The 196,305-nt window shown below is 70.7% G+C and carries 185 protein-coding genes, 8 tRNA genes and 1 other RNA gene; 61 read left to right on the top strand and 133 right to left on the bottom strand.

Annotated elements, in window-relative coordinates; genetic code table 11:
• Positions 1–151: 151 nt before the first annotated feature.
• Positions 152–595, bottom strand: a complete 444-nt coding sequence (locus ACIWQI_RS07515; protein WP_396656515.1) for an Lrp/AsnC family transcriptional regulator — start codon at positions 593–595, stop codon at positions 152–154.
• 106 nt (positions 596–701) lie between these two features.
• Between ACIWQI_RS07515 and ACIWQI_RS07510 the strand changes: the two genes are divergently transcribed.
• From ACIWQI_RS07510 to ACIWQI_RS07490, 5 genes are all read left to right on the top strand, one after another.
• A complete protein-coding gene (locus tag ACIWQI_RS07510) occupies positions 702–842 on the top strand; it encodes a hypothetical protein (RefSeq protein WP_396656514.1) in 141 nt (46 codons plus the stop codon).
• A gap of 99 nt (positions 843–941) precedes the next feature.
• Positions 942–1,532, top strand: a complete 591-nt coding sequence (locus ACIWQI_RS07505) for a LysE family translocator (RefSeq protein ID WP_396656513.1) — start codon at positions 942–944, stop codon at positions 1,530–1,532.
• A 131-nt stretch (positions 1,533–1,663) separates the two neighbouring features.
• On the top strand, positions 1,664–2,089 hold the full coding sequence (locus tag ACIWQI_RS07500; protein ID WP_396656512.1) for a hypothetical protein: 426 nt from the start codon (positions 1,664–1,666) through the stop codon (positions 2,087–2,089).
• Between the two features lie 12 nt (positions 2,090–2,101).
• Positions 2,102–2,626: a hypothetical protein gene (locus ACIWQI_RS07495; protein ID WP_396656511.1), complete on the top strand. Its 525-nt coding sequence runs from the start codon at positions 2,102–2,104 to the stop codon at positions 2,624–2,626.
• A complete protein-coding gene (locus ACIWQI_RS07490) occupies positions 2,623–3,951 on the top strand; it encodes a nitrate/nitrite transporter (protein WP_396656510.1) in 1,329 nt (442 codons plus the stop codon). The genes ACIWQI_RS07495 and ACIWQI_RS07490 overlap by 4 nt, the downstream gene beginning before the upstream one ends.
• 1 nt (position 3,952) lies before the next feature.
• Here the strand turns inward: ACIWQI_RS07490 and ACIWQI_RS07485 are convergent, their stop codons facing one another.
• A complete protein-coding gene (locus ACIWQI_RS07485; protein WP_396656509.1) occupies positions 3,953–4,210 on the bottom strand; it encodes a DUF6458 family protein in 258 nt (85 codons plus the stop codon).
• Between the two features lie 136 nt (positions 4,211–4,346).
• On the opposite strand from ACIWQI_RS07485, the gene ACIWQI_RS07480 reads away from it, so the two are divergent.
• The 4 genes from ACIWQI_RS07480 to ACIWQI_RS07465 all read left to right on the top strand — a co-directional run bounded on the left by ACIWQI_RS07480 (position 4,347) and on the right by ACIWQI_RS07465 (position 6,891).
• On the top strand, positions 4,347–4,910 hold the full coding sequence (locus tag ACIWQI_RS07480) for a dihydrofolate reductase family protein (RefSeq protein ID WP_396656508.1): 564 nt from the start codon (positions 4,347–4,349) through the stop codon (positions 4,908–4,910).
• A complete protein-coding gene (locus ACIWQI_RS07475) occupies positions 4,900–5,568 on the top strand; it encodes a GNAT family N-acetyltransferase (protein ID WP_396656507.1) in 669 nt (222 codons plus the stop codon). The genes ACIWQI_RS07480 and ACIWQI_RS07475 overlap by 11 nt, the downstream gene beginning before the upstream one ends.
• 31 nt (positions 5,569–5,599) lie before the next feature.
• Positions 5,600–6,139, top strand: coding sequence for a hypothetical protein (locus tag ACIWQI_RS07470; protein WP_396656506.1), 540 nt, complete (start codon positions 5,600–5,602; stop codon positions 6,137–6,139).
• A 236-nt stretch (positions 6,140–6,375) separates the two neighbouring features.
• Positions 6,376–6,891 (top strand): hypothetical protein, encoded by a 516-nt coding sequence (locus ACIWQI_RS07465; protein WP_396656505.1) that lies wholly within the window; start codon positions 6,376–6,378, stop codon positions 6,889–6,891.
• Here the strand turns inward: ACIWQI_RS07465 and ACIWQI_RS07460 are convergent.
• From ACIWQI_RS07460 to ACIWQI_RS07450, 3 genes are all read right to left on the bottom strand, one after another.
• Entirely contained in the window at positions 6,888–7,646 is a 759-nt protein-coding gene (locus ACIWQI_RS07460; RefSeq protein ID WP_396656504.1) for an SGNH/GDSL hydrolase family protein, read from the bottom strand. The two genes, ACIWQI_RS07465 and ACIWQI_RS07460, sit on opposite strands and share 4 nt — an antisense overlap.
• A 9-nt stretch (positions 7,647–7,655) precedes the next feature.
• Positions 7,656–9,107: a lipase maturation factor family protein gene (locus ACIWQI_RS07455; RefSeq protein WP_396656503.1), complete on the bottom strand. Its 1,452-nt coding sequence runs from the start codon at positions 9,105–9,107 to the stop codon at positions 7,656–7,658.
• Positions 9,108–9,179: 72 nt separating this feature from the next.
• Positions 9,180–10,220 carry an LLM class flavin-dependent oxidoreductase gene (locus tag ACIWQI_RS07450; protein ID WP_396656502.1) on the bottom strand — a complete coding sequence of 347 codons (1,041 nt, stop codon included), beginning with the start codon at positions 10,218–10,220 and terminating at the stop codon, positions 9,180–9,182.
• 88 nt (positions 10,221–10,308) lie between these two features.
• Between ACIWQI_RS07450 and ACIWQI_RS07445 the strand changes: the two genes are divergently transcribed.
• Positions 10,309–10,956, top strand: coding sequence for a phosphoribosyltransferase (locus tag ACIWQI_RS07445; protein WP_396656501.1), 648 nt, complete (start codon positions 10,309–10,311; stop codon positions 10,954–10,956).
• Between the two features lie 34 nt (positions 10,957–10,990).
• On the opposite strand, the gene ACIWQI_RS07440 is transcribed toward ACIWQI_RS07445, so the two are convergent.
• Genes ACIWQI_RS07440 through polA form a run of 3 tightly spaced genes read right to left on the bottom strand, consistent with a single transcriptional unit; the run spans position 10,991 to position 16,363 of the window.
• A complete protein-coding gene (locus ACIWQI_RS07440) occupies positions 10,991–11,971 on the bottom strand; it encodes an NAD(P)-dependent alcohol dehydrogenase (protein WP_396656500.1) in 981 nt (326 codons plus the stop codon).
• A gap of 46 nt (positions 11,972–12,017) precedes the next feature.
• The gene (locus tag ACIWQI_RS07435) at positions 12,018–13,694 is read right to left on the bottom strand and encodes a DUF885 domain-containing protein (protein ID WP_396656499.1); all 1,677 of its coding nucleotides are present in this window, start codon (positions 13,692–13,694) and stop codon (positions 12,018–12,020) included.
• Positions 13,695–13,714: 20 nt separating this feature from the next.
• Positions 13,715–16,363, bottom strand: coding sequence for a DNA polymerase I (gene polA / locus ACIWQI_RS07430; protein ID WP_396656498.1), 2,649 nt, complete (start codon positions 16,361–16,363; stop codon positions 13,715–13,717).
• Positions 16,364–16,418: 55 nt separating this feature from the next.
• Between polA and ACIWQI_RS07425 the strand changes: the two genes are divergently transcribed.
• Positions 16,419–16,871 carry a hotdog fold thioesterase gene (locus ACIWQI_RS07425; RefSeq protein WP_396656497.1) on the top strand — a complete coding sequence of 151 codons (453 nt, stop codon included), beginning with the start codon at positions 16,419–16,421 and terminating at the stop codon, positions 16,869–16,871.
• 5 nt (positions 16,872–16,876) lie between these two features.
• Here the strand turns inward: ACIWQI_RS07425 and ACIWQI_RS07420 are convergent, their stop codons facing one another.
• A complete protein-coding gene (locus ACIWQI_RS07420; protein WP_396656496.1) occupies positions 16,877–17,497 on the bottom strand; it encodes an ANTAR domain-containing response regulator in 621 nt (206 codons plus the stop codon).
• 52 nt (positions 17,498–17,549) lie between these two features.
• Here ACIWQI_RS07420 and ACIWQI_RS07415 point away from each other — a divergent pair.
• Positions 17,550–17,632 (top strand) — tRNA-Leu (locus ACIWQI_RS07415).
• A gap of 11 nt (positions 17,633–17,643) precedes the next feature.
• On the opposite strand, the gene ACIWQI_RS07410 is transcribed toward ACIWQI_RS07415, so the two are convergent.
• The 28 genes from ACIWQI_RS07410 to pyrR all read right to left on the bottom strand — a co-directional run bounded on the left by ACIWQI_RS07410 (position 17,644) and on the right by pyrR (position 48,940).
• Positions 17,644–18,018, bottom strand: a complete 375-nt coding sequence (locus ACIWQI_RS07410; RefSeq protein ID WP_396656495.1) for an SHOCT domain-containing protein — start codon at positions 18,016–18,018, stop codon at positions 17,644–17,646.
• A 79-nt stretch (positions 18,019–18,097) separates the two neighbouring features.
• Positions 18,098–19,546 (bottom strand): pyruvate kinase, encoded by a 1,449-nt coding sequence (gene pyk / locus ACIWQI_RS07405; protein ID WP_396656494.1) that lies wholly within the window; start codon positions 19,544–19,546, stop codon positions 18,098–18,100.
• Positions 19,547–19,614: 68 nt separating this feature from the next.
• Complete coding sequence (locus tag ACIWQI_RS07400; RefSeq protein WP_396656493.1) at positions 19,615–21,081, bottom strand: glutamate synthase subunit beta; 1,467 nt, start codon at positions 21,079–21,081, stop codon at positions 19,615–19,617.
• Positions 21,074–25,648 (bottom strand): glutamate synthase large subunit, encoded by a 4,575-nt coding sequence (gene gltB, locus ACIWQI_RS07395; RefSeq protein ID WP_396656523.1) that lies wholly within the window; start codon positions 25,646–25,648, stop codon positions 21,074–21,076. The genes ACIWQI_RS07400 and gltB overlap by 8 nt, the downstream gene beginning before the upstream one ends.
• 50 nt (positions 25,649–25,698) lie before the next feature.
• On the bottom strand, positions 25,699–26,703 hold the full coding sequence (gene lgt / locus ACIWQI_RS07390; RefSeq protein WP_396656492.1) for a prolipoprotein diacylglyceryl transferase: 1,005 nt from the start codon (positions 26,701–26,703) through the stop codon (positions 25,699–25,701).
• A 57-nt stretch (positions 26,704–26,760) separates the two neighbouring features.
• Entirely contained in the window at positions 26,761–27,540 is a 780-nt protein-coding gene (gene trpA / locus ACIWQI_RS07385) for a tryptophan synthase subunit alpha (RefSeq protein WP_396656491.1), read from the bottom strand.
• A complete protein-coding gene (trpB, locus tag ACIWQI_RS07380; RefSeq protein ID WP_396656490.1) occupies positions 27,537–28,745 on the bottom strand; it encodes a tryptophan synthase subunit beta in 1,209 nt (402 codons plus the stop codon). Before trpB ends, trpA begins: the two co-directional genes overlap by 4 nt.
• Positions 28,742–29,545: an indole-3-glycerol phosphate synthase TrpC gene (gene trpC, locus ACIWQI_RS07375; RefSeq protein WP_396656489.1), complete on the bottom strand. Its 804-nt coding sequence runs from the start codon at positions 29,543–29,545 to the stop codon at positions 28,742–28,744. The genes trpB and trpC overlap by 4 nt, the downstream gene beginning before the upstream one ends.
• 2 nt (positions 29,546–29,547) lie before the next feature.
• Complete coding sequence (locus ACIWQI_RS07370) at positions 29,548–29,778, bottom strand: DUF6704 family protein (RefSeq protein ID WP_396656488.1); 231 nt, start codon at positions 29,776–29,778, stop codon at positions 29,548–29,550.
• Between the two features lie 69 nt (positions 29,779–29,847).
• Positions 29,848–30,435 (bottom strand): Trp biosynthesis-associated membrane protein, encoded by a 588-nt coding sequence (locus tag ACIWQI_RS07365; RefSeq protein WP_396656487.1) that lies wholly within the window; start codon positions 30,433–30,435, stop codon positions 29,848–29,850.
• On the bottom strand, positions 30,432–30,788 hold the full coding sequence (gene hisI / locus ACIWQI_RS07360) for a phosphoribosyl-AMP cyclohydrolase (RefSeq protein WP_396656486.1): 357 nt from the start codon (positions 30,786–30,788) through the stop codon (positions 30,432–30,434). Before hisI ends, ACIWQI_RS07365 begins: the two co-directional genes overlap by 4 nt.
• Positions 30,781–31,596 (bottom strand): imidazole glycerol phosphate synthase subunit HisF, encoded by an 816-nt coding sequence (gene hisF / locus ACIWQI_RS07355; RefSeq protein ID WP_396656485.1) that lies wholly within the window; start codon positions 31,594–31,596, stop codon positions 30,781–30,783. The genes hisI and hisF overlap by 8 nt, the downstream gene beginning before the upstream one ends.
• Positions 31,596–32,438 carry an ATP phosphoribosyltransferase gene (gene hisG, locus ACIWQI_RS07350; protein WP_396656484.1) on the bottom strand — a complete coding sequence of 281 codons (843 nt, stop codon included), beginning with the start codon at positions 32,436–32,438 and terminating at the stop codon, positions 31,596–31,598. Before hisG ends, hisF begins: the two co-directional genes overlap by 1 nt.
• A gap of 45 nt (positions 32,439–32,483) precedes the next feature.
• The gene (locus tag ACIWQI_RS07345; protein ID WP_396656483.1) at positions 32,484–32,747 is read right to left on the bottom strand and encodes a phosphoribosyl-ATP diphosphatase; all 264 of its coding nucleotides are present in this window, start codon (positions 32,745–32,747) and stop codon (positions 32,484–32,486) included.
• Positions 32,748–32,756: 9 nt separating this feature from the next.
• The gene (gene rpe, locus ACIWQI_RS07340; RefSeq protein WP_396656482.1) at positions 32,757–33,440 is read right to left on the bottom strand and encodes a ribulose-phosphate 3-epimerase; all 684 of its coding nucleotides are present in this window, start codon (positions 33,438–33,440) and stop codon (positions 32,757–32,759) included.
• A gap of 20 nt (positions 33,441–33,460) precedes the next feature.
• The gene (locus tag ACIWQI_RS07335) at positions 33,461–34,960 is read right to left on the bottom strand and encodes an RsmB/NOP family class I SAM-dependent RNA methyltransferase (protein WP_396656481.1); all 1,500 of its coding nucleotides are present in this window, start codon (positions 34,958–34,960) and stop codon (positions 33,461–33,463) included.
• The gene (gene fmt, locus ACIWQI_RS07330) at positions 34,918–35,838 is read right to left on the bottom strand and encodes a methionyl-tRNA formyltransferase (protein WP_396656480.1); all 921 of its coding nucleotides are present in this window, start codon (positions 35,836–35,838) and stop codon (positions 34,918–34,920) included. The genes ACIWQI_RS07335 and fmt overlap by 43 nt, the downstream gene beginning before the upstream one ends.
• Positions 35,839–35,847: 9 nt before the next feature.
• The gene (locus tag ACIWQI_RS07325; protein ID WP_396656479.1) at positions 35,848–37,812 is read right to left on the bottom strand and encodes a primosomal protein N'; all 1,965 of its coding nucleotides are present in this window, start codon (positions 37,810–37,812) and stop codon (positions 35,848–35,850) included.
• 1 nt (position 37,813) lies between these two features.
• A complete protein-coding gene (metK, locus tag ACIWQI_RS07320) occupies positions 37,814–39,007 on the bottom strand; it encodes a methionine adenosyltransferase (RefSeq protein WP_396656478.1) in 1,194 nt (397 codons plus the stop codon).
• Positions 39,008–39,019: 12 nt separating this feature from the next.
• Positions 39,020–39,274 carry a DNA-directed RNA polymerase subunit omega gene (gene rpoZ / locus ACIWQI_RS07315; RefSeq protein ID WP_396656477.1) on the bottom strand — a complete coding sequence of 85 codons (255 nt, stop codon included), beginning with the start codon at positions 39,272–39,274 and terminating at the stop codon, positions 39,020–39,022.
• Between the two features lie 162 nt (positions 39,275–39,436).
• A complete protein-coding gene (gmk, locus tag ACIWQI_RS07310) occupies positions 39,437–40,330 on the bottom strand; it encodes a guanylate kinase (protein WP_396656476.1) in 894 nt (297 codons plus the stop codon).
• Positions 40,323–41,159, bottom strand: coding sequence for an orotidine-5'-phosphate decarboxylase (gene pyrF / locus ACIWQI_RS07305; protein ID WP_396656475.1), 837 nt, complete (start codon positions 41,157–41,159; stop codon positions 40,323–40,325). Before pyrF ends, gmk begins: the two co-directional genes overlap by 8 nt.
• Complete coding sequence (gene carB, locus ACIWQI_RS07300) at positions 41,156–44,488, bottom strand: carbamoyl-phosphate synthase large subunit (RefSeq protein WP_396656474.1); 3,333 nt, start codon at positions 44,486–44,488, stop codon at positions 41,156–41,158. Before carB ends, pyrF begins: the two co-directional genes overlap by 4 nt.
• The gene (gene carA / locus ACIWQI_RS07295; protein ID WP_396656473.1) at positions 44,481–45,635 is read right to left on the bottom strand and encodes a glutamine-hydrolyzing carbamoyl-phosphate synthase small subunit; all 1,155 of its coding nucleotides are present in this window, start codon (positions 45,633–45,635) and stop codon (positions 44,481–44,483) included. Before carA ends, carB begins: the two co-directional genes overlap by 8 nt.
• Complete coding sequence (locus ACIWQI_RS07290) at positions 45,632–46,132, bottom strand: hypothetical protein (protein WP_396656472.1); 501 nt, start codon at positions 46,130–46,132, stop codon at positions 45,632–45,634. The genes carA and ACIWQI_RS07290 overlap by 4 nt, the downstream gene beginning before the upstream one ends.
• Positions 46,129–47,448, bottom strand: a complete 1,320-nt coding sequence (locus ACIWQI_RS07285) for a dihydroorotase (RefSeq protein ID WP_396656471.1) — start codon at positions 47,446–47,448, stop codon at positions 46,129–46,131. The genes ACIWQI_RS07290 and ACIWQI_RS07285 overlap by 4 nt, the downstream gene beginning before the upstream one ends.
• The gene (locus ACIWQI_RS07280) at positions 47,445–48,413 is read right to left on the bottom strand and encodes an aspartate carbamoyltransferase catalytic subunit (protein WP_396656470.1); all 969 of its coding nucleotides are present in this window, start codon (positions 48,411–48,413) and stop codon (positions 47,445–47,447) included. Before ACIWQI_RS07280 ends, ACIWQI_RS07285 begins: the two co-directional genes overlap by 4 nt.
• Positions 48,410–48,940: a bifunctional pyr operon transcriptional regulator/uracil phosphoribosyltransferase PyrR gene (gene pyrR / locus ACIWQI_RS07275; protein WP_396656469.1), complete on the bottom strand. Its 531-nt coding sequence runs from the start codon at positions 48,938–48,940 to the stop codon at positions 48,410–48,412. The genes ACIWQI_RS07280 and pyrR overlap by 4 nt, the downstream gene beginning before the upstream one ends.
• Before the next feature lie 121 nt (positions 48,941–49,061).
• On the opposite strand from pyrR, the gene ACIWQI_RS07270 reads away from it, so the two are divergent.
• Positions 49,062–49,748, top strand: a complete 687-nt coding sequence (locus ACIWQI_RS07270; protein ID WP_396656468.1) for a TMEM175 family protein — start codon at positions 49,062–49,064, stop codon at positions 49,746–49,748.
• Positions 49,749–49,756: 8 nt separating this feature from the next.
• Here ACIWQI_RS07270 and ACIWQI_RS07265 read toward each other — a convergent pair whose 3' ends face one another.
• Positions 49,757–50,293 (bottom strand): DoxX family protein, encoded by a 537-nt coding sequence (locus ACIWQI_RS07265; RefSeq protein ID WP_396656467.1) that lies wholly within the window; start codon positions 50,291–50,293, stop codon positions 49,757–49,759.
• Positions 50,294–50,504: 211 nt separating this feature from the next.
• Between ACIWQI_RS07265 and ACIWQI_RS07260 the strand changes: the two genes are divergently transcribed.
• Positions 50,505–50,843, top strand: coding sequence for a PadR family transcriptional regulator (locus ACIWQI_RS07260; protein WP_396656466.1), 339 nt, complete (start codon positions 50,505–50,507; stop codon positions 50,841–50,843).
• On the top strand, positions 50,825–51,643 hold the full coding sequence (locus tag ACIWQI_RS07255) for a permease prefix domain 1-containing protein (RefSeq protein WP_396656465.1): 819 nt from the start codon (positions 50,825–50,827) through the stop codon (positions 51,641–51,643). Before ACIWQI_RS07260 ends, ACIWQI_RS07255 begins: the two co-directional genes overlap by 19 nt.
• Positions 51,644–51,704: 61 nt before the next feature.
• Here ACIWQI_RS07255 and ACIWQI_RS07250 read toward each other — a convergent pair whose 3' ends face one another.
• The 16 genes from ACIWQI_RS07250 to ACIWQI_RS07175 form a co-directional block, all read right to left on the bottom strand.
• Positions 51,705–53,279, bottom strand: coding sequence for a Rieske 2Fe-2S domain-containing protein (locus ACIWQI_RS07250; RefSeq protein ID WP_396656464.1), 1,575 nt, complete (start codon positions 53,277–53,279; stop codon positions 51,705–51,707).
• Positions 53,280–53,362: 83 nt separating this feature from the next.
• A complete protein-coding gene (locus ACIWQI_RS07245) occupies positions 53,363–56,341 on the bottom strand; it encodes a DEAD/DEAH box helicase (protein ID WP_396656463.1) in 2,979 nt (992 codons plus the stop codon).
• Positions 56,342–56,384: 43 nt separating this feature from the next.
• The gene (nusB, locus tag ACIWQI_RS07240) at positions 56,385–56,795 is read right to left on the bottom strand and encodes a transcription antitermination factor NusB (protein WP_396656462.1); all 411 of its coding nucleotides are present in this window, start codon (positions 56,793–56,795) and stop codon (positions 56,385–56,387) included.
• Between the two features lie 13 nt (positions 56,796–56,808).
• Complete coding sequence (gene efp, locus ACIWQI_RS07235) at positions 56,809–57,369, bottom strand: elongation factor P (RefSeq protein ID WP_396656461.1); 561 nt, start codon at positions 57,367–57,369, stop codon at positions 56,809–56,811.
• A gap of 107 nt (positions 57,370–57,476) precedes the next feature.
• A complete protein-coding gene (gene aroQ / locus ACIWQI_RS07230) occupies positions 57,477–57,935 on the bottom strand; it encodes a type II 3-dehydroquinate dehydratase (protein WP_396656460.1) in 459 nt (152 codons plus the stop codon).
• A gap of 12 nt (positions 57,936–57,947) precedes the next feature.
• Entirely contained in the window at positions 57,948–59,516 is a 1,569-nt protein-coding gene (locus tag ACIWQI_RS07225) for an MFS transporter (RefSeq protein WP_396656459.1), read from the bottom strand.
• Between the two features lie 95 nt (positions 59,517–59,611).
• The gene (gene aroB, locus ACIWQI_RS07220; RefSeq protein ID WP_396656458.1) at positions 59,612–60,700 is read right to left on the bottom strand and encodes a 3-dehydroquinate synthase; all 1,089 of its coding nucleotides are present in this window, start codon (positions 60,698–60,700) and stop codon (positions 59,612–59,614) included.
• A complete protein-coding gene (locus ACIWQI_RS07215) occupies positions 60,697–61,227 on the bottom strand; it encodes a shikimate kinase (RefSeq protein WP_396656457.1) in 531 nt (176 codons plus the stop codon). Before ACIWQI_RS07215 ends, aroB begins: the two co-directional genes overlap by 4 nt.
• A 2-nt stretch (positions 61,228–61,229) precedes the next feature.
• A complete protein-coding gene (gene aroC, locus ACIWQI_RS07210) occupies positions 61,230–62,456 on the bottom strand; it encodes a chorismate synthase (protein ID WP_396656456.1) in 1,227 nt (408 codons plus the stop codon).
• Positions 62,457–62,491: 35 nt separating this feature from the next.
• Positions 62,492–63,331 (bottom strand): shikimate dehydrogenase family protein, encoded by an 840-nt coding sequence (locus tag ACIWQI_RS07205; protein WP_396656455.1) that lies wholly within the window; start codon positions 63,329–63,331, stop codon positions 62,492–62,494.
• Between the two features lies 1 nt (position 63,332).
• Positions 63,333–64,811 (bottom strand): endolytic transglycosylase MltG, encoded by a 1,479-nt coding sequence (gene mltG, locus ACIWQI_RS07200; RefSeq protein ID WP_396656454.1) that lies wholly within the window; start codon positions 64,809–64,811, stop codon positions 63,333–63,335.
• Positions 64,811–65,296, bottom strand: coding sequence for a Holliday junction resolvase RuvX (gene ruvX, locus ACIWQI_RS07195; RefSeq protein ID WP_396656453.1), 486 nt, complete (start codon positions 65,294–65,296; stop codon positions 64,811–64,813). The genes mltG and ruvX overlap by 1 nt, the downstream gene beginning before the upstream one ends.
• Before the next feature lie 4 nt (positions 65,297–65,300).
• Positions 65,301–67,958, bottom strand: coding sequence for an alanine--tRNA ligase (gene alaS, locus ACIWQI_RS07190; RefSeq protein WP_396656452.1), 2,658 nt, complete (start codon positions 67,956–67,958; stop codon positions 65,301–65,303).
• Complete coding sequence (locus ACIWQI_RS07185) at positions 67,945–68,160, bottom strand: hypothetical protein (protein WP_396656451.1); 216 nt, start codon at positions 68,158–68,160, stop codon at positions 67,945–67,947. Before ACIWQI_RS07185 ends, alaS begins: the two co-directional genes overlap by 14 nt.
• 118 nt (positions 68,161–68,278) lie before the next feature.
• The gene (rpsD, locus tag ACIWQI_RS07180) at positions 68,279–68,908 is read right to left on the bottom strand and encodes a 30S ribosomal protein S4 (protein ID WP_396656450.1); all 630 of its coding nucleotides are present in this window, start codon (positions 68,906–68,908) and stop codon (positions 68,279–68,281) included.
• A gap of 185 nt (positions 68,909–69,093) precedes the next feature.
• Positions 69,094–70,368: a replication-associated recombination protein A gene (locus ACIWQI_RS07175; RefSeq protein ID WP_396656522.1), complete on the bottom strand. Its 1,275-nt coding sequence runs from the start codon at positions 70,366–70,368 to the stop codon at positions 69,094–69,096.
• Positions 70,369–70,518: 150 nt separating this feature from the next.
• Between ACIWQI_RS07175 and ACIWQI_RS07170 the strand changes: the two genes are divergently transcribed.
• The 3 genes from ACIWQI_RS07170 (at position 70,519) to ACIWQI_RS07160 (ending at position 72,897) form a co-directional block, all read left to right on the top strand.
• Positions 70,519–70,845: a dioxygenase gene (locus ACIWQI_RS07170; RefSeq protein ID WP_396656449.1), complete on the top strand. Its 327-nt coding sequence runs from the start codon at positions 70,519–70,521 to the stop codon at positions 70,843–70,845.
• A 155-nt stretch (positions 70,846–71,000) separates the two neighbouring features.
• The gene (locus tag ACIWQI_RS07165) at positions 71,001–72,260 is read left to right on the top strand and encodes a DUF349 domain-containing protein (protein ID WP_396656521.1); all 1,260 of its coding nucleotides are present in this window, start codon (positions 71,001–71,003) and stop codon (positions 72,258–72,260) included.
• A 61-nt stretch (positions 72,261–72,321) separates the two neighbouring features.
• Positions 72,322–72,897, top strand: a complete 576-nt coding sequence (locus tag ACIWQI_RS07160; RefSeq protein ID WP_396656448.1) for a hypothetical protein — start codon at positions 72,322–72,324, stop codon at positions 72,895–72,897.
• On the opposite strand, the gene ACIWQI_RS07155 is transcribed toward ACIWQI_RS07160, so the two are convergent.
• The 9 genes from ACIWQI_RS07155 to ACIWQI_RS07115 all read right to left on the bottom strand — a co-directional run bounded on the left by ACIWQI_RS07155 (position 72,884) and on the right by ACIWQI_RS07115 (position 83,053).
• Positions 72,884–75,142, bottom strand: a complete 2,259-nt coding sequence (locus ACIWQI_RS07155) for a RelA/SpoT family protein (RefSeq protein WP_396656447.1) — start codon at positions 75,140–75,142, stop codon at positions 72,884–72,886. The two genes, ACIWQI_RS07160 and ACIWQI_RS07155, sit on opposite strands and share 14 nt — an antisense overlap.
• Positions 75,143–75,201: 59 nt before the next feature.
• Positions 75,202–76,194: a protein translocase subunit SecF gene (gene secF, locus ACIWQI_RS07150; RefSeq protein WP_396656446.1), complete on the bottom strand. Its 993-nt coding sequence runs from the start codon at positions 76,192–76,194 to the stop codon at positions 75,202–75,204.
• Entirely contained in the window at positions 76,194–77,924 is a 1,731-nt protein-coding gene (gene secD / locus ACIWQI_RS07145) for a protein translocase subunit SecD (RefSeq protein ID WP_396656445.1), read from the bottom strand. Before secD ends, secF begins: the two co-directional genes overlap by 1 nt.
• Positions 77,925–77,964: 40 nt before the next feature.
• Positions 77,965–78,426: a preprotein translocase subunit YajC gene (gene yajC, locus ACIWQI_RS07140; protein ID WP_396656444.1), complete on the bottom strand. Its 462-nt coding sequence runs from the start codon at positions 78,424–78,426 to the stop codon at positions 77,965–77,967.
• 81 nt (positions 78,427–78,507) lie between these two features.
• Entirely contained in the window at positions 78,508–79,509 is a 1,002-nt protein-coding gene (gene ruvB, locus ACIWQI_RS07135; RefSeq protein ID WP_396656520.1) for a Holliday junction branch migration DNA helicase RuvB, read from the bottom strand.
• A gap of 37 nt (positions 79,510–79,546) precedes the next feature.
• Positions 79,547–80,167, bottom strand: coding sequence for a Holliday junction branch migration protein RuvA (gene ruvA / locus ACIWQI_RS07130; RefSeq protein ID WP_396656443.1), 621 nt, complete (start codon positions 80,165–80,167; stop codon positions 79,547–79,549).
• A gap of 52 nt (positions 80,168–80,219) precedes the next feature.
• Positions 80,220–80,786 (bottom strand): crossover junction endodeoxyribonuclease RuvC, encoded by a 567-nt coding sequence (gene ruvC, locus ACIWQI_RS07125; protein ID WP_396656442.1) that lies wholly within the window; start codon positions 80,784–80,786, stop codon positions 80,220–80,222.
• 69 nt (positions 80,787–80,855) lie between these two features.
• A complete protein-coding gene (locus ACIWQI_RS07120; RefSeq protein ID WP_396656441.1) occupies positions 80,856–81,611 on the bottom strand; it encodes a YebC/PmpR family DNA-binding transcriptional regulator in 756 nt (251 codons plus the stop codon).
• Positions 81,612–81,664: 53 nt separating this feature from the next.
• Positions 81,665–83,053, bottom strand: a complete 1,389-nt coding sequence (locus ACIWQI_RS07115) for an NAD(P)-binding protein (protein ID WP_396656440.1) — start codon at positions 83,051–83,053, stop codon at positions 81,665–81,667.
• Positions 83,054–83,166: 113 nt separating this feature from the next.
• Here ACIWQI_RS07115 and ACIWQI_RS07110 point away from each other — a divergent pair, with 113 nt between their 5' ends.
• A complete protein-coding gene (locus ACIWQI_RS07110) occupies positions 83,167–84,552 on the top strand; it encodes a pyridoxal phosphate-dependent decarboxylase family protein (RefSeq protein ID WP_396656439.1) in 1,386 nt (461 codons plus the stop codon).
• Here the strand turns inward: ACIWQI_RS07110 and ACIWQI_RS07105 are convergent.
• The 3 genes from ACIWQI_RS07105 to pdxS are packed head-to-tail and all read right to left on the bottom strand — an operon-like array spanning position 84,528 to position 86,619.
• On the bottom strand, positions 84,528–85,067 hold the full coding sequence (locus tag ACIWQI_RS07105) for a hypothetical protein (RefSeq protein ID WP_396656438.1): 540 nt from the start codon (positions 85,065–85,067) through the stop codon (positions 84,528–84,530). The two genes, ACIWQI_RS07110 and ACIWQI_RS07105, sit on opposite strands and share 25 nt — an antisense overlap.
• Before the next feature lie 56 nt (positions 85,068–85,123).
• Positions 85,124–85,723, bottom strand: a complete 600-nt coding sequence (pdxT, locus tag ACIWQI_RS07100) for a pyridoxal 5'-phosphate synthase glutaminase subunit PdxT (protein ID WP_396656519.1) — start codon at positions 85,721–85,723, stop codon at positions 85,124–85,126.
• Entirely contained in the window at positions 85,717–86,619 is a 903-nt protein-coding gene (gene pdxS, locus ACIWQI_RS07095; RefSeq protein WP_396656437.1) for a pyridoxal 5'-phosphate synthase lyase subunit PdxS, read from the bottom strand. Before pdxS ends, pdxT begins: the two co-directional genes overlap by 7 nt.
• An 89-nt stretch (positions 86,620–86,708) precedes the next feature.
• On the opposite strand from pdxS, the gene ACIWQI_RS07090 reads away from it, so the two are divergent.
• A complete protein-coding gene (locus ACIWQI_RS07090) occupies positions 86,709–88,040 on the top strand; it encodes an aminotransferase class I/II-fold pyridoxal phosphate-dependent enzyme (protein ID WP_396656436.1) in 1,332 nt (443 codons plus the stop codon).
• 7 nt (positions 88,041–88,047) lie between these two features.
• Positions 88,048–88,899: a pyridoxal kinase PdxY gene (gene pdxY / locus ACIWQI_RS07085; RefSeq protein WP_396656435.1), complete on the top strand. Its 852-nt coding sequence runs from the start codon at positions 88,048–88,050 to the stop codon at positions 88,897–88,899.
• A gap of 4 nt (positions 88,900–88,903) precedes the next feature.
• On the opposite strand, the gene ACIWQI_RS07080 is transcribed toward pdxY, so the two are convergent.
• From ACIWQI_RS07080 to ACIWQI_RS07045, 8 genes are all read right to left on the bottom strand, one after another.
• Positions 88,904–89,461, bottom strand: coding sequence for an HIT family protein (locus tag ACIWQI_RS07080; protein WP_396656434.1), 558 nt, complete (start codon positions 89,459–89,461; stop codon positions 88,904–88,906).
• Positions 89,458–91,482 carry a threonine--tRNA ligase gene (thrS, locus tag ACIWQI_RS07075; protein WP_396656433.1) on the bottom strand — a complete coding sequence of 675 codons (2,025 nt, stop codon included), beginning with the start codon at positions 91,480–91,482 and terminating at the stop codon, positions 89,458–89,460. Before thrS ends, ACIWQI_RS07080 begins: the two co-directional genes overlap by 4 nt.
• Positions 91,483–91,539: 57 nt before the next feature.
• A complete protein-coding gene (locus tag ACIWQI_RS07070; RefSeq protein ID WP_396656432.1) occupies positions 91,540–92,778 on the bottom strand; it encodes an acyltransferase family protein in 1,239 nt (412 codons plus the stop codon).
• A 69-nt stretch (positions 92,779–92,847) separates the two neighbouring features.
• Positions 92,848–93,357 carry a glycine cleavage system protein R gene (locus ACIWQI_RS07065; protein ID WP_396656431.1) on the bottom strand — a complete coding sequence of 170 codons (510 nt, stop codon included), beginning with the start codon at positions 93,355–93,357 and terminating at the stop codon, positions 92,848–92,850.
• A gap of 66 nt (positions 93,358–93,423) precedes the next feature.
• A complete protein-coding gene (locus ACIWQI_RS07060; RefSeq protein WP_396656430.1) occupies positions 93,424–93,678 on the bottom strand; it encodes a hypothetical protein in 255 nt (84 codons plus the stop codon).
• A 62-nt stretch (positions 93,679–93,740) separates the two neighbouring features.
• Positions 93,741–93,812, bottom strand: a tRNA-Val gene (locus ACIWQI_RS07055).
• Between the two features lie 27 nt (positions 93,813–93,839).
• Positions 93,840–93,910 (bottom strand) — tRNA-Cys (locus ACIWQI_RS07050).
• A 56-nt stretch (positions 93,911–93,966) separates the two neighbouring features.
• A tRNA-Gly gene (locus ACIWQI_RS07045) sits at positions 93,967–94,039 on the bottom strand.
• A 149-nt stretch (positions 94,040–94,188) separates the two neighbouring features.
• Here ACIWQI_RS07045 and ACIWQI_RS07040 point away from each other — a divergent pair.
• Positions 94,189–94,264: transfer RNA gene (locus tag ACIWQI_RS07040), tRNA-Val, on the top strand.
• A gap of 5 nt (positions 94,265–94,269) precedes the next feature.
• On the opposite strand, the gene ACIWQI_RS07035 is transcribed toward ACIWQI_RS07040, so the two are convergent.
• Positions 94,270–94,749, bottom strand: a complete 480-nt coding sequence (locus tag ACIWQI_RS07035) for a MarR family winged helix-turn-helix transcriptional regulator (RefSeq protein ID WP_396656429.1) — start codon at positions 94,747–94,749, stop codon at positions 94,270–94,272.
• A gap of 50 nt (positions 94,750–94,799) precedes the next feature.
• Here ACIWQI_RS07035 and ACIWQI_RS07030 point away from each other — a divergent pair, with 50 nt between their 5' ends.
• Complete coding sequence (locus tag ACIWQI_RS07030; protein WP_396656428.1) at positions 94,800–95,192, top strand: nuclear transport factor 2 family protein; 393 nt, start codon at positions 94,800–94,802, stop codon at positions 95,190–95,192.
• 90 nt (positions 95,193–95,282) lie between these two features.
• Here the strand turns inward: ACIWQI_RS07030 and ACIWQI_RS07025 are convergent, their stop codons facing one another.
• The 3 genes from ACIWQI_RS07025 to zapE all read right to left on the bottom strand — a co-directional run bounded on the left by ACIWQI_RS07025 (position 95,283) and on the right by zapE (position 98,299).
• Positions 95,283–95,810: a type II toxin-antitoxin system PemK/MazF family toxin gene (locus ACIWQI_RS07025; protein ID WP_396656427.1), complete on the bottom strand. Its 528-nt coding sequence runs from the start codon at positions 95,808–95,810 to the stop codon at positions 95,283–95,285.
• Between the two features lie 59 nt (positions 95,811–95,869).
• Positions 95,870–97,090, bottom strand: coding sequence for an ammonium transporter (locus tag ACIWQI_RS07020; protein WP_396656426.1), 1,221 nt, complete (start codon positions 97,088–97,090; stop codon positions 95,870–95,872).
• A gap of 165 nt (positions 97,091–97,255) precedes the next feature.
• Positions 97,256–98,299, bottom strand: a complete 1,044-nt coding sequence (gene zapE, locus ACIWQI_RS07015; RefSeq protein WP_396656425.1) for a cell division protein ZapE — start codon at positions 98,297–98,299, stop codon at positions 97,256–97,258.
• 133 nt (positions 98,300–98,432) lie between these two features.
• On the opposite strand from zapE, the gene ACIWQI_RS07010 reads away from it, so the two are divergent.
• Both ACIWQI_RS07010 and ACIWQI_RS07005 read left to right on the top strand, forming a co-directional pair.
• On the top strand, positions 98,433–99,329 hold the full coding sequence (locus tag ACIWQI_RS07010; protein WP_396656424.1) for a sulfurtransferase: 897 nt from the start codon (positions 98,433–98,435) through the stop codon (positions 99,327–99,329).
• Positions 99,330–99,360: 31 nt separating this feature from the next.
• Positions 99,361–99,798, top strand: a complete 438-nt coding sequence (locus ACIWQI_RS07005) for a SufE family protein (protein WP_396656423.1) — start codon at positions 99,361–99,363, stop codon at positions 99,796–99,798.
• Here the strand turns inward: ACIWQI_RS07005 and ACIWQI_RS07000 are convergent.
• Entirely contained in the window at positions 99,764–100,987 is a 1,224-nt protein-coding gene (locus tag ACIWQI_RS07000; protein ID WP_396656422.1) for an alpha/beta hydrolase family protein, read from the bottom strand. The genes ACIWQI_RS07005 and ACIWQI_RS07000 overlap by 35 nt on opposite strands.
• Positions 100,988–101,012: 25 nt before the next feature.
• Here ACIWQI_RS07000 and ACIWQI_RS06995 point away from each other — a divergent pair, with 25 nt between their 5' ends.
• From ACIWQI_RS06995 to ACIWQI_RS06965, 7 genes are all read left to right on the top strand, one after another.
• Positions 101,013–101,603 (top strand): DUF3000 domain-containing protein, encoded by a 591-nt coding sequence (locus ACIWQI_RS06995; protein ID WP_396656421.1) that lies wholly within the window; start codon positions 101,013–101,015, stop codon positions 101,601–101,603.
• Entirely contained in the window at positions 101,596–102,792 is a 1,197-nt protein-coding gene (locus tag ACIWQI_RS06990) for an HRDC domain-containing protein (RefSeq protein WP_396656420.1), read from the top strand. Before ACIWQI_RS06995 ends, ACIWQI_RS06990 begins: the two co-directional genes overlap by 8 nt.
• A gap of 72 nt (positions 102,793–102,864) precedes the next feature.
• Positions 102,865–104,067, top strand: a complete 1,203-nt coding sequence (locus tag ACIWQI_RS06985) for a thiolase family protein (RefSeq protein WP_396656419.1) — start codon at positions 102,865–102,867, stop codon at positions 104,065–104,067.
• Positions 104,068–104,078: 11 nt separating this feature from the next.
• On the top strand, positions 104,079–106,232 hold the full coding sequence (locus ACIWQI_RS06980) for a 3-hydroxyacyl-CoA dehydrogenase NAD-binding domain-containing protein (protein WP_396656418.1): 2,154 nt from the start codon (positions 104,079–104,081) through the stop codon (positions 106,230–106,232).
• Positions 106,233–106,234: 2 nt separating this feature from the next.
• A complete protein-coding gene (locus ACIWQI_RS06975) occupies positions 106,235–107,335 on the top strand; it encodes a glycosyltransferase family 2 protein (protein WP_396656417.1) in 1,101 nt (366 codons plus the stop codon).
• The gene (locus ACIWQI_RS06970; protein ID WP_396656416.1) at positions 107,332–108,483 is read left to right on the top strand and encodes a hypothetical protein; all 1,152 of its coding nucleotides are present in this window, start codon (positions 107,332–107,334) and stop codon (positions 108,481–108,483) included. Before ACIWQI_RS06975 ends, ACIWQI_RS06970 begins: the two co-directional genes overlap by 4 nt.
• Complete coding sequence (locus ACIWQI_RS06965; protein WP_396656415.1) at positions 108,480–109,220, top strand: WbqC family protein; 741 nt, start codon at positions 108,480–108,482, stop codon at positions 109,218–109,220. The genes ACIWQI_RS06970 and ACIWQI_RS06965 overlap by 4 nt, the downstream gene beginning before the upstream one ends.
• Before the next feature lie 4 nt (positions 109,221–109,224).
• Here the strand turns inward: ACIWQI_RS06965 and ACIWQI_RS06960 are convergent, their stop codons facing one another.
• The 3 genes from ACIWQI_RS06960 to ACIWQI_RS06950 are packed head-to-tail and all read right to left on the bottom strand — an operon-like array spanning position 109,225 to position 112,966.
• Positions 109,225–110,625: a lyase family protein gene (locus tag ACIWQI_RS06960; RefSeq protein WP_396656414.1), complete on the bottom strand. Its 1,401-nt coding sequence runs from the start codon at positions 110,623–110,625 to the stop codon at positions 109,225–109,227.
• Positions 110,625–111,251 carry a GNAT family N-acetyltransferase gene (locus ACIWQI_RS06955; RefSeq protein WP_396656413.1) on the bottom strand — a complete coding sequence of 209 codons (627 nt, stop codon included), beginning with the start codon at positions 111,249–111,251 and terminating at the stop codon, positions 110,625–110,627. The genes ACIWQI_RS06960 and ACIWQI_RS06955 overlap by 1 nt, the downstream gene beginning before the upstream one ends.
• Complete coding sequence (locus ACIWQI_RS06950; RefSeq protein ID WP_396656412.1) at positions 111,248–112,966, bottom strand: FAD/NAD(P)-binding protein; 1,719 nt, start codon at positions 112,964–112,966, stop codon at positions 111,248–111,250. Before ACIWQI_RS06950 ends, ACIWQI_RS06955 begins: the two co-directional genes overlap by 4 nt.
• Positions 112,967–113,085: 119 nt before the next feature.
• Between ACIWQI_RS06950 and ACIWQI_RS06945 the strand changes: the two genes are divergently transcribed.
• Entirely contained in the window at positions 113,086–114,252 is a 1,167-nt protein-coding gene (locus ACIWQI_RS06945; protein ID WP_396656411.1) for a DegT/DnrJ/EryC1/StrS family aminotransferase, read from the top strand.
• Between the two features lie 7 nt (positions 114,253–114,259).
• On the opposite strand, the gene dxs is transcribed toward ACIWQI_RS06945, so the two are convergent.
• From dxs to dut, 5 genes are all read right to left on the bottom strand, one after another.
• Complete coding sequence (gene dxs / locus ACIWQI_RS06940; RefSeq protein WP_396656410.1) at positions 114,260–116,209, bottom strand: 1-deoxy-D-xylulose-5-phosphate synthase; 1,950 nt, start codon at positions 116,207–116,209, stop codon at positions 114,260–114,262.
• Positions 116,210–116,278: 69 nt separating this feature from the next.
• A complete protein-coding gene (locus tag ACIWQI_RS06935) occupies positions 116,279–119,113 on the bottom strand; it encodes an aconitate hydratase (protein WP_396656409.1) in 2,835 nt (944 codons plus the stop codon).
• Between the two features lie 141 nt (positions 119,114–119,254).
• Positions 119,255–120,037, bottom strand: coding sequence for a DUF3159 domain-containing protein (locus tag ACIWQI_RS06930; RefSeq protein WP_396656408.1), 783 nt, complete (start codon positions 120,035–120,037; stop codon positions 119,255–119,257).
• Entirely contained in the window at positions 120,034–120,633 is a 600-nt protein-coding gene (locus ACIWQI_RS06925) for a DUF3710 domain-containing protein (protein WP_396656407.1), read from the bottom strand. Before ACIWQI_RS06925 ends, ACIWQI_RS06930 begins: the two co-directional genes overlap by 4 nt.
• The gene (dut, locus tag ACIWQI_RS06920; protein WP_396656406.1) at positions 120,630–121,097 is read right to left on the bottom strand and encodes a dUTP diphosphatase; all 468 of its coding nucleotides are present in this window, start codon (positions 121,095–121,097) and stop codon (positions 120,630–120,632) included. The genes ACIWQI_RS06925 and dut overlap by 4 nt, the downstream gene beginning before the upstream one ends.
• Positions 121,098–121,121: 24 nt before the next feature.
• Here dut and ACIWQI_RS06915 point away from each other — a divergent pair, with 24 nt between their 5' ends.
• A complete protein-coding gene (locus ACIWQI_RS06915) occupies positions 121,122–121,625 on the top strand; it encodes a DUF3093 domain-containing protein (protein WP_396656405.1) in 504 nt (167 codons plus the stop codon).
• On the opposite strand, the gene ACIWQI_RS06910 is transcribed toward ACIWQI_RS06915, so the two are convergent.
• Positions 121,600–121,893 carry a DUF4193 domain-containing protein gene (locus ACIWQI_RS06910; protein ID WP_396656404.1) on the bottom strand — a complete coding sequence of 98 codons (294 nt, stop codon included), beginning with the start codon at positions 121,891–121,893 and terminating at the stop codon, positions 121,600–121,602. The genes ACIWQI_RS06915 and ACIWQI_RS06910 overlap by 26 nt on opposite strands.
• A 224-nt stretch (positions 121,894–122,117) precedes the next feature.
• Between ACIWQI_RS06910 and sepH the strand changes: the two genes are divergently transcribed.
• Complete coding sequence (sepH, locus tag ACIWQI_RS06905) at positions 122,118–123,170, top strand: septation protein SepH (protein WP_396656518.1); 1,053 nt, start codon at positions 122,118–122,120, stop codon at positions 123,168–123,170.
• Between the two features lie 5 nt (positions 123,171–123,175).
• Here sepH and ACIWQI_RS06900 read toward each other — a convergent pair whose 3' ends face one another.
• Positions 123,176–124,318 (bottom strand): alkaline phosphatase family protein, encoded by a 1,143-nt coding sequence (locus ACIWQI_RS06900; protein WP_396656403.1) that lies wholly within the window; start codon positions 124,316–124,318, stop codon positions 123,176–123,178.
• 78 nt (positions 124,319–124,396) lie between these two features.
• On the opposite strand from ACIWQI_RS06900, the gene ACIWQI_RS06895 reads away from it, so the two are divergent.
• On the top strand, positions 124,397–126,841 hold the full coding sequence (locus tag ACIWQI_RS06895) for a DNA topoisomerase (ATP-hydrolyzing) subunit A (protein WP_396656402.1): 2,445 nt from the start codon (positions 124,397–124,399) through the stop codon (positions 126,839–126,841).
• A gap of 3 nt (positions 126,842–126,844) precedes the next feature.
• Here ACIWQI_RS06895 and ACIWQI_RS06890 read toward each other — a convergent pair whose 3' ends face one another.
• Positions 126,845–128,932 carry a type IIA DNA topoisomerase subunit B gene (locus ACIWQI_RS06890; RefSeq protein WP_396656401.1) on the bottom strand — a complete coding sequence of 696 codons (2,088 nt, stop codon included), beginning with the start codon at positions 128,930–128,932 and terminating at the stop codon, positions 126,845–126,847.
• A 165-nt stretch (positions 128,933–129,097) separates the two neighbouring features.
• On the opposite strand from ACIWQI_RS06890, the gene ACIWQI_RS06885 reads away from it, so the two are divergent.
• The gene (locus ACIWQI_RS06885) at positions 129,098–129,319 is read left to right on the top strand and encodes a hypothetical protein (protein WP_396656400.1); all 222 of its coding nucleotides are present in this window, start codon (positions 129,098–129,100) and stop codon (positions 129,317–129,319) included.
• A 3-nt stretch (positions 129,320–129,322) separates the two neighbouring features.
• Here ACIWQI_RS06885 and ACIWQI_RS06880 read toward each other — a convergent pair whose 3' ends face one another.
• The 4 genes from ACIWQI_RS06880 to ACIWQI_RS06865 form a co-directional block, all read right to left on the bottom strand.
• Positions 129,323–130,078 carry a hypothetical protein gene (locus ACIWQI_RS06880; protein ID WP_396656399.1) on the bottom strand — a complete coding sequence of 252 codons (756 nt, stop codon included), beginning with the start codon at positions 130,076–130,078 and terminating at the stop codon, positions 129,323–129,325.
• Positions 130,075–131,379, bottom strand: coding sequence for a MurT ligase domain-containing protein (locus tag ACIWQI_RS06875; RefSeq protein WP_396656398.1), 1,305 nt, complete (start codon positions 131,377–131,379; stop codon positions 130,075–130,077). Before ACIWQI_RS06875 ends, ACIWQI_RS06880 begins: the two co-directional genes overlap by 4 nt.
• On the bottom strand, positions 131,372–132,847 hold the full coding sequence (locus tag ACIWQI_RS06870) for an RNA polymerase sigma factor (RefSeq protein ID WP_396656397.1): 1,476 nt from the start codon (positions 132,845–132,847) through the stop codon (positions 131,372–131,374). The genes ACIWQI_RS06875 and ACIWQI_RS06870 overlap by 8 nt, the downstream gene beginning before the upstream one ends.
• Before the next feature lie 237 nt (positions 132,848–133,084).
• A complete protein-coding gene (locus ACIWQI_RS06865) occupies positions 133,085–134,014 on the bottom strand; it encodes a proteasome assembly chaperone family protein (RefSeq protein ID WP_396656396.1) in 930 nt (309 codons plus the stop codon).
• A 98-nt stretch (positions 134,015–134,112) separates the two neighbouring features.
• Here ACIWQI_RS06865 and ACIWQI_RS06860 point away from each other — a divergent pair, with 98 nt between their 5' ends.
• From ACIWQI_RS06860 to sucB, 3 genes are read left to right on the top strand one after another with little or no spacing between them, the layout of a single operon-like run.
• On the top strand, positions 134,113–135,612 hold the full coding sequence (locus ACIWQI_RS06860; protein WP_396656395.1) for a leucyl aminopeptidase: 1,500 nt from the start codon (positions 134,113–134,115) through the stop codon (positions 135,610–135,612).
• A complete protein-coding gene (gene lpdA, locus ACIWQI_RS06855) occupies positions 135,609–136,982 on the top strand; it encodes a dihydrolipoyl dehydrogenase (protein ID WP_396656394.1) in 1,374 nt (457 codons plus the stop codon). The genes ACIWQI_RS06860 and lpdA overlap by 4 nt, the downstream gene beginning before the upstream one ends.
• Positions 136,983–137,036: 54 nt before the next feature.
• Positions 137,037–138,839: a 2-oxoglutarate dehydrogenase, E2 component, dihydrolipoamide succinyltransferase gene (gene sucB / locus ACIWQI_RS06850; RefSeq protein WP_396656393.1), complete on the top strand. Its 1,803-nt coding sequence runs from the start codon at positions 137,037–137,039 to the stop codon at positions 138,837–138,839.
• On the opposite strand, the gene ACIWQI_RS06845 is transcribed toward sucB, so the two are convergent.
• The gene (locus ACIWQI_RS06845; protein WP_396656392.1) at positions 138,836–140,134 is read right to left on the bottom strand and encodes a hypothetical protein; all 1,299 of its coding nucleotides are present in this window, start codon (positions 140,132–140,134) and stop codon (positions 138,836–138,838) included. The genes sucB and ACIWQI_RS06845 overlap by 4 nt on opposite strands.
• Before the next feature lie 127 nt (positions 140,135–140,261).
• Between ACIWQI_RS06845 and ACIWQI_RS06840 the strand changes: the two genes are divergently transcribed.
• Positions 140,262–140,972, top strand: coding sequence for a DUF4191 domain-containing protein (locus ACIWQI_RS06840; protein WP_396656391.1), 711 nt, complete (start codon positions 140,262–140,264; stop codon positions 140,970–140,972).
• Positions 140,973–140,982: 10 nt separating this feature from the next.
• On the opposite strand, the gene ACIWQI_RS06835 is transcribed toward ACIWQI_RS06840, so the two are convergent.
• Complete coding sequence (locus tag ACIWQI_RS06835) at positions 140,983–141,414, bottom strand: RDD family protein (RefSeq protein WP_396656390.1); 432 nt, start codon at positions 141,412–141,414, stop codon at positions 140,983–140,985.
• 124 nt (positions 141,415–141,538) lie between these two features.
• On the opposite strand from ACIWQI_RS06835, the gene glnA reads away from it, so the two are divergent.
• Entirely contained in the window at positions 141,539–142,963 is a 1,425-nt protein-coding gene (glnA, locus tag ACIWQI_RS06830) for a type I glutamate--ammonia ligase (protein ID WP_396656389.1), read from the top strand.
• A 90-nt stretch (positions 142,964–143,053) separates the two neighbouring features.
• Here glnA and ACIWQI_RS06825 read toward each other — a convergent pair whose 3' ends face one another.
• A complete protein-coding gene (locus tag ACIWQI_RS06825) occupies positions 143,054–144,121 on the bottom strand; it encodes an endonuclease/exonuclease/phosphatase family protein (RefSeq protein ID WP_396656388.1) in 1,068 nt (355 codons plus the stop codon).
• 293 nt (positions 144,122–144,414) lie between these two features.
• Between ACIWQI_RS06825 and ACIWQI_RS06820 the strand changes: the two genes are divergently transcribed.
• Positions 144,415–144,816: a hypothetical protein gene (locus tag ACIWQI_RS06820; RefSeq protein WP_396656387.1), complete on the top strand. Its 402-nt coding sequence runs from the start codon at positions 144,415–144,417 to the stop codon at positions 144,814–144,816.
• A gap of 7 nt (positions 144,817–144,823) precedes the next feature.
• On the opposite strand, the gene ACIWQI_RS06815 is transcribed toward ACIWQI_RS06820, so the two are convergent.
• Genes ACIWQI_RS06815 through ACIWQI_RS06805 form a run of 3 tightly spaced genes read right to left on the bottom strand, consistent with a single transcriptional unit; the run spans position 144,824 to position 149,407 of the window.
• A complete protein-coding gene (locus ACIWQI_RS06815; protein ID WP_396656386.1) occupies positions 144,824–147,808 on the bottom strand; it encodes a bifunctional [glutamine synthetase] adenylyltransferase/[glutamine synthetase]-adenylyl-L-tyrosine phosphorylase in 2,985 nt (994 codons plus the stop codon).
• An 8-nt stretch (positions 147,809–147,816) separates the two neighbouring features.
• Entirely contained in the window at positions 147,817–149,154 is a 1,338-nt protein-coding gene (locus ACIWQI_RS06810) for a glutamine synthetase family protein (RefSeq protein WP_396656385.1), read from the bottom strand.
• Between the two features lie 43 nt (positions 149,155–149,197).
• Entirely contained in the window at positions 149,198–149,407 is a 210-nt protein-coding gene (locus ACIWQI_RS06805; RefSeq protein ID WP_396656384.1) for an SPOR domain-containing protein, read from the bottom strand.
• Positions 149,408–149,467: 60 nt separating this feature from the next.
• Here ACIWQI_RS06805 and ppgK point away from each other — a divergent pair, with 60 nt between their 5' ends.
• Positions 149,468–150,229, top strand: a complete 762-nt coding sequence (ppgK, locus tag ACIWQI_RS06800) for a polyphosphate--glucose phosphotransferase (protein ID WP_396656383.1) — start codon at positions 149,468–149,470, stop codon at positions 150,227–150,229.
• 41 nt (positions 150,230–150,270) lie between these two features.
• On the opposite strand, the gene rnpB is transcribed toward ppgK, so the two are convergent.
• The 3 genes from rnpB to ACIWQI_RS06785 all read right to left on the bottom strand — a co-directional run bounded on the left by rnpB (position 150,271) and on the right by ACIWQI_RS06785 (position 153,182).
• An RNA gene (gene rnpB / locus ACIWQI_RS06795) (RNase P RNA component class A) lies at positions 150,271–150,649 on the bottom strand.
• A 46-nt stretch (positions 150,650–150,695) separates the two neighbouring features.
• On the bottom strand, positions 150,696–152,423 hold the full coding sequence (locus ACIWQI_RS06790) for a bifunctional 3'-5' exonuclease/DNA polymerase (protein WP_396656382.1): 1,728 nt from the start codon (positions 152,421–152,423) through the stop codon (positions 150,696–150,698).
• Between the two features lie 27 nt (positions 152,424–152,450).
• Entirely contained in the window at positions 152,451–153,182 is a 732-nt protein-coding gene (locus ACIWQI_RS06785) for a zinc ribbon domain-containing protein (RefSeq protein WP_396656381.1), read from the bottom strand.
• Between the two features lie 67 nt (positions 153,183–153,249).
• Between ACIWQI_RS06785 and ACIWQI_RS06780 the strand changes: the two genes are divergently transcribed.
• Positions 153,250–153,322: transfer RNA gene (locus ACIWQI_RS06780), tRNA-Val, on the top strand.
• A 48-nt stretch (positions 153,323–153,370) separates the two neighbouring features.
• Here the strand turns inward: ACIWQI_RS06780 and ACIWQI_RS06775 are convergent.
• Entirely contained in the window at positions 153,371–154,012 is a 642-nt protein-coding gene (locus ACIWQI_RS06775) for an NAD(P)H-dependent oxidoreductase (RefSeq protein WP_396656380.1), read from the bottom strand.
• Positions 154,009–155,124, bottom strand: a complete 1,116-nt coding sequence (locus tag ACIWQI_RS06770) for an LLM class flavin-dependent oxidoreductase (RefSeq protein WP_396656379.1) — start codon at positions 155,122–155,124, stop codon at positions 154,009–154,011. The genes ACIWQI_RS06775 and ACIWQI_RS06770 overlap by 4 nt, the downstream gene beginning before the upstream one ends.
• Before the next feature lie 130 nt (positions 155,125–155,254).
• On the opposite strand from ACIWQI_RS06770, the gene ACIWQI_RS06765 reads away from it, so the two are divergent.
• Positions 155,255–155,728, top strand: coding sequence for a MarR family winged helix-turn-helix transcriptional regulator (locus ACIWQI_RS06765; protein ID WP_396656378.1), 474 nt, complete (start codon positions 155,255–155,257; stop codon positions 155,726–155,728).
• 12 nt (positions 155,729–155,740) lie between these two features.
• On the opposite strand, the gene ACIWQI_RS06760 is transcribed toward ACIWQI_RS06765, so the two are convergent.
• The gene (locus ACIWQI_RS06760) at positions 155,741–156,199 is read right to left on the bottom strand and encodes a peroxiredoxin (protein ID WP_396656377.1); all 459 of its coding nucleotides are present in this window, start codon (positions 156,197–156,199) and stop codon (positions 155,741–155,743) included.
• 152 nt (positions 156,200–156,351) lie between these two features.
• On the opposite strand from ACIWQI_RS06760, the gene aceE reads away from it, so the two are divergent.
• From aceE to ACIWQI_RS06730, 6 genes are all read left to right on the top strand, one after another.
• Positions 156,352–159,081 carry a pyruvate dehydrogenase (acetyl-transferring), homodimeric type gene (aceE, locus tag ACIWQI_RS06755; protein ID WP_396656376.1) on the top strand — a complete coding sequence of 910 codons (2,730 nt, stop codon included), beginning with the start codon at positions 156,352–156,354 and terminating at the stop codon, positions 159,079–159,081.
• A 22-nt stretch (positions 159,082–159,103) separates the two neighbouring features.
• Positions 159,104–160,321, top strand: a complete 1,218-nt coding sequence (locus tag ACIWQI_RS06750) for a PucR family transcriptional regulator (protein WP_396656375.1) — start codon at positions 159,104–159,106, stop codon at positions 160,319–160,321.
• 81 nt (positions 160,322–160,402) lie between these two features.
• Positions 160,403–161,326 (top strand): ACP S-malonyltransferase, encoded by a 924-nt coding sequence (locus ACIWQI_RS06745; RefSeq protein ID WP_396656374.1) that lies wholly within the window; start codon positions 160,403–160,405, stop codon positions 161,324–161,326.
• On the top strand, positions 161,323–162,324 hold the full coding sequence (locus tag ACIWQI_RS06740) for a beta-ketoacyl-ACP synthase III (RefSeq protein ID WP_396656373.1): 1,002 nt from the start codon (positions 161,323–161,325) through the stop codon (positions 162,322–162,324). Before ACIWQI_RS06745 ends, ACIWQI_RS06740 begins: the two co-directional genes overlap by 4 nt.
• An 85-nt stretch (positions 162,325–162,409) precedes the next feature.
• Positions 162,410–162,658, top strand: a complete 249-nt coding sequence (locus ACIWQI_RS06735; protein WP_396656372.1) for an acyl carrier protein — start codon at positions 162,410–162,412, stop codon at positions 162,656–162,658.
• A 79-nt stretch (positions 162,659–162,737) separates the two neighbouring features.
• Entirely contained in the window at positions 162,738–163,976 is a 1,239-nt protein-coding gene (locus ACIWQI_RS06730; protein WP_396656371.1) for a beta-ketoacyl-[acyl-carrier-protein] synthase family protein, read from the top strand.
• A 108-nt stretch (positions 163,977–164,084) separates the two neighbouring features.
• On the opposite strand, the gene ACIWQI_RS06725 is transcribed toward ACIWQI_RS06730, so the two are convergent.
• Positions 164,085–164,588 carry a DUF3145 domain-containing protein gene (locus ACIWQI_RS06725; protein WP_396656370.1) on the bottom strand — a complete coding sequence of 168 codons (504 nt, stop codon included), beginning with the start codon at positions 164,586–164,588 and terminating at the stop codon, positions 164,085–164,087.
• Positions 164,589–164,756: 168 nt separating this feature from the next.
• Here ACIWQI_RS06725 and ACIWQI_RS06720 point away from each other — a divergent pair.
• Positions 164,757–164,830, top strand: a tRNA-Ile gene (locus ACIWQI_RS06720).
• A 115-nt stretch (positions 164,831–164,945) separates the two neighbouring features.
• Entirely contained in the window at positions 164,946–165,782 is an 837-nt protein-coding gene (locus ACIWQI_RS06715) for a M23 family metallopeptidase (RefSeq protein WP_396656369.1), read from the top strand.
• A gap of 54 nt (positions 165,783–165,836) precedes the next feature.
• Here the strand turns inward: ACIWQI_RS06715 and ACIWQI_RS06710 are convergent, their stop codons facing one another.
• The gene (locus ACIWQI_RS06710; RefSeq protein WP_396656368.1) at positions 165,837–166,613 is read right to left on the bottom strand and encodes a hypothetical protein; all 777 of its coding nucleotides are present in this window, start codon (positions 166,611–166,613) and stop codon (positions 165,837–165,839) included.
• Between the two features lie 178 nt (positions 166,614–166,791).
• Here ACIWQI_RS06710 and ACIWQI_RS06705 point away from each other — a divergent pair, with 178 nt between their 5' ends.
• On the top strand, positions 166,792–168,792 hold the full coding sequence (locus ACIWQI_RS06705; protein WP_396656367.1) for a DUF262 domain-containing protein: 2,001 nt from the start codon (positions 166,792–166,794) through the stop codon (positions 168,790–168,792).
• 12 nt (positions 168,793–168,804) lie between these two features.
• Here ACIWQI_RS06705 and ACIWQI_RS06700 read toward each other — a convergent pair whose 3' ends face one another.
• Positions 168,805–169,890: a DMT family transporter gene (locus ACIWQI_RS06700; RefSeq protein WP_396656366.1), complete on the bottom strand. Its 1,086-nt coding sequence runs from the start codon at positions 169,888–169,890 to the stop codon at positions 168,805–168,807.
• 42 nt (positions 169,891–169,932) lie between these two features.
• Between ACIWQI_RS06700 and def the strand changes: the two genes are divergently transcribed.
• The gene (gene def / locus ACIWQI_RS06695; RefSeq protein ID WP_396656365.1) at positions 169,933–170,499 is read left to right on the top strand and encodes a peptide deformylase; all 567 of its coding nucleotides are present in this window, start codon (positions 169,933–169,935) and stop codon (positions 170,497–170,499) included.
• A gap of 69 nt (positions 170,500–170,568) precedes the next feature.
• Here def and ACIWQI_RS06690 read toward each other — a convergent pair whose 3' ends face one another.
• The 6 genes from ACIWQI_RS06690 to dusB form a co-directional block, all read right to left on the bottom strand.
• Complete coding sequence (locus ACIWQI_RS06690; RefSeq protein WP_396656364.1) at positions 170,569–170,826, bottom strand: hypothetical protein; 258 nt, start codon at positions 170,824–170,826, stop codon at positions 170,569–170,571.
• Positions 170,827–170,892: 66 nt separating this feature from the next.
• Positions 170,893–170,968, bottom strand: a tRNA-Asn gene (locus ACIWQI_RS06685).
• 55 nt (positions 170,969–171,023) lie between these two features.
• Positions 171,024–171,803: an ATP-binding cassette domain-containing protein gene (locus ACIWQI_RS06680; RefSeq protein ID WP_396656363.1), complete on the bottom strand. Its 780-nt coding sequence runs from the start codon at positions 171,801–171,803 to the stop codon at positions 171,024–171,026.
• Between the two features lie 51 nt (positions 171,804–171,854).
• A complete protein-coding gene (dnaG, locus tag ACIWQI_RS06675; RefSeq protein WP_396656362.1) occupies positions 171,855–173,717 on the bottom strand; it encodes a DNA primase in 1,863 nt (620 codons plus the stop codon).
• Positions 173,717–175,096, bottom strand: coding sequence for a deoxyguanosinetriphosphate triphosphohydrolase (locus ACIWQI_RS06670; RefSeq protein ID WP_396656361.1), 1,380 nt, complete (start codon positions 175,094–175,096; stop codon positions 173,717–173,719). Before ACIWQI_RS06670 ends, dnaG begins: the two co-directional genes overlap by 1 nt.
• Positions 175,086–176,261, bottom strand: a complete 1,176-nt coding sequence (dusB, locus tag ACIWQI_RS06665) for a tRNA dihydrouridine synthase DusB (protein WP_396656360.1) — start codon at positions 176,259–176,261, stop codon at positions 175,086–175,088. The genes ACIWQI_RS06670 and dusB overlap by 11 nt, the downstream gene beginning before the upstream one ends.
• Before the next feature lie 57 nt (positions 176,262–176,318).
• Here dusB and ACIWQI_RS06660 point away from each other — a divergent pair, with 57 nt between their 5' ends.
• Positions 176,319–176,822, top strand: coding sequence for a glutathione peroxidase (locus tag ACIWQI_RS06660; protein WP_396656359.1), 504 nt, complete (start codon positions 176,319–176,321; stop codon positions 176,820–176,822).
• 1 nt (position 176,823) lies between these two features.
• Here the strand turns inward: ACIWQI_RS06660 and ACIWQI_RS06655 are convergent, their stop codons facing one another.
• The 5 genes from ACIWQI_RS06655 to recO form a co-directional block, all read right to left on the bottom strand.
• On the bottom strand, positions 176,824–177,507 hold the full coding sequence (locus ACIWQI_RS06655; protein ID WP_396656358.1) for a DsbA family protein: 684 nt from the start codon (positions 177,505–177,507) through the stop codon (positions 176,824–176,826).
• 45 nt (positions 177,508–177,552) lie between these two features.
• Positions 177,553–178,527, bottom strand: coding sequence for a hypothetical protein (locus tag ACIWQI_RS06650; RefSeq protein WP_396656357.1), 975 nt, complete (start codon positions 178,525–178,527; stop codon positions 177,553–177,555).
• 8 nt (positions 178,528–178,535) lie between these two features.
• On the bottom strand, positions 178,536–179,129 hold the full coding sequence (locus ACIWQI_RS06645) for a hypothetical protein (protein ID WP_396656356.1): 594 nt from the start codon (positions 179,127–179,129) through the stop codon (positions 178,536–178,538).
• A gap of 100 nt (positions 179,130–179,229) precedes the next feature.
• A complete protein-coding gene (locus ACIWQI_RS06640) occupies positions 179,230–180,033 on the bottom strand; it encodes an isoprenyl transferase (protein ID WP_396656517.1) in 804 nt (267 codons plus the stop codon).
• Entirely contained in the window at positions 180,033–180,773 is a 741-nt protein-coding gene (recO, locus tag ACIWQI_RS06635) for a DNA repair protein RecO (RefSeq protein WP_396656355.1), read from the bottom strand. The genes ACIWQI_RS06640 and recO overlap by 1 nt, the downstream gene beginning before the upstream one ends.
• A 34-nt stretch (positions 180,774–180,807) precedes the next feature.
• Here recO and ACIWQI_RS06630 point away from each other — a divergent pair, with 34 nt between their 5' ends.
• On the top strand, positions 180,808–181,500 hold the full coding sequence (locus ACIWQI_RS06630) for a trimeric intracellular cation channel family protein (protein ID WP_396656354.1): 693 nt from the start codon (positions 180,808–180,810) through the stop codon (positions 181,498–181,500).
• A gap of 1 nt (position 181,501) precedes the next feature.
• Here the strand turns inward: ACIWQI_RS06630 and leuA are convergent, their stop codons facing one another.
• Complete coding sequence (leuA, locus tag ACIWQI_RS06625) at positions 181,502–183,262, bottom strand: 2-isopropylmalate synthase (protein WP_396656353.1); 1,761 nt, start codon at positions 183,260–183,262, stop codon at positions 181,502–181,504.
• Positions 183,263–183,488: 226 nt separating this feature from the next.
• Between leuA and ACIWQI_RS06620 the strand changes: the two genes are divergently transcribed.
• Complete coding sequence (locus ACIWQI_RS06620) at positions 183,489–184,112, top strand: hypothetical protein (RefSeq protein WP_396656352.1); 624 nt, start codon at positions 183,489–183,491, stop codon at positions 184,110–184,112.
• Between the two features lie 9 nt (positions 184,113–184,121).
• Here the strand turns inward: ACIWQI_RS06620 and era are convergent, their stop codons facing one another.
• From era to lepA, 11 genes are read right to left on the bottom strand one after another with little or no spacing between them, the layout of a single operon-like run.
• Positions 184,122–185,015, bottom strand: coding sequence for a GTPase Era (gene era / locus ACIWQI_RS06615; RefSeq protein ID WP_396656351.1), 894 nt, complete (start codon positions 185,013–185,015; stop codon positions 184,122–184,124).
• Positions 185,008–186,294, bottom strand: a complete 1,287-nt coding sequence (locus ACIWQI_RS06610) for a hemolysin family protein (protein ID WP_396656350.1) — start codon at positions 186,292–186,294, stop codon at positions 185,008–185,010. Before ACIWQI_RS06610 ends, era begins: the two co-directional genes overlap by 8 nt.
• Complete coding sequence (gene ybeY / locus ACIWQI_RS06605; protein WP_396656349.1) at positions 186,291–186,761, bottom strand: rRNA maturation RNase YbeY; 471 nt, start codon at positions 186,759–186,761, stop codon at positions 186,291–186,293. Before ybeY ends, ACIWQI_RS06610 begins: the two co-directional genes overlap by 4 nt.
• Entirely contained in the window at positions 186,758–187,780 is a 1,023-nt protein-coding gene (locus ACIWQI_RS06600) for a PhoH family protein (protein WP_396656516.1), read from the bottom strand. Before ACIWQI_RS06600 ends, ybeY begins: the two co-directional genes overlap by 4 nt.
• Positions 187,781–187,832: 52 nt before the next feature.
• Positions 187,833–188,180: an HIT domain-containing protein gene (locus ACIWQI_RS06595; protein ID WP_396656348.1), complete on the bottom strand. Its 348-nt coding sequence runs from the start codon at positions 188,178–188,180 to the stop codon at positions 187,833–187,835.
• Between the two features lie 33 nt (positions 188,181–188,213).
• Entirely contained in the window at positions 188,214–188,942 is a 729-nt protein-coding gene (locus ACIWQI_RS06590) for a 16S rRNA (uracil(1498)-N(3))-methyltransferase (protein WP_396656347.1), read from the bottom strand.
• Between the two features lie 3 nt (positions 188,943–188,945).
• A complete protein-coding gene (gene dnaJ / locus ACIWQI_RS06585) occupies positions 188,946–190,064 on the bottom strand; it encodes a molecular chaperone DnaJ (protein ID WP_396656346.1) in 1,119 nt (372 codons plus the stop codon).
• A gap of 49 nt (positions 190,065–190,113) precedes the next feature.
• Positions 190,114–191,154 (bottom strand): heat-inducible transcriptional repressor HrcA, encoded by a 1,041-nt coding sequence (gene hrcA, locus ACIWQI_RS06580; RefSeq protein WP_396656345.1) that lies wholly within the window; start codon positions 191,152–191,154, stop codon positions 190,114–190,116.
• A 40-nt stretch (positions 191,155–191,194) separates the two neighbouring features.
• Positions 191,195–192,418: a radical SAM family heme chaperone HemW gene (gene hemW, locus ACIWQI_RS06575; protein ID WP_396656344.1), complete on the bottom strand. Its 1,224-nt coding sequence runs from the start codon at positions 192,416–192,418 to the stop codon at positions 191,195–191,197.
• Between the two features lies 1 nt (position 192,419).
• Positions 192,420–193,070 carry a DUF1990 family protein gene (locus ACIWQI_RS06570; protein WP_396656343.1) on the bottom strand — a complete coding sequence of 217 codons (651 nt, stop codon included), beginning with the start codon at positions 193,068–193,070 and terminating at the stop codon, positions 192,420–192,422.
• A gap of 20 nt (positions 193,071–193,090) precedes the next feature.
• Positions 193,091–194,962, bottom strand: coding sequence for a translation elongation factor 4 (lepA, locus tag ACIWQI_RS06565; RefSeq protein ID WP_396656342.1), 1,872 nt, complete (start codon positions 194,960–194,962; stop codon positions 193,091–193,093).
• A 34-nt stretch (positions 194,963–194,996) separates the two neighbouring features.
• Between lepA and ACIWQI_RS06560 the strand changes: the two genes are divergently transcribed.
• On the top strand, positions 194,997–195,731 hold the full coding sequence (locus ACIWQI_RS06560; RefSeq protein WP_396656341.1) for an alpha/beta fold hydrolase: 735 nt from the start codon (positions 194,997–194,999) through the stop codon (positions 195,729–195,731).
• Here ACIWQI_RS06560 and ACIWQI_RS06555 read toward each other — a convergent pair.
• Positions 195,726–195,839, bottom strand: a complete 114-nt coding sequence (locus ACIWQI_RS06555; RefSeq protein ID WP_396656340.1) for a family 1 glycosylhydrolase — start codon at positions 195,837–195,839, stop codon at positions 195,726–195,728. The genes ACIWQI_RS06560 and ACIWQI_RS06555 overlap by 6 nt on opposite strands.
• 151 nt (positions 195,840–195,990) lie before the next feature.
• On the opposite strand from ACIWQI_RS06555, the gene rpsT reads away from it, so the two are divergent.
• The gene (gene rpsT, locus ACIWQI_RS06550) at positions 195,991–196,251 is read left to right on the top strand and encodes a 30S ribosomal protein S20 (RefSeq protein WP_396656339.1); all 261 of its coding nucleotides are present in this window, start codon (positions 195,991–195,993) and stop codon (positions 196,249–196,251) included.
• Positions 196,252–196,305: the final 54 nt, after the last annotated feature.

The raw sequence follows: 196,305 nt of genomic DNA, 5'->3' as shown, positions 1-196,305 counted from the left end.
GCATCCATGAGCTCTTCGCCGAGTGGGCTTAACGCCGATAATGCACATTATGTCAGTTCAAGGGATGAGACTCTGCATGGGGTGTGGACCATTCGGTCCCCCGACCTCCGTGACCCGGCGCCGATCCGGATATCGCTGCCTTGAACAGTCGTCACTGGTGCTGCGACTTGATGGTCTTCATCGGGAACCGGGATTGCATCCTGCCGAGCCCGGGCAGCGCCGTGAGCTGCTGGGTCATGAAAGCCTCGTAGGCGGCTCTGTCCGCGACCCTGACGAGGGCTTCGTAGTCGGGTGAGCCGAACATCCGCCGTGCTTCGCTGATCTCGTCGTACGAGATCAGCGCGGCCTCGAATTGCTCCACAGTGGCCTGCTGCATGTCGGCCAGCTCCACTTCGATCCAGACCTCGAAGCCCTGGTTGATGGCGTCCGGATCGATCCGTGCGTGGTATCCGAGGATGACGCCCTCCTCCTCCAGCCGCCGCACACGCCGAAGGCACGGTGACGGCGTCAACCCCACACGATCCGCCAACTCGTTGTTGCTGAGGCGCGCATTCCGCTGAAGATGCCCGATGATTGCGCGGTCTATCGAGTCCATAGAACAATATTGCCAGTGGGTGGCATTTAGTGGCAATATTCGCAATCGTACACCGACCCGATGCACATAGTCTGCCCTCATCGCATCCGGATCGGGAGGAACTGAAATGATCGCGCTTGTGCTGCTCAGCATCATTCTCTGCGGCGCAGCGGTTCTGGTGACGCTCACCGCATCAGTGGTTCGACGGGACGGCTACCGGCAGCGTCCCGCCCACGGCGGCTACGACACCCGCCACCCGCACCCCTGAGTCCGCCGTGGGCTCACCGCCTCGAGGGTCAGCAAGGGCGGTGTCACCATAGACATCACCGCGCTCACCGCTTTTGTCGGCATCGCCGCGCTGGCCCTCGTGATCCCTGGACCCGACTGGGCGTTCCTTCTCTCTGCAGGCTCCACTGCGTCTCGCGTCGGTTCAGCAGTCGGTGGACTGATGATCGGCTACGCGATCATCACGATCGCTGTCGCCGTGGGCCTGGGCACCCTGATCGCGACTGTGCCTATCGCCCTCACGGCCGTGGCGATCCTCGGAGCCGGCTATCTCGTGTACCTCGGCGCGGCCATCCTCAGAGCGCGCCCCGCCGCCCCTGCAGCACTCCAGGCCGGCAGATCCAGCGCGCGCCGACGTGGGGGCCCCACCCTCATCCGCGGAATCGGCGTCAGCGCGCTGAACCCGAAGGCGCTGCTCTTCTTCCTGGCCATCCTCCCGTTGTTCGTCCGCTCCGAGTCCCCGCTGCCGGCGACCATGCAGCTCGGCGTCTACGGCGCGGTCTACATCATCGTCGGCTCAGCCTTCTATCTGCTGCTCGGAACCCTTGCGAAACGTCTCTCTCGCACGGCGCGCACCGGGATCGTCGTGAACCGAATCTCCGGCGCGCTCATGATCCTCATCGGTGTCGCCATTCTCGTAGAACAGGTCATCACGATGACTCCCGCCGTCTGAGCTCCGCGCACCACGACCGGCGGGAACTCCCCTTGGTACGCGAGCGGAATCCTCCCGGTTGTGGTGATATAGGCACAGGAACGGGCGTCGCTGCCTGGGCGGCAGGGTCCCGTTGCCCGATCGGAGGTCCTGTGCAGTCAAGGGCGAACGCACTGCTCGCGCGCGTCGGGCTCCTGCTGGCGATCACCTGCACAGCTCTGCACGTGGTCATCCTCCTGCAGGCCCCGGACCTCGGCTCATGGAGCATGCTGGCGATCGCTGTCGCCTGCTCCCTGTGCATGTGGCACGGGCGCCGAGCACCGGACACCGACATGTGGGTCTGGATGTGCCTGGGAACGCTGGCGATGTTCGTTCTGCACTTCTCGCTGCACGGCGGCGCTCACACCCACGGCCCCGGCGCGGGCTCTCCTGCTCTTGCTGCGGCGCACTCCTGGGCCTCGCAGCTGGCGCTTGCCGTGGTCTGCGCGGAGCTGACGGTGAGCGTCACGGCGCTGACCCTCGCCGGCATCGGGCAACGCCTCGCGAGACGCCGGATGATCCAGCGGGAGTCAGCCTGATCTGAGGCGCGCATGACAGAGGAGTCCCGCCCGGCGTCGCCCACCACCGTCGTGCGGTGGGTGCTGCGCGGCGCACTGCAGCTGATCAGCGGTGTGATCGGGCTCCTCGTGGTGATCCTCGCGGTCACCATGGCCCAAGGCTTGTTCGTGCGGGGCCGTCTGGTGCGGACCCGGCTGGACGACGTCGACGCCTTCAGCGGCACCGTCGCCGCCGGCAACGAGGGCCCTCCCCTCTCGCTCGGCGTCATGGGTGACTCGCTCGCGGTCGGCTACGGCGCGGAGAGCCTGGCGGCGGCGTCCGTGATCCTGCCCAGCGTGCGCGTGGCCGCTGGTGCCCCGCTCCCGGAGGACGCCGACGTGCGGCATCGGGTGTACCGGAAGGGCAGCCATCATCCGCTCGCGTGGTGGGCGTTTCGCGCCTCCCGCCGGGCCGGTATGCGACTCACCGCGCACTCGAGCGCTGTGGACCGGAGCGTGGCACCCGCGGCCGACCCGCGCGCTCCGGAACGACCGGCCGCGGCTAGCCTGGATCGGTGACCGCTTCGTGGCCTTTCCCGCACCGGGCGCGGGCGTGGCTCATCTGGGGCGTCGGCGTCGCCGCGTACGTGCTGGCCGTGACCAACCGCACGTCGCTTGCCGGGGTCGGCGTCGACACCGCTGACCGCTTCGAGGTCGACGCGTCGACGCTGTCGATGTTCGCCGTCCTGCAGCTGGCCGTGTACGGCGCCATGCAGATTCCGGTCGGCGTGTGGCTCGACCGCTGGGGTGCGCGCCCGATCATGACGATCGGGATGGTGCTGATGGCCGCGGGCCAGCTCGTCATCGCCTTCTCCCCCGACGTCGGCGTCGCCATCTTCGCCCGGATGCTGCTGGGCGCCGGCGACGCGGCGATCTTTCCGAGCGTGCTGCGCCTGATCGCGACCTGGTTCCCGGCCCAGCGCAACCCGGTGATGGTGCAGCTGACCGGCATCGTCGGCCTCTCCGGCCAGCTCATCGCGCTCGTACCTCTGGCCGCCCTGCTGCACAGCACGAGTTGGACGATCGCCTTCGGCAGCGTTGCGGGCCTGGGCATCCTCTTCGCCATCCTCGTGTTCTTGATCGTGCGGAATCATCCGCCCGAGCGGGATGCGGACGTCTCGGTCGACACCGACACCGGCGCCATCGTCGTCGTGACCTCGGCCGTCGACGACCGCGTCGGCATCCGCGCCGCCTGGGCGCACCCGGGCACCCGTCTCGCCTTCTGGTCGCACTTCACCACGCCCTTCGCCGGCACGGCGTTCATCATGCTCTGGGGCGTGCCCTTCCTCACCGCCGGCGAAGGGCTGAGCGCTCCCCTGGCCGCCGCGGTCACGACCGTCTACATCGTGGTCGGAATGGCGCTCGGGCCGGTCCTCGGTGCGCTGTCGGCCCGCAACCCGCTGCGCCGCTCCCGGGCGCTCGTGCTGCCGATCGTCTTCCTGCAGCTGCTGGTCTGGCTCGCCGTCATCGCCTGGCCGGGACCGGCTCCCCTCTGGCTGCTGATCGCACTGGCGGTCGCGCTCGGGACGGGCGGTCCGGCATCCATGATCGCGTTCGACCACGCCCGCACGCACAATCCGCGACACCGGCTCAGCACGGCGACGGGCATCACGAACGTGGGCGGATTCCTCTCCGGCCTGATCGCCATCTTCCTCATCGGCGCGGCGCTCGACCTGCAGGGCGCCGGGACGCCGGAGACCTACTCGCTCGACGCGTTCCGGATCGCCTTCCTCACCCAGGTGCCGATCTGGCTCGTGGGCGCGTTCTTCATCGTCTACGAACGGCGCCGCACCCGCGTGCTTCTGGGACTGGATGAACCGCGGGTGCGGCGCCGGCGGGGCTGACTCAGAGGGGCTGGTCGTCGGCGGATGTCGTGCGCCGGGTCAGCTGCTCTCCGTTTGCCGGGTCGACGGACGTGTGCGTCGTCGAGATGGACTGGCGCTTGCGCACCAGCAGGATGATGCCGATGAGGAACACGACGACGCCGGCCCCCATCAGGATGTATCCGATCAGGTCGAGATTCACCCATTCCACGTCCACGTTGACGGCGAACGCCAGAATCGCTCCGATCACGAACAGCACGACACCTGTTCCGATGCTCATGTCTCGTCCTTCCTCCAGACGCGTCCGCGCCTGCACTCCCCCGAGCATGCCCGGTCGGATCAGTTCCGGGCACACGGTTGACAGAGGGGTGCTTCGTCCAGTACCCGGTGTCGGAGCAGGTCGCTACCGTGGACGGATGCCGCGCACCATCTACAACACGGCGACGACGCTCGACGGCTTCCTCGCCGATGACTCGGACTCACTCGATTGGCTGTTCGTCGTCCCGCAGGGGCATGACGGATTCCCGGCCTTCCTCGACACGATCGGCGCGATCGTCCAGGGCTCGACGACGTACGAGTGGGTCGTGCGACACGAAGACCTGATCGCGCACCCCGAGAAATGGCCCGCGTTCTACGGGGCGCGCGCGAACTGGGTCTTCACCACCCGTGATCTTCCCGCGATTCCCGGCGCTCATCTGCGATTCGTCTCGGGGGCGGTGGCCGAGCACTGGAGTGACATCGCCGAGTCCGCGGGCGATCGCGACGTCTGGATCGTGGGTGGCGGAGACCTCGCCGGCCAGTTCGCGGACGCTGGGCTGCTCGATGAGGTGCGCGTCTCGGTCGCACCCGTGACGCTGGGGTCGGGGCGTCCGCTGCTGCCCCGGCGGCTGGAGTCCGACCGCCTGAGGCTGGAGTCGGTGACGCAGAACGGCCAGTTCGCCGAGCTCGCGTTCTCGGTGAGGAGCCCGGATGCCGCGTGACCGGCGACCCCGCGTCTCGCTGCAGGGGGTGACCGACGTCGCGGAACTCGGCGAGTTCGGCCGCTTCGTCACGCGAGGTGGGGATGCCGCACGCCCGCGCGGCTGGCGGATCGTCGCCGATGGCGCCTCTGCGGGCGCCGTGACGGCAGCGCCGACAGGCGATCGCGTGGAGGTCTGCGTCTTCGTCGATCCTGCGGTGCGCCGGCGGGGCATCGGAAGGCAGGCGCTGGGCCGGGTGATTGGGGCGCGGCCGTTCGGCGCCGAGGTGCTGTCGGTGAGCACGGATGCCCGCGATGACGCGATGCACGGCCTGCTGCGGGCAACCGGCTTCACCATCGTCGATGACCGCGGCGGTGTGCGCTGGGAGCGCGCGACGGGTTCACGCGCTCAGCACGGACCGCAGCGATTTCTGACACCGGACGGGCGCATCGAGCGCTATCCCGTACGGGCGGACGACCTGCAGGCTCTGCTGGAGCTCGTCCTGCCGCGCGTGCTCTCCCCCGGCGAGGTGCTCACCGAAAGGGAGCTGAACGCGCGCCTCGCCCACCTCACCGACGACACCGCGCTGCTGCGACGCAATCTCGTCGACCACGAGCTGGTCGAGCGCACACCGTCGGGCACCGAGTACGCCCTCGCGGAGCCTGTGGACAACTCGTGAGCGCCCCGGCGCCCTCGGTTAGCGTGGACGCGTGAGTCGTCGGCGCCGGGGTCTGCTGGTCGGCGTGGCGTGCGCGATGCTCGTGCTGAGCGGCTGCGATGGATCCCCCGACCCGGCGCCGACGACCACCGCGCCCCTCTTCGCCACAGAGGCGGAGGCCTTCGCCGCGGCCGAGGCGACCTACCGCGCGTACGTCGACGCGCTCAATGCTGTCGATCTCAGCGACCCGGCGACATTTGAGCCGGTGTTCGCCTTGACGACGGGCGAAGCAAACAAAAGCGAGCGGCAGACCCTTAGCAAGATGCACGCCGACGGCTGGATGGTGAGCGGGGATTCAGTTATTTCGCTCCTAGACCCGCTCACGTTCAGGCCAGAGACCGGGTCTGTTGAGCTCGCAATCTGCCTGGATGTGAGCGAGGTGGACGTCGTCGGAATCGACGGGAAGTCAGTAGTCGACCCAGATCGTGTCGACGTCCAGGTCGTCGAGGCAACCGCCGTACCCTCCTCGACGAGTCCCACTCGAATGGCACTTGCAAGCCTTGAGGGGAGATCGGGAGGGCCCAATTGCTAGGCGTTGCCGCAACCGTCCTTCTCCTGTTTGGCGCGCTGGTCCCGATGACGACTGAGGCGAGTTGCGAGGGATCGGTGGGATGGGTCTCCACGTGTGTGTCGAATTCGGGGTCGCAGGTCGACATCTCGGGGACGCAGCATGAACCCGGCGGTGCGTCCGACGCGGATCGCGGTGGTGGGCGCCCGAACCCCAGCCCGGAGCAGCCGCCGGCGGGGTGCGCCGCAGATCCCGATCCGATGTGCCGCGACAGCTACGCCGTCGGCATGCTGCCGGACGTGACGCTCGCCGATCTCGCGAGCTTCGTGCCCGCTCGTCCCGCGCTCACCGGCGAACCCGCCGGGCTGGGCGTGGTGGGCATGCCGACGAACCTCGTGGCGCAGGCATCCGTGCAGCACCTTCCCGGGACCCTCTTCGACTATGACGTCGTCGTCCGCTTCATCCCGGTCGCGTTCCGCCTCGATCACGGCGACGGCACGACGCAGACGGCGTCGACCGGGGGTGCGACGTGGGCCGCGCTGGGTCAGGCCGAGTTCACTCCGACGCCGACCAGTCATGTGTATGAGGCGCGCGGCACGTACGACGTGTCCGTGACCGTGCTCTACCGGGCAGCCGTCGATTTCGGCACCGGCTGGCGGCCCGTGGACGGCTTCGTGGAGGCGACCACGTCCGGCTACGACGTCCGCATCGTCGAGGTGCACACGGCGCTCGTCGACAGGACGTGCCTCGAGAACCCGGGTGGCCCCGGCTGCTAGGCAGGCGGCACCGTCACCCAATCAGGATGCTTGGGCTCACGCCCGTCTCCCGACGATGTGCGGGTGATGCGCCGGCGCACCCACGGCCCGACGTGCTCGCGATAGTACGAGACACCCCGGGTGCGTGCGAGGTCCGGGATCTCGGGCAGCGACCACCACTCCCCGGGCGCATCCACGCCCAGCTCCGAGAGCACCCGCGCGGCGACCCGATGATGACCGCGGGCGTTCATGTGCAGGCGGTCCTCCGACCAGTACGGCGGGGTGCTGAGTTCGAAGTCGTGCCAGTTCAGCGCACGCACGACGTCCGGTCGATCCTCGATCCGCGCCTCCACGGCCGCCGACAGCAGGTCGCCGCGCCGCTGGATGACCCGGCCCAGTGGCAGCTGCGGCGACGGGTTCGCGCCGGAAAGCACGATGAGCTGCACCCCCTCCTGGTCGCAGCGCTTCAGGACGAGTGAGAACGCGTCCGCCACCGACTGCACCGAGGTGCGCGGACGCAGCATGTCGTTGCCGCCGCCGTTGAAGGAGAGATGCGTGGGTCGCAGTGCCAGTGCGGGCTCGAGCTGCTCCTGAACGATCGGCCAGACCAGCTTTCCACGGATGGCGAGGTTCGCGTACGCGATCGCCTCGCCCGTGGCATCCGCCCACTGCTGGGCGACCAGATCGGCCCAGCCGCGCACCCGGCCGTCGGGCAGTTCGTCGCCGACGCCCTCGGTGAACGAGTCGCCGATGGCGACGAAGCGGACCGGTGCCATGGCTCCAGACTAGGACGACCCGGGCAGACCCACCGGCGCGATCACGACCTGCCGCGGCGTCCGGATCCAGCGCTGACGCGTGCGGCGGAACTCGGCGCGCGTCGCGAATCGGTAGTGGTACGTGCGCACCCGCACCCAGCGAGGCCGATCACGGTCGAACGGGTCGATGCGCAGCAGCCGAAGCGTCGCCGCATCCGCCTCGAGGAGCTTCTCGAGCAGTGCGTAGAGCCACCGTTCGTGCACGGTCCCCAGCGGCAGGAACCACATCAGCCAGTCCAGCCGCAGATGGTACGGCGCCCATTGGCGCGGCACGCGGTGCACCTCGCCGGGCTTTCCCTTGAACTCGTACGGTCGCCAGTCCTCGGGGCCCGGGTCTGCCGCGGCGGTGCCTTCTATCACGACCTCGATGCGCTGCTTGGTGACGGTGCCGAATGCGCCATACGCGTTCGCGAGCTGCCAGCGGTTGAACGACGCGTTCATCAGCTGCCGGCGTGCGAACAGGTTGCGCAGCGGCCACCAGCTGAGCACGACGAGAAGCAGCGTGATCAGCAGGGTCACGATCAGCCACCACAGCGGGGGGTCCGCGACATCGGCGCCGCTGATGCGCACCCACGGCAAGACGGCCTCGATGACCCGGTCGCTGATCGCCCCGCAGGCCAGCACGATCGTGATCCAGTTCAGCCACGCGAAGTTGCCGGTGAACACGAGCCACAGCTGCGTCAGCACGATCACCGCCGCCGCGATGCTCGCGATCGGCTGGGGCGCGAACAGCAGCCACGGCACGACGAGCTGGGCGAAATGGTTGCCGAGCACCTCACCGCGGTGGAACCAGGCCGGCAGCAGATGCGCCTGCCGGCTGAGCGGCCCGGGCATCGGCTGGGTCTCATGGTGGTACATGAGGGCGGTCAGGTCGCGCCACTCGCGCCCTCCGCGGATCTTGATCATGCCCGCACCGAACTCCAGGCGGAACACGAGCCACGCATTCAGCACCAGGATCGCCGTTGCCGGCGGCTGGTCGTTCGAGCCCAGGAACGCCACGAGGAAGCCAGCTTCGAGGATGAGCATCTCCCAGCCGAAGCCGTAGAAGGTCTGCCCGATGTGCACGATCGACATGTACAGGCCGTACAAGGCCAGGAACGCGAGCATCGGCACCCAGGGCGGACCGAGCTGCGGAAGGCCGAGGACCAGCGCTCCGGCGATCACGATCCCGATCACGCAGATCGCACGAAGGCGCCCGTCGGTGTAGCGCACGCGGCGGAACAGGGTCGGCCCGCGCAGGTACCGAGGATGCTTGAGCAGCTCGGTGGCAGGCAGCAGGCCCCGCTCCCCCAGCAGCGCCGGGAACTGGTTGAGGCTCGAGACGAAGGCGACGACGAACAGCGCTGCGACGCCGCGCTGCAGGATGAAGCGCGCCACCTCGTAGTCGGTCGCCCAGAGTCCGTCGGTGAACCACCAGCCCACGGGCGTCAGGCTACCCCTGCCTGCGCATCGTGCACGGGGTGGAGGTGGTGGCGTGCGCTCTGAGCGGCTTCCTCAGCCGGCGAGCAGTTCGCGCACGCGGGGCACGACCTGCCTGCCGTACAGCTCGATCGAGCGCATCATCGTCTCGTGCGGCATCGTGCCGTTGGCGTACTTGAGGTCGAAGCGGTCGAGCCCGAGCGTGGTGATGGTGTCCGCGATCTTCCGGGCGACCGTCTCCGGCGATCCGGCGAAGACGGCGCCCTCCGGCCCGACGTCGTGCTGGAACTGCAGGCGGCTGTACGGCGGCCAGCCGCGCTCCGCGCCGATCGCGTTCCGGTTCGCCTCCATCGCCGGGTACATCTCATCCCACGCCTGCTGGTCCGTCTCGGCGATGTGCCCCGGCGAGTGCACGCCGACCGGTGAGGTGGGGTGGCCGAACGACTCCAGCGAGCGGTGGAACAGATCGACATACGGCCGGAAGCGCGCCGGAGCGCCGCCGATGATCGCGAGCATGAGCCCGAAGCCGTACCGGGCGGTGCGCACCACCGATTCCGGGCTCCCGCCCACACCGACCCACACCGGGAAGCCGTTCGCGGTCTTCGGGAAGACGTCGGCGTTCTCCAGCGCCGCACGCGTGGTGCCCCGCCAAGTCACCGGCTCTTCGCGGGTGAGCAGGTGGAACAGTTCGAGCTTCTCCTCGAAGAGCACCTCGTAGTCGCTGAGGTCGTAGCCGAACAGCGGGAACGACTCGATGAACGACCCCCGCCCGAGGGTGATCTCGGCGCGGCCGTGCGAGAGGGCGTCCAGTGTCGCGAACCGTTCGTACACGCGCACCGGGTCGTCCGACGACAGGACCGTCACCGCGGTGCCGAGGCGGATGCGCTGCGTGAGCGACGCCGCCGCGGCGAGCACCATGTCCGGGCTCGAGATCGCGAACTCCTTGCGGTGGTGCTCCCCCACGCTGAAGGCGTCCAGGCCGACCGAGTCGGCCAGCGCCGCCTCCTCGACGACGTCGCGGATCGTCTGCGCCTGCGTGACCGGATTGCCGGCGGCATCCGTGGTCACGTCGCCGAACGTGTCGAGACCGAACCGGACCTCTGTGGGACTGGTCATCATCGAACCTCATTTCTATGCTGATGCATAGAACGGTCGCCTCCTCTGCCGCATTCCCGGAGAGCGGATCTCCGCGTACGGTGGCGGTATGGCACGCCGAACCGACCGACTCTTCGCCGATCGTACAGCGGCCGGTCGCGCGCTTCTCCCGCTGCTCGAGAAGTGGCGCGGCTCGGACGCGATCGTCTGCGCGATCCCGCGCGGCGGTGTCCCGGTCGCCGCGGTGGTCGCGGGCGAACTGGGCCTGCCGTTGGATGTCGTCGTCGTCCGCAAGCTCGGCTCGGCCTCGAACGAAGAACTCGCCGTCGGCGCGATCGCCGATGGAGCGCGCGTCATCGAGGACGCCGCGGTGCGGTACGCGGGAATGGATGCCGCCGACCTCGCCGCCGTCGAGGAGCGCGAGCGCGCCGAGCTGCAGCGCCGCGAAGCGGCGTTCGGGATCGCCGCCCACGACGTCGCCGGGCGCACGGCGATCGTCGTCGACGACGGCGTCGCCACCGGCGCGACCGCCGTCGCCGCCTGTCGTGCCCTGCGCGTCCGGGGCGCCCGGCACATCGTGCTGGCCGCCCCGGTCGCACCCGAGACCTTCTCGCCGCCGGCGGATGCCGTCGATGAATACGTGTGCGCTCATCCGCAGCGCGACTTCTGGGCGGTCGGGCAGTTCTACCGCGACTTCACGCAGACCACCGACGCCGAGGTGATCGAGCTGCTGCGCGCAGCCACGCAGCCCGAATGAGCGGCTGCGGAGGCGTGGGCGTGGCGGGCGCCGCTCACCGACCCTCCGCGACGAGCGTCAGCACGATGCTTCCGACCTTCTGCCCCGAATCCGCATACGTGAAGGCTTCTGCGATCTCGTCCAACCGATAGTGCCGGTCGATGAGCGGTGTGTACCGTGCTTGCGCCAGCAGCTCGGTGACGAGCTCCAGGGTCGCGCGGATGTCGGTCGGAAACGGGAAGCGCACCCGGGGTCGGCCCAGGAGCGGGCCTGCGGCTGCGAAGTAGAGGTTCTGGCCCCACGGTCCGAGCTCGGAAGAGATGTAGAGCCCGTTGCGCCGCAGCACGCGCCGGAAGTCCTTTCGCGTGAGCTTGCCGACCGCGTCGAAGACGAAGGCGAAGGAGTCGTCCGCCACGTCGTCCAACCAGCCCGGCACCTCGTGGTCCAGGGTCCGGTCGGCCCCAAGCGCTTCGACTGCCGCGTGATGCCGTCGAGCACAGACTGCGGTCACCACGGCACCGGCCTCGTGCAAGAGCGCGACCGCGGCCGAGCCGATCGCGCCGGTCGCCCCGTACACGAGCACTTCGGCACCCGGCTCGAGAAGAACCCTCCTCATGGCGTTGCGCGCGTAGTGCGCTCCCTCCATGCCGGCCGCTGCGTGCTCCGACGTCACACCGCGTGGTATCCGCACGGCGGCATGCCGTGGTTCCAGCAGCACATACTCGGCGTGCGAGCCGAGGCCGACGTCGTGGAATCCCATCACTCGCTCACCGAGGTGGAAGCGGGCCGCACCAGACCCCACGGCGACGACCTCACCGGCGAAGTCGGTGCCCGTGGCCGCCCGTCTCGGACGCGGCCAGCCGACGAGGAGGCGGAGCACGCGCGGTCGACCTTGAAGCACGCCGCAGTCGGTGCGGCTGACGCTCGCGGCGTGGACGCGAACCAGCGTCTCCCCCGGCCCGGGCTCGGGCGTCGGCGCCTCTCGGACCTCGAGAATCGCCGGACCCCCGTATCCCGCGCGGAATGACGTCTTCATCGGTCGTCGACCTTCGGCTCGCACGCTGTGCGCGTGATCGAGAGTCCTACAGCCGCTCGACCGCCATCCGCAGGGTGTCCAGGCCCACGCCGCCCAGGTCGAGCGCCTTCTTGTGGAACTCCTTGATGTCGAACGCGTCGCCCTTGCGTGCCTTGTAGTCGTCGCGGATCTGCTCCCAGATGCGCTGACCGACCTTGTACGAGGGCGCCTGCCCGGGCCAGCCGAGGTAGCGGTTGACCTCGAAGCGCACGAACGCCTCGGGCATGTTCACATTGCCCATCATGAACGCCAGGGCGTAGTCCGCGTCCCAGACGCCGTCGCCTTCCAGCCGGGGCTTGCCGAGGTGCACGCCGATGTCGAGCACGACGCGGGCCGCGCGCATCCGCTGCCCGTCCAGCATGCCGAGGCGGTCGGCGGGGGTGGAGAGGTACCCGAGCTCGTCCATGAGACGCTCGGCGTACAGCGCCCAGCCCTCGGCGTGACCCGACGATCCCGACAGCAGCCGGCGCCACGCGTTGAGCTCGGCGCGGTTGTAGACGGCCTGCCCGATCTGCAGGTGGTGGCCGGGCACGCCCTCGTGGTACACCGTGGTCAGCTCGCGCCAGGTGTCGAAGTCCTCGACGCCCTCCGGCACCGACCACCACATGCGGCCGGGGCGGGAGAAGTCGTCGGTGGGGCCGGTGTAGTAGATGCCGCCCTCCTGGGTGGGCGCGATCATGCACTCCAGCCGCCGCACCGGCTCGGGGATGTCGAAGTGCGTGCGACCCAGCTCCTCGATGGCGCGATCGCTGGTGCGCTGCATCCACTCCTGCAGCGCCTCCGTGCCGTGCAGGCGCGACGACGGATCGGACTCCAGGAAGGCGATGGCCTCCTCGACGGTCGCGCCGGGCTTGATCTGGTCGGCGATGGCCTCCTGCTCGGCGACCATGCGTCCGAGCTCCGCGATGCCCCACTCGTAGGTCTCGTCGAGATCGATCTCGGCGCCGAGGAAGCGGCGGGACTGCAGCGCGTACAGCTCGCGACCCACCGCGTCCTGGTCGGAGGCGGCCGGTGCCAGCTCGTCGGAGAGGAAGGCCGCGAGGCGCTCGTATGCGACACGTGCGCTCCCCGAGGCGTCGGCGAGGTCGCGGGCGAGGGATGCCGGCAGCTGACCGTCGCTGGGCGCGGCGTCTGCGACGAGCGTGGCGAAGAATCCGCTGTCACCGGTGTACCGGTCGATCTGCGTGACGACCTCGGTCACCTGCCGACGCGCCGGCACGACACCCTGGGCGATCCCCTCGCGCAGGGTGGAGATGTAGCCGTCGACGGCGCCGGACACGGCGGCGAGACGCTTGGCGACGACCGCCCAGTCGTCGGCGGTGTCCTTCGGCATGATGTCGTAGACCGCGCGCACATCCTGCGCGGGCGAGGCGATCACGTTCAGATCCCGCAGGTGCCACTTGGCATCGTGCAGTTCGAGACCGAGCTCGAGGTCGCGGGTCAGGGCGTCCTTGGTGACGACGTCGACGTCGTCGGCCGGTGCGAGGTCGCGGAGCGCGGCGAGGGTGGCGCGCGCCTTCGCGGCCATGTCGTCGGCCCCGGCCGGCGAGTAGTCGTCGTAGCGGTCGTTGTACTCGTTGCGACCGATGTAGGTTCCGGCAACGGGCGAGATCTCGACGATCGTGTCGACCCAGTCCTCGGCGATCTTGTCGATTGCGGACGGGTTGCGTGGGGTTGGTGTCATGGATTCCAGCGTAGCCGCGGTCAGTGACCGGCCTCATTCCAGTCGGCGCCGCGGCCGATCTGCACATCCAGCGGCACGGAGAGCTCGGCGGCGCCGGCCATCTCGGTGCGGACGATGTGCTCGGCGGCGCCCCACTCCCCCGGCGCGATCTCGAGCAGCAGCTCATCGTGGATCTGCAGGAGGACGCGCGAGGCGAGGCCCTCGTCGCGCAGCGCGCCGTGGATGCGGAACAGGGCGATCTTCATGATGTCGGCGGCGCTGCCCTGGATCGGGGCGTTCAGGGCCGCGCGCTCGGAGTTCTCGCGCAGGACGCGGTTGGGGCTGGTGAGGTCCGGGAACGGGCGCCGCCGCCCGAAGATCGTCTCGGTGTAGCCGTCGATGCGGGCCTGCTCGACCGAGGAGCGCAGGTAGTCGCGCACGGCGCCGAAACGGGCGAAGTACTCGGTCATCAGCTGCTTCGCCTCGGACTGCTCGATGCGCAGCTGCTTGGAAAGCCCGAATGCGCTCAGCCCGTAGACGAGACCGTACGACATGGCCTTGACCTTGGTGCGCATGGTCGCATCGACATCCTCCGGGGCCACGCCGAACACGCGCGATCCCACGAAGCGGTGCGTGTCCTCACCGGAGTTGAAGGCCTCGATCAGGCCGGGGTCCTCGGAGAGGTGCGCCATGATGCGCATCTCGATCTGCGAGTAGTCGGCGGTGAGGAGCGTCTCGTACCCCTCCCCCACCTCGAAGGCGCAGCGGATGCGACGGCTCTCCTCGGTGCGGATGGGGATGTTCTGCAGGTTCGGATCGGTGCTCGACAGTCGCCCGGTCTGGCTGCCGGTCTGCAGATACGTGGTGTGGATACGGCCGTCGGTGCCGATGGCGGTGTCGAGCGATTCGATGATCTGGCGGAGCTTCGTCGCCTCGCGGTGCTGGAGCAGCAGATCGAGGAACGGGTGCGGATTGGTCTCCTGCAGGTCGGCGAGCACCGCCGCATCCGTCGAGTAGCCCGTCTTCGTCTTGCGGGTCTTCGGAAGCTGCAGGTCTTCGAAGAGCACCTCCTGAAGCTGCTTCGGAGAGCCGAGGTTGACCTCGCGCCCGATCGCGGCGTACGCCCGCTGCGCGAGGGCGTCCGCCCGTGCGCCCAGCTCGCCGGAGAAGGTCGCGAGCTTGTCGTGCGAGACAGCGACGCCTGCCAGCTCCATGTCGGCGAGGGCCGACAGCGTGGGCAGCTCGATGTCGGTGAGCACGCGCGCCACCGAGGCGGGCAGATCGGCGCGCAGCACCTCCGCGACCCGCAGCACGTACCAGGACACCTGTCCGGGCGTCGCGCCCTCGGTCTCGGGCACCAGCTGCGAGGGATCGGCTTCGGGCAGCTTCTCGCCCAGGCAGCGGTCGACGAGGTCGGCCAGAGTCTTGTCCGGGAGGCTGGGGCGAAGCAGCCAGCCCGCCAGCAGCGTGTCGAACGACAGACCGCCGATCGCGACGCCGGCGCGGCGCAGGGCCTTCACCTGCGGCTTGGCGTCGTGCATCACCTTCGGCGCATCGGACGCGAGCCACTCGCCGAACGCCGAGGCCACGGCATCCGCACTCCAGTCGAACTCGATCGCCTCGGCGTCGCTCGCGATGCCGACCCGGCTGGGCAGGCCCGCGGTCGTCTCGACGGTCAGCGCGAGCGGGATGTCGCCGGCGGCGTCGAGCCACGCGGTGATCGCCGCCGCATCGGCCTCGCGAGCGGTCGGGGCGGTCTGCGCAGCGGGCCGCGAGGCGGCCTCGGCCTCGGCCGCGGCGGCGCCCGCCATCTCGAACACGCGCGGCAGGAGCGTGCGGAACTCCAGGCGCGCGAAGATGTCGCGCACGGCCTGCGGGTCGATGGGCTGCACCGCGAGGTCGCCGGGCCCCACCGGGAGGTCGAGGTCGGTGAGAAGCCGGTTCAGCTGGCGGTTTCGCTTGACGTCGTCGAGGTGCTCGCGCAGGTTGCCGCCGACGACGCCGGTCACCTTGTCCGCGTTCTCGAGCAGATTCTCCAGCGACCCGAACTGGGTGAGCCACTTCACGGCGGTCTTCTCGCCGACCTTGGGCACACCGGGCAGGTTGTCGCTGGTCTCCCCGACCAGCGCCGCGATGTCGGGGTACTGCTCGGGGGGCACGCCGTACTTGTCGATGACGGCCTGGCGGTCGTAGCGCTTCAGCTGCGACACGCCCTGCACGTTCGGGTAGAGCAGCGTGATGTCGTCGTCGACGAGCTGGATCGTGTCGCGGTCTCCCGAGCAGACCAGCACGCGGTAGCCCTCGGCCGCACCGCGCGTGGCGAGGGTCGCGAGGATGTCGTCGGCCTCGACCTGCTCCTGGGTGAGCACCGGGATGTTCATGGCCGCCAGCGATTCCTTCAGCAGCGGGATCTGGCCCTGGAACGGCGCGGGCGTCTCGGAGCGGTTCGCCTTGTACTCCGGATACACCTCGGTGCGGAACGAGTGCCGGGATGTGTCGAAGGCCACGGCGAGGTGGGTCGGCTGCTCGGCCTTGATGAGGTTGATGAGCATGGCCAGGAAGCCGTAGATCCCGTTCGTGTGCTGGCCGTCCTTCGTGGAGAAGTTCTCGACGGGCAGGGCGAAGAAGGCGCGATAGGCGAGCGAGTGCCCGTCGACGACCAGGAGGGTAGGCTTTCCGGAGTCGGTCACCCGATCAGCCTAACGAGGGACGCCGACGCCCGATGCCGCCGATCGAGGGTGAGAGATGCCGTACGACGCCGCCGCGCTCTCCCCAGGCTCGCCCGACGGGCTGGAGTGGGCGAAGCGGCGCGGAAACGGTGCGCTCGCGGACCGCATGGGCTTCGAATGGATCGAGTTCACGCGCGAGCGGGCCGTGGCCCGGATGCCGGTGGCGGGCAACACGCAGCCGGTCGGTCTGTTCCACGGCGGCGCGTTCGTCGTGCTCGCCGAGTCGCTCGGATCGATGCACGCGAACTTCACGGCCGGTCCCGGCCGGCTGGCCGTGGGCGTCGACGTCAACGCGACGCACACGCGCTCCGCGACCGAGGGCTACGTGACCGGCGTCTGCACGCCGATCCACCTGGGGCGCTCGCTCACGGTGCATGAGATCGTGCTGAGCGACGACCGGGGCCGCCGCTGCTCGACGGTGCGGATCACCAACATGATCGTCGACGCGCCCGCGCGCACCGAGATCTGAGCGGCTCAGCCCTTCTTGGGGGCGAGCTGCTCGATGATGGCCTTGGCGACGTCCTGCATGGTCAGGCGCCGGTCCATGGACGCCTTCTGGATCCACCGGAACGCCTCCGGCTCGGTCAGCCCCATCTTCTCGTTGAGCAGGCCCTTGGCCCGGTCGACGAGCTTGCGGGTCTCGAAGCGCTCGACCATGTCGGCGACCTCTGCCTCGAGGGTGATGATCTGCTCGTAGCGGGCCAGGGCGATCTCGATCGCCGGCAGCAGGTCGTTCGGCGTGAAGGGCTTGACCACGTAGGCGAGGGCGCCCGCCTCGCTGGCGCGCTCCACCAGCTCCTTCTGACTGAAGGCGGTCAGCAGGACGACCGGGGCGATGTGGTTCTTGCTCAGCTTCTCGGCGGCGGAGATGCCGTCCAGCTGCGGCATCTTCACGTCCATGATGACCAGATCGGGACGCAGCTCGGTCGCCAGCTGCACGGCCGTCTCGCCGTCGCCCGCCTCGCCGACGACATCGAATCCGTTGTCCCGCAGGATCTCGACGATGTCGAGGCGGATGAGCGATTCGTCTTCGGCGACGACGACGCGACGGGGGGCGGATGCCGTGGGCTTATCGTTCTGATCCTGCTCGGTCACCCGTCCATCCTAGAGCAGGGCGGCTGGGCGCCTGCGGTATCGTCGAATGCCGGCCGGTGTGGCGGAATGGCAGACGCGACCGACTCAAACTCGGTTGCCCGCGAGGGCGTGTGGGTTCGACTCCCACCACCGGCACCCCACGGCGCCTATGCGCCGAAGTACTGGTTCCCCAGCGCCTTGCTCTTGATCGCGTCGTACTCGCCCTGGGTGATCGTGCCGGCGTCGCGCAGCGCCTGGGCGCGCGCGATGTCGTCGGCCGGACTCGAGGAGGCGGCGGGACGGTATGCATCGTCCTCAGGGACCGAGGCACGGGCCCGGTGCTCACGCTCGGCGATCCCCTTGCCGTTGACGATCACGTAGATGAAGCCGGTGAGGAACGGGATGAACACGAGCAGGATGATCCACAGCGCCTTGATCCAGCCGTTGGCCTTCTCGTTGCGGAAGACGTCGCGGATGACGAAGAAGACCACGTAGATGTAGGCGACGATGTACACCGCCCACAGAAATGACCAGAAGATCATGGGTCAGCCTTTCGCGAGCCGTCGGATGCGGAAACTCTAGCCTCGACGACGCGTGCGCGGCACCCCGCGGCTGCGGCCGCTACCCGCCGGTCTGGTAGATGGGCGCCTTGCCGTGGACGGCGTCGCCCACCTTGTGGATGCGGATGTCGTTGGTCGAGCCGATGATGCCGGGGGGCGACCCGGAGATGACGACGACCTTGTCGCCGACGGCGGCGAGCTCGTTCGAGAGCAGGTAGTCGTCGACCTGGATGAACATCCGATCGGTGTGCGAGACGTGCTCCACGAGGGTGGACTGGATGCCCCAGGTCACGGCCATGCGGCGGCGGATGGCCGGATCCGCTGCGAAGGCGAGCAGGCGGATCCGGGGGCGCAGCCGCGACATGCGGCGCGCCGTGTCGCCGGACTCGGTGAAGACGCAGATGTACTTCGCCTCGACGAACTCCGCGACCTCCAGCGCGGCCATCGTGATGATCCCGCCCTGTGTGCGCGGGCGGGTCTGCAGCGGGAGGATGCGCTCGAGGCCGTGCTCCTCGGTCGACTCGATGATGCGCGCCATCGTCTCGACGACGATCACGGGGTACTGGCCCACACTCGTCTCGCCGGAGAGCATCACCGCGTCGGCTCCGTCCAGCACCGCGTTGGCGACGTCGCTGGTCTCGGCGCGCGTGGGCACCGGGCTGCTGATCATCGACTCGAGCATCTGCGTGGCCACGATCACGGGCTTCGCCATCCGCCGGCACAGCTCGACCGCACGCTTCTGCACGATCGGAACCGCCTCCAGGGGCAGCTCGACGCCGAGGTCGCCGCGGGCGACCATGATGCCGTCGAACGCATCGATGATGTCCTCGAGGTTGTCGACGGCCTGCGGCTTCTCGATCTTCGCGATGACCGGGATGCGTCGGCCTTCCTCGGCCATGATGACGTGGACCCGCTGCACGTCCTTCGCGCTGCGCACGAACGAGAGGGCGATGAGATCGGCGCCGATGCGCAGGGCCCAGCGCAGGTCCTCCTCGTCCTTCTCGGACAGCGCGGGCACGTTCACGGCGACACCCGGGAGGTTGATCCCCTTGTTGTCGGAGACCGTTCCGCCGACGACGACCTCCGTGGTGACCACGGTGTCGTCGGACTCGAGCACCTTGACACGCACCCGGCCGTCGTCGATGAGCAGGAAATCGCCCGGGCCGACATCGGCGGGCAGCCCCTTGAACGTCGTGGAGACGAGCTCCTTGGTGCCGGGCACGTCTTCGGTCGTGATCTTGAAGATGTCGCCGGCGGCGAGCTCGTGGGGACCGTCGGCGAAGCGCCCCAGCCGGATCTTCGGGCCCTGCAGGTCGACGAGGACGGCCACGGCCCGGCCCGCGTCGTCGGCGGCCCGGCGGATGCCGGCGAAGCTCGCCTCGTGCACGGAGCGGTCGCCGTGGCTGAGATTGAGGCGCGTGACATCCACACCCGCGTCGATGATCGCGCGGACCATCTCGTAGGAGGATGTCGCCGGCCCGAGCGTTGCCACGATCTTGGCGCGTCTCATCGGTTGTGCACTCCGGGTTTCGTATATGAGCGAGGATCTCTTGGGCGAGGCGGAAGACTGTCGCCAGCCTACGCGGGCTGCAGGCCGATGGCGACTTCGGTGGAGCTGACCGGGCACGGCAGCACCGTCGACCCCATGAGGTATTCGTCGACGTGAGCGGCGACGGCCCGCCCCTCGGCGATCGCCCAGACGATGAGCGACTGGCCTCGGCCAGCGTCGCCGGCGACGAACACACCCGGGACGGTGGTCTGGAACGCGGTGTCGCGACCGAGGTTCCCGCGCGCGGTGAACTCGGCGTCGAGCTGCTCGGCGAGCGTGCCCCGCTCGGGCCCGGTGAAGCCCATCGCGATCAGCACCAGGTCGGCGGGGATGTCGCGCTCCGTGCCGGGCTTGGGGATCCGTGCCCCGTCGACGTACTCGGTCTCGGCGACCCGCAGCGCTCGCACCTCGCCGACGTCGTTGCCGAGGAACTCGACGGTGGAGGCCAGGTAGGCGCGCTCCCCGCCCTCCTCGTGGGCCGTCTGCACCTCGAAGACCGTCGGCGCCATCGGCCACGGCTGGTGCTCCGGCCGCGACTCGGGAGGCCGGCGGCCGATCGCGAGGTTGGTGACGCTCAGCGCACCCTGCCGGTGGGCGGTGCCGATGCAGTCGGCGCCGGTGTCGCCGCCGCCGATGACCACGACATGCTTGCCCGCCGCGGAGATCTGCTGTGGCACCGGGTCGCCTGCCACCGCCCGGTTGGATTCGACGAGGTACTCCATCGCGTAGTGCACGCCGGCGAGGTCGCGCCCGGGGATCGGAAGGTCGCGAGGCACGGTCGCGCCGGTGGCCACGACCACGGCGTCGTACCGCTCCCGCAGCTCGTCCCAGGCGATGTCGCGGCCGATCTCGACACCCGCGCGGAAGCGCGTGCCCTCGTCCCGCATCTGACGCAGCCGCACCTCGAGGTGGCGCTTCTCCATCTTGAAGTCCGGGATGCCGTACCGCAGCAGTCCGCCGATGCGGTCGTCCCGCTCGAACACCGCCACGGTGTGCCCGGCGCGCGTCAGCTGCTGGGCGGCGGCCAGGCCCGCGGGCCCGGAGCCGACGACGGCGACCGTCTTTCCGGTGAGACGAGCGGGCGGCTGAGGCTCGACCCAGCCGTTGGCGAACCCCTCGTCGACGATCGAGACCTCGATCTGCTTGATCGTCACCGCGGGCTGGTTGAGGCCCAGCACGCAGGCGCTCTCGCACGGTGCAGGGCACAGTCGTCCGGTGAACTCGGGGAAGTTGTTGGTGGCGTGCAGTCGCTCGTAGGCGGCGCGCCCCTCGCCTCGCCAGGTGAGGTCGTTCCATTCGGGGATGAGATTGCCCAGCGGGCATCCCTGATGACAGAACGGCACACCGCAGTCCATGCAGCGGCTCGCCTGGCGGCGCAGCACGGCCGAGTCCCCCGGCTCGTACACCTCTTTCCAGTCCATGATGCGCACCGGCACCGGACGACGGGCCGGCAGCTCGCGCTCGGTGTGCTTGAGGAAGCCCTTCGGATCAGCCACCGGTCACCTCCAGAATCCGGCCCCACACGATGTCGCCGTCCGGATCGAGTCCCTGTGCGACCGCCTCCTGCCGTGTCTGCAGCACGGCGGCGTAGTCCCGTGGCAGCACACGCACGAAGTGCTCCGATTCGGCGTCGAAGTCCGCCAGGATGCGCGCCGCCAGGGCGGAGCCCGTCTCGTCCCGGTGCTGCTCGAGCAGGTCGCGGAGCATCGCGAGATCGCCCGCCCCCAGGGGCAGCAGTTCGAGCTCGCCGGAGGCGAGGGCATCGCTGTTGACCTTGGCCGGATCGAGGCCGTACACGTACGCGGAGCCGCCGGACATGCCGGCGCCGAGGTTGCGCCCGGTCGGACCGAGGATGACCGCCAAGCCGCCGGTCATGTACTCGAGGGCGTGGTCGCCGACGCCTTCCACCACGGCGGTCGCACCCGAGTTGCGCACCAGGAACCGCTCGCCGACGACTCCGCTGAGGAACATCGTGCCCTGGGTTGCGCCGTACCCGATCACGTTGCCGGCGATGACGTTCTCCGCGGCGGCGAAGCCGGCACCCTTCGGCGGGCGGATCACGATCTGCCCGCCCGAGAGGCCCTTTCCGACGTAGTCGTTCGAGTCGCCTTCGAGCCGCAGGGTGATGCCGGCGGGAAGGAACGCGCCGAACGACTGACCGGCCGAGCCGACCAGCTCCACCACGATCGACCCGGACGGAAGGCCGTTGGGGCCGTGCGCGCGGGTGACGTGGTGTCCGAGCAGGGTTCCGACGGCGCGAGCGGTGTTCCGGATCGGCAGGCTGATGTCGACATGCGGCGCCGCGCCGTCGATCACGGCCTGCGCGCGCGCGAGGAGCTGCACGTCGAAATGCTTGTCGAGCTCGTGCTCCTGCTGCCGCATGCTGCGCCGGGGCTCGTCGTCGGCGAAGGCAGGGCCGCGCAGCACCGGCTCCATGTCGAGGCCCGCGGCCTTGTAGTGGGCGATCGCCGTGTCGACGTCGAGGAGCTCGCTGTGCCCGACGGCCTCCGTCAAGGTGCGGAATCCGAGCGCCGCGAGATGCTCGCGCACCTCTTCGGCGATGAACTCCATGAAGTTGACGACGAACTCCGGCTTTCCGCTGAAGCGCGAACGCAGGAGCGGGTTCTGCGTCGCCACCCCCACCGGGCAGGTGTCGAGGTGGCACACGCGCATCATCACACAGCCGGAGACGACCAGCGGCGCGGTCGCGAAGCCGAACTCCTCGGCACCCAGCAGCGCGCCGATGATGACATCCCGGCCGGTCTTGAGCTGACCGTCGACCTGCACGACGACGCGGTCGCGCATTCCGTTGAGCATCAGCGTCTGCTGGGTCTCGGCCAGGCCCAGCTCCCACGGCGTGCCGGCGTGCTTGAGGGAGTTGAGCGGGCTCGCCCCGGTGCCGCCGTCGTGCCCGGACACGAGGATGACGTCGGCGAGCGCCTTCGCCGTGCCGGCGGCGACCGCGCCGATGCCGGACTGACTGACGAGCTTGACGTGGATGCGGGCGCGGGGGTTCGCGCGCTTGAGGTCGAAGATCAGCTGCTTGAGATCCTCGATCGAGTAGATGTCGTGGTGCGGCGGCGGAGAGATGAGTCCGACGCCCGCCGTGCCGCCGCGGGTGCGGGCGATCCAGGGATAGACCTTCGCAGGCGGGAGCTGGCCGCCCTCCCCCGGCTTGGCGCCCTGGGCGAGCTTGATCTGGATGTCGTCGGCCTCGGTGAGGTACATGCTCGTCACACCGAACCGCCCCGAGGCGACCTGCTTGATCGCGCTGCGGCGCTCCGGGTCCAGGAGCCGGTCGACATCCTCTCCCCCTTCGCCGGTGTTCGACTTGCCGCCGATCCGGTTCATGGCGATCGCGAGGGTCTCGTGCGCCTCCTTCGAGATCGAGCCGTAGCTCATCGCCCCGGTCGAGAAGCGCTTCACGATCTCGGAGACGGGCTCCACCTCGTCCAGGGGCACCGGCGGTCGCACGCCTTCTCGCAGCCGGAACATGCCCCGAAGCGTCTTCAGCTGCTCGGACTGGTCGTCGACCAGGCGCGTGTACTCGCGGAAGATGTCGTAGCGGCGGGTGCGGGTCGAGTGCTGCAGCCGGAACACGGTGTCCGGATTGAACAGGTGCGGCGCGCCGTCCCTGCGCCACTGGTACTCACCCCCGGTCCAGAGCCGCTCGTGCGCCCGCGACGCGGAGTCCTCCGGGTACGCGAAGTCGTGGCGGGCCTGGTTCTCGGCGGCGATCTGCTCGATTCCGATGCCGCCGATCTTCGACTCGGTGCCGGTGAAGTAGGCGTCGATCACCTCCTGGCTGAGCCCGATGGCCTCGAAAGCCTGTGCCCCGGCGTACGAGGCGACCGTCGAGATGCCCATCTTGGACATGATCTTCAGCACGCCCTTGCCGAGGGCGTGGATGACGTTGCGCACCGCCTCCTCGGCGGAGATCCGGGTGATGAATCCGGTGCGCACGAGGTATTCGACCGTCTCCATCGCGAGGTACGGGTTGACGGCCGAGGCGCCGTAGCCCAGGAGCGTCGCCACGTGGTGCACCTCGCGCACATCACCCGCCTCGGCCACGAGCCCCACCTTCATGCGGGTCTCGTTGCGGATGAGGTGATGGTGCACCGCCGCGACCATCAGCAGCGACGGGATCGGGACGAGGTCCTTGTTGGAGTCGCGGTCCGAGAGGATGAGGAACTCCGCACCGTCCGCGATGGCGGCATCCGCCTCGGCGCACAGCTCGTCGAGGCGCGCCCGGAGACTGCCCGGGCCGGCGTCGAAGTGGTACAGGCCGCGCAGGGTCACGGCGCGGCGCCCCGGCATCGTGCGGTGGATGTTCTGGATCTTCGCGAGCTCGTCGTTGTCGAGCACCGGGAAGTCGAGGGTGATCTGGCGGGCGTGGTCGGGCCCCCATGCCAGGAGGTTCCGCTCCGGTCCGATGCCCGCCCGAAGGCTCGTCACGACCTCCTCGCGGATCGAGTCCAGCGGGGGGTTGGTGACCTGGGCGAACTGCTGGGTGAAGTAGTCGAACAGCAGCCGCGGCCGGGAGCTGAGTGCGGCGATGGGGGTGTCCGAGCCCATCGCCCCCAGCGGCTCGACGCCGTTCTGGCCCATCGGGGTGAGGAGGATCCGCACCTCCTCCTCGGTGTAGCCGAACGTGCGCTGCCGGCGCGTGATCGACGCGATCGGATGCACGATGTGCTCGCGGTCGGGAAGTTCGCTCAGCTGCAGCCGCTGGCGCAGCCACAGGTCCCACGGCTCCAGCTCGGCGAGCCCGCGCTTGATCTCCTCGTCTTCGACGATCCGGCGCTGCGCGGTGTCGACGAGGAACATCCGGCCGGGCTGGAGCCGGCCACGGCGCTTGATGCGCTCGGGCTCGAACTCCAGGACCCCCGTCTCGCTGCCGATGACGACGAGTCCATCGGTCGTCTCGGTCCAGCGGCCCGGGCGCAGGCCGTTGCGATCGAGGGTGGCGCCCACGAGCGTCCCGTCGGTGAGGATCAGAGCGGCCGGGCCGTCCCACGGCTCCATCTGCAGCGCGTGGTAGTCGTAGAACGCGCGCAGGTCGCGGGGCACATCGGCCTGCTTCTCGTACGCTTCGGGGACCATCATCATGATGGCGTGCGGCAGGCTGCGCCCGGTGAGCGTGAGCAGCTCGAGCACCTCGTCGAAGGAAGCCGAGTCGCTCTCGCCGGGCGTGCAGATGGGCAGGAGCGGCCGGATGTCGCCCAGCAGCTCCGATTCGAGCTGAGACTGGCGCGCCCGCATCCAGTTGCGGTTGCCGCGGACCGTGTTGATCTCGCCGTTGTGGGCGAGCATGCGCAGCGGCTGGGCGAGCGGCCAGGAGGGGAAGGTGTTGGTCGAGTAGCGCGAATGCACGACGGCGAGCTCGGAGGCGAACCGCTCGTCGGACAGGTCGGGGAAGAACGGCTCGAGCTGGAGCGAGGTGACCATGCCCTTGTAGCCCAGAGTGCGCGACGACAGCGAGACGAAATACGCGCCCAGCTCATGCTGGGCGCGTTTGCGCAGTCGGTAGGCCGAGCGGTCGAGCTCGACCCCGGACAGCGCCGGCGCGCCACCGATGGCGGGGCGGGAGAGGAACAGCTGCTCGAAGGCCGGGCGGGCGTCGAACGCGAGCTTGCCCAGGTGCTCCGGCGCGGTCGGCACGGTGCGCCAGCCCAGAACGGTCAGCCCCTCATCGCGGGCAAGTCCCTCGATCGCGGTCTTCTGCGCGGCACGCTCGTCGTCGGCGAGGGGAAGGAATGCGAGGCCTGCCGCGTACTCGCCGACGGCGGGCAGCGTGAAGTCGGCGACTGCGCGCAGGAAGGCATCCGGGATCTGGGTGAGGATGCCGGCGCCGTCACCGGTGCCTGCGTCCGAGCCGATCGCGCCGCGGTGCTCGAGATTGCGAAGCGCCGTCAGCGCCAGATCGATGATGTCGTGTCCCGGCTCGCCGCGCAGCGTCGCGACCATCGCCAGTCCGCAGGCGTCCTTCTCGTAGTCGGGGCTGTACATGCCCTGCTTCTGCGGGAAGGCGTTCGGAAAGCCGGTGCCGGGGCTCGAGAGCATGCGTACCGTCCTCACGTTGAATGCTCAGCTGGGACGACGTCGGCCCTGGGTTACTTCGTGGTGACGGTGCTTGTGGCTGCGTCCTCACCGACGCCGGGATCTTCGGATGCGGGCGGATCGCTCACGTCGACGAAGTCGTCGGTGTCCTGCGATTGTACAGCCTCGTCGCCGCGGCCCTTCCATTCGCGCCCCGGGACGTACGCAGACGGCTCCAGGCCCGGGTGCCGGCGCTTCTGCACGAGCATGATGAGCAGACCCAGGACGACACCGATGATCGCGGCCCACACGTTCGAGCGCAGCCCGAGGTACACCTCGCTGGGATCGATGCGGATCGACTCCCAGACGATGCGGCCGGCGCTGTACCACACGAGGTAGAGACCGAAAAGGCGACCCCACTGGAGCAGGAACCGCCGGCCCGCCCACAGCAGCACCAGCACGCCCAGCGTGTTCCAGATGACCTCGTACAGGAAGGTGGGATGGAAGAGCGTGTCCTCGGGGAGCCCCGGCGGGAAGGCGGGGTTGTCGGGGCTGATCTCCAGGCCCCACGGCAGGTCGGTCGGCAGACCGAACAGCTCCTGGTTGAACCAGTTGCCGAAGCGGCCGAGCGCCTGGGCGAGCAGCAGGCCCGGCGCCAGCGCGTCCGCGAACGCGGAGAAGCGGATGCCGGTCCATCGGCAGCCCAGCCACGCGCCGATCGCGCCGCCGAGGAGCGAGCCGTAGATGGCGATGCCGCCCTCCCAGATCGCCCAGACCGATCCGGGCTCGAACGGGTTCCACGGGTTGGATCCGGCTCCGAAGTAGTAGCCGGGGTGGGTGGCGACGTGATAGATGCGCGCACAGATGATCGCGAGCGGCACCGCGAGCAGGGCGATGTCGATGACGACCCAGGGTTCCGCGCCCCGCCGGGTCAGGCGATGGTTGGTCATCAGCACCGCGACGATGATCCCCACGATGATGCACACGGCATAGATGCGGACCGGGATGGAGCCGATGAAGAACTCGCTGATGGGCGGGCTCGGAATGCTCGCCAGGACGCTGGCAGCGGCGTGGGTCATGGGGAGATGGTCCTTGCTGTGTGGCTTTCGGCGTTCGGGCCGACCTAGGAAGTCTACTCAGCGCGTTCCGGCCGTCAGTTCGCGTGCCATCTCGGCCAGGCGCGGGACGCCGCCGTCGCGCAGCGCGCGCACGAGGGCGGTGCCGACGATGGCGCCGTCGGCGTACTCGAGCACGCCGGCCACCTGGGCCGCGGTCGAGACGCCGATCCCGACGCAGGCGCGTTCCGCACCCCGCTCGCGCAGGCGGGCGACGAGTGTGCGGGCCGCGGCATCCAGTTCCGCCCGCTCCCCCGTGATGCCCATTGTCGAGACGGTGTAGACGAACCCCGTGGAATTGCCGATCACGAGGTCCAGACGCGCGTCGGTGGAGGTCGGCGCAGCGAGGAAGACGCGGTCGAGACCGGTGCGGCGGCTGGCGGCGATCCACTCCCCGGCGGCGTCGGGCGTGATGTCCGGCGTGATCATGCCGGCGCCGCCCGCGGCGAGCAGGTCGTCCGCGTAGCGGTCGACGCCGTACTGGAACACGGGGTTCCAGTAGCTCATCACCAGGACCGGCACGTCGACGCGGCGGGTGATCTCCCGGATCGCCGTGAAGGTGTCGCGCATGCGGAATCCCGCGGCCAGCGCCGCCTGTGTCGCCTCCTGGATGACGACGCCGTCCATGACCGGGTCGCTGTACGGCGGCCCCAGCTCGAGCACGTCGGCGCCGTTGTCGGCGAGGGCGACGGCGGCGTCGATGCTCGTGGCGAGGTCGGGGAAGCCCAACGGCAGGTAGCCGACGAACGCGCCGCGTCCTTCCGCCTTGGCACGGTCGATGGCCTCGGCGACCCGGCTCACGACACCGCTCCCTCGTCATACAGGCCGAACCACTTCGCGGCCGTGTCCATGTCCTTGTCGCCGCGGCCGGACAGGCTCACGGCGATGAGCGACTCCGGTCCCAGTTCGCGCCCGATGCGCAGCGCGCCGGCGAGGGCGTGCGCGGACTCGATCGCGGGGATGATGCCTTCGGTCTGCGACAGCAGCCGCAGAGCATCCATCGCCTCCGCATCGGTGGCGGGGATGTACTGGGCGCGTCCGATCGCCGCCAGCCACGAGTGCTCCGGGCCCACACCGGGATAGTCCAGCCCCGCGGAGATCGAGTGCGACTCGATCGTCTGGCCGTCCTCGTCCTGCAGCACGTAGGTCTTCGCGCCGTGCAGCACGCCGACGCGCCCGCGTTCGATGGATGCGGCGTGTCGCGGTGTGTCGACGCCGTCTCCGGCGGCCTCCACCCCGTAAAGCCGCACCGAGTCATCGTCGAGGAACGCGTCGAACATGCCGATGGCGTTCGAGCCGCCGCCGACGCAGGCGACCACGGCGTCCGGAAGCCGCCCGGCGCGGTCGAGCAGCTGAGCCCTGGCCTCCTCGCCGATGACCTTCTGGAAATCGCGCACCATGGCGGGGAACGGATGAGGCCCCGCCGCGGTGCCGAAGATGTAGTTCGTCGACTCGACGCTGGCCACCCAGTCGCGGTACGCCTCGTTGATGGCGTCCTTCAGTGTCCGCGATCCCGTCTTGACCGGCACGACCTCTGCTCCGAGCAGACGCATGCGCGCGACGTTGAGCGCCTGACGCTCGGTGTCGACCTCGCCCATGTAGATCGTGCAGTCGAACCCGAACAGCGCCGCGGCCGTGGCCGTGGCGACACCGTGCTGCCCGGCCCCCGTCTCTGCGATCACCCGGGTCTTGCCGAGCCGGCGGGTCAGCAGCGCCTGGCCGATCACGTTGTTGATCTTGTGCGAGCCGGTGTGGTTGAGGTCCTCGCGCTTGAGGAACACACGCGCCCCGCCGGCGTGTGCCGCGAACCGGGGCACTTCCGTGAGGGCCGACGGCCGGCCGGCGTAGTCGCGCAGCAGCGCGAGGAACTCCTCCTGGAAGTCCGGATCGGCCTTCGCCGACTCGTAGACCTCGGTGAGCTCGTCGATGGCGGCGATCAGAGACTCGGGCATGTACCGACCGCCGAACTCGCCGAAGAACGGCCCCGCGGCCGCGCGCAGACTCACGAGGACTCCCCTTCGCCGCCGGCGGCATCGTCCGCCGCCAGGAAGGACCGCAGTGTCGCGACCGGGTCGCCGGTCACCAGCGCCTCGCCGATGAGCACCACGTCGGCGCCGGCCGCGCGATAGCGGGCGACATCGGCAGGGGCCAGCACGGCCGACTCAGCGACCTTGACGACCCCGTCGGGGATCGTGGGCGCGAGACGGCCGAACAGCTCGCGGTCCAGGTCGAACGTCTTCAGGTCCCGGGCGTTGACGCCGACCAGTCGGGCACCCAGCTCGAGCGCCGTGTCCAGCTCCGCCGCCGAGTGCGTCTCGACCAGCGGCGTCATGCCGAGGTCGAGGATCAGACGGTGCAGCTCAGTGAGCACCGGGGTCTCGAGGGCGGCGACGATGAGCAGAACGAGGTCGGCGCCGGCCGCCCGCGCCTCGAACACCTGGTAGGGCGTCGCGATGAAGTCCTTGCGCAGCACGGGCACGCTCACCGCGTCGCGCACGGCCACGAGATCGTCGAGGCTGCCTTTGAACCTGCGGGCCTCGGTGAGCACGCTGATCGCCGACGCTCCGCCCTGCTCGTAGAGGCGGGCCTGGTGCGCGGGGTCGGGGATGCCGGCGAGATCACCCCGGGACGGGCTGGCGCGCTTGATCTCGGCGATGATCTTGACACGGTCGGACGGTGCGAGAGCGGCCAGCGCGTCGCGTGCGGCGGGCTGCGCCAGGGCTCGGCGCTCGATCTCCTCGGGCGGCTGGGACTCGGCCCGCCGTTCTGCGTCCTGCACCGCGCCGGCCGTCAGGTCGGCGAGCACGATCAGTGTTCCTTGGGCTGGTACTTCGGGCCGGCCACGCCGTACCCGGCCTTCGCCATGATCCATCCCACGATCAGCCCCACCACGACGAGCCCGGCTGCCGCCCACACGAGCCACGCGATGTCGAACCAGAACGCCACGACGCCGATGACGATGGCCGCGAGCATGATGATCACGGCGGTCCAGGCGGCGGGCGAGTTTCCGTGACCGGGGTCGGCGATGGGGTTGGTCATTGGGGATTCCTCCGGTGGTGCGCGGGCACAGCCAGTCTAGCGGGGTCGCACGTGCGACGTGGTGGAGGATCAGCCGGTCGGATCGTCACCGCGGGACAGGTCGTCCCACGACTCGACGGCGTCCAGGGGCCCGTCGCTCGCAGCAGCGGTGTGCGGCGCATCGGCGGCGAACCGGCGGCCGGCCCGGCGCCAGCGATGCGCGGTGGCGAGGACGAGGATGCCGGCCAGCAGGAGCACCGCCGCGCAGACGGCGGTCGCCCACGGCCACGGGGTCTCGCCGACCGCTGCGATCATCTCGGACACGGACTCCACGCCGGCGATGCCGGTGGCGGTGGTCACGGTTCGCGCCACCGCCGACACGGGAGCATCTGCGGCCACGGGCACGATGAGCCAGAGCAGCACCGCGCCGCACAGCACCGTGAGCGCGCCGAGGATGTACCGGAGGACGAGATTCACGATGGTCAGGGCGGCGCCGAGCGCCAGGACCGCGAGGCACAGCGGCGCGAGCACGGGGATGGCCTCCGCGCCCGGGACGGCGAGGACGTCGCCGCCGGTGGCGAGCGTGACGTGGAACCAGGTCTGCGTCGACGAGATCAGCCCGAGCGCGCCGGTGAGCAGGATGGCGACGACGCAGACCAGACGTGCCCGGCGGGTCATGCCGGGTCCACGACGGGTCTGAGATCGTCCGCGTCGAAGCAGGTCCGGGTCCCGGTGTGGCAGGCCGGGCCGATCTGCTCGACCTGGATGAGCAGCGCGTCGCCGTCGCAGTCCAGCCGCGCGCCGCGCACGAGCTGGATGTGCCCGGAGGTGTCGCCCTTGCGCCAGAGCTCCTGGCGCGATCGTGACCAGAAGGTGACCCGGCCGGTGGTCAGGGTGCGGCGGAGGGCCTCGGCATCCATCCAGCCCAGCATCAGCACCTCGCCGGAGTCGTGCTGCTGGATGATCGCCGGCGCGAGGCCCTGCTCGTTGAAGGCGACGCGGGCGATCCTTCCCTCGACGGTGTCATCCATCGGACGACCGCCTTTCGACTCTCTCGGCTGCGGCGTCCTCGCTCGACGACCGGATCTGCACGCCGTCGGCGGCCAGGGCCGCCTTCACATCGCCGACGGAGAGCTGTCCGGAGTGGAAGACGGATGCGGCGAGCACCGCGTCCGCGCCGGCGTGCACCGCCGGGGCGAAGTGCTCGACCTTCCCCGCTCCACCGGAGGCGATGACGGGGACGCTGGAGACTTCGCGCATGAGCGCGACGAGCTCGAGATCGAAGCCCTCCTTGGTGCCGTCCGCGTCGATGGAGTTCACCAGGAGCTCGCCGGCGCCCCGCTCGACGGCCTCACGGGCCCAGTCCAGCGCATCCAGCCTCGTCTCGGTGCGTCCGCCGTGGGTGGTCACGACGAAGCCGGAAGGAGTCGTCGCCGCCCGCTTGACATCCAGCGAGAGCACGAGCACCTGCGCGCCGAACCGGTCGGCGATCTCGTCGATGAGCCCGGGGCGCGCGATCGCCGCGGAGTTCACGCCGATCTTGTCGGCGCCCACCGACAGGAGCATCGAGACGTCGTCGCCGGAGCGCACTCCGCCGCCGACGGTGAGGGGGATGAACACCTCCTCGGCGGTGCGCCGCACCACGTCGTATGTCGTGGCGCGCTCGTCGACGGTCGCGGTGACGTCGAGGAAGGTGATCTCGTCGGCACCCTGTGCGAAGTACAGGGCGGCGAGTTCGACCGGATCGCCCATGTCGCGCAGGTTCTCGAAGTTCACGCCCTTGACCACCCGGCCGTCGGCGACGTCCAGGCACGGGATCACACGGCACGCGAGGGTCATCACAGCCTCGCGTTGTGGATCGCGGTGACCAGGATCGCGCGCGCGCCGATCTCGTACAGCTGGTCCATGATGCGGTTGACGTCGGCCCGCGGCACCTGCACGCGCACGGCGACCCACTCGGGGTCCCGCAGCGGAGAGACCGTGGGCGATTCGATGCCGGGAGCGATCTGCGCCGCCTGGTCGACGAGCCGGGCCGGCAGGTCGTAGTCGACGAGCACATAGCGGCGCGCCACCATGACACCGCGCAGCCGGCGCCGCAGGGTCTCCAGGCCCGGCGCATCCTGCGGGGCGCCCACGAGCACCGCCTCGGACTCCAGCAGCACAGGGCCGAAGACCTCCAGACCCGCCTGGCGCAGGGTCGTCCCGGTGGAGACGACATCGGCGACGGCGTCGGCGACACCCAGCTGCACGGCGGACTCGACGGCGCCGTCGAGCGGCACGAGGTCCACAGCGATGCCGTGCTCGTCCAGGTACGCGTCGACCAGTCCCGGGTAGGCGGTGGCCACGCGCACCCCCTCGAGGTCGCCCAGCGACGCGAAGCGGCCGGGCGGGCCGGCGAAGCGGAACGTCGACGAGCCGAACCCGAGCGCCTCGATCTCGCGGGCCCCCGGCATCCGCGCGTCCTTGAGCAGGTCGCGGCCGGTGATGCCGACGTCCAGCGCGCCGGAGCCGACGTAGGTGGCGATGTCCTTCGGGCGCAGGTAGAAGAACTCGACGTCGTTCGCGGGGTCCATGACGTGCAGATCCTTGGGATCGCGCCTGCCGGTGTATCCGGCCTCGGTGAGCATCTCCGCGGCCGTCTCGGCCAGCGAGCCCTTGTTGGGCACTGCGATTCGCAACATGTGGGTGCTTCCAGGTGGGGTGTGCGGGGAACTGCGAGGATCCGCTCACAGATGTCGGTACACGTCCTCCAGCGACAGTCCCTTGGCGAGCATCAGCACCTGCAGGTGATACAGCAGCTGCGAGATCTCCTCGGCGGCGGCCTCGGCGGTCTCGTACTCGGCCGCCATCCACACCTCCGCGGCCTCCTCGACGATCTTCTTGCCGATGGCGTGCACTCCGGCGTCCAGCTGGGCGACCGTGCCCGAGCCCTCCGGCCGCGCGGCGGCCTTGGACTGGAGCTCGGCGAACAGCCCGTCGAAAGTCTTCACCCTGCCAGGCTACCGGTGCAGGTGATCACCGGCGATCGCGCGGAGGGCGGCGATCGCGGCATCCGGGTCGTCCTTCCCGAACACCGCCGACCCTGCCACGAACGTGTCCGCCCCCGCCTGCGCGGCCTGTGCGATCGTCGACTCCGAGATGCCGCCGTCGACCTGCAGCCAGACGGCGGAGCCCCGGCGGTGCGCCTCGTCGGCCAGGCGTCTCAGCTTGGGCATGGTCTCGGCCATGAAGCCCTGCCCTCCGAAGCCGGGCTCGACGGTCATCACGAGGATCTGGTCGAAGTCGTCGAGGATGTCGAACAGGCCCTCCACAGGCGTGGCCGGCTTGACGGCCACGCCCGCCCGCGCGCCCAGCTCACGCAGCCGGCGCGCCAGCCAGACCGGCTCGTGCGCGGCCTCGAGATGGAAGGTGACCGACGCCGCGCCGAGCTCGGCGTATCCCGGCGCCCACCGGTCGGGGTCGTCGATCATGAGGTGCACGTCCAGCGGCACGGGGCTCGTCGCCTGGATGCGCTCGACCATCTGCGGTCCGAAGGTGAGGTTCGGCACGAAGTGGTTGTCCATGACGTCCACGTGGACGAAGTCGGCCGTGGCGATGCGGTCGAGCTCTGCCTGCATGTTGACGAAGTCCGCGGCGAGGATGCTCGGGTTGATGCGGGGCGCGGCAGGCAGCTGATCGGGCACGTGCCCAGTATTCCAGGCCGTCAGCGCGTGCCGGGACGGCGGCGCAGCAGCACGATCGACATCGCGTCCGTGCCGTGACGATGGGGCCACAGCTGCGCACGGCCGGAACCGTCGGCGGGGACCGGGAGATCGAGCGGATGCTGCGCGACACCGTGCAGCACGGCCCTCGCGTCGAGCTCCTCGAGGTCGTCGCCCCACGTGCGCCGCGCATCGGCGACGACCGCGGCCGTCTCGGCGAGGTGCGGTGAGCACGTGACATACGCGACGACGCCGCCGGGCTTGAGGGCGCGGATCGCCGCATCGAGCAGCTCGCCCTGCAGCGCCGTGAGCTCGGGCAGGTCCGCCGCCTGCTTGCGCCAGCGCGCCTCGGGCCGACGGCGCAAGGCGCCCAGGCCGGTGCACGGCGCGTCGACGAGGATCCGGTCGTAGGACTGCGGGGCATCGGTCGCGCGGACGCGGCCGTCCTCCTCGGAGACCGGGACCTCCAGGGGGACGGCGGCGATCGAGTCCCGCACGAGCGCCGCGCGGGCGGGCACCGGCTCGTTCGCCTCCAGTGCCGCACCGCCGGCCAGAGCCTCGGCGGCCAGGACCGCGGTCTTGCCTCCCGGTCCCGCGCACAGATCGAGCCAGCGCTCCCCCGGGCGCGGCGGCGCCCAGCGGCTGAGCGCGAGCGCCGCCAGCTGCGACCCCTCGTCCTGCACGCGGATCGCGCCGTCGGCGCTGGCGATCACCGGCTCGGGGTCGCCGGCGTCCAGACCGAAGCCGATCGGCGAGTAGCGGGTCCGGTGGCTGTGCTCGGGTGGCTCGGCGACACCGGGAAGAGCCGCCAGCGTCACGCCCGGAGCGGCGTTGTCCGCCTCCAGCAGCGCAGTGAGCTCGTCGGCGCGTCCCTCCGCGGCCAGGGCGCGGCGGAAGGCCCGGAGCACCCACACGGGGTGGGCGTGGCGCAGCCCCAGCCGCTCGTCGTCCGACCGTGCACGGTCGTCGAGCAGGGCCATCCAGTCGCCCGGCGTGTCGCGTGCGATGCGGCGCAGCACGGCGTTGGCGAAGCCGGTGGCGCTGCGTGCCGTCTCTGCGACGAGGGCCACCGACTCGTTCACCGCAGCGTGCGAGGCGACCCGGGTGGACAGCAGCTGGTGGGCGCCCAGCCGGAGCGCGTCGAGCACCGGCGGATCGATCTCGGCGGTGTCGCGCCCGGCGGCGATCGCGATGACGGCGTCATAGGTGCCCTGCCTGCGCAGCGTGCCGTAGGTGAGCTCGGTCGCGAGCGCTGCGTCCGCGCCTGCCAGCCCGGCGCGGCGGATGCTGCGCGGCAGCAGCAGATTCGCGTAGGCGTCGGAATCGTGCACGGACCTCAGCGTCTCGTACGCGACCCTCCGCGCAGGCTGGACGCGGTGGGCGCCTGCCGATCTGTCGGGGCGACGGCCTTGGGCCCGCTGTCGTTCGGCCCGCTGTCGGTCGGGCCGCTGTGCGGCGCTCACGTGCCCACCCGCGCCTCTGCCGCGCGCACGCCGCGCCACCAGTCCGCCGCCGCCATCGGACCCCGGCCGGCGGGCTGGACGACCTCGAGGGCCACCGGCGCGGTTCCCGTCCCGACCAGCACCTCGCGCCCGCTGACGACGACCGCGCCGGGCGCCGGGTGCAGGTCGCTCGCGGCGGCACGCGCGCGCAGGATCTTCAGCCGCGCGCCGTCGATCGTGGTGAAAGCGCCCGGTTCCGGCGTCACGCCGCGGATGCGGGCGAGGACCGCCGGGGCATCGTGCTCCCAGCGCACGCGCGCGTCGTCGATGCCGAGCTTCGGGGCGGTGGTCGGCTCACCCTGCTGCGGGTGTGCGTGCGCGGTGCCCGCCGCGATGTCGTCGACGACCTGCACCAGCAGGTCTGCGCCGCGCACCGCGAGCTCGTCGAGCACCTCCCCGGCGGTCGCCTCCGGGCCGATCGGATGCTCGAACTGCGCGTAGACGTCGCCTGCGTCCAGCTCGGGCACGAGCCGGAACACCGCGGCGCCGGTGCGCTCGTCCCCCGCGATGATCGCGTGCTGCACGGGGGCGGCGCCGCGCCAGCGCGGCAGCAGCGAGAAGTGCAGGTTGATCCACCCCCGTGCCGGAAGCGACAGCAGCGGCTCGCGGACCAGCCCGCCGTAGGCGACCACGACGCCGAGCTCCGGATCCGCCGCGGCGACGCGCGCGGATGCGGACTCGTCGAGCCGGGTCGTCCGGAGCACGTCGAGGCCGAGTTCGCTCGCCGCCTGCGCGACCGGCGAAGGGGTCATGACGCGTCTGCGGCCCACCGGGGCGTCGGGCCGGGTCACCACGAGAGCGATCTCGTGGGCCGATGCGGCGAGACGGCGCAGCGAGGGGACCGCGGCGTCCGGGGTCCCGGCGAACACGAGTCTCACGGCGTCACCTCACAGCTCCGGGTCGGGCACGTCGACCCGGACTCTGAGTGTATTGCGCGCGCGTCCGCCGCCCCGGCCCCGACCGCCGCGCAGGGCTTCGCGCACGACGGCGGCACGAAGGGCCTCGGTGACCGGGCGGCCCTCCCCGTACTCGAATCGCACCAGGGCGCGCATGGTCGCGGGGTCATCCTCCAGCCGGACCGGTCCGAGGACGGCGGCGGGCGGCAGCGTGGGGACGGCGGTGCGCACGTCGGACAGGGCCCGCTCGACCGCCTGCGGCGCTCCGGTGACCGCGGCCACACGGACCGTGGGCGGCATGAGCAGGGGCGCACGCGCCGCCAGCTCGGACCGGGCGTAGCCGGCCTGGTTCCAGGTCGCGAGCGCGCGTGCCACGGGTCCGGTCACCCCGACCAGATGCACGGGAGCTCCGGATGCCGCCAGCGCCGCCGCGTTCGACCACCACCGCAGGCACGACTCGCCGATCCGCAGGGCGTCGGCCAGCAGCATCCGCTCACCGTCGAGCAGGATCACCGCACGGTAGCCGCCTTCGGCGATCGGCTCGGCTCCCCGGGTGGCCACCACCAGGGCGGGTGCGTCGTCGACGCGCAGCACCAGGTGGTCTCCGTCGGCGACGATCACGCGCGTGTTCGGGAAGGCGCGCCCGAGCTCGTCCGCGGTGCGCTCGCTGCCCGACGATGCGAAGCGCACCCGCTCGGACTCGCAGGCCGGGCAGCGCCAGCCCACCGCGGTGTGTCCGCACCAGGTGCACACCGGCACGGCCCGCGGGGCGCGGGCATGCAGCGGCCCGCCGCAGTGGGCGCAGCGGGCAGGAGCCCGGCACTGCGCGCAGACGAGCACGGGTGCGTAGCCCGGGCGGGCCACCTGCACGAGCACCGGGCCGTGCTGCAGGGCCTCGCGGGCCGTCTGGAACGCCGCGGAGGGCACCCGCTCCCCCGGCCGGGATGCCTGCGCGGCGTCGAGGATCACCCGGGCGGTCTCACGGCGAGCCGCGGCGATCTCGCGCACCCACCCGACGCCGACGAGGCGCTCGACGTCCGTCGTGCGGGTGTGGCCGGCGAACAGCAGCGCCCCGCCGTGCAGCTCCTGCCGCACGAGCGCGGCGTCGCGGGCATGCACGTACGGGGCGAGCGGCTCTTCGAGAAGGGGATCGCCGTCGTCCCAGATCGCGAGCATGCCGAGCTCGGGCACCGGTGCGTAGACGGCCGAGCGCTTGCCCACGACGATGCAGGGGGCGGTCGCCAGGGTGCGCAGGAACGCGCGGTACCGTTCCGGATTCGGCCGGGCCGCATCGTCGACGACGAGCGCGTCCTCGGGCACCCGGCCCGCGAGGGCCGCCTCCAGCTGCGCCTGGTCGCGATGGTCGGGGACGACGAGCACCGCGCTGCGCCCGGCGCCCAGCGTCTGCACGGCGGCGGCGGCGAGCAGCGTCGCCCATGCGCCGATCGTGATGCCCGCGGCATCCGGTCGGGGCGGGGCGTCCACGACCACCCTCTCCCCCGACGCGAGCGCCTCGGTGAGCCCGGGGAAGCCGGCGAGCTGCTCGTCGGCCCACTGCCGAGCCTCGGGAGCGGGAGCGGTCGGCGCGGGCGGGTCGGCGGCGAGCCACGCCTTCTCGACCCGGACCTGGCGCTTCGGGACGACGAGGCGGAGGATGTCGGATGCCGATCCCGCGGCGCGGTCGGCAACCCGCCGGGCCAGGGCGTAGAGGCTCGCCGGCAGCACCTGCGCCGGCGAGACCACTGCTTCGAGGGAGGACAGCTCCCGGCTGCCGTCGTCATCGACGAGGTCGACCACGAACGCGTCGACCACGCGCCCCGCGCTGCGCAGCGGGACGCGCACACGCACCCCCGGCAGCGTCTGCGCGGTCAGCGCGTCGGGGATGCGGTAGTCGAACAGCCGGTCCAGCTGAGGCAGCGGCGAATCGATGAGCACCCGCGCGACCGGGCGCGACATGTCAGAGTCCCGCGGCCGCGCGCAGCTCCTGCACGCGGTCGGTGCGCTCCCACGTGAAATCGGGCAGCTCGCGGCCGAAGTGCCCGTAGGTGGCCGTCTGCGCGTAGATCGGTCGCAGCAGGTCGAGCTGATCGATGATCGCCTGCGGGCGCAGGTCGAACACGTCGCGGATCGCGGTCGTGATGACCTCGTCCGAGACGGCTCCCGTGCCGAAGGTCTCGACGTAGAGACCCACCGGGCTCGCCTTGCCGATGGCGTACGCGATCTGCACCTCGAGCCGGTCGGCGAGCCCGGCCGCCACGGCGTTCTTCGCCACCCAGCGCAGCGCATACGCCCCGGAGCGGTCGACCTTGGACGGGTCCTTGCCGCTGAATGCGCCACCGCCGTGCCGGGCGGCGCCGCCGTAGGTGTCGATGATGATCTTGCGGCCGGTCAGGCCCGCATCGCCCTTCGGACCGCCCGTGACGAACGGACCGGCGGGGTTGATGATGAAGCGGGTCGTGCTCGTGTCGAGTCCGGTCTGCGCGATGACCGGCTCGATGACCTCTGCCTGCACCGCGGCGCGCAGCGCGGGGATCGAGATGTCGGGATTGTGCTGGGTGGACAGCACCACCGTGTCGACCGTGCGCGGCGCCGTGCCGTCGTACCCGAGGGTCACCTGCGTCTTGCCGTCGGGGCGCAGGAAGGGCAGCGCGCCGCTGCGGCGGGCGTGCGCGAGCCGCTCCGCGATGCGGTGCGCCGTCCAGATCGCCATCGGCATCAGCTGCGGCGTCTCGTTGGTGGCGTAGCCGAACATGATGCCCTGGTCGCCCGCGCCGAGCGCATCGATGGGGTCAGCCGAGCCGTGCTCGCGCTGCTCGATGGCGTTGTCGACTCCGGCGGCGATGTCGCCGGACTGCTCGCCGATCGACACCGTGACGCCGCACGAGTCGCCGTCGAACCCCGTCTCACTGGAGGTGTAGCCGATGCGGTTGACCACTCCGCGGACGATGCCGGGGATGTCGACGTAGCCGTCGGTGCGGACCTCGCCGGCGACATGGACCAGACCGGTGGTCACGAGCGTCTCGACCGCGACGCGGCTGCCCGGGTCGACCGTGAGCAGCGCGTCGAGGATGCTGTCGGAGATCTGGTCGCAGATCTTGTCGGGATGACCCTCGGTGACGGACTCGGACGTGAACAGACGCAGCTGGCTCATGGAGAGGAGGGCTCAGTCGTTGTGACGCAGGCGGAGCTTGTCCTCGTTGATCTCGTGCAGGGCGATCGTGAGCGGCTTGTCCTCGACGGTGGAGTCGACGAGCGGGCCGACGTTGTCGAACAGGTTGCCCTCGTGCAGGTCCGAGTAGTAGTCGTTGATCTGCCGGGCCCGCTTGGATGCGAAGATCACGAGCTGGTACTTCGAGTCGACCTTCTCGAGCAGGCTGTCGATCGGGGGCTCGATGATGCCCTGGTTGGTTCCGGCCATACGGAGTCTCCTTCTGTGCGCGCGCAAAGATCCATTGTACCCGGCGCACCGACGCTGCCGCGCCCACGCCGCACCCGCGCGGCCGGCGGGAGGATGCTGCCGGAGGCCGATTCCGCGGCACTTCGTCCTCGTCACGCCAGACAGCCTCTGCTGCGCCGCGGGTCAGCCCGCGACGTCGATGACCTCCTGTGCGGCGCGGGCCACGTCGTCGTTCACGACGCGGAAGTCGAACTCCCCCTGCGCGGCCAGCTCCACCTTCGCGGTCTTCAGGCGCCGGGCGCGCTCCTGCGGCCCCTCGGTCCCGCGGCCGACGAGACGGTTGACCAGTTCGTCCCAGCTGGGCGGCAGCAGGAAGACGAGCGTGGCGGAGGGGTCGGCGGCCCGCACCTGTCGCGCGCCCTGCAGATCGATCTCCAGCAGCACCGTGCGACCCTGTGCAAGAGCCTCCTCGATGGGGCCGCGCGGCGTGCCGTAGCGATACGAGTTGTGCACGGTCGCGTGCTCGAGCAGCTCGCCGTCGGCGATGAGGCGGTCGAACTCGGCGTCGTCGACGAAGCGGTAGTGCACCCCGTCGACCTCTCCGGGCCGGGGTGCGCGGGTGGTCGCCGACACCGACAGCAGGATCTCAGGGTGGTCGGCGGCGATGCGCGCGGCGACGGTGCCCTTGCCGACGGCGGTGGGGCCGGCGAGCACCAGCAGCCGGCTGCGTCCCGGGCGCGGCTGCGGTTCCGGCAGCCTCGCGTCGAGGAACGCCTGAAGATCGCGCCGCTGCCGCACGCCGAGCCCGCCCAGGCGCTTGACGGGCGAGATCTGCAGCGCCTCGAGGATGCGGTCGCGCTTGCTCTCGCCGATGGCGGGGATGCTGGTCAGGAACTCGGTGACGCGCAGGGTCGCCGCCGCCGAGCCCGGCTCCTCGGAGCGGCGCAGGACCTCCTGCGGGGTGACCACGCGCGTGCTGACGTCGCGCTTCAGGCTCGCGCGGGCACGACGCGCGGCGATGGCCTTCCGCGACGCGGCGACGCGGTCGACTTCGGGGGGATGGGTGGAATCAGCCACGGATCCTCCTGTACTCCTCTGCGCGTCGGGAGACGGCCTCGCCGATCCCGTCAGGACCGGCCGAGAGGATGCTGCGGCTCTCGGAGGCGATGACGTTCGGCATGTGCGAACCGAACCTGTGCAGGTCTTCGGGGCCGGCGCCCTGCCGGCCGAAGCCGGGCGCGAGGATGGGGGCGGCCGGCGAGAACGGGGAGAGTCCGGCGTCCGGCCACGTCACGGTCGCGCCGATGACGAATCCGAGCCCCGCCCACTCCCCCGCCGTGATGCGTGCGGCATTGCGCTCGCACACCTCCGCCACGATCCGGGCCGACACGGTGGAGCCGTCCTCCAGCCGCGCCCGCTGCGGGGCGAAGGACTCCGGATTGCTGGTGGCGGCGAGGACGAACACGCCCTTCCCATGGGCTTCCGCGAGGTCGAACGCGGGCGTGAGCGATCCGACCCCGAGGAAGGGGTTCGCGGTGACCGCGTCGGCTTCCAGGGGCGCGCCGGGGGTCAGCCACGCGTCGGAATAGGCGTCCATCGTGGTGCCGATGTCGCCGCGCTTGGCGTCGGCGATGACCACCAGCCCGGCGGCGCGGCCGGCGGCGAGCACATCCTCCAGCGCGGCGATCCCGCCGGATCCGTACCGCTCGAAGAACGACACCTGGGGCTTGACGATGCCCACCGCGCCGGCGGCCGCCTCGACCACCCGCAGGCCGAACTCGCGTGCGCCGGCGGCGGAGGCATCCAATCCCCACTCCTGCAGCAGCGCCGTGTGCGGGTCGATGCCCACGCACAGCGGCCCGCTCGTCTCCAGCGCGGCACGCACGCGCTCGCCGAAGGAGGTCATGCCCGCTCCCCCACGGATTCGCGGGCCTGCTCCGGCGCGCCGCGAAGGAGGGCGTACTCCTGCAGGCTCTTGACGGCGAAGCCCTCGCGCAGGATCGGCAGGGCGCTGACCGCGGCACCGAGGACGGCCATGGTGGTGAACAGCGCCTTGTCTCCGGCCACCGCTGCGGCGCGGATCTCGTACCCGTCGGCGCGCGCCATGCCGCCGCTGGGCGTGTTCACCACCATGTCGACGTCGCCCCGGTTGATGAGATCGACGATGTTGTCCTCGCCGCTGCGCTGCGTGGCCGAGAACTTGTTCACGAGCGACACCTCGATGCCGTTGCGGGAGAGGATCTCGGCGGTGCCCTCGGTCGCCAGGAGCTCGAAGCCCTGCTCGGCGAGCAGGTGCGCGGGCAGGATCACCGCGCGCTTGTCGCTGTCGGCGACCGAGATGAACACAGTGCCCGCGGTGGGCAGACCCCCGTACGCCGCGGACTGGCTCTTGGCGAACGCGGTCGGGAAGTCGCGGTCGATTCCCATGACCTCGCCGGTGGAGCGCATCTCGGGGCCGAGCACGGAGTCGACGGTGGCGCCGGCCGCGGTGCGGAACCGCTTGAACGGCAGCACCGCCTCCTTGACGGCGACCGGGGCATCCAACGGGGGCCGCGAGCCGTCCTCGGCCGGAAGCAGCCCCTCCGCCTTCAGCTCTGCGATGCTCGCCCCGGCCATGATGCGCGAGGCGGCCTTGGCGAGGGGGATGCCGAGCGCCTTCGAGACGAAGGGCACCGTGCGGCTGGCGCGCGGGTTGGCCTCGATGACGTAGAGCACGCCGGCCGAGACGGCGAACTGCACATTGAGCAGTCCGCGCACGCCCACGCCTTCGGCGATGGCGCGGGTCGCGTCGCGCACGCGGTCGATCTCGGTGCGGCCCAGCGACATCGGCGGCAGCGCGCAGGACGAGTCGCCGGAATGGATGCCGGCCTCTTCGAGGTGCTCCATCACGCCGCCGATGTACAGCTCCTCGCCGTCGAAGAGGGCGTCGACGTCGATCTCGATCGCATCGTCGAGGAATCGATCCACGAGCAGCGGCATGCCCGGCCCGATGATCGCCTGGTCGGCGATGCGGGCGAAGTAGTCGAGCAGGCTCGGCGTGTCGTACACGATCTCCATGCCGCGCCCGCCCAGCACGAAGCTGGGGCGCACGAGCACCGGGTAGCCGATCTCCTCGGCGATCGCCACCGCGCCGGCGGCGTTGATCGCGGTGCCGTGCCGCGGCGCGACGAGGCCGGCGGCATCCAGGATGTCGCTGAACAGCCCGCGCTCCTCGGCGAGGTCGATGGCGGAGGGGCTCGTGCCGAGGATGCGGTAGCCGGCCGCCTCGATGCCCTTGGCCAGCCCGAGCGGCGTCTGGCCGCCCAGCTGGCAGACGACCCCGAGGATCTCGCCCGACTGCGCCTCGGCGTGCAGCACCTCGAGCACGTCTTCGAGCGTGAGCGGTTCGAAGTAGAGCCGGTCACTGGTGTCATAGTCGGTCGACACGGTCTCGGGGTTGCAGTTGATCATCACCGTCTCGAAGCCGGCCGCCGACAGCGCGAAGGAGGCGTGTACGCACGAGTAGTCGAACTCGACGCCCTGGCCGATCCGGTTGGGGCCGGAGCCGACGATGACGACCTTGGTGCGGTCGGTGGGATCGGACTCGTCCTCCTGGTCGTAGCTGGAGTAGAGGTAGGGGGTGAGGGCCGGGAACTCCCCCGCGCAGGTGTCGACCGTCTTGTACACGGGGCGGATCCGCAGCGCGTGACGGATGCCGCGCACCTCCGGCTCGCTGATCCCGCGCAGCTGGGCGAGCTGGGCGTCCGAGAAGCCGTGCTCCTTCGCGAGGCGGATCGTGTCGGCATCCATCTCCGGCGCCGTGCGCACGTGCTCGGCGACCTCGTTGATGAGCACGATCTGGTCGAGGAACCACGGGTCGATCTTGGTCGCCTCGAAGACCTGGTCGATCGTCGCGCCGCGGCGCAGCGCCTGCTGCACGACGACGATGCGCCCGTCGGTCGGAGTCTTCGCGAGCTCGAGCAGCTCCTCGACGCTCTCGGTCGCGGTCGACGCGTCGTCGCGAGACCAGTGGAAGCTCGATCCCCGCTTCTCGAGAGACCGCAGCGCCTTCTGCAGCGCGGTGCTGAAGTTGCGGCCGATCGCCATGGCCTCGCCCACGGACTTCATGGTGGTCGTCAGCGTCGGGTCGGCGGCCGGGAACTTCTCGAAGTTGAAGCGCGGCACCTTCACGACGACGTAGTCCAGCGTGGGCTCGAAGCTCGCCGGGGTCACGCGCGTGATGTCGTTGGGGATCTCGTCCAGCCGGTACCCGATGGCGAGCTTGGCCGCGATCTTCGCGATCGGGAAGCCGGTCGCCTTCGAGGCGAGCGCCGACGAGCGCGACACGCGCGGGTTCATCTCGATGACGATGACCCGCCCGTCGGCGGGGTCGACGGCGAACTGGATGTTGCAGCCGCCGGTGTCGACGCCGACCGCGCGGATGATGTCGATGCCGATGTCACGCAGCCTCTGGAACTCGCGGTCGGTGAGGGTGAGCGCGGGCGCGACCGTGATGGAGTCGCCGGTGTGCACGCCGACCGGGTCGACGTTCTCGATGGAGCACACGACGACGGTGTTGTCGGCCGTGTCGCGCATCAGCTCGAGCTCGTACTCCTTCCACCCGAGGATCGACTCCTCCAGCAGCACCTCATGGGTGGGCGAGTCGCGCAGGCCGGCACCGGCGATGCGGCGCAGGTCGGCCTCGTCGTAGGCGAAGCCCGAGCCCAGCCCGCCCATCGTGAAGCTCGGACGCACCACGAGCGGATAGCCGAGCTCGGCGGCGCCGGCGAGCACCTCGTCCATGGTGTGGCAGATGCGCGAGGCGGCGACATCGGCCCCTGCGGCGATGACGAGCTCCTTGAAGATCTGCCGGTCCTCGCCCCTGCGGATCGCATCGATGTCGGCACCGATGAGCTCGACGCCGTAGGTGTCGAGGATGCCCAGCTCATGCAGCTGCATGGCGGCATTGAGAGCCGTCTGACCGCCCAGGGTGGGCAGGATCGCGTCCGGCCTCTCCTTGGCGATGATCGTCTCGATCACGTCGGGGGTGATCGGCTCGATGTAGGTCGCATCGGCGAAGTCGGGGTCGGTCATGATCGTCGCCGGGTTGGAGTTGACGAGGATGACCCGCACGCCCTCTTCCCGCAGCACCCGGCAGGCCTGGGTTCCCGAGTAGTCGAACTCGCACGCCTGGCCGATCACGATCGGGCCGGATCCGATGACGAGGACGCTGTGGATGTCGTCGCGCTTAGGCATTCTTGTTGGTCTCCAGGGTCGCGACGACGAGGTCACGGAAGCGGTCGAACAGATAGTTGGCGTCGTGCGGACCGGCGGCCGCCTCGGGGTGGTACTGCACCGAGAACGCGGGGATGTCGAGAGCCCGCAGCCCTTCGACCACCTGATCGTTGAGGCCGACGTGCGAGACCTCGATGCGTCCGTAGCCGTGCGGGCTCTCGAACACGCCCTCCACCGGCGCGTCGACGGCGAACCCGTGGTTGTGGGCGGTGATCTCCACGCGGCCGGTCGCCTTGTCCAGCACCGGCTGATTGATCCCCCGGTGCCCGAACGGCAGCTTGTAGGTGTCCAGGCCCAGGGCGCGGCCCAGCAGCTGATTGCCGAAGCAGATCCCGAAGAACGGCAGCCGCTCGTCGAGCACCGCGCGCAGCAGGGCGACATGGTCGTCGGATGCCGCGGGGTCGCCGGGGCCGTTCGAGTAGAACACCGCGACCGGCTCGATGGCGCGCAGCTCGTCGATCGTCACATCCTGCGGCAGCACGTGCACCTCGAATCCCCGCGCGGCGAGGTTGTCGACGGTGGCCTGCTTGACCCCGAGGTCGAGCACGGCGAGATTCCCGATCCGCTCGCCCTGCGCGGGCGTGACGGTCGCCGCCGGCACCGACACGTCCGCCGACAGGTTCTGCCCTGCCATCTGCGGCGCCTGGCGCACCAGCCGCAGCTGCTCATCGGGGTGGAGTGTCGCCGCCGACCCCGAGAAGACACCGCCGCGCATGCTGCCCTCCGCTCGGATGCGTCGCGTGACGGCGCGGGTGTCGATGCCGCTGATGCCGACGATGCCGTCCCGCTCGAGCGCATCGTCGAGCGACTCCTCGGCACGCCAGTTGGAGACGACCCGCGAGGGGTCGCGCACGATGTATCCGGCGACCCAGATGCGCCCCGACTCGGGGTCTTCGCTGTTCATGCCGGTGTTGCCGATGTGCGGGGCGGTCTGCAGGACGATCTGTCCGGCGTACGACGGGTCGGTGAGCGTCTCCTGGTAGCCGGTCATGCCGGTGGCGAACACGACCTCGCCGACAGTGGTGCCCTGCGCGCCGTAGGCGCGGCCGGCGTAGCGGCTGCCGTCCTCGAGCACGAGGACCGCGGGATCGGAGGTGAAGAGGGTCATGCGTCGCTTCCTGACGGGATGAGGGGGCGGATGCTGTCGGCCACCGTCTTCGCTGAGACATCCTGCGGCCGCAGATAGCTGTCGACGAGCCGCTCGCCGTCGATGCGCCAGACGAGCCGGACGAGACCGTCGCGCTCCACGACGCGGTCGATCACGACCTGGGACTGGTCGGCGGCGACGAGCTGCGCGACAGGGAGGAAGTACGCCGGCGATCCGGGCAGCTCGAGTCCGATGCCGCGGTCGGTGACGGTGAGCACGGCGCGGGAGCGGAATCCCAGCCCGCGGACGGCGAGCCGCTCCAGCGGCTGGTCGTGCACGGTGGTGGCGACGTAGAGGCCGCTCCAGCGCGCCAGCTCCGCGGCGTCCGCCGGCGGCTCGCCGACGGGTGCGACCAGACCCGCGTCGCGACGCGCGCGCCGCCACCAGGCGAACGCCAGCGTCGCCAGCAGCAGCACCGCCACGCCGATCATGACGGCGAGGGCAGCCTCCCGCGTCATGCGCCCAGCTCCTGCAGCTCGCCGTCGCGCACGGTCACCGCTCCTCGGTGGATCGTCCACCGCACGCTGCCGGGCAGCTCGCGACCGAGATACGGCGAGTTCACGCTGCGCCCGCGCAGGTCGGCGGCCGTGAAGGGGCCCGTGGCGGACGGGTCGTACAGGACGAGGGATGCCGGCGCCCCCGGCTCCAGCGGCGTGCCGTAGCCGTCCAGTCGACCGATCCGGGCGGGCGTGCGCGACATGACGCGCGCGACGTCCGCCCATTCCAGCAGTCCGGTCTCGACCATCGCCTGGTGCACGACGCGAAGCGACGACTCGAGTCCGACCATCCCGTTCGCGGCCGCCTGCCACTCGCACGCCTTCGCCTCGGCGGGGTGCGGCGCGTGGTCGGTCGCGACGATGTCGATCGTGCCGTCGGCGAGGCCCTCGCGGACCGCCTGCACGTCCTCCTCGCGCCGCAGCGGCGGGTTCACCTTGAAGCGGGCGTCGTAGCCGCGGGCGAGCTCGTCGGTCAGCAGCAGGTGGTGCGGGGTGACCTCGGCGGTCACGTGCACGCCGCGCTTCTTCGCCCAGCGCACGATGTCGACCGACCCCGCGGTGGAGAGGTGGCAGACGTGCAGTCGTGAGCCGACGTGCTCGGCGAGCAGCACGTCGCGCGCGATGATCGACTCCTCGGCGACGGCGGGCCATCCGGCGAGGCCGAGCTCTGCCGACACCGCCCCCTCGTTGAGCTGGGCGCCCTCGGTCAGGCGCGGGTCCTGGGCGTGCTGGGCGATGACGCCGTCGAAGGCCTTCACATACTCCAGGGCGCGGCGCATGATGAGCGGGTCCCATACGCAGAAGCCGTCGTCGCTGAAGACCCGGACGCGGGCGCGCGAATCCGCCATCGCGCCGAGCTCGGCGAGCCGCTCGCCCCGCTGGCCGACGGTCACCGCGCCGATCGGCTGCACATGCACGTAGCCGGCGGCCTCGCCCAGGGCGAGCTCCTGCTCGACGACTCCGGCGGTGTCGGCGACCGGCGAGGTGTTGGGCATCGCGAACACGGCGGCGTACCCGCCCGCCGCTGCGGCGCGGGAGCCGGTCAGCACCGTCTCGGACGCCTCGTAGCCGGGCTCGCGCAGGTGCGTGTGCAGGTCGACGAGACCGGGCAGCGCGATGAGTCCGTCCGCGTCGGCGACGGACGCGCCGGGGGCGCTCAGGCCGTGACCCACCTCGGCGATGACGCCGTCCTCGATGCGGAGGTCTGCCGCATCCCCGCCTTCGAGGCGCGCTCCGCGGATGATGAGGACGGTTCCCGAGCCCTGCTGCGGGGTCATCGCACGTCCTCTCTGTCATCAGCGTCGCGCTCTCCCGCCAGCAGCAGGTAGAGCGCGGCCATCCGCACCGAGACGCCGTTGGTCACCTGATCGAGCACGGTCGATCGGGCGGAATCCGCGGCCTCGGCGGAGATCTCGAGCCCCCGGTTCATCGGTCCCGGGTGCAGGACAATGCTATCCGCCCCCAGGCTCGTCAGACGCCGCGGATCAAGCCCCCAGCGCCGGGAATACTCCCGTTCGGTGGGGAAATACGCCGCGTTCATGCGCTCGAGCTGGATGCGGAGCATCATGAGCGCGTCAGCGCCCTCGGCGAGGGCGTCGTCGAGATCGTAGAGCACCCGCACCGGCCAGGCTGAGACATCCTGGGGCACCAGGGTGGGCGGTGCCACCAGGGTGACCTCGGCGCCGAGCGTGTCGAGCAGCCAGACGTTGGAGCGGGCGACCCGCGAGTGCAGGATGTCGCCCACGATCGTCACGCGCAGGCCCTCGAGATCGCGGCCGCGGCTGTCGGCGCCGAACCGGCGCTTGCGGATGGTGAACGCATCCAGCAGCGCCTGCGTGGGGTGCTCGTGCGTGCCGTCCCCCGCGTTGACGACGCCCGCGCTGATCCATCCGCTGGTGGCCAGCGTGCGCGGCGCGCCGGAGGCGCCATGGCGGATCACGACGGCGTCCGCCCCCATCGCCTGCAGTGTCTGGGCGGTGTCCTGCAGGGACTCGCCCTTGGACAGGCTCGAGCCCTTCGCCGAGAAGTTGATGACGTCGGCGCTCAGGCGCTTGGCGGCCGCCTCGAACGAGATGCGGGTGCGCGTGGAGTCCTCGAAGAAGAGGTTCACGACGGTCTTGCCGCGCAGGGCAGGCAGCTTCTTCATCTCGCGCTGCTGGGTGTCGGCCATGTCCTCGGCCACGTCGAGGATGCGCAGCGCGTCCTCGCGGGCGAGCGTCTTGGTGTCGAGCAGGTGCCTCATGATCCGATCGTCACCTCGTCGACGCCGTCGATCTCGGCCAGTCGCACGTTGACGCGCTCGTCGCGGGCGCTGGGCAGGTTCTTGCCGACGAAGTCGGGGCGGATCGGCAGCTCCCGGTGGCCGCGGTCGACGAGGGTCGCCAGGCGCACCGCAGCAGGACGGCCGATGTCCTGCAGGGCGTCGAGCGCGGCCCGGATGCTGCGGCCGGAGAACAGCACGTCGTCGACCAGCACGACGACCCGGCGGTCGACGCCGCCGGGCGGGATGTGGGTACGGTGCGGGGCGCGGGTGGGGTTGCGGTGGAGGTCGTCGCGGTACATCGTCACGTCCAGCGCGCCGACCGGGACAGGTGCGCCGGAGATGTCGCCGATGAGCGTCGCGATGCGGTCGGCCAGCGGGACGCCGCGCGTCGGGATGCCGAGGATGACCAGGCCCTCGGGGCCGCGATTGGATTCGAGGATCTCGTGCGCGATGCGGGTCAGCGCCCGGGCGATGTCCGCGTCGTGCAGGACAGTGCGCGTGCTCATCCGCCGCTCCCTTCTCCGCCTCACAGGACGGTGTTAAAGGTTGCTGTGGTTGTGCACCAGCCTATCCCCCACGGCGGTGTGCCTCCGCCCGGCGCGCGCGAGCGCCTGAGAGCCTGGGGGCATGGCCGGCGAATCCACCGCTGCGCGCAGGACGCACTTCGCTCCCACCGACTCGCTCGAGTTCGGTCGCGGAGTCTCGTTCTTCGACGCCGTCTACGGCTTCGCCGTGACGCTGCTGATCGCGAACGTCGACGCGCCCCCGCCCGAGGCGTGGCGCAGCCTGTCGGCGCTTGCCGAGTCGGGGGTGCCCGCGCAGCTGATCGGGTTCGCCCTGAGCTTCACGGTGATCGCGGTGTTCTGGCGGCTGAACGTGCGGCTGATGCGGCGACTGGCGGGACTGGACGGCCTGACGACGGCGCTGAATCTCGTGCCGGCGGCGCTGGTCATCCTCATCGCCTTCACGACGCAGGGCATCAGCGATCCCGCCAGCGCGGACCTGGCGCTTCCGACGGCGTTCTACGCCCTCAACATCGCCCTCGTCGCGCTCGCCCAGACGGTGATGTTCCAGGTCGCCCGGTCTCGCGGCCTCGAGCGGGTGCCCACCGGCGCGCGGGCGAACCGGCTGGATCTGATCGACTCCCTCATCACGCCGCTCGTGTTCCTGCTCTCGATCCCGCTCGCCCTGTTCGTGGACCCCAATGCGGCGAAATGGTCGTGGGCGACGCTCATCGTGCTCGGTCCGCTCTCGGGCCGCCTGACCATGCGGGCGCTGGACCGCCCCCGTCGCGGTGGCGACGGGGGCGGTTGATCGGCGTCTCAGACGCGCGGGGCCGGGCCGCGCAGCACACGGCCGGCCACCACCAGGGCGGCGGCGATGAGCACCGCGTCCTTGAAGATGTACTGGCCGGTGAGGGTCGGCCCGGTCGCCGCGAAGACCTCCTGCGGCAGCAGCACGATCGGCGACAGGATGCCGACGAAGGTGACCGCGAGCACGATGAGCCCGACGCGCGCGAACCCCGCACCGACGATGATGAGCAGCCCGGCGAGCACTTCCATCGCCGCGGTGAGCATCATCGCGGTCTGCCCGCCGACCAGTCCGAAGCTCAGCTTCTCCCACGTGGCCACGACGAGCGGCTCGATCGGGCTGACGCCGGGGAACGCCTTGAGGATGCCGAACACGGCGAACACAGCGCCCAGGGCGATGCGCAGCAGCGGGATGCTCCAGCGCTGCAGAAGCACCTTCAGCGCGGCCTCTGCGCGTGCCTCGAGGTCGAACGCGTGCCGGATGAGCGACGGCCGCGCGGTGGACGGGATGACGCCGGCGGCGCCGGGACGAAGGGTAACGCTGGTCATGCGGATCTCCTGATCGTTCTGCCCGCACGGTGCGGGGCCACCGACTCAGACGGCGACTCCGGCGAAGGTGATACCGACGTCCCGGAATCGCGTCCCTTCCGTCAAACACCTCCGCAGGATCCCCGGTGCGTGTTGTGGGTCACCGACAAAACGCCGGGCGGAGAAGCTCAGCAGTTGACACCTAGCGTCACTAGGCCTAGCATCACTAGGTATGAACGCTGAATCGCTCAAGGGACACCTGGACCTGCTGGTCCTCGCGGTCATCTCCGCGGGGCCCATCCACGGCTACGGGGTCATCGAGCGCCTGCGCGATCGCAGCGGGGGGTCGTTCGACCTCGCTGAAGGCACGGTGTATCCCGTGCTGCATCGGCTGGAGCGGGCGGGCCTGCTCGAGCACGAATGGTCGGAGGCATCCGGCCGCCGTCGGAAGCTCTACCGACTCACACAGACTGGCGCTGCCCGGCTCGTCGAGCAGCGCGCAGGGTGGCGCGAATTCGCCGCCGCCGTCGATTCCGTTCTCAGGAGGAACCCATGGCCGCAGACGGCCTGATCGACCAGTACGTCCGCGCGCTGCGCAGCAGGCTCGGGGCGCGACGAGATCGCGACGATCTCGTCGACGAAGTCCTCGATCACCTGCTTTCGACGACCGAGCGGCTCGAAGCCCTCGGCATCGACCCGCACACGGCGGCGCGACGCGCGCTGGCGAGGTTCGGCGAGCCGAAGCTCGTGGCATCCCTCCTGAGCGATGTCCCCTCGAAAGGAAACCTGATGTCCCTGTTCTTCTCCCGTCACCTGCCGGCGCTCGCCGTCGCGGCGTCCGTCACGTGGGTCGCCGCGCTCGCGGTGGCCGTGTACGGGCACACCGATCTGCTGATGCCGTGGACGCAGAGCGCCTACCTCGCCGCCTCAGCGGTCACCGCCCTCGCATGCCTTCTCACGACGACCGTGCTCGTGGGCCTCAACCTGCGCGCGACGGGCGAGCTGGACGGCGCGACGATCGCGATCGCGGTCACCGGCGCGCTCTCGGTCGTCGCAGCCGCGCTCCTGTCGTGGTTCGTGGCGATCTGGGTGCCGCTGCTGGCGATCGCGGTGGTCTGGACGCTGGCGCGGTCGTGGGCGACGCACGCCGGCTCCCGCCCGTTCAGCGCCATCATGCTCGTGCTCATGCCGCTGCTGGCCCTGGCCGCCATCGCCACGACCGTCGTCGGGCAGGTCACGCAGACCGACAACGCCGTGATCGGCTGGCTCACCTTCTCGGGCCTGGCCATCGTGCTGATCGCGGCGCTGGTCGACCTCGCCGTGCGCCTGGGCCGGCGCACGGCGCGCGCGAAGGCCGCCGTCGCGAGCTGACCGTCGATGGGCCGGAGGCCGGGGACCCGACGGGTCCCCGGCCTCCTGGTGTCCGGCGCTGTCAGGCGGCGGGCTCGGTCGCATCGCGGAAGAGGTCGTCCTCCACCTGACGCGCACGGATCGGGTGCCCCTGGGTGGTCAGGCACTTCCCCGACTTCAGGTCCCAGCTCCAGTCGTGCAGCGAGCAGGTCAGCACGCCGTCCTCGATCTTCCCGGTCTTGGTCAGGTCCGCCCGCAGATGCGGGCAGCGCCGCTGCACGACCCAGTCCCCGAGCTGCGCGTCCTCGGTCTGGTCGGTCTGCTCGGCGTACCAGTTCTCGACGTACTCGATGCGGTCGCGCGAGAGGCACTTGAGGAACGTCGTCAGGAACTCGTTGAACTTGCCGCTGCGGCCCACCTCGAACTGCATCGAGAGGAAGATCGAGTTCGACCAGTCGATCTCGTGGTCGGCGATGTTCGTCGAGACGAGATCTGCGGGGATGGTGTACCAGTACACGCACTCCTCCCCCGCGTACTCGCGCACCTTCGCCTTCGGGAAGTCGACGACCATGTCCAGCTCGCCGATCCGGAACCGGACGTTGCCGCCGACACCGTTGCGGATCGTGCGTGCGCGGCGCAGCAGCGGCTCCCACCACTCCTTCAGGGCGGCCAGGATCTCCTGCGGCGGGAGCACCGGCGCGCGGCGCTGCTCCTCGGCGCGGATCTCGTCCTGCCGCAAGTCGCGCTGCTCGGCGAGGTAATCCCACTTGTTCCCGAAGATGCGCTCGATCTCCTCGTCGGAGTACAGCGTCTGGGTGATCTCGATCTCGCCGCGGTTGAGATCGACCTGTGTCCCGGGCAGGAACAGGTGGCCCTTCTGCTGCGGGCGCTGCTGCGCCATGTGCTCGAGGAACTGCCGCTGGTCGGTGAAGATCGCGTCGTCCTCGAGCCCGTACCCGTTGTATCGGAAGAGCTCCTCGCGAAGGAACATCGGCGGTCCCGCCATCGGGAAGACGTGCTCGGCATCGACCTTCTCGATGTAGTACATGGCGCGCTTGTTCTGGGCGTCGCGCTTGAGCCGCGCGAAGTTCTGCTTCGCATCCTGCGGCAGGTCGTAGACCATCGGCCACCAGATCGCCCCGGAGACCTGCGTGAAGTACGCCTCCGGCTTGGAGAACCCGAGCAGCTTCTCGAGGTCGAGCGGGTGCGAATCGTTCTGGTTGAGGATGCTGGCGGTGCCGTCGTCGACGCTGAGCGACGAGTCCCCGATGGGCCCGTCGCTGGGGGCCCGCAGCGGGGTCACCATGATCTTCAGGTCGCCGAACTCCAGCGGCACCCCGCCCTGGGTGTAGAGGATGTTGTCGTAGCCGAGCTTTCGCAGGTCGGTCTCGAGGTCGTCGGTCGGATACTCGGGCAGCAGCACGGTGATGTCCTGCGGGACATAGCGGTGCATGAGCGCGGGGTCGAAGTGGTCGCGGTGGCGGTGCGAGATGTAGAGGAAGTCGGCCTTGCCGAACCGCTCCCAGTCCAGGCCCCGGTTGTCGGGGAACGGGAACCAGGAGCCGAAGAAGCTGGGGCCGATGACCGGGTCGCAGAGGATGGTGCCGCCCGCTGTCTCGATGAACATCCCCGCGTGCCCCAGGCCCGTGATCCGCATGGATTCCTCCCGTTTCGATCAGCAGTCGAGTCTACGCGGGACGCGCCGGGGCGCCGGTTCGACAGGCTCAGAGAGCGGGAGGCTCACTCCAGCAGCCCGCGGATGTCTTCGGCGGTGAGCGCCTGCGCGAACATCGCGTCGTCGTCGACGACCGAGTGGAAGAGCCTCGCCTTGCGCTGCTGCAGCGCCATGACCTTCTCTTCGATCGTGTCGGCCGCGATGAGCCGGTACACGAGGACGCGACGGTCCTGCCCGATGCGATGCGCGCGGTCGACCGCCTGCGCCTCGGCGGCGGGGTTCCACCACGGATCGAGCAGGAACACGTAGTCCGCCTCGGTGAGGGTCAGCCCGAATCCGCCGGCCTTCAGGCTGATGAGGAAGGCGGCGGCGTCGCCGCTGCGGAAGCCCTCGATGACCGCGGCGCGGCGGCGCGTCGCCCCGTCGAGGTACGCGTGGCGGATGCCGGCGGCATCCAATCTCTCCGCCGCCAGCTGCAGGAAGGACGTGAACTGGCTGAAGACGAGCACACGATGCCCCTCCGCGACGATCTCGGCGACCCGCTCCAGCAGCGCGTCGAGCTTGGCGGAGCCGATGTGCGCATGCTTCGCGTCCACCAGGACCGGCGCGAGGCTCATCAGCCGGAGCAGGGTCAGCGAGCGGAACACGATGACCCGCGTGCGATCGAGGTCGTCGAGCAGTCCCAGCACCTTCTGGCGCTCACGCTGCAGGGTCTTCTCGTACAGCGCACGGTGCGCGGGGTCGAGCCCGATGCGCAGCTGCTGCTCCTGCTTCTCGGGCAGTTCGGGTGCGACGAGCTCTTTCGTGCGTCGCAGCACGAGGGGCCGGATGCGGCGGCGCAGCCGGGCAAGACGTGCCGCACGGTATGGGCCGCCCTCGACGTTCTCGGGCACCTTGCCCTGCTCGATCGGCGTGACGTATTCCTCGCGGAAGCGACGGGCCGAGGGGAAGAGCCCCGGAGACGTCAGCGAGAGCAGCGCCCACAGGTCGGTGAGGCTGTTCTCCAGCGGCGTGCCGGTGGCGGCGATGACCACGTCGGCGCGCAGGCGGGCCAGAGCGCGGTGCAGCCGCGTCTTCGGGTTCTTCGCGAACTGCGCTTCGTCGAGCACCACGAGGGCCCAGTCGACCGCGGCGAAGTCGTCCTCGTCGAGTCGCAGCACCGCGTACGAGGTGAGGACGACGTCCGGGCCGTTGCCGGTCACGCGGGTGCCGCTGGCCGTGGCGGTGCGGTCGACGACGCGCACGGTCAGCTCCGGTGCGAAACGCGCCGCCTCCGCCGACCACGTCGGAAGGACCGAGGTGGGCGCGACGACCAGGATCGGCCGCTGCTCTCCCGCTTCCCGCACGTGCGCCATCAGCGTCAGCAGCTGCAGGGTCTTCCCGAGTCCCATGTCGTCGGCGAGGATGCCGCCCAGGCGATGCCGCCAGAGGAATGCGAGCCATTCGAACCCGGCCTGCTGATAGGGACGCAGCGTCGCCCGGATCGCGCCGGGCGCCGCCCTGGCGGGAACGCCCGTCTCGGCGCGCATGCCGTCGGCGAACGCGCGCCACGCCACGGCGGCGTCGGACTGGTCGGCCAGGTCTTCGAACTCCGCCCACCAGGCCACCTGGTACCGGCTGACCCGCGGGCCGGTCTCCCACTCGTCCATGCCGGCCGCCTCGTCGATGAGCTCCTTGAGGCGGTCGAGGGCCGGATGGCGCAGCGAGAAGTACGCGCCGTCGGCCAGCAGCAGCTTGCGGCGTCCGAGCGTCAGTGCCCGGAACAGCGGCGTGAACGGAATCGGGCGCCCGTCGATGGTGACGATGATGCCGAGGTCGAACCAATCCGGGTCGGAGCTTTCCACAGTGGTCAGCGCCACCGAGGGGCTGCCGGTCAGCTCACGGTAGGTGCGCGGCGGAGCGTCGCCTTCGATGCGGACGCCGTCGAGCTCCTGCCACGCCGGAAGCACCCGCCCGGCGAACTCGGCGGTGTCGACGCCCCGCAGGCGCACCGAGCCCGAGAACGGGACGTCGAGGGCCGCCCCCCAGGCGTGCTCCAGCGCCGCGCGGACGCCCGCCTCGGCGTCGACGTCGCGGTCGCGGTCACCGTCTGCGGCGAACGGCAGGCGCGGCAGGCCGGGATACGACCACTCGATGCGCACGTCGACCACGTCGTCGCGACCGAACTCGGTGGTGACGACGGCGACCGGGTCGGTCTGCGCGGGAAGACGGATGCCGGCGGCAGCTGTGACGGTCGCGCGCCGCCTCAGCCGTGGGACGGCATCGCGCAGGAACTCCGCCCGCTCCTGGGCCGGGACGGCGAGCCCGTCTGTCAGCGGCAGCAGAGCGGCGGCCGCCGACGGAAGCTCGGCGGGCGCGATCGTGATGACGATCGGATCGGCGTCGATGGCCGCGGCGTACAGGCCGTGGTCGCCGATGGCACGCACCGCGGCGTACTCGATCGGCGCGCCGTCGACCAGGACCCGCGCGCGCAGGCGCAGCCCGTCGCCGTCGGGGGCGATGTCGACGGTGGCGACCGCGGACGCGGCGACGACCACCTCCTGGTGCTTCGCGGTCGCGATGATCGGGATGCCGGTGGCCGCCGCCGCGCGCAGCTGTGGCCACAGCAGCGGCGACTCCACCGCATCCAGCCGGATCCACTCCCCCGGATCGGCGTACGGCCCGAGCGAGCGGGCACCGAGCGCGATGCGGGCGAGGTCTGAGAACCAGCGCGCGTGGGCCGGGTCGTACGGAGCGCCGGGGCGCCGGACCGCGTTCCACGAGGCATCGCCCTTGATCCACTCCCCGGTGCGGTCGCTGCGCACCAGCGGGCGGATGCCCAGCGTCAGGTCGACCTGGCTCGCGGCGAGAGCGCGAGGCGTGACCGCCTCGACCCGCCGCGGCGCCCATGACCGGGCCGAGTACGGCTCGCGCTGACGCAGCTCCACGCCCAGCGCGAGTGCGGGGGCTGCTCGCGACGGCGCCTCGTCCAGCAGCGATCGCCACGTCGGTGCGGCCGCACCCCTGGGCAGGGGGTCGGGATGCGGTGCCGGCACGGCGTCCATCTTCGCAGCACCCACCGACAGCGTCAGCGCACCCGCGTGGGGATCAGGATGCGCGCGAGATCCGCGCGAGCACCCCGTGCACGAAGGCGCCCGAGTCGTCGGTCGAGAACTCCTTCGCCAGCTCCACGGCCTCGTCGATCGCGACCGCCGCCGGCACCTCGTCGTTGTAGAGCAGCTCCCACACGCCGATGCGCAGGAGCGCCCGGTCGACGGCGGGCATCCGGGCGAGCGGCCAGTCCTTGGCGAAGGTCGTGATCTGCTCGTCGATCTCATCGCGGTTGTCGATCACGCCGTCCACGATGTCGCGGGCATAGAGCCACGACGCCTGGCGCGCCGGCTCCCCCGCCGCGCGCCGCGCCTCGGCGGCGAGGATCGTGGCGACGTCGTCGCCGCGCACATCGGCCTGGAAGAGGATGTCGAGCGCGCGCTTGCGCGCCTTCGAACGGGCACTCATCGAGAGCGCCGCGTCAGTTCACGCGGCCGAGGTAGTCGCCGGTGCGGGTGTCGACCTTCACCTTCGTCCCGGTCTCGAGGAACAGCGGAACCTGGATCTCGTAGCCGGTCTCGACGGTCGCGGGCTTGGTCCCGGCCGAGGAGCGGTCGCCCTGCAGGCCGGGCTCGGTGTAGGTGATCTCCAGCACGACCGAGGCAGGCATGTCCAGGTAGAGCGGGTTGCCGTTGTTCAGCGCGATGGTCACCTGCTGGTTCTCGAGCAGGAAGTTGGCCGCGTCGCCGACGATGCTCGCCGGCACGCTCAGCTGGTCGTAGTCGGTCGCGTCCATGAACACGAAGGACTCGCCGTCGTTGTAGAGGTAAGTGAAGTCGCGGCGGTCGACGTTCTCCAGCTCGACCTTCGCACCGGCGTTGTACGTCTTGTCGACGGTCTTGCCGGTGACCACGTTCTTCAGCTTCGTGCGCACGAACGCTCCGCCCTTGCCGGGCTTGACGTGCTGGAACTCGACGACGCTCCAGAGCTGTCCGTCGATCTTCAGGACGACGCCGTTCTTGATGTCTGCGGTCGATGCCATGAGGGTGGGGTTTCCGTTCGTGAAGTTCGCGGGCCGAGCGGCCCGACTCTCGATTCTACGGGACGCGGCCAGGCGGCCCGCCGGCGCACGCGGCGGCGGGCATCGGGTCAGCCGTCGGCGCGCCCCGCGATGACGTCGATGAGCAGACGGGTCGCCGTGGCGTAGCCGGGCACGCCTTCACCGACCACGTGCACCACGGCCACGTCGGCGACGTAGGAGTGATGCCGGAACCGCTCGCGCCGGCGGATGTCCGAGATGTGCACTTCGGCGACGGGCAGCGCGACGGCCGACAGCGCGTCGCGCAGCACGACGGAGGTGTGCGTGAGCCCTCCGGGGTTGATCACGATGCCCGTGCAGTCCTCGCGCGCGGCGTGGATCGCGTCGATGAGCACGCCCTCGTGGTTGCTCTGCACGGCGCGCACCTCGAACCCGCTCTGCGCGGCGGTCGCGGTGACGATGCGCTCGACGTCTTCGAGCGTCTCGTGCCCGTACACCTCGGGCTCGCGTGTTCCGAGCAGGTTGAGGTTCGGCCCGTTGACCAGGAGAAGGCGGTGAGACGGCGTCACGCCGTCACGCTATCAGCGCACCGCGGCATCCTCGGCATGGTACTGCGCGAGCAGTTCGCGCTCGCGTGCCGCCTTCGGGAACACCCAGAACACGAGAGCGGCCCCGATCAGCACGGCGACGGCGCCCGCGATGTAGGCCCAGTCCTGGCCGGCGCGGAACGACTCCTTCGCCGCCTGGATGATGGCATCCGCATACTGCGGGTACTGCGCCGCCACCGACTCGGCACTCGCGAACGACCTCGTGAGCTGACTCTGAACACTCGCCGTGACCTGCGCGGCCTGGGCGGAGCTGCCGATCTGCGACACCATGGCCGCGGCATACCCCGCCGTCAGCAGAGCACCCAGGATCGACTGCATGATCGCACCGCCGAGATCTCGCTGCAGGTCGGCCGTGCCCGATGCCATGCCGGCCCGCCGCACCGGCACGGCGCCGGTCAGCGAACGCGATGCCGGCGTCCCGGCGAGCCCGACGCCGGCGCCGATGAGCGCATAGCCGAGTGCCACCGCCCAGTAGCCCGCCCCCTCGCGCCACAGCAGCAGCATCGTGAGGAACCCGAGCAGGATCGGCGCGTACCCGACCAGCATCGTGAAGCGCGCTCCGAAGCGTTCGACGAGCTTCGCCGAGCGCGGAGCGAGGAGCATCATGAACACAGCGGCGGGGAGGATCGCCGCGCCCGACTCGATGGTGGAGTAGCCGAGGACGTTCTGCAGGAACTGCTGGCCGATGAACATCGCGCCCATGAGCGCGCCGAAGACGATGACGCCGGCGATCGCGGCGACCCAGAAGATCGGGCGTCTCGCGACGTCGAGGTCGTACAGCGGGTTCTTCGCGCGTCTCTGGCGCCAGACGAACCCCGCCAGCGTCACGAGGGTGAGGCCGGCAAGGCTCAGCACGAGGATCGTGGAGTCGGGCACGGTCGCGTAATTGATCGCGACGATCAGCGCACCGACGAGGATCACCGACAGCAGGCCCCCGAGATTGTCGACCGGCTCGGTCGCCTCGTTCACATGGGCCGGGATGCAGATGATCGTCAGCGGCACCGCGACCAGGATCAGCGGGATGGTCACCAGGAACACCGACCCCCACCACAGGCTTTCCAGGAGCAGCCCGGAGATCAGCGGGCCGAGCGCCGAGATCGCACCGCCGGTGGCCGACCACAGGGCGATGGCGTGCGTGCGCCCCGGCCCCGACCACAGGGCGGTGATGAGGGCGAGGGTGGTCGGAAACGCCATGCCCGCGGTGATGCCTCCGACCACGCGCGCGGCGATCAGCACCTCGATCGAGGGTGCGAAGGCTGCCAGCAGCCCCGTCGGAAGCGAGAGGATCACCCCGAGCAGCAGCATGCGGCGGCGGCCGTGACGGTCGCCCACGGCGCCCAGCCAGAGCACCGAGGCCGCCAGGCCCAGCGAGTAGCCGATCGCGACGAGGTTCAGCTGGGTCTGCGACGCGTCGAAGGCGACGCCGATGTCGGGAAGCGCGACGTTCGCGACCGCCAGCGGGAGGTTCGCGACGGCGGCGACGATGATCAGAGTGGCGAGCACCGCGCCGGGGCGTGAGGGGCTCGTTGAAGCGATGGTCATGACGACCGCCTCTCTGCCGTGGATGCCGGGGCGCTGCCCGTGCACTCATCCTGCCGGAAGAGTGCTTCCCAGCGGCAGGTGGTCTTTCCGCCGGATCAGCCGGCGACCTCCTGGTAGGCGGCGAACAGCAGCGACTCGTCGGGCGCGGCGAGCACCGTCGGCCGGGCGATGTCGTCCAGCACGATGAAGCGCAGCATCCCGGCTCTGCTCTTCTTGTCGCGCTGCATCGTGGCCAGCAGCTGCGGCCATGCCCCGGGCCGGTAGGCCACCGGCAGTCCGAGTGCGTCCAGGACGCTGCGATGCCGTTGCACGGCATCGTCGGAGAGACGCCCGGCCAGCCGGGACAATTCGGCCGCGAACACCATGCCGATCGAGATCGCGGCGCCGTGCCGCCACTGGTAGCGCTCGGCGTGCTCGATGGCATGCCCCAGCGTGTGTCCGTAGTTGAGGATCTCGCGCAGCCCGGCCTCGCGGAAGTCCTCGCTGACCACCCGGGCCTTCATGTCGATGGCGAGCTCGAGCGTGCGCCGGAAGGAGGCCGAGCGCGGGTCCACCGCCGCGTCCAGGTCCGCCTCGACGAGGTCGAGGATCTCGGGCGCCCAGATGAACCCGGCCTTGACCACTTCGGAGTACCCGGCGACCAGCTCGTTGCGGCTGAGAGTGTCGAGCAGCTCGAGATCGCACAGCACCGCGTGCGGGGCCCAGAACGCCCCGACGAGGTTCTTGCCCTCCGAGGTGTTGATGCCGGTCTTGCCGCCCACGGCGGCATCGACCATGCCGAGCACAGTCGTGGGCACCTGCACCACGGCGACGCCGCGCAGCCACGTGGCGGCGACGAATCCGGCCAGATCGGTGACCGCTCCTCCCCCGAACCCGACGACGGCGTCGGTGCGGGTGAAGTCGGCCTGGCCCATGATCTGCCAGCAGAACGCCGCGACCTCCACGCGCTTGCCCGCTTCGGCGTCGGGGATCTCGGCCAGGAGCACCTGGCTGTCCACGCCCAGCGACTCCAGCAGCGCGGCGCGCAGGTCCTCCGCCTGGGCGCGCAGCGTCGGCGGATGGATCACCAGCACCTTCCGCGCGTCGGCGGGAAGCAGGCGCGGGAGTCCCGCGAGGATGCCGCGGCCCACCCGGATGTCGTACGCGCTCGCACCCGTCACCGAGATCGTCGTCGACTCGCTCATCCCCTGCCTCGCTCTCTCTCCTCGGCCCATTCCGCCACCTTGTCCACCACGTCCTGGAGGGGCCCGCGGGAGGTGTCGAAGACCGTGTCGGCGACCTCTTCGTACAGGGGCATGCGCTCGCCGGTGATCCGCTGCCAGCGCCGCACCGGATCCTCCCCGTCCAGGAGCGGGCGCCCGCGGCCGCCCCGGATGCGTCCACGCACCGTTCGGGCATCGACCGTGAGCAGCACGACGTCGTGGTCGCGCAGCTCGGCGCGGGTGCCGGCGTCCAGCACGGCCCCTCCCCCGAGCGCGACGACTCCGGCGGTGGCGAGCGCGCGCTGGACGGCCGCCCGCTCGAGGAGACGGAAGCCCGACTCGCCCCGCTCCGCGAAGATCGCCGGGATCGGCCCGTGCTCGGCCACGATCGCCTTGTCGGAGTCGATGAACGGACGTCCCAGGCGCCGGGCGACCCGCTTGCCCACGCTCGTCTTGCCCGCGCCCATCGGTCCGACGAGCACGAGGGCGCGGGGGTCAGCTGCGGTCATGCTCAGGCGCGGTCATGCTCGATGAGCGCCGCCTCGGAGGCGGAAGCGGTGCGCAGCGTGTCCGGCAGCGACGCGAGGTACGACTCCTGATTGCGTCGGGTCTCGGTGACGCTGTCGCCGCCGAACTTCTCCAGCACGGCCTCAGCCAGCACGATCGCCGTCATCGCCTCCGCCACGACCCCTGCGGCGGGGACGGCGCACACGTCCGAGCGCTGGTGATGCGCCGAGGCGGCGTCACCGGTGGCCACGTCGACGGTGCGCAGCGCGCGCGGAACCGTCGCGATGGGCTTCATGCCGGCGCGCACCCGCAGCACCGTCCCTGTCGACATCCCGCCCTCGGTTCCCCCGGCGCGGTCGGATCCGCGGACGATGCCGCCGCTGGTCGCGAACAGCTCGTCGTGGGCGGCGGAGCCGCGCCGACGCGTCGTCTCGAAGCCGTCGCCCACCTCGACGCCCTTGATCGCCTGGATGCTCATGAGCGCCTGGGCGAGCCGGCCGTCCAGGCGCCGGTCCCAGTGCACATGCGAGCCGAGCCCGGGGGGCAGGCCGTACGCCAGCACCTCGACGATGCCCCCGAGGGTGTCGCCGTCCTTGCGGGCGGCGTCGACCTCGGCGACCATGAGCGCCGACGTCGCCGGGTCGAAGCAGCGCAGGGCATCGGCGTCGAGCGCGGCGACGTCGTCCGGCCCGGGCAGCGGAGCACCCTCGGGGACGTGCACCGGGCCGATCGACAGCGTGTGACTGACCAGCCGGATGCCCAGCTCGCCGAGGAAGGCGCGGGCGATCGCACCCAGAGCGACCCGCGCTGCCGTCTCGCGGGCGCTGGCGCGCTCCAGAATCGGGCGCGCCTCGTCGAAGCCGTACTTCTGCATGCCCACCAGATCGGCGTGGCCCGGCCGCGGGCGCGTGAGCGCAGCCCCGCGGCCGCGCGAGCGGTCGGTGAGCTCGACCGGCTCGGCGCTCATCACCTCGACCCACTTGGGCCATTCGGTGTTGCCGATGCGCACCGCGATGGGACTGCCGAGCGAGAACCCGTGGCGCACGCCCGCCGAGAGGGTGAGCTCGTCCTCCTCGAACTTCATCCGCGAGCCGCGCCCATAGCCGAGCTTGCGCCGCGCCAGATCGGCGCGGATGCCGTCGAGCGAGACCGGGACGCCGGCGGGCAGCCCCTCCAAGACGGCGATGAGCTCGGGACCGTGCGATTCCCCCGCGGTGAGCACTCGAAGCATCCGCCCATTCTCCCATGAGCGTGCGCGGGTGCGTCTCACCCGAGGGCGGCGCGCATGGCCGAGAGCACCGCCGCCTCGTCGGGCAGAGGCTCCGCCGCATCCCCGGTGCAGAACAGACGCACCTGCAGGACCGCCTGGTGCAGCAGCATGCCCAGCCCGCTGATCGCGCGGCCGCCCGCCTGCTGCCACGCGTGGGCGAGCGGCGTCGGCCAGGTGCCGTACACGACGTCGTAGAGGTCGCCGCCGGCGGCCGCGAGGGCGTCTGCCGTGGCCGCGGAGACCGCGGCGTCGCCCGGGAGCGCCGCGACCGTCACCGGCGCCGGCGTGTGCGCGTCGGCGTCCATCGGGAGCGGCACGACGGTCACGCCGAGTCGGTCGCCCAGTTCTTGCATCGGCGCCACCGCGTGCGGTCGACGGGCGACCACCTCGATGCGCCGGGCGCCGAGATCGGCCAGGGCGACCAGCGCCGAGGTCGCCGTGGCGCCGGCCCCCACGATGCGTGCACGGTCGAGCTGCTCGATCCCGTGCTCGCGCAGGTCGCGCGTCATTCCGCCGACATCGGTGTTGAACCCCGACGGCCCGCCGTCGAGGCCGACGAGCAGCGTGTTCACGGCGCCGGTGAGCTCGGCGGCCGTGTCGCGGGTGCGCGCCGCCGCGTGGGCGAGGCCCTTCAGCGGGTACGTCAGGGACAGCCCGCGGAACGTGGGGTCGAGCTCGGCCAGTTCGCGGTCGAAGCTCGCCACCGTCACCTGACGGCGACCGTACGACCAGGGAAGACCGAGCGCCGCATAGGCGGCGGCATGCAGCGCGGGCGACCTGCTGTGGTCGATCGGGTCGCCCCAGACCTCGAGTGCCTCGCCGTGCAGAGACGGCATGTCAGCAGCCGGAGTCGGGGTTCTCGGAGCACCACTGCTGCATCTGCCGGACGTACTTCAGGTGATCGTTGTACGTCTCGGTGAAGATGGTCTCGCCGGTGTCCATGTTGACGGTGACGAAGTACAGCCACGGCCCGTCGGCGGGGTGCATCGCCGCGTCGATCGCGGTGTCTCCCGGGTTCGCGATCGGCCCGATCGGCAGGCCGGTGTGCGCGTAGGTGTTCCATGGGTTGTCATCGTGCTGCGCCTCTTCGGAGGTGCTCGCCGAGCCGTCGTGCAGCTGGCCGTAGCCGAACTGCGCGGTCGAGTCCATCTGCAGGTACCCGAAGGTCTCCTGGTTGTTCGGGTCCAAGCGGTTCTGGATGACGCGCGAGACCTTGTAGAAGTCGTCCTCGAAGCGCGCCTCGCGTTCGATGATCGACGCGATCGTGAGGATCTCCTGCCGCTTGTCCACCGGCACGCCGGCCGCATCCAGCGACTGCACCGTGCGGTCGACCATCGTCTGGATGACGTCCGCGGCGGTGGCGCCCGGATCGAACGTGTACATCGCCGGGAAGAGCCATCCCTCGAGGCTGTCGGCCTCGACGCCGTAGTCGGCCGGGTTCGCGGCGGCGGCCTGGAAGTCCTCGATGGGCATGCCGAGCCCCTCGGCGAGGACGGTGAGAGTCGCCGGGACGGTCAGGCCCTCTCGCACGAGCGCCGAGTTCTCGAGCTTGTTGGCGGGGTCCTTCAGCGCCGCGAGGGCCGCCTCGGCCGTCATCTGCTGCTGCAGCCGGTACACGCCGGGATAGAACGTGGGGTTCTGCGCGGTCTTGATGAGCATGTCGTAGAACGCCGAGCCGGTTTTGGTCACGCCGGCCTCGAACAGACTCTGGGAGATGGCGGAGGGGACGTCGCCCTCGGAGATCGTCACGAGCGCCTCGCCATGGGCGAGCCCGGGCTCGTAGTCCTTGGGCTCCTCCCAGCCCATCACCTCGCGGATCTTGTCCTCGTAGGTGTTCCAGGCCCACACGCCCGTCCCGGCGACACCGCCGACGATCACGAGCACGACGGCCAGGGCGATCCAGGCGCCGATGTGCCGTTTCTTCTTCGGGGGGTCGGCGTGCACATCCCGGTAGGCGGACTCGGCGAACAGATCGTCGAGCGTGGGGGCGGAGGCCACCGGGCGGGCGGGCTCGGGCTCGGTGGCGGTCAGCTGGGACGGGAGGACGGACTCGGACTGCGCAGCTCGCGGGGCGGCTCCGGCGGCAGCGGCCTCAAGGGCGGACGCTTCACGGGCAGCGGCCTCGCGTGCGGCCCGGCGCGACATCGGTGCGGGCGCGGATCGGGCCGCCTCCGCCGATGCGGGGCGAGGCTCCGTCGGCGGGACCTTCCGTCCCGCGTCGGCCGGGTCGCCGCTGCCGTTTCCGGCGCGGGGATCCGGAAGCCGCGCGAACAGCTCTGCGAACGGGTCATCGTGGGGGGACGACGGGTCTGACATCAGGTTTCGGACTCTCGGGAGGTGGACACCGACTCGCCGGGCGCAGCTCCAGTGCGCTTCTCCACATCGAGTGCCTGCTGGAGCAGCACGACCGCGGCGACCTGATCGACGATCCTACGCGACGAACGCTGGGATCTTCCGGTGTCGCGAAGAGCGGCGTGTGCCGAAACGGTGCTCAGGCGCTCGTCGACGAGGCGGACGGTGAGGGGGGATGCCTCGGCGACCGCCCGCGCGAAGTCGCGCGCGTCGCGGGTCGATGCGGTGTCCTCCCCGCGCAGGTTCAGCGGCAGGCCGATCACGATCTCCATGGCCTCGTTCTCCTCGGCCAGCGCGACGATGCGCGCAACCGGGTCGCCGATCTGGCGCGGCACGGTCTCCACCGGGATCGCGATCATCCCGTCGGGATCGCACCGTGCGACCCCGATCCGCGCCTGCCCGACGTCGACGCCGAGCCGCACCCCGCGGCGGAATCCATCCGCTGCCACCGGCTCAGGACCTCAGCGCGTCGCGCACGGCCGTCAGCGCGGCCGGAATGGCACCGGCATCCGAACCGCCGCCCTGGGCGACGTCGTCGCGGCCGCCTCCCCCGCCGCCGAGTGCGGTCGCGGCGGCCTTCGCGAGGACGCCGGCCCTGGCACCGCCGTCGCGGGCGGCGGCGGTGGTCGCCGCGATCACGACCGGTCGGCCGTCGGCTGTGCCCGCGAGGACGACCACTCCGGCAGCCGAGTCGAGCCGGTCACGCACCGCGAGCACGAGCGAGCGCAGGTCGTCGGCCGAGCCCACGGCGCCGATGTCGTCGATGACGGTCGTGAACGGGCCCTCCTGCGTCGCGTTCGCGGCGAGGGACGGCGCCTTCTCGGTGAGGGCCTTCGCCTCGAGCGCCGCGATCTTCTTCTCTGCGGCCTTGAGGTTCGCGGACAGCTCGGCGATGCGGCTCGTGAGCTGGTCGCGCGGCGTCTTCAGGCTCGCGGTCAGCTCTGCGACGATCGCACGTTCCGCCGCCAGCGAGCGGAACGCGTCCAGACCCACGAGCGACTCGATGCGCCGGTTGGACGCGCCCACCGAGGACTCGCCGATCAGGGAGATCAGCCCCACCTCGGCGCTCGAGGACACGTGGGTGCCCGCGCACAGCTCGCGCGACCAGGGGCCGCCGATGTCGACCATGCGCACGACGTCGCCGTATTTCTCGCCGAACAGGGCGATGGCTCCGGCGGCCTTCGCCTCGTCGAGGCTGACGATGCGCGTCTCGACGGCGAGGTTGTCGCGGATCGCGTTGTTCGCGATCTCCTCGATCTCGCTCTTGGTCTCGGCGGAGAGCGCCTGGCCCCAGGAGAAGTCGAAACGCAGGTAGCCGGCACGGTTGAGCGACCCGGCCTGCGTCGCGGACTTGCCGAGCGTGTCGCGCAGGGCCGCGTGGACGAGGTGCGTGGCCGAGTGGGCCTGCCGCGCCGCGCGGCGGTTCGCGGCATCCACCACCGAGGTCGCCGGCGCACCGACGGCGACCTCGCCGCTGCCGACCTCGACCGTGTGGCTGATCAGGCCGGGCACCGGGCGCTGGACGTCCAGGACCTCGAGCTCGTACCCGGGCCCGACGATGACGCCCTTGTCGGCGACCTGACCGCCGGACTCGGCGTACAGCGAGGTCTCCGCCAGCACCACCTCTGCGATCTGCCCCTGCCCGGCCCGGTCGACGGGGTGCCCGTCGACGAGCAGGCCCAGCACGGTCGATTCGGTCTCGAGATCGGTGTAGCCGGTGAAGACCGTCTCGCCGCGTCCGCGCAGCTCGCGGTAGACGCTCGTGTCCGCGAGCTGCCGCTTGCGGGAGCGGGCGTCGGCCTTCGCGCGCGTGCGCTGCTGCTGCATCAGCTCGTCGAACGCCGTGCGGTCGACGCTCAGCCCCGCCTCCTCGGCGATCTCGAGCGTGAGGTCGATGGGGAAGCCGTACGTGTCGTGCAGGAGGAACGCCTCCGCGCCGGCGAGCGTGGTGCCGCCGGCATCCTTCGTCCTCGCCAGCGACTCGTCCAGGATCGCCGAGCCCGATGCGAGGGTGCGCAGGAAGGCCGCCTCCTCGGCGACGGCGTACTGCTCGATGCGGGCGTAGTCGGTGGCGACGACGGGGTACGCCTCCTTCATCGCATCGCGCGACGCGGCGAACAGCTCGTGGAACGTCGGACCGTCGACGCCCAGCAGCCGCATCGAGCGGATCGCGCGACGCATGAGGCGTCGCAGGATGTATCCGCGGCCGTCGTTGGACGGTGTCACGCCCTCGGAGAGCAGCATGAGCGACGAGCGCACGTGGTCGGCGACGATCCGGAAGCGCACGTCATCCTCGTGGTCCGCACCGTACGGACGACCCGAGAGGGCGACGGCGGCGTCCAGCACGGGGCGCACCTGGTCGATCTCGTACATGTTGTCGACGCCCTGCTTGATGAAGGCGACGCGCTCCAGCCCCATGCCGGTGTCGACGTTCTTGTGGGGCAGCTCGCCGACGATGCGGAAGTCGTACTTGGACTTCACGTCGGCGATCTCGTACTGCATGAACACGAGGTTCCAGATCTCGACGTAGCGATCGTCGTCGGTGGCCGGTCCCCCGTCGACGCCGTAGTCCGGCCCGCGGTCGAAGAAGATCTCCGAGCACGGCCCCGCCGGACCGGGCAGCCCGGTGCTCCAGTAATTGGTGTCCTTGCCCAGACGCTGGACGCGCTCGGGCGGCAGGGTGCTCAGCCGCAGCCAGAGGTCGTACGCCTCGTCGTCCTCTTCGTAGACGGTCGCCCAGAGGTCGTCGGGGTCGAAGCCGAGGCCGCCCTCGGACAGCGGGGTGGTCAGCAGCTCCCAGGCGTAGCGGATCGCGCCCTCTTTGAAGTAGTCGCCGAACGACCAGTTGCCCAGCATCTGGAAGAACGTGCCGTGCCGCGGCGTGTGGCCGACCTCCTCGATGTCGAGCGTGCGCAGGCACTTCTGCACGTCGGCGGCGCGCGGGAACGGGGCGGGCACGTCCCCGCTGAGGTACGGGATGAACGGCACCATCCCCGCGATCGTGAACAGCAGCGCGGGATCGTCGGTCACCAGCGGCGCCGACGGCACGATCGTGTGCCCGTTCTTCTCGAAGTAGTCGAGGAAGCGCTGCGCGATCTCAGCGGTCTTCATCGAGCTCCTTCTGCGCGGCCGCACCGGGGGCGGCGATCCGCGCCTCCTGCTCGTGGTACGCATCCGCCATGCGGTCGGTGAACGCCGAGATCCGCGCATCCACCTCCGCGAGCAGCTCATGACCGCGTGGGTCCTTGTCGAGCAGGTGCGCGGCGACGAAGCCGCCGGCGATACCGAGCAGGAACCAGAACAGGCTCTTCATGTCACCACTTCCTCGCGTGCGCCGCGGCGCGGCGCGGCGCTCTCCATCGTAGGGGGAAAAGGGCGAAGGGCGCCGGGGTGGATCCCGGCGCCCTTCGCGCGATCGTCAGCGGCGCGGGTCAGCGTGCGGCGTAGTACTCGACGACGAGCTGGACGTCGCAGACCACGGGGACCTCGGCGCGCTTGGGGCGGCGCACGAGGCGGGCCTGGAGCTTGTCGAGCTCGACCTCGAGGTACGGCGGCACCGGCGGCAGCACGTCGGCGTGACCGCCGGCGGCGGCGACCTGGAACGGCTCGGTGCCCTCGCTGCGCTGCTTGACGTGGATGAGCTGGCCCGGCTTCACGCGGAACGACGGGCGGTCGACGAGCTTGCCGTCCACGAGGATGTGGCGGTGCACGACGAACTGGCGGGCCTGCGCCATGGTGCGGGCGAAGCCGGCGCGCAGCACCAGCGCGTCCAGGCGCATCTCAAGCTGCTCGACGAGGTTCTCACCCGTCAGGCCGTCCTTGCGGCGGGCCTCTTCGAACTGGATGCGCAACTGCGCCTCGCGCAGGTTGTACTGCTCGCGCAGACGCTGCTTCTCGCGCAGGCGGATCGCGTAGTCGCTGTCGGCCTTGCGCTTGGTGCGGCCGTGCTCACCCGGCGCGTAGGGGCGCTTCTCGAGATAGCGGGCGGCCTTCGGGGTCAGCGCCACGCCGAGCGCGCGCGACAGACGGACCTTGCGACGGTCCTGGGCCTTCGTTGCCACGAAGTCTTCCTTCCTTCACGCGGCCGTGACTGTCACGGCTCGCGGACGTATCTCCCGCTCCTCGCCCTGTCCGGACTGCACGCCGGGGCACGCCGGAAGGTCTTGTTCAGAGAAGGGGGATGCCCGAAAACTCCATTTCGAGCCGGTCAAGTCTATCAGAGCGGCCGGCACCGCCCGCAGCAGTGTCAGCGCCCGTCGACGATGCGGCGGATCTTCTCCAGGCGCGCCTGCACCTCACGCTCGGCACCCAGCGCCTTCGGCTCGTAATACCGCGTCCCCCGCAGCTCGTCGGGCAGGTACTGCTGCGGTGCCACGCCGATGTCGGTGTCGTGCGGGTACACGTAGCCCTTCCCGTGCCCGAGCCGCTTGGCGCCCGGATAGTGCGCGTCGCGCAGGTGCGTCGGCACGCGCCCGAAGCCACCGGCGCGCACGTCCGCCACGGCGCGGTCGATCGCGAGGTACGCGGCGTTCGACTTCGCCGCGGTGGCCAGGTAGGCGGTCGCCTCGGCGAGCGGGATGCGGCCCTCCGGCATCCCGATGAACGCCACCGCCTCGGCCGCCGCAACCGCGATCTGCAGCGCCTGCGGGTCGGCCAGGCCGATGTCCTCCGCCGCCGAGATCACCAGCCGCCGCGCGATGAAGCGGGGGTCCTCCCCCGCCTCGACCATGCGGGCGAGGTAGTGCATCGCGGCGTCGACATCCGATCCCCGGATCGACTTGATGAAGGCGCTGACCACGTCGTAGTGCTCGTCGCCCTGCCGGTCGTAGCGCAGCAGCGCGCGGTCGACGGCCTGGGCGACGTGCTCGGCGGTGATCACCGGCGCCGCGTCCCCATCGGCGGACGGGAGGGATGCCGCGGCCTCCAGAGCCGTGAGCGCGCGCCGGGCATCACCCGACGCCAGCCGGACGAGGGCTGCCCTCGCATCGTCGTCGAGGGCGATCGCACCGCCGAGGCCCCGCGGGTCTTCGACGGCCCGGTCCACCAGGAGCCCCAGGTCGTCGTCGGAGAGCGGCTCGAGCGTGAGCAGCAGCGAACGCGACAGCAGCGGCGCCACGACCGAGAACGACGGGTTCTCCGTCGTCGCGGCGATGAGCACGACCCAGCCGTTCTCCACGCCCGGGAGCAGCGCATCCTGCTGGGCCTTGGTGAAGCGGTGGATCTCGTCGAGGAAGAGGATCGTGGACTGCCCATACAGATCCCGCTGGTTCAGTGCGTCCTGCATCACCTCGCGCACGTCGCGCACCCCGGCGGTCACCGCAGACAGCTCCACGAAGCGCCGTCCGGATGAGCGGGCGATCGCCTGGGCGAGCGTCGTCTTCCCGGTGCCGGGCGGACCCCACAGGATCACCGAGACGGCGCGCTGCGCCCGGGTGTCGGGCGTGGCCAGCTGCACGAGCGGCGACCCGGGCTGGAGCAGGTGGCGCTGGCCGGCGACTTCGTCCAGTGACGTGGGACGCATGCGCACGGCCAGCGGCGTGCTTCCCTGGAAGAGCGCGGACGAGGTCACCGCTCCAGGCTAGCCATCGGCACGGACGGCGGGTTTGGCGCCGCGACGGCCGGATGCGTAAAGTCATCCCGGATCGGCACACCGTCAGTCGAGGGAGAGCGCGTGGCGACGTCTGGGAAGTCCCCCAAGGATCGGGCGGCGCGTGAGGAGCGCGAGCGGGTCCGGCTGTACCGTGCGCGCACCGAGTTCCACGCCGCGGTCGTACGGCGGCGCGCGCGCGACAATGTGATCGCCGGAGTGGCCGGCGGCCTCCTGGTCGCCGCGATCCTCGGCGGCCAGATCGCCTACTACACGGCAGGTCCCGGCGCACCGCAGCCCGCGCCCACCGAGACGACCACCCCGGTGCCCACGACCGGCCCGAGTGACGCTCCGACGCCGAGCCCCACGTCGAGCCCCGAACCCGCCCCCACGGCGTCACCCACGTCCTGACAGGGCTCCGGCATCCGCCCGTATTAGGCTTGTCGCGTCCTCGTGCCCTCGGCACCCGCCGCGACGATTGAGCTCCCGTGACATCCGCAGACAACCCCGAAGAGAACACCGCGCAGCCCGCTCCCGTACCGGCACCGCGGCCCGTTCCCCGTCCGATGCCGCGTCCGGCCGGGCCGGCCGCACCGGTCCCCGTCGAGCAGTGGGGTCGGGTCGCCGAGGACGGGACCGTCTCGGTGCGGGAGGGCGATGGATGGCGTGAGGTCGGCCAGTACCCGGACGGCACCGCCGAGGAGGCCCTCGCCTACTTCTCGCGGAAGTTCACGGACCTCGCCGACAAGGTGGCCCTGCTCGAGCAGCGTCACCGCGGCGGCGGCGCCTCGGCGGCCGAGCTGCGCACCGCCGCGGAGCGTCTGGCCGCCGACGTGTCCGGCGCCGCCGCCGTGGGCGATCTCGCCGGACTGTCGGCTCGCCTCGACGCGCTCACGGAGGCTCTCGGCGCGGCCAGCGAAGCCGAGGCCGCCGCCGCGCGCGAAGCGGTCGAGCAGGCCGTGGTCCGGCGCACCGAGCTGGTGGAGCGGATCGAGGAGCTGGCGGCGCGGGACCCGAAGACGATCCAGTGGAAGCAGACCTCCGCCGAGGTCGCCGAGCTGTTCGAGCAGTGGCAGAGCCAGCAGCAGAACGGGCCGCGGCTGCCGAAGTCCACGTCCCAGCAGCTCTGGAAGCGCTTCCGCGATGCACGCGCGAGCCTGGACCGCCGGCGCCGCGAGTTCTATGCCGAGATGGACGAGACGCACAAGGCGGCGCGCGATCGCAAGACCGCGCTCGTCGAGAAGGCGGAGGCGCTGGCCCCGAAGGGCGAGGACGGCATCGCGGCGTATCGCGACCTGCTCGAGCAGTGGAAGGGTGCGGGCCGGGCCGGCCGGAAGGCCGACGACGCCCTGTGGGCGCGATTCAAGGCCGCCGGAGACGTCCTGTACGGTGCCCGTGCAGCCCGTGATGCGGCGGAGATCGAAGCCTCCCGCGAGAAGATCGAGCAGCGTGAGGCGCTGCTCGAAGAGGCCAAGGCCATCGCAGACGAGCCCGAGATCGCCAAGGCCCGCGCGCTCCTGACCGGTATCCAGCGCCGCTGGGACGAGGTCGGTCGCATCTTCCCCCGCGACCGGGAGCGCGCGCTCGACGACGAGCTGCGGCGCATCGAGCAGGCCGTGCGGGCGCGCGAGGACGCCGATTGGAAGCGCAACAACCCCGAGACGAAGGCGCGCGCCAACGACATGACACGCCAGCTGACCGAGGCCATCGAGAAGCTCGAGGCCGAGCTGGCGCAGGCGCGCGCCGCAGGCGACACCAAGGCGGCCGCCGAGGCGGAGGAGGCCCTGAGCGCCCGGAAGGCCTGGCTGTCAGCCCTCGGCGGCTGAGTTCTCCACAGATCGCCGCGCGGGCGGCGTCCGCCTCGCGGGCATCCGTCACGCTGTGGGTATGCCGATCACCGCTGCCGACCGCTTCGTGCTCTTCCCCCATCGGGGGCACTCCCACGCCGAGCTCTCTGCCGCGCGGATCGACGGCCGCCTCGTCGAACTCGGCGAGGGGTACATTCCCGCCGACGCCGTCGAGACCCCCGCGCTCCGGGCCGCCTCGCTGGCCCCTGTGCTCGGCGACCGCCTCGCCGCGACCCATCTGACCGCTGCCTGGGTGCACGGCGCCGTCGACGCCCTGCCGGCCCGCCTGCATGTGCAGCGCGCCGTGGCGCACCGCATCCGCTCCGTCCTGGACCACCGGATCGTCTATCGCGACAGCCGGGTGCCCCCGCGGGATGTCACCCGCCTCGGCGGTGTGATGGTGACCACCGCCGCGCGCACCCTCGCCGATCTCGTCCGGGCACAGATCGGCGGCGCCGAGGACGCTTCGACGACGTCCGCGATCGCGCGGCTGGGCGCCGAACCCGGTGCGGCGCGCGAGGCCATCGTGTCGCTCGCGCTGCAGGACGCGGTGCCCGGCAAGCCCGCGGCGATCGCACTGCTGCGGCGGATCGAGCGCGCCGCTACGACGACGTGACGCGGTAGACGTCGTACACGGCGTCGATGCGCCGCACGGCGTTGAGCACTCTGTCCAGGTGCACGGTGTCGCCCATCTCGAACACGAACCGGCTGATGGCAAGCCGGTCGTTCGTCGTCGAGACCGTCGCCGAGAGGATGTTCACGTGGTGCTCGCTGAGCACCCTCGTGACATCGGAGAGCAGCCCCGAGCGGTCGAGGGCCTCGACCTGGATCTGGACGAGGAAGACGCTCTTGGTCGTCGGCGCCCACTCCACATCGATCATGCGCTCGGGATCGGCGCGCAGCGTCTTGACGTTCGTGCAGTCGGCCCGGTGCACCGAGACGCCCTGACCACGCGTCACGAAGCCGACGATCTCGTCGCCGGGAACCGGGGTGCAGCACTTGGCGAGCTTGACGAGGATGTCCGGGGACCCGCGCACGAGGATCCCGGCGTCGCTTCCGCGCGGGCTGCGCTGGCGGCCGATGGGCAGGTCGATGGCGCCCGTGCTCGTATCGGCGGCGCTGACCAGCGCCGTCACCTTCTCGAGCACCGACTGAGTGGAGACGTGGCCCTCGCCCACCGCCGCATAGAGCGCCGAGACATCCTCGTACTTGAGCTGCTGCGCGACCTCGGCGAACGAATCCTGGTTCATCAGGCGCTGCAGGGGCAGATTCTGCCTCCGCATCGCGCGGGCGATCGCTTCCTTCCCCTGCTCGATCGCCTCCTCGCGACGCTCCTTCGTGAACCAGCCGCGGATCTTGCTGCGGGCCCGGGTGCTTTTGACGAAGCTCAGCCAGTCCTGGCTCGGGCCGGCATCCGGGTTCTTCGAGGTGAAGACCTCGACGACGTCACCGCTTTTGAGCTCGGTCTCCAGCGGCACCAGCCGGCCGTTGACCTTGGCGCCCATCGTGCGGTGGCCGACCTCGGTGTGCACGGCATACGCGAAGTCGACCGGGGTGGCCCCGCCCGGAAGCCCGATGACGCGGCCCTTCGGGGTGAAGACGTAGACCTCCTTCGCGCCGATCTCGTAACGCAGCGAGTCGAGGAACTCCCCCGGGTCGGCGGTCTCGGCCTGCCAGTCCGAGATGTGGGCGAGCCACGCCATGTCGGCGTCGGCTACACGAGACGACCCCTTGCCGCCGCCCAGCTGCTCCTTGTACTTCCAGTGCGCCGCGACACCGTACTCGGCCTGCTGATGCATCTCATGGGTGCGGATCTGGATCTCGACGGTGCGCCCGCCGGGGCCGATCACAGTCGTGTGCAGGGACTGGTAGAGGTTGAACTTGGGCGTGGCGATGTAGTCCTTGAACCGGCCCGGCAGCGGCGTCCAGCGCGCGTGGATGGCTCCGAGCACCGCGTAGCAGTCGCGCACGGTGTTGACGAGGACGCGGATGCCGATGAGGTCGTAGATGTCGTCGAACTCACGACCGCGCACGACCATCTTCTGGTAGACGGAGTACAGCTGCTTGGGCCGTCCCATGACCCGGCCACGCACGCGCAGCTCGCGCAGGTCCTCGTCGACCGCGTCGATGACCTTCTGCACGTACTCCTCGCGCTGCGGCGTGCGCTGTCGGACGAGGGAGTCGATCTCGGCGTAGATCTTGGGATGCAGAACCGCGAACGACAGGTCCTCCAGTTCGGACTTGATCGTCTGGATGCCGAGCCGGTGCGCGAGCGGCGCGTAGATCTGAAGTGTCTCGGTCGCCTTCTTCTGCGCCTTCTCGGGCGGGACGAATCCCCAGGTGCGCGCGTTGTGCAGCCGGTCGGCCAGCTTGATGATGAGGACCCGGATGTCCTTCGACATGGCCACGATCATCTTGCGGACGGTCTCGGCCTGCGCCGCGTCGCCGTACTTGACCTTGTCGAGCTTGGTCACGCCGTCGACGAGCATGGCGACCTCGTCGCCGAATTCGGCCGTCAGCTCGTCGAGCTGGTACCCGGTGTCCTCGACGGTGTCGTGCAGGAGCGCGGCCGCGATGGCCCGAGGCCCCAGCCCGAGGTCAGCGAGGATCTGGGCGACCGCGACCGGATGGGTGATGTAGGGCTCGCCGCTGCGGCGCAGCTGTCCCGCATGGGCCTTGGCGGCGACCGCGTAGGCGCGCTCGACGACGGCGAGATCGCCCTTCGGGTGATTCGCCCGCACCGTGCGCAGCAGGTGCTCGACGTCGTCGCGGCGCACCGAGCGGGAGAAGATGCGGGGCACCAGTCGTCGCAGCGACGGAGCCGATGTGGTCCCGCTGGCAGCGGGCAGCGTCTCCGCCATCGCGCGCACCTCCCCCGACTCCCGACAATCCTACGCCGGGCCGGGCATGGCCCCGTCCGTCAGGCGGTCACCGCGGCGCGCTCGCGTGCCGCGAGGACCTTCTCGTCGCGCGCCTTGATGCCCTTCTCGTTCTGACGGAACAGCGCGTACAGCGGCGCCGCCACGAACAGCGTCGAGTATGCGGCCACGATGATTCCGACGAAGATCGCGAGCGAGATGTCGCTGAGCGTCTCCGCGCCGAGCCAGAACGCGCCGATGAACAGGATCGCGCCGACGGGGAGTGCGGCGACCACGGTGGTGTTGATCGATCGAACCAGCGTCTGGTTGACGCCGAGGTTCACCGATTCGCCGAAGGTCCGGGCGGTCGTCTCCCCGTCGTCATGGGTGGTCTCGCGTATCTTGTCGAACACGACGGTCGTGTCGTAGAGCGAGTACGCGAGGATCGTGAGGAACCCGATGACGGCTGCCGGCGAGATCTCGAAGCCGGCCGCGGCGTAGATCCCGATGGTGATGATCAGCACGTCCAGAAGGCCCAGGATCGCCGCCATGGACATCTTCCAGGTGCGGAAGTACAGCGCGAGGATCAGGAATGTCAGCGCGAGGAAGATGGCCAGACCCCACAGCGACTGCCGCGTGACATCCGCTCCCCAGCTCGGGCCGATGAACGAGGATGTGACCTCCTCGACGGCCACCGCGTAGGCGTCGGCGAGCGCGAAGCGGACCTCCTGCGTCTCGTCCGAGGTCATCTGATCGGTCTGGACCCGCACCGCGGTGTCGCCGATGGTCGTCACCTTGGTCGCGGCATCCGGGACGACGGACTGAACCGCCGGCGCGGCGAGCGACTGGTCGATCGGGCTGCTGAGCCCCGAGACGGTGAACTGCGACCCGCCGGTGAACTCGATCGAGAACTGGATCGGGCGGATCAGCGGCACCAGCGCCGATGCCACCACCAGGATGATCGCGATCGTGAACCACAGGCGCCGGCGCGCGACGAACGGGAACGACAGCTTCCCGGTGTACAGATCATTGCCGAACCGGCTCATGGCGCCCATCAGCGGTCACCCTCCTTCGTGGCGTCGGATGGGTCGGCGCCCGCTTTCGCCGCCGTCAGCTCGGCCTGCTTGCGTTCGGCGATGGTCTGTCGCCGCTCGGCCTCGCTGCGGGACTTGGCACGCCGCGCGGCCTGGCCCTTCCCGCCCGCTGCCGCCGGCGCGCGGAACTGCGCGCGGCCGCGATAGACGGCGCCGAGCGCCTCCGGGTCCATCCCGGAGAGGGGGTGCCCGTCTCCGAAGAACTTTGTCCGCGCCAGCAGCTGCATGACGGGGTGGGTGAACACGATGAAGATGAGCACGTCGATGATCGTGGTCAGCCCCAGCGTGAACGCGAATCCCTTCACCGTGGCGTCGGCGAGGATGTACAGCACGACGGCGGCGAGCACGTTGACCGACTTCGAGATGAAGATCGTGCGCTTGGCACGGTCCCAGCCGTCCTCCACGGCGCCGGTGATCGACTTGCCGTCGCGCAGCTCATCGCGTATCCGCTCGAAGTACACGATGAACGAGTCCGCTGTGAAGCCGATCGAGACGATGATGCCCGCGACGCCGGCGAGGGAGAGCCGGAAGCCCATCCGCCACGCGAGGATGCAGATCGCCAGGTAGGTGATGATCGCCATCACCACGAGCGAGGCGATGATCACGAAGCCCAGGGCGCGATATCCGATCAGCGAGTACAGGGCGACCAGGGCGAGGCCGATGAGGCCGGCGATGAGACCGATCTGCAGCTGCTGCGTGCCGAGGGTCGCCGAGATGGTGTCGGAGCTGACCACGGTGAAGCTCAGCGGGAGCGCGCCGTACTTCAGCTGATCGGCGAGCACCTTGGCGCTCTCCTGCGTGAACGAGCCGGAGATCGCGGGACGCCCGTCGGTGATCACCGCGTTCATGCGGGGCGCCGAGATGACGTCGCCGTCGAGGACGAACGCGAACTGGTTGCGCGGCGGCTGCATGCCGAACAGGCGCGTGCTCACCGCGGTGAAGGCCTCGGTGCCCTCGCCGTCGAAGGTGAGCCGCACCTCCCACTGGCCGTTCTGCGAATTCTGGCCGTAGGTCGCGTCGTCGATGGACGACCCGTCGAGCTCGACCGGACCCAGGATGTACTTGATGCTGCCGTCGGCCTCGCAGGTGATCAGCGGCTGGTCCTTGGGCGCGTTCGCGGGATCGTTCGCGGGATCGCTGCAGTCGTAGGCGTAGAACTGCGCCTGCAGGGCAGGGGTGATCCAGTTGAGGTCGCTGCCGTCGGTCGGCGGGACGGTCGGTGTCGCCGGCAGCGTCGGATCGGGCGTGGGGTACGGCGTGGCGACGCCGTCGTCGCCGATGAAGCTGTTCGCCGGGCTGTCCGCGTGCAGAACGGCGCGCAGCTGCAGCTGGGCGGACGCCTCGATGCGCTTGCGCGTCTCCTCGTCGGCCTGACCGGGGATCTGCACCACGATCTGGTTGCCGGCCTGGGTGGTGATGTCGGCCTCGCCGACGCCCGAGGCATCCACTCGCTGACGGATGATCGTGGCGGCCTGGTCCATCTGGTCCTGGGTGGGCGCGGTGCCGTCGGGCGTGGATGCCTGCAGGATGATCTGCGTGCCGCCCTGCAGGTCGAGCGCGAGCTCGGGCGTCCAGGAGCTCTTCTGGAAGACGTACACGCCGAGCGCGTTGATGCCGGCCAGGACGGCGATGATGATCAGGAGTCCGAGCAGCGCGCGCCACGCGTGCCGGACGGGGGTGGAAGCAGCCACGGATTCGCTTTCTCGGTGCACGCCCTTGTGCCGGGCGGGATCAGTCCTCGGTCTTGTCCTGGCGCTTGTCGTCGGCCTTCAGGCGCTCGGCCGTCTCCTCCGGCGTCTCGATGTGCGGAGCCGATCCCTGGATGGGATCGGTGGCGCCCGACGCGACATCGGCGGCGTACTCGGCCTGGTGCTCCTCCGCGGTGAGGTACTCGTCCTCGCTGAGGGTGTCGGACGGCGTCACGACGCGCAGGATCGCCTGACTGTGCACCTTGATCTGCACGCCGGGGGCCAGCTCGATGATCGCGGGCTGGTCGAGGTTCTCGGAGTCATACGACACGACCGTGCCGTACAGGCCGCCCTGGAGCAGGACCTCGGCGCCCGGGACCGTCTGCCGTGCCTTCTCCTCCTGCTCGGCCTTCATCCGCTGCGTGCGGCGCCGCGAGCTCCAGAACATGAAGACGAGGAGGACGGCCAGGAGGATGAGCAGGCCGTACTGTGCGAAGAAGTCCATGCGGAGGTCGACACCTTTCGGGAGAGGCACGCCGTAGGAAGGGCGGAAACCTGGAGGGAGGGAGGCGAAAGCCTCCACGAATTATAGGTCATCGAATCTGAGCGCGTTTTCGGCCCGCGGCACGCCCAGGTGGGCGTAGGCGGCGGGGGTCGCGATGCGACCACGCGGAGTGCGCGCGAGCAGGCCGATCCGCACCAGGTACGGCTCCACGACGCTCTCGACGGTCTCGGCCTCCTCGCCGACGGCGACCGAGAGTGTGGAAAGGCCCACCGGCCCCCCGTCGAAGCGGTGCACGAGCGCATCGAGAACCGCGCGGTCGAGCCGGTCGAGACCGATCGCGTCGACGTCGTACAACGCCAGCGCCGCCTCCACGGCCGCCAGATCGGCGCCGCCGGTCTCACCGCCGTGCACGAGCACATAGTCGCGCACGCGCCGCAGCAGGCGGTTCGCGATCCGCGGGGTGCCGCGTGAGCGGCGGGCGATCTCGGCTCGGGCCGCCGCGGGGATGTCGATACCGAGCATCGCGGCCGAGCGCGCCACGACGCGCTCGAGATCCTCGGGGTCGTAGTACTCGAGATGCGCGGTGAAGCCGAACCGATCGCGCAGCGGATTCGGCAGCAGTCCCGAGCGCGTCGTCGCACCGACGAGGGTGAACGGTGCGAGATCGAGCGGGATGCTGGTCGCGCCCGCGCCCTTGCCGACCATGATGTCGACTCGGAAGTCCTCCATCGCGAGATACAGCATCTCCTCTGCGGAGCGGGCCATGCGGTGCACCTCGTCGATGAAGAGCACCTCGCCGGGCGTGAGGCTCGACAGCAGAGCGGCCAGATCGCCCGCGTGCTGGATCGCGGGGCCGCTGGACAGGCGCAGCGGCCGGCCGCTCTCGTGGGCGACGATCATCGCCAAGGTCGTCTTGCCGAGGCCGGGCGGACCCGCCAGCAGGATGTGGTCGGCGGGCCGCTGCTGGATGCGCGCGGCCTCGAGCAGGAGGTGCAGCTGCCCGCGCACCTTGGGCTGGCCGACGAACTCACCCAGGGACAGCGGTCGCAGAGCCCCCTCGATCGCGAGCTCGGCCTCGTCCATCGGCGCGGCGTCGACGGGCACCGCCCCCTCGCGCCCCTCAGCCACGTGCCGCCTCCGCGGGTCGTGCCGGTCCGAGCCGGGCCAGGGCGAGACGCAGCAGCGCGGTCACCGAGCCGCGCTCCGAGGCGTCCGCGTCGGAGAGGATGGCGTCCAGCGCCTCCGCGGCGGTGCGCTCGTTCCACCCGAGTCCGACGAGCGCCTGGGTCACCTGGGCCTGCACGGCGCCGGCCACCGAGGCGGGCGCGGTCTGCACCGCCGGAGCGGCGAGCTTTCCGGTGAGGTGCACGACGATGAGCTTCGCGGTCTTCGGCCCGATGCCGGAGACCTTGCGGAACGGAGCATCGTCCTCGGCGGCGACCGCCTCGGCGATGGCGGGCACCGTCATCGCCGACAGCACGCCCATCCCGGACTTCGGCCCCACGCCGGGCACGCCGAGCAGCTGTGCGAACACGGCCAGCTCGTCGCGCGTCTCGAATCCGTAGAGCGCGAGGGCGTCCTCGCGGACGACGAGGTGGGTGTGCAGCCGGATGCGCTCCCCGGCACGGGCGGCGCGCGCCAGCTGAGGCGACACCGTCACCGACAGCCCGACGCCCCCGACCTCCACGACGACGGCATCGGCGTCGGCGAGGACGACGGTTCCGTGCAGGGACGAGATCATGCCTCGAGCCTAGGCGAGGCTTCGGAGCTTTGTTCGACCGACACGCGCAGCGTCATCGTCGCGCGAGGCGCTCCGCCTCCAGCCAGGCGCGCTGGGCGGGCGTCGGTGCCCCGATGGCGCCGGCGACCGGCGCGCGCCCCCGCCAGGCGTGGCACAGCGCGAGCGCGAGCGCGTCGGCGGCGTCGGCGGGAGTGGGCGGGGCGTCCAGGCGCAGGATGCGCGCCACCATCGTCTGCACCTGGCGCTTGTCGGCCGAGCCGTAGCCGGTGATCGCGGCCTTGACCTCGGTCGGCGTGTGCAGGGCGGCCGGCAGGCCGCGCTCGGCCGCGAGCAGCAGGGCGACTCCGCTGGCCTGCGCCGTGCCCATCACGGTGTGCCGGTTCTGCTGGGCGAAGACGCGCTCGACGGCCACCACCTGCGGCTCATGCACGTCGAGAAGGGCGCGGATTCCGCGCGCGACCCCCGCGAGCCGCTCTTCGACCGGGGCGTCCGGCGCGGTGCGGATGACTCCGACGTGCACGAGCACCGCGGAGCGGTCGGCGGCGACATCCACGATCCCGACGCCGCAGCGGGTCAGACCCGGGTCGATGCCGAGCACACGGAGGGAACGGGATGCCACGCGCTCCACGCTAGGCGGGGCGGGCCCTGCGGCGGGCGCGACGCGCCCGGCGCCGCCCACCCGGACGGGTCAATCCTCTTCGAGCTCTGCCTGCACCTGGGCGGTCAGGTCGAAGTTGCTGTACACGTTCTGCACGTCGTCGCTGTCCTCGAGGGCGTCGATGAGCCGGAACACCTTGCGCGCCGTGTCGGCGTCGATCTCGACCTTCAGCGACGGCACGAACTCGACATCCGCGGACTCGTAGTCGAGCCCCGCGTCCTGCAGGGCGGCGCGGACCGGGACGAGGTCGGCCGCGTCTGTGATCACCTCGAAGCCCTGCGCGTGCGGCTCGACCTCCTCGGCGCCCGCCTCCAGAGCCGCCAGCATGACGTCGTCCTCGGTGGTCCCCTCGCCGGAGACGACGATGACGCCCTTGCGCGAGAAGTTGTACGAGACGGAGCCCGGGTCCGCCAGGGTGCCGCCGTTGCGGGTGAGTGCGGTGCGCACCTCGGCCGCGGCGCGGTTCTTGTTGTCGGTGAGGCACTCGATCAGCAGCGCCACGCCGTTGGGACCGTAGCCCTCGTACATGATCGTCTGGTATTCGACGGCGTCGCCGGAGATGCCCGCACCCCGCTTGATGGCGCGGTCGATGTTGTCGTTCGGGACGGAGGTCTTCTTCGCCTTCTGGACCGCGTCGTACAGCGTCGGGTTGCCGTTGAGGTCGGGACCGCCCAGCTTGGCGGCGACCTCGATGTTCTTGATGAGCTTGGCGAACGACTTGGCGCGGCGCGCGTCGATGACGGCCTTCTTGTGCTTCGTCGTCGCCCACTTGGAGTGGCCGGACATGTCTCCAAGTTTACGGGGACGCGCGGTACCCCCTCGCAGGGGCGCATCGATCGTCAGCGGGGAGCGACACCGCCCAGGGCCGCGAGGCGCACCATGCCCTGCGCGGTGTGGGTCTGCAGCCGATCGAGCACCTCGTCGAGTCGGGCCGAGCCGGGGTGCCCCGGGGGGACGCGTGCAGGGTTCAGCGCCACCCCGGACGCCCAGGCGGCGATGTCGGGCTCGGCGCCGAAGGCCCTGGCGTTGCGGGCGCCGATGACGGTCATGCGCGCCCACGTCGCAGGTGAGTCGGAGTAGGGGGACGGCGGGCACAGGCGGTTCTTCTCCCCGTCGTCCGCGCGGGACGCCTCCACGTACCCGACGAGCGCGGCGCCGAAGCAGGGGAACCCGGATCGGATGGGCTGGAGCGTGATCGCCTCGGGCGTCCAGACCGGAACCGACGGCGGATAGACGAGGCCTGCTCCCGCGCAGTGGACGATGAGCGCGTCGTCCTTGATCGCCACCGCGCCGTCGGCGAACTCGAGCCGGCCGCGGTGCACCCCCGCGAGGTGCCCGCGACGGACCACGTGCTCGATACTGCGCAGCAGTTCGAGCTCCCAAGTCGCGAGGGTGGGGGTCTTCGCCATGGTGGGCGTCACCGCCCGATCGATGCGGAGCATGATGCCCGCATCCTCGAGCCTGAGGAACAGCTCATCGAGCGAGGCGGCCGACGCGGCGGTTTCCATCGTGTCGGCGACCATCGCGAGGAACACCTCCGGAACGGGCTGGATCACCGATCGGTCGAGCATCCACGGGTCGCGCGGCCGCACCCAGCAGATCGAGTCGGGCGCGACGCCGCGTTCCAGCAGCCAGACGCAGGCATCCGTGGCCGTCTTCCCCGCGCCGACGACCACATACTCGCTCGCAGCCCCCGCGAGGTGCGCCAGCTCGCCGACGGGCACGACACGGGCGCCGTCACCGACATCGAAAGGCGGCGGCGTCTCGGCGGGAATCCGTGGGGCCAGGTGGTGCGCATCGACGATCCGGCAGTGCTCGGGCACGACGAAACGCTCGCCCGACACCCGCGACACGAAGGTGCGATCGCCCCGGTATTCGCAGGCGGGGTGGAATTCGACCCGGTCCGACTCGAGGAAGCGGTCGGCCAGGATCCGTTCGAAGTAGGTGCAGATCTCGGCCTTCGCCGCACGCTCCTGAAGCCCGGCCTCGGGCCCGCGATGCTGCACGCGCCCGCCGCCGAGCAGCGTCGAGGCCACGCCGTAGAAGGCGGATGCCTGGTGCAGGCGAACGAACGGGTAAGCCTCAGGCCAGTGCCCGCCGACGCCGTGACGACGGTCGATGAGTGCCACGCGCACCTTCTCGGCGTGGTCGATCAGAGCGTCGGTGAACGCCATCCCTGTGGCGCCGGCACCCACCACCAGGTAGTCGGCATCGACCGCGCGGGTCACGGCACTACTCAAGCACCCTCCGGGACAGGCCGTCTACGTGCGCTCCATCCATCCGGGTGGCCCGATCGCCCCGTGCCTTGCCCGGGGGTCGCTGCGGTGGAACACTGTGCGCCGTGGATGAACGAGATCGTGCACTGGATGCCGCGCACCGCGGCGCGTCGGATTTCCTGCGGACGCTGCCCGACCGACCGGTCTGGCCGCGAGCGGATCTCGACGCGATGCTGGACGCCTTCGGCGGTCCGCTCCCCGAGGAGGGCGCAGACGCCGCCGCGGTCATCGAGGAGATGTCGCGGCGCGCCGACCCGGGTCTCGTGGCGATTCCCGGCGGACGATTCTTCGGCTTCGTGATCGGGGCGACCCTCCCGGCCGCTCTGGGCGCCGACTGGCTGGTGTCCGCGTGGGATCAGAATGCCGGCTCGGCGATGCTCACACCCGCGACCGTGGCGATGGAGCGCGTCGCCGGCCGTTGGATGCTGGAGCTGCTCGGGCTCCCGGAGACCGCCAGTGTCGGCTTCGTGACCGGCGGACAGCTCGCGAACTACACCTGCCTGGCGACGGCGCGCAACGCGGTGCTCGCCCGCGCGGGCTGGGATCTCGCCGAGAAGGGTCTGCGCACCGCGCCCGCAGTGCGCTTCGTCGTCGGCGCCGACCGGCACGGGTCCATCGACCGCGCCGCGCGATTCCTCGGCATCGGCCGTGCCGAGGTGACCGTCGTCGACAGCGACGATCAGGGTCGGATGCGCCCCGATGCGCTTCGCAAGACGCTGGCGGCCGGCGATGGGCCGCTCATCGTCTGCCTCCAGGCGGCGGAGGTGCACACGGGAGCCTTCGACGACTTCGCGACACTCATCCCGCTGGCCCGCGCGCACGGAGCGTGGGTGCACGTCGACGGTGCGTTCGGGCTGTGGGCCGCGGCATCCGACGCCCTCCGTCCCCTCACCGCTGGAATGGACCAGGCGGATTCCTGGGCCACCGACGCGCACAAGACCTTGAATGTGCCGTACGACTGCGGCATCGCCATCGTGCGCGACCCGGCAGACTCGATCGCGATGTTCCGCACGGGCGGGGACTACCTCGTCTACACCGGGCTCGATCCGTGGGATGTCACGCCCGAGCTCTCGCGCCGCGCTCGCGGCGTTCCCGCGTGGGCCGCACTGCGCAGCCTCGGCCGTCGCGGGGTGGCCGACCTCGTCGACAGGCTTCACGAGAATGCGGCAGCGATGGCGGAGGGTCTTGCCGGGATCGACGGGGTCGAGGTCGTCAACGAGGTCGCATACACACAGGTGATGTTCCGGCTCGCGTCGGACGACGCCACGCGCGAGCTGGGTGCCGCGATCCTGCAGGACGGCACCGCAGTCATGACGGGCGCCCAGTGGCGAGGACGAGCGGCGCTGCGGTGCTCCCTGTCGTCATGGGTGACGTCGCCGGACGACGTCGCGCGCACCGTCGAGGCGGTCGAGCGCCTGGTGCGCGCTCAGAGCGCGAAGTCGAACCCGTAGCGCGCGTTCAGCAGCGCGAACAGGTCGCGCGGGAACTTCATCGTGTAACCCGGCGCAGGCGCGAGAGTGTGGGCGCCGCCGATGAAGGGGAAGTAGAGGGGGCCCTGTGCTGTGGCCGCGAGCTCGTCGCGCAGAGTGACGATGTCGGACCCGATCTTGCGGAGCGCGGCGAGGTCGATCGGATGCGCGAGCGGCAGCGTGTCGCTGACGGGCATGACCCACTGTGCGATCGGCGCGGACTCCCGACCGCGGACCGTCCGGGGTCGCAGCTCGACGCTGCGCGGACCGATGGCACGGCTCCAGCCTGTGATCCCGGGCTGCGCGGCCGAGCGGTCCCAGACGAACACCGTGTCGCCGGGCTCGACCAGGGAGACGATCTCGTGCGTCCATTCCAGACGCTGGTGGTCGCCGCCGTGTCGCGGCGCCATGAGCGCAGGTCCGAGGTTCCCCTTGGGCGGCGCGACCATCCAGTACTTCTCTTCCGCGCGCTCGGACCACCAGTCGTTGAGGGTCACGGACAGCAATCTACTGTGCCGGCGCGATGTGGGCGCCGTGAAGCGCCGGGCAGGCATCAGGCGTGCACGCGGACCTTCTCGAGGAAGCGCTCGTGGAACCGGGTCTCGCCGGTCACCTCGGGGTGGAACGAGGTCGCCAGCAGCCGACCCTGTTCGACGGCGACGATCCGTCCGTCGCCCACACGCGCCAGTACCTCCACCTCCGGCCCGACCGCCTCCACGACCGGAGCCCGGATGAATGCCGCGTGCACCGGCGGGTCTCCCAGGACGGGGATCCGAAGGTCGGCCTCGAACGAGTCGACCTGCGAGCCGAACGCATTGCGGCGCACCGTGACATCCAGGCCGCCGAAGGTCTCCTGTCCGGCGATGCCGTCGATCAGGCGATCTGCGAGCAGGATCAGTCCTGCGCACGTGCCGTAGACCGGCATGCCCGCCGCGATCGCGTCGCGGACGGGCTGCTGCAGACCGAACGCCCGGCTCAGCTTGTCGATGACGCTGGATTCGCCGCCCGGGAGGACGAGCCCGTCGATCGCCGCCAGCTCGATCGGCCGTCGCACCAGCTCGACGTCGGCGCCCAGGCCCGCGAGGACCTGCGCGTGCTCGCGCACATCACCCTGGACGGCGAGGACGCCGACGCGCGGGCGAGTGCTCACCAGCCGCGCTCTGCGAGGCGGTGCGGAGCCGCCAGGTCGGCGACGTTGATTCCCACCATGGCCTCGCCGAGCCCGCGCGAGACATCCGCGATGACGGCCGGGTCGTCGTAGAACGTCGTGGCCTTGACGATGGCGGCCGCCCGCTCGGCGGGATTCCCGGACTTGAAGATGCCCGAGCCCACGAAGACGCCGTCGGCGCCCAGCTGCATCATCATCGCGGCGTCGGCGGGCGTCGCCACGCCGCCGGCCACGAACAGCACGACCGGGAGCTTCCCGGTCTCGGCGACCTCGGCGACGAGCTCGTACGGGGCCTGGAGCTCTTTGGCCGCGACGTACATCTCGTCCTTGCTCATCGAGCGCAGCGCGTTGATCTCGCCGGAGATCTTGCGGATGTGCTTGGTCGCCTCCGACACGTCCCCCGTGCCCGCCTCGCCCTTGGAGCGGATCATCGCCGCGCCCTCGTTGATGCGGCGCAGCGCCTCGCCGAGGTTGGTGGCGCCGCACACGAACGGCACCGTGAACCGCCACTTGTCGATGTGGTTCACGTAGTCGGCGGGCGAGAGCACCTCGGACTCGTCGATGTAGTCGACGCCGAGCTCCTGGAGCACCTGCGCCTCAACGAAGTGGCCGATGCGGGCCTTCGCCATCACCGGGATGGACACCGATGCGATGATGTCGTCGATGAGGTCGGGGTCGCTCATGCGGGCGACGCCGCCCTGTGCGCGGATGTCGGCGGGCACACGCTCCAGCGCCATGACCGCGACCGCGCCGGCGTCCTCCGCGATGCGGGCCTGCTCGGCGGTCACCACGTCCATGATGACGCCGCCCTTCAGCATCTCGGCGAGTCCGCGCTTGACCCGTCCGGTGCCGACCTCGTTGTTCCGTGTCTCGTCAGCCACGATGGCCCTCTCATGTCCGTCAGCCAACGGCGATCATTGGCATAGGCCAAACGATACCACTGACACGTACACTCGAATGCGGAGGTGCCATGGACACTCGCATCGACGGCACGACGGCCACCGAGATCGCCGACAGCGTGCGCGATCTGCGCGAGCGGGGCGAGCTGCGCGCCGGTCAGCCGCTGCCCTCGGTGCGGGCGCTGGCGCAGCAGCTCGGGGTGAACCGGAACACGGTGGTCTCGGCCTACCGGCAGCTCACCCACGCCGGTCTGGTGGAGACGCTGGGACGGGGCGGGACCCGCATCGCGGCGCCCGCGGCCATCGCCCAGGAAGGCTTCGCCGCCGGAAGCGTGCTGCGTGATGTCGGCACCGGGAACCCGGACGCCTCGCTCATCCCCGATCCCACGCCTGCCCTGGAGGCCGTCGTCGGACGCCCCGTGCTCTACGGCGAGCCGGTCATCGACGCCGGTCTGGAGGGGTGGGCCCGGCGGTGGATGGCCGCGGATCTCGCGCCGGACGACTTCCGCCTCACCGTCACCTCGGGCGCCGTCGATGCCGTCGAGCGCCTCCTCGCCCAGGCGCTGACCCGGGACGACGCGGTCGCCCTGGAGGACCCGTGCTGGCTGGCCGGCATCCAGACCGCACGGCTGGGCGGCTATCGGGCTGTTCCCGTCCCCGTCGACGACGAGGGGATGACTGTCGCCGGCCTGGAGGCAGCACTCGCCGAGGGCGTGCGCGCGGTCGTGTGCACGCCGCGGGCGCAGAACCCGACCGGGGCGAGTCTGACCGCGGAGCGCGCCGCCGCGCTGCGCGAGGTGCTCGCCGCGCATCCCTACGTGCTCGTCATCGAGGACGATCACTTCTCGCTGCTGTCGGCACGACCGTTCCACAGCATCGTCGGCCCGCAGCACCGGCGGTTCGCGCTCGTGCGCTCGGTCTCGAAGTTCCTGGGACCGGACATGTGCCTGGCGGTCACCGCGTCGGACCCCGACACGGCTGCGCGGCTGGCGCTGCGGCTGAGCCCGGGCACCACCTGGGTCAGTCACCTGCTGCAACGGCTCGCGCACGCGCTCCTCGCCGACGACGACGTGCGCGCCGGCATCACGCGCGCCGCCACCCGCTACGCGCAGCGCAACGCCGACTTCGCGGCGCAGCTGACCGCCGAGGGGCTCCCGGTGACCGCCGGCGACGGCCTGAACCTCTGGGTGCCGGTGCCCGGTCCCGCCCGTGCCGTCGCCGAGCAGCTCATGCGCCGCGGCTGGCTCGCCCGCACCGGTGACGAATTCCTCCTCGCCGATGCGCCCTCTCACCACCTGCGGCTGACCGTCCACGACCTCACCGAGTCGGATGCGCGTCTGCTCGCGACCGATGTGGCCGCCGCTGCGGCGTCCGTGCAGCGCGACGCCGCGGGAATGCGATGATCGATCGGTGAAGATCCTCTCCATCCAGTCCGCGGTCGCGTACGGTCACGTCGGCAACTCGGCGGCCGTCTTCCCGCTGCAGCGCATCGGCGTCGAGGTGCTGCCGGTGTACACGGTGAACTTCTCCAACCACACCGGCTACGGCTCCTGGCGCGGACCCCACATCTCCCCCGACGATGTGCGCGAGGTGCTCACCGGGATCGAGGAGCGCGGGGTGTTCGGGCAGATCGACGTCATCCTGTCCGGGTACCAGGGCTCCGAAGGGATCGCCGACGTGATCCTCGACGCCGTCGCGCGCGTGCGGGAGGCCAATCCGAGCGCGATCTACGCCTGCGACCCCGTCATGGGGAATGCGAAGAGCGGATGCTTCGTCGCCCCTGCCATCCCTGTGCTGCTGCGCGATCGGGTCGTCCCCGCCGCCGATCTGATCACCCCGAACCAGTTCGAGCTGGGCTATCTCACCGGCACCGAGCCGCACACGCTGGACGAGACCCTTGCCGCGGCGGACCTGGTCCGCGAGGGCGGCCCGAGCACGGTGCTGGTGACCAGCGTCGAAAGACCCGACCGACCCGACGGGACGGTCGAAATGCTCGCCGTGACGCCGGACGGCGCATGGATCGTGCGGACGCCGCTGCTCCCGCTGAAGGCGAACGGGTCGGGGGATGTCACCGCCGCGCTGTTCACGGCGCACCATCGGCGCACCGGCGATGCCGCCGACGCGCTGGCCCGGACGGCCTCGAGCGTCTTCGACCTGCTGGAGCGCACCTGGGAATCCGGCGAGCGCGAGCTGCAGCTCGTGGAGTCGCAGGAGGCGTTCGCGCACCCGCGCCTGCAGTTCGCCGTCGAGCAGGTGCGCTGAGCGCTCAGTCGGCCCAGGCGCCGGCGACGGCTTCGCGCACCTCGCCGAGCAGCTGGGGCAGTGCCTTCGTCTTCGCGATGATCGGGAAGAAGTTGGCGTCGGTCGCCCAGCGCGGCACGATGTGCTGGTGCAGGTGCCCGTCCACGCCGGCGCCGGCGACGCTGCCCTGATTCATGCCGATGTTGAACCCGTCGCAGCGCGCCACGCGGCGCAGGGTCCGCATCGCCTGCTGCGTGAGCAGGCCGATCTCGGCGACCTCCTCAGCCGTCGCGTCGTCGTAGAGCGGAATGTGCCGGTACGGGCACACGAGCAGATGGCCGGAGTTGTACGGGAACAGGTTCAGCAGCGCGTACGCGGTCTCACCGCGTGCCACGATGAGCCCGTCGGCATCCGGCTTGCGCGGCGCCGCGCAGAACGGGCACTCCTCGCGCAGGGGCTCGGGCCCGGCCTGGATGTATGCCATCCGATGAGGCGTCCACAGCCGCTGGAACTCGTCGGGCACGCCGGGCAGGCTCGCGGCCGCGACGAGCCCCTCGGCGGGGCCGGGCGGGACGTCGGTCACGCGAAGTCCTCCGCCGCGTTCACGAGGGCATGGGTGTCGATCGCCGCGCGGATGCGACGCACGGCGTCGGCGACGGGGACCCCGTTCTCCTGCGAGCCGTCGCGGAACCGGAACGACACCGCCCCGGCCGCACGGTCCTGCTCGCCGGCGATCAGCATGAGCGGCACCTTCTGCGTGGTGTGGGTGCGGATCTTCTTCTGCATGCGATCGTCGCTGTGGTCCACCTCGGCGCGGACCCCCGCGTCGCGCAGCTGCGCGACGATCCCGTCGAGGTAGTCGGCGTACTCCTCGGCGACGGGGATCGCCACGACCTGCACCGGTGACAGCCACACAGGGAACGCGCCGGCGTAGTGCTCGAGCAGGATCGCGAAGAAGCGCTCGATCGAGCCGAACAGCGCCCGGTGGATCATGATCGGGCGCTTCTTCTCCCCGTCGCGATCCGTGTACTCCAGCTCGAAGCGCTCCGGGAGATTCGGGTCGACCTGCACCGTCGACAGCTGCCACACCCGCCCGATGGCGTCGGTGGTCTTCAGGTCGATCTTGGGCCCGTAGAAGGCCGCCTCGCCCGGCGCCTCGGTGAGCTTGAGCCCGCTGGCGACCGCGACGCTGCGCAGCGCCTCGGTCGAGTACTCCCAGAACTCGTCGCTTCCGATCCACTTGTCCTTCTCGTCGTCGCGCAGCGACAGCTCGAGCTCGAAGTCCTCGAGGCCGAAGTCGCGCAGCATCGAGATGACGAACTCCAGGACCTTCGTGACCTCGCCCTCCAGCTGCTCCGGCGTGACGAACAGGTGTGCGTCGTCCTGGGTGAATCCGCGCACCCGGGTCAGACCGTGCAGCGCGCCCGAAAGCTCGTAGCGGTACACCGTGCCGTTCTCGGTCAGACGCATCGGCAGCTCGCGGTAGCTGCGCGCGCGCTCCTTGTAGATGAGGATGTGCATCGGGCAGTTCATGGGCTTGAGGTAGTAGTCCTGGCCCTGCTTGGTGATGTGCCCCTCGGCATCCCGCTCCTCGTCCATGACGATCGGCGGGAACATCCCCTCCTTGTAGGTGACGAGGTGGTTCGACTGGAGGAACAGGTCCTCCTTCGAGATGTGCGGCGTGTACACGTATGTGTAGCCGTCGGCGATGTGTCGCCGGCGCGCGTGCTGCTCCATCTCACCGCGCACCAGACCCCCGCGCGGATGCCACACCGACAGCCCGGAGCCGATCTCATCCGGGAACGAGAACAGGTCCAGCTCCCGGCCCAGCTTGCGGTGGTCGCGCCGGGCGGCCTCCTCCAGCCGGTGCTGGTACGCGCGCAGCTCGTCTTTGCTCGGCCACGCCGTGCCGTAGATGCGCTGCAGCTGCGGATTCTTCTCGCTGCCGCGCCAATAGGCGCCGGCGACACGCTGCAGCGCCCAGCCGTTGCCGATGAGCCGCGTGCTCGGCAGATGCGGGCCGCGGCACAGGTCCTTCCAGACCGTCTCCCCGTCGCGGTTCACGTTGTCGTAGATGGTCAGCTCGCCCGCGCCGATCTCGGCGCCCGCGCCCTCGGCGACCTCGCCCGCTCTGCCGGCACCGGGGCCACCGGCCAAATCGACCAGCTCGAGTTTGAAGGGCTCTCCGGCGAGCTCGGCACGGGCCTCCTCGGGCGTGACCACGCGGCGCACGAACCGCTGTCCCTCGCGGATGATCCGCTCCATCTCCTTCTGGATCGCCTTCAGATCCTCGGGGGTGAACGGATCGGCGACGCCGAAGTCGTAGTAGAAGCCGTCGGTGATCGGCGGGCCGATCCCGAGATCCGCCTGCGGGTCGATGCGCTGCACCGCCTGCGCCAGCACGTGGGCGGCGGAGTGGCGCAGGATGCTGAGACCATCCGGGCTGCTGACGAGCACCGGCTCGACGACATCCGCCGCCTCGACCGTGGTCGCGAGATCCTTCAGCTCGCCGTTGACGCGCAGGGCGACGACAGACCGGTCGGGGAACAGGGCGAATCCGTCGGCAGGGTAGGCGACGTCCGACGGGATGGCGGCATCAGGCACAGGGCGACTCTCCAGATCTCGGTACGGATCAAGGCTACCGCCCGGCGCCGGGGCGGCTCAGACCACGGACAGCGGTCGCGTCGGAGGATGCGCGGGGTCGGTCTCCCGCGCGGGGCCGGTCCCCGCTGCGGCATCCGCCGCCTTCACACGGTCGTGCAGTTCGGCCAGCTCACGCGAGGCCACGCGGTCGCGCAGCCGGCGCGCGAGGTGGTGCACCGGGCGCTCGACCACGAGCCAGAACAGCCACGCCGCCAGCAGCGCGGTCGGCACGGCGAGCAGCAGCGTGAGCCGGGCCGATCCGGTCAGGTGCGCATAGGTCACCACGAAGGGCTCATGGACCAGGTACAGGCTGAACGAGACGGCGCCCAGCCACGCGATGGGCTTGATGCTGAGCACCCGGTTGAGCGGGCGGCAGCGGGCCGCGGCGTACACCAGTGCAGCCGCACCGGACACGATGAGGACTTGGGAGACGGGGGTCACGATCGCATCGTCGAGGATCGGGCGGAGCGTCCACTTCGAGGTCATCGCCAGGACGATCGCGATCAGGCCGAACGACCATGCCACAGCCGAGCCGAGGCGGCCGATCCCGGCGCCGCGCTGCTCCAGCCGGTCCCACATGAACGCGAGCGCGACGCCCACGCCGAAGATCGGCAGGTACTGCAGCGCGGCCACGTGGGTGGCCGCGCCGGTGGCCGACAGTGCGATGCAGATCACGCCGAACAGCCAGGCGGGGATGAGCCGGGCTGCGAAGGCGAGCACCGGCAGCAGCAGCGAGAAGATGATCTCCCACCGCAGGGTCCACAGCGGAGACACGATCCCGGAGGTGCCTCCCAGCAGCGCGAGGTCCTGTGCGACTGACTCGAACGGGTAGCCGAACGGGCGATCCAGCCACGGGCTCGAGGTGCCGGTGCGGGCGAGCTTGGGGAAGATCGACGGCAGCACCGCGAGCAGCAGATAGCCGAGGGCGACCGCACCCACGACGGGGACCCAGAGCCGCACGAGACGGGACGGGAAGTACGAGCCCCAGGTGAACCGCGCCGATTCCATCGCCCGCACGAGCACGACCCCGGACAGCACGAAGAACACGACGACCGCCTCGGCACCGCCCCAGAACAGGTGCAGCGGCGAGTACACGGCGATCTGGTTGACCACTCCCCCGACGTCGCCGCCGTAGTATCCGGCCGCCAGCGCGGGTGAGACGAGGGCGCAGTGCTGGACCACGACGATGAGCGCGGCGACTCCGCGAAGTCCGTCCAGGGACGAGACCCGCTGACTCGTGCGGATGTCGGAAGCCATCCCGACGACGCTAGTGGCACCGGCTTGGCGTCACCTGTGCGCTTGACACCGCTCAGGCGGCCCGCTAGCTCAGGCGACCGTGAGGTCGACCTGGATCTCGCCGGCGAGACGCTCGAGCTCCTCGACCGCGGCGGACAGGTCGGCCCGGTCTCCGATCCGCACGCTGACGTGGGCTTCGAAGAGCGTGCCTCCGGCCATCGGCGCGTCCAGGGTGCGGCTGGTGAAGCGGTCGATGCTGAGCCCGTGATGCGCGAGGGCGTGCGTGATCTCCCGCACGATCCCCGGGTGGTCGTTGCCGAGAACGGTGAACACGAAGTGATCGCCGACGTCGGCATCGGCGGCCGGAGCACCGGCGTGCGGGGTGATCTGGAGCATGCCCTTCAGGGCATTCAGATCATCGATCAGTGCATCGCGGGAGCCGTCGGGCACCGACACGAGGACGATGCCCGCGAAGGCGCCGGCGAGCTCTGCCAGCTCGCTGCGCTCCCAGTTGCCGCCGTGCGCGGCCACGGCGTCGGCGACGGCCTGGACCAGCCCGGCACGGTCGTCTCCGACCAGGGTGAGCACGAGCGACGCCATGCCACGAGCCTAGAGGTCGCGGCGCCGGCGCGATACGGGGCTGGAGCCGGCAGCGTCGGTCGGGTGCTACGCGGCCTGGCGTGCCGGCGGACAGGTCATGCTCGTCGACTTCCCCGGGACGCGGTGGATGCGATGCTGATCCATGGGTGCGGCGCAGAGCGGGCACCGCGGGTCGGCGGGAGGCACGTACGCGGGCTCGTTCGGGTCGCCGAGCTGTGCCGTCCCCTCGATCTGGAAGACCAGGCGATTCCAGGCGGCCCAGAAGCCCCGCTGCCCGTCCCATGGCGTCGCATGCCACAGTCGTCGCTTTCGTCCGCCCACGACACGATCCCTTCGGAAACGGTCCCTCGGAAGGTCCTCTTGAAGTCGGCACCAGGCCTGTGTGCGCGATACTGGGATCGAACCAGTGACCTCTTCCGTGTCAGGGAAGCGCGCTACCGCTGCGCCAATCGCGCCTGTGAAGGCTGTTCAGTTTTTCGGAGAGGTGGCGACGGGATTCGAACCCGTGTAAACGGCTTTGCAGGCCGGTGCCTAGCCGCTCGGCCACGCCACCGCGTGTGGTTTGACCCCACATGCCGCGACCTCCCCGAAGGGAGGCCCCCGCACTCGAGCGGATGACGAGACTCGAACTCGCGACCCTCACCTTGGCAAGGTGATGCGCTACCAACTGCGCTACATCCGCGTGCTCCCCGATCTCTCGGGGTGCTGGACAACTTTATCCGATCCTGCCCCTCAGACCAAACCATGTGACATTCGCGCGTGTCCGTCTCGGGACGGTTCGTTCCGCGGGTCGGCATCCGGTAGCATCGATACCCGGCCCCTCGGGTCCACGGGCGATTGGCGCAGTTGGTAGCGCGCTTCCTTCACACGGAAGAGGTCATCAGTTCGAGTCTGGTATCGCCCACCACACGCTCACCGCGGCATCGGCTTCACCGACCGGCGCTGCACGGCGTTCTGCCCGCCCACGTGGGTCAGAAGCGCGGTGAGCACACGCCGAGCCGCGGCCAGATCCGCCTCCCCCACGCGATCGGCGAGAGCCCGCTCCAGCCGGGACCGCGCCCGTCGGGCCGCCGCGACCGCCGCCGCGCCCCGGTCGGTGAGGGCCAGTCGGGTGACCCGACGGTCGGAGGCATCCGGACGCCGCGCGACATAGCCGAGCTGCTCCAGCTCCCGAGCCGCCTTGGACGCGGCCTGCTGGGTCACCCCCAGAGCCGCCGCCAGTTCACCGATCGTCGGCTCCCCCACCAGGAGCCGCTGGAACACGTACCCGTGGGAGACGCGCAGCCCCGGATGACCGCTGCCCCGGATCTCGTGCAGGAGCGCATCGTTCGCGGCGCTGCCGGTGAGGAAGGCCAGGGTCGCCAGGTCGATCGGCGGTTCGGTGTCGTCCATCCGGTCATTCTCCGTTGCACAACCGTAGTTGCACAACTAGAGTTGTGAATATGGATGAAGGCGCACTGGTCGTGAGGGAGTTCTACGACGCCATCGAGCAGGGAATCCACGGCCCTGCCCTCGCCCGGTTCCTGACTCCGGACGCCCGCACCCGCGAGCACCCGAATCGCCTCGCGCCCGAGGGTCGGACCAGCGACCGCGCGGCGATGCTCGCCGCCAGCACTGCCGGTGCACGCCTGCTGAGCGGGCAGCGCTACGACGTCCTCTGGCTGAGGCGGATCGAGGACACCGTGGTCGCCCGGCTGACCTGGCGAGGCATCGTCGCGGCGGACGCGGGGCCGCTCCGCCGCGGGCACGAGGTGACCGCGCACATCGCACAGTTCATCCGGGTCCGCGACGGCCGCATCGCCGAGATCGAGACGTACGACTGCTACGAGCCGTGACCGACGAACCGCGACCTGGGGCGGCAGCAGGAAGAGGGCCCACACGCGCGCGGCGACGCTCGACACCACCGACAGGTCCGCCTCGGGCGGCTACGCATCCGCGCTCCTCTCGCCGCCCGCCTCCCATCCGTACCGCCTGTGCAGCGCAGCTGCGACCCGGACGAACGTGTCCAGATCGAGAGCGGATGCCTCGCGCCGCATCCCGTCGGCATGCACCAGGTAGACCTGCTCGATGTCGACCCAGGAGGGGCGTCCCTTGCTGTCCCAGGGACCGGACCCGATCGACAGGTAGTCGCGGTCCCCGTCGTGCGACTTGCTCGTCAGCCGCACGGCGTAGACGCGGTCGGCATCCGCTCGACCGATCACCAGCACGGGGCGGTCCTTGCCGCGGCCGTCGTTCTCCTCGTACGGCACCCACGTCCACACGACCTCGCCGGCGTCGGGGTCGCCGTCGGTGCGCGGGGCGTACGAGATCCGCAGGCCGTCCGGACCGGGCGGCCGCACCCCCACCGTGCGGCTGCTGCCGAACCGGCCCGGCGAGACGTCGACTTCCGATGCCCGGCGGCGGCTCGGGCGGAGCAGATCGAAGAGGGAGCCGAGGACGGAACGCGATGCCACCCACCCACGATAGAGGGCCGGGGCGGCATCCGTCGGATGCTGCCCCGGCCCTCTCACCGTCACGCGATGCGGTCGGCCAGGACGTAGCCCTCCTCGCCGTGCATGACCGTGTCGACCCCGGCGATCTCGTCCTCGTTGCGCACCCGGAATCCGATCGTCTTCTCGATCGCGAAGCCGAGCCCCAGTGCCACGACGAACGAGTACGCGAGGACCGCTGCCGCGGCGATCACCTGCAGGATCAGCTGCTCGAACCCGCCGCCCAGGAACAGGCCGGTGTCGATGGCGAAGAAGCCGAGGTACACCGTTCCGAGCAGGCCGCCGACCAGGTGGATGCCGACCACGTCGAGCGAGTCGTCGTATCCGAGCTTGTACTTCAGCTCCACCGCGAGGGCGCACAGGGCACCGGCGAGCACACCGAGCAGCAGGGCCCAGCCCGGCGCGAGGTTGGCGCACGACGGGGTGATCGCCACGAGGCCCGCCACGGCGCCGGACGCGGCACCGACCGAGGTCGCCTTGCCGTCCTTGACCTTCTCGACCACGATCCAGCCGAGTACGGCCGCAGCGGTCGCGCCGATCGTGTTGATGACGATCAGGCCGGCACTGCCGAAGTCACCCGCGTACTCGGCGCCGGCGTTGAAGCCGAACCATCCGAACCACAGGATCGCCGCGCCCAGGAGCACGAGCGGCACGTTGTGCGGCTTCTGGATGCCCTTCTGGAACCCGATGCGCTTGCCCAGCACGAGCGAGAGCCCCAGAGCAGCCGCGCCGGCATTGATGTGCACGGCGGTTCCGCCGGCGTAGTCGATCACCTCGGTCGAGAACCCCATGCTCGTGCCGAGGTTGAGGATCCATCCGCCGCCCCAGACCCACGCCGCGACCGGGAAGTACACGATCGTCGCCCACAGGCCGGCGAACAGCATCCACGACCCGAACTTCGCGCGATCGGCGATCGCCCCGGAGATGAGGGCCGTGGTGATGATCGCGAAGGTCGCGCCGAAGGCGGTGCCGATGAGGGCCTCGCTGTCGCCGGAGATCGCGTTCAGGCCGAAGTCCTCCAGCGGGTTGCCCGCGAACGCCCACACGTCGCCGACCGACGACATGCTCGCGCCGTACAGGATCCACAGCACCGCGACGAGCCCGAGGGCGCCGAAGCTCATCATCATCATGCTGACCACGCTCTTGGCCTTGACCAGTCCGCCGTAGAAGAAGGCCAGGCCCGGGGTCATGAACAGCACCAGCGCGGTTGCTGTGATCGCCCAGGCGAATGCTCCACTGTCCATACAGGTGTTCCTCACTCGCTCGTGTTCGGGTGCATCGCCCGGACGACCGGGCGGTGTGCGAGCAAGTCTCGCGAGGCGCCGTTTCCGGCGGCGGGCCTGCGAGGTTTCGGATCCGTTACACGAGGCTCGCTTCCGTGAACATCGCGTTTCGGGAGGCTGGGAGCGTCAGGACGCGGTGAGGGCGATGAGCCGGGAGATCGCCCGCAGGTACTTCTTCCGGTACCCGCCGGCGAGCATCTCCTCGCCGAACACCTGGTCAAGACCCAGGCCCGTGGCGCGGAGGGGGATCTGCGCGTCGTACACGCGGTCGACGAAGGCCACGAACCGCAGCGCGGCGGACTGGTCGACCAGCTCGGAGACGTCCCGCATGCCGATCGTGGAGAGCCCGTCGATGAGCCGGATGTACCGCGACGGATGCACGGCCGCCAGGTGCTCCACGAGGGCCGTGAACCCGTCGTCCGAGACGAGACCCGCCTGCGCGGCGTCGGTGAGCGCGCGCTCGTACTCGGTGTCGGTGAGCACGACGGCGTGACCGTCGATCGCGCGCTGTCGGTAGTCCACGCCGTCGATGCGCAGGGTCTGGAAGGCCTCGGCCATCGCATGGATCTCGCGCAGGAAGTCCTGCGCCGCGAAACGGCCCTCGCCCAGCGCGTTGGGCGGAGTGTTGCTCGTGGCGGCGAGGCGGGTCCCGGACGCCACCAGCTCGCCCAGCAGCCGGGTCATCACCATCGTGTCGCCGGGATCGTCGAGTTCGAACTCGTCGATGCAGAGCAGGTCGGCACCGCGGAAGAGGGCGACGGTGGGCTTGTACCCGAGCGCGCCGACGAGCGCCGTGTACTCGATGAACGACCCGAAGTACTTGCGCCGCGCAGGCATGGCATGGAAGACCGCCGCCAGCAGGTGCGTCTTGCCGACCCCGAAGCCGCCGTCGAGGTAGACGCCCGGCTTGAGCTCCGGTTCGCGCTTGGCGCGGCTGAAGAGCCCGCCGCGCTTGACGGGCGCCGGTCCGACTCCCGCGAAACGCATGAGCAGATCCTTGGCCTCCTGCTGCGACGGGTATGCCGGATCGGCTTGGTAGGTCTCGAACGTGGCGGCACCGAACTGCGGCGGCGGAACGAGGGATGCGACCATCTCGTCGCCGGACACCTGGGGTGCTCGTGCGGTCAGGTGCACGATGCCCGTGCGCTCACTCGGGTGCTCGGCTGCCATGCGCTTCCTGTGTCGGAGAGTTACGGCGCCGGCCCCACCGGCCGCGCGCCGCTCTAGTCTCGAAGGAGACGGATCAACCCTACCGTCCGGCCGCGCGCGGGCGCGGCCGCGTCCCGTGACCCGAGGAGCCCCCGTGAGCGTCGAGTTCGACACGTCGTCCGCCAAGTTCGCCGAGTATGCTGACCCCGGCCGGCTCGTGACCGGTGAGTGGCTCCAGGAGCGGCTCGGCGCCCCCGGCCTCGTGGTCGTCGAATCCGACGAGGACGTCCTCCTCTACGAGACCGGCCACATCCCTGGTGCCGTCAAGATCGACTGGCACACCGACCTGAACGACCCCGTCGTGCGCGACTATCTCGACGGCGCCGGCTTCGCCGAGCTGCTGAGCCGCAAGGGCATCGCACGCGATGACACCGTCGTCATCTACGGCGACAAGAACAACTGGTGGGCGGCCTACGCGCTGTGGGTGTTCTCTCTGTTCGGCCACCAGGACGTCCGGCTGCTGGACGGCGGACGGGACAAGTGGATCAGCGACGGCCGCCCGATCACGACGGAGGCCACCGAGCGGCCCGCCACCGAGTATCCGGTCGTGGCGCGCGACGACAGCGCGCTGCGCGCGTACCGGGACGACGTGCTCGCCCACCTGGGGCGCGGTCCGCTCGTCGATGTGCGCTCCCCCGAGGAGTACAACGGCTCGCGCACGAGCGCACCGGCCTATCCCGAGGAGGGCGCGCTGCGGGCCGGCCACATCCCGACCGCGCAGAGCGTGCCGTGGGGCCGGGCGGTCGCCGAGGACGGCGGATTCAAGCCCCGCGCGGAGCTGGAGGCGATCTACCGCGGCGAAGCCGGCCTGAAGGACGGCGACTCGATCGTCGCCTACTGCCGCATCGGCGAGCGCTCCAGCCACACCTGGTTCGTGCTCAAGCACCTGCTCGGCTTCGAGGATGTGCGCAATTACGACGGCTCCTGGACGGAGTGGGGCAGCGCGGTGCGTGTGCCGATCGTCACCGGCGAGGAGCCGGGTTCGCTGTGACGGCGGGCCTGGAGGTGGGAGAATGGAGGCGATGACCTCCACCCTGCCCGCCGCGCTGGCCGAGATCCGCGAGGAGTTCCTCGAACTGCCGGAGTCCGACCGGCTGCAGCTGCTGCTCGAGTACTCGGGCGAGCTGCCCGCGATCCCCGCCGAGTACCGCGACCACCCTGAACTGTGCGAGCGGGTGGTCGAGTGCCAGTCGCCGGTGTACATCATCGTGGACGTCGCCGACGACGACACCGTCGCCATGCACGCGACCGCTCCCCCGGAGGCGCCGACCACTCGCGGCTTCGCGAGCATCCTCGTGCAGGGCATCAGCGGGCTCAGCGCCGACGAGGTCCTCGCCATCCCGGACGACTACCCGCAGAGCATCGGCCTCACGCGCGCCGTCTCACCCCTGCGGATCAGCGGGATGACCGGCATGCTGATGCGTGTCAAGCGGCAGATCCGCCTGAAGCGTCACTCGTGAGGCCCTGGGCCCGGAGCCAGTCGGAGATCGCGCGCGTCCAGCGCTCCTGGTCGTAGTTCCACAGCTTCGTGTGGCGGGCGGTGTCGAACACCTGCAGGGTGACCAGATCCGGGCGTGCCACGACGAGATCGTGCGAGGCGTCGGACGGCACGAAGCCGTCGTCGTCGCTGTGCAGGATGAGGATGGGATGCCGCAGCTCGCCGCTGCGGGCTATCACGTCGAGCCGGTCGAACGGGATCGGCGCGTCCGCTCCGGTGAGGCCGGTGCCCCAGCTCGATCGCAGCGCCGACAGTGCGAGACCGGCGATCGGCTGCGGGATGCGGGTGAGCTGCGCCTGGTAGTGGAGCACGACCCGCCAGTCGACGACGGGCGATTCGAGGACGATCGCCGCGATGAGGTCGCCGTGCGCGGACGACAACGCGGTCTGCAGCGCGATGGCACCGCCCATCGACCACCCCATCAGCACGATGCGGCGCGCACCGCGCCGCCGGGCGAAGCCGATCGCGGCATCCACGTCCCGCCACTCCGCAGCTCCCAGCGCATACGTGCCCGAGCGGCTGCGCGGACCGATGCCGTCGTTGCGATACGACACCAGAAGGGAGGTTATGCCGAGCGCCTCGAAGACCGGCACCGCGCGCAGGCACTCGGTGCGGTCGGTGCCACGCCCGTGGATCTGGATCGCCCAGACATCCCCGTCCCCGGCCGGGAAGAGCCAGGCCGGGCACGGTCCCAGCGCGGATCCGATGAGCTCCGAGGAGTACGGGAGGTGCAGCTGATCGGGGCTGTCGTAGTACCAGCCGCTGAAGGCGGCATCGCGCTGCAGCCGGGTATCCGCTCCGACGTGTGTGAGCAGCTTCCGCTTGACCGTCGCCTCGTCTTCGGACAGGACGCTGCCCAGTTTCAGATAGGACTCCGTGCCGCTGGTGAACAGCCCGTACCGTCCGGGAAGGACCGTGTCCGGCGTGCGGGTGAGCGTGATCGTCTGGGCGGCGGTGTCCAGGTCGACGATGTGGGTGTCGGCCTCTCGCTGCGCGGGCGTGACCACGCGGCGCGCGACTCTGATGGCGACCAATCCCCACACCGCCAGCACCGCTGCCAGCAGCGCGGTCAGACCGCCGATCGCGAGCCGGAGTCCGACGACGAGGGCGGGTGCCGCGCTCCGGATCGCGGCGTGCCTGGAACTGTTCATCGGAGCATCACTCTAGTCTGTCTCCGTGGCCGCCGATCGTCCTCACGAGTCGTCGCTCGCCTTCGCGCGCGCGACCGAGGAGGTGCGCGCCGAGCGATTCCGCGACGACCTCGTCGTCACCGAGATCGACGCGCCCGGCTCGCTGGCGCCCGAGTCGATCGCCCTCGCGGGCGATGTGCGCCCGGATGCCGCGACGGGCGAGTCCGTCTACGGCACCGGACGGTTCATCCTCCTCCACGATCCCGGCGAGCCCGAGCAGTGGGGTGGGCCGTTCCGCATCGTGACGTTCGCACAGGCACCGCTGGAGACCGAGATCGGCACCGACCCGCTGCTGGCCGACGTCGCCTGGTCGTGGCTCATGGATGCTCTGCGCACTCGCGGCGCGGAGTTCCGTGCCGCCGCCGGAACCGCGACGAAGACCGTGTCGAAGGGGTTCGGATCGCTCCACGCCGAAGGCGAGGGTGCGCAGATCGAGCTGCGCGCGTCGTGGTCGCCGGGCAGCGCCATCGGTCCGCACGTGCAGGCATGGGCCGAGCTGGTGTGCATGCTGGCGGGACTGCCGCCCGGCTCTGAGGGCGTCGCCGTGCTGGGCGCGCGCAAGGCGGGCCGTGGCTGACTACGAGGTGATCGACACCGCCGGCGGGCTCGAGGCGGCGTCCGACGCCCTCCGCGCAGGCGAAGGCCCGGTGGCGGTCGACGTCGAACGCGCCTCCGGCTTCCGGTACTCCCAGCGCGCCTACCTCGTCCAGGTCTTCCGGCGCGGAGCCGGCGTCTTCCTCCTCGATCCGCCGGCCATCGGCGATTTCCGTCCGCTGCAGAGCGCGATCGGGTCGGAGGAATGGGTGCTGCACGCCGCCAGCCAGGATCTTCCCTCGCTGCGTGAACTCTCCCTCGAACCGCCGCGCATCTTCGACACCGAGCTCGCCGCGAGGCTGCTCGGCCACGCGCGGGTCGGCCTGGGCGCGATCGTCGAGGAGACCCTCGGCATCGCGCTGGCGAAGGCGCACTCCGCGGCGGACTGGTCCACCCGCCCGCTGCCGCAGTCCTGGCTCGAGTACGCGGCGCTGGATGTCGAGTATCTCGTCGACGTGCGCGATGCGCTGGCGGACGAGATCGCCGAGCAGCACAAAGAGGAGATCCTGCGCGAGGAGTTCGACGCGGTGCTCACGCGCGGACCCAAGCCGCAGCGCGGCGATCCGTGGCGGCGCCTCAGCGGCCTGCACACGCTGCGCGGGCGGCGGCCGCTCGCGGTGGCCAGGGCCCTGTGGCAGGCGCGGGAGGAGTACGCCCAGGAGCAGGATGTCGCGCCGGGGCGACTGCTCCCCGACCGCTCGATCGTGGCCGCGGTCGCCGCGGATCCGCCGAGCAAGAGCGCCCTGGCCGGGATCAAGGAGTTCAACGGCCGGGCCAGCCGGACGCAGCTGAACCGCTGGTGGGCCGCGATCGAAGCCGGACGAGCCGACCCGGAGCCGCCGCCGGAGCGCGTGCCGAGCGATGCGCTCCCCCCGCCCCGGGCGTGGAGCGACCGCAACCCCGAGGCGGACGCGCGCCTGAGGGCCGCCCGCCCGGTCGTCGAGGAGCGCGCCGAGGCCCTGCGCATGCCCACCGAGAATCTGCTGACGCCCGAGCTGCTGCGGCGGGTGGCCTGGTCGCCGCCCGCTGAGATCACGGCGGAGTCCATCGGGGCCGCGCTCGCGGAGCTCGGCGCACGGCCCTGGCAGGTCGCCGAGACCGCCTGGCTGATCGCCGACGCCTTTGTATCATCGACGCAAGACCCGCGCGACGCGGCGGACACGGCGTCGTAGGTTCGCTCCAACCGATTCGCTGAGACTCAGTCTCACATTAGGCTGGATTCAATCCCAACCCTTGGAGGCAGAGTGGCCGAGATCTCGGACGTCTTCTTCGTCGATGGCATGCGCACGCCCTTCGGGCGCGCGGGCGAGAAGGGCATGTACTGGAACACCCGCGCCGACGATCTCGCGGTCAAGGCGACGATCGGGCTGCTGGAGCGCAACCCTGATGTGCCCAAGGACCGCATCGACGACGTCGCGATCGCCGCGACCTCGCAGACCGGCGACCAGGGCCTCACCCTGGGCCGCACCGTCGGGCTCCTCGCCGGTCTGCCGCAGACGGTGCCCGGTTTCGCGATCGACCGCATGTGCGCGGGGGCGATGACCAGCGTCGCCATGATGTCCGGCGCGATCGGCACCGGCATGTACGACCTCGCCCTCGCCGGTGGCGTCGAGCACATGGGCCGCCACCCGATCGGCTCCAACGCCGACCCGAACCCCCGCTTCGTGGCCGAGAAGATGGTCGATCCGGGCGCCCTCAACATGGGTGTCACCGCGGAGCGCATCCACGATCGCTTCCCCCACCTCACCAAGGAGCGCGCGGACCGATTCGGGATGCTGAGCCAGCACAAGGCGCAGGCGGCGTATGACGCGGGTCGCATCCAGGCCGATCTCGTCCCCGTGGCGATCAAGGACGCCGAGGGCGCGTGGAGTCTCGCGACCGAGGACGAGGGACGCCGGCCCGAGACGACCATGGAGGGTCTCGCGGCGCTGAAGACCCCGTTCCGTCCGCACGGACGGGTCACGGCCGGCACCTCCTCGCCGCTCACCGACGGCGCGACGATCTCGCTCATGGCGGGCGGGGCGGCCGTGAAGGAGCTCGGGCTGGCGCCGAAGATGCGTCTCGTCTCCTTCGCGTTCGCCGGCGTGCAGCCGGAGATCATGGGCATCGGGCCGATCCCCTCGACCGAGAAGGCCCTGCGCAAGGCCGGTCTGACCATCGACGACATCGGGCTCTTCGAGCTCAACGAGGCCTTCGCCATCCAGGTCATCTCGCTGCTCGACCACTTCGGCATCGCCGATGACGACCCGCGGGTCAACCAGTGGGGCGGGGCGATCGCGCTCGGCCACCCCCTGGCCGCCTCCGGCGTCCGGCTCATGATCCAGCTCGCCGCGCAGTTCGCCGAGCGGCCGGACGTCCGCTACGGCCTCACCGCGATGTGCGTGGGCCTGGGGCAGGGTGGCTCCGTGATCTGGGAGAACCCGCACTACGACGGCAAGCGGAAGTGAGGCGCTGACGAATGACGAACTACGACGAGATCGACTTCTCGCCCCTGCTCGCCCTTGCCGACGACGAAGTGATCACCCACTCCCGCGTGCGGGACGTGCGGCTGCCCTCCGGAAAGGTGCTGGCCCTGATCACCCTCGACAACGGCCGAGACCACACGCGGCCGAACACGCTCGGGCCTGCGACGATGGCCGAGCTCGGCGAGACGCTCGAGGGCCTCAAGCGGCGGGCGGCCGCCGGCGAGATCCAGGCGGTCGGCATCACCGGCAAGCAGTACATCCTGGCCGCCGGCGCCGACCTGTCGGACATCTCCCGCGTCGGCTCGAAGGACAATGCCAGGCTCGTCGCCCAGCTTGGTCACAAGGTTCTCGGCTCGCTGTCCGAGCTGGGCGTGCCGTCGTTCGCCTTCGTCAACGGGCTGGCGCTCGGCGGCGGGCTGGAGATCGCCCTGAACGCCGACTACCGGACGGTGGATGCCTCGGCCGCCGCGATCGCGCTGCCCGAGGTGTTCCTCGGCTTGATCCCGGGCTGGGGCGGCGCCTATCTGCTGCCGAACCTCATCGGGATCGAGAACGCCCTCGAGGTCGTCATCTCGAACCCGCTGAAGCAGAACCGGATGCTCAGGCCCCAGCAGGCGTACGAGCTGGGGATCATGGACGCCATCTTCCCTCCGGCGAACTACCTGGAGGACTCGCTGCGCTGGGCGGACGGCGTCCTCGGCGGCACGGTCACGGTGACGCGCCGGAACGAGCCCGGAAAGATCGAGCGGCTCACGAAGTGGCCGATCGCCGTCAAGGTCGCCCGAGGCATGCTGGAGTCGAAGATCGGCACGGTGCCGAAGGCGCCCTACGTCGCGCTGGAACTGCTGGACAAGGCCAAGAGCGGCACCAAGGCGGAAGGCTTCGCCCGCGAGGACGACGCGCTCGTCGAGCTGGTCACGGGCGATCAGTTCGCGGCCTCGATGTACGCCTTCGACCTGGTGCAGAAGCGCGCGAAGCGCCCTGTCGGAGCTCCTGACAAGTCGCTCGCGCGACCCGTCGCCAAGGTGGGCATCATCGGGGCGGGACTGATGGCGAGCCAGTTCGCGCTGCTGTTCCTGCGTCGGCTGCAGGTGCCCGTCGTGATCACGGACATCGACCAGGCCCGCGTCGACAAGGGACTCGCCTACATCGACGAGGAGATCGCCAAGCTCCAGGCCAAGGGCCGGCTCGACGCGGACGGGGCGAATCGGCTGCGCGCGCTGATCCACGGCACCACCGACAAGAGCGAGTACGCCGACTGCGACTTCGTCATCGAAGCCGTCTTCGAGGAGGTCGGCGTGAAGCAGGAGGTGTTCGCCGAGCTCGAGCCGCTGATCGCGGAGGACGCCATCCTGGCCACGAACACCTCGTCGCTGTCGGTGGAGGAGATCGGTGCGAAGCTGAAGCATCCCGAGCGTCTGGTCGGGTTCCACTTCTTCAACCCGGTCGCCGTCATGCCGCTCATCGAGATCGTGAAGACCCCGCACACGGCCGACGCCGCGCTGGCGACGGCGTTCACCGTGGCGAAGGGGCTGGGCAAGAACGCCGTGCTCACCGCCGACGCCCCCGGGTTCGTCGTGAACCGGCTGCTCGCCAAGGTGATGGGCGAGGCGGCGCGGGCCGTCTACGAGGGCACCCCGGTCGCCGACGTCGAGAAGGCGTTCGCGCCGCTGGGACTGCCGATGGGGCCCTTCCAGCTCATCGACCTCGTCGGCTGGAAGGTCGCCGCGCACGTGCAGGACACCATGGCGGATGCCTTCCCGGAGAGGTTCTACGCCAACGAGAACCTCCACGTCCTGGCGGAGCTTGCCGACGTCGTCGAGAAGGACAAGGGCGGCCGGGTCACCGGCTTCACCAAGGCCGCAGAGAAGGCGATCAAGCCCGCCGTGGGCAGGACTCCCGTTCCGGCCGCCGAGATCCTGCGTCGCGTGCAGGACGGCCTCGCCCAGGAGATGCGGGTCATGCTCGACGAGGGCGTGGTGCCGGAGGTGCAGGACATCGACCTGTGTCTCATCCTCGGCGCCGGGTGGCCGTTCATCGACGGGGGCGCCTCGCCCTACCTCGATCGCGAGGGCGCGAGCGAGCGCGCCTTCGGCGACACCTTCCACCACCCGCCCATCCGCGGCATCGGCGGTGCTAACGTCTGAGCATGGTCGGCGCGTCGGGTCCCGCGCAGGTCGAGACCGTCGTGCCGCCCCCGCTTCGCGCCCTGCCCGAGCAGGAGCTGATCGCCGGCTGGAGCCCGGCGGCGGGCGAGACGCCCTGGGTCTCGGTGTGCTGCATGGCGTACAACCACGCCGGCACGGTCGCCCACGCGATCGAGGGCATGCTCGCGCAGCGCACCGCCTTCCCGTTCGAAGTGCTCGTGCAGGATGACGCGTCCACCGACGGCACCGCCGCGGAGGTGGCCCGGTACGCCCGGTCGCATCCGCGGATCGTGACGGCGATCCTTCGCGACGAGAACCTGTACAGCCGCAACGGCAGGACGCTCGGCAACGTGCTGCCGCACGCACGCGGACGCTGGATCGCGGTGTGCGAGGCGGACGACTACTGGACCGACCCGAGCAAGCTCGCGCGGCAGGTCGAGGCCCTCGAGCGCACCGGCGCAGACCTGTCGCTGCACTCCGCGGTCGAGGTGGACACGCGCACCGGGTCGGCACGGATCGTCGGCCGGCTGGCGCGGTCCGACGACCTCCTGCGCCCGGGCAGCACTCTGCGGGTCCGCACTCCCCCGTACGCCTCGGCGGTCTATGCGCGCACCGCTCTCGACCGCTACGAGGCGTACCGCGACCGCAGTCATCCGCCGCTGGGCGACGTCTTCATGATGGCGATCGGCAGCGCCGCCGGCGGCATCGCCTACCTCGACCGCCCCATGAGCGTGTACCGCCGCCACCTCGCCGGGTCGTGGACCGCGGCGCACACCGCCGACCATGCCGGCGCAGCCCGGCACGGCATCCGCATGATCAGCGCCCTCGACGAGCTCGCGGTGACGGCGCCCGAGCTCGCGTCCGACGCCGCGGCGCGGCGCCGCCAGGTCTGGGCGACGCTGCCGCGGTCGCTGCAGCGGGCGGTGACATCCGGCCAGCTCACCCGGCGGGAGGCGATCTCGCTGTGGCCTCAGCGGTCGCGGGCGCCCCTGGATGTCGTCGCCGCGCGATGGGCGGCGATCGCGATGCCGGGCCGCCTGGTGGACCGGCTCCGGTCGGCGCTGCGACCGGTCGTGCGTCCCCGCAGCGGAGACCCGACGTGACGGCCGTGCTCGCCGAGCTGTCCGCCGCGGTGACCGAGGTGGTGCAAGAGCGCGCCGGATACTACGACACCTGGTTCGTCGACGATCCCTACCCCGTCGACGCCGAGCTGGATGCGGCCTTCGCGCAGATCCACGGGGCGCTCTCGGCGGCCGTCGATCTCTTCGTCTCCGGGTTCGATCGCTGGAGCGCCCTCATCCCGTTCCCCGAGCTCGCCCACCGCATCGCGCGCCTCACGGACGGGGTGCCGTACGACAAGGGCACCTTCCGCACCGACATCGTCTTCGAAGCGGACGGCACACCGCGGATGATCGAGATCACCTGCCGCTTCGTCATGAACGGGTTCCTGCGCCACGCGATCTTCGAGCACCTGGCCGATCGGCACGGGTTCGCCCGGGTGCGCCCGGACCGCTATCGGGTCTTCCTCCCGGTGCTCGCCGACTGGCTCGGCGCGGATCCGGTCATGATCCGCGGCGAGGAGGGGCGCAACGACTCCGAGTTCCTGGAATGGGTGTTCCAGGCGGCCGGCCGCACCCTCACGGTCCTCCCCCCGGACGCCCTCGGCCCTGCACTGGACAGCCTGGACGGCAGGCGCCTGGTGAGCGAGATGAACCACTCCGAGATCTCTCGGCTCGACGACGACACGGTGCGCCGTCTCGTCGACGCGGGCATGCGGAACGATCTGCGCACCGCGGTGCTCGTGCACGACAAGGCCTTCTTCGCCGTCATGACGCTGCCGGAGTTCCAGGCGGCGCTGCCGCCGGACGCCGCCGGTGTCCTCCGGCGGCACCTGCAGCCGACCTGGCTCGCCCACCTCGCGCCCGACCTGTGGGCCCAGGCCAGACGTAACCCCGCCGGATGGATCATGAAGCCGCGCAACCTCGGCCGCAGCGAAGGCGTCCTGGCCGGGGCGATGGTCTCGCCCGCGGAATGGGATGCCGCCTGGCTCGCCGCCGACCCGATGACCACCGTCATCCAGCGCTTCGTCGATCAGCCGCGTTGGCACACCTCGCTGCGCGGCGAGCCGCTGCAGGACTTCGTCGCCGGCACCCTCCTGTTCGCGCAGGAGGGGTACTTCGGTCCGGGCATGTTCCGACTGTCCTCGCTGCCGGTCACCAACGTCGGCGACGACCGGAAGGCGTGGGGGTGACCGGACTGGCCGCGGACCGGGGCGCCGGCGTGACCGTGACGGCGATGCAGCCCTACCTGTTCCCGTACCTCGGCTACTTCCAGCTGATCGCCCACGCCGACGTGTTCGTCATCGGCGACGACTACCCGTGGGTGCGCGCAGGGTGGATCAACCGGAACCGACTGATGGAGCGCGGACGCGCACGCATGTTCACGCTCCCGGTCGCCGCCGCTCCGGCGCAGGCCCCGATCAACGAGCGGAAGCTCACCGCGCAGTACCCCGCCGAGCGACGGCGGCTGCTGAGTCGACTCCACCACGCGTACGCGCATGCGCCTCAGTCGCGGGTGGTCCTCCCGCTCGTCGAGCAGTGGCTGCCTGCGGAGGCGACGGAACTGATGACGGTTCTGCGCAGCGCGATCGAGGGGGTGTGCGGGCATCTCGGCATCCGGACGCCCCGCCGCCTCAGCTCGGAGCGCCCGGATCGCGACCACCGCGGCTCCACGCGGGTGATCCGGCTGGTGCAGTCGTTCGGCGGGACCCGCTTCCTCAACCCGCCGGGCGGTCGCGCGATCTACCGCCCGGACGACTTCGCCGCGCACGGCGTCGAGCTGGCCTTCCTCGACCCGGAGCTTCCGGCCTACCCGCAGGACGGCGCGGGCGAGTTCGTCCCGGGACTGTCGATCCTCGACGTGCTGCTGCGCAATCCTCGCGAACGGGTGCAGGAGATGGTGCGGATGGGTCGCGAGGCGGCGGGCTGAGCGATCACGGACGCATGAGGCGCGCGAGCCGCGCCGCGCGCTCCTCGTCCGCGCGCTGCAGCGCCGCGGCCAGCTGCGTGAGCGCGTCCTCGTCCGCGGCGATCCGCTCCTGGGCCGTGGTGAGCATGCGATCCACCTCTGCCGGCTGCGGACCGCCCAGACCGCGCGCCGCAGCCACCATCGAGGCCGGGTCGAACGCCGCGACGATCGCGCCGGCGTCCACCGTCGCGTCCGGGCCGAGCACGGCTCGCACCGCACGGTCGACCCGCGCGGCATCCACACCCGCCGAGCCGAGCCCGGCCGCGCGGGCGTCGTCCACCAGGGCCGAGACGATCTGGTGCGCCTCCCGCTGCGAGATGTCCGGCTGTGCCGCCAGCGCTGCGGCGGCGTGCGACGCGGTGGCGAACTCCGCCCCCAGCTCCGCGATGGCGGCGTCTGCGTCCAGGCGGAGATCGCGCACCACCTCGGTCAGGTCCCGCGCCATCGTCGTGGCGCGGTCCAGGGCGTCGGCGGCGTCGTAGCGCTTGTAGTCGGTCATCCCGGAGGGGACGTTGTGGCCGACCATGGCCGCCCGCATGCTGTCGCCGATGACCTCGCTGGCCAGCAGTCGCGCCCAGCCGAGCGCCACCGGGTTCCGCTTCTGGGGCATGAGGGTGCTGGGGGCCACGAGCGCGGGGGCGGCCAGCAGCAGCCAGGGACGGGAGTGGTGATACTGCGCGGCCAGATCCTGGATGAACGTCGACGCGGTCAGGGCCGCGGCGGCGGCTGCGGCCGCGGCTTCGAACCCGACGTCCACGGGCGCCAGCTGCGCGGCATCGAACGCGTTGTCCTCGGGCGCCGCGAAGCCGAGCAGCTCCGCGAGGCGCCGCCGGTCCAGCGGCAGCGAGGACGTCGCCAGCGCCGCCGCGCCGAGCGGACACCGGTCCACGCGCCGATAGCACTGCAGGAGTCGCTCCGACGAGCGGGCCAGCGCCGACTCGTACCCGAGCAGCTGCTGCCCCAGCGCCGTCGGCTGCGCCTGCACGCCGTTGGTGTAGGCGGGGACCACGGCGTGCGGGTCGGCTGCCGCCTGCTCGGCCAGGGCACGCCGCAGTCCGAGGACCGCCCGGGCGAGGACGATGATGCGATCACGCAGCAGCAGCCGGTGGACGGTGGCCAGGATGTCCTGCCGGCTGCGGCCGAGGTGGATGACGTCCGCGTCGTCGCCGGCCTGTGCCCGAAGCAGGCGCTGGATGTCGAGATAGTCGGTGGGTCGATCGGAGCCCGGTGCATCCGCCAGCGCGCGCACGGCGACGATCGCCTCGGCCGCGCGCCGCACGGAGGTGGGCTCCGCGAGGCCGGCCTCGGCGACGGCGATCAGCGACGCGGCGTCCAGTTCGCCGATCCAGGCGAAGATGTCGCGCATCACTGCTCCGAGGGGCGTCGGTGCGCGAGACGCCAGGTGAGGTTGCGACGCACGGCCGGCCACTCCGCGGCGATGATGCTGTAGTAGCAGGTGTCGCGGATCGTGCCGTCCGGGAGGATCATGTGGCTGCGCCAGGTCCCCTCGTACTTCGCCCCGAGCCGCTCGATCGCGGTGCGACTGCGGAAGTTGAAGTACGCGGTGCGGAAGCCGACGGCGATGCAGTCGTAGGTGTCGAAGGCCGCCGACAGCAGGAGCAGCTTCGCCTCGGTGTTCAGGGCCGTGCGCTGGACCGATCCCGCGTACCACGTGTGCCCGATCTCCAGCCGGCGGTGGGCGGGCTCGACGTTCATGTAGCTGGTCATCCCCACGATCCGCCCCGTGGCGTCGAGCACGGTGAAGGGCACCATCCGCCCCTCCTCCTGCAGGCCCAGCCGCCAGTCGATCTCGCGGGCCATGCCCTCCGGCCGGGGAACGGCCGCGAACCAGGTGTCCCAGACATCCCCGTCGCGCACCGCCGTGACCAGGTCGGCCTCGTGCCGCGGGTCGAGCGGGATGAGACGGACGTGCTCGCCGGCCGCCTCGAACGGGCTGATCCAGGCTCTCACCGGTTTCGCATCGGCGGTCACGCCGCGGCCTCCTCTCCGCCGGGCTCGGCGTCACCGGCGCGCTCGTACGCCGCGACCGCATCGATCACGCGCCGCGCGTCTTCGGTGATGCGCGAAGGCAGCCCCGGCGCAGGCAGCATGTTGGTGAAGTAGTGCGGCCCCTCGGTGGGGTTGCCGACCGCACACAGATTCGGCTGCGGGCGCCCGGCGGCGTCGATGAGCCGGCCGGCGGTGTCGATGTCCCAGCCGCCGGGGTGATACGTCCCGTTGCGGTAGGGACGGGCGAGTCCTCCCTCCAGGAGGCTCCGCGTCAGCGGCGCATCGTCGCGCTCCGGCAGGAAGGGGTCGACGCTGGCCCCCACGATGACGTCGCAGTCCATCGCGTCGTCGGCTCCCCTCAGCCGGAAGCACGCCGACGCCGCATCGAACTCGACCTGGGGGTCGGCGGGGCCCAGCCGCAGCACACCCGCGGCGATCAGGGCACGCCATTCGCGTGCACGCTGGGCGGGCGGGCCGGCCGACATGACATGCAGCAGCGGCGCATACACCTCGACGAAGCGGCGGTGCGATGCCGCATCCAGACCGCCGTGCTCGACGCACTCCCGGATCTCGTTGCGGAGGTCCCGGATGGCGTCGGTCGCCGCCTTCAGCGGGTCGGTCATGTTCCCGGCCTCGGCGCGGGCCTCGTCCTCGCGGAAGAACTCGAGGAGACTGGCCGCACGGTCGTGGGCGTTCCCGCCCTCGGCGTCGTCCGGGAAGCGCAGCAGCTGTGCGAGCAGACCGACCGACGCACGCGGATCGATGCGCTGCGCAGCCGCGGTCATCTCCGCGATGAGCAGCGGCACGTGATCGACGGCGAAGTCGCGGGGCCCGGTCGCGCGCAGGGCATGGATCCGGTCCAGGTCCAGCCGGATCGGGTGGTGCACGTCGGAGGGCGACTTCTCGTTGCGGGCACGCGGCCAGAAGGCGCGCCCATGCCGCGACCACACGGTCAGCTGCGGCTCCTGGCCCGACGGGTGATAGACGAGGCCGTCCGCCGATGGGGTGAACCGGCCTCCGCGCCCGGCCGTGAGCAGGAGCACCACATCGACCGCCGCCAGCCCCATGCCGCGCACCGCGACGCGCGCGCCCGGCGCGATGGCAGCGAGCGACTCGAGCGGGTAGCAGCTGCGCAGATGCGCCAGGGCCGGGTTGCGCGCCCGATGCTCCTGCACGAACGCGTCCGCCGCGGCCTCCGCCGCCGACGGCGACAGCGCCCCGTGACCGGTGGCCAGGACGGCGAAGTCCGCCTGGACACGCTCCCCTTGCGACAGCTCCAGCTCCCAGCCGCCGCCCGGGTCCGGAGCGATCGCCACTGCCCGCGCGTGGTGCTCGACGACGTCGACGCCCTCGGGCATCCCCTCGCGAAGCCGGGTGTACGCGTCTCGCAGATATGCCCCCAGCGCGCGGCGCGGCAGGTACGCATCGCGGGGAACGCCCGCCCACTCCGCCAGGCTGGGCCCGTCGATGCAGACGCCGTCCGCAGCCGGATCACCCCGTCGGAACATCGTGATCTGGCCCGCGACGGTGTTCAGCAGCAGGCCTTCGGGCTGGTCCTCGCGGTGCACCCCGACGCCCACCGGCCCCGGATCGATGAGGTGCACCCGCAGCCTCCGATCGGTCATCGTGGCCGCGATCCGCTCAAGGATGCTCAACCCGCGCGGACCCGCCCCGACGACAGCGATCGATGAGATCACCCGGCGCTCCTGTTCTGTCGATCGGCGGACACCCCCAGTGAAACACCATCCAGGACCGTTCGTCGTGCACTACGCTGACGTTCGGAATCTTAGGGGGAGATCCGAGTGAGGAGGCGCCGATGGCGCCGCAGTATCTGGTGACCCGGCCTCTCATGCCGCCGCTGGAGAGCGTCCTGCCCGCGCTCGCGGAGATGTGGGACGATCAGTGGCTGACCAATGGCGGCGCCTTCCACGCGGAGCTCGAGCGACGGCTGGCGGAGTGGCTCGGCGTGCGCCATGTCGCCCTCTTCGCCAACGGAACGCTCGCGCTGGCGGGCGCCCTGCGCGTGGCGCTGGGCGCGCCCGAGCCCGGCGACGAGGTCATCACGACTCCCTACACGTTCGTCGCGACCGCCCAGGCGATCGAGCTCGCCGGGTACACGCCGCGATTCGTCGACATCGAGCCCGACTCCCCCAATCTCGACCCGGCGGCGGTGGCCGCGGCGACCGGGCCGCGCACGCGCGGCGTGATGCCGGTGCACTGCTACGGGATCCCCGCCGACACCCGGGCGTTCGACCGGTACACGAGGCGCACCGGCATCCCGGTCGTGTACGACGCCGCGCACGCCTTCGGCGCCCGACACGACGGCGCGGCCCTGGCCGCCCACGGCCGTCTCTCGGCGCTCAGCTTCCACGCCACGAAGATCTTCCACACCGCCGAAGGAGGAGGTGTCGTCGCGCACACCCCCGAGGACCACGCCGCCCTCGCCCGGCTGCGCAACTTCGGGATCACCGGACAGGGCATCACGGTCGACTGGGGCGTCAACGCGAAGATGAGCGAGCTGTCGGCCGCGCTCGGTCTGCAGGTGCTGCCGCTGGTCGCCGACGAGATCGCGCGCCGGGGCGAGATCGCCCGCCGCTGCGCGACCGGGCTGGCCGACCTGCCGGGTCTGCGCGTCCTCGGTCCGATCGAAGACGCCGGGCACAATCACGCGTACCTGCCCGTCCTCGTCGACGACGCGTCGACCCTGTCCCGCGACGAGCTGCATGACGCGCTCGCCGAGCGCGGCGTCCACGCGCGCAGATACTTCCACCCGCTCCTGACCGACATGCCCTACTTCGTCGAGCGCGGACACCGCGGTGCCTTCCCCCACGCACAGCGGCTCAGCAGCCGCATCCTCTGCCTGCCGCTGCACGGTCGCCTCACCGACGCCGACCTGCAGACGATCCTCGAGCGCATCCACGACGCGTACACCGCCTCCGCACCGGTGCGGACGGTCGTCGAGCCCGCGTCCGCCGCGCTCTGACCCGCGCTCAGGCGCCGGTGTGCCGGTGCGCCCAGTCCCCGATCACGGGGATCTCGCCGACGGCGGGTCGCGCCACCGGGATGCGCGTGCCCAGCACCTGGGCGACGACGTCCTGCGCGATCTTCGCCGCGGTCAGTCCGGCGTCCGCGAGGATCTGCTCGCGGCTGGCGTGCGGGATGAACTCGTCGGGCACGCCCAGCTCGTCGACCGCGGTGTCGATGCCGGCCTCGCGCAGCACCTGCCGCACCCGCGTGCCGATCCCCCCGACGCGGATGCCGTCCTCGATGGTGATGACGAGGCGGTGGGATGCCGCCAGCTCCACCACGGACGGCTGCACCGGGATGACCCAGCGCGGATCGATGACCGTCGCGCCGATCCCCTGGGCACGCAGCCGAGCCGCCACGTCGACGGCCAGGTGCGCCATCGGGCCGATGCCGACCAGCAGGACGTCTTCGCTCTCGCTGCGCACCAGGACGTCCACGCCGTCGTCACGACGCTCGATGGCCGGGAGCTCCGGACTGACGGCCCCCTTCGGGTACCGGATCACGGTGGGCGCGTCGTCGACGTCGATCGCCTCACGCAGCTCCTCGCGCAGCCGCACCGCGTCGCGCGGGGCGGCGATGCGGATGTGCGGCACGATCTGCAGCATCGCGAGGTCCCAGATCCCGTGGTGGCTCGGCCCGTCGGGTCCGGTGACGCCGGCGCGGTCGAGCACGAACGTGACGCCGGCCCGGTGCAGGCCGACATCCATCAGCACCTGGTCGAACGCGCGGTTCATGAAGGTGGCGTAGATGGCGACGACCGGGTGCAGGCCCCCGAAGGCGAGGCCCGCGGCGGATGCCACGGCATGCTGTTCGGCGATGCCGACGTCGTACACCCGGGCCGGGAACCGCTGCGCGAACGGCAGCAGGCCGGTGGGCCGCAGCATCGCCGCCGTGACGGCGATGACATCGTCGCGCGCTTCCCCGATCAGCGGCAGTTCGGAGGCGAAGACGTCCGTCCACCCTTCCACGCCGGTGCCGAGGGCCTCGCCGGTGGCCGGGTCGATGCGGCCGACGGCATGGAACTGATCCGCCTCGTCGTGCACCGCGGGCTCGTAGCCGCGGCCCTTCTCGGTGATCGCGTGCACGATCACCGGGGCGCCGTAGGCCTTCGCGAGCTGGAGGGTCTCGATGAGCGTCTCCAGGTCGTGCCCGTCCACCGGTCCGAGGTACTTGATGTCCAGGTTCGAGTACAGGGCGGCGTTGTTCGTGAACCGGGAGAGGAACCCGTGCGTGCCACCCCGGATGCCGCGGTAGACGGCCCGTGCCACCGGACCCAGCTTGCGCGCCAGCGTGGTCGAGCCCTCGTGCAGGGTGCGATATCCCTGCGTCGTGCGCACGCGGTTGAGGTAGCGGGCCATCCCGCCGATGGTCGGCGCGTAGGAGCGGCCGTTGTCGTTGACGACGATCACGAGGTTGCGGTCGTTGTCGTCGGAGATGTTGTTGAGCGCCTCCCACGTCATGCCGCCGGTCAGTGCGCCGTCGCCGACGACGGCGACGACGTGGCGATCCCGGCGCCCGGTCCGTGTGAGCGCGCGTGAGATGCCGTCGGCCCAGCTCAGCGAGCTGGAGGCATGGGAGGACTCCACGACGTCGTGCGCGCTCTCGGCTCGCTGCGGGTAGCCGGCGAGCCCCTCGCGGGAGCGCAGGGCGCTGAAGTCCTGCCGGCCGGTGAGCAGCTTGTGCACATACGACTGATGGCCGGTGTCGAAGATGAACGGGTCGTCGGGCGAGTCGAACACGCGGTGCAGGGCGATCGTCAGTTCGACCACGCCGAGATTGGGCCCCAGATGGCCGCCGGTGCGCGCGACGTTCTCGATGAGGAAGCCGCGGACCTCCTGCGCGAGCTGACGGAGCTGATCGAGCGAGAGTCCGTCGAGGTCACGAGGACCCGTGATCGACTCCAGCAGACTCATGCTCCGATTCTAGCGACGGAGCCTGCGAAGGCCCCGGCATCGGAAATGCCGGGGCCTTCGCACGTGCACTCAGACGAGCTGGCGCAGCACGTATTGGAGGATGCCGCCGTGACGGTAGTAGTCGGCCTCGGCGGGGGTGTCGATGCGGACGGTGGCGTCGAAGGTCACCGTCTGCTTGCCCTCCGGCGAGAACTCGCTCGGCTCCGCGGTGACCTTGACGGTCTTCGGCGTGACCCCCTCGTTGAGCTGCTCGAGCCCCTCGATGGAGACGATCTCGGTGCCGTCCAGCCCGAGCGACTCCCAGGACTGTCCGTCCGGGAACTGCAGCGGGACGACGCCCATGCCGATCAGGTTGGAGCGGTGGATGCGCTCGAAGCTCTCGACGATGACGGCCTTCACACCCAGCAGGGTGGTGCCCTTGGCCGCCCAGTCGCGCGACGAGCCCGAGCCGTACTCCTTCCCGCCGAAGACGACGAGCGGCGTGCCCTGGGCCTGGTAGTTCATGCAGGCGTCGAAGATGTACGCCTGCGGACCGCCCGGCTGGGTGAAGTCGCGGGTGAAGCCGCCCTCGACGACCACGCCGTCGTTGACGGCTGCGACGAGCTGGTTCTTCAGCCGGATGTTCGCGAACGTGCCGCGGATCATCACCTCGTGGTTGCCGCGACGAGAGCCGAAGGAGTTGAAGTCCTTCTGGGCCACGCCGCGCTCGGTCAGGTACTGTGCGGCGGGGGTCCCGGCCTTGATGGCGCCGGCCGGGCTGATGTGGTCGGTGGTCACCGAGTCGCCGAGCGTGGCCATGACCCGCGCGCCCCGGATGTCCGAGACCGGGGTGAGCTCCATCGTCATGCCGTCGAAGTACGGCGCCTTGCGCACGTACGTCGAGGACTCCTCCCACTCGAAGACCGGTCCGGTCGGGGTGGGCAGGTTCTTCCAGCGGTCGTCGCCGTCGAACACGGTGGCGTACTGCTTGATGAACTGCTCCCGCGAGATGGCGGAGTCGACGATCTCCTGCACCTCTTCCGGAGCGGGCCAGATGTCGCGCAGGAACACGTCGTTTCCGTCGGTGTCCTTGCCCAGAGGCTCGCTGTCGAAGTCGAAGTGCATCGATCCGGCCAGTGCGTAGGCCACGACCAGCGGCGGCGAGGCGAGATAGTTCATCTTCGTGTCGGGGCTGATCCGACCCTCGAAGTTGCGGTTGCCCGACAGCACCGCCGCGACCGCGAGGTCCTTCTCGTTGACAGCTGCCGAGACCTCCTCGATCAGAGGTCCCGAGTTGCCGATGCAGACCGTGCAGCCGTAGCCCACCGTGAAGAACCCGAGGCTGTCCAGCGCCTTGTCGAGCCCGGACTTCTCGTAGTAGTCGGTGACGACCTTCGAGCCGGGCGCGAGCGTGGTCTTGACCCAGGGCTTGGTCTTCAGGCCCTTCTCGCTCGCCTTCTTGGCCAGCAGGCCCGCCGCCACCATCACGGACGGGTTGGAGGTGTTGGTGCACGACGTGATCGCCGCAAGCGTGACCGCTCCGTTGTCGATGATGTACGGGGCGCCGCCTGCGGGTGTGACCTTGACCGGGTTCGACACCTCGGCGGGCCCGCCGCTGGAGATGTGCACCTCGCGGGTGACCAGCTCCTCCTCGCCGGGGACGGCACCGGGGTCCGACGCGGGGAAGGAGTGCTTCGACTCCAGATCGACGATCGACTCGGAGACCTGCGGGCTCGCGTAGTTGAGGATGTCCTTCTCGAACTGCTCCTTCGCCTCGGACAGGAGGATGCGGTCCTGGGGGCGCTTGGGACCGGCGATCGACGGGACCACGGTGCCCAGGTCGAGCTCGATGTACTCGCTGAAGACCGGCTCGCTGTCCGGGTCGTGCCACAGCGACTGCTCCTTCGCGTATGCCTCGACCAGGGCCACCGTCTGCTCGTCGCGGCCGGTGAGCCGCAGATAGTCGAGTGTGACGTCGTCGATCGGGAAGATCGCCGCCGTCGATCCGAACTCGGGGCTCATGTTGCCGATCGTCGCGCGGTTGGCCAGTGGGACCGAGGCGACGCCGGCGCCGTAGAACTCGACGAACTTGCCGACCACCCCGTGCTTGCGCAGCATGTCGGTGATCGTGAGGACGACGTCGGTCGCGGTGACGCCCGCCGGGATCTGGCCGGTCAGCTTGAAGCCGACCACGCGCGGGATGAGCATCGACACCGGCTGGCCGAGCATGGCCGCCTCGGCCTCGATGCCGCCGACGCCCCAGCCCAGCACGCCCAGGCCGTTGACCATCGTGGTGTGCGAGTCGGTTCCCACGCACGTGTCGGGGTAGGCGCGCAGCACGCCGTCGACGGAGCGGTCGTAGACCACCTTCGCCAGGTGCTCGATGTTGACCTGGTGCACGATGCCCGTGCCCGGGGGCACGACCTTGAAGTCGTCGAACGCGGTCTGACCCCAGCGCAGGAACTGGTAGCGCTCGCCGTTGCGCTCGTACTCGATCTCCACGTTGCGCTCGAGCGCGTTCGGCGTCCCGAAGAGGTCAGCGATCACGGAGTGGTCGATGACCAGCTCGGCCGGGGCGAGCGGATTGATCTTGTTCGGGTCGCCGCCGAGCTCGGTCACCGCCTCGCGCATGGTGGCGAGATCGACGATGCACGGCACGCCCGTGAAGTCCTGCATGACGACACGGGCCGGCGTGAACTGGATCTCGATGGTGGGCTCGGCGTCGGCATCCCAGTTGCCGAGCGCCTCGATCTGCGCCTTCGTGACGTTCGCGCCGTCCTCCGTGCGCAGGAGGTTCTCCAGCAGCACCTTGAGGCTGAACGGCAGCCGCTCGTGGCCTGCGACCTTGTCGATGCGGAAGATCTCGTAGTCGGTGCTGCCGACTGTCAGGGTGCTCTTGGCACCGAAGCTGTCAACCGTGGACACGTCTGTCTCCTTCATCGGCGGCGGGGATGGGGCGTCGAGTCCCGACATCCCCATCATTCCCCCGTCGGCAGGGTGTGGCTAGTGAGGGCGACCTTACCGTCGGAGGAGCGAATTTATCTCGATATCAAGATAAATATAGCATCACCCGCGCGTCGCGCCGCGGGCCGGCGCGCGCGGATGCAGTGCGCGGACGGCCAGCCACGTGACCGCGACGAGGGGCGCGAACAGGGGCAGCCCCATGATCAGCTTGGTCGCAGCGAGCGCGCCCGTGATCGCCACCTCCTGATCCGATCCGGGCACAGCGGCGCCGGCGGCGAAGTACAGCGGCAGCTGCACGGCGAGCCTCGCCGCGAACATCGCCGCCCAGGCGATCGACAGCCAGAAGTAGACCCGGCGCTTGCGACGGTCGGCGCGCCACGCGGTGCCCTCCCCCATGAGGAACCCCGCGGCCAGGCCGATGAGGGGCCAGCCGATCAGCGCCGAGACGAGGAAGGCGGTGCCGTAGGCGCCGTTGGTGATGAAGCCCCACACGAAGTTGTCCTGGGCGCGGCCGGTCCACAGGGCGAGGGCCGCCGCCGCACCCGTGGCGACGAGCCCCCCGATCGCGGCGGCGGGAGGCGACTTCATCGCCAGGCGGATCACGGTGAAGACGAGGGCGAGCCCTACGGAGATGAGCAGTGCCGGCAGCAGCTCGTGCCAGACCGTGTAGATGACGAGGAACGCGAGACTGGGCAGGACGGATTCCAGCACGCCGCGCCAGCCGCCCATCGCACGCCAGACGACATGACCCGTGCTCGCCTCCGCGGCGGGGTCGAGACCGGCCTGCCGGGCCGCCGATCCGAGCGCAGCCCCGAGGATGTCGGAGGTCGCCGGCTGATCCGCAGGCGGCTCGTCGGGACCGGTGCGAGGGTCGGAGTCGGTCACGCCGATCCCGGGGTCGTCGGCATCCGCAGCGGAATGAGATCGCGCGGCGGCATCGGAGACCCGCCGCGGACCACCACGATCGACCGGAAGAGATCCTCGACCTTGGCGGCGGCGTCGACATCGGAGGTGGCGGCGCCGCCGATGACACCACGCAGGAACCAGCGGGGGCCGTCGACGCCGACGAACCTCGCGAGTCGGCGACCCACCTGCCCGTCGGTCCCGGTGGTCACCGGCACCTCTGCGAGCAGCTCTGGGCCGAGCGGCCCGTCGCGCTCCTCCACGCGGCCGCCCTGCTGGCGCACCTGCTCGCGGATCTGCTCGCGCGTCTCCTCCCACAGGCCCGAGCTGCGCGGCGCCGCGAACGGCTGCACCTGGATGGTGGAGTCGGCGTAGTCGAGGCCGACAGCCACGATCCGCTTGGTCTGCTCCTCGACCTCGAGCCGGAGATTGAGGCCGTCGCGCGGCAGGATCTTGATGCCGCCGAGGTCGATGTACGGGCGGACCGGGTTCGCCTCCGATTCGTCGAACGGGCCGGTCTGGGCCCTGTCCTCGGGTGCGCTCTTGTCGGCCGGTGCAGGCGTCAGATCATCGCTCATGCCCGATCCTCCGTTCTCTGGGCGGTTCCGTGCTGATAGCCGGTGGACCCGAACCCGCCGTCGCCGCGAACACTGTCGGGCAGCTCGGTCACCGGGACGAAGCTCACGCGGGGGACCGGCATCACGATGAGCTGTGCGATGCGGTCCCCCACGGCGACGTCGTAGGGCTCGTCGGCATCGGTGTTCAGCAGCGCGACCTTGATCTCGCCGCGATAGCCGGCATCGACCGTGCCGGGAGCGTTCACGATCGTGATCCCGTGCCGGGCCGCCAGACCGCTGCGGGGGACGACGAAGCCGGCGTACCCGTCGGGAAGCGCGATCCGCACGCCTGTTCCCACGAGCGCACGTGCGCCGGGCTCGAGACGGACGGCCTCGGCCGCGACGAGATCGGCACCGGCGTCGCCGGGGTGCGCATAGGCGGGGTGGGCGGATGCGACAATGGGGACATCGACGGTTTCGGGCACTCAACGAGGGTAATGCAGAACGGTATGCGGGGCACTCAGACGGCGCAGGAGGGCCGGTCGGCCGGCCCCGCGCTCTACCGGGAGCGCCTCACCCCGCCCCTGTGGGCGTTCATCGCCGCCGCGATGGTCGCGCCGATGGGCGCGCTGGTGTTCGCGCCGCTGAACTCCACCGTCGCGCTGGTCGCCGGCTGCGCGATCGCGATCGCGATCATCGCCCTCCTGGTGGTCACCTCGCCGGTGATCGAGGTCAAGGACGGCTGGCTCCACGCGGGCCGGGCGCGCATCGACACCCGGCACCTCGGCATGCCCGTGGAGTTCCGCGGCGACGAGGCGCGCCAGCAGCGCGGTCCGCGACTCGACCCGCGCTCCTGGCATCTGATCCGCGGCGGGATCGACGGTCTGGTGCTGGTGCCGCTGCAGGACCCCGACGATCCGGTGCCCAGCTGGGTGATCTCCAGCCGCACGCCCGACCGTCTCCGGTCGGCGCTTCGCACCGCGAGCGTCAGGCAGCGCACTCCCGGCAGATGAACCCGCCCGACTCCTCGTGGTCGAGCTGCGAGCGGTGCTTGACGAGGAAGCAGTTCGCGCAGGTGAACTCGTCCTCCTGAGGCGGGAGCACGACGACGTCCAGCTCGATGTCGGACAGGTCCGCTCCGGGCAGCTCGAAGCCGCTCGGGTTGTCCGCATCGTCGACGTCGACGGATCCCGAGAGCTTGTCCGGGACGCGCTCCTTCAGCGCCTCGATCGACTCGCTGTCTTCGTCGGTCTTGCGCGGAGCGTCATAGTCGGTTGCCATGCGTGTGATGTCTCTACATTTCTGTGCTCTGGGCCGCCGGGAGGCCGCGGCGCGGCGGGACGGGCGGCGATAGTCTGCACGACGCAGGTGCTTTGCGCAAATGCACGGCGACTGCGTCATCGGGTGTGTCGCGGGTGAAACTCACGGCGCGCCCGCGTTATTCCCGGCCGCCGCGGCTTTCGCGTGTCACCATGGGCGCACAGTCAACCCGAGAGGCATTCGGCATGGAGCAGCTCAAGGTCATCGGAACCGAGGAAGGCGCCCTGATCCTGGCGACCGAATCCGGCGATCGCTTTGCACTCCCGCTCGACGAGGTCGTCCGTGCGGAGGCGCGCCGTGCCCGGCGCGAGCGCGAGAACGATGCCGGCACCGACCGGCCGAGCCCCCGCGAGATCCAGGCGCACATCCGCGCCGGGCTGTCGGCGCAGGACGTCGCCGACCTGCTGGGGACCACCGTGGAGGACGTCGCGCGCTTCGAGGGCCCGATCCTCGCGGAGCGCGAGCACATCGTCGGCCAAGCGCTCGCGGTGCCCGTTCTGATGGCCGGCGACCTCGAGCACGACGGGCTTCCCACCTTCGGAACCGCCATCCGTGCGAAGCTCGCCGAGGCCGCGGCGGTCGGCGAGCGCTGGACCAGCTGGAAGGAGCCGGACGGCTGGGTCGTCAAGCTCGAGTTCTCGGCCGCCGAGATCGATCGGGATGCCCGCTGGGGCTTCGATCCGAAGCGCGGCACCCTCTCGCCCCTCAACGCCGAGGCCGTGCAGCTGTCGCGTCAGGGCTCACTTCCGGAGGGGCTCATCCCCCGCCTGCGCGCGCTCGACTCCCCGCCGGCCGTCAAAGACGACTCCCGCTTCGACAGCGGTGCGTTCGGTCCCCGGCGACTCCCCGAGCCGTCGGCGGATCTGGCCGCGCCCACGGTCGCCGAGCCCGTGGCCCCCGCCGTGCAGGACGCGGCGATCAAGCGCGCGCCGGATGCCGTGGCGACCAGTCCCGAGACCGCGGATCTGCTCGAGGCGCTGCGCCGGCGCCGCGGCCAGCGCGAGCCGCAGCCGTCCCTCGTCGAGGACGACGAGGCCGCGCACAGTCCGATCGCGCTGTTCGACGCCCTCGAACCGGGCTACGACGAGGTGCCGCAGCCGCCGCTGGAACCGGAGGGCGACGACGCTCTGCGCGAGCCCGCACGCGCCACCGCCGGAGACAGCGTGCGCCGCAAGGGGCGCTCCACCATGCCGTCGTGGGACGAGATCGTCTTCGGCGCTCGAACCGACGACGCCTGACTCCCTCAGCGGGCGTCGAACGCGCCCAGGGCGATCAGCGGGACCGTGCGCTCCTGATCGGTGAGGGACCCGTGCTGACCGACCATGCGCTGGGGCGCCTTGTCGGCGACCCGGTCGTCGTAGTACGCGATCCCGCCGCGCGCGGCCACCACGATGTCCCCGATCCGGGGCCGCACCTCGGCATCGACAGGGCCGAACAGCTCGGCGCCGATCGCCTCATCGCGCGTCAGGACCCACGCCCTGCCGCCCTCGGCAGCCGACCACCGGCCTGCGACGCCCTCCACGCCGACCCCGTCATCGAGGTAGAGGTGCAGCAGCCGCGGCTCCCCCGCCACGTGCCTGACCCCGTCCAGCAGCGGCTCGCCTTCGCCGAGGAGCACCTGGCGGTGGCGGGGGACGTCGACCATTCCGTGATCGGCGGTCAGCACGACCCCGACGCCGACAGCGCGGGCGCGCGCGTGCAGCGTCGCGGCGGCGGCATCCACACTCTCCAGCGCCGCCGCCCATTCGTCGGACTCCCATCCGCGCTTGTGGCCGATCCGATCCAGCTCGGGGTGGTAGAGGTACACGAGCGAGCCCGGATGCCGCGCCGCGGCGTCCGCGGCGAGCTCGATGCGCTCGTCCAGGTCGTCCGCGGGGAGGAACTGCCCGCCGCGGAAGGCCGCGCGGGTGAACCCCGACCCGTCGTACTCGGCGCGGCTCACCACGAAACAGGGGCGCTGCCGGGCGGCCTCGAGCTCGAAGACCGTGCGCCGCCGCTGCCAGACGTCGGGATCGAGGCCGGCCTGCTCCCACCCCGAGAGCTGGTTCGCGACGACATCGCCGCCGGGGACGCGGACCCGATACCCCACGATGCCGTGGGCGCCCGGCGCCGCCGCGGTCATCAGCGAGGTCAGGGCGGTGGCCGTCGTCGACGGCACGGTCGTGCGGGCGACATCCCGCTTCCCGAGGCGATCCCCCAGGAACCGCGCGTGGCCGCGCCGGGCCGCAAGATTCCGCGCGCCGAGACCGTCCGCCAGCAGGACGATTCCGCTGCGCGCACGGGGCAGCCAGCCGTCCGGGCGCCCGTCGACGGCGGCGATCACGTTCGGCCATACGGCGGTGAGGCTCCGGGCGTGCGTCGGCTCCGCGGGTAGGCTGGGTGGCATCCGGGCCAGTCTCGCACACGCCTCGCCACGGCGAGCGGGCGGCCCTTCCCGCCGGCCGACCCGAAACACGCGAACCGCATGCCCGCACGCCCCCCTCAGCAGCCGATCGAAGAGCGCATCGAAGACGTCGACGTCCTCACCGAGATGCAGGGGTCGTATCTCGAATACGCGTACTCGGTGATCTACTCCCGTGCACTGCCGGATGCGCGCGACGGGCTCAAGCCGGTGCAGCGGCGCATCCTGTTCCAGATGGCGGAGATGGGGCTGCGGCCCGATCGCGGGCACGTCAAGAGCGCTCGCGTCGTCGGCGAGGTGATGGGAAAGCTCCATCCCCACGGGGACGCGGCGATCTACGACGCGCTCGTGCGCCTCGCCCAGCCGTTCTCGCTGCGTGTGCCGCTCGTCGACGGACACGGCAACTTCGGCTCGCTCGACGACGGACCGGCGGCGTCGCGGTACACCGAGGCGCGCCTTGCTCCGCCGGCCCTCGCGCTGACCGAGAACCTCGACGAGGACGTCGTCGACTTCATCCCGAACTACGACGGCCAGTTCCAGCAGCCGGAGGTGCTGCCGGCCGCGTTCCCGAACCTGCTGGTCAACGGCGCGAGCGGCATCGCGGTCGGCATGGCCACCAACATGGCCCCGCACAACCTCATCGAGGTGGTCGCCGCCGCCGTCCATCTGCTCGAGCACCCCGAGGCGACCCTCGAGGAGCTCATGGAGTTCGTCCCGGGACCGGATCTGCCCGGCGGCGGCGTGATCGTCGGACTCGACGGGATCAGGGATGCCTACGCGACCGGTCGCGGCACGTTCCGGACACGGGCCAAGACGAGCATCGAGCAGATCGGCCCGCGTCGCACGGGCATCGTGGTGACCGAGCTGCCGTACCTGGTCGGGCCCGAGCGGGTGATCGAGAAGATCAAGGATGCCGTGGGCGCCAAGAAGCTCACCGGCATCGCCGATGTCACCGACCTGACCGATCGCAAGAACGGGCTGCGGCTGGTGATCGCGATCAAGACCGGGTTCGACCCGGAGGCCGTGCTCCATCAGCTGTACCGGCTCACGCCGCTCGAGGACTCGTTCGGCATCAACAACAACGCACTGGTGGACGGGCAGCCGCAGACGCTCGGCCTGCGGGAGTTGCTGCAGGTCTACCTCGATCACCGCATCCGCGTGGTGACCCGCCGCAGCGAGTACCGCCTGGCCCGCCGCCGGGAGCGCCTGCACCTGGTCGAGGGCCTGCTCATCGCCATCCTCGACATCGACGAGGTCATCCAGGTCATCCGCGGCTCCGACGACAGCGAGCAGGCACGCACGCGCCTGCAGAGCATCTTCGACCTCTCCGAGCGTCAGGCCGAGTACATCCTCGAGCTGCGCCTGCGCCGGCTCACGAAGTTCTCCCGTCTCGAGCTGGAGACCGAGCGTGACACGCTGCAGGCCGAGATCGCCGCGCTCGTCGAGCTGCTCGGCGACGAGGCCCTTGTGCGCCGCGAGGTCGCCCGCGAGCTGGACGCGGCGGCGGAGGCCTACGGCACCCCGCGGCGCACGCTGCTGCTCGACGGCGCACCCGTGACCGCACGTCCGTCGCGATCGGGGGCCCCCGACCTGCAGATCGCGGATGCGCCCTGCCGCGTGTTCCTCTCCGCCACCGGCAGGATGGTGCGCGCACAGCTCGACGAGGAAGGGAACGGCATCGTCGCGCCGGCGCGCCGCGCCAAGCACGACGCGGTGCGCTCGGCCGTCGACACGACCACACGCGGCGACCTCGGCGCGGTCACGAGCGCCGGACGGCTCGTCCGCTTCTCCCCCGTCGACCTGCCCGCCGTCCCCGGCAACTCGGTCCAGCTGGGGGCGGGGACCCGCGCCGACCAGTACCTCGGCCTCGGGCAGGGCGAGCACGTGGTGGCCCTGGTTCCCCTCGATGCGGCGCCGCCGGTCGCGCTGGGAACCGCCCAGGGCGTCGTCAAGCGCGTCTCGGCCGCCGAGCTGGGCGGCAAGCACGACATCGAGATCATCGCGCTGAAGGACGGCGACCGGGTCGTCGGGGCGGCGCCCGCGCCGGACGGCGCCGAGCTCGTGTTCGTGACCACGGACGCCCAGCTCCTGCGCTTCGACGCCGCCGCAGTCCGGCCCCAGGGGCGCGCCGCCGGCGGCATGGCCGGCATCCGTCTCACGCCGGGTGAGCGGGTCGTGTTCTTCGGCGTGCTCGATGCGGGCGCGCAGGATGCGGTCGTGGTGACCGTCGCCGGCTCGTCTCAGGCGCTCGCCGGCGCGGAGACGGGCACGGCGAAGGTGTCGGCCTTCGCGGAGTTCCCGCCGAAGGGCCGCGCCACCGGCGGCGTGCGCGCCCAGCGCTTCCTCAAGGGCGAAGACCTCATCGCGGTCGCGTGGGTCGGCGAGCAGCCGCGCGCGGTGGGCTCGGACGGCGCGGTGCGGCGCCTCCCGGAGGACCGGGCGAGAAGGGATGCCTCGGGCGCGCCGCTGGACGGCGTGGTCGGTGCCGTCGGCACCGCGATCGGCTGACGGCTACGCGTCGATGCGATCGCGGTCGAGCCGGTTCGACGCGTCGACGATGAACTCCCGGCGCGGGGCGACCTCGTTGCCCATCAGGAGCTCGAAGACGCCGGACGCGGCCTCGGCGTCGTGCAGCTGCACGCGGCGCAGCGTACGGCCGGCGCGGTCCATCGTCGTCGACGCGAGCTGCTCGGCATCCATCTCGCCCAGACCCTTGTATCGCTGCACCGGCTCCTGCCACCTGCGCCCCGACTTGGTGAGCCGGGCCAGCAGCGCGTGCAGTTCGCTCTCGCTGTAGGTGTAGATCGTCTCGTTCGGCTTGGAGCCGGGGTTGACCACCACCACCCGGTGCAGCGGCGGGACCGCTGCGAACACGCGTCCGTCCTCGATGAGGGGGCGCATGTACCGGAAGAACAGGGTGAGCAGCAGGGTGCGGATGTGCGCACCGTCGACGTCTGCGTCGCTCATCAGGATGATCTTCCCGTACCGTGCGGAGCCGAGATCGAACGTGCGGCCCGAACCCGCGCCGATCGTCTGGATGATCGCGGCGCACTCGGCGTTGGAGAGCATGTCGCTGACGGACGCCTTCTGCACGTTGAGGATCTTCCCCCGGATCGGCAGCAGCGCCTGGAACTCGCTGTTGCGCGCGAGCTTCGCCGTCCCGAGGGCGGAGTCCCCCTCCACGATGAACAGCTCGGAGTCGGAGACGTCGTTCGAGCGGCAGTCCACGAGCTTGACCGGCAGCGACGACGACTCCAGGGCGTTCTTGCGTCGCTGCGTCTCCTTGTGGGTGCGCGCGGAGATGCGCGCCTTCATCTCCGACACGACCTTCTCGAGCAGCAGCGCCGTCTGCGCCTTGTCGTCCCGCTTCGAAGAGCCGAAGCGAGCGCCCAGAGCGCCGGCCACGACCGAGGAGACGACCTGACGGGCCGCGGGGGTGCCGAGCACCTCCTTGGTCTGACCCTCGAACTGGGGCTCGGGCAGTCGCACCGTCAGGACGGCGGTGAGCCCGGCGAGGATGTCGTCCTTCTCCAGCTTGTCGTTTCCGACCTTGAGCCGGCGCGCGTTCTGCTCGACCTGTGTGCGCAGCACCTTCATGAGCGCCTGCTCGAAGCCCTGCTGGTGCGTCCCCCCCTTCGGGGTCGCGATGATGTTGACGAAGCTGCGCACCACCGTCTCGTAGCCCGTCCCCCAGCGCAGAGCGACGTCGACCTCGCAGTCGCGCTGGACTTCGGTCGCCGCCATGTGCCCGTCGGCCTGCAGCACCGGCACCGTCTCGGTGAACGAACCGGTGCCGGAAAGCCGCCAGGTGCCCGTGATCGCCGCGTCGGGCGCGAGGAAGTCGACGAACTCCGAGATGCCCCCGTCGTAGCGGAACGACGCCTCGGTGGGCTGTCCGTGCGCGGCCACCGTCGCGGGGCGCTCGTCGCGGACGACGATCTCCAGGCCCGGCACGAGGAACGCGGTCTGGCGCGCACGCTGCTCGAGCTCGGCGGTGGAGAACTGAGCGTCCTTGGTGAAGATCTGCGGGTCCGCCCAGTACCGGATGCGCGTGCCGGTCGCGCCTTTCGGGGCGCGCCGCAGAGCCCTCAGCTCGCTGCTCTTCTCGAACGGCGTGAAGGCGGAGTCGGGACTGCCGTTGGCGAAGACCCCGGGCTCGCCGCGATGGAAGGACATCGCCCAGGTCTTGCCGCCGCGGTCCACCTCGACGTCCAGCCGCTCGGAGAGCGCGTTGACCACCGACGCACCGACGCCGTGGAGTCCGCCGGAGGCGGCATACGAGCCGGTGCCGAACTTCCCGCCCGCGTGGAGCTTCGTGAACACGACCTCCACGCCGCTGAGGCCGGTGCGCGGCTCGATGTCGACGGGGATGCCGCGAGCGCGGTCCTGCACCTCGACGCTGCCGTCGGCGTGCAGGATGACGTCGATGCGCGTGCCGTGCCCGGCGAGCGCCTCGTCGACGGAGTTGTCGATGATCTCCCACAGGCAGTGCATGAGCCCGCGGGAGTCGGTCGAGCCGATGTACATGCCGGGGCGCTTGCGGACGGCCTCCAGCCCCTCGAGCACCTGCAGATGATGGGCGGAATACTCGGAGGTCACGGTTCCAGGGTATCCGCGCTCTCCCTCGCCGCCGTCCGACACTCGGATGCACCGACCCGCCGTACGCGCACAGCGAAATGCACCCCTTTCGCGGCATTCTCTGACTCAGGTCGTGGTTGTATTCACTGACCGCCACGCCAAGACGCGACACGAGGAGGCACCGAGATGACCACGCTGACCAGCGCCGCCGAGCCGGCCGCCATCGAGTACCGCCTCACCGCGATGGATCGCTGCGACTCCTGCGGCGCCCAGGCCTACATCGCCGCCGAGGTGAACGGAAGCGAACTCCTGTTCTGCGCGCATCACGGCCGCAAGTACGAGGAGAAGCTGCGGGCCGTGGCCACCACGTGGCACGACGAGTCGGCCCGGCTGGCCGACGTCGTCTGACCATCACACGCTGATGTAGCGCAGCTCCTTGCCCTTCACGTACTCGCGGAAGGCCGTGCGCACTCCGTCCGCGTAGTCGTCGACCGGCTCCCGCTCCTGCGGCCCGGCGTACTCGAGACCCGCGTGCCCCGCTGCCAGCGAGAGCAGCTGGTCGGTCATCCGCGGGTTGAGCGGCAGCAGCGGGCCCTGCAGCTGGAGGGCGAACACGTCGCCGGCACGCAGACCGACTGCCCAGCGGCCGTCGAGGAGCACGACCCCCTGACCGACGCGGACCGTGCCGAATGCGGCGCCGTCCGGTCCTGCCGTCCACCGCGAGGCGTGATCCTCGAAGCCGATGAGCTCGCCGACGGGAGAGTCGGCGACCACGTAGCCGATACGGCGATCGCGCGTGCGTGCGGCCGTCATGGGGACGATGCCGAGCCCGTCGCGCTGCACGCCGTCGAGCGTGGTGATGCTCGCGGACAGGATCTCCGCCCCCGTGCCGATCGCGAGGACGGCGGTGCCGGACTCGACGAGGCCCGCCAGCTCGTCGCGGTGCCCGCGCGCATCGGCGAGCACGCGATCGATGACGGACGCCGGACCGGTGCCCAGCACCAGCAGGTCGGCCGGTCCGATGGGGCCGTCGCCGATGCCGTGCTCGGCGTACTCCACTTCGAGACCCGCCCGCCGGGAGCGCAGCAGGAGCGCCTCGACATTGCCGCGGTCTCCGCCGAAATCGAGATCCTTGCGGTACAGCCGGGTGATCCGGATGCCTGTCATCGCAGGTCCTCCTCCTGGTCGCCGTGGCCGACGCCGTGCCGCAGGAACATCATCTGCTCGTAGTTGACGATCCAGATCTGATGCTCGTCGCGGACGGTCTTCTTCCGGCGCATGATGTCGATCGCGCGATGGATGTCGGGCTCCACGTGGTGCACCGGCACCCCGGCGTGCGCGAAGCGCAGCGCTGCCAGATGCGCTTTGTTCCCCGTGCACACATCGACGTGGTCGAGTTTGGTGACATCGGCGTCGTAGAGGAACGAGACGTCCGGAAGGCCGTCGTCGATCGCGAACAGCACATGCTCAGGCGGCCCGTCCAGGGAGTCGATGTTCAGCTGCACGCTCGGGGCGTTCTTGAACATCAGGAACTGCGCGGTCTCGCCCTCGGGGTCGTCGGTCAGCGGCACGATCTCGCCGCGGCCCCAGGTCGGCTTCAACGACCGGAAGCCCGCACGTGCGCGCTCGGCGTCGAACCGGTCGCCGAGGATGCGCGCGGCAGCCAGCAGGGCCGCAGCGGCATCCGCGGCGAAGTGCACGCCCTGCACCGGGAGGGTGATGTCGATGTCGTGGCCGTCCACGCGGATCGTCGCCTCACGCCCCTTCAGGTGCGTCACCTCGGCCGCCGCCGGGTGCGCCAGCGCGCCGCGCTCCGCATCGCGGAGGTCGGGGGCGGTCATGACGCCGTGCGGCTGCTGTGCGAGCACGTCGGGCGCGATCCCGAAGAACGACACCGGTGCCTTCTGCGCGGCCACGTCGATCTTGCTCAGGTAGCTGTCGTCGCGGTTGATCACGACAGCCTGGGTCGCGTGCTTGGCGGTGTCCAGCAGCATGTCGGCCACCCGCTCCGTCTCGAAGAGGCGGTAGAGCTGGTCGACCACGATGTTCAGAGGCACCACGACGGTCGGCTGGAGACGTTCGGCCAGCTTGGCGGAGTACCCCTCGTCGACCTCGAGGATCGCGATGTCGGCATCCACCCGCCCGGTCGGCGACGACAGCGCCAGCAGGCTCGAGGTCAGGCCCTGCGGCATGTTGGATCCGCTGGTGTTGGTGAAGACCTTGACGCCGTGCGCTCGCACGATCTCGGTGATCATGTGGGTGGTCGTCGTCTTGCCGTTGGAGCCGAGCACGAAGACCAGGCCGTCCTGGAACTGGCCGAACAGCGTGGTCAGCAGCGACGGCGACATCTTGTTGGCGACCACGCCGGGGAACGACGTGCCGCGCTTGCGCAGGCGCAGGATGCCGCGGATCAGCTTCCCGGTGAGGATCGGCAGGATGTACCGCGGACCCGGCCCCGGCTCACTCAAGATAGTCCCGCAGCGACTGCGACCGCGACGGATGCCGCAGCTTGGCCATCGTCTTCGACTCGATCTGGCGGATGCGCTCGCGCGTCACGCCGAAGGTGTCGCCGATCTGGTCGAGCGTCTTGGGCTGCCCGTCGCCGAGACCGAAGCGCATGCGGATGACGCCGGCCTCACGCTCGCTCAGGGAGTCCAGCAGCGACTCGAGCTGGCGCTGCAGCATTGTGAACCCGACCGCGTCCGCCGGGACGACCGCCTCGGTGTCCTCGATGAGGTCGCCGAACTCGCTGTCGCCATCCTCGCCCAGCGGGGTGTGCAGCGAGATCGGCTCACGCCCGTACTTCTGCACCTCCACGACCTTCTCGGGAGTCATGTCCAGCTCGCGGCTGAGCTCTTCCGGCGTGGGCTCGCGACCGAGGTCCTGCAGCATCTGACGCTGCACGCGCGCCAGCTTGTTGATCACCTCGACCATGTGCACCGGGATCCGGATCGTGCGTGCCTGGTCGGCCATGGCACGGGTGATCGCCTGACGGATCCACCAGGTGGCGTACGTGGAGAACTTGAAGCCCTTGGTGTAGTCGAACTTCTCGACCGCGCGGATCAGGCCCAGGTTCCCCTCCTGGATGAGGTCCAGGAACTGCATGCCGCGGCCGGTGTAGCGCTTGGCCAGCGACACCACCAGGCGCAGGTTGGCGCCGAGCAGGTGGCTCTTGGCCCGCTGCCCGTCGCGCGCGACCCACTGCAGGTCGAGTCCCAGCTGGCTGGAGCGCTCGGCCGCCGACATATGCGAGAGCTTCTCCTCGGCGAACAGGCCGGCCTCGATCCGCATCGCGAGCTCGACCTCCTCGGCCGCGTTCAGCAGCGGGACCTTGCCGATCTGCTTGAGGTAGTCCTTGACGGGGTCGGCGGTCGCGCCGGTGATCTGCGTCGAGTAGACGGGCACGTCATCCTCGTCGCTGGACGAGATGACGATCGCCCCGGTCGGAAGCGGCTCGGAGAACACCGGCTCGGCGTCTTCCTCCTCCTCGGTCTCCTCGGCGTCGTCGGCGCGAGCGCCCTTCTTGCCGCGCGCGCCGGCCGCAGGGGCCTCGTCGGTCTCGGCGTCGGCAGCCTCCGCGTCGTCGGCGTCGGTCAGTTCCGTCTCGTCGAGATCCTCGACCTCGACGTCCACCTCGTCGTCGAGCTCCGCCTCGTCCTTCGCCGCAGCCGTCGCCTTCGCGGCGGTCTTCTTGGCAGGCGCGGCGGCGGCATCCTTCGTCGCCTTCTTCGCGGTGGTCGCCTTCGTCGCGGTGGTCTTCTTCGCGGCGGTGCCGGACTTCGCGGACGCCGCAGGCTTCTTGGCGGCTGCGGTCGGCTTCTTCGCAGCGGCGGTGGTCTTCTCGGCAGTCTTCTTCGCGGCGGCCGTCTCGTCGACGGCGGCCTTGTCGGCATCCTTCTTCGGGGTCCGCTTCTTCTCGGTCGTCGCGGCAGTCACGTTTCGCCTTTCACCGGCGCATCCCCCGTGGGACGAGGCGTCGGTCGGTTTCGGACACTAGTAAGACCCTTGTCAAGTCCTGGTCCGCTTCGCGATCCCCGAAGGGAGCGCTGCGGGGACCGGCAGACAACGGGTCGGATCATCCATTGTCGCACACGCGAGCAGCTCGACACGCGCGCCATGGACTGCTTGATGAAACGCGTCCGAGCGCCCCGGTATTCCTCTCAGCTCACGCGGTCAGCCGCGATTGCCGGCACGCTTGTCGTCGTCGCCGGGCCGGGAGGCGAGGTAGCGCTCCAGCTCTGCGGCGAGCTCGTCCGCACTGGGCAGCTCCATCTCGTCGATACCCGGCACGGTGCCCCCGAGCCCCGCCATGTAGGCGTCGTAGCGCTCCTCGAGCCCGCGGACCATTCGGCTGAGCTCTTCGTTTCCACGGACCTGCTCGTCCACTCGCTCGCGGTACTCGCGGTCGTCCTCGCGCAGACCGTCGACGGCGAACATGAGGCCCGTCGCGGTGCTGACCCGGTCGATCGCCTCCAACGTGGCTCCGGGGAACTCGGTGTCGCCCAGGTAGTGGGGCACCAGCAGCACGAACCCGACCACCGACGCGCCGTCCTCGGCCAGTCGGTACTCCAGCAGGTGACCGACGGTGGCAGGCACCTGGGTCTGGGGCTTCCACACCGAGTGCGCCGCGATGAGCTCGGTGCGGCTCCCGCTCACGGTGGTTCCGATCGGCCGGGTGTGCGGCACGGGCATCGGGATCGCGTGCACCCACGCGACGGTGGACACCTGTGCCTCGGAGACGAAGTCCAGCACCGTGCGGGTGAACGCGTCCCAGGCGAAGTCCGGCTCGTAGCCGGCCAGGAGCAGGAAGGGATGCCCCAGCACATCCGTGGCCAGGGAGAGCTCCAGCCGGGCGGGGCGGTAGTCGGTGAGGTGATCCTGGTCGAAGGCGATGATCGGCCGGCGAGCGCGGTAATCGAGCAGCACGTCGTTCGAGAAGATCAGAAGCGGCGTCTGCTCAACGTCTTCGCGCAGGTACTCGATCAGCCCGGACACCGCCGATCCCGCGTCGGAGAAGCCCGTCAGCGCGATCACGAGGGGAAGCCCCGGCGGCACCGACGGCGCATTGGCGACGCGCTCGAAGAGGGGACCGGAGTACGGCATGGCTCCACTCTACGAGGCGCGTCCGCCGGCGGCGCCGCCACAGCGCGCGGGCACGCTGACAGCGAACACGGGAAGGGCTGCGTACCTAGGATGGAGCAATGCCACAGCCCCAGTTGGCGCACAGCCGCGCCCAGATCCGACAGACCGAGTCCGATGCGATCCTGCTGGCGCTTCCGCCGCTGGAGGAGATCGAGCCCGGCGGCGCGGATCCGCTGGACGAATGGGCCGGACTGCGCGCCGCGCTCGACGCGATCGGCTTCACCGGTGCCGCGGGCGCCTTCACCCGCGTCTACGCCCCCGACGCCACCGACAAGCCGCTCGCGGTGGTCGGCACCGGTGCCGAGCCGGATGCCGCGGCGCTGCGTGACGCGGCCGGGGCCGGCATCCGCTCGCTCACCGGCTTCGCATCCGTCGCCGTCGCGGCCCCGCTCGCCGGTCCGTCCTGGCGCGCGCTGGCCGAAGGCGCCGGCCTGGGGGGCTACCGCTTCGACGGGTACAAGTCCGACAGCGGCAAGGCGCGCGCCGAGCGTGTGACGGTGCACACCGAAGAGGACGTCGCCGACGACGAGGTGCGCGATGCGCAGGCGGTCGTCGACGCGGTCGGCCTCGTGAAGGACCTCGTGTCCATCCCCGCGGACGCCTTGGGCCCAGCCGATCTGGCCGAGCGTGCCGAGGCCGCCGTCGCCGAGCTGCCCGTCGAGGTCGAGGTGCTCGACGAGAAGGCACTCGCCGAAGGCGGCTACGGCGGCATCCTCGGCGTCGGCGCCGGTTCGGAGCGTCCGCCGCGCCTGGTCAAGCTCTCCTATGCCCCCGCCGGCGGCCGCTCCCACGTGGCACTGGTCGGCAAGGGCATCACGTTCGACACGGGCGGGCTGTCGCTGAAGCCGGCCGCCTCGATGGTCGGCATGAAGTACGACATGGCAGGGGCCGCGACGGTCCTCGCGGTGCTCCGGGCCGTCGCCGCGCAGCGGCTCGACGTGCGCGTGACCGCGTACCTCTGCGTCGCCGACAACATGCCGTCCGGGCGGGCGACGCGCCCCGGCGACGTGCTGCGGATGCTGGACGGGACGACCGTCGAAGTGCTGAACACGGATGCCGAGGGTCGTCTCGTCCTCGGCGACGGCCTGGCCGCGGCCAGCCGCGAGCGTCCCGACGTGATCGTCGACGTCGCCACCCTCACCGGCGCGATCACCGTCGCGCTGGGCACCCGGCATGCCGGGGTCATGGGCGACCAGGCCGCAGTGGACGGGTACCTGGCCGCAGCCGAACGCGCCGGCGAGCTCGCCTGGCAGCTGCCCCTGCCCGAGCACATGGTCGAAGAGCTCGACTCCCCCATCGCCGACCTCGTGAACGCGAAGGTGGGCGATCCCGCCGGCGGGTCGCTGTTCGCCGGCCTGTTCCTGCGTCACTTCGTGGGCCGCGTCGCCGACGAGGAGGACGCGGATCGCATTCCGTGGCTGCACCTCGACATCGCCGGGGTCGGCATGAACAAGGGGGGCGCCTTCGGCTACACCGACAAGGGCCCCACGGCCGCGACGGTGCGGTCGCTGATCGAGTTCGTCGCGGCGCACGCCGCCGACGGGAAGGAGCGGTCATGACCGCGCACAGCTTCGACGTCGTCGTGCTCGGCGGAGGCAGCGGCGGGTATGCCGCCGCGCTGCGGGCGGCCGAGCTCGGCCGATCGGTCGCCCTCATCGAGAAGGACAAGGTGGGCGGCACGTGCCTGCACCGCGGCTGCATCCCGACCAAGGCGCTCCTGCACGCCGCCGAAGTCGCCGACCACACCAGGGGCGCGGGGGATGTCGGCGTGAAGGCGGTGTTCGACGGCATCGACATGGCCGGGGTCACCGCGTATCGCGAGGGCATCGTGGCCAAGAAGTTCAAGGGCCTGGAGGGACTCGTGAAGGCGCGCGGCATCACGACCGTGTCCGGTGAGGGACGGCTCGAGGCGGATCGCACCGTGCGCGTGGGCGACGACACCTATCAGGGTGAGCACGTCGTCCTCGCGACCGGCTCCTACAGCCGCACCCTTCCCGGCCTCGAGATCGGCGGCCGCATCATCACCAGTGAGCAGGCACTGGCTCTCACCGACGTGCCGGGGCGGGTGATCGTCCTGGGCGGAGGCGTGATCGGCGTCGAGTTCGCCAGCGTCTGGAGCTCGTTCGGGGCCGAGGTGACCATCGTCGAGGCGCTCCCCCACCTCGTGCCGAACGAGGACGAGGCGATGAGCAAGGCCCTGGAGCGGGCGTTCCGCAAGCGGGGAATCGCCTACAAGCTCGGCGTGCGCTTCCAGTCGGCCTCGCAGACCGATGACGCGGTGTCGGTGACGCTCGAGGACGGCACGGTCCTGGAGGCCGACCAGCTGCTCGTGGCTGTGGGACGGGGCCCTGCGACCGCCGACCTCGGCTTCGAGGAGGCCGGGGTGCGGATCGATCGCGGATTCGTGGTCGTCGACGAGCGGCTGCGCACCGGCGTCCCGGGCGTGTGGGCTGTCGGTGACATCGTCCCGGGGCTCCAGCTCGCCCACCGCGGATTCCAGCAGGGCATCTTCGTCGCGGAGGAGATCGCCGGGCTCGACCCGGTGGTCGTGCCCGACCGCGACATCCCGAAGATCACGTACTGCAGCCCGGAGGTCGCGTCGGTGGGACTCAGCGAGGCGGCCGCCGTCGAGGAGCTCGGCCGGGATGCGGTCGTCAGCTACGAGTACAACCTCGCCGGCAACGGCCGCAGCGAGATCCTCGGCACCGGCGGCCTCGTGAAGGTCGTGCGCCGCAAGGACGGTCCGGTGGTCGGCGTCCACCTGATCGGCGACCGCATGGGCGAGCTGATCACCGAAGGACAGCTGGCCGTCGCCTGGGAGGCGCACCCCGAGGACATCGCCCCCTTCGTCCACGCGCACCCCACCCAGAGCGAGGCGCTCGGCGAGGCGTTCCTCGCCCTGGCGGGCAAGCCGCTGCACACCATCTGACCCGCAGCGCCTCACTAAGCTAGTCAGGACATCGGCATCCTAAGGAGACAGGTCATGAGCACATCCGTGGTCCTCCCCGCGCTCGGCGAGAGCGTCACAGAGGGAACGGTCACCCGCTGGCTCAAGCAGGTCGGGGACACGGTCCAGGAGGACGAGGGCCTGCTCGAGATCTCCACCGACAAGGTCGACACCGAGATCCCCTCGCCGGTCAGCGGCGTGCTCGAGGAGATCCTGGTGCAGGAGGACGAGACCGTCGAGGTGGGTGCCGTGCTCGCGAAGATCGGCGACGGATCCGGCGCGGCGCCCGCGGATGCCGGAAGCGCCCCCGCCGAGGCGGAGTCCGCTCCTGCCGAGGTGAAGCCCGCACCCCAGGAGGCGGAGCCCGCATCCGAGCGGGCCCAGCCCGAGCCCGCGCAGCCCGAGCCCGCCGCCGAGGCGCCGGCGCAGACGGAGGAGCCCGCCGCACCCCAGGAGGCGGAGCCCGCGGCGGACGAGAGCGGCAGGGATGTCGTGCTCCCGGAGCTCGGCGAGAGCGTCACCGAGGGGACGGTCACCCGCTGGCTCAAGCAGGTCGGCGACGACGTCGACACGGACGAGCCGCTGCTGGAGATCTCGACCGACAAGGTCGACACCGAGATTCCGTCGCCGTTCAGCGGCACGCTGCTGGAGATCCTGGTCGCCGAGGACGAGACCGTCGCCGTCGGAACCGCCCTCGCGCGCATCGGCGCGTCCGGCGCCGCCGCGGCGCCCGCAGAGCCCGAGGCCGAGCCGGAAGCGCCCGCGGCCGAAGCGGAGCCGACCCCTGAACCCGAACCCGCGCCCGCACCTCAGCCCGAGGCGCAGGCGGCGGCAGCGGCGCCCGAGCCGGAGCCTGCCTCGGCACCCGAGCCTGCGGCGCCCGCCGCCGAGCCGGCACCGGCCCCGGCGGCGACACCGGCCCTCGGCGACGATTCCGTGACGTACGTGACACCGCTGGTGCGCCGGCTCGCCCAGCAGCAGGGCGTCGACCTGTCGACGATCACCGGCACCGGGGTCGGCGGCCGCATCCGCAAGGAGGACGTCCTCAAGGCCGCAGCGGCGGCGGCCGCACCGGCCGACGCGGTCTCCGCCGAGGAGCGCGCACCCGCTCCCGAGGTGTCGCCGCTGCGCGGAACCACGCAGCCGATGTCGCGCCTGCGGAAGGTCCTCGCGGAGCGGGCCGTGGCGTCGATGCAGTCGACCGCGCAGCTGACGACCGTCGTCGAGGTGGATGTCACCGAGCTCGCCGCCTACCGCGACCAGGTGAAGGCGGACTTCCTGGCGAAGACCGGCGACAAGCTGTCGTTCCTCCCGTTCTTCGCGCTGGCCGCCGCCGAAGCGCTCAAGGCGTACCCGGTGATCAATGCGACCGTCGACGGCACCGACATCGTCTATCCGCCCAGCGAGAACCTCTCCATCGCCGTCGACACCGAGCGCGGACTGCTCACCCCGGTCCTACGCGACGCGGGCGACAAGACGATCGCCCAGATCGCGCACGAGATCGCCGACCTCGCAGCGCGCACGCGCGAGAACAAGCTGAAGCCGGACGAGCTCGCCGGCGGCACGTTCACGCTGACCAACACCGGCTCGCGCGGGGCCCTGTTCGACACACCGGTCGTGTTCCTGCCGCAGTCGGCGATCCTGGGCACCGGCATCGTGGTGAAGCGCCCCGGTGTGGTGCGCGTGGACGGGTCGGATGCGATCGGCATCCGTTCGTACGTCTACCTCGCGCTGTCGTACGACCACCGCGTCATCGACGGTGCGGATGCCGCACGGTTCCTCGGCGCCGTCAAGCAGCGGCTCGAGGCCGCGCGGTTCGCAGCCGATCTCGGCATCTAACCCGGGGGCTGCGCGACGTCGTGCACGTCGCGCAGCCGCCAGCGACCGTCGGCCTCGACGATCACGACGAGCTGGGCGGGCATCGTCTGCTCCCGTGCGTCCACGCGCAGGACGGCGACGCCGCCGAAGTCGTCCAGGAGCGTGATCGCTCGGCTCGCCGCGACCAGGTCGATCACGCCCGCAGCGACGTCGCGGTCGGGGTCCTCCATCACTGCGGCAAGACATGTGTGTTCCCCCTGGCATGCAGTGCGGGCATCCAGAAGGCGGGCGGTGACGTCCGTCAGATCCGTCACGGCGGCGATGGACGCAGGTGGCGACGGCGCGGTCCGATCGACCGCCGGAGCGGACGCGGCGGGCCGGTTCGGCTCCTCAGCCTGAGCGGGCGCTTCGTCCCCGGTCGGCCACAGCGCTCCGAGCACGAGCACGCTCGCGGCGGCGCCCGCCGCCAGCAGCCACGGCCGTGGCTGCCGCGCGCGCAGCCTGCGCAGCACGCCGTGCACCGCCTCGGATGTCATGGCGGCGATGTCGGTGTCGATGTGACGCTCGATGACCGACAGCAGGCCACGGCGGGGAACGATCTCGGGCGCCGGCTCGCGCAGCCGAGCTGCGGCATCCAGGCTCCGGCTGCGTGCCGGCGCGAAGACCTCGGAGCGGATCGGCGACGGCTCGGCGACCGCGAACAGCGCGGACTCGATCGAGGCATCCGCCAGCGCGCCCGCGTCGGGGCGGTCCAGCCATCTGCTCACCAGCCCCCTCACGCGGCCGTCGGCACACGCACCGGCGATCACCTCGAGAGCGCGTCGTGTGCCGGCATCGGCCGGCGTGCCCGCGCTCAGGGGCGCGAAGACCGGCCGCCCGGCGTCCGTCAGCCACCACTCCCCCGGCGGCCAGGCGGCATCGCGCGCAGTACGGGCCGCGGCCAGCTCCGCCATTCCTCGCCGCAGGCTCACGACCAGGGTCACCGTCTCGCCGGCGGTCAGCGGCGCCTCGGCATCGACGCGCCGCGACAGCACCCGATCCAGCCGATCCACGCACCAGTCGAACTCGACCCCCACTCCGTCCCGGGTGCGAACGAGATCGCGCGGCGTGAGCACGTGCGCGCCCTCCGCTCCGGCGAGCGGATCGTCCCCCGGCAGGGCGTCGGGCTCCGCGAGCAGCACCGTCCGGCCGCCCGCGCAGCGCGCCAGCCAGCCCGCGATCGGCGAGTCGGGCGGCCCGACTCTGCGCAGCAGGCGGTAGGCGCCGGTGAGCGGCCGTTCGCCCTCGAGGGCGGCGATGCCGAGAGGATCTGCCACGCGCCGAGTCTGGCGTTCCGTCGGGGTGCTGTGCGCCCGGCACCGGGCAGCTGTGGGCCCGCCTCGTGGTCGACCGTCCTGTGCAGGACGGCAGGACGCACGAGCACGCGACGGTAGGCTTGGAGACATGGCAGCCCGCAGTCGCGACACCGAGAAGAGGCCCGGCTTCTTCCGGCAGATCAAGAGCCTGTACACGTTCACCCAGCAGACCTACTCCTGGCTGCCGTGGGTGCTCGGCGCGATCCTCGTGGTCGGCATCGCCCTCGGTGTGCTGGTCGGCTTCCTGATCCCCCCGTTCGCGGTCTGGAGCGTCATCCTCTGGGGTCTGACGGGCCTCATGTCCGGCGTCCTGGTGGCCATGATCACCATGACACGCCTGTCGACGACCGCGATGTACAAGAAGATCGACGGGATGCCGGGGGCCACCGGGCACGTGATGTCCACCGCGCTAGGCCGCAGCTGGCAGTCCGGAGACATGCCCGTCGGCGTCAACCCGAAGACGCAGGATGCCGTCTACCGTGCGATCGGCCGGGGTGGCGTCGTCATCGTCGGGGAGGGCTCTCGCGGGCGCCTGAAGCGCCTGGTCAACGAGGAGCGCTCCAAGATCCAGAAGGTCGCCCACGGCGTCCCGGTCACCGTCCTCTACGTGGGCCACGGTGACGACGACGTTCCGATCTCGAAGCTCTCCAAGACCATCAAGTCCCTGCCGCGCACGATTGACAAGGCGACGATGGCCACGGTCATCAAGCGGGTCGACTCCGTCTCGCAGTCGCTCGCGTCGCTGCCGATCCCGAAGGGGATCGACCCGACCAAGGTGCGCGCTCCGCGCCCGCGCTGAGCCGCTCGCGCTACGCGCGCACGAGCAGCGTGCTCGCGGCCTTGTCGTGGAGTCCGCGCTGGTCGGAGTCCCAGATGACCGCCGGGATCACGAGCATGAGCAGCAGCGTGCGCACCAGAGGCCGCCACACGCCCGTCCAGGCGCGGTCGATGCGCATGAGACGCATGCCGAGCAGGCGGTGGCCGGGGCTGCCGCCGATGGTCGGGATGAACACCACCTGGATCGCGAAGAAGGCGATGTTGGCCGCCAGCGGGTCGGCGAAGCGCACCCCCGTGGCGGCATCGGTGTACCCGAAGAACGCGTAGGCGATCAGCGTCGCGCTGACGAGGTCGATCGCCAGGGCGCCGACACGGCGGCCGAGCCTGGCGATGCTGCCCGCACCTTCCCTGGGAAGCCCGAGTCGCTCGCCGGGGTAGGAGTTCACGGGGGTGGCATCGGGCACCCGTCCAGCCTAGCCGGGGCGTGTAACATGCCCGAAACACGAGGGACACCGGCGGGCAATGCCGTCTGAGTACGGTCGGAACAGCCTGAGCCCGCAGGCGTGTTCGCACCGATCAGGAGACTCCATGTTCAAAGACTCATCCGAGGTGCTGGCGTTCATCAAGGACGAGGACGTCAAGTTCCTCGACATCCGCTTCACGGATCTGCCTGGTGTCCAGCAGCACTTCAACATCCCGGCCTCGACCGTCGACGAGGAGTTCTTCACGATCGGCCAGCTGTTCGACGGATCCTCCATCCGCGGCTTCGCGAACATCCACGAGTCCGACATGCAGCTGATCCCGGATGTGTCCACGGCGTACGTCGATCCCTTCCGCCAGGCCAAGACGCTGGTCATGATCTTCGACATCTACAACCCGCGCACCGGCGAGATCTACGCGAAGGACCCGCGGCAGGTGGCCAAGAAGGCGGAGAAGTACCTCGCGGCCACGGGCATCGCCGACACGGCCTACTTCGCACCCGAGGCCGAGTTCTACATCTTCGACGACGTGCGGTACGAGGTGAAGCAGAACGGGAGCTTCTACAAGGTCGACTCCGAGGAGGGTGCCTGGAACACCGGTCGCAAGGAGGAGGGCGGCAACCTCGCCAACAAGACCCCGTACAAGGGCGGGTACTTCCCGGTCTCGCCGGTCGACAAGCAGGCCGACCTGCGCGACGACATCAGCCTGCGGCTCATCGAGTCGGGCCTCCAGCTCGAGCGCGCCCACCACGAGGTGGGCACCGGCGGGCAGGCCGAGATCAACTACCGCTTCGACACGATGGTGCACGCGGCCGACGACATCCTGAAGTTCAAGTACATCGTCAAGAACACCGCCGAGGAGTGGGGCAAGGTCGCCACGTTCATGCCCAAGCCGCTGTTCGGCGACAACGGCTCGGGCATGCACACGCACCAGTCCCTCTGGCTCGACGGCAAGCCGCTCTTCTACGACGAGAAGGGCTATGCCGGTCTGTCCGACATCGCACGCTGGTACATCGGCGGCATCCTCAAGCATGCGGCCGCCGTCCTGGCCTTCACCAACCCGACGCTGAACAGCTACCACCGGCTGGTGAAGGGCTTCGAGGCGCCGGTCAACCTCGTGTACTCCGCCGGCAACCGGTCGGCGGCCATCCGCATCCCCATCACCGGATCGAACCCCAAGGCCAAGCGCATCGAGTTCCGCGCGCCGGATGCCTCGGGCAACCCGTACCTGGCGTTCGCGGCGCAGCTGATGGCGGGCCTGGACGGCATCAAGAACCGCATCGAGCCGCACGAGCCGGTCGACAAGGACCTCTACGAGCTGCCGCCTGAGGAGGCCAAGGGCATCCCGCAGGTGCCCAACTCCCTGCAGGACTCGCTCGACGCGCTCGCCGCCGACAGCGACTTCCTCCTCGAGGGCGGCGTGTTCACGCAGGAGCTCATCGACACCTGGATCGAGTACAAGCTGGAGAACGAGATCCGGCCGCTCGCGCAGCGTCCGCACCCGTTCGAGTTCGAGCTGTACTTCGGGGTCTGAGACTCACCAGCGCCCGGATCGGGGTCTTCCTGCAAGGCCCGGTCCGGGCGCTGTGTCGTGTGCGGCCGGGTCCGGATGAGCGGTCTGCGGTCACGGCGCCGCGAAGTCCCGAAGGTAGTCGTCGGAGAAGTCGGTGTGGATCTCGACCCAGAGGGGCTGGTGGTCGGACATCTGCCAGGTGCGCCAGTTCCGGAAACGCTGCAGGTCCGACTTCCGGCGGTCCGGCTTGATGCGGTCGATGTAGAGCCCGACATCGTCATCCGTGAAGACGTCCTGGTACATGTCGACCATGCCTCCGTCGAGCACCTTGAAGCGTGGATCGCGGACGCGGACGGCGATCTGATCGTAGAAGTGGCTGCGATCCGGGAACGCGGCGCCGTCGATCTGCTCCGGGACCGTGAACCCCCGGGACCTGAGCGCCTTCATCGTCTTGTGCTCGGGAGAGACGACGTTGAAGTCCCCGAGCAGGATGTAGTTCTGCGCACGCTGCGGGGTGACATTCCTGTTCTCGCGGTCCTGGCGCTGCGCGAAGAACTTCACGAGCGCCTTGATCTCGTCGATGCGGCGCTGCAGCTTCTGCCCCGTTTCGGACCCGTAGTAGATGTGCACCGTGCAGAGGTTGAAGCGGAACCAGCCCGCCTGGAACGACACGACGAACGGCGTGCGGGCGAACTGCTGACCCGTCGCAGCCGTGCCCGCGGGGACATCCGGATCGGTTTCGGTCATCGCCGCCACCAGAGCCGCTTCCTCCTCCGTCTGCGCATCCGGCGGCTTGACCGCGGCGGCAGGCATGATGAGCTGTCCCTGCGGCAGCACGATCTCACCGGCGACGTGATCGAACCACAGCTTGTCGCGGTTGAACACGAACGCCATGCGCTCGTCGTTCCCGCCGTCCGTGGTCTTCGCGTCGGTGACGATGTAGTCCCATCCCGGGCCGAGGTGTCCGACCAGGCGCGTGAAGTCCCCGAGGTGGAAGTTCACCTCCTGCAGCGCCACCAGGTCGAACGACGAAAGGATCTCGGCCAGGTAGAGGAAGGCTTCGTCGGTGCGCGGCGCCGGGTTGAACTTCGTCGCCCCGAGATCGCGGATGTTCCAGGTCGCCAAGAGGATCGACCCGTCACGCCGACGTGCACGCAGGTCGGCCAGGGACGCGCGCATCCGGAGAAGGCGTTCCGCGCATCGAAGGCGCTCCGTCTCGTCCGGGATTCGCTTCAGGTCGACGTACTGGATGGACACTGCGCACCCCGATCCGGCCCTGTCGGCCGCACACCGTCAGATGGCGGACACCGTACTCCTCGCCCACAGCGCCCGCCAGTCACGCCGCCGCCGCCGACAGCGCCGGCGATGCGATCAGGGTGGAGATGTACGAAACGGCCGCGTCGCCGCTCTTCCTCATGTGCCGGTCCGCTGACGACTGTCGCGGGCCGGCACACGCCAGCAGAGGAGCATCCATGTCCGCCGTCTCGACCCTGCCCGCCACCATCGAGGTCGCGGTGACCGCCAGCATCCGCGCGCATGCGGAGGCCGTGGACGCGCTGCACCGCGCCCGCGCCGAGCGGTCCCGCGCGGCGACCGCCCTCGAGCGCACCGCCCGGCGCCGCGATTGCGACGAGGCCGAGCGCGAGCGCCTGCGCGCGGCGTACGCCGCCGCCGACCGGCGCGTCGCCGAACGGGAGACGGAGCTGGAACAGGCCCGTGACCTGCGGCGGGCGTGGGCGGTGGTCGCACCGACGCTCGACCTGGTTCCGGCCGCTCCGGCGGCCCCCGCCGCGGACGCGCCCGCCACCGCGCGCACGGCACGCCGGCGCGCGCCGCGTCGACCCGCCCGGCGGCCGGTCGCCCGGCCCGCCTGAGCAGGACTCAGCCGTAGAAGAGCTTCTCGAACGTGCGCCGCGCGCGGCGCGCCGTGCCGAGCCAGTCCTCCTCGACCCGCGTCGCGGAGCGCGGCGGGTATCCGAGGATGCGGCCGATCCCGTCCAGCTGCCGACGGTCCGCCGGGAGCACGTCGGACGTGCGGCCGGTGAGCAGGGTGTTGGCCGACCGCAGCCGACTCGCCAGCATCCACGCGGCCCGCAGCCGCTCGGCCGCCGCCCCGGAGATCAGATCCGCGGCCTCGGCGGCCGCGAGGGCGCCCAGCGTGGATGTCGTGCGCAGGCCCTCGACGGCATGAGCGTGCTGCAGCTGCAGGAGCTGGACGAGCCACTCGACGTCGCTGAGCGATCCGGGCCCGAGCTTGAGGTGACGCGATGGGTCGGTGCCCTGCGGCAGCCGCTCGTTCTCGACTCGCGCTTTGATGCGCTTGATCTCGCGTAGGTCCTGAAGCTGCGCGGTCGCGGGATAGCGCAGCTCGTCGGCGAGCGCGGTGAAGCGGGCGATCAGGCCGGGGTCGCCGGCGATTCCGCGCGCACGCAGCAGCGCCTGCGCCTCCCACGACACCGACCAGCGCCGGTAGTACTCGGCGTAGGAGGCCAGCGACCGGACCATCGGTCCGTTGCGGCCCTCCGGGCGCAGGTCGGCGTCCAGCTCCAGCGGCACCTTGTGATCGTCCAGGTGCCCGCGCAGCTTCGAGACCAGAGCGAGGGCGCGCTCCTGAGCGCGCTGCGGGTCGCCGTCGCCCGGATCGTGCACGAACATGACGTCGGCGTCCGATCCGAATCCGAGTTCCGCGCCGCCGAACCGCCCCATCGCGATGACCGCGAACTCCATCGAGTCCTCCGCGTCCGGCGCCTCTTCGCGTCGCAGCACGGCCAGGGCGGCCTGGATCGTCACCTCCGTGACGGTGGTCAGCCCGGCGGCGACCTCGTCGATGGTGAGGACGTCCACGAGCGCGCCCATCGCGATGCGCAGCAGCTCCCGGCGGCGCATGCTGCGGATCGCGCGCATCGCATCCGTGACGCCGGCCGCACGGCGACGTATCGCGCGGGCCTCCTCGTGCAGCGCGGCGTCCGAGCGAGGACGCAGCTGCGCCTCGGCATCCAGCCACGCGACCGATTCCGGGATCCATTCCATGAGCTCGCCGATGTACCGGGATCCGGAGAGGACCCGGGTCAGCCGCTCCGCGGCGCCCGATGAGTCGCGCAGCATGCGCAGGAACCAGGGGGTGTCGCCCAGGCGCTCACTGATCCGCCGGAACGACAGCAGGCCGTGATCCGGATCCGCGCCGTCGGCGAACCAGCGGATCATCACCGGCATGAGGTGCCGCTGGATGGTGACCTTGCGGCTGATCCCCTCGGTGAGCGCACCGATGTGGCGCAGCGCGCCGGCGGGGTCTTCGAAGCCGATCGCCGCCAGGCGATCGCGCGCCTGGGAGGTCGAGAGCGCCCATTCGTCCTGCGGCAGCGCAGCCACGGCACTGAGCAGGGGCCGGTAGAACAGGCGCACATGGATGTCGCGCACCTCGCGCTTGACGGCCTCCCACCGCACCCAGAGGGCGTCGCCGGTCTCGGCGAGCCGACTGGCGCGCGCGAGCACGCGCAGGCCCTCCGGGTCCGCCGGCATGAGGTGCGTCCGCTGCAGCCCTCGCAGCTGGACCCGGTGCTCCAGCACCCGGAGGGTGCTGTAGTCGCGCGAGAAGATCGCCGCATCGGAGCGTCCGATGTACCCTTCGGCGACGAGCGCGTCGAGAGCGTCCAGCGTCCCGCGCTGGCGGATGCCGGGGTCGGCGAGTCCGTGGACGAGCTGCAGCAGCTGCACGGTGAACTCGACGTCGCGGATGCCGCCGGGGCCGAGCTTGAGCTGATGGGCAACCTCTCCCGCGGGGATGTGCTCGGTGACCCGCTCACGCATCCGCTGCACGCTGTCGACGAAATTCTCCCGGGCAGCGCTGGTCCAGATCTTCGGCTGGACCGCGGCGACGTACGCCTGGCCGAGGTCTCGGTCGCCGGCGATGGGGCGCGCCTTCAGCAGCGCCTGGAACTCCCAGCTCTTCGCCCAGCGGTCGTAGTACGACAGATGCGATTCCAGGGTGCGCACGAGCGCGCCCTGCTTCCCCTCCGGGCGCAGGTTCGCATCCACCTCCCACAGCGGCGGCTCGATCTCCATCTCCGACAGGCCGCGCATCGTCTGGACGGCGAGGCGGGTGGCGATGTCGATGACCCTGCTCTCGCCGAGCTCGGCGGCGTCCTCGTCCGCGCCCCCGACGAAGATCACGTCCACATCGCTGACGTAGTTGAGCTCGCGCGCGCCCGCCTTCCCCATGCCGATGACGGCCAGCTGCACCGCAGCCACCTGCTCACGTGGGAACAGACCGGTGGAGATGCGGGTGCGGGCGACGCAGAGGGATGCCTCCAGAGCCGCGCCGGCGGCATCGGCGAGTGCGGCCGACACGAAGGGCTGCACCTCGACCGGGTCATCGCTGAGCAGGTCGTAGACCGCGATGAGCGCCAGCATCCGCCGATACCGCACCCGCAGCGCGACGCGGGCCGACTCGTCGCCACGCTCGGCGAACCCGTCGGCCGCGCCGACGGCGTCCAGGAGCTCGGCGGTCAGGCGATCGGCCGAGGGCAGGGCGGCGCCGGCCTCCGCGAGCACCGCGAGCTCCTCCGGGTGGCGCAGAAAGAAGTCCGCGAAGCCGTGCGACGCGCCGAGCAGCGCCCACAGGGCCCGGCGCGACACCTCGTGGCCCAGCACGTCCCGGACCGCACCCGGGTCGCGGCGGAGGATGCGCAGGATGCCGCCGAGTGCGCCGTCGGGATCGGCCGCCCGCGCCGCGTCGGCGAGGATGCCATCGCGGTCGATGCCGGTCGCCGCGCTCAGCTCCTCCAGCAGCGCGGACGCCTCCGCCAGTCGGCCGAAGCCGAGGCGCGCGAGGTCCGACAGTGCGGAAGACCGGTTCTTCGCGCTCATGCGGACGATCAGAGCATCTCGAGGTTGTTCTTCAGCTCGAAGGGCGTCACCTGGGAGCGGTACTCGTTCCACTCCTTGCGCTTGTTGCGCAGCACGTAGTCGAACATCTGCTCGCCGAGCGTCTCGGCGACCAGCTCGGACTCCTCCATGTACTCCAGCGCCTGGTCCAGACTGGTCGGCAGCGGCGCGTAGCCCAGCGCACGGCGCTCCGAATCCGTGAGCGACCACACGTTGTCCTCCGCCTCCGGCGGCAGCTCGTACTCCCCCTCGATGCCCTTCAGCCCCGCCGCCAGCAGGAGCGCATAGGCGAGGTAGGGATTCGCCGCCGAGTCGAGCGCGCGGTACTCGACGCGCGACGATTGGCCCTTGTTGGGCTTGTACAGCGGCACACGCACCAGCGCGGAGCGGTTGAGGTGGCCCCAGCAGATGAAGCTGGGCGCCTCGTCGCCGCCCCACAGGCGCTTGTACGAGTTCACGAACTGGTTGGTCACCGCGGAGATCTCGTTCGCATGCCGCAGCAGTCCCGCGATGAACTGCTGCCCGATCCGGGACAGCTGGTAGCGCGCACCCTCCTCGTAGAAGGCGTTCAGATCGCCCTCGAACAGCGACATGTGCGTGTGCATGCCGCTGCCCGGCTTGCCGCCGAGCGGCTTGGGCATGAAGGTCGCGTACACGCCCTGCTCGATCGCCACCTCTTTCACGACCGCGCGGAAGGTCATGATGTTGTCGGCGGTCGCCAGCGCATCCGCATAGCGCAGGTCGATCTCGTTCTGTCCCGGGCCACCCTCGTGGTGGCTGTACTCGACCGAGATGCCGAGGTCTTCGAGCATACGCACCGATCGCCGCCGGAAGTCGTGCGCCGTGCCGCCGGGGACGTTGTCGAAGTAGCCGGCCGAGTCCACCGGCTCCGGGCCCTCCGGGCCGAACCGCGACGACTTGAGCAGGTAGAACTCGATCTCGGGGTGCGTGTAGAAGGTGAAGCCGCGCTCCCCCGCCTTGGCCAGGGCACGCTTGAGGACGTGCCGGGGATCGGCGACCGCGGGCGCGCCGTCCGGGGTCGTGATGTCGCAGAACATGCGCGCGGTCGGGTCGATCTCGCCACGCCAGGGCAGGATCTGGAAGGTGGTCGGGTCGGGGTGGGCGAGCAGGTCGGATTCGAACGTGCGGGTCAGCCCCTCGATCGCCGAGCCGTCGAAGCCCAGCCCCTCGGTGAAGGCCCCCTCCACCTCCGCGGGCGCCAGTGCCACCGACTTCAGGGTGCCGATGACGTCGGTGAACCAGAGCCGGACGAACTTGACTCCGCGCTCCTCGATCGTGCGCAGTACGAAGTCACGCTGCTTGTCCATCGCATCCCTCCGGCGCCGGCCGGACGCCGGTCTCGAAGCCAGACTAGTGGGCGGCCGTGTCCCCGCCGTCCTTCCAGTCCTTCGCGTCCTCCTCCGCCCAGGCTCGGGATCGCTGCTCGATGATCTCGGGCGCCCGCGCCGCCTCCTCGGCGGTGTCGAACGGTCCCGCGCGGTCGATGCCGAGCGACTGCGGACCATGCTCGACCTCGCCGGTCTTGAGGTTGTACCAGTACTTGTCCTCGTCGTGCGACATGGCCGTCCTCCCGCAGTCTGTGTGGCGCGTGCCTGGGTCGATCCTAGCTAGGGTGGACCCATGTCTCAGGCAGCGCGGCGTGCGGTCGGTGTCGACATCGGCGGAACGGGTATCAAGGCAGGCGTCGTGGACCTGGCCGCGGGCGATCTGGTCAGCGACCGCATCAAGGTCGCCACGCCGTCCGGCGCCGAGCCCGACGATGTGCTGCAGGCGGTCGCGCACGTGCTGCGCGATCTCGGCGTCGAGGAGGAGAAGCTCCCGCTGGGCGTCGCGTTCCCCGCGATCGTGAAGAGCGGCCGCACCCTTTCAGCGGCGAACGTGTCGCCGAAGTGGGTCGACTTCGCCGCGGAGGAGTTCTTCGAACGGGGTCTGGGCCGCGACATCCACTTCGCCAACGACGCCGATGTGGCCGGCATCGCCGAGGTGCGCTACGGCGCCGCCAAGGGGGCACGAGGCCTCACCATCCTGACGACGCTCGGCACCGGGATCGGCTCGGCGCTCATCTACGACGGGACGCTGATCCCGAATTCGGAGCTCGGGCACCTCAGCCGCACCGGGCACACCAAGGACGCCGAGGCGTATGCGGCGTACTCGGCGAAGGAGCGCGACGATCTGTCGTGGGAGAAGTGGGCGAAGCGGCTGCAGTGGTACTACAGCCACCTGGAGTTCCTGTTCTCGCCCGACCTGTTCGTCGTCGGCGGCGGCGTGTCCAAGCACGCCGACGAGTTCCTGCCGCTGCTGGATCTGAACACCCCGATCCTGCCGGCGGTGCATCGCAACAACGCGGGGATCATCGGGGCGGCTGCCCTGGCGGGCGACTGAGCACGTCCCCGCGCCTGTCGGTCCCCGAGCCTGTCGAGGGGCGAATGGGCCGGCCTGTACGCCGGGTTCTGTCCCGGGGCCGGAGCCCCTTCGACGGTCATCTCTCTCGGCGACACGTCGCCGTGCCGCTCCAGCGGCCTACCCGGGGACTCGGCGGGCCGCGTCGTCATCCCCTGTCTGGCCTTGCTCCGGGCGAGGTTTGCCGTGCGGGCCGCGTCACCGCGACCCCGGTGGTCTCTTACACCACCCTTTCACCCTTGCCACGCGGTCCCTCGGCAAGCGAGGGAACCGGGTGGCGGTCTGCTCTCTGTGGCACTGTCTCGCGGATCGCTCCGGGTGGGTGTTACCCACCGCCCTGCCCTGCGGAGCCCGGACGTTCCTCGGTGCGGTCTCCCGCCACGCGACCGTCCGGCCGACCCATTCGCACCATGATTCTAGCGGCGCCGACCGAACGGATGCCGTGGGCTCAGCTCTTCGCCGCCGACTCGTCGATCCGCAGGTCGAGGGGGAAGTCGACGGGGAACGCGCCGAAGAGCATCCGGCCCGCAGCCGCCGCCGCATCACGGACAGCCTGCGCGACCGCCTCCGCGTGGGACAGCGGCGTGTGCACGATGATCTCGTCGTGCAGGAAGAACGCGAGGTGGGGCCGCCGGTCGAACACCGGGCCGGAGGCGGGGGCCGCATCGCGCTCGTCGACCAGGGGCAGCTCGGCCAGGCGGCGCCGCAGATCGGCCAGCCACGTCAGGGCCCACTCGGCGGCGGTGCCCTGAACGACGAAGTTGCGCGTGAACCGGCCGCGGTCGCCCGCCGCCCTCCGCGCGCGGCTCTCATCGGCGACGGATGCCTCAGCGGCGGCGCCCTTCTGTCGCACCCGCATCCACGACGCGGAGGGCGGCGGCGAGGTGCGGCCGAGCCATGTGGTCACAACGCCTCCGCGCTCTCCGACGCGTGCGGCATCATCGACCAGCGCCATCGCGGCCGGGTAGGCCCTGCGCAGCCGCGGCAGCAGCCTGCCGCTGTCGCCGGTGGTGGCGCCGTACATCGCCCCGAGCATCGCCACCTTCGCGTCGGCGCGCGAGCCGACCGTGCCGTCGGCCACGACACCCGCGTACAGGTCTGCCCCGCGCGCGGCCTGCGCCAGGCTCCGGTCGTGCGCCATGGCGGCGAGCACCCTCGGCTCCAACTGCGCGACGTCGGCGACCACCAGCGCCCAGCCCGGATCGGCACGCACCGCCGCCCGCAGCTGCCGGGGAAGCTGCAGCGCGCCGCCGCCGGATGACGCCCACCGACCGGTCACCACGCCCGCGGGCACGTAGACCGGCCGGAACCGCCCATCTCGGACCCACTCCTCCAGCCACGCCCAGCCGTTCGCGCTGAGCAGCCGCGCAAGCCTCTTGTACTCCACGAGGGGCGCGATCGCCGGGTGGTCGTGCCGGGCGAGTTCCCACCTGCTGGTCGACTCCACCATGATCCCCGCGCGATGCAGCGCCCGCAGCAGCTTCGGCTGCGAGTCCAGACTGACTGCCGGATCGCCCAGGGCCGCGCGCACCCGGTCGGCGGCCTCCTGCACGTGAGCCGGCGGCCCGCCGCCGGGCGGTCGCTCGCCCAGCACGGTGGTGAGGATCGCATCGTGAGCGGCGACATCCCACGGCAGCCCGGCCGCACGCAGCTCCGCCGCGATCAGAGCGCCGGCGCTCTCGGCGGCGACCAGCAGGCGCAGCCGCGCCGACGCGGACGCCTGTCCGAGCGCCTCGCGCTGCCGTGCGAATTCGGCGACCGCCTCCTCCAGCAGGTCCGGCGGACCGGCCGGGTCGGGTGCTTCCAGCTCGAACAGCGCGGCCTCCGGCGGTGCGTGCGCGACCGCTCCGGCATCCCACTGGACGGCCGCCCGCAGCTCCGCCGCCTCGGACACGAGCGAACTGTCGCGCAGGATCGCGTGCACGAGCCGCAGGTCGTGGCATCGCGCGAGCCGCACCCCGGCGTCCAGCAGCGCCGCGTACCACGTCGGCGTGTCGCTCCAGACCCAGCGGGGCGCGGCATCCCGTTCCATATCGCGGACGAACTCCGCGAACCCCCCGTCGACCGCGACCCGGTCCCGCTGTGCGCCGGCTGCATCGAGCGTGATCGCGGCGATGCCGTCGGAGGTCCTTCCGACGACGACCCAGGTCGCCTCAGGCGCCGATGACGCCGTCATCCCGCCCGCGCCCCGCGGCTCGGCAGCTCACAGCCCGGATTCCTCGGTGCGCACCAGGATGCACCCGCACTCGGGGCACGTGAGCACGGCGTCGTCAGGTGCCTGGCGGATCGCCTGAAGATCGGTGCCGGACAGCACCATGCGGCATCCCTCGCACGTCTGTCTGCGCAGGAGCGCGGCACCGGCGCTGCGCGCGGCGAGGCGCTCATAGAGGGCCAGCAGCTCGGCGGGCACGGTGGCCGCCACGGCGGCACGGTCGCGCGTCGCCGCCTCGAACTGGGCGGTCGCGGCGGCCACCGCGTCCTTGCCCTCGGCGCTCAGACGCGCCCCCTCGTCGTTGGTCAGCGCGATCAGCGCCTCCTGCGCCGCGACCTGCGCATCGGCCTCTTCGAGCCGCTCCATGAGCTCGAGCTGGGCGTCCTCGAGATCGCTCTTGCGTCTGGCGAGCGAGGCGAGCTCGTGCTCGAGCCCCTGGGCGTCCTTCGGGCTGGTCACCGTCTGCAGAAGCTGCGCATCGCGCTCCGCGCGCGCATCGACGACCGCGACGTCTGATTCGACCCTGGCCAGCTCGGCCCTGATGTCATCGCGCGCTCCGAGCCGGGTCGCGAGCTCCTGCGACTGCTGCTGCCGCTGCGCCAGCAGCTCCTGCACGCGGGCGGCCTGCGGCGGATTGCTCCGCGCGTGATCGGCCTGCCTCAGCCGGGCGTCGAGGTCGGCGATGTCGAGCAGGATGCGCTGTTCGGCGGGGCTGGCGTTCACGCCTCCAACCTATCGCGGCGTCCCGACGACGCGGCCGCCGCCGGCCGCTCATAGACTGAACCGGTCAGGGCCTTTAGCTCAGCTGGCAGAGCAACTGGTTTACACCCAGTAGGTCGTCGGTTCGATCCCGGCAGGGCCCACCGCAGCGTCATGATCGTCCGCGGACGATCTCTGCGTCGGGGGCCGCCTCACGGTGAGGCGCCCTCGACTCGGGTGACCAGAAGCTCCGCGACGTCGTCGATCGCCATCTCGATCCGTCCGCAGACGCGCGGATTGAGCAGAAGCGTGCCGTCGAAGTCGCCCGAGGACGCGAAGACGGCGACCGGGAGGGTCATGGCCTGGAAGAAGCCGAAGAGCGGCCGAAGCGCGTGCTCCAGAACCAGGGCGTGATGGTCTCCCCCGCCGGTCGCGACCAGCAGCACCGGCTTGTTCGCCAGCGCGTACTGGTCGATCAGGTCGAAGAAGTGCTTGAACAGTCCCGTGTACGAGCCGCGGAAGACGGGACTCGCCGCGATCAGCAGGTCGGCGTGCTCGACCTCCCGCAGCGCCGCCTCCACCGCGGGATCGATGCCCTCCCGCTCCACGGCGCCGGTGAAGGCCGGACCGAGCCGGTAGACATCGACCCGAGCGTCGGCGACGTCGACGAGCCGCCGACCGAGCACGTCACGCAGCGTCTGCAGCACGGCGTCGACCAGGCCCATGGTCTTGGACTTCTCACTCGGACTGCCGTTGACCACGGCGACACGCAGCCCGCGGTGCTCGCCCGCCTCAGCACGGGCGAGATCCGCGGATCGACGTTCCACGGTGCTCGCCGTCGGTGCCTCGATCATGCGGCATCCTCCGCGGGCGCGGCGACCTCCCGGCGCAGCACCGGCGCGACCTCGGTGCCGAGCAGCTCGATCGTCGACAGCACGTCCCGCTGCGGCATCCCGCCGAAGCCGAGCTGGACGAGCGCGCGGTCCACACCGTAGAGGTGGTGGTAGGTCATGAGCTTGTCGATGACCTCCTGCGGGCTGCCCACCAGAAGACCGGCGTTCGGCGACGCCTGGGCATCGAAGGCGACTCGAGGAATCCCCACGCCGCGACCCCGCTGATGATTGTTGTCGATCATGCCCCGGGCGAAGTGCGGGTACATCGTGTCGCGCGCCTCCTGGCTGGTGCGACCCACGTAGCCGTGCAGGTTGATGCTGGTGCGCAGGGCAGCCGGATCGTGCCCGGCCTCCGCTGCGGCCGCACGATACAGATCGACGGTCTCAAGGTGCTGCGCGATCGGCCCGAGCAGCAGCGCCAGCGCCATCGGCAGTCCGAGGCGCCCGGTGCTGATCGCCGAGGCCCGGGTGCCGCCCACACCGACCCAGATCGGCAGCTCCTCCTGCACTGCACGCGGTCCGATGTCCGCATCGCGCAGCGCCGGACGCAGCCGTCCGGCCCAGGTGAGGGGATTGCGGTCGCGGATCGCCAGCAGCAGATCGAGCTTCTCCCGGAACAGATCCGCGTAGTCGGCCAGGTCGTAGCCGAACAGCGGGAAGGACTCGGTGTAGGAGCCGCGGCCGGCGATGATCTCCGCCCGCCCACCGGAGAGCTGGTCGAGGGTGGCGAACTGCTCCCACACCCGCACCGGATCATCCGAGCTGAGCACCGTGACGGAGCTGGTCAGACGGATGCTCTCCGTCGCCGCGGCCGCCGCCGCGAGGACGACCGCCGGCGCAGAGCCGACGAAGTCGGTGCGGTGGTGCTCACCGACGCCGAAGAGGTCGAGCCCGACCTGATCGGCGAGTCTGGCCTGCTCGATCGTGTCGCGCACGCGCTGTCGGGCCGTCGGCACCGCACCGGTGGCCCTATCGGCGGTCAGTTCCAGGAACGTCATGTGCCCGATCTCGAATGCGGGCCGCTGCGCGGAGGCGACCGCGCCCCCTGCGTGAAGGGTCTCGGTGTGGTTCATGCTTGCCTCTCCTCTCGGATCGGAGCGTCGTGCGACGCCGCCACGAGGTGCAACTGTCTGCGCAGACAGTTATTCCCTCCGGCTCGCAGAAAGCTGTCTGAGCAGGCACCTGTTGGGTTAGATTCGATCCGTGGCCGCACCGCGCTTGACCGGTCTGGAGGACGAAGCCTGGCAGGGCTTCCTCTACACGCACGATCGGCTCTGGAAGGAGATCGAGGCCGGCCTGGCCCGGTCGCAGGTCAGCATGGCCGAGTACAGCGTCCTGGCGCTGCTGGCCCGGGCCGGTCGGGACGGCATGCGCATGTCGGATCTCGCCCGGCACCGGTTGATGTCCACCGGCGGGCTCACGCGTCTGGCGGATCGGCTCGAAAGGCGAGGCCTCATCCGTCGCGACCCGACTCCGGACGACAAGCGCGGATTCGTCTCCGTGCTCACACCGGAGGGGCGCACCGTGCTGCGCAGGGCGTGGCGACGCCACCATCTCGACCTGCGCCGGCTGTTCTTCGACCGGCTCGACGCGAAGGATCTGGCTGATCTGGCGCGCATCTGGGCCAAGCTCGCGCCCGACCCGGACGACACCGCTCGCGACCAGCCGACGCGGTGAGCGTGCCGCCGATCAGATGGCGGCGATCGCCTCGCGATAGGCGCCGATCGGACGGCTGGTGCCCGGCTGGGCGACGACGACCGAGCGGACGACCCCCTCTCGATCGATGAGGAAGCTCGCCCGATCGGCGACGCCGCGATCGCGCAGGAACACGCCGTACGCGCCCGCCACCTCTCCGTGCGGCCAGAAGTCCGAGACGAGATCGAAGCGATAGCCCTGCTGTGCGGCCCACGCGCGGAGCGCGTGCGGGCTGTCGACCGAGATGCCGACGACCCGCACCGATGCGTCCTCGAAGACGGGAAAGTCGTCGCGCAGGGCGCACAGCTCCTCCTGGCATCGCGGGGAGAAGGCCAGCGGGAAGAACACCAGCATCACCGGGGAATCGCGCCATGCCTCGCTCAGCGTGAGGTGCCCGCCCGCCGCAGTCGGAAGGGTGAAGTCCGGCGCCTGATCGCCGATCTCGATCGTCATGACGACATCCTCGCATCCGGGTCGCATTCGGGGCACGGCACGGTGGACTATGGCTAGGCTGAAGGCGGTCTCCGTTGTCGTACGCCGACAAACGGGCTGCACCCGCCTCCCTGTCCCTCTGGCACGATCTGCCAGCCGACGAAAGGTCTTCCGTGACCGTCCACGACCAGGATCCGTACTCCCAGGGCCCACTCGACAGCGATCCGGACGAGACCGCCGAATGGCAGGAGTCGCTCGATCAGCTGGTGGCGGCCAAGGGACCCGGTCGCGGCCGCGAGATCATGCTGAGCCTGCTCCAGAAGTCGAGCGAGCTGCAGCTGAACGTCCCGCAGGTGCCCACCACCGACTACATCAACACCATCGCCCCCGAGAACGAGCCCGCCTTCCCCGGCGATGAGGAGCTGGAGCGCCGGTATCGTCGCTGGATCCGCTGGAACGCCGCGATCACGGTGCACCGCGCCCAGCGCCCGGGCATCGGCGTGGGGGGCCACATCTCCACCTACGCCTCCTCGGCCTCGCTCTACGAGGTCGGCTTCAACCACTTCTTCCGGGGCCTGGACCACCCGGGCGGAGGCGACCAGGTCTTCATCCAGGGCCACGCCTCCCCCGGGATCTACGCACGGTCCTTCCTCGAGGGCAGGCTCACCGAGGCACAGCTCGACGGCTTCCGTCAGGAGAAGTCGATGGCGCCCGACGGCATCCCGTCCTACCCGCACCCGCACCTGATGCCGGACTACTGGCAGTTCCCGACGGTGTCGATGGGCCTCGGCCCGATCAACGCGATCTACCAGGCCCTCACGAACAAGTACCTGACCAACCGCGGCATCAAGGATCTGTCCGAATCGCGCGTGTGGGCCTTCCTCGGCGACGGGGAGATGGACGAGGTCGAGAGCCGGGGCCAGCTGCAGATCGCCGCGAACGAGGGACTGGACAACCTGACCTTCGTCGTCAACTGCAATCTGCAGCGGCTGGACGGGCCCGTGCGCGGAAACGGGAAGATCATCCAGGAGCTGGAGAGCTTCTTCCGCGGGGCGGGGTGGAACGTCATCAAGGTCGTCTGGGGCCGCGGCTGGGACACCCTGCTGGACAAGGATGTCGACGGGGCGCTGGTCCACCTCATGAACACGACACCCGACGGCGACTATCAGACGTATCGCGCCGAGGACGGCAAGTACATCCGCCAGCACTTCTTCGGCCGGGACGAGCGCACCCTGGAGCTGGTCGAGGACTGGTCGGACGAGGCGATCTGGAGCGACCTGCGCCGCGGCGGCCACGACTACCACAAGGTCTACGCGGCCTATAAGACGGCGGTCGAACACAAGGGTCAGCCCACCGTCATCCTCGCCAAGACCATCAAGGGGTACGGCCTGGGACATCACTTCGCCGGGCGCAACGCCACGCACCAGATGAAGAAGATGACCCTCGAAGACCTGAAGCAGTTCCGCGACGGGATGCGCGTGCCGATCTCGGATGCGCAGCTGGAGGAGAATCCGTATCTCCCGCCCTATTACAATCCGGGCCTGGAGGACGAGACGGTCCAGTACATGCTCGAACGCCGGCGCGAACTGGGCGGCTTCCTGCCCGAGCGGCGCACCACTCACGTGCCGATCGCACTGCCGGACGACGCCGCATACGCCCAGCCGAAGAAGGGCTCGGGGACGCAGGAGATCGCCACCACGATGGCCTTCGTGCGCCTGCTGAAGGATCTTCTGCGCGCCAAGGACTTCGGGCACCGGATCGTGCCGATCATCCCCGACGAGGCGCGCACGTTCGGCATCGACGCGTTCTTCCCCACTGCCAAGATCTACAACCCGCACGGGCAGAACTACACCTCGGTCGACCGCGAGCTGCTCCTGGCGTACAAGGAGAGCCCGCAGGGGCAGATCATGCACGTCGGCATCAACGAGGCCGGCGCGGCCGCGGCCTTCACCGCCACCGGCACAGCCTATTCGACACACGGCGAACCGCTCATCCCGGTGTACATCTTCTACTCGATGTTCGGGTACCAGCGCACGGGCGACGCCTTCTGGGCCGCCGGCGACCAGATGACCCGCGGGTTCGTCATCGGCGCGACCGCGGGTCGCACAACGCTCACCGGCGAGGGCCTGCAGCACGCGGACGGCCACTCGCACCTGCTGGCATCGACGAACCCGGCCACGGTCGCCTACGATCCGGCGTACGGCTACGAGATCGCGCACATCGTCCGCTCGGGCCTCGACCGGATGTACGGCGGCGAGCACCCGGACCCGGACGTCATGTACTACCTCACCGTGTACAACGAGCCGCTCGTGCAGCCGGCCGAGCCTGAGGACGTGGATGTCGACGGCATCATCCGCGGCATCCATCGCGTCTCCGCGGCCTCCGGCGAAGGCCCGCGCGCCCAGCTCCTCGCCTCCGGCGTGGGAGTGCCGTGGGCCCTCGAGGCCCAGCAGCTGCTGGGCGACGACTGGGGCGTGCAGGCGGACGTCTGGTCGGTCACGTCGTGGTCCGAGCTGCGCCGCGACGGCCTGGCCGCCGACGAGCACAACTTCCTGCACCCCGATCAGGAGCCTCGCACCGCGTACGTCACCGACAAGCTCCGGGGCGCCTCCGGTCCGGTCGTCGCCGTGAGCGACTTCATGCACGCCGTGCAGGACCAGATCCGGCCGTGGGTTCCGAACCGCTTCGCCACCCTCGGCGCCGACGGGTTCGGCTTCTCGGACACGCGCGCGGCGGCGCGGCGCTTCTTCAAGATCGACGGTCCGTCGATCGTGGTGCGCACCCTGCAGGCGCTCGCCGACGACGGAGTCGTCGACCGCGGCCTGGCAGCGCAGGCGATCGACAGGTACCGACTGCACGACGTGAACGCCGGCACGACCGGCAACGCGGGCGGCGAGAGCTGAGACCGTGTCGTCGCCGGCGCCGATGGACAGGGAGGAGACGCTCGCGTGGCTGCGTCGCATCTCCGGCGACCTGGCCACAGCGACGCTCCGCCGCCTGGAGGAGTCGCTCCCCTGGTACGCGGAGATGCCGCCGGCGCGGCGGTCCTCGGTGGGGCTGGTGGCTCAGGCCGGCATCACCTCCTTCATCCAGTGGTACGACGATCCCGAGTCGACGCCCTGGATCGCGGCCGACATCTTCGCGGCAGCGCCCCGGGAGCTGCTGCGCAGCGTGAGCCTGCAGCAGACGCTCCAGCTGATCCGCGTCACCGTGGAGGTCACCGAGGAGCGCGTGGCGGGCAAGGGCGAGCACCTGCGCGAGGCCATCCTGCTGTACTCGCGCGAGGTCGCCTTCGCAGCGGCCGACGTCTACGCGCGCGCCGCCGAGGCCCGTGGACTGTGGGATGCGCGCCTGGAGGCTCTGGTCGTGGACTCGATCCTCACGGGCGAGACCGACGAGGAGCTTCCGAGCCGGATCGCCGCCTTGGGCTGGCACGGCCACGGCGAGGCGTGCGTGCTGGTGGGCACCACTCCCCCGCAGTTCGATGTCGATCAGCTCCGGCGCGTGGCGCGAAAGCTCGGCGTGGACGTGCTCATCGGGGTGCAGGGCTCACGCCTGGTCGTCGTGATCGGACGCGCTCAGCCCTCCGGCCGCCCGGGCGAGGAGGCGTCTGCAGAGCTGTCGTTCCCCGAGATCGCGCGCCAGCTCGAGCCCGGCTTCGGCGACGGCTACCTCGTCATCGGACCACCGGTCGCGGCCCTGGTCGACGCGAGCCAGAGCGCGCGCGCGGCGCTGGCCGGATTCGCGGTCGCCCGAGGGTGGCGCAATGCGCCGCGACCGGTCGAAGCCGACGACCTGCTGCCCGAGCGCGCCCTCGCCGGCGACCCGCTCGCCCGGCAGACCCTCGTGGAGCGGATCTACCGTCCGCTGCTGGCGCACAGCGCCGACCTCGTCGCGACGCTGTGGAGCTATCTCGACAACGGCCGCTCGCTGGAGGCGACCGCGCGCGAGCTCTTCGTGCACCCCAACACCGTCCGCTATCGACTCAAGCGGGTCTCGGACGTCATCGGGTGGGATGCCACCGGTCCCCGCGAGGCGCTGATCCTGCAGACCGCGCTGATCCTCGGATCCATCGGACCGGCCGAGGTCCGGCGGCGCCCCGCGCCGGTGCGCCGGACACACGCGACAGAGCGCAGCCATTGAGGGGAGAATGACAACGATGCCGCGGATTCTTGTGACAGGTTCCACCAGTGGGGGCTTCTCGATGATTGGCAGGATGGAAGAGTGATCGTCGTCGTCTGCCCGGGACAGGGCGCTCAAACACCGGGGTTCCTCGCCCCATGGCTCGAGCTCGATGGAGCGCGTGACCGTCTCGGGGAGTACTCCGAAGCCGCGGAGGTCGACGTCATCGAGCACGGCGTGCACTCCGATGCCGCGGTGATCCGAGACACGAGCATCGCGCAGCCGCTCATCGTGGCCGCGAGCCTGCTCACCTGGCACGCGCTGCAGGACCGCATCACCGCCGGGGCGGTCCGCGGCATCGCCGGCCACTCGGTCGGAGAGATCGCCGCACTCGCGGGCGCGGGCGTCCTCACCGACGACGATGCGATGCGCTTCGTCGGAATCCGGGGCCGCGCGATGGCCCACGCCGCCGCATTCGAGATCACCGGGATGAGCGCCGTCCTCGGCGGTGTCGAGGACGTGGTGCTCGCCCGCATCGATGATCTGGGACTGACGGCGGCCAATCGCAACGGGGGCGGGCAGATCGTCGCGGCGGGCGGCATCGGGCAGCTCGATCAGCTGCGTCAGGAGCCGCCGCAGGGAGCGCGTGTCATTCCGCTGCAGGTCGCCGGCGCGTTCCACACGGTCTTCATGGACTCCGCGGTCGACAGGCTCCGGCGGGCGGCCGCTGAGATGCTGACCGCCGATCCCGAGATCGACCTGTGGACCAACCGCGACGGGTCGCTGGTCACCTCCGGCCGCGACGCGCTCGACCTGGTCGTCGGCCAGGTCGCCTCGCCCGTGCGCTGGGATCTGTGCATGCAGTCGTTCGCCGAGCATCGCGTGACCGGGATCATCGAGATGGCGCCCGCGGGCACCCTCGTGGGCCTGGCCAAGCGCGCACTGAAGGGCGTGCCCACCGTGGCCGTCCGCGCGCCCGCCGACCTCGAGGATGCTGTCGCGCTCATCGCAGGAGACCGCTCGTGAGCGGGGCGCTGCGGCAGCGGACCGGTCCCGCGCACACGCGCATCTACGCGTACGGGGCCGCGCGCGGCGAGAACTCCGTGCCCAATGACGACCTCGTCGGTCCGATCGACTCGAGCGACGAGTGGATCCGGCAGCGCACCGGGATCATCACGCGGGTGCGCGCCGACAAGGATACCGACGCGATCGACCTCGCCTCCGATGCGGCGGCCGAGGCGATCTCGCGGTCCGGGATCGATCCGGCCCAGGTGGACGCGGTCATCGTCGCGACGATCAGCAACCCCAAGCAGACGCCCTCCGTGTCGGCCATCGTCGCCGACCGCGTGGGCGCGAACCCGGCGGCCGCCTACGACCTCAACGCCGCCTGCGCGGGCTTCGCCTACGGCATCGCGCAGGCCGACGCCCTCATCCGCGCGGGCTCGGCCCGGTACGCCGTGGTGGTCGGTGCGGAAAAGCTCAGCGACGTCGTCGACCCGACGGACCGCAGCATCTCGTTCCTGCTCGGCGACGGCGCCGGCGCGGCGGTCATCGGCCCCAGCGAGACGCCCGGCATCGGGCCGACCGTCTGGGGATCGGACGGTTCTCGCGCCGACGCGGTCGGGATGAACGCCACCCTCACCCAGTTCCGCGACGGGGAGGTCCCGTGGCCCACCCTCCGACAGGAGGGTCCCACGGTGTTCCGGTGGGCGGTGTGGGAGATGGCCAAGGTCGCACGCCAGGCCCTCGAGGAGGCGGGCGTGGAGGCATCCGACCTCGCGGCCTTCATCCCCCACCAGGCGAACATGCGCATCATCGACGAGTTCGCCAAGCAGCTCAAGCTCCCCGACTCGGTCGTCATCGCCCGTGACATCGAGACCACCGGCAACACGTCGGCCGCCTCGATCCCGCTCGCGACGCATCGGTTGCTCGAGGAGCACCCCGAGCTCAGCGGCGGCCTGGCACTGCAGATCGGCTTCGGCGCCGGCCTCGTCTTCGGAGCCCAGGTGGTCGTGCTGCCGTGACCGGCCCGATCGCGACTCTAGACTGAACTGCGGCCCCGGCCGAAAGACCCATCGAAACCCCGATCACACAGAACAGGGAGAAACCATGGCACTCACCAACGACGAGGTCCTCGCCGGACTCGCCGAGCTGATCACGGACGAGACCGGCATCTCGGCCGACGAGGTCGCGCTCGAGAAGTCGTTCACCGACGACCTCGACATCGACTCGATCTCCATGATGACCATCGTGGTCAACGCGGAGGAGAAGTTCGGCGTCACCATCCCGGACGACGAGGTCAAGAACCTCAAGACCGTCGGCGACGCCGTCACCTACATCACGTCGAACCAGGCGTGACTCCGCTGCGGGCGGGCGCGTCGGCGTGCCCGCCCGCGGGTGTGTCCGCATCCCCCTTCCCCCACAGAGGAATCGATCCATGAGCACCCCGCGCATCGTCGTCACCGGCGTCGGCGCCACGTCGCCCATCGGCGGCACCGCCCCCGAGAGCTGGTCCGCCCTGCTGGGCGGCGCCTCCGGCACCCACACCCTCGAGTACGACTGGGTGGAGAAGTACCAGCTGCCCGTGACGTTCGCGGCCGAGGCGAAGGTGCGGCCGGACACCGTGCTCGAGCGCCCGATCGCCAAGCGACTCGACCCGGCCTCGCAGCTCGCGCTCGTCGCCGCGATGGAGGCGTGGGCGGATGCCGGCAGCCCCGAGGTGGAGCCGGAGCGCCTCGGCGTCGACTTCGCGACCGGCATCGGCGGCGTGTGGACGCTCCTGGACGCCTGGGACACGCTCAAGGAGAAGGGCCCGCGCCGGGTCATGCCGATGACCGTGCCGATGCTGATGCCCAACGCCGCGGCGGGGAACCTCTCGCTGCACTTCGGCGCCCGGGCCTACGCCCGCACCGTCGCCAGCGCGTGCGCGTCCAGCACGGAGTCGATCATCAACGCCCTCGAGCACCTCCGCGCCGGCTACGCGGACGTGGTCATCGCGGGCGGCACGGAGTCGGCGATCCACCCGATCACGCTCGCGGCCTTCTCGTCCATGCAGGCGCTGTCCCGCCGCAACGACTCCCCCGAGACCGCGTCCAGGCCCGCGAGCATCGACCGCGACGGCTTCGTCATGGGCGAGGGCTCGGGCGCCCTCATCCTCGAGACCGAGGAGCACGCCCGCGCCCGCGGTGCGCGGATCTACGCGTCGGTGGTGGGCGGGGGCGTGACGGCCGACTCGTACCACATCACCGCGAACGACCCTGAGGGCCACGGCGCCGCGCGCGCCGTGCGCATGGCGCTGGAGATGGCCGATGCCTCGCCCGACGATGTCACGCACGTCAATGCGCACGCCACCTCGACGCCGGTGGGCGACCCGAACGAGTACCAGGCGCTGCTGACGGTCTTCGGCGACCGGGTGCGTGAGATCCCCACCTCGGCCACCAAGGCGTCGACAGGTCACCTGCTCGGCGGCACCGGGGCGCTCGAGGCGATCTTCACGGTCCTCGCGCTGCACGAGCGCGTCGCTCCGCCGACGATCAACATCACCGAGCAGGATCCCGAGGTGCCCTTCCTGCTGTCAGGACAGTCGCAGCCGCTGGGCCCCGGCGACCAGCTCGCGATCAGCAACTCGTTCGGCTTCGGCGGCCACAACGCCGTGGCGGCCTTCGCGTCCGTCTGAGCCAGGCTCCGCTGACCCAGGCGGGGGCGATTCGCTTTCCCGGCACCGGGAGACCTCACCGGCCTCCGGTAGTCGCGCCTCGCCCCGCCTGGATGACTCTCGGCCCCGTCAGCCGACCTTGTGCAGCCACACCACGGGCGCGTCGTCGCCGGCGTGCCGGAAGGGCTCCAGTTCGTCGTCCCAGGCGCTGCCGAGCGCCACGGCGAGCTCACGCTGCAGCTCGAACGCATCGCCGGCGGCGACCTCCATCGCGTAGCGGATCCGGTCCTCGCCGATGACGACGTTGCCGGCCGTGTCGGTCAGGGCGTAGTGGATGCCGAGATCCGGCGTGTGCAGCCAGCGCCCGCCGTCGCTGCGAGGGGTGGGGTCTTCCGTCACCTCGAACCGCAGGTGCTCCCAGCCGCGGATCGCGGTGGTCAGCTGCGCTCCGGTGCCGGCCGGCCCCTCCCAGTAGAACTCGGCGCGCCGGGCACCTGCGAGCACCGGCTGGTCGGCCCAGTCGAATCCGACCGGCCGACCCAGCACGCGGCCCACGGCCCACTCCAGGTGCGGACACAACGCGCGCGGCGCGGAGTGAATGAAGATCACTCCACGCGCCTGTGGTGTCGCCATCCGTCTCTCCGTTCCTCAGGTGCGTCTTCCCCTACGACCTGTGTCACGTGAGCGTGGCCTATGCGGTTGTTGCGCCCATTATGGCGCAGCCACGCCGGGAATCACAAGCGTGTCATTCGGCGGGTCCCGGGATGAGCGATTCCCGCGTCTAGGATGGAATCCGGCTCGGCCCCGATAGCTCAGCCGGTCAGAGCAGCGGACTCATAATCCGTCGGTCGCGGGTTCAAGCCCCGCTCGGGGCACACCACCCGCTCCTCCCGCGCGCGCTGTATCAGGCGCCTCCCGTCTCCTCTCCCCTGCAGTGGACGGACCACGAGGGGACGCACACATGCGTGACGACGACAGTCACCGGGAACGATGATGGTCTCGGCGAGCACGGCGAAGTTCTACAACGCGCGGCCGAACGGCCTCCAGCGGTTCGGCGCGCCACGGGACGGCGGAGCCCGCAAGCACCGCGGCACCGACTTCTCGCACTCGACCAGGCCGGGGACACCGGTTCCCGCGCTGCTGGGCGGCAAGGTCACCGGCACGCGCAAGCCCGGTCCCGGCCACGGCTTCGGCTTCCAGGTCACCACGCGGGTCGTCTTCGCCGGCCGCACCTGGGACGTGTCGTATGCCCATGGCAGCCGTGCCTCCGCGTTCAAGGTGGGCGACACCGTCAAGCAGGGCGACGTGATCTCCGCCGAGGGCGAGACCGGCGCCACGGTCGGCCCCTGCATGCACCTGGAGGTGTTCGACGTCGCCGCCGGCAAGTTCGTCGACCCGATGAAGCTCGTCAAGAACGTGCTCAACGGGAGCGGCGGCGGAGGGTCCCCCGCGGTCCTCGATCACGGCGCCGCCGCGGTACCGAAGGCGACCCGCGCGCTCGAGTGGCGATGGACGGGCGTGCAGCGCATGCTCAAAGCGCGACACGGCTTCACGGGCACGATCGACGGGAAGCCCGCGGTCGGGTCGATCGCGGCGTTCCAGCGTTTCATGAACGCGGGCGGCTTCGCCAAGCGGGCGCCCAGGCTCAAGCGCAACCTGGTCGTCGACGGCGCGTGGGGCCGCAACGAGGTGCGCGCGATGCAGCAGTGGCTCACTGAGCGCTGGAGCTACACCGGCGGTGTGGACGGCGTGCCGGGACCCGGCACCAAGGCGGCGTTCGGCCGGGCCGAGAAGGGCAATGCCGAGGCGTTCGCCGCCGTCGTCTGACGCGACGGAGCCCCGGCCCGAGGGCCGGGGCTCCGGAAGCGGCTGCTCAGACGGTCACGCCTCGCTCATGGCCTGGGCGACCTCGGCCTGGCCCTTCGCCGCGTAGTACGCCGCACGAGCGGCATCCCGGCGCGCCTGCTCCGCGTAGCCGGCGTCGAGCACCTCCTGCGGGAGTTCGACGCTGTCGACGCGGTTGCGGCCGTGGTACTTCTCGATATACGCATCCAGCTCCGGCCCCGACGTCCACGAGGTGATGAGGTTGTAGCGCGGCTCGGTGCCCACGTGCGTGGCGGCGTGCCAGAGACGCTGCGTGTCGATGATCAGCTGCGCCCCCGCGGGCAGCGCGATGCGCACCTCGCCCTGCGGGTCGGTGCGGTTCTCGCGCAGCACGAAGAAGCTGTCCTTGTCGTCGGAGAGGTTGAAGAACCCGCGCACGACCCAGCCGGTTCCGTCGGGGTTGAGCCGGTTGTTGTCGTCCTGGTGCAGGTTGTACAGGCACTCGCCGTACGTGGTGGGCTGAAGCTCGATCACGCGGCAGCGACCGACGTTCGCACCGGGCTCCTGCGCGCGTCGCGTGAGGATGGGCGCCTTGGCGACCTGAGACTCGATCCACACGCCGTCCTTGTCGGTGCGCGGCGGCACGGAGTTCCAGAAGCCGTTGCACTCGATCTCGCCCTGCGCCGAAGCCAGCGGGGCGAAGCGGGTGTCGCCGGAGGACTTCCAGTCGACGTACTCGAGGTCGAGCCACTCCTTCGGATCGAGCTCCTGGTTGTACGGGTCGAGGACGACGTATCCGGTCTCCTCGAGCGCTTCGCACTTGATGTAACCCATGTCAGAGATGACCTTTCGTAGAGGGGCCAGCACGTTTTTACAGGCCCGACTCAGGCAAGCCTACTTCCCGCTCCCCGCCGCCCCGGAGCGCACTGCCGCTGAGTGATGCAGCACCGCTTAAGGTGGATGGGGCGGCCGCAGCGGGCCGCCCGAACGGACCCGGGAGCATCCACACGACATGACGAGCGCCACGAACATCCATGCGACGGCCGTGAACACGATCGCCTGGCTGTCCGCGCCGGAGACGAACATCGTCGTGCCCGTGTATCAACGGCAGTACCGGTGGGACATCGGCGGCTGCGAGCAGCTGCTCGGCGACATCCGCGCCGTGGCCGGCTCGGACGGACGCGGCATGCACTTCATCGGGTCGATCCTCTCCTCCCGCGACGCCGGCGATGAGTCCGAGCTCGTGCTGATCGACGGCCAGCAGCGGATCACGACGATCGTGCTGCTGACAGCGGCGCTGCGTCACACCCTCGGCGACGCTGATCCGCACCTGGCGGCCGAGCTCGACGCCGTGCTCGTGCGCGCGACCGACCCCGGACGCACGAAGCTGCGGCCGCACCGCGCGTGGGCGAGCGTCTTCGAGGACGTGGTGCTGGCCCGCACCGACGGGATGCCGCGCGAGTCGCGCTTCGACGACAACTACGCGTTCTTCCGCAGCCAGGTCTCCCCCGACGAGGCGCGGCACATCTGGGCGGGCCTGCGCAAGCTCGAGCACGTCGCGATCACCCTGGAAGCCGGCGCCCATGCGCAGCAGATCTTCGAGAGCCTGAACTCGACGGGCGAGCCCCTGCGCGACCACGAGCTGATCCACAATTACGTGCTCATGGGCCTGACCCATGCCCAGCAGACCGAGATCGAGGACGAGTACTGGGCGGTCATCGAGCAGAACACCGGCGAGGCGATCGGATCGTTCTGGCGGCACCATCTCGTGATGACGACCGGCCGGGAGGTCACGGTGGCGGGCGAGCGGGGCGTGTACGACGCCTTCCGGCAGGAGTACCCGCGCCTGGATGTCGACACGCTGCGTGCGCACGCGGCCCGCTGGCGCGCCCACAGCGCGGTGTACCGGGCGCTGCTGGATCCGCGCGAGGTGGACGACCCCGGGATCGCGCGGCAGCTGGCCTACCTGAACACGTTCGGACGCGGCATGTATCCGCTGGTGATGCGGGCATACGACGAGCACCGGCGCGGCGACCTGAGCCGCGACCGGCTCATCGAGACCCTCGAGCACATCCAGGCGCTCCTGCTGCGGCGCGCGGTCGTCGGAATCCCGAACGACCGTCTCGTCGCGCGCCTGTGCCGGGCGCGCGATGACGGCGAGGACGCGTTCGAGCACGCGATCTCGCGCATCACGCCGTCGGACGAGCGGGTGCGCGTGGCCCTGAAGTTCACCGACCTCCCGCACGCCGCATATGTGCTCGGCAGGCTCGCGCGGGTCGACGAGCTGGACGGTCTCGAGGTCGATCACATCGTGCCGCTGTCGCCGTCGGACGACTGGTCGGGCGACGGTGTGCGCACGTGGGCCGACTACAGCGAAGACGAGCAGAACAGCCACCGCGCACTGGCGCAGTCTCTGGGGAACATGACCCTGCTCGAGCAGCCGCTGGCCGAGCGGGTGTTCGACGCGTCGTTCCCGGTCAAGCGCGACAAGGCGTATGCCCGCAGCGACATCGCGCTCAACCGCGAGCTGGCCGGGCAGCCGTCCTGGGGCACGGGCGCGATCTCCGCCCGCACGGGGGCATTGACCGAAGCGTTCATCGGGGTGTGGGGCCGCCCGCTGGCCGTGCTCATCGACGACGACGGGCTCACGCCGATCCTGGACGCCCGGCGCCGGCGCGGCTGGCCGCGGGGATGGGAGCGCGAGTTCGACTACGTCGAGTATCGCGGCGAGCACTGGGAAGTGCACGACGTCCGGCACCTGTTCCACCGCATCTTCACCCGGCTGTGGGCCGATGCACGCGACGACGTGCGGTCGTACAGCGCGCGCCGGGGCGGGCCGATCTTCCCCGCCCGGTCATGGAACGGTCGCTGGGAAGCGCTCGACGGCGGCGCTTTCCTCTATCTGGGCTGGGATGCGAAGTACATGATGACCGCCGTGCAGGGGGTGCTGGTCGAGGCCGGCCTTGCAGCGGAGGTGTTCGTCAAGTACTCGTACATCGGAGCCGCGATGTAGCGGTCCGAGCCCTCAGCCGGGCGCGGGCGGATCGTCCTTGTCGCGCACCGGCGGCTCCGGCCACACCTTCGAGACCGCCTCGGTGATGCGGATCGCCCCCGTCTTGGGCTGCGCCGGGTCGACCGGCCCGCCGCTGCCCCGCCGAATGGGCAGCTCCTGGCTGTCGCTGATCACCTGAGGGTGGTGCCGGGCCAGCTCGAAGACGCCGTAGACGGCGACCGCGCCGGCGACCGCGAAGCAGATGAACACCCACCACGGCGCGTGCGATGCCTCGCCCAGCACGAACAGCCCGATCAGGATGGCGACGATCGGGTCGATCACGGTGAGCCCCGCGATCACCAGGTCCGGCGGACCCGAGGCGTACGCGGTCTGGACGAAGTAGGCGCCGACCGCCGCCGCGACCAGGAGTGCGATCAGGCAGACCAGGGTGAGCCAGTCGAAGTTGGAGTTCTGGATGCGGTTGATGACGACCTTCGCGAGGGTCGCGACGAAGCCGTACATCACACCCGCTGCCACGATGTAGAACAGCGCCGTCATCCGGTGTCGCAGCCACACCCACACCGCCGTCAGCACGATGGCGACGACCGCGAGGATGACCAGGATGGTGATCAGCTGCGAGTTCTCGATCTCTTCGTCGGTGGCGAACAGCGCCGCCAGCACGACGAACAGGAAGATCCCTCCGACGCACTCGACGATCGCGCGGATCGAGCGCCGCGTCGGACGATGCCCGCTGATGCGCGCGTTGAGCAGGGTCGTGATCACCAGGGCGATGGCGCCCAGGGGCTGCACCACGATGAGCGGCGCGAACGACAGTGCCGCCAGCTGGCACGCGATCGCCAGGCCCAGCATGATGGTGCCGACCATCCACGAGGGGCGCTGCAGCAGACGCAGCAGCTGTGCGGCCTTGAGGCCCTCGCTGCTGGACTCGCCGGTGAGGCGCTCGACCTTCAGGACGCCGCGATGCTGGTACTGCGCGCCGAAGGACATGAACACGGCACCCAGCAGCGCCAGCGGGATGCCGATGAGGATGCGCGGGTCGCCGAACACGCCGAGAAGCACGTCCGTGACGTCGTCGAGGCCGGCATCCGTCCACAGCACGGTACGACACTACCTGCCGGGTGCGGCCGGTAGGCTCTGGACGTGGCCGTTCGACCGATCCGCATCATGGGCGACCCTGTTCTGCACGCGCCGGCCTCGCCGGTGGAAGAGGTCACCGACGAGATCCGCACCCTGGTCGCGGACATGTTCGAGACGATGGACGCGGCCCCGGGTGTCGGCCTGGCCGCGCCGCAGGTCGGCGTCCCGCTGCGGGTGTTCACCTACTCGTACACCGATGACGACGGCGCACCGTGGCGCGGCGTCGTGATCAACCCCGTCCTGTGGATCGCGCCTTTGGAGCCGGGTGCGCCGGACGAGGACTCCGAGTCGGAGGGATGCCTCTCCTTCCCGGGTGAGCGCTTTCCGCTGCGGCGATCCGAGCGGGCGCTGGTGACCGGGACCGATCTGGACGGCGCCGCGGTGCGCATCGAGGTGGACGGGTGGCGAGCGCGCATCCTGCAGCACGAGTTCGACCATCTCGACGGCGTGCTCTACATCGACCGCCTCTCGGACGCGGACTGGAAGACGGTGCAGAAGATCGCGCGCAAGCGCGGCTGGGGCCGCCCAGGGCAGAGCTGGATGCCAGGGGTCGACGACATCGAGGCCTGACGACGCGTCACTGCGGACAGAGCTGGTCGATGACCGCCTGCGACAGCGCGGAGTCGGCCCGATCGCGCCTCAGCCCTTCGCGCGGATCTCCCGCTCGAGCGCCTCGATCCTCGCGCTCAGCGACTCCAGCCGGGCCGCCACCAGCTCCGCCAGGCGCAGGTTGTCGCTCGCGAGCGTGTACGCGACACCGGCGCCGTACTCGAGCTGCCGGATCGCGTACGCGACATCCAGCTCGCCTTCGCGGCGTTCGGGGACCATGTCCAGCCGCGCTTTGGTCTCGTGGGCCGCCGTGATCTCCGCACGGATCGCGTCCGACTCTTCGCTCATGGATGGCACCTCCAGATTCTCCGCAGCGCCGCTGCACGCAGCGCCGCTCTGGTGAGGCGACTATAGTGGCTCCCCCGGTTGGACTCGAACCAACAACCTATCGGTTAACAGCCGATTGCTCTGCCAATTGAGCTACAGGGGAATGTGCCCGCCCAGCGGGCAACCCGTCCAGCTTAGCAAACCGCGAAGGGTGCGAATCACGACGACACGAGGCGTGGATCCGCCTGTGCGCCGGGCGTCCAGATCAGGCCGTCCGCACCGTCCTGCGCGACGACATGGCCCTGGTGCAACACGATGCGGTGGGCGTGGAGGCGGCGCGGGAGAGCGGTCTCGTTCGTCGCGATGAGCGTGGCCATGCCGTACTCGTCCCGCCGTCGCGCGATCGCATCCCGCACGACGTGCTGGACCTCGATGTCGAGGTTCGCGAGAGGATCGTCGGCGACGAGGATGCGCGGCTGCAGCACGAGGGCACGCGCCAGCGCCACGCGCTGACGCATGCCCGCCGACAGTTCGTAGGGGTATTTCACGGCCGCGCCGAGCGGCAGCTCGACCTCATCCAGCAGCGCGGCGGTGCGCACGGCCAGCGCACGGGCGTTCACCTTGCGGTCGCGGCTCGTGATCGGCTCGCCGATGATGTCGCCGACGGTCAGCCGTGCGTCCAGTCGCGCGCCGGCGCCCTGCGCGAGATAGCCGACATAGGCCAGCAGCATGCGCCGCGAGCGGCCGGGACGGCGCAGGTCGATGCCCTCGACGACGGCCGTTCCGCCGTCGACGGCGAGGCCGTGTTCCGAGCGCCCGCTGAGCAGCGCGAGGAGGCTGGACTTTCCGGCACCGGTCGGGCCCATCACCGCGACGACGCCGCCGCGCCCGAGGCGGAGGTCGATGCCCTCGACGACCCGCGTGCGCGACGGAGTCGTCCACGCGACGCTGAGGTCCGTGCAGGCGACGGCGACGGCGGGGTCGGAGCGGGGCGGCATGCGTTCATCCTGCCTGGTCGGGTGCCAGGTCGCCAGTGCCGTGCGCCGAGGTCACTGCTCGGAGCGGAGGCGGTGGCGCTCCAGGTCGAGGTCGCGCAGCCGCACGCGCAGCGCCCGTCCCTCATCGGAGTCGGCCGGCACCCGTTGCACCGCACCGAGCAGTTCGGCCTTCTGCGCATCGAGATCACGCGAGAGCAGAGCCCGCGCCAGGCTCGTCGCCGACGCCACGGCTCCGTCCTCGTCACGTGCGGGGAACTCGGCCGCCAGCAGCTGACCCCCCAGCGCGCGGTAGGGCTCGCGGATCGTCTCGACGGCTGCCGAGGCCCAGCCCGGTCGCGACACCTGGTCGAGGTGCTCGGCGATCACGGCGCGCACCGCCTCCAGGGCGGGATTGCGGAAGGGCACCGTGCTCGCACGCCGGAGCAGATCCGCATCCACCCGGTGCCCGTACTGCAGGAACCCCATGAGTGCGTCGCGCTCGAGCAGGGTGTCGCGATCCGGTCGCAGCGATGCGAGCGTGACCGCAGGTGCGGCGGCATCCCCTCCCTCGGCGGGCGCCTGGGTGCGCTGCGACTCGTCCCGGCGTGCCGGCGCGTTGCCGGCGCGGGCGACCTCGCGTCGCACGTCGTCGGGGTCAAGGCCCAGCCGACGCGCGAGCACCCGCGTGTATTCAGGCTGCAGCAGCCGGTCGCGCAGCTCGGCGACCACGGGTGCGGCCGCCCGCAGAGCGCCCACCCGTCCCTCGACGCTGGACAGGTCGAATCCCGCGATGCGCTGGTCGAGCACGAACTCGACCATCGGCACCTTCGTGTCCATGAGGGCGCGCACGGCGCCGTCGCCCTTCCGGATCCGCAGGTCGCACGGATCGAGGCCGTCCGGCGCGACCGCCACATAGGTCTGGGCGTTGAACCGCTTGGCCTCGGCGAACGCGCGGAGCGCGGCCTTCTGGCCGGCCGCATCCGGATCGAAGGTGAACACCACCTCGCCAGCGGCGGACTCGTCGCCCATGACGCGGCGCAGGACCGTGATGTGCTCGGCCCCGAACGCCGTGCCGCACGTGGCGACGGCCGTCGTGATACCGGCGAGGTGGCAGGCCATGACGTCGGTGTAGCCCTCGACGACGACCACGCGACGGGGCTCGCCGCGCGCGATGTCGCGCTTGGCGAGGTCGAGCCCGTAGAGCACCTGCGCCTTGTGGTAGATCGCCGTCTCGGGCGTGTTGAGGTACTTCGGGCCCTTGTCGTCCTCGCGCAGGCGACGGGCACCGAATCCGATCGTCTGCCCGGTCACGTCTCGGATCGGCCAGACAAGCCGGCCGCGGAAGCGGTCGTACGGTCCCCGCTGGCCCGCGGAGACCAGGCCCGCCGCGCTCAGCTCGTCGGCGGTGAAGCCCTGGGCGCTCAGCGCGGTGATCAGGGCATCCCAGCTCTGCGGGGCATAGCCGACGCCGAAGTGCGCGGCCGCGCCGGCGTCGAAGCCGCGCTCGCCCAGGAACCGCCGTCCGATCTCGGCCTCCGCAGTCGTCAGCTGCGCGCGGAAGAACTCGGCCGCGGCGGCGTTGGCGGCGTACAGCCGCGTCCGGCCGCCCTTGTCCGGCGTCGCACCGCCGTCCTCGTAGTGCAGCGTGTAGCCGATGCGTCCGGCGAGACGCTCGACGGCCTCCTGGAAGCTCAGGTGGTCCATCTTCCGCAGGAACGAGTAGACGTCGCCCGACTCCCCGCAGCCGAAGCAGTGGTAGAAGCCCGCCTGCGGCCGCACGTTGAAGCTGGGGCTGCGCTCGTCGTGGAACGGACACAGCCCCTTCATCGACCCGACGCCGGCCGGCTTGAGCGCAACCCGCTCGCCGATGATGTCGGCGATGTTGGTGCGCGCCTTCACCTCCTCGACATCGGCCTGTGCGATCCTGCCCGCCATCAGTCCCCCTCGACAAGCTCGGGGGCCACAGGCTCGGGGATCGGCGGACGGGGCACCGGCAGCGGGGCGCGGGGCGTCCAGATGCCCACCGAGGCGGCATCCACCTCGCCCACCAGCCGCTCGTGCCACCCGATCGCCAGCTGATCGGTCAGGCTCGCCACCTGATCGACCACGACACGGCGCTGCTCCGCTTCGGATCCGGCGTGGGCGAAGTCCGCCGCGAAGACCGGATCCAGCGTCGCCGGGGCGCCCTCCCACAGCGCGGTCGCCAGCCGCTTGAGGACGCGTCTCTGCTCCTTGTAGAGCTGCTTGCGGCCTTCGATCGACACGACGAACGCTCCGATGACGCCCTTGAGCACCGCCATCTCCGCCTCGATCACACGAGGGACCACGACATGGGCGCGGTAGCGGGTCAGCACCGAGCCGGGATACGCGTCGCGGGTCGCTGCGGTCGCCGCGCGGGCGAACCGCCCGATGAGGTCCGAGGTCAGGTTCTTCAGCTTGGCGAGGTCCGCGCGCGAGGCCGAGAAGGCGGTCAGCCAGTGGGGGATGCGGCGCAGGCGGTAGAGCGCGTCGTCGAGCTCGTCCCGGGCGAAGTCGAAGCCGACCCAGGCCTGGATCGCGGTGACCAGCGCGTCGTGCTCGCGCACGTCGGCCAGGCGCGCCGGATCGAGGTATCCGTTGACGATCGCGTCTTCGAAGTCGTGCACCGAGTAGGCGATGTCGTCCGAGAGGTCCATCGCCTCGGCCTCGATGCAGCGCACCCGCCCCGGCGCCCCCTCGCGCAGCCAGCGGAAGACGGGCTCGTCGTCGGCGTACACGCCGAACTTCAGGCGGCCGCCGGAATCGGGCAGCGGCCGCTCCGCCGTCCAGGGGTACTTGCACGTGGCATCCAGGCTCGCCCGGGTCAGGTTGAGCCCGAACGGGGTGCCGTCGGCAGCCAGCACCTTCGGCTCCAGCCGGGTGAGGATGCGCAGGCTCTGCGCGTTGCCCTCGAACCCGCCGATGTCCTCCGCCCAGTCGTTGAGCGCACGCTCGCCGTTGTGACCGAACGGCGGGTGCCCGAGGTCGTGCGACAGGCAGGCGGCGTCGACCACATCGGGCGCCAGCCCCAGCGAGGTGGCGAGCTCGCGTCCGACCTGGGCGACCTCGAGGGAGTGCGTGAGCCGATTGCGCGCGAAATCCCCGGGGGATGCCGGCGAGAGCACCTGCGTCTTCGCGGCGAGCCGCCGCAGAGCCGCGGAGTGCAGCACCCTTGCTCGATCCCGCGCGAAGTCGTCGCGGCGCGAGCGGTGCTGCTCGACGAAGATGCGCGCGGTGTCGTGCTCGTCGTAGCCCGGTGGCCGCCCCGGAGCGACGCCTGCGCCCTCAGCCGCCACTGGTGTCGAGCTCCGCCTCGACGAGTTCGCCGGCGGCCGCCTCGCCGAGCTCGCGCGAGTCCAGCCATCCCTCGGGCAGGGCCGGTCGCTTGGGACTGCCGGCGCGCCCGCGCTGCCCCTCCGCCGCAGCGCCCGGGTAGGGCGCGTCGTGATCGAGCGTGGCGAGCAGGTCGTCGATCTCGGCGAGGGTGGAGGCCGTGGCCAGCCGCGCGCGCAGCTCGCCTCCCACCGGGTAGCCCTTGAAGTACCAGGCGACGTGCTTGCGGATGTCGCGGCAGCCGCGATCCTCGTCGCCGAAGAACTCGATGAGAAGCTCGGCGTGGCGACGGAACGCGCGGGCGACGAAGCCGAGCGTCGCGTCCACTCCCCCGCTCCTGGATCCGGCCTCCGGATCGAACGCGGCCGCGAGCTCGCCGAACAGCCACGGACGGCCCAGGCATCCACGTCCGACCACCACGCCGTCGCACCCGGTCTGCGCCATCATCCGGACTGCGTCGTCGGCCGACCAGATGTCTCCGTTGCCGAGCACGGGCACGCCGGTGACGGCCTCCTTCAGCGCCGAGATCGCGTCCCAGTCAGCGGTGCCGGAGTAGAACTCGCTCGCCGTGCGCGCATGCAGGGCGACCGCGGCCGCGCCGGCATCCTCGGCGATGCGTCCGGCGTCGAGGTAGGTGAGATGGTCGGCGTCGATGCCCTTGCGCATCTTGACGGTGAGGGGGATCCCCCCGGCCGCTCGCACGGCCCCGGTGACGATCTCACGGAACAGCCCCAGCTTCCAGGGCAGCGCCGCTCCCCCGCCCTTGCGCGTCACCTTCGGCACGGGGCAGCCGAAGTTGAGATCGATGTGATCGGCGCGATCCTCCGCGACGAGGATCCGCACCGCCTCGGCCATCGTCTTCGGGTCGACGCCGTACAGCTGGATCGAGCGTGGCGTCTCGGATTCATGGTGGCCGATGAGGCGCATGGTGGTGGAGTTGCGCTCCACGAGGGCGCGCGAGGTGATCATCTCGCTGACGTAGAGGCCGGCGCCGTACTCGCGGCAGAGTCGCCGGAACGCGGTGTTGGTGATGCCCGCCATCGGCGCCAGCACCACAGGCGCCCCCAGCTCGATCGGGCCGATGCGCAGCGGCTGCACGGCCAGGTCGGGGGCGAGGGCGATGGTCACCGGTCCATTCTCCCAGAATCGGGCGGGTGCGCGGTCAGACCGACCTACGCTGGGGACATGACCTCCGTCACTGCCGCCGACCTCCGCGAGATCCCCTTCCGCACCCCCGACGGTGACACCCGCACCATCGCCGACTACGGGCGCGAGGTGGTGCTCGTCGTCAACGTCGCCTCCCGGTGCGGCCTCACACCGCAGTACGAGCAGCTCGAGAAGCTGCAGGAGACGTACGGTGAGCGCGGGTTCACGGTGCTCGGGTTCCCCTGCAACCAGTTCATGGGGCAGGAGCCGGGCTCGATGGACGAGATCCTCGAGTACTGCGCGACGACCTGGGGAGTGAGCTTCCCCATCCTCGACAAGGTCAAGGTCAACGGCGGCAAGGCGGCTCCGCTGTTCGAGGCCCTGCGGCAGACGCCGGACGCCCACGGGAAGGCGGGCCGGATCACCTGGAACTTCGAGAAGTTCCTGCTGACGCCGGATGGCGTCGTGCACCGGTTCCGGCCGAAGGTGACGCCGGACGATCCCGCCATCGTGCGGGCGATCGAGCAGGCGCTGCCGCGCTGAGTCAGCCGACCGGCTCTGCCTGCGGCGCGCGCCGCTCGGCCCACACCTGGCGGGCGATCTGCGTGAACGCCTCTGCGGGCTGCGCGCCCGAGACGCCGTACTTCCCGTCGATCACGAAGAAGGGCACGCCGTTGATCCCGTACGCGGCAGCCTGAGCCTGGTCGGCGCGGACGGCGTCGAGATGGCGGCCGCTTTCCAGGGCCTCGCGCGCGGCGTCCGCGTCCAGGCCCGCCTCAGCGGCGAGGGCGACCAGATCGTCCACGCGTCCGACGTGGCGGCCCTCGGTGAAGTACGCCGCCATCAGTCGCTCTGCCATCTCGTGCTGACGGCCGTGAGCCTTGGCGAAGTGCAGCAGCTCGTGCGCCTTCACCGTGTTCGTGTGCTTGAGGATGTCGAAGCGGTATTCGAGCCCCGCCTGCGCCGCCACACCGGTGACGCGGTCGAGCATCTGGTGCACCTGCTCGACAGGCAGTCCCTTGTGCTGCGACAGGAAGTCGATCTCGCTGCCATCGAAGTCGACCGGCGTGTCGGGCGAGAGCTCGAAGGAGTGGTATTCGACCTCGACCACGGGCGCGTCCTCATCAGCCGCGGCGCCGGCCAGGCCGTTCTCCAGGTTGCGCTTGCCGATGTAGCACCAGGGGCAGGCGATGTCACTCCACACGTCGATCTTGATGGCATCCGTCATGCCTTCGTCAACACGCGGCGCCGACGAGACATTCCCGCCGCGGCATCAACCGGGAGGGACATCGTCGGGGAGGAAGCGGTAGCGCACCCGGTAGTTCGCGGGATCGATCGGGATGACGAGGGTGGACGCGTCGGCGGACCAGGCATCGGGCACCAGGAAGAGGTAATCGCCGCCGCGGACGAGCAGTCGCAGGCCCTGATACCGGTAGCGGAACTGACCCGCCACGGGCGTTCCGTCCGCATTGAAGTCCTGGTCGAGCCGGATGGCGGTGATCTCGGAGGTGCCGGGTGACACCCTGTCCTTGGCGTCGAGCACCACGGCGGGCAGCACGCTCAGGTCGGCCGCGAGCGTCCGCGCCTGACCGCGCCCCCACCATTGCGCGACCGCTGCCGTGGCCCAGAAGGCCCCGGCGACCATGACGGCGACCAGCAGCACCACGAGCGCCCGCCCCTGCGTCGCACCGCTGAGGGTCCGCGCCGTCTGTGCGGCGTAGGCGGCGAGTCCCGCACCGGACCCGAGCGTCATCGCGGTGGCGAAGCCGTAGTACGGCCAGGATGACAGCGCCGCGTAGCTGAAGGCCAGCACGAGACCCGCGAGCATGAGCACGATCCCCGACCAGGCGAACAAGGCGATCGTGCGTCGCCGCCATCGTGGTGTCGCGGTGCGCAGGCGCGCCCGCAGGAGCCGATGCCCGACGATCGCGGCGGCGGCGATCAGCAGGATCACCATCACCGGGACGAAGACTGCACCGGGGCTGCGCATGACGAACTGCTGGTTGCTGAAGTCGAGCACGTCGACGTCGACACCGAAGTAGAGGAAGAACTCCCGGGACGAGACATAGCCGAAGTAGAACAGGAGCGCCGTGATCAGCGTGGCGGGGGCGATGAAGTTCGACAGGAAGCCGATCCACTTCTCGTATCCGAGGCCCGGCGGCGGTGCGGGCTCGGCCGGCGGCGCGTCCTCGGCCGCAGGCACGGCTTCGGGGGTCGGCGCGGGCGCAGATCGGGTTCGGCGGGCCATGTCTGCCCCTACCCCTGCTCCACCACGATGGGGGCGCCGCGTTCGACCTCCCGTGCGATCGCCGCGTCGCAGTACGCGGCCTCCGTGCATTCGAGCGTGCCGGTGAACTCGATGGTCGCACGGGTGTTGAACGACTCGGTGACGCGTACGCGCAGACTGCAGGCGGTGAAGGGCGTGTCGGGGGCGACCACGAACCCGAGGCAGGTCTCCTCCGCACCGGCGTCGCCGCACACCGCGGGCTCCGCGGTGAGCGCGCCGTCCGGGTTGGAGATGATGTCCGTCACGGTGAAGGTCACGTTCTCCGGCGGCGCCTCCCCGCCCCAGAAGAACCCGACCGTGACGCACCACACGCCTTCCGACTCGAACTCGGGGTCACCCTGCTCGCCGAACGGCGGGCCGCCGAAATCGACGGCGGGACCGGACCGGCGGGTGTCCTGGGCGGGGTCGACCGGGCCGTCGGTGATGACCGTGCCGCCGCCGTCCTGGGCGGTCGCAGGCGGCTGCCCGTCCGCGATCGTGGCCTCCGGCGCGCACGCGCACAGCCCGATCAGCGCGAGCGCCAGCGCGAGTGCGCCGACCGGAGTCCGTGGTGAGCGGTCCATGGCACCTCCCGCAGTACCCTCCGCGGTGCGCAGAGTCTGCACTGCAATGGGGAGGCGACCAGAGGGCCGGCTGATACGTCGATGCGGAACGGATTCGGATTCACAGGTCGCCGGGGCGATCGACCGCCCCGCCGAAGCGTCGATCGCGGTCGAGGTAGAGCTGGATCGCGTGCCACAGATCGGTGCGGCTGAAGTCGGGCCACAGGGTGTCGAGGAACACCATCTCGGCGTACGCGGCCTCCCACAGCAGGAAGTTCGAGGTGCGCTGCTCCCCGCTGGAGCGCACGAACAGGTCGACATCGGGCATGTCGGGCACGTAGAGGTTCCGGCGCACGGTCTTCTCGGTGATGGCGGCCGGCCGCAGTCGCCCCGCGTCCACCTCGCCCGCGATGCGCCGGATCGCGTCCACGATCTCCAGGCGCCCGCCGTAGTTGATGCACATGGTGAGGGTGAGCCGGTCGTTGCGCCTGGTCAGCTGCTCGGCGAACTGCAGCTCCTTGATGACCGAGCCCCACAGCCTCGGGCGGCGGCCGGCCCACCGCACGCGCACGCCCCACTCGTTGAGCTGGTCGCGCCGGCGATGCAGCACGTCGCGGTTGTACCCCATCAGAAAACGCACCTCGTCGGGCGAGCGCGCCCAGTTCTCGGTCGAGAACGCGTACACGCTGAGCCACTTCACCCCTGCCTGCAGCGCTCCGGCCACGACGTCCAGGAGGACCTCTTCACCCGCTTTGTGGCCCTCGATGCGGCTGAGGCCGCGGCGGTTGGCCCAGCGGCCGTTGCCGTCCATGACGATGGCGACATGCTCGGGCACCCGCCCGCCGAACTCCGGCGGGTGCTGCCCGGTCCAGTCGACCGGGCGATAGGGCACGGCGTCGCGATGGGTGTACGGCTTGGGAGTCATCACGCGGGCTCCCGGGGGCCCGCGGAAAGGTGCGCGAGGGATCGGATGCCGCGCTCCAGATGCCACTGCGCGTACGCGGCCACGACTCCGGAGGCGCCGGCGGTCGCACGCGGGCCGGCGGCATCCACCGTGTCCCACTCCCCCGCCATGAGCGCACCCAGCAGCCGCACGGTCTCCGCGTCCACGCGGGGGCTGCCCGCCGGAGCGCAGTCGCGGCAGACGATGCCGCCGAGCTGAGCCACGAAGACGTCGTGTGGTCCGGCCCTGCCGCATCGTGCGCATTCGGCGAGGGCGGGCGCCCACCCTGCCAGCGCCATCACCCGCAGCAGGTACGAGTCGAGGATGCTGCGCGGCGCGTGCTCGCCCAGGGTCAGCGCCCGCAGCCCCCCGACCAGGAGCAGATACTGCTGCGGCCCGGATTCCGCCTCGCTGAGCCGATCGGCCGTCTCGACCATGGCGCTCGCGGCTGTGTACCGCTCGTAGTCGGCGGCGATGTCGGCACCGTACGAGCCCAGCGAGTCGGCCTGCTGCACGATGTCGAGGGATCTTCCGGTGTACAGCTGCACATCGGCGACCATGAACGGCTCCAGCCTGGCCCCGAAGCGGGAGGAGGTGCGCCGCACGCCCTTGGCCACCGCGCGGATCTTTCCGTGGCGGCGGCTGAGCATGGTGACGATGCGGTCCGCCTCGCCCAGCTTGTGGGTGCGCAGGACCACGACATCGTCGCGATAAGTGGGCACACTCGATTATCCCAGCGGAGGCGACAATGGATGCGTGACCGAAACGCTGTTCGTCATCCCGCTGTGGGCCGACCTCGTCGCGGTGGGCCTGGGCGGCGTCCAGGGTGCGCTGTTCGCGTCCGGCTTCCGCGGCCAGCGGCGCCTCGACTTCCTCGGTGTCGCGATCATCGGCATCGTCATGGGGATGGGCGGCGGGCTCATCCGCGACCTCCTGCTGAACGTCGACCTCGCGACCCTGCGCAGCGACTGGTACCTGATCACGGCGACGCTGGCTGCGCTGGTCGGCATGCTGCTGGCCGGCGTGTTCCAGCGCCTCAACAAGCTGATCGTCGGTCTGGACGCGCTCGTGATCGGGCTGTTCGGCGCGTTCGGAACCAGCAAGGCGCTCGCGATCGGCCTGCCCGTCGTCCCCGCGGTGTTCGTGGGCGTCTGCTCGGCGGTGGGCGGCGGCATCCTGCGCGACATGATGATGGGGCTGCCGGTGGCGATCATGCACGTCGGCTCCCTCTACGCGGTGGCGGCGGGAGTCGGCTGCACGGTGCTCGCGCTGTCTCACGCTCTGGGGGCTCCACTGCCGGCCGCCGCGATCGCGGGTGTGATCGTGACGACCGTGATCCGGCTTCTGGCCGTGATCTTCGACGTGTCGCTTCCGGAGCAGCGGATGCTTCACCGCCGCAAGGTGGCGGTGGAGACGACCGGCATCCCCATCATCAGGCCCGAGGCCTGAATCAGACCCCGACGAGCATCCCGGACTGCTCGCGCGTGCGGATCGCGCGATTGACCGCCGAGACGATCGCCTTCAGCGACGCCGTCGAGATGTCGCCGTCGATGCCGACGCCCCACAGGCGCTCGCCGTCCACCTGCAGCTCGACGTACGACGCCGCCTGCGCGTCGCCGCCCGCGCTGAGGGTGTGCTCGACGTAGTCGTACAGGGTGACGTCGAATCCCTGCGCGCGCACGACCTCCAGGAAGGCCGACACGGGTCCGTTGCCGACGCCGCGAGCCTGCACCGTGGCGTCGCCGTCTCGGAAGGCGACCTCCAGCGACACCTCGCCGGACATGTCGCTCTGCGTGCGGGTCGAGAGCAGCTCGAAGCGGCCCCACTTGTCGTCCGCGGCCGACGCGGGCAGGTACTCGTCGGTGAAGATCGACCAGATCTCCTCGCTCGTGACCTCGCCGCCCTCCGCGTCGGTCTTGGCCTGCACGACCCCGGAGAACTCGATCTGCAGGCGACGCGGCAGATCCAGCGCATGGTCGGCCTTGAGCAGGTAGGCGACGCCGCCCTTGCCCGACTGCGAGTTGACCCGGATGACCGCCTCGTACGACCGCCCCAGGTCCTTCGGGTCGATCGGCAGGTACGGCACCGCCCACTCCAGCTCGTCGACCGGGACGCCCGACTCGGCGGCGCGCGCCTCCATCGCCTCGAAGCCCTTCTTGATCGCGTCCTGGTGAGAGCCGCTGAACGCGGTGAAGACCAGGTCGCCCGCCCACGGGCTGCGCTCGTGCACCGGCAGCTGGTTGCAGTACTCGGCCGTCCGCTTGATCTGGTCGATGTCGCTGAAGTCGATCTGCGGGTCGATGCCCTGCGTCAGCAGGTTGATGCCCAGGGCGACCAGGTCGACGTTCCCGGTGCGCTCGCCGTTGCCGAACAGGCAGCCCTCGATCCGGTCGGCGCCCGCCATGTAGCCGAGCTCGGCGGCGGCGATCGCCGTCCCGCGGTCGTTGTGCGGGTGAAGCGACAGGATGACGTTCTCGCGGTGATCCAGGTGCCGGTTCATCCACTCGATCGAGTCGGCGTACACGTTCGGAGTGGCCATCTCGACCGTGGCGGGAAGGTTGATGATCACCTTGCGATCGGGCGCCGGCTCGAAGACCTCGAGCACCTGGTTGCAGACGTCGACGGCGAACTCGAGCTCGGTGCCGGTGTAGCTCTCCGGCGAGTACTCGTAGTAGACCTTCGTCTCGGGCACGCGCTTCTCGTACTCGCGGCACAGGCGGGCGCCCTCCAGGGCGATGTCGACGATGCCCTGCCGGTCGGTGCGGAAGACGACGTCGCGCTGCAGGATGCTCGTGGAGTTGTACAGGTGGACGATCGCCTGCTTCGCGCCCGCGATCGCCTCGTAGGTGCGCGCGATGAGGTGCTCGCGCGACTGCGTGAGCACCTGGATCGTGACGTCGTCGGGGATCGCGTGCTCGTCGATGAGCTGGCGGACGAAGTCGAAGTCGGTCTGGCTGGCGCTGGGGAACCCGACCTCGATCTCCTTGTAGCCCATCCGCACGAGCAGGTCGAACATGATGCGCTTGCGCTCGGGGCTCATCGGGTCGATGAGCGCCTGGTTCCCGTCCCGCAGGTCGACCGCGCACCAGCGCGGCGCCTTCGTGATGCGTCGGTCGGGCCAGGTGCGGTCGGGCAGGTCGACGCGGAACTGCTCGTGGTACGGACGGTACTTGTGGGTCGGCATGCCCGACGGCTGCTGAGTGTTCTCCATGGGTCGCTTCTTCGTCTTCAGGGCGGCGATTCGCCGGAATGGGCGGGCCAGCACAGGCTCCGCGACGAGGAAGGCCCTAGAACGAGGACTCGTCGCGGCGACTAAGAAGGAGCCCGCCGAAGCGCATACACGACAGATTACACCCCGTTTCCGGGCGAGAGCGACCGTCGTCCCCGTTCAGCGGCAGGTCGTGAGACGATCCGGCGCGGTGAGACACTTCCCGGACATGAGAACCGCTCGCATCGCCGCGCTCCTGGCGGCAACCGCTGTGCTGCTTTCCGCCTGCGCGACGACCGGCGGCTCGTCGCCCGGCACGCCGTCTGCGGGCATGCCGCTCGGGGCCGTCGCCCCGGCTCCGCCCGAGGGCGACGTGATCGGGCTGGGAACGGTCATGGATGTCGCGGGAGAGGTCGAACTGTGCCTGGGGCCGATCGCGGAGTCCTACCCTCCGCAATGCAGCGGAATCCCCGTGGCGGGATGGTCGTGGGACGGCGTGGAGGGATCCGACGCCTCCGGCGACGTGCGCTGGGGCGCCTACGCGGTCCAGGGCGTGTACGACGGCACCTCGTTCACCGTGACGCAGCAGCCGATCCTGCTGGCCCTGTACGACCCGATGGTTCCCGATGACCCCTTCGGGGGCGGGCCGGGCACGGCCGACGAGGCGACGCTGCTGGCGATCCAGGAGGAGCTTCCCGAACGCCTCGGCACCGACTACTTCTCCTCCTGGCCCCAGGACGGCAGGCTGCGCGTGGAGGTCCTGTGGGACGACGGCACCTGGCAGCGCGCCGCAGACGCCGAGTTCGGGACGGGAGTGGTGGTCATCGAGCCGGCGCTGCGCCCGGCCGGCTGACCGGCCGACTCAGAATCCGAGCCGGCCCAGCTGCTTCGGGTCGCGCTGCCACTCCTTGGCGACGCGCACGTGCAGCTTCAGGAACACCTTCGTGCCCACCAGCGGCTCCAGCTGCGCACGTGCCCGCGCGCCGACATCGCGCAGCCGCGACCCCCGGTGGCCGATGATGATCGCCTTCTGGCTGTCGCGCTCGACGACGATGTTCGCGTAGATGTCGGTGAGCCCTCCGCCCTCGCGCTCGGCGATGTCGTCGACGGTCACGGCGATCGAGTGCGGCAGCTCGTCGCGCACGCCTTCGAGCGCCGCCTCGCGGATGATCTCGGCGACCCGGTCCTCGAGCGACTCGTCGGTGACGACGTCATCCGGGTACAGGGGCGGGCCTTCGGGCATGAGGGCGAGGAGCTCGTCGACGAGCACGGCCAGCTGCACGCGGGTGAGCGCGGAGAGTGGGATGACGGCGGCCCAGTCGTCCCGGAGGCTGTCGACCTCGACCAGACGCTCGGCGATCTCGTCGCGCGACGCGGCGTCGGTCTTGGTGACGATCGCGACCTTCTTCGCCCGCGGATAGCCGTCCAGCGACAGTGCGATGCGGCGGTCGCCCGGCCCGACCTTCTCGGTGGCCGGCACGCAGAAGCCGATCACGTCGACGTCGCCGAGCACCTGCTCCACCAGATCGTTCAGGCGCTGTCCGAGCAGGGTCCGGGGCTTGTGGATGCCGGGGGTGTCGACGATGACCAGCTGGCCGCCCGGCCGGTTCACGATGCCCCGGATCGCGCGTCGCGTCGTCTGCGGCTTCTCGCTCGTGATGGCGACCTTCTCGCCCACCAGCGCGTTGGTGAGCGTCGACTTGCCCACGTTGGGCCGGCCGACGAACGTCGCGAAGCCGGATCTCGTCTCACTCATCAAGAGCCTCCTCTGCGGCGGCGAGCTCATCTCCGCGCTCCACGAACACGGTCGCGAGACCCCGGCCCCGGCCTCGCGACGTGCCGCCGGTGAGCACGAGGCCTTCGACGACCGCCGTCGCCCCGGGCTGCGGGATGCGCCCCAGCGCCTTGCCCAGCAGGCCGCCGACGGAATCGACGTCGTCGTCCTCGAGCTCGATGCCGAACAGGTCGCCGAGATCGTCCAGCGACAGCCGTGCGCTCACCCGGTAGTGCCCGGGGCTCAGCTCGACGACCTCCGCCGGGGTCCGGTCGTACTCGTCGGCGATCTCGCCGACGAGCTCCTCGATGAGATCCTCGAGGGTGACCAGCCCCGCGATGTCGCCGTACTCGTCCACGACCATGCACACGTGCACGGCGTCCCGCTTCATCTGCTGCAGCAGCGTCTCTGCCTTCATCGACTCGGGGACGAAGACGGCCTTGCGCGAGATGGGCCGGACCGACGCGTCGCCCCATGCCCGCTCGTCACGGAAGGCGAACTGGACGAGGTCCTTCAGGTAGAGCACGCCCACGACGTCGTCGGCGTCGCCTTCGACCACCGGCACCCGCGAGACGCCCTTGTCGAGGAACAGCTGCATCGCCTCGCGCGTGGTGGTCGAGGCATCCACCGTCACCATGTCTGTGCGTGGCACCATCACCGCGCGCACGAACCGGTCGGTGAAGTCGAACACCGAGTGGATGAGGTCGCGATCGTCCTCCTCGATGAGGTCCTGCGACGCCGCCTCGTCCACCATGCTCAGCAGCTGCTCCTCGGACGAGAACGACGCGTTGCGCACCACCCCGGGGGTAAGGCGCTCCCCGAGGGCGACGAGTCCGTGGGCGAGCGGCCCGAGGATGACGCGGACGGCGCGGATCACCGGCGCGGCGGACTGCAGCAGGCCGCGCGCGTGCTGGCGGCCGACCGTGCGCGGGCTCGCCCCGACGAGCACGAACGAGATCCCGGTCATCAGCACCGCTGCCGCGAGCATCGCCCACCAGATGTTCTGGAACAGCAGCATGAAGGCGACGGTCACCAGCACCGCCGCGGCGGTCTCGGCGAGGATCCTGATGAACACGACCGCATTCATGTGCGCATCCGGGTCGTCGGCCATCGCGCGCAGCGACCCGCTGTTGCGGCCGGACTGGGCGAGCTCGGCGAGATCGGCGCGTGAGGTGACGCTCAGCGCGGCGTCGATTGCGGCCATCAGGCCGCCGAACGCGACCAGGAGCACCGCTGCGGCGAGCAGCAGGACCGCCGTCATGATCGGGGTTTGCGGCGCTCGGCGTGCTCGAACCCGATGATGAGCTCGCGCTGGAGTCCGAACATCTCGCGCTCCTCGTCCGGCTCGGCGTGGTCGAAGCCCAGCAGGTGGAGCAGGCCGTGCGTGGTCAGCAGCACCAGCTCGGCCAGCGTCGAGTGTCGCGCCTCCTGCGCCTGGGTCTCGGCGACCTGCGGGCACAGGACGATGTCGCCGAGGAGTCCCGCGGGCGTGGGCGAGTCCTCGGTGCCGGGACGCAGCTCGTCCATCGGGAAGCTCAGCACGTCGGTGGGCCCGGGCTCGTCCATCCACTGCACGTGCAGCGCTTCCATGGCGCCCTCGTCGACGAGGATGATGGCCAGCTCGGCCTCCGGACTCACGTGGAGTTCCCCGAGCGCGTACTCGACCAGGCGGAGCAGCTTGGACTCGTCGACCTCGACGCCGGACTCGTTGGTGATCTCGATGGTCATCGGATGCCTCGCTTCGGCTGCCGGTCGCCTGGGCCGGCGCGGCCGGCGCGGCGCTCGGCGCGGTTGGCGAACTCGGCCGCCTGATCGCGCTCGTGGCGGGCCGCGACGCGCTGCTCGTCGTAGGCGCTGTAGGCGTCGACGATCCTCCCGACGAGGCTGTGCCGCACGACGTCGTCGCTGGTGAGGGTCGCGAAGTGGATGTCGTCGACGTCCTTGAGCACGCGCGTCACGAGCCTGAGGCCCGATGCGCTCTGCGGCAGGTCGATCTGGGTGATGTCGCCGGTGACGACCATCTTCGTGCCGAATCCGAGCCGGGTCAGGAACATCTTCATCTGCTCGGGCGTCGTGTTCTGCGCCTCATCGAGCACGACGAACGAGTCGTTCAGCGTCCTTCCGCGCATGTACGCCAGCGGCGCGACCTCGATCGTGCCGGTCGCGATGAGCTTGGGCAGGATCTCCGGATCCATCATCTCGTTGAGCGCGTCGTACAGCGGGCGCAGGTAGGGATCGATCTTGTCGGTGAGGGTCCCCGGCAGGAATCCGAGCCGCTCCCCCGCCTCGATGGCCGGTCGGCTCAGGATGATGCGGCCGACCTCCTTCCGCTGCAGGGCCTGCACGGCCTTGGCCATCGCGAGGTAGGTCTTGCCGGTGCCGGCCGGGCCGATCCCGAAGACGATCGTGTTGTCGTCGATCGCGTCGACGTAGGCCTTCTGACCGAGGGTCTTCGGACGGATGACCTTGCCCCGCGATGAGAGGATCGCCTCCCCCAGCACCTCGGACGGGCGCGGCGCCCCCTCGGTGCGCAGCAGCCGGCTCGACGACGACACGTCAGCCGGGCCCAGGTCGTGGCCGGCGCGCGCCATGGAGAGCAGCTCGTCGACGAGGCTGCGCGCGGCCGCGACGTCGTCGCGGCCCCCGGCGAGGGTGATCTCGTTGCCGCGGACCAGGACGTCGACCTCGGGGTGCTCCGCCTCGACCATCCGCAGCAGCCGGTCCTGAGGTCCGAGCAGCTGCACCATGGCCACGCCGTCGGCGAGGATCGTCTCGCTGACCCGATCGGAGTCGGAGGCGTCAGGCACCGGTGCTCGCTTCGTCGAGTCCGCCGGCGAGCACGTGCGCGTGCACGTGGAAGACCGACTGGCCTCCGCCGGGACCGGTGTTGAAGACGAGGCGGAAGTCGCCGTCCGAATGCTCGGCGGCGAGGGTGTTGGCAAGCCCCACCATCTCCGCCAGCAGCTCCGGGTCCGAAGCGGCCAGCTCGACCACGTTCCGGTACTCGGGCGTCTTCGGGATCACCAGCAGGTGGATCGGCGCACGCGGGTTGATGTCGCGGATCGCGAACGTGTTCTCGGTCTCGGCGATGATCTCGGAGGGGATCTCGCCCTCCAGGATGCGCGTGAAGATCGACGGCTCGCTCATGGGCCCAGTCTAGTTATCGTCCTCCGCCGCCGGTCACCAGCGGCCCAGCAGCACGCTGACGACCGCGAGGGCTGCGGGGCCGGCCGTCGAGGTGCGCAGGACGGTGTCGCCGAGGCGCACCGCCGCGGCGCCGGCATCGGCGAGCTGTGCGAGCTCCTCGGGAGCGATCCCCCCCTCCGGGCCCACGACGAGCACGATGTCGCCGTCTTCGCCGAGATCCGCACCCGAGAGGGAAGCGGTGGCCGTGGGCTCCAGCACCAGCATGCGGGATGCCGCGGCGCGCGCCGCCAGCGCCGCGGTGGATGCCGGCGGCGTCACCTCCGGCATCCAGGCCCGATGCGCCTGCTTCGCCGCCTCGCGGACGATGGACCTCCAGCGCTGCCGTCCCTTCTCGGCCTTCGGGCCCTCCCATCGCGAGACGCTTCGGGCCGCCTGCCAGGGCACCACCTCGTCGACGCCGAGCTCGGTGGCCGCCTGGACGGCGAGCTCGTCGCGGTCGCCCTTGGCGAGCGCCTGCGCCAGCACGAGCCGGCGCCACGGAGGCGGCACCTCGTCGCGCGCGGTGATGCGCACGATCACCTCGCGCGGCTGCGTGCTGTCCACCACTCCCGCCAGCCACGTGCCACGCCCGTCGCCGACGGTGACCTGCTCGCCGGGCCGCACCCGGCGCACGGACGCGGCGTGATGAGCCTCGGCGCCGGTGAGCACCACCGTCTCGCCGGGCCGGGCGCCGGCATCGTCGACGAGGAAGTGCAGCGCCATGGCTCAAGCGCTCTGGCGGAACCGGTCGCGCAGCCGGGCGAACAGGCCCTGGTGGAACTCGGCCAGCTTGGGCGGGGGCGCCTTGGTGCGCTTGGCGAATTCCTCGATGAGCGCTCGCTCCTTCGCGTCCAGCCGGCTCGGGGTGACCACGTGGACGCCGACCCGCAGATCACCGCGGGTGGTGCCCCGCAGCGGAGTGATGCCGCGACCTTTCACGGTGATGACGTCGCCGGCCTGGATGCCCGGGCGGATCTCGAGCTCCACGGGTCCGTCCAGCGCCTCGAAGGTCGTCGAGGTGCCCAGGATCGCGTCGGACATCGACACCTCCAGCGTGGCCAGCAGGTCGTCGCCGTCGCGGCTGAAGATCTCGTGGTTGGCCACCGTGATCTCCAGGTACAGGTCGCCGTTGGGGCCGCCGCCCGGCCCGACCTCGCCGGAGCCGGGCAGCTGCAGCCGCAGGCCCGTCTCCACGCCCGCGGGGATGTCGATCGACACCGTGCGGCGGGAGCGCACCCGGCCCTGCCCCTGGCAGGTCGCGCACGGGTACGGGATGACCGTGCCGTAGCCCTGGCAGGCGCCGCACGGCTGGGAGGTCACGACGTTGCCGAGGAGACTGCGCACCGTCCGCTGCACGTGGCCGCTGCCGCCGCAGATGTCGCAGGTCACCGGCTGCGTACCGGGCTGGCAGCACGATCCCTGACAGGTCTCGCACAGCACGGCGGTGTCGACCTCGATGTCGCGGTGGACGCCGAAGATGACGTCGCCCAGCTGCAGGGTGATGCGCACGAGCGCGTCCTGGCCGCGCTCGCGCCGCGACCGCGGCCGGCCCTGGCGCGTGCCCGCACCGCCGAAGAACGTCTCGAAGATGTCGCCGAATCCGCCGAAGCCCTCTCCGGTGAAGCCGCCGCCGAACGCCCCCGCACCGCCCATGTCGTAGCGGCGCCGCTGCTCGGGGTCGCTGAGCACGTCGTAGGCGTGCGTCACGAGCTTGAAGCGCTCCGCGGCGTCCTCGCCCGGGTTCACGTCCGGATGGAGCTCGCGGGCGAGTCGGCGGTACGCCTTCTTGATGTCCTCCGGGCTCGCGTCCCGCGAGACACCCAGGACCTCGTAGTGGTCAGCCATCCTGCCTTCCTGTGCGCGCCGGAGCACGCGATCGGTGTGTGCGCCTGCCTCAGCGGTGCTGCTCGTCTTCCTCCAGCAGGCGCGACAGATACCGCGCCACCGCGCGGGCGGCCGCGAGGTTCGAGGGATAGTCCATCCGCGTGGGACCGAGCACGCCCACGCGCGCCGCGCCGCCCGAGCTGTCGTAGTCGCTCGTGATCACGGACGCCTCGGCGAGACCGAACGGCTCGTTCTCGCGTCCGATGCTGGCTGCCAGCCCGTGCTCGTCCGCGACCATCTCCCCCACCAGGCGCAGGAGCGTGACCTGCTCCTCGATGGCCTCCAGCAGGGGGTAGATGCTGCCGCGGAAGTCGTGCTCGCGCCGGGCGAGGTTGGCCGTGCCGGCCATCACGAGCCGGTCCTGGCGGAAGTCCTCGAGCTCTTCGGCGACCGACTCGGCGATCGCCGCCAGCGCGGCCGCCGTCGGCGAAGACGGCGCGTCGAGCCCGGCGCGCAGCTCGGACACGCGCTCGACGCCCACGGAGACCGGTCGGCCCGTGATGAGCGAGCCCAGCCGCGCGCGGATGGTCGCGATGTCGGCCTCATCGAGATCGGCGCCGACCACGGTGATCCGCTGCGACACGCGCCCGGTGTCGGTCACGATGACCACGAGCAGCCGATTCGGCGCCAGCGCCACCAGCTCGACGTGGGTGACCGTGGCACGCTCGAACGACGGATACTGCACGAGCGCCACCTGACCGGTCAGCCGGGTCAGCACCCGCACGGTGCGCATCAGCAGGTCGTCGAGGTCGGTCGTCTCGCCGAGGAAGCGCGTGATCGCGGTGCGCTGGGCGGTGCTCAGCGGGCGCAGCTCGGCGAGGTGGTCGACGAACACGCGATAGCCCTTGTCGGTCGGGATGCGTCCGGACGAGGTGTGCGGTGCCGTGATGAGGTCTTCGTCCTCGAGCAGCGCCATGTCGTTGCGGATCGTCGCAGCCGACACCCCGAAGTGGTGACGCTCGACGATCGCCTTGCTGCCGACAGGCTCGTGCGTGTCGACGTAGTCCTGCACGATGGCGCGGAGCACCTGCAGGCCGCGTTCGGTGACCATGATGCTCCCTCCTGGCACTCTTCCTCTCAGAGTGCCAATTCTACCCGTCCGCAGTGAGCGCGCGCACGACCGCGTCTGCGAGCAGGCGCCCGCGCCGCGACAGCACGATCGTCCCACGAACCGCAGCGGTGCCGTCCACGAGCCCGTCCGCCACCAGCGCCGCGACGGCCCGCCGCCCCGCATCGGTCAGCTCCGCGACGGGCAGCCCCTCTCGGATGCGCGACCGCAGCAGCACCTGCTCCAGGGAGCGGGCTGCGGCATCCGGCGTCTCGCGCGCGGCCGCCGGGGAACGCCCCGCCGCCAGCCGCTGCGCGTACGCTGCGGGATGCTTGACATTCCACCAGCGGGTGCCGGCGATGTGGCTGTGGGCGCCCGGACCGAACCCCCACCAGTCCGCGCCTCGCCAGTAGGCGAGGTTGTGGCGCGACCGGTGCTCGTCGTCGCGGGCCCAGTTCGACACCTCGTACCAGGCGAAGCCCGCCTGTGTCAGCAGGTCGTCGGCGAGCTCGTACATGTCCGCCTGAAGGTCGTCGTCGGGCAGGGGCACCTCGCCACGGCGGATCTGCCGCGCGAGCCTGGTGCCGTCCTCGACGATGAGCGCGTAGGCGCTGACGTGGTCCGGCTCCAGGTCCAGCGCCGCCTCGAGGGAGGCGCGCCAGTCGGCGATCGACTCCCTCGGCGCGCCGTAGATGAGGTCGAGGCTGACGGCAAGGCCCGCGCGGCGCGCGGCGCGCACCGCCGTCGCGACGTTCTCGGGCCGATGGGTGCGGTCGAGCGCGGCCAGCACGTGCGGGACCGAGGACTGCATCCCGATCGACATACGGGTGACTCCGGATGCCTGCAGCTGCGCGGCTGCGGCATCGGTCACCGTGTCAGGGTTCGCCTCGACGGTGACCTCCGCGTCCGCGGCGACGCCGAACGCATCCCGCACGCCGTCGAGCATGCGGACGAGGTCACCGGGCGGGAGCAGCGTGGGCGTTCCCCCGCCGAAGAAGACCGTGCCGGCCGTGCGCAGGGGCGCCCGTTCGCCGAGCACGCGGACGGCCAGCGCGATCTCGCGCAGCAGGGTGTCGGCGTACTCGTCCCGCCGGGCGCCGCGGAGCTCGGCCGCGGTGTACGTGTTGAAGTCGCAGTACCCGCACCGCACGCGACAGAACGGCACGTGCAGATACACGCCGAACGCGGTCTGCGCGTCGATCCTCGTCCCCTCCGGCAGCGTGCCGTCGACGGGGACCGGATCACCGGCGGGCAGCGGACCGCCCACGTCAGGCCGGGGTCGCGTACAGCGGTGAGATCGCCCGCAGATACCGCGTGAACAGCTCGCGCCGGCGCCGGCGCACCAGACCCCGGAACACCCGGTACAGCACCGCCTTGGGGGCGTCGAACGCGCGCACCGTGAACCAGACCTCGTCGTTGTCGAGCCAGTCGAGCATGAACGACTCCTCGCCGCTGACGACGGAGTCGGCCACCGTCCCCAGGGCGAACCCGACGCGCCGCGGCTCCTCGACGGCGAAGATGACCCGCAGCTCGCCGTCGGCGCGCATGCCGGCGACGCGACCGCGCAGCCGCACAGTGGTGCCTGGGCTCACGAACGGCGTGCCGTCCTCGTCGAACCGCTGGTCGGCCTCCAGCCGCGTCGGCGCGATCGGGTGGCCCTCGCTGTCGAAGCTCACGCCCGAGTACATCGGTCCGGAGGCCGGGCGCACGTCGCTCAGCTGCAGGCCGGCTGCCCGCTGCGCCGTCCACGACAGCAGCGCCTCGCTCGCGCTCTGGAACCGCGACTCACCGCTGCCGATGCGCCAGGACTCGGCCGCGGGGAGGCTGCGCTCCGGGGGGTACTGCAGCAGATCGGCTGCCTGCGTCGCCCCCACCGCGGCGTAGTCGACCGTGTCGTCGTTGAAGCTTCCGCGGCGCATGGGTTCCAGCCTAACCCGGGCTATCTGCCCTTGTCCTTGCCCTCGACGTCGCCCGAGAGCGCGGCGATGAACGCCTCCTGGGGGACCTCGACGCGCCCGACCATCTTCATGCGCTTCTTGCCCTCCTTCTGCTTCTCGAGGAGCTTGCGCTTGCGGGTGATGTCGCCCCCGTAGCACTTCGCGAGCACGTCCTTGCGGATCGCGCGGATGTTCTCGCGGGCGATGATGCGCGCGCCGATCGCCGCCTGGATCGGCACCTCGAACTGCTGCCGCGGGATGAGCTTGCGCAGCCGCTCGGTCATGAGGGTGCCGTAGGCATAGGCCTTCTCGCGGTGCACGATCGAGCTGAAGGCATCCACCTTCTCGCCCTGCAGCAGGATGTCGACCTTCACCAGGTCGGCCTCCTGCGAGCCGTTCGGCTCGTAGTCGAGGCTCGCATACCCCTGGGTGCGGCTCTTGAGCTGGTCGAAGAAGTCGAAGACGATCTCACCGAGGGGGATGCTGTAGCGCAGCTCGACGCGGTCCTCCGAGAGGTAGTCCATGCCCAGGATCTGCCCGCGCCGGGACTGGCACAGCTCCATGACGGTGCCGACGTAGTCCTTCGGGGTGAGGATCGCCGCCTTCACCATCGGCTCCTCGACGACGGCGACCTTCCCGTCCGGGTACTCGCTCGGGTTGGTGACCACGACGTGCTCCCCCGTGTCGGTGGTCACGTCGTAGACCACGCTGGGCGCCGTCGTGATGAGGTCGAGGTCGAACTCGCGCGAGAGCCGCTCGGTGACGATCTCCAGGTGCAGGAGCCCCAGGAATCCGCAGCGGAAGCCGAAGCCGAGGGCGACCGAGGTCTCCGGCTCGTACTGCAGGGCGGCATCCGAGAGCTTGAGCTTGTCGAGCGCCTCGCGCAGGTCGGCGTAGTCGCTGCCGTCGATCGGGTAGATGCCGGAGAACACCATGGGCTTCGGGTCGGTGTAGCCGGGCAGCGGCTCGGCGGCGGGCCTGCGCTGATCGGTGATCGTGTCGCCGACCTTGGACTGGCGTACGTCCTTGACCCCGGTGATGAGATAGCCGACCTCACCCACGCCGAGCCCCCGCGTGGGGATCGGCTCGGGGCTCGACACCCCGATCTCCAGCAGCTCGTGCGTCGCCTTGGTCGACATCATCTGGATCCGCTCGCGCGGGTGGAGACCCCCGTCGACCATGCGCACGTAGGTCACCACGCCGCGATACGCGTCGTAGACCGAATCGAAGATCATCGCGCGCGCCGGCGCGTCGGGATCGCCGGTGGGGGCGGGGATGTCGCGCACGATGCGATCGAGCAGCTCTTCGACCCCGGCACCGGTCTTGCCGGAGACGCGCAGCACGTCGTCCGGATCGCCGCCGATGAGGTTCGCCAGTTCGGCCGCGAACTTCTCCGGGTCGGCGGCGGGCAGGTCGATCTTGTTGAGCACCGGGATGATGTGCAGGTCGTGCTCCAGTGCGAGGTAGAGGTTCGCGAGCGTCTGCGCCTCTATGCCCTGGGCGGCATCCACCAGCAGGATCGCGCCCTCGCAGGCGGCCAGCGACCGGCTCACCTCGTAGGTGAAGTCGACGTGGCCGGGCGTGTCGATCATGTTGAGCGCGTAGGTGGCCGCGTCCGCTCCCTGAGCCGGCGCGGTGGCCCACGGCATCCGCACCGCCTGGCTCTTGATCGTGATGCCGCGCTCGCGCTCGATGTCCATGCGGTCGAGGTACTGGGCGCGCATGTCGCGGTCCGCGACCACTCCGGTGATCTGCAGCATCCGATCGGCGAGGGTCGACTTGCCGTGGTCGATGTGCGCGATGATGCAGAAGTTGCGGATCAGCTCGGGCGGTGTCGCGGAGGGCTCGAGGGGGTGGAGGGCACGTGGTGACATGTCCTGTCGATTCTAGGCGTCATAGCCTGTGAGCATGGTGGCGCAGGTCGTCTTCGTGCACGGCATCCGCACGTCCGCCACCATGTGGCGCGCGCAGGTCGAGCATCTCGTGCAGCAGGGGGTCGCGGCGGTCGCCGTGGACCTGCCGGGGCACGGCTCGCGACGGGCCGAGGAGTTCACTCTGGCGGGCGCGTTCGAGACGATCGACAGGGCGGTTCTCGAGGCGGCCGAGCGGGGCCGGGTGCTCCTGGTCGGACACTCGATGGGCGGGCTCCTGTCGATCGAGTACGCCGGCGGTGAAGACCCTCCGCCGATCGCGGGCTTCGTCGCCGCATCGTGCACCGCGGTGCCGCGCGGCATGGGCCTGGCCGCCTACCGGCTGCTGGCCCGCGGCTTCGACTCCCTGCCCGATCGGGGTCAGCGCATCACCGACCTCGTGCTGGACCGCACGCTGCCCGCCGAGACCCGGCTGGACTTCGGCGCCGGCGGCTACGCGTACGACGCGCAGGACACCGCGCTGCGCAGCCTCTCGGTGCTCGATCTGCTGGCGGCCTTGGGGCGCATCCGCGTGCCGCTCTGGTTCGTGAACGGTCAGTTCGACCAGCTGCGGGTGAACGAGCGCCTCTTCCGGCGCGTCGCCCCGGACGCCGAGCTCATCGTGGTGCCGCGCACCTCGCACCTGGTGACGGCGATGCGCCCGCGCGTGTTCAACGCTCTGCTGGATCTGGCTGTCGCGACGATCGAGGACTCCGGGTCGCGAGGTTCATGACCCCGCCGGCAGCAGTGCGTCGACGATCCGGTCGTAGTGGTCGAGACCGGCCGGGTTCGCGGTGCCGGCGCCGTCGGGATCGACCCGCACCCACGACAGCGGTCGCACCGACGCCGCCGCGCGGTCGATCGGCGGCGGCCGTTCCTGGTAGACTCGCCTATTGGCTTGCGTGTGGGTTCTTCCCGCACACCGCCGTGCGGCATCCCTCTCCTGCCACCGGCACTCCACCGATATCCCTGAACGAAAGAGCACGTCGAACGTGGCGAACATCAAGTCGCAGATCAAGCGCAACAAGACCAACGAGAAGGCGCGCGAGCGCAACAAGGCCGTCAAGACCGAGCTGAAGACCGCGGTCCGCCGTACCCGTGAGGCCGTCGCAGCAGGCGACAAGGCCGCAGCGGAGAAGGCCCTGGGCACCGCGACCAAGAAGCTCGACAAGGCCGTGAGCAAGGGCGTCATCCACGAGAACCAGGCGGCGAACCGCAAGTCGGCGATCGCCAAGCAGGTCGCCGCGCTCTGAGTCGTCTGCGAAGGCCCGTCCCGTGACCGGGGCGGGCCTTCGTCGTCCCTCGAC

This window comes from Microbacterium sp. (assembly GCF_044508325.1).
GTDB lineage: Bacteria > Actinomycetota > Actinomycetes > Actinomycetales > Microbacteriaceae > Microbacterium.
This window is presented reverse-complemented; position numbering and strand designations above follow the sequence as displayed.

Bases quoted from the DNA above. Each gene is read 5' to 3' on its own strand.
- ACIWQI_RS07515 (WP_396656515.1), bottom strand. From the start codon at position 595: ATGGACTCGATAGACCGCGCAATCATCGGGCATCTTCAGCGGAATGCG.
- ACIWQI_RS07510 (WP_396656514.1), top strand. From the start codon at position 702: ATGATCGCGCTTGTGCTGCTCAGCATCATTCTCTGCGGCGCAGCGGTT.
- ACIWQI_RS07495 (WP_396656511.1), top strand. From the start codon at position 2,102: ATGACAGAGGAGTCCCGCCCGGCGTCGCCCACCACCGTCGTGCGGTGG.
- ACIWQI_RS07485 (WP_396656509.1), bottom strand. From the start codon at position 4,210: ATGAGCATCGGAACAGGTGTCGTGCTGTTCGTGATCGGAGCGATTCTG.
- ACIWQI_RS07480 (WP_396656508.1), top strand. From the start codon at position 4,347: ATGCCGCGCACCATCTACAACACGGCGACGACGCTCGACGGCTTCCTC.
- ACIWQI_RS07475 (WP_396656507.1), top strand. From the start codon at position 4,900: ATGCCGCGTGACCGGCGACCCCGCGTCTCGCTGCAGGGGGTGACCGAC.
- ACIWQI_RS07465 (WP_396656505.1), top strand. From the start codon at position 6,376: ATGTGCCGCGACAGCTACGCCGTCGGCATGCTGCCGGACGTGACGCTC.
- ACIWQI_RS07460 (WP_396656504.1), bottom strand. From the start codon at position 7,646: ATGGCACCGGTCCGCTTCGTCGCCATCGGCGACTCGTTCACCGAGGGC.
- ACIWQI_RS07450 (WP_396656502.1), bottom strand. From the start codon at position 10,220: ATGACCAGTCCCACAGAGGTCCGGTTCGGTCTCGACACGTTCGGCGAC.
- ACIWQI_RS07445 (WP_396656501.1), top strand. From the start codon at position 10,309: ATGGCACGCCGAACCGACCGACTCTTCGCCGATCGTACAGCGGCCGGT.
- ACIWQI_RS07440 (WP_396656500.1), bottom strand. From the start codon at position 11,971: ATGAAGACGTCATTCCGCGCGGGATACGGGGGTCCGGCGATTCTCGAG.
- ACIWQI_RS07435 (WP_396656499.1), bottom strand. From the start codon at position 13,694: ATGACACCAACCCCACGCAACCCGTCCGCAATCGACAAGATCGCCGAG.
- ACIWQI_RS07425 (WP_396656497.1), top strand. From the start codon at position 16,419: ATGCCGTACGACGCCGCCGCGCTCTCCCCAGGCTCGCCCGACGGGCTG.
- ACIWQI_RS07410 (WP_396656495.1), bottom strand. From the start codon at position 18,018: ATGATCTTCTGGTCATTTCTGTGGGCGGTGTACATCGTCGCCTACATC.
- pyk (WP_396656494.1), bottom strand. From the start codon at position 19,546: ATGAGACGCGCCAAGATCGTGGCAACGCTCGGGCCGGCGACATCCTCC.
- gltB (WP_396656523.1), bottom strand. From the start codon at position 25,648: ATGCTCTCGAGCCCCGGCACCGGCTTTCCGAACGCCTTCCCGCAGAAG.
- lgt (WP_396656492.1), bottom strand. From the start codon at position 26,703: ATGACCCACGCCGCTGCCAGCGTCCTGGCGAGCATTCCGAGCCCGCCC.
- ACIWQI_RS07370 (WP_396656488.1), bottom strand. From the start codon at position 29,778: ATGACCAACCCCATCGCCGACCCCGGTCACGGAAACTCGCCCGCCGCC.
- ACIWQI_RS07365 (WP_396656487.1), bottom strand. From the start codon at position 30,435: ATGACCCGCCGGGCACGTCTGGTCTGCGTCGTCGCCATCCTGCTCACC.
- hisI (WP_396656486.1), bottom strand. From the start codon at position 30,788: ATGGATGACACCGTCGAGGGAAGGATCGCCCGCGTCGCCTTCAACGAG.
- hisF (WP_396656485.1), bottom strand. From the start codon at position 31,596: ATGACCCTCGCGTGCCGTGTGATCCCGTGCCTGGACGTCGCCGACGGC.
- hisG (WP_396656484.1), bottom strand. From the start codon at position 32,438: ATGTTGCGAATCGCAGTGCCCAACAAGGGCTCGCTGGCCGAGACGGCC.
- ACIWQI_RS07325 (WP_396656479.1), bottom strand. From the start codon at position 37,812: ATGTCGCGCCCGGTCGCGCGGGTGCTCATCGATTCGCCGCTGCCTCAG.
- metK (WP_396656478.1), bottom strand. From the start codon at position 39,007: ATGAGCCAGCTGCGTCTGTTCACGTCCGAGTCCGTCACCGAGGGTCAT.
- rpoZ (WP_396656477.1), bottom strand. From the start codon at position 39,274: ATGGCCGGAACCAACCAGGGCATCATCGAGCCCCCGATCGACAGCCTG.
- pyrF (WP_396656475.1), bottom strand. From the start codon at position 41,159: ATGACCTCCTTCGGCGAGCGCGTGCGTGCCGCGCTGGAGACGAGCGGG.
- carB (WP_396656474.1), bottom strand. From the start codon at position 44,488: ATGCCTAAGCGCGACGACATCCACAGCGTCCTCGTCATCGGATCCGGC.
- carA (WP_396656473.1), bottom strand. From the start codon at position 45,635: ATGACCCTCTTCACCTCCGATCCCGCGGTCCTCGTGCTCGAGGACGGC.
- ACIWQI_RS07290 (WP_396656472.1), bottom strand. From the start codon at position 46,132: ATGACGCGGGAGGCTGCCCTCGCCGTCATGATCGGCGTGGCGGTGCTG.
- ACIWQI_RS07285 (WP_396656471.1), bottom strand. From the start codon at position 47,448: ATGACCCCGCAGCAGGGCTCGGGAACCGTCCTCATCATCCGCGGAGCG.
- ACIWQI_RS07280 (WP_396656470.1), bottom strand. From the start codon at position 48,413: ATGAGGCACCTGCTCGACACCAAGACGCTCGCCCGCGAGGACGCGCTG.
- pyrR (WP_396656469.1), bottom strand. From the start codon at position 48,940: ATGAGCACGCGCACTGTCCTGCACGACGCGGACATCGCCCGGGCGCTG.
- ACIWQI_RS07270 (WP_396656468.1), top strand. From the start codon at position 49,062: ATGGCCGGCGAATCCACCGCTGCGCGCAGGACGCACTTCGCTCCCACC.
- ACIWQI_RS07265 (WP_396656467.1), bottom strand. From the start codon at position 50,293: ATGACCAGCGTTACCCTTCGTCCCGGCGCCGCCGGCGTCATCCCGTCC.
- ACIWQI_RS07260 (WP_396656466.1), top strand. From the start codon at position 50,505: ATGAACGCTGAATCGCTCAAGGGACACCTGGACCTGCTGGTCCTCGCG.
- ACIWQI_RS07255 (WP_396656465.1), top strand. From the start codon at position 50,825: ATGGCCGCAGACGGCCTGATCGACCAGTACGTCCGCGCGCTGCGCAGC.
- ACIWQI_RS07250 (WP_396656464.1), bottom strand. From the start codon at position 53,279: ATGCGGATCACGGGCCTGGGGCACGCGGGGATGTTCATCGAGACAGCG.
- ACIWQI_RS07245 (WP_396656463.1), bottom strand. From the start codon at position 56,341: ATGGACGCCGTGCCGGCACCGCATCCCGACCCCCTGCCCAGGGGTGCG.
- nusB (WP_396656462.1), bottom strand. From the start codon at position 56,795: ATGAGTGCCCGTTCGAAGGCGCGCAAGCGCGCGCTCGACATCCTCTTC.
- efp (WP_396656461.1), bottom strand. From the start codon at position 57,369: ATGGCATCGACCGCAGACATCAAGAACGGCGTCGTCCTGAAGATCGAC.
- ACIWQI_RS07225 (WP_396656459.1), bottom strand. From the start codon at position 59,516: ATGACCATCGCTTCAACGAGCCCCTCACGCCCCGGCGCGGTGCTCGCC.
- aroB (WP_396656458.1), bottom strand. From the start codon at position 60,700: ATGAGCGAGTCGACGACGATCTCGGTGACGGGTGCGAGCGCGTACGAC.
- ACIWQI_RS07215 (WP_396656457.1), bottom strand. From the start codon at position 61,227: ATGACCGCAGCTGACCCCCGCGCCCTCGTGCTCGTCGGACCGATGGGC.
- aroC (WP_396656456.1), bottom strand. From the start codon at position 62,456: ATGCTTCGAGTGCTCACCGCGGGGGAATCGCACGGTCCCGAGCTCATC.
- ACIWQI_RS07205 (WP_396656455.1), bottom strand. From the start codon at position 63,331: ATGCCGTCTCTGCACGGCGAGGCACTCGAGGTCTGGGGCGACCCGATC.
- mltG (WP_396656454.1), bottom strand. From the start codon at position 64,811: ATGTCAGACCCGTCGTCCCCCCACGATGACCCGTTCGCAGAGCTGTTC.
- alaS (WP_396656452.1), bottom strand. From the start codon at position 67,958: ATGAAGACCGCTGAGATCGCGCAGCGCTTCCTCGACTACTTCGAGAAG.
- ACIWQI_RS07185 (WP_396656451.1), bottom strand. From the start codon at position 68,160: ATGAAGAGCCTGTTCTGGTTCCTGCTCGGTATCGCCGGCGGCTTCGTC.
- ACIWQI_RS07175 (WP_396656522.1), bottom strand. From the start codon at position 70,368: ATGCGTCCCACGTCACTGGACGAAGTCGCCGGCCAGCGCCACCTGCTC.
- ACIWQI_RS07165 (WP_396656521.1), top strand. From the start codon at position 71,001: ATGCCGCGTCCGGCCGGGCCGGCCGCACCGGTCCCCGTCGAGCAGTGG.
- ACIWQI_RS07160 (WP_396656448.1), top strand. From the start codon at position 72,322: ATGCCGATCACCGCTGCCGACCGCTTCGTGCTCTTCCCCCATCGGGGG.
- ACIWQI_RS07155 (WP_396656447.1), bottom strand. From the start codon at position 75,142: ATGGCGGAGACGCTGCCCGCTGCCAGCGGGACCACATCGGCTCCGTCG.
- secF (WP_396656446.1), bottom strand. From the start codon at position 76,194: ATGGGCGCCATGAGCCGGTTCGGCAATGATCTGTACACCGGGAAGCTG.
- yajC (WP_396656444.1), bottom strand. From the start codon at position 78,426: ATGGACTTCTTCGCACAGTACGGCCTGCTCATCCTCCTGGCCGTCCTC.
- ruvB (WP_396656520.1), bottom strand. From the start codon at position 79,509: ATGGACGAGGCCGAGCTCGCGATCGAGGGGGCTCTGCGACCGCTGTCC.
- ruvA (WP_396656443.1), bottom strand. From the start codon at position 80,167: ATGATCTCGTCCCTGCACGGAACCGTCGTCCTCGCCGACGCCGATGCC.
- ACIWQI_RS07120 (WP_396656441.1), bottom strand. From the start codon at position 81,611: ATGTCCGGCCACTCCAAGTGGGCGACGACGAAGCACAAGAAGGCCGTC.
- ACIWQI_RS07090 (WP_396656436.1), top strand. From the start codon at position 86,709: ATGGACACTCGCATCGACGGCACGACGGCCACCGAGATCGCCGACAGC.
- ACIWQI_RS07070 (WP_396656432.1), bottom strand. From the start codon at position 92,778: ATGGCTTCCGACATCCGCACGAGTCAGCGGGTCTCGTCCCTGGACGGA.
- ACIWQI_RS07065 (WP_396656431.1), bottom strand. From the start codon at position 93,357: ATGGCGTCGCTCGTGCTCACCCTGGTCGGAGACGACCGTGCCGGGCTG.
- ACIWQI_RS07035 (WP_396656429.1), bottom strand. From the start codon at position 94,749: ATGGACGACACCGAACCGCCGATCGACCTGGCGACCCTGGCCTTCCTC.
- ACIWQI_RS07030 (WP_396656428.1), top strand. From the start codon at position 94,800: ATGGATGAAGGCGCACTGGTCGTGAGGGAGTTCTACGACGCCATCGAG.
- ACIWQI_RS07020 (WP_396656426.1), bottom strand. From the start codon at position 97,090: ATGGACAGTGGAGCATTCGCCTGGGCGATCACAGCAACCGCGCTGGTG.
- zapE (WP_396656425.1), bottom strand. From the start codon at position 98,299: ATGGCAGCCGAGCACCCGAGTGAGCGCACGGGCATCGTGCACCTGACC.
- ACIWQI_RS07005 (WP_396656423.1), top strand. From the start codon at position 99,361: ATGACCTCCACCCTGCCCGCCGCGCTGGCCGAGATCCGCGAGGAGTTC.
- ACIWQI_RS07000 (WP_396656422.1), bottom strand. From the start codon at position 100,987: ATGAACAGTTCCAGGCACGCCGCGATCCGGAGCGCGGCACCCGCCCTC.
- ACIWQI_RS06980 (WP_396656418.1), top strand. From the start codon at position 104,079: ATGACGAACTACGACGAGATCGACTTCTCGCCCCTGCTCGCCCTTGCC.
- ACIWQI_RS06975 (WP_396656417.1), top strand. From the start codon at position 106,235: ATGGTCGGCGCGTCGGGTCCCGCGCAGGTCGAGACCGTCGTGCCGCCC.
- ACIWQI_RS06960 (WP_396656414.1), bottom strand. From the start codon at position 110,625: ATGCGCGACATCTTCGCCTGGATCGGCGAACTGGACGCCGCGTCGCTG.
- ACIWQI_RS06945 (WP_396656411.1), top strand. From the start codon at position 113,086: ATGGCGCCGCAGTATCTGGTGACCCGGCCTCTCATGCCGCCGCTGGAG.
- dxs (WP_396656410.1), bottom strand. From the start codon at position 116,209: ATGAGTCTGCTGGAGTCGATCACGGGTCCTCGTGACCTCGACGGACTC.
- ACIWQI_RS06925 (WP_396656407.1), bottom strand. From the start codon at position 120,633: ATGAGCGATGATCTGACGCCTGCACCGGCCGACAAGAGCGCACCCGAG.
- ACIWQI_RS06915 (WP_396656405.1), top strand. From the start codon at position 121,122: ATGCGGGGCACTCAGACGGCGCAGGAGGGCCGGTCGGCCGGCCCCGCG.
- ACIWQI_RS06910 (WP_396656404.1), bottom strand. From the start codon at position 121,893: ATGGCAACCGACTATGACGCTCCGCGCAAGACCGACGAAGACAGCGAG.
- sepH (WP_396656518.1), top strand. From the start codon at position 122,118: ATGGAGCAGCTCAAGGTCATCGGAACCGAGGAAGGCGCCCTGATCCTG.
- ACIWQI_RS06900 (WP_396656403.1), bottom strand. From the start codon at position 124,318: ATGCCACCCAGCCTACCCGCGGAGCCGACGCACGCCCGGAGCCTCACC.
- ACIWQI_RS06895 (WP_396656402.1), top strand. From the start codon at position 124,397: ATGCCCGCACGCCCCCCTCAGCAGCCGATCGAAGAGCGCATCGAAGAC.
- ACIWQI_RS06885 (WP_396656400.1), top strand. From the start codon at position 129,098: ATGACCACGCTGACCAGCGCCGCCGAGCCGGCCGCCATCGAGTACCGC.
- ACIWQI_RS06880 (WP_396656399.1), bottom strand. From the start codon at position 130,078: ATGACAGGCATCCGGATCACCCGGCTGTACCGCAAGGATCTCGATTTC.
- ACIWQI_RS06865 (WP_396656396.1), bottom strand. From the start codon at position 134,014: ATGCCGTACTCCGGTCCCCTCTTCGAGCGCGTCGCCAATGCGCCGTCG.
- ACIWQI_RS06860 (WP_396656395.1), top strand. From the start codon at position 134,113: ATGCCACAGCCCCAGTTGGCGCACAGCCGCGCCCAGATCCGACAGACC.
- lpdA (WP_396656394.1), top strand. From the start codon at position 135,609: ATGACCGCGCACAGCTTCGACGTCGTCGTGCTCGGCGGAGGCAGCGGC.
- sucB (WP_396656393.1), top strand. From the start codon at position 137,037: ATGAGCACATCCGTGGTCCTCCCCGCGCTCGGCGAGAGCGTCACAGAG.
- ACIWQI_RS06840 (WP_396656391.1), top strand. From the start codon at position 140,262: ATGGCAGCCCGCAGTCGCGACACCGAGAAGAGGCCCGGCTTCTTCCGG.
- glnA (WP_396656389.1), top strand. From the start codon at position 141,539: ATGTTCAAAGACTCATCCGAGGTGCTGGCGTTCATCAAGGACGAGGAC.
- ACIWQI_RS06825 (WP_396656388.1), bottom strand. From the start codon at position 144,121: ATGCGCGCGTCCCTGGCCGACCTGCGTGCACGTCGGCGTGACGGGTCG.
- ACIWQI_RS06820 (WP_396656387.1), top strand. From the start codon at position 144,415: ATGTCCGCCGTCTCGACCCTGCCCGCCACCATCGAGGTCGCGGTGACC.
- ACIWQI_RS06815 (WP_396656386.1), bottom strand. From the start codon at position 147,808: ATGAGCGCGAAGAACCGGTCTTCCGCACTGTCGGACCTCGCGCGCCTC.
- ACIWQI_RS06810 (WP_396656385.1), bottom strand. From the start codon at position 149,154: ATGGACAAGCAGCGTGACTTCGTACTGCGCACGATCGAGGAGCGCGGA.
- ACIWQI_RS06805 (WP_396656384.1), bottom strand. From the start codon at position 149,407: ATGTCGCACGACGAGGACAAGTACTGGTACAACCTCAAGACCGGCGAG.
- ppgK (WP_396656383.1), top strand. From the start codon at position 149,468: ATGTCTCAGGCAGCGCGGCGTGCGGTCGGTGTCGACATCGGCGGAACG.
- ACIWQI_RS06790 (WP_396656382.1), bottom strand. From the start codon at position 152,423: ATGACGGCGTCATCGGCGCCTGAGGCGACCTGGGTCGTCGTCGGAAGG.
- ACIWQI_RS06775 (WP_396656380.1), bottom strand. From the start codon at position 154,012: ATGATCGAGGCACCGACGGCGAGCACCGTGGAACGTCGATCCGCGGAT.
- ACIWQI_RS06770 (WP_396656379.1), bottom strand. From the start codon at position 155,124: ATGAACCACACCGAGACCCTTCACGCAGGGGGCGCGGTCGCCTCCGCG.
- ACIWQI_RS06760 (WP_396656377.1), bottom strand. From the start codon at position 156,199: ATGACGATCGAGATCGGCGATCAGGCGCCGGACTTCACCCTTCCGACT.
- ACIWQI_RS06750 (WP_396656375.1), top strand. From the start codon at position 159,104: ATGGACAGGGAGGAGACGCTCGCGTGGCTGCGTCGCATCTCCGGCGAC.
- ACIWQI_RS06735 (WP_396656372.1), top strand. From the start codon at position 162,410: ATGGCACTCACCAACGACGAGGTCCTCGCCGGACTCGCCGAGCTGATC.
- ACIWQI_RS06730 (WP_396656371.1), top strand. From the start codon at position 162,738: ATGAGCACCCCGCGCATCGTCGTCACCGGCGTCGGCGCCACGTCGCCC.
- ACIWQI_RS06725 (WP_396656370.1), bottom strand. From the start codon at position 164,588: ATGGCGACACCACAGGCGCGTGGAGTGATCTTCATTCACTCCGCGCCG.
- ACIWQI_RS06715 (WP_396656369.1), top strand. From the start codon at position 164,946: ATGATGGTCTCGGCGAGCACGGCGAAGTTCTACAACGCGCGGCCGAAC.
- ACIWQI_RS06710 (WP_396656368.1), bottom strand. From the start codon at position 166,613: ATGGGTTACATCAAGTGCGAAGCGCTCGAGGAGACCGGATACGTCGTC.
- ACIWQI_RS06705 (WP_396656367.1), top strand. From the start codon at position 166,792: ATGACGAGCGCCACGAACATCCATGCGACGGCCGTGAACACGATCGCC.
- ACIWQI_RS06690 (WP_396656364.1), bottom strand. From the start codon at position 170,826: ATGAGCGAAGAGTCGGACGCGATCCGTGCGGAGATCACGGCGGCCCAC.
- ACIWQI_RS06680 (WP_396656363.1), bottom strand. From the start codon at position 171,803: ATGCCGCCCCGCTCCGACCCCGCCGTCGCCGTCGCCTGCACGGACCTC.
- dnaG (WP_396656362.1), bottom strand. From the start codon at position 173,717: ATGGCGGGCAGGATCGCACAGGCCGATGTCGAGGAGGTGAAGGCGCGC.
- ACIWQI_RS06660 (WP_396656359.1), top strand. From the start codon at position 176,319: ATGACCTCCGTCACTGCCGCCGACCTCCGCGAGATCCCCTTCCGCACC.
- ACIWQI_RS06655 (WP_396656358.1), bottom strand. From the start codon at position 177,507: ATGACGGATGCCATCAAGATCGACGTGTGGAGTGACATCGCCTGCCCC.
- ACIWQI_RS06650 (WP_396656357.1), bottom strand. From the start codon at position 178,527: ATGGCCCGCCGAACCCGATCTGCGCCCGCGCCGACCCCCGAAGCCGTG.
- ACIWQI_RS06645 (WP_396656356.1), bottom strand. From the start codon at position 179,129: ATGGACCGCTCACCACGGACTCCGGTCGGCGCACTCGCGCTGGCGCTC.
- ACIWQI_RS06640 (WP_396656517.1), bottom strand. From the start codon at position 180,033: ATGACTCCCAAGCCGTACACCCATCGCGACGCCGTGCCCTATCGCCCG.
- leuA (WP_396656353.1), bottom strand. From the start codon at position 183,262: ATGGAGAACACTCAGCAGCCGTCGGGCATGCCGACCCACAAGTACCGT.
- ACIWQI_RS06620 (WP_396656352.1), top strand. From the start codon at position 183,489: ATGAGAACCGCTCGCATCGCCGCGCTCCTGGCGGCAACCGCTGTGCTG.
- era (WP_396656351.1), bottom strand. From the start codon at position 185,015: ATGAGTGAGACGAGATCCGGCTTCGCGACGTTCGTCGGCCGGCCCAAC.
- ACIWQI_RS06610 (WP_396656350.1), bottom strand. From the start codon at position 186,294: ATGACGGCGGTCCTGCTGCTCGCCGCAGCGGTGCTCCTGGTCGCGTTC.
- ybeY (WP_396656349.1), bottom strand. From the start codon at position 186,761: ATGACCATCGAGATCACCAACGAGTCCGGCGTCGAGGTCGACGAGTCC.
- ACIWQI_RS06600 (WP_396656516.1), bottom strand. From the start codon at position 187,780: ATGGTGCAGCTGCTCGGACCTCAGGACCGGCTGCTGCGGATGGTCGAG.
- ACIWQI_RS06595 (WP_396656348.1), bottom strand. From the start codon at position 188,180: ATGAGCGAGCCGTCGATCTTCACGCGCATCCTGGAGGGCGAGATCCCC.
- ACIWQI_RS06590 (WP_396656347.1), bottom strand. From the start codon at position 188,942: ATGGCGCTGCACTTCCTCGTCGACGATGCCGGCGCCCGGCCCGGCGAG.
- dnaJ (WP_396656346.1), bottom strand. From the start codon at position 190,064: ATGGCTGACCACTACGAGGTCCTGGGTGTCTCGCGGGACGCGAGCCCG.
- hrcA (WP_396656345.1), bottom strand. From the start codon at position 191,154: ATGGTCACCGAACGCGGCCTGCAGGTGCTCCGCGCCATCGTGCAGGAC.
- ACIWQI_RS06570 (WP_396656343.1), bottom strand. From the start codon at position 193,070: ATGCGCCGCGGAAGCTTCAACGACGACACGGTCGACTACGCCGCGGTG.
- lepA (WP_396656342.1), bottom strand. From the start codon at position 194,962: ATGTCACCACGTGCCCTCCACCCCCTCGAGCCCTCCGCGACACCGCCC.
- ACIWQI_RS06560 (WP_396656341.1), top strand. From the start codon at position 194,997: ATGGTGGCGCAGGTCGTCTTCGTGCACGGCATCCGCACGTCCGCCACC.